The 230,686-nt window shown below is 55.3% G+C and carries 221 protein-coding genes, 3 tRNA genes and 1 pseudogene (2 of these 225 only partly in view); 100 read left to right on the forward strand and 125 right to left on the reverse strand.

Annotated features, from left to right (window positions below; genetic code table 11):
• The 5 genes from TH3_RS16335 to modC form a co-directional block, all read left to right on the forward strand.
• On the forward strand, positions 1-144 hold the final stretch of the coding sequence (locus TH3_RS16335) for an exonuclease domain-containing protein (protein ID WP_007089798.1). Its footprint begins 546 nt before the window's first position; the window shows 144 of its 690 coding nt (coding positions 547-690); the start codon falls outside the window, past its left edge; it ends in the stop codon at positions 142-144.
• A gap of 75 nt (positions 145-219) precedes the next feature.
• A complete protein-coding gene (locus tag TH3_RS16340; RefSeq protein WP_007089799.1) occupies positions 220-735 on the forward strand; it encodes a hypothetical protein in 516 nt (171 codons plus the stop codon).
• 183 nt (positions 736-918) lie between these two features.
• Entirely contained in the window at positions 919-1,707 is a 789-nt protein-coding gene (modA, locus tag TH3_RS16345) for a molybdate ABC transporter substrate-binding protein (RefSeq protein WP_007089800.1), read from the forward strand.
• A gap of 6 nt (positions 1,708-1,713) precedes the next feature.
• Positions 1,714-2,406, forward strand: a complete 693-nt coding sequence (gene modB, locus TH3_RS16350) for a molybdate ABC transporter permease subunit (RefSeq protein WP_007089801.1) — start codon at positions 1,714-1,716, stop codon at positions 2,404-2,406.
• Positions 2,403-3,518: a molybdenum ABC transporter ATP-binding protein gene (modC, locus tag TH3_RS16355; RefSeq protein ID WP_007089802.1), complete on the forward strand. Its 1,116-nt coding sequence runs from the start codon at positions 2,403-2,405 to the stop codon at positions 3,516-3,518. Before modB ends, modC begins: the two co-directional genes overlap by 4 nt.
• Here modC and TH3_RS16360 read toward each other — a convergent pair.
• Both TH3_RS16360 and TH3_RS16365 read right to left on the reverse strand, forming a co-directional pair.
• Positions 3,515-3,895: a winged helix-turn-helix domain-containing protein gene (locus tag TH3_RS16360; protein ID WP_007089803.1), complete on the reverse strand. Its 381-nt coding sequence runs from the start codon at positions 3,893-3,895 to the stop codon at positions 3,515-3,517. The two genes, modC and TH3_RS16360, sit on opposite strands and share 4 nt — an antisense overlap.
• A 65-nt stretch (positions 3,896-3,960) precedes the next feature.
• The gene (locus TH3_RS16365) at positions 3,961-4,908 is read right to left on the reverse strand and encodes a 2-hydroxyacid dehydrogenase (protein WP_007089804.1); all 948 of its coding nucleotides are present in this window, start codon (positions 4,906-4,908) and stop codon (positions 3,961-3,963) included.
• A 246-nt stretch (positions 4,909-5,154) separates the two neighbouring features.
• On the opposite strand from TH3_RS16365, the gene TH3_RS16370 reads away from it, so the two are divergent.
• The 4 genes from TH3_RS16370 to TH3_RS16385 are packed head-to-tail and all read left to right on the forward strand — an operon-like array spanning position 5,155 to position 10,314.
• Positions 5,155-6,408, forward strand: coding sequence for a sarcosine oxidase subunit beta family protein (locus TH3_RS16370; RefSeq protein ID WP_007089805.1), 1,254 nt, complete (start codon positions 5,155-5,157; stop codon positions 6,406-6,408).
• A gap of 11 nt (positions 6,409-6,419) precedes the next feature.
• The gene (locus TH3_RS16375) at positions 6,420-6,740 is read left to right on the forward strand and encodes a sarcosine oxidase subunit delta (protein ID WP_007089806.1); all 321 of its coding nucleotides are present in this window, start codon (positions 6,420-6,422) and stop codon (positions 6,738-6,740) included.
• Positions 6,737-9,730: a sarcosine oxidase subunit alpha gene (locus TH3_RS16380; protein ID WP_007089807.1), complete on the forward strand. Its 2,994-nt coding sequence runs from the start codon at positions 6,737-6,739 to the stop codon at positions 9,728-9,730. Before TH3_RS16375 ends, TH3_RS16380 begins: the two co-directional genes overlap by 4 nt.
• 32 nt (positions 9,731-9,762) lie before the next feature.
• Entirely contained in the window at positions 9,763-10,314 is a 552-nt protein-coding gene (locus TH3_RS16385) for a sarcosine oxidase subunit gamma (RefSeq protein ID WP_007089808.1), read from the forward strand.
• A gap of 1,172 nt (positions 10,315-11,486) precedes the next feature.
• Here TH3_RS16385 and TH3_RS16390 read toward each other — a convergent pair.
• From TH3_RS16390 to TH3_RS16405, 4 genes are all read right to left on the reverse strand, one after another.
• Positions 11,487-12,182: a Crp/Fnr family transcriptional regulator gene (locus tag TH3_RS16390; protein WP_007089809.1), complete on the reverse strand. Its 696-nt coding sequence runs from the start codon at positions 12,180-12,182 to the stop codon at positions 11,487-11,489.
• The gene (locus tag TH3_RS16395; RefSeq protein ID WP_082242509.1) at positions 12,160-12,936 is read right to left on the reverse strand and encodes a Crp/Fnr family transcriptional regulator; all 777 of its coding nucleotides are present in this window, start codon (positions 12,934-12,936) and stop codon (positions 12,160-12,162) included. The genes TH3_RS16390 and TH3_RS16395 overlap by 23 nt, the downstream gene beginning before the upstream one ends.
• A gap of 70 nt (positions 12,937-13,006) precedes the next feature.
• On the reverse strand, positions 13,007-13,675 hold the full coding sequence (locus TH3_RS16400) for a Crp/Fnr family transcriptional regulator (RefSeq protein WP_007089811.1): 669 nt from the start codon (positions 13,673-13,675) through the stop codon (positions 13,007-13,009).
• Positions 13,662-14,453, reverse strand: a complete 792-nt coding sequence (locus TH3_RS16405) for a sirohydrochlorin chelatase family protein (RefSeq protein WP_007089812.1) — start codon at positions 14,451-14,453, stop codon at positions 13,662-13,664. The genes TH3_RS16400 and TH3_RS16405 overlap by 14 nt, the downstream gene beginning before the upstream one ends.
• Before the next feature lie 199 nt (positions 14,454-14,652).
• Here TH3_RS16405 and TH3_RS16410 point away from each other — a divergent pair, with 199 nt between their 5' ends.
• The 10 genes from TH3_RS16410 to TH3_RS16455 all read left to right on the forward strand — a co-directional run bounded on the left by TH3_RS16410 (position 14,653) and on the right by TH3_RS16455 (position 23,658).
• Positions 14,653-16,380: a nitrite reductase gene (locus TH3_RS16410; protein ID WP_007089813.1), complete on the forward strand. Its 1,728-nt coding sequence runs from the start codon at positions 14,653-14,655 to the stop codon at positions 16,378-16,380.
• A 74-nt stretch (positions 16,381-16,454) separates the two neighbouring features.
• Positions 16,455-17,285 (forward strand): uroporphyrinogen-III C-methyltransferase, encoded by an 831-nt coding sequence (gene cobA, locus TH3_RS16415; protein ID WP_007089814.1) that lies wholly within the window; start codon positions 16,455-16,457, stop codon positions 17,283-17,285.
• Entirely contained in the window at positions 17,269-17,607 is a 339-nt protein-coding gene (locus TH3_RS16420; protein WP_007089815.1) for a c-type cytochrome, read from the forward strand. Before cobA ends, TH3_RS16420 begins: the two co-directional genes overlap by 17 nt.
• Complete coding sequence (locus tag TH3_RS16425; protein WP_007089816.1) at positions 17,604-18,827, forward strand: cytochrome D1 domain-containing protein; 1,224 nt, start codon at positions 17,604-17,606, stop codon at positions 18,825-18,827. The genes TH3_RS16420 and TH3_RS16425 overlap by 4 nt, the downstream gene beginning before the upstream one ends.
• A gap of 9 nt (positions 18,828-18,836) precedes the next feature.
• On the forward strand, positions 18,837-19,298 hold the full coding sequence (locus TH3_RS16430) for an Lrp/AsnC family transcriptional regulator (RefSeq protein ID WP_007089817.1): 462 nt from the start codon (positions 18,837-18,839) through the stop codon (positions 19,296-19,298).
• Positions 19,289-19,840: a siroheme decarboxylase subunit beta gene (gene ahbB, locus TH3_RS16435; protein WP_007089818.1), complete on the forward strand. Its 552-nt coding sequence runs from the start codon at positions 19,289-19,291 to the stop codon at positions 19,838-19,840. The genes TH3_RS16430 and ahbB (TH3_RS16435) overlap by 10 nt, the downstream gene beginning before the upstream one ends.
• Positions 19,837-20,289 (forward strand): Lrp/AsnC family transcriptional regulator, encoded by a 453-nt coding sequence (locus TH3_RS16440; RefSeq protein ID WP_007089819.1) that lies wholly within the window; start codon positions 19,837-19,839, stop codon positions 20,287-20,289. The genes ahbB (TH3_RS16435) and TH3_RS16440 overlap by 4 nt, the downstream gene beginning before the upstream one ends.
• Positions 20,286-20,819 (forward strand): siroheme decarboxylase subunit beta, encoded by a 534-nt coding sequence (ahbB, locus tag TH3_RS16445; protein WP_007089820.1) that lies wholly within the window; start codon positions 20,286-20,288, stop codon positions 20,817-20,819. Before TH3_RS16440 ends, ahbB (TH3_RS16445) begins: the two co-directional genes overlap by 4 nt.
• A complete protein-coding gene (gene nirJ / locus TH3_RS16450; RefSeq protein WP_007089821.1) occupies positions 20,807-22,051 on the forward strand; it encodes a heme d1 biosynthesis radical SAM protein NirJ in 1,245 nt (414 codons plus the stop codon). The genes ahbB (TH3_RS16445) and nirJ overlap by 13 nt, the downstream gene beginning before the upstream one ends.
• Positions 22,048-23,658, forward strand: a complete 1,611-nt coding sequence (locus TH3_RS16455; protein ID WP_007089822.1) for a cytochrome D1 domain-containing protein — start codon at positions 22,048-22,050, stop codon at positions 23,656-23,658. Before nirJ ends, TH3_RS16455 begins: the two co-directional genes overlap by 4 nt.
• A 58-nt stretch (positions 23,659-23,716) precedes the next feature.
• On the opposite strand, the gene TH3_RS16460 is transcribed toward TH3_RS16455, so the two are convergent.
• The 7 genes from TH3_RS16460 to TH3_RS16490 all read right to left on the reverse strand — a co-directional run bounded on the left by TH3_RS16460 (position 23,717) and on the right by TH3_RS16490 (position 30,384).
• Complete coding sequence (locus tag TH3_RS16460; RefSeq protein ID WP_007089823.1) at positions 23,717-24,082, reverse strand: hypothetical protein; 366 nt, start codon at positions 24,080-24,082, stop codon at positions 23,717-23,719.
• Between the two features lie 7 nt (positions 24,083-24,089).
• Positions 24,090-24,710 carry a cytochrome c oxidase subunit 3 family protein gene (locus TH3_RS16465; RefSeq protein WP_007089824.1) on the reverse strand — a complete coding sequence of 207 codons (621 nt, stop codon included), beginning with the start codon at positions 24,708-24,710 and terminating at the stop codon, positions 24,090-24,092.
• A gap of 35 nt (positions 24,711-24,745) precedes the next feature.
• On the reverse strand, positions 24,746-26,716 hold the full coding sequence (locus TH3_RS16470) for a nitric oxide reductase activation protein NorD (RefSeq protein ID WP_076519688.1): 1,971 nt from the start codon (positions 26,714-26,716) through the stop codon (positions 24,746-24,748).
• 13 nt (positions 26,717-26,729) lie between these two features.
• The gene (locus TH3_RS16475; protein ID WP_007089826.1) at positions 26,730-27,539 is read right to left on the reverse strand and encodes a CbbQ/NirQ/NorQ/GpvN family protein; all 810 of its coding nucleotides are present in this window, start codon (positions 27,537-27,539) and stop codon (positions 26,730-26,732) included.
• A 128-nt stretch (positions 27,540-27,667) separates the two neighbouring features.
• Positions 27,668-29,011 (reverse strand): cbb3-type cytochrome c oxidase subunit I, encoded by a 1,344-nt coding sequence (locus TH3_RS16480; protein WP_007089827.1) that lies wholly within the window; start codon positions 29,009-29,011, stop codon positions 27,668-27,670.
• A 27-nt stretch (positions 29,012-29,038) separates the two neighbouring features.
• A complete protein-coding gene (locus TH3_RS16485; RefSeq protein ID WP_007089828.1) occupies positions 29,039-29,491 on the reverse strand; it encodes a c-type cytochrome in 453 nt (150 codons plus the stop codon).
• Between the two features lie 185 nt (positions 29,492-29,676).
• Positions 29,677-30,384, reverse strand: coding sequence for a DUF542 domain-containing protein (locus TH3_RS16490; protein WP_007089829.1), 708 nt, complete (start codon positions 30,382-30,384; stop codon positions 29,677-29,679).
• A 255-nt stretch (positions 30,385-30,639) separates the two neighbouring features.
• On the opposite strand from TH3_RS16490, the gene ubiT reads away from it, so the two are divergent.
• From ubiT to ubiV, 3 genes are read left to right on the forward strand one after another with little or no spacing between them, the layout of a single operon-like run.
• Positions 30,640-31,344 (forward strand): ubiquinone anaerobic biosynthesis accessory factor UbiT, encoded by a 705-nt coding sequence (gene ubiT / locus TH3_RS22495; protein ID WP_007089830.1) that lies wholly within the window; start codon positions 30,640-30,642, stop codon positions 31,342-31,344.
• A gap of 24 nt (positions 31,345-31,368) precedes the next feature.
• Positions 31,369-32,346, forward strand: a complete 978-nt coding sequence (gene ubiU / locus TH3_RS16500) for a ubiquinone anaerobic biosynthesis protein UbiU (RefSeq protein ID WP_007089831.1) — start codon at positions 31,369-31,371, stop codon at positions 32,344-32,346.
• The gene (gene ubiV / locus TH3_RS16505; protein WP_007089832.1) at positions 32,343-33,260 is read left to right on the forward strand and encodes a ubiquinone anaerobic biosynthesis protein UbiV; all 918 of its coding nucleotides are present in this window, start codon (positions 32,343-32,345) and stop codon (positions 33,258-33,260) included. The genes ubiU and ubiV overlap by 4 nt, the downstream gene beginning before the upstream one ends.
• Positions 33,261-33,461: 201 nt before the next feature.
• Here the strand turns inward: ubiV and TH3_RS16510 are convergent, their stop codons facing one another.
• The 18 genes and pseudogenes from TH3_RS16510 to TH3_RS16585 all read right to left on the reverse strand — a co-directional run bounded on the left by TH3_RS16510 (position 33,462) and on the right by TH3_RS16585 (position 55,909).
• The gene (locus TH3_RS16510) at positions 33,462-34,451 is read right to left on the reverse strand and encodes an FAD:protein FMN transferase (protein ID WP_007089833.1); all 990 of its coding nucleotides are present in this window, start codon (positions 34,449-34,451) and stop codon (positions 33,462-33,464) included.
• Positions 34,448-34,963 (reverse strand): nitrous oxide reductase accessory protein NosL, encoded by a 516-nt coding sequence (locus tag TH3_RS16515; RefSeq protein WP_007089834.1) that lies wholly within the window; start codon positions 34,961-34,963, stop codon positions 34,448-34,450. The genes TH3_RS16510 and TH3_RS16515 overlap by 4 nt, the downstream gene beginning before the upstream one ends.
• Positions 34,960-35,784 carry an ABC transporter permease subunit gene (locus TH3_RS16520; RefSeq protein ID WP_007089835.1) on the reverse strand — a complete coding sequence of 275 codons (825 nt, stop codon included), beginning with the start codon at positions 35,782-35,784 and terminating at the stop codon, positions 34,960-34,962. The genes TH3_RS16515 and TH3_RS16520 overlap by 4 nt, the downstream gene beginning before the upstream one ends.
• Positions 35,781-36,710: an ABC transporter ATP-binding protein gene (locus TH3_RS16525; RefSeq protein ID WP_007089836.1), complete on the reverse strand. Its 930-nt coding sequence runs from the start codon at positions 36,708-36,710 to the stop codon at positions 35,781-35,783. The genes TH3_RS16520 and TH3_RS16525 overlap by 4 nt, the downstream gene beginning before the upstream one ends.
• Positions 36,700-37,998, reverse strand: coding sequence for a nitrous oxide reductase family maturation protein NosD (locus TH3_RS16530; protein WP_007089837.1), 1,299 nt, complete (start codon positions 37,996-37,998; stop codon positions 36,700-36,702). The genes TH3_RS16525 and TH3_RS16530 overlap by 11 nt, the downstream gene beginning before the upstream one ends.
• 11 nt (positions 37,999-38,009) lie before the next feature.
• Complete coding sequence (nosZ, locus tag TH3_RS16535; protein ID WP_007089838.1) at positions 38,010-39,926, reverse strand: TAT-dependent nitrous-oxide reductase; 1,917 nt, start codon at positions 39,924-39,926, stop codon at positions 38,010-38,012.
• A gap of 18 nt (positions 39,927-39,944) precedes the next feature.
• Complete coding sequence (locus TH3_RS16540; RefSeq protein WP_007089839.1) at positions 39,945-42,284, reverse strand: NosR/NirI family protein; 2,340 nt, start codon at positions 42,282-42,284, stop codon at positions 39,945-39,947.
• Positions 42,285-42,630: 346 nt separating this feature from the next.
• The gene (locus tag TH3_RS16545) at positions 42,631-43,338 is read right to left on the reverse strand and encodes a response regulator (RefSeq protein ID WP_233421791.1); all 708 of its coding nucleotides are present in this window, start codon (positions 43,336-43,338) and stop codon (positions 42,631-42,633) included.
• Positions 43,316-43,525, reverse strand: coding sequence for an ATP-binding protein (locus tag TH3_RS23355; RefSeq protein ID WP_338057476.1), 210 nt, complete (start codon positions 43,523-43,525; stop codon positions 43,316-43,318). The genes TH3_RS16545 and TH3_RS23355 overlap by 23 nt, the downstream gene beginning before the upstream one ends.
• Positions 43,526-43,608: 83 nt before the next feature.
• A pseudogene (locus tag TH3_RS16550) lies at positions 43,609-46,044 on the reverse strand (DUF4118 domain-containing protein); the annotation flags it as partial.
• A 208-nt stretch (positions 46,045-46,252) separates the two neighbouring features.
• Positions 46,253-46,819 carry a potassium-transporting ATPase subunit KdpC gene (kdpC, locus tag TH3_RS16555; RefSeq protein ID WP_007089842.1) on the reverse strand — a complete coding sequence of 189 codons (567 nt, stop codon included), beginning with the start codon at positions 46,817-46,819 and terminating at the stop codon, positions 46,253-46,255.
• Positions 46,820-46,832: 13 nt separating this feature from the next.
• Positions 46,833-48,866 (reverse strand): potassium-transporting ATPase subunit KdpB, encoded by a 2,034-nt coding sequence (kdpB, locus tag TH3_RS16560; protein ID WP_007089843.1) that lies wholly within the window; start codon positions 48,864-48,866, stop codon positions 46,833-46,835.
• A gap of 17 nt (positions 48,867-48,883) precedes the next feature.
• Positions 48,884-50,593: a potassium-transporting ATPase subunit KdpA gene (gene kdpA / locus TH3_RS16565; protein ID WP_007089844.1), complete on the reverse strand. Its 1,710-nt coding sequence runs from the start codon at positions 50,591-50,593 to the stop codon at positions 48,884-48,886.
• Positions 50,594-50,606: 13 nt separating this feature from the next.
• A complete protein-coding gene (gene kdpF, locus TH3_RS23590) occupies positions 50,607-50,693 on the reverse strand; it encodes a K(+)-transporting ATPase subunit F (RefSeq protein ID WP_076519685.1) in 87 nt (28 codons plus the stop codon).
• Positions 50,694-51,065: 372 nt separating this feature from the next.
• Positions 51,066-51,142 (reverse strand) — tRNA-Ile (locus TH3_RS16570).
• Positions 51,143-51,238: 96 nt separating this feature from the next.
• Complete coding sequence (rpoD, locus tag TH3_RS16575; protein ID WP_007089845.1) at positions 51,239-53,299, reverse strand: RNA polymerase sigma factor RpoD; 2,061 nt, start codon at positions 53,297-53,299, stop codon at positions 51,239-51,241.
• 117 nt (positions 53,300-53,416) lie between these two features.
• Positions 53,417-55,309: a DNA primase gene (dnaG, locus tag TH3_RS16580; protein ID WP_007089846.1), complete on the reverse strand. Its 1,893-nt coding sequence runs from the start codon at positions 55,307-55,309 to the stop codon at positions 53,417-53,419.
• A gap of 144 nt (positions 55,310-55,453) precedes the next feature.
• Positions 55,454-55,909 (reverse strand): GatB/YqeY domain-containing protein, encoded by a 456-nt coding sequence (locus TH3_RS16585; protein ID WP_007089847.1) that lies wholly within the window; start codon positions 55,907-55,909, stop codon positions 55,454-55,456.
• 365 nt (positions 55,910-56,274) lie between these two features.
• On the opposite strand from TH3_RS16585, the gene carA reads away from it, so the two are divergent.
• From carA to TH3_RS16605, 4 genes are all read left to right on the forward strand, one after another.
• Positions 56,275-57,441: a glutamine-hydrolyzing carbamoyl-phosphate synthase small subunit gene (gene carA, locus TH3_RS16590; protein WP_007089848.1), complete on the forward strand. Its 1,167-nt coding sequence runs from the start codon at positions 56,275-56,277 to the stop codon at positions 57,439-57,441.
• Between the two features lie 90 nt (positions 57,442-57,531).
• Entirely contained in the window at positions 57,532-60,774 is a 3,243-nt protein-coding gene (gene carB / locus TH3_RS16595) for a carbamoyl-phosphate synthase large subunit (protein ID WP_007089849.1), read from the forward strand.
• Between the two features lie 104 nt (positions 60,775-60,878).
• Positions 60,879-61,352, forward strand: a complete 474-nt coding sequence (greA, locus tag TH3_RS16600) for a transcription elongation factor GreA (protein WP_007089850.1) — start codon at positions 60,879-60,881, stop codon at positions 61,350-61,352.
• An 84-nt stretch (positions 61,353-61,436) separates the two neighbouring features.
• Complete coding sequence (locus TH3_RS16605) at positions 61,437-61,913, forward strand: GNAT family N-acetyltransferase (RefSeq protein WP_007089851.1); 477 nt, start codon at positions 61,437-61,439, stop codon at positions 61,911-61,913.
• A 263-nt stretch (positions 61,914-62,176) separates the two neighbouring features.
• Here the strand turns inward: TH3_RS16605 and TH3_RS16610 are convergent, their stop codons facing one another.
• Positions 62,177-62,662 (reverse strand): Lrp/AsnC family transcriptional regulator, encoded by a 486-nt coding sequence (locus TH3_RS16610; RefSeq protein ID WP_007089852.1) that lies wholly within the window; start codon positions 62,660-62,662, stop codon positions 62,177-62,179.
• A 309-nt stretch (positions 62,663-62,971) separates the two neighbouring features.
• Here TH3_RS16610 and trxB point away from each other — a divergent pair, with 309 nt between their 5' ends.
• From trxB to TH3_RS16645, 5 genes are all read left to right on the forward strand, one after another.
• Positions 62,972-63,922 carry a thioredoxin-disulfide reductase gene (trxB, locus tag TH3_RS16620; RefSeq protein ID WP_007089854.1) on the forward strand — a complete coding sequence of 317 codons (951 nt, stop codon included), beginning with the start codon at positions 62,972-62,974 and terminating at the stop codon, positions 63,920-63,922.
• Positions 63,923-64,264: 342 nt separating this feature from the next.
• Positions 64,265-65,182 (forward strand): LysR family transcriptional regulator, encoded by a 918-nt coding sequence (locus tag TH3_RS16625; protein WP_007089855.1) that lies wholly within the window; start codon positions 64,265-64,267, stop codon positions 65,180-65,182.
• A gap of 997 nt (positions 65,183-66,179) precedes the next feature.
• On the forward strand, positions 66,180-67,493 hold the full coding sequence (locus TH3_RS16635; protein WP_007089857.1) for an adenylate/guanylate cyclase domain-containing protein: 1,314 nt from the start codon (positions 66,180-66,182) through the stop codon (positions 67,491-67,493).
• 896 nt (positions 67,494-68,389) lie between these two features.
• A complete protein-coding gene (locus tag TH3_RS16640; RefSeq protein WP_007089858.1) occupies positions 68,390-70,477 on the forward strand; it encodes an elongation factor G in 2,088 nt (695 codons plus the stop codon).
• Positions 70,478-70,598: 121 nt separating this feature from the next.
• Complete coding sequence (locus TH3_RS16645; protein ID WP_007089859.1) at positions 70,599-71,069, forward strand: Dps family protein; 471 nt, start codon at positions 70,599-70,601, stop codon at positions 71,067-71,069.
• A gap of 133 nt (positions 71,070-71,202) precedes the next feature.
• On the opposite strand, the gene TH3_RS16650 is transcribed toward TH3_RS16645, so the two are convergent.
• The 8 genes from TH3_RS16650 to TH3_RS16685 all read right to left on the reverse strand — a co-directional run bounded on the left by TH3_RS16650 (position 71,203) and on the right by TH3_RS16685 (position 79,609).
• A complete protein-coding gene (locus tag TH3_RS16650) occupies positions 71,203-72,570 on the reverse strand; it encodes an IS1182 family transposase (protein WP_040059618.1) in 1,368 nt (455 codons plus the stop codon).
• Between the two features lie 105 nt (positions 72,571-72,675).
• Positions 72,676-73,956, reverse strand: coding sequence for an amidase (locus TH3_RS16655; RefSeq protein WP_007090057.1), 1,281 nt, complete (start codon positions 73,954-73,956; stop codon positions 72,676-72,678).
• 52 nt (positions 73,957-74,008) lie between these two features.
• Positions 74,009-74,692, reverse strand: coding sequence for a DUF2848 domain-containing protein (locus tag TH3_RS16660; RefSeq protein WP_040060104.1), 684 nt, complete (start codon positions 74,690-74,692; stop codon positions 74,009-74,011).
• A gap of 134 nt (positions 74,693-74,826) precedes the next feature.
• Positions 74,827-76,107, reverse strand: a complete 1,281-nt coding sequence (locus TH3_RS16665; protein WP_007090059.1) for a TRAP transporter large permease — start codon at positions 76,105-76,107, stop codon at positions 74,827-74,829.
• Entirely contained in the window at positions 76,104-76,652 is a 549-nt protein-coding gene (locus TH3_RS16670; protein ID WP_114109680.1) for a TRAP transporter small permease subunit, read from the reverse strand. The genes TH3_RS16665 and TH3_RS16670 overlap by 4 nt, the downstream gene beginning before the upstream one ends.
• Positions 76,653-76,682: 30 nt before the next feature.
• Positions 76,683-77,735 (reverse strand): TRAP transporter substrate-binding protein, encoded by a 1,053-nt coding sequence (locus TH3_RS16675; RefSeq protein WP_007090061.1) that lies wholly within the window; start codon positions 77,733-77,735, stop codon positions 76,683-76,685.
• A gap of 39 nt (positions 77,736-77,774) precedes the next feature.
• The gene (locus tag TH3_RS16680) at positions 77,775-78,626 is read right to left on the reverse strand and encodes a putative hydro-lyase (protein ID WP_007090062.1); all 852 of its coding nucleotides are present in this window, start codon (positions 78,624-78,626) and stop codon (positions 77,775-77,777) included.
• An 89-nt stretch (positions 78,627-78,715) separates the two neighbouring features.
• Positions 78,716-79,609 (reverse strand): LysR family transcriptional regulator, encoded by an 894-nt coding sequence (locus TH3_RS16685; RefSeq protein WP_007090063.1) that lies wholly within the window; start codon positions 79,607-79,609, stop codon positions 78,716-78,718.
• Between the two features lie 276 nt (positions 79,610-79,885).
• Here TH3_RS16685 and msrP point away from each other — a divergent pair, with 276 nt between their 5' ends.
• Positions 79,886-80,854 (forward strand): protein-methionine-sulfoxide reductase catalytic subunit MsrP, encoded by a 969-nt coding sequence (msrP, locus tag TH3_RS16690; RefSeq protein ID WP_007090064.1) that lies wholly within the window; start codon positions 79,886-79,888, stop codon positions 80,852-80,854.
• A gap of 28 nt (positions 80,855-80,882) precedes the next feature.
• Here the strand turns inward: msrP and TH3_RS16695 are convergent, their stop codons facing one another.
• Together TH3_RS16695 and uvrB are read right to left on the reverse strand one after the other, a co-directional pair.
• Positions 80,883-81,578: a substrate-binding periplasmic protein gene (locus TH3_RS16695; protein WP_167710586.1), complete on the reverse strand. Its 696-nt coding sequence runs from the start codon at positions 81,576-81,578 to the stop codon at positions 80,883-80,885.
• 212 nt (positions 81,579-81,790) lie between these two features.
• Positions 81,791-83,941 carry an excinuclease ABC subunit UvrB gene (uvrB, locus tag TH3_RS16700; protein ID WP_040061159.1) on the reverse strand — a complete coding sequence of 717 codons (2,151 nt, stop codon included), beginning with the start codon at positions 83,939-83,941 and terminating at the stop codon, positions 81,791-81,793.
• A 306-nt stretch (positions 83,942-84,247) separates the two neighbouring features.
• On the opposite strand from uvrB, the gene TH3_RS16705 reads away from it, so the two are divergent.
• Positions 84,248-85,450 (forward strand): aspartate transaminase, encoded by a 1,203-nt coding sequence (locus tag TH3_RS16705; RefSeq protein WP_007090067.1) that lies wholly within the window; start codon positions 84,248-84,250, stop codon positions 85,448-85,450.
• Positions 85,451-85,566: 116 nt separating this feature from the next.
• Positions 85,567-86,373, forward strand: a complete 807-nt coding sequence (locus TH3_RS16710; RefSeq protein WP_007090068.1) for an alpha/beta fold hydrolase — start codon at positions 85,567-85,569, stop codon at positions 86,371-86,373.
• Between the two features lie 109 nt (positions 86,374-86,482).
• On the opposite strand, the gene ahpD is transcribed toward TH3_RS16710, so the two are convergent.
• Both ahpD and TH3_RS16720 read right to left on the reverse strand, forming a co-directional pair.
• Positions 86,483-87,019, reverse strand: a complete 537-nt coding sequence (gene ahpD, locus TH3_RS16715) for an alkylhydroperoxidase, AhpD family (protein WP_007090069.1) — start codon at positions 87,017-87,019, stop codon at positions 86,483-86,485.
• Between the two features lie 158 nt (positions 87,020-87,177).
• Entirely contained in the window at positions 87,178-87,705 is a 528-nt protein-coding gene (locus tag TH3_RS16720) for a peroxiredoxin (protein WP_007090070.1), read from the reverse strand.
• Positions 87,706-87,871: 166 nt separating this feature from the next.
• On the opposite strand from TH3_RS16720, the gene TH3_RS16725 reads away from it, so the two are divergent.
• From TH3_RS16725 to TH3_RS16770, 10 genes are all read left to right on the forward strand, one after another.
• Positions 87,872-88,795, forward strand: coding sequence for a LysR substrate-binding domain-containing protein (locus TH3_RS16725; protein WP_007090071.1), 924 nt, complete (start codon positions 87,872-87,874; stop codon positions 88,793-88,795).
• 54 nt (positions 88,796-88,849) lie between these two features.
• Positions 88,850-89,812, forward strand: a complete 963-nt coding sequence (locus tag TH3_RS16730; protein ID WP_007090072.1) for a rhomboid family intramembrane serine protease — start codon at positions 88,850-88,852, stop codon at positions 89,810-89,812.
• 33 nt (positions 89,813-89,845) lie between these two features.
• Entirely contained in the window at positions 89,846-90,886 is a 1,041-nt protein-coding gene (locus TH3_RS16735; RefSeq protein WP_007090073.1) for a zinc-dependent alcohol dehydrogenase family protein, read from the forward strand.
• 222 nt (positions 90,887-91,108) lie between these two features.
• Complete coding sequence (gene napE / locus TH3_RS16740; protein ID WP_007090074.1) at positions 91,109-91,282, forward strand: periplasmic nitrate reductase, NapE protein; 174 nt, start codon at positions 91,109-91,111, stop codon at positions 91,280-91,282.
• Positions 91,283-91,299: 17 nt separating this feature from the next.
• A complete protein-coding gene (gene napF, locus TH3_RS16745; protein WP_007090075.1) occupies positions 91,300-91,827 on the forward strand; it encodes a ferredoxin-type protein NapF in 528 nt (175 codons plus the stop codon).
• Positions 91,820-92,071 (forward strand): chaperone NapD, encoded by a 252-nt coding sequence (locus tag TH3_RS16750; RefSeq protein WP_007090076.1) that lies wholly within the window; start codon positions 91,820-91,822, stop codon positions 92,069-92,071. Before napF ends, TH3_RS16750 begins: the two co-directional genes overlap by 8 nt.
• A 42-nt stretch (positions 92,072-92,113) precedes the next feature.
• On the forward strand, positions 92,114-94,618 hold the full coding sequence (gene napA / locus TH3_RS16755; RefSeq protein ID WP_007090077.1) for a periplasmic nitrate reductase subunit alpha: 2,505 nt from the start codon (positions 92,114-92,116) through the stop codon (positions 94,616-94,618).
• 11 nt (positions 94,619-94,629) lie between these two features.
• Complete coding sequence (locus tag TH3_RS16760) at positions 94,630-95,094, forward strand: nitrate reductase cytochrome c-type subunit (RefSeq protein WP_007090078.1); 465 nt, start codon at positions 94,630-94,632, stop codon at positions 95,092-95,094.
• An 11-nt stretch (positions 95,095-95,105) separates the two neighbouring features.
• On the forward strand, positions 95,106-95,696 hold the full coding sequence (locus TH3_RS16765) for a cytochrome c3 family protein (RefSeq protein WP_007090079.1): 591 nt from the start codon (positions 95,106-95,108) through the stop codon (positions 95,694-95,696).
• 125 nt (positions 95,697-95,821) lie between these two features.
• Complete coding sequence (locus TH3_RS16770) at positions 95,822-96,340, forward strand: DUF2478 domain-containing protein (RefSeq protein WP_007090080.1); 519 nt, start codon at positions 95,822-95,824, stop codon at positions 96,338-96,340.
• A gap of 22 nt (positions 96,341-96,362) precedes the next feature.
• On the opposite strand, the gene TH3_RS16775 is transcribed toward TH3_RS16770, so the two are convergent.
• The 10 genes from TH3_RS16775 to rfaD all read right to left on the reverse strand — a co-directional run bounded on the left by TH3_RS16775 (position 96,363) and on the right by rfaD (position 106,223).
• Entirely contained in the window at positions 96,363-97,109 is a 747-nt protein-coding gene (locus TH3_RS16775) for a GMP synthase (protein WP_007090081.1), read from the reverse strand.
• A gap of 158 nt (positions 97,110-97,267) precedes the next feature.
• Positions 97,268-98,371: a redox-regulated ATPase YchF gene (gene ychF / locus TH3_RS16780; protein WP_007090082.1), complete on the reverse strand. Its 1,104-nt coding sequence runs from the start codon at positions 98,369-98,371 to the stop codon at positions 97,268-97,270.
• A gap of 64 nt (positions 98,372-98,435) precedes the next feature.
• Entirely contained in the window at positions 98,436-99,206 is a 771-nt protein-coding gene (pth, locus tag TH3_RS16785) for an aminoacyl-tRNA hydrolase (protein WP_007090083.1), read from the reverse strand.
• Between the two features lie 14 nt (positions 99,207-99,220).
• Positions 99,221-99,841, reverse strand: a complete 621-nt coding sequence (locus TH3_RS16790) for a 50S ribosomal protein L25/general stress protein Ctc (protein ID WP_007090084.1) — start codon at positions 99,839-99,841, stop codon at positions 99,221-99,223.
• Between the two features lie 122 nt (positions 99,842-99,963).
• On the reverse strand, positions 99,964-100,896 hold the full coding sequence (locus TH3_RS16795) for a ribose-phosphate pyrophosphokinase (protein WP_007090085.1): 933 nt from the start codon (positions 100,894-100,896) through the stop codon (positions 99,964-99,966).
• A gap of 317 nt (positions 100,897-101,213) precedes the next feature.
• The gene (locus TH3_RS16800; protein WP_007090086.1) at positions 101,214-102,227 is read right to left on the reverse strand and encodes a hypothetical protein; all 1,014 of its coding nucleotides are present in this window, start codon (positions 102,225-102,227) and stop codon (positions 101,214-101,216) included.
• 112 nt (positions 102,228-102,339) lie between these two features.
• Positions 102,340-103,161 carry a peptidoglycan editing factor PgeF gene (pgeF, locus tag TH3_RS16805; protein ID WP_139328178.1) on the reverse strand — a complete coding sequence of 274 codons (822 nt, stop codon included), beginning with the start codon at positions 103,159-103,161 and terminating at the stop codon, positions 102,340-102,342.
• Positions 103,162-103,172: 11 nt separating this feature from the next.
• Entirely contained in the window at positions 103,173-104,300 is a 1,128-nt protein-coding gene (locus tag TH3_RS16810; RefSeq protein WP_007090088.1) for a class I SAM-dependent methyltransferase, read from the reverse strand.
• The gene (gene lgt, locus TH3_RS16815; RefSeq protein ID WP_202965991.1) at positions 104,297-105,148 is read right to left on the reverse strand and encodes a prolipoprotein diacylglyceryl transferase; all 852 of its coding nucleotides are present in this window, start codon (positions 105,146-105,148) and stop codon (positions 104,297-104,299) included. Before lgt ends, TH3_RS16810 begins: the two co-directional genes overlap by 4 nt.
• A gap of 91 nt (positions 105,149-105,239) precedes the next feature.
• Positions 105,240-106,223 (reverse strand): ADP-glyceromanno-heptose 6-epimerase, encoded by a 984-nt coding sequence (gene rfaD, locus TH3_RS16820; protein ID WP_007090090.1) that lies wholly within the window; start codon positions 106,221-106,223, stop codon positions 105,240-105,242.
• Positions 106,224-106,479: 256 nt separating this feature from the next.
• On the opposite strand from rfaD, the gene TH3_RS16825 reads away from it, so the two are divergent.
• The 6 genes from TH3_RS16825 to TH3_RS16850 all read left to right on the forward strand — a co-directional run bounded on the left by TH3_RS16825 (position 106,480) and on the right by TH3_RS16850 (position 110,542).
• Positions 106,480-106,785 carry an accessory factor UbiK family protein gene (locus tag TH3_RS16825; RefSeq protein ID WP_007090091.1) on the forward strand — a complete coding sequence of 102 codons (306 nt, stop codon included), beginning with the start codon at positions 106,480-106,482 and terminating at the stop codon, positions 106,783-106,785.
• A 190-nt stretch (positions 106,786-106,975) separates the two neighbouring features.
• On the forward strand, positions 106,976-107,482 hold the full coding sequence (locus TH3_RS16830) for a type III secretion system chaperone family protein (RefSeq protein ID WP_007090092.1): 507 nt from the start codon (positions 106,976-106,978) through the stop codon (positions 107,480-107,482).
• 352 nt (positions 107,483-107,834) lie between these two features.
• Complete coding sequence (gene proC, locus TH3_RS16835) at positions 107,835-108,650, forward strand: pyrroline-5-carboxylate reductase (RefSeq protein ID WP_007090093.1); 816 nt, start codon at positions 107,835-107,837, stop codon at positions 108,648-108,650.
• A 25-nt stretch (positions 108,651-108,675) separates the two neighbouring features.
• On the forward strand, positions 108,676-109,380 hold the full coding sequence (locus TH3_RS16840; RefSeq protein WP_007090094.1) for a TetR/AcrR family transcriptional regulator: 705 nt from the start codon (positions 108,676-108,678) through the stop codon (positions 109,378-109,380).
• Between the two features lie 199 nt (positions 109,381-109,579).
• Positions 109,580-110,032, forward strand: a complete 453-nt coding sequence (locus TH3_RS16845) for a phasin family protein (protein ID WP_007090095.1) — start codon at positions 109,580-109,582, stop codon at positions 110,030-110,032.
• A 165-nt stretch (positions 110,033-110,197) separates the two neighbouring features.
• The gene (locus tag TH3_RS16850; RefSeq protein ID WP_007090096.1) at positions 110,198-110,542 is read left to right on the forward strand and encodes a tRNA-binding protein; all 345 of its coding nucleotides are present in this window, start codon (positions 110,198-110,200) and stop codon (positions 110,540-110,542) included.
• An 87-nt stretch (positions 110,543-110,629) separates the two neighbouring features.
• Here TH3_RS16850 and TH3_RS16855 read toward each other — a convergent pair whose 3' ends face one another.
• Entirely contained in the window at positions 110,630-112,120 is a 1,491-nt protein-coding gene (locus TH3_RS16855; protein WP_007090097.1) for a methyl-accepting chemotaxis protein, read from the reverse strand.
• A gap of 235 nt (positions 112,121-112,355) precedes the next feature.
• Entirely contained in the window at positions 112,356-113,132 is a 777-nt protein-coding gene (locus tag TH3_RS16860; RefSeq protein ID WP_007090098.1) for a ferredoxin--NADP reductase, read from the reverse strand.
• A 310-nt stretch (positions 113,133-113,442) separates the two neighbouring features.
• On the opposite strand from TH3_RS16860, the gene TH3_RS16865 reads away from it, so the two are divergent.
• Positions 113,443-114,126: a GntR family transcriptional regulator gene (locus tag TH3_RS16865; RefSeq protein WP_007090099.1), complete on the forward strand. Its 684-nt coding sequence runs from the start codon at positions 113,443-113,445 to the stop codon at positions 114,124-114,126.
• Between the two features lie 206 nt (positions 114,127-114,332).
• Positions 114,333-115,028 (forward strand): nitroreductase family protein, encoded by a 696-nt coding sequence (locus tag TH3_RS16870; RefSeq protein ID WP_007090100.1) that lies wholly within the window; start codon positions 114,333-114,335, stop codon positions 115,026-115,028.
• 76 nt (positions 115,029-115,104) lie between these two features.
• Here the strand turns inward: TH3_RS16870 and TH3_RS16875 are convergent, their stop codons facing one another.
• From TH3_RS16875 to TH3_RS16885, 3 genes are all read right to left on the reverse strand, one after another.
• Positions 115,105-116,403: an ATP-binding protein gene (locus TH3_RS16875; RefSeq protein WP_040061167.1), complete on the reverse strand. Its 1,299-nt coding sequence runs from the start codon at positions 116,401-116,403 to the stop codon at positions 115,105-115,107.
• An 88-nt stretch (positions 116,404-116,491) separates the two neighbouring features.
• Positions 116,492-117,220, reverse strand: coding sequence for a response regulator (locus TH3_RS16880; RefSeq protein WP_007090102.1), 729 nt, complete (start codon positions 117,218-117,220; stop codon positions 116,492-116,494).
• 154 nt (positions 117,221-117,374) lie between these two features.
• The gene (locus TH3_RS16885) at positions 117,375-117,890 is read right to left on the reverse strand and encodes a MarR family winged helix-turn-helix transcriptional regulator (RefSeq protein WP_007090103.1); all 516 of its coding nucleotides are present in this window, start codon (positions 117,888-117,890) and stop codon (positions 117,375-117,377) included.
• Between the two features lie 113 nt (positions 117,891-118,003).
• On the opposite strand from TH3_RS16885, the gene TH3_RS16890 reads away from it, so the two are divergent.
• Entirely contained in the window at positions 118,004-118,900 is an 897-nt protein-coding gene (locus tag TH3_RS16890; RefSeq protein WP_007090104.1) for a branched-chain amino acid aminotransferase, read from the forward strand.
• Positions 118,901-118,996: 96 nt separating this feature from the next.
• Positions 118,997-119,680, forward strand: coding sequence for a glutathione S-transferase family protein (locus TH3_RS16895; RefSeq protein WP_007090105.1), 684 nt, complete (start codon positions 118,997-118,999; stop codon positions 119,678-119,680).
• Positions 119,681-119,721: 41 nt separating this feature from the next.
• On the opposite strand, the gene betC is transcribed toward TH3_RS16895, so the two are convergent.
• Positions 119,722-121,236: a choline-sulfatase gene (gene betC, locus TH3_RS16900; protein ID WP_007090106.1), complete on the reverse strand. Its 1,515-nt coding sequence runs from the start codon at positions 121,234-121,236 to the stop codon at positions 119,722-119,724.
• Between the two features lie 223 nt (positions 121,237-121,459).
• Between betC and TH3_RS16905 the strand changes: the two genes are divergently transcribed.
• Together TH3_RS16905 and TH3_RS16910 are read left to right on the forward strand one after the other, a co-directional pair.
• On the forward strand, positions 121,460-122,347 hold the full coding sequence (locus tag TH3_RS16905; protein ID WP_007090107.1) for a choline sulfate utilization transcriptional regulator: 888 nt from the start codon (positions 121,460-121,462) through the stop codon (positions 122,345-122,347).
• Between the two features lie 116 nt (positions 122,348-122,463).
• Positions 122,464-123,381 carry a hypothetical protein gene (locus TH3_RS16910; RefSeq protein ID WP_007090108.1) on the forward strand — a complete coding sequence of 306 codons (918 nt, stop codon included), beginning with the start codon at positions 122,464-122,466 and terminating at the stop codon, positions 123,379-123,381.
• 18 nt (positions 123,382-123,399) lie between these two features.
• On the opposite strand, the gene hemF is transcribed toward TH3_RS16910, so the two are convergent.
• Positions 123,400-124,290 (reverse strand): oxygen-dependent coproporphyrinogen oxidase, encoded by an 891-nt coding sequence (gene hemF, locus TH3_RS16915; protein WP_007090109.1) that lies wholly within the window; start codon positions 124,288-124,290, stop codon positions 123,400-123,402.
• A complete protein-coding gene (locus tag TH3_RS16920; protein ID WP_007090110.1) occupies positions 124,290-124,760 on the reverse strand; it encodes a tRNA (cytidine(34)-2'-O)-methyltransferase in 471 nt (156 codons plus the stop codon). Before TH3_RS16920 ends, hemF begins: the two co-directional genes overlap by 1 nt.
• A gap of 394 nt (positions 124,761-125,154) precedes the next feature.
• Between TH3_RS16920 and petA the strand changes: the two genes are divergently transcribed.
• The 3 genes from petA to TH3_RS16935 are packed head-to-tail and all read left to right on the forward strand — an operon-like array spanning position 125,155 to position 127,755.
• Positions 125,155-125,706 carry a ubiquinol-cytochrome c reductase iron-sulfur subunit gene (petA, locus tag TH3_RS16925; protein WP_007090111.1) on the forward strand — a complete coding sequence of 184 codons (552 nt, stop codon included), beginning with the start codon at positions 125,155-125,157 and terminating at the stop codon, positions 125,704-125,706.
• A gap of 11 nt (positions 125,707-125,717) precedes the next feature.
• Positions 125,718-126,986, forward strand: a complete 1,269-nt coding sequence (locus TH3_RS16930) for a cytochrome b (RefSeq protein ID WP_007090112.1) — start codon at positions 125,718-125,720, stop codon at positions 126,984-126,986.
• Positions 126,979-127,755, forward strand: coding sequence for a cytochrome c1 (locus tag TH3_RS16935; protein ID WP_007090113.1), 777 nt, complete (start codon positions 126,979-126,981; stop codon positions 127,753-127,755). Before TH3_RS16930 ends, TH3_RS16935 begins: the two co-directional genes overlap by 8 nt.
• A gap of 100 nt (positions 127,756-127,855) precedes the next feature.
• Here TH3_RS16935 and TH3_RS16940 read toward each other — a convergent pair whose 3' ends face one another.
• Positions 127,856-128,689, reverse strand: coding sequence for a methyltransferase domain-containing protein (locus tag TH3_RS16940; RefSeq protein WP_007090114.1), 834 nt, complete (start codon positions 128,687-128,689; stop codon positions 127,856-127,858).
• Positions 128,690-128,815: 126 nt separating this feature from the next.
• Between TH3_RS16940 and gloB the strand changes: the two genes are divergently transcribed.
• Positions 128,816-129,586, forward strand: a complete 771-nt coding sequence (gloB, locus tag TH3_RS16945; RefSeq protein ID WP_007090115.1) for a hydroxyacylglutathione hydrolase — start codon at positions 128,816-128,818, stop codon at positions 129,584-129,586.
• Between the two features lie 81 nt (positions 129,587-129,667).
• On the opposite strand, the gene TH3_RS16950 is transcribed toward gloB, so the two are convergent.
• Together TH3_RS16950 and TH3_RS16955 are read right to left on the reverse strand one after the other, a co-directional pair.
• The gene (locus TH3_RS16950; protein WP_040060119.1) at positions 129,668-131,092 is read right to left on the reverse strand and encodes a mannose-1-phosphate guanylyltransferase/mannose-6-phosphate isomerase; all 1,425 of its coding nucleotides are present in this window, start codon (positions 131,090-131,092) and stop codon (positions 129,668-129,670) included.
• Positions 131,093-131,241: 149 nt separating this feature from the next.
• A complete protein-coding gene (locus TH3_RS16955; RefSeq protein WP_007090117.1) occupies positions 131,242-132,489 on the reverse strand; it encodes an ROK family transcriptional regulator in 1,248 nt (415 codons plus the stop codon).
• A gap of 223 nt (positions 132,490-132,712) precedes the next feature.
• Here TH3_RS16955 and TH3_RS16960 point away from each other — a divergent pair, with 223 nt between their 5' ends.
• The 4 genes from TH3_RS16960 to TH3_RS16975 all read left to right on the forward strand — a co-directional run bounded on the left by TH3_RS16960 (position 132,713) and on the right by TH3_RS16975 (position 136,432).
• Entirely contained in the window at positions 132,713-133,741 is a 1,029-nt protein-coding gene (locus TH3_RS16960) for a sugar ABC transporter substrate-binding protein (RefSeq protein ID WP_007090118.1), read from the forward strand.
• A gap of 189 nt (positions 133,742-133,930) precedes the next feature.
• Positions 133,931-135,013, forward strand: a complete 1,083-nt coding sequence (locus TH3_RS16965) for an ABC transporter permease (RefSeq protein ID WP_007090119.1) — start codon at positions 133,931-133,933, stop codon at positions 135,011-135,013.
• On the forward strand, positions 135,010-135,798 hold the full coding sequence (locus tag TH3_RS16970; protein WP_007090120.1) for an ATP-binding cassette domain-containing protein: 789 nt from the start codon (positions 135,010-135,012) through the stop codon (positions 135,796-135,798). The genes TH3_RS16965 and TH3_RS16970 overlap by 4 nt, the downstream gene beginning before the upstream one ends.
• 4 nt (positions 135,799-135,802) lie before the next feature.
• Positions 135,803-136,432 carry a nucleoside triphosphate hydrolase gene (locus tag TH3_RS16975; RefSeq protein ID WP_007090121.1) on the forward strand — a complete coding sequence of 210 codons (630 nt, stop codon included), beginning with the start codon at positions 135,803-135,805 and terminating at the stop codon, positions 136,430-136,432.
• Between the two features lie 14 nt (positions 136,433-136,446).
• On the opposite strand, the gene TH3_RS16980 is transcribed toward TH3_RS16975, so the two are convergent.
• Both TH3_RS16980 and TH3_RS16985 read right to left on the reverse strand, forming a co-directional pair.
• Positions 136,447-137,295 (reverse strand): class I SAM-dependent methyltransferase, encoded by an 849-nt coding sequence (locus TH3_RS16980; protein WP_233421889.1) that lies wholly within the window; start codon positions 137,293-137,295, stop codon positions 136,447-136,449.
• A gap of 37 nt (positions 137,296-137,332) precedes the next feature.
• Complete coding sequence (locus tag TH3_RS16985) at positions 137,333-138,202, reverse strand: LysR family transcriptional regulator (RefSeq protein WP_007090123.1); 870 nt, start codon at positions 138,200-138,202, stop codon at positions 137,333-137,335.
• A gap of 123 nt (positions 138,203-138,325) precedes the next feature.
• On the opposite strand from TH3_RS16985, the gene TH3_RS16990 reads away from it, so the two are divergent.
• Positions 138,326-138,919, forward strand: a complete 594-nt coding sequence (locus TH3_RS16990; RefSeq protein WP_007090124.1) for a cysteine hydrolase family protein — start codon at positions 138,326-138,328, stop codon at positions 138,917-138,919.
• Between the two features lie 69 nt (positions 138,920-138,988).
• Here the strand turns inward: TH3_RS16990 and phbB are convergent, their stop codons facing one another.
• The 6 genes from phbB to TH3_RS17020 all read right to left on the reverse strand — a co-directional run bounded on the left by phbB (position 138,989) and on the right by TH3_RS17020 (position 144,472).
• Positions 138,989-139,711 carry an acetoacetyl-CoA reductase gene (phbB, locus tag TH3_RS16995; RefSeq protein WP_007090125.1) on the reverse strand — a complete coding sequence of 241 codons (723 nt, stop codon included), beginning with the start codon at positions 139,709-139,711 and terminating at the stop codon, positions 138,989-138,991.
• A 250-nt stretch (positions 139,712-139,961) separates the two neighbouring features.
• Positions 139,962-141,134 (reverse strand): acetyl-CoA C-acetyltransferase, encoded by a 1,173-nt coding sequence (locus tag TH3_RS17000; protein ID WP_007090126.1) that lies wholly within the window; start codon positions 141,132-141,134, stop codon positions 139,962-139,964.
• 308 nt (positions 141,135-141,442) lie between these two features.
• Positions 141,443-141,910 carry a DUF411 domain-containing protein gene (locus TH3_RS17005; RefSeq protein ID WP_007090127.1) on the reverse strand — a complete coding sequence of 156 codons (468 nt, stop codon included), beginning with the start codon at positions 141,908-141,910 and terminating at the stop codon, positions 141,443-141,445.
• A 21-nt stretch (positions 141,911-141,931) separates the two neighbouring features.
• A complete protein-coding gene (locus TH3_RS17010) occupies positions 141,932-143,473 on the reverse strand; it encodes a multicopper oxidase family protein (RefSeq protein ID WP_007090128.1) in 1,542 nt (513 codons plus the stop codon).
• A 121-nt stretch (positions 143,474-143,594) separates the two neighbouring features.
• The gene (locus TH3_RS17015) at positions 143,595-143,939 is read right to left on the reverse strand and encodes a hypothetical protein (RefSeq protein ID WP_139328179.1); all 345 of its coding nucleotides are present in this window, start codon (positions 143,937-143,939) and stop codon (positions 143,595-143,597) included.
• 71 nt (positions 143,940-144,010) lie between these two features.
• Positions 144,011-144,472 carry an Lrp/AsnC family transcriptional regulator gene (locus tag TH3_RS17020; protein WP_007090130.1) on the reverse strand — a complete coding sequence of 154 codons (462 nt, stop codon included), beginning with the start codon at positions 144,470-144,472 and terminating at the stop codon, positions 144,011-144,013.
• 111 nt (positions 144,473-144,583) lie between these two features.
• Here TH3_RS17020 and TH3_RS17025 point away from each other — a divergent pair, with 111 nt between their 5' ends.
• Positions 144,584-145,609, forward strand: coding sequence for a nucleoside recognition domain-containing protein (locus tag TH3_RS17025; RefSeq protein ID WP_233421794.1), 1,026 nt, complete (start codon positions 144,584-144,586; stop codon positions 145,607-145,609).
• On the opposite strand, the gene TH3_RS17030 is transcribed toward TH3_RS17025, so the two are convergent.
• Together TH3_RS17030 and TH3_RS23360 are read right to left on the reverse strand one after the other, a co-directional pair.
• A complete protein-coding gene (locus TH3_RS17030; RefSeq protein ID WP_233421795.1) occupies positions 145,610-146,704 on the reverse strand; it encodes an alpha/beta fold hydrolase in 1,095 nt (364 codons plus the stop codon).
• Positions 146,667-147,476 (reverse strand): hypothetical protein, encoded by an 810-nt coding sequence (locus TH3_RS23360; protein WP_007090133.1) that lies wholly within the window; start codon positions 147,474-147,476, stop codon positions 146,667-146,669. The genes TH3_RS17030 and TH3_RS23360 overlap by 38 nt, the downstream gene beginning before the upstream one ends.
• A 323-nt stretch (positions 147,477-147,799) precedes the next feature.
• On the opposite strand from TH3_RS23360, the gene phaR reads away from it, so the two are divergent.
• The 3 genes from phaR (at position 147,800) to TH3_RS17050 (ending at position 150,354) form a co-directional block, all read left to right on the forward strand.
• A complete protein-coding gene (phaR, locus tag TH3_RS17035; protein ID WP_007090134.1) occupies positions 147,800-148,414 on the forward strand; it encodes a polyhydroxyalkanoate synthesis repressor PhaR in 615 nt (204 codons plus the stop codon).
• 770 nt (positions 148,415-149,184) lie between these two features.
• A complete protein-coding gene (locus tag TH3_RS17045) occupies positions 149,185-149,580 on the forward strand; it encodes a helix-turn-helix domain-containing protein (protein ID WP_007090137.1) in 396 nt (131 codons plus the stop codon).
• 135 nt (positions 149,581-149,715) lie between these two features.
• Entirely contained in the window at positions 149,716-150,354 is a 639-nt protein-coding gene (locus TH3_RS17050; protein ID WP_007090138.1) for a hypothetical protein, read from the forward strand.
• A 46-nt stretch (positions 150,355-150,400) separates the two neighbouring features.
• Here the strand turns inward: TH3_RS17050 and proB are convergent, their stop codons facing one another.
• The 4 genes from proB to rplU all read right to left on the reverse strand — a co-directional run bounded on the left by proB (position 150,401) and on the right by rplU (position 153,332).
• On the reverse strand, positions 150,401-151,516 hold the full coding sequence (gene proB, locus TH3_RS17055; RefSeq protein WP_007090139.1) for a glutamate 5-kinase: 1,116 nt from the start codon (positions 151,514-151,516) through the stop codon (positions 150,401-150,403).
• A complete protein-coding gene (gene obgE, locus TH3_RS17060) occupies positions 151,513-152,550 on the reverse strand; it encodes a GTPase ObgE (protein ID WP_007090140.1) in 1,038 nt (345 codons plus the stop codon). Before obgE ends, proB begins: the two co-directional genes overlap by 4 nt.
• A 179-nt stretch (positions 152,551-152,729) precedes the next feature.
• A complete protein-coding gene (rpmA, locus tag TH3_RS17065) occupies positions 152,730-152,990 on the reverse strand; it encodes a 50S ribosomal protein L27 (protein WP_007090141.1) in 261 nt (86 codons plus the stop codon).
• A 30-nt stretch (positions 152,991-153,020) separates the two neighbouring features.
• A complete protein-coding gene (gene rplU / locus TH3_RS17070) occupies positions 153,021-153,332 on the reverse strand; it encodes a 50S ribosomal protein L21 (protein ID WP_007090142.1) in 312 nt (103 codons plus the stop codon).
• A gap of 292 nt (positions 153,333-153,624) precedes the next feature.
• Here rplU and TH3_RS17075 point away from each other — a divergent pair.
• Positions 153,625-153,714 (forward strand) — tRNA-Ser (locus TH3_RS17075).
• Positions 153,715-153,808: 94 nt separating this feature from the next.
• Here TH3_RS17075 and mntR read toward each other — a convergent pair.
• Entirely contained in the window at positions 153,809-154,240 is a 432-nt protein-coding gene (gene mntR / locus TH3_RS17080) for a manganese-binding transcriptional regulator MntR (RefSeq protein ID WP_007090143.1), read from the reverse strand.
• Between the two features lie 143 nt (positions 154,241-154,383).
• Here mntR and TH3_RS17085 point away from each other — a divergent pair, with 143 nt between their 5' ends.
• The 5 genes from TH3_RS17085 (at position 154,384) to TH3_RS17105 (ending at position 159,483) form a co-directional block, all read left to right on the forward strand.
• Positions 154,384-155,358: a metal ABC transporter solute-binding protein, Zn/Mn family gene (locus TH3_RS17085; RefSeq protein ID WP_007090144.1), complete on the forward strand. Its 975-nt coding sequence runs from the start codon at positions 154,384-154,386 to the stop codon at positions 155,356-155,358.
• Positions 155,359-155,381: 23 nt separating this feature from the next.
• Positions 155,382-156,182 (forward strand): metal ABC transporter ATP-binding protein, encoded by an 801-nt coding sequence (locus tag TH3_RS17090; protein ID WP_007090145.1) that lies wholly within the window; start codon positions 155,382-155,384, stop codon positions 156,180-156,182.
• Between the two features lie 39 nt (positions 156,183-156,221).
• The gene (locus TH3_RS17095) at positions 156,222-157,442 is read left to right on the forward strand and encodes a metal ABC transporter permease (RefSeq protein ID WP_007090146.1); all 1,221 of its coding nucleotides are present in this window, start codon (positions 156,222-156,224) and stop codon (positions 157,440-157,442) included.
• Positions 157,439-158,389 carry a metal ABC transporter permease gene (locus tag TH3_RS17100; RefSeq protein ID WP_007090147.1) on the forward strand — a complete coding sequence of 317 codons (951 nt, stop codon included), beginning with the start codon at positions 157,439-157,441 and terminating at the stop codon, positions 158,387-158,389. The genes TH3_RS17095 and TH3_RS17100 overlap by 4 nt, the downstream gene beginning before the upstream one ends.
• A gap of 173 nt (positions 158,390-158,562) precedes the next feature.
• Positions 158,563-159,483 carry a hypothetical protein gene (locus tag TH3_RS17105; RefSeq protein WP_007090148.1) on the forward strand — a complete coding sequence of 307 codons (921 nt, stop codon included), beginning with the start codon at positions 158,563-158,565 and terminating at the stop codon, positions 159,481-159,483.
• A gap of 14 nt (positions 159,484-159,497) precedes the next feature.
• Here the strand turns inward: TH3_RS17105 and TH3_RS17110 are convergent, their stop codons facing one another.
• Positions 159,498-160,571 carry a siderophore-interacting protein gene (locus TH3_RS17110; RefSeq protein ID WP_007090149.1) on the reverse strand — a complete coding sequence of 358 codons (1,074 nt, stop codon included), beginning with the start codon at positions 160,569-160,571 and terminating at the stop codon, positions 159,498-159,500.
• A gap of 198 nt (positions 160,572-160,769) precedes the next feature.
• On the opposite strand from TH3_RS17110, the gene TH3_RS17115 reads away from it, so the two are divergent.
• The 4 genes from TH3_RS17115 to TH3_RS17130 all read left to right on the forward strand — a co-directional run bounded on the left by TH3_RS17115 (position 160,770) and on the right by TH3_RS17130 (position 165,179).
• On the forward strand, positions 160,770-161,621 hold the full coding sequence (locus TH3_RS17115; protein WP_007090150.1) for a GNAT family N-acetyltransferase: 852 nt from the start codon (positions 160,770-160,772) through the stop codon (positions 161,619-161,621).
• A gap of 365 nt (positions 161,622-161,986) precedes the next feature.
• Positions 161,987-162,760 (forward strand): motility protein A, encoded by a 774-nt coding sequence (locus TH3_RS17120; RefSeq protein WP_007090151.1) that lies wholly within the window; start codon positions 161,987-161,989, stop codon positions 162,758-162,760.
• A gap of 50 nt (positions 162,761-162,810) precedes the next feature.
• On the forward strand, positions 162,811-163,707 hold the full coding sequence (locus tag TH3_RS17125; protein ID WP_076519548.1) for an OmpA family protein: 897 nt from the start codon (positions 162,811-162,813) through the stop codon (positions 163,705-163,707).
• Between the two features lie 17 nt (positions 163,708-163,724).
• On the forward strand, positions 163,725-165,179 hold the full coding sequence (locus TH3_RS17130; protein WP_007090153.1) for a pentapeptide repeat-containing protein: 1,455 nt from the start codon (positions 163,725-163,727) through the stop codon (positions 165,177-165,179).
• Between the two features lie 16 nt (positions 165,180-165,195).
• On the opposite strand, the gene mutL is transcribed toward TH3_RS17130, so the two are convergent.
• The 8 genes from mutL to TH3_RS17170 all read right to left on the reverse strand — a co-directional run bounded on the left by mutL (position 165,196) and on the right by TH3_RS17170 (position 175,849).
• A complete protein-coding gene (gene mutL, locus TH3_RS17135; protein ID WP_007090154.1) occupies positions 165,196-167,139 on the reverse strand; it encodes a DNA mismatch repair endonuclease MutL in 1,944 nt (647 codons plus the stop codon).
• A gap of 118 nt (positions 167,140-167,257) precedes the next feature.
• Positions 167,258-168,616 (reverse strand): M16 family metallopeptidase, encoded by a 1,359-nt coding sequence (locus TH3_RS17140; protein WP_007090155.1) that lies wholly within the window; start codon positions 168,614-168,616, stop codon positions 167,258-167,260.
• 2 nt (positions 168,617-168,618) lie between these two features.
• A complete protein-coding gene (locus TH3_RS17145) occupies positions 168,619-170,040 on the reverse strand; it encodes a M16 family metallopeptidase (RefSeq protein WP_007090156.1) in 1,422 nt (473 codons plus the stop codon).
• Between the two features lie 187 nt (positions 170,041-170,227).
• On the reverse strand, positions 170,228-170,806 hold the full coding sequence (locus TH3_RS17150) for a DUF3035 domain-containing protein (RefSeq protein ID WP_007090157.1): 579 nt from the start codon (positions 170,804-170,806) through the stop codon (positions 170,228-170,230).
• Between the two features lie 50 nt (positions 170,807-170,856).
• Positions 170,857-171,330, reverse strand: coding sequence for a signal peptidase II (gene lspA / locus TH3_RS17155; RefSeq protein WP_007090158.1), 474 nt, complete (start codon positions 171,328-171,330; stop codon positions 170,857-170,859).
• Between the two features lie 69 nt (positions 171,331-171,399).
• Positions 171,400-174,240: an isoleucine--tRNA ligase gene (gene ileS / locus TH3_RS17160; protein ID WP_007090159.1), complete on the reverse strand. Its 2,841-nt coding sequence runs from the start codon at positions 174,238-174,240 to the stop codon at positions 171,400-171,402.
• Between the two features lie 103 nt (positions 174,241-174,343).
• On the reverse strand, positions 174,344-175,300 hold the full coding sequence (locus TH3_RS17165) for a bifunctional riboflavin kinase/FAD synthetase (RefSeq protein ID WP_040061183.1): 957 nt from the start codon (positions 175,298-175,300) through the stop codon (positions 174,344-174,346).
• A 120-nt stretch (positions 175,301-175,420) separates the two neighbouring features.
• The gene (locus TH3_RS17170; RefSeq protein WP_007090161.1) at positions 175,421-175,849 is read right to left on the reverse strand and encodes a MaoC family dehydratase; all 429 of its coding nucleotides are present in this window, start codon (positions 175,847-175,849) and stop codon (positions 175,421-175,423) included.
• A 242-nt stretch (positions 175,850-176,091) separates the two neighbouring features.
• On the opposite strand from TH3_RS17170, the gene TH3_RS17175 reads away from it, so the two are divergent.
• Positions 176,092-176,883: a class I SAM-dependent methyltransferase gene (locus tag TH3_RS17175; protein ID WP_007090162.1), complete on the forward strand. Its 792-nt coding sequence runs from the start codon at positions 176,092-176,094 to the stop codon at positions 176,881-176,883.
• 12 nt (positions 176,884-176,895) lie between these two features.
• Here TH3_RS17175 and TH3_RS17180 read toward each other — a convergent pair whose 3' ends face one another.
• Positions 176,896-177,702 (reverse strand): sterol desaturase family protein, encoded by an 807-nt coding sequence (locus TH3_RS17180; protein ID WP_007090163.1) that lies wholly within the window; start codon positions 177,700-177,702, stop codon positions 176,896-176,898.
• 195 nt (positions 177,703-177,897) lie between these two features.
• On the opposite strand from TH3_RS17180, the gene TH3_RS17185 reads away from it, so the two are divergent.
• The 5 genes from TH3_RS17185 (at position 177,898) to TH3_RS17200 (ending at position 180,832) form a co-directional block, all read left to right on the forward strand.
• Entirely contained in the window at positions 177,898-178,926 is a 1,029-nt protein-coding gene (locus TH3_RS17185; RefSeq protein WP_037987483.1) for a M23 family metallopeptidase, read from the forward strand.
• Between the two features lie 28 nt (positions 178,927-178,954).
• Positions 178,955-179,137, forward strand: a complete 183-nt coding sequence (locus TH3_RS17190; RefSeq protein ID WP_110252548.1) for a hypothetical protein — start codon at positions 178,955-178,957, stop codon at positions 179,135-179,137.
• 105 nt (positions 179,138-179,242) lie between these two features.
• Entirely contained in the window at positions 179,243-179,365 is a 123-nt protein-coding gene (locus tag TH3_RS23465; protein ID WP_255414996.1) for a hypothetical protein, read from the forward strand.
• 196 nt (positions 179,366-179,561) lie between these two features.
• A complete protein-coding gene (locus TH3_RS17195) occupies positions 179,562-179,888 on the forward strand; it encodes a hypothetical protein (protein ID WP_007090166.1) in 327 nt (108 codons plus the stop codon).
• Between the two features lie 80 nt (positions 179,889-179,968).
• Positions 179,969-180,832: an NUDIX hydrolase gene (locus TH3_RS17200; RefSeq protein ID WP_007090167.1), complete on the forward strand. Its 864-nt coding sequence runs from the start codon at positions 179,969-179,971 to the stop codon at positions 180,830-180,832.
• A gap of 38 nt (positions 180,833-180,870) precedes the next feature.
• Here TH3_RS17200 and TH3_RS17205 read toward each other — a convergent pair whose 3' ends face one another.
• From TH3_RS17205 to TH3_RS17215, 3 genes are all read right to left on the reverse strand, one after another.
• Complete coding sequence (locus TH3_RS17205; protein WP_007090168.1) at positions 180,871-181,350, reverse strand: hypothetical protein; 480 nt, start codon at positions 181,348-181,350, stop codon at positions 180,871-180,873.
• A 106-nt stretch (positions 181,351-181,456) separates the two neighbouring features.
• The gene (locus TH3_RS17210; protein ID WP_007090169.1) at positions 181,457-181,918 is read right to left on the reverse strand and encodes a hypothetical protein; all 462 of its coding nucleotides are present in this window, start codon (positions 181,916-181,918) and stop codon (positions 181,457-181,459) included.
• Between the two features lie 135 nt (positions 181,919-182,053).
• The gene (locus tag TH3_RS17215; RefSeq protein ID WP_007090170.1) at positions 182,054-182,716 is read right to left on the reverse strand and encodes an NnrU family protein; all 663 of its coding nucleotides are present in this window, start codon (positions 182,714-182,716) and stop codon (positions 182,054-182,056) included.
• Between the two features lie 224 nt (positions 182,717-182,940).
• Between TH3_RS17215 and TH3_RS17220 the strand changes: the two genes are divergently transcribed.
• Positions 182,941-183,381: a GcrA family cell cycle regulator gene (locus tag TH3_RS17220; protein WP_007090171.1), complete on the forward strand. Its 441-nt coding sequence runs from the start codon at positions 182,941-182,943 to the stop codon at positions 183,379-183,381.
• Positions 183,382-183,477: 96 nt separating this feature from the next.
• Here the strand turns inward: TH3_RS17220 and TH3_RS17225 are convergent, their stop codons facing one another.
• Together TH3_RS17225 and TH3_RS17230 are read right to left on the reverse strand one after the other, a co-directional pair.
• The gene (locus tag TH3_RS17225) at positions 183,478-185,460 is read right to left on the reverse strand and encodes a bifunctional 2',3'-cyclic-nucleotide 2'-phosphodiesterase/3'-nucleotidase (protein WP_007090172.1); all 1,983 of its coding nucleotides are present in this window, start codon (positions 185,458-185,460) and stop codon (positions 183,478-183,480) included.
• A 169-nt stretch (positions 185,461-185,629) separates the two neighbouring features.
• Positions 185,630-186,916: an MFS transporter gene (locus TH3_RS17230; RefSeq protein ID WP_007090173.1), complete on the reverse strand. Its 1,287-nt coding sequence runs from the start codon at positions 186,914-186,916 to the stop codon at positions 185,630-185,632.
• 138 nt (positions 186,917-187,054) lie between these two features.
• On the opposite strand from TH3_RS17230, the gene TH3_RS17235 reads away from it, so the two are divergent.
• The 3 genes from TH3_RS17235 (at position 187,055) to TH3_RS17245 (ending at position 189,369) form a co-directional block, all read left to right on the forward strand.
• The gene (locus TH3_RS17235; RefSeq protein WP_007090174.1) at positions 187,055-187,846 is read left to right on the forward strand and encodes an AraC family transcriptional regulator; all 792 of its coding nucleotides are present in this window, start codon (positions 187,055-187,057) and stop codon (positions 187,844-187,846) included.
• Positions 187,847-187,860: 14 nt separating this feature from the next.
• Entirely contained in the window at positions 187,861-188,220 is a 360-nt protein-coding gene (locus TH3_RS17240) for a GFA family protein (protein ID WP_007090175.1), read from the forward strand.
• A 219-nt stretch (positions 188,221-188,439) separates the two neighbouring features.
• Entirely contained in the window at positions 188,440-189,369 is a 930-nt protein-coding gene (locus TH3_RS17245; RefSeq protein WP_083195719.1) for a DMT family transporter, read from the forward strand.
• Between the two features lie 37 nt (positions 189,370-189,406).
• On the opposite strand, the gene TH3_RS17250 is transcribed toward TH3_RS17245, so the two are convergent.
• The 3 genes from TH3_RS17250 to TH3_RS17260 form a co-directional block, all read right to left on the reverse strand.
• On the reverse strand, positions 189,407-190,297 hold the full coding sequence (locus TH3_RS17250; protein WP_007090177.1) for a ketopantoate reductase family protein: 891 nt from the start codon (positions 190,295-190,297) through the stop codon (positions 189,407-189,409).
• An 81-nt stretch (positions 190,298-190,378) separates the two neighbouring features.
• Entirely contained in the window at positions 190,379-191,602 is a 1,224-nt protein-coding gene (locus tag TH3_RS17255) for a CaiB/BaiF CoA transferase family protein (RefSeq protein ID WP_007090178.1), read from the reverse strand.
• 75 nt (positions 191,603-191,677) lie between these two features.
• Positions 191,678-192,868, reverse strand: a complete 1,191-nt coding sequence (locus TH3_RS17260) for an acyl-CoA dehydrogenase (protein WP_007090179.1) — start codon at positions 192,866-192,868, stop codon at positions 191,678-191,680.
• 224 nt (positions 192,869-193,092) lie between these two features.
• Between TH3_RS17260 and gcvA the strand changes: the two genes are divergently transcribed.
• Positions 193,093-193,998 (forward strand): transcriptional regulator GcvA, encoded by a 906-nt coding sequence (gcvA, locus tag TH3_RS17265; protein WP_007090180.1) that lies wholly within the window; start codon positions 193,093-193,095, stop codon positions 193,996-193,998.
• Between the two features lie 9 nt (positions 193,999-194,007).
• Here the strand turns inward: gcvA and TH3_RS17270 are convergent, their stop codons facing one another.
• The 3 genes from TH3_RS17270 to TH3_RS17280 all read right to left on the reverse strand — a co-directional run bounded on the left by TH3_RS17270 (position 194,008) and on the right by TH3_RS17280 (position 198,070).
• Complete coding sequence (locus TH3_RS17270; protein ID WP_007090181.1) at positions 194,008-195,453, reverse strand: hypothetical protein; 1,446 nt, start codon at positions 195,451-195,453, stop codon at positions 194,008-194,010.
• Positions 195,450-196,616 (reverse strand): hypothetical protein, encoded by a 1,167-nt coding sequence (locus tag TH3_RS17275; protein WP_007090182.1) that lies wholly within the window; start codon positions 196,614-196,616, stop codon positions 195,450-195,452. The genes TH3_RS17270 and TH3_RS17275 overlap by 4 nt, the downstream gene beginning before the upstream one ends.
• Positions 196,617-196,912: 296 nt before the next feature.
• Positions 196,913-198,070 (reverse strand): homogentisate 1,2-dioxygenase, encoded by a 1,158-nt coding sequence (locus TH3_RS17280; RefSeq protein WP_007090183.1) that lies wholly within the window; start codon positions 198,068-198,070, stop codon positions 196,913-196,915.
• Between the two features lie 236 nt (positions 198,071-198,306).
• On the opposite strand from TH3_RS17280, the gene TH3_RS17285 reads away from it, so the two are divergent.
• Positions 198,307-198,699, forward strand: a complete 393-nt coding sequence (locus tag TH3_RS17285) for a GFA family protein (RefSeq protein WP_007090184.1) — start codon at positions 198,307-198,309, stop codon at positions 198,697-198,699.
• Positions 198,700-198,710: 11 nt separating this feature from the next.
• On the opposite strand, the gene TH3_RS17290 is transcribed toward TH3_RS17285, so the two are convergent.
• From TH3_RS17290 to TH3_RS17305, 4 genes are all read right to left on the reverse strand, one after another.
• Positions 198,711-198,787 (reverse strand) — tRNA-Arg (locus tag TH3_RS17290).
• Between the two features lie 142 nt (positions 198,788-198,929).
• Entirely contained in the window at positions 198,930-199,454 is a 525-nt protein-coding gene (locus TH3_RS17295; RefSeq protein ID WP_007090185.1) for an acyloxyacyl hydrolase, read from the reverse strand.
• Between the two features lie 83 nt (positions 199,455-199,537).
• Complete coding sequence (pip, locus tag TH3_RS17300; RefSeq protein ID WP_007090186.1) at positions 199,538-200,500, reverse strand: prolyl aminopeptidase; 963 nt, start codon at positions 200,498-200,500, stop codon at positions 199,538-199,540.
• Between the two features lie 73 nt (positions 200,501-200,573).
• Positions 200,574-201,398, reverse strand: a complete 825-nt coding sequence (locus TH3_RS17305) for a hypothetical protein (RefSeq protein WP_007090187.1) — start codon at positions 201,396-201,398, stop codon at positions 200,574-200,576.
• Between the two features lie 155 nt (positions 201,399-201,553).
• Between TH3_RS17305 and TH3_RS17310 the strand changes: the two genes are divergently transcribed.
• Positions 201,554-203,035 carry a M48 family metalloprotease gene (locus TH3_RS17310; protein WP_007090188.1) on the forward strand — a complete coding sequence of 494 codons (1,482 nt, stop codon included), beginning with the start codon at positions 201,554-201,556 and terminating at the stop codon, positions 203,033-203,035.
• Positions 203,036-203,113: 78 nt separating this feature from the next.
• On the opposite strand, the gene TH3_RS17315 is transcribed toward TH3_RS17310, so the two are convergent.
• The 3 genes from TH3_RS17315 to fdxA form a co-directional block, all read right to left on the reverse strand.
• Positions 203,114-203,920: a hypothetical protein gene (locus TH3_RS17315; protein WP_007090189.1), complete on the reverse strand. Its 807-nt coding sequence runs from the start codon at positions 203,918-203,920 to the stop codon at positions 203,114-203,116.
• 92 nt (positions 203,921-204,012) lie between these two features.
• Positions 204,013-204,513: a CarD family transcriptional regulator gene (locus TH3_RS17320; protein ID WP_007090190.1), complete on the reverse strand. Its 501-nt coding sequence runs from the start codon at positions 204,511-204,513 to the stop codon at positions 204,013-204,015.
• A 297-nt stretch (positions 204,514-204,810) separates the two neighbouring features.
• Positions 204,811-205,146 carry a ferredoxin FdxA gene (gene fdxA, locus TH3_RS17325; RefSeq protein ID WP_007090191.1) on the reverse strand — a complete coding sequence of 112 codons (336 nt, stop codon included), beginning with the start codon at positions 205,144-205,146 and terminating at the stop codon, positions 204,811-204,813.
• Positions 205,147-205,519: 373 nt separating this feature from the next.
• Between fdxA and TH3_RS17330 the strand changes: the two genes are divergently transcribed.
• From TH3_RS17330 to TH3_RS17350, 5 genes are all read left to right on the forward strand, one after another.
• A complete protein-coding gene (locus tag TH3_RS17330; protein ID WP_007090192.1) occupies positions 205,520-207,949 on the forward strand; it encodes a putative bifunctional diguanylate cyclase/phosphodiesterase in 2,430 nt (809 codons plus the stop codon).
• A 65-nt stretch (positions 207,950-208,014) separates the two neighbouring features.
• Complete coding sequence (locus tag TH3_RS17335; RefSeq protein WP_007090193.1) at positions 208,015-208,389, forward strand: response regulator transcription factor; 375 nt, start codon at positions 208,015-208,017, stop codon at positions 208,387-208,389.
• Positions 208,386-209,012: a hypothetical protein gene (locus TH3_RS17340; protein ID WP_007090194.1), complete on the forward strand. Its 627-nt coding sequence runs from the start codon at positions 208,386-208,388 to the stop codon at positions 209,010-209,012. Before TH3_RS17335 ends, TH3_RS17340 begins: the two co-directional genes overlap by 4 nt.
• A gap of 14 nt (positions 209,013-209,026) precedes the next feature.
• On the forward strand, positions 209,027-210,628 hold the full coding sequence (locus tag TH3_RS17345; RefSeq protein ID WP_007090195.1) for a sensor histidine kinase: 1,602 nt from the start codon (positions 209,027-209,029) through the stop codon (positions 210,626-210,628).
• Positions 210,629-210,665: 37 nt separating this feature from the next.
• Positions 210,666-211,049 (forward strand): MerR family transcriptional regulator, encoded by a 384-nt coding sequence (locus tag TH3_RS17350; RefSeq protein ID WP_007090196.1) that lies wholly within the window; start codon positions 210,666-210,668, stop codon positions 211,047-211,049.
• 55 nt (positions 211,050-211,104) lie between these two features.
• Here the strand turns inward: TH3_RS17350 and TH3_RS17355 are convergent, their stop codons facing one another.
• Positions 211,105-211,527, reverse strand: coding sequence for a YbaN family protein (locus tag TH3_RS17355; RefSeq protein WP_007090197.1), 423 nt, complete (start codon positions 211,525-211,527; stop codon positions 211,105-211,107).
• 164 nt (positions 211,528-211,691) lie between these two features.
• On the opposite strand from TH3_RS17355, the gene arfB reads away from it, so the two are divergent.
• A complete protein-coding gene (gene arfB / locus TH3_RS17360; protein ID WP_007090198.1) occupies positions 211,692-212,108 on the forward strand; it encodes an alternative ribosome rescue aminoacyl-tRNA hydrolase ArfB in 417 nt (138 codons plus the stop codon).
• A 14-nt stretch (positions 212,109-212,122) separates the two neighbouring features.
• Here the strand turns inward: arfB and TH3_RS17365 are convergent, their stop codons facing one another.
• A complete protein-coding gene (locus tag TH3_RS17365) occupies positions 212,123-212,716 on the reverse strand; it encodes a TetR/AcrR family transcriptional regulator (RefSeq protein WP_007090199.1) in 594 nt (197 codons plus the stop codon).
• A 282-nt stretch (positions 212,717-212,998) separates the two neighbouring features.
• Between TH3_RS17365 and TH3_RS17370 the strand changes: the two genes are divergently transcribed.
• Positions 212,999-213,781 (forward strand): acyl-[acyl-carrier-protein] thioesterase, encoded by a 783-nt coding sequence (locus TH3_RS17370; protein ID WP_007090200.1) that lies wholly within the window; start codon positions 212,999-213,001, stop codon positions 213,779-213,781.
• A gap of 2 nt (positions 213,782-213,783) precedes the next feature.
• On the opposite strand, the gene TH3_RS17375 is transcribed toward TH3_RS17370, so the two are convergent.
• From TH3_RS17375 to TH3_RS17410, 8 genes are all read right to left on the reverse strand, one after another.
• Complete coding sequence (locus TH3_RS17375; RefSeq protein WP_007090201.1) at positions 213,784-214,398, reverse strand: ribonuclease HII; 615 nt, start codon at positions 214,396-214,398, stop codon at positions 213,784-213,786.
• Positions 214,399-214,455: 57 nt separating this feature from the next.
• Complete coding sequence (locus TH3_RS17380; protein WP_040061192.1) at positions 214,456-214,971, reverse strand: GNAT family N-acetyltransferase; 516 nt, start codon at positions 214,969-214,971, stop codon at positions 214,456-214,458.
• A gap of 85 nt (positions 214,972-215,056) precedes the next feature.
• Positions 215,057-215,461 carry a Na+/H+ antiporter subunit G gene (locus TH3_RS17385; RefSeq protein WP_007090203.1) on the reverse strand — a complete coding sequence of 135 codons (405 nt, stop codon included), beginning with the start codon at positions 215,459-215,461 and terminating at the stop codon, positions 215,057-215,059.
• An 11-nt stretch (positions 215,462-215,472) separates the two neighbouring features.
• Positions 215,473-215,742 carry a K+/H+ antiporter subunit F gene (locus tag TH3_RS17390; RefSeq protein ID WP_007090204.1) on the reverse strand — a complete coding sequence of 90 codons (270 nt, stop codon included), beginning with the start codon at positions 215,740-215,742 and terminating at the stop codon, positions 215,473-215,475.
• Positions 215,739-216,233 carry a Na+/H+ antiporter subunit E gene (locus tag TH3_RS17395; RefSeq protein ID WP_223304866.1) on the reverse strand — a complete coding sequence of 165 codons (495 nt, stop codon included), beginning with the start codon at positions 216,231-216,233 and terminating at the stop codon, positions 215,739-215,741. Before TH3_RS17395 ends, TH3_RS17390 begins: the two co-directional genes overlap by 4 nt.
• A gap of 20 nt (positions 216,234-216,253) precedes the next feature.
• Complete coding sequence (locus tag TH3_RS17400) at positions 216,254-217,786, reverse strand: monovalent cation/H+ antiporter subunit D (RefSeq protein ID WP_007090206.1); 1,533 nt, start codon at positions 217,784-217,786, stop codon at positions 216,254-216,256.
• Positions 217,786-218,142: a Na+/H+ antiporter subunit C gene (locus tag TH3_RS17405; protein ID WP_007090207.1), complete on the reverse strand. Its 357-nt coding sequence runs from the start codon at positions 218,140-218,142 to the stop codon at positions 217,786-217,788. The genes TH3_RS17400 and TH3_RS17405 overlap by 1 nt, the downstream gene beginning before the upstream one ends.
• 4 nt (positions 218,143-218,146) lie before the next feature.
• Positions 218,147-221,017, reverse strand: coding sequence for a monovalent cation/H+ antiporter subunit A (locus TH3_RS17410; RefSeq protein ID WP_007090208.1), 2,871 nt, complete (start codon positions 221,015-221,017; stop codon positions 218,147-218,149).
• Positions 221,018-221,326: 309 nt separating this feature from the next.
• Between TH3_RS17410 and TH3_RS17415 the strand changes: the two genes are divergently transcribed.
• Positions 221,327-222,349, forward strand: coding sequence for a GNAT family N-acetyltransferase (locus TH3_RS17415; protein ID WP_007090209.1), 1,023 nt, complete (start codon positions 221,327-221,329; stop codon positions 222,347-222,349).
• Between the two features lie 55 nt (positions 222,350-222,404).
• Here the strand turns inward: TH3_RS17415 and TH3_RS17420 are convergent, their stop codons facing one another.
• The 7 genes from TH3_RS17420 to TH3_RS17450 all read right to left on the reverse strand — a co-directional run.
• Positions 222,405-223,613, reverse strand: a complete 1,209-nt coding sequence (locus TH3_RS17420) for an MFS transporter (protein ID WP_007090210.1) — start codon at positions 223,611-223,613, stop codon at positions 222,405-222,407.
• A 207-nt stretch (positions 223,614-223,820) separates the two neighbouring features.
• Positions 223,821-225,056, reverse strand: a complete 1,236-nt coding sequence (locus TH3_RS17425) for a phenylacetate--CoA ligase family protein (protein WP_007090211.1) — start codon at positions 225,054-225,056, stop codon at positions 223,821-223,823.
• Between the two features lie 45 nt (positions 225,057-225,101).
• On the reverse strand, positions 225,102-225,923 hold the full coding sequence (locus tag TH3_RS17430) for an ABC transporter ATP-binding protein (RefSeq protein ID WP_139328181.1): 822 nt from the start codon (positions 225,921-225,923) through the stop codon (positions 225,102-225,104).
• 113 nt (positions 225,924-226,036) lie between these two features.
• A complete protein-coding gene (locus TH3_RS17435) occupies positions 226,037-227,275 on the reverse strand; it encodes an ABC transporter substrate-binding protein (protein ID WP_007090213.1) in 1,239 nt (412 codons plus the stop codon).
• Positions 227,276-227,384: 109 nt separating this feature from the next.
• Positions 227,385-228,458 (reverse strand): branched-chain amino acid ABC transporter permease, encoded by a 1,074-nt coding sequence (locus tag TH3_RS17440; RefSeq protein ID WP_007090214.1) that lies wholly within the window; start codon positions 228,456-228,458, stop codon positions 227,385-227,387.
• A gap of 18 nt (positions 228,459-228,476) precedes the next feature.
• Positions 228,477-229,370 (reverse strand): branched-chain amino acid ABC transporter permease, encoded by an 894-nt coding sequence (locus TH3_RS17445; protein ID WP_007090215.1) that lies wholly within the window; start codon positions 229,368-229,370, stop codon positions 228,477-228,479.
• 68 nt (positions 229,371-229,438) lie between these two features.
• Positions 229,439-230,686 carry the 3' portion of a long-chain fatty acid--CoA ligase gene (locus TH3_RS17450; RefSeq protein WP_007090216.1) on the reverse strand. It continues 702 nt past the right edge of the window, so only the last 1,248 of its 1,950 coding nucleotides appear in the window; its start codon lies off the right edge, out of view; it ends in the stop codon at positions 229,439-229,441.

Raw genomic sequence — 230,686 nt, forward strand, 5'->3', positions numbered from 1 at the left:
ACGCTGCGCCATACCCATAATCTGCCACCCTATCGTATTCACAATGCCCTGTCGGATGCGATTGCCGCGTCGGGCCTGTTTCTGGCACAGATTGCCAAGCGTGATCCGAAAGGCGAACTTGAGCTTCGCCGCGTGCTGCGTTAATCGGTAATCAGGGGAAACGGGAACCCCCGTCAGACCGATCCCGTCATAACAATAAATCAGGGGACTTCTTGCCGGATGTATGTGTTTATTATCACGACCGTTGTGGTCGGTTTTGCCTGTGCCGGTGTGGTCATGTTGCTGTTCCGCCTTTGGGGACGCAAGGCATCGAAATATGTCATCCCCTTTGTCGCGGCGATTGGCATGTTTGCCTATATGATCTGGGATGAATACAGCTGGTTTGACCGCTATGCCGGTCGCCTGCCCGGCCAGATCGATATCGTGCAGACCTTTGCCGATGAAAATCCCTTTGCCCCCTGGACACTGATTTCAGCCCCGATCAACCGCTTTACCGCCATTGACCGGGAAAAGGTCGTCGCTAATCCGGACAATCCCGGTCATAAACGGGTCACGACCCTGCTTCTGAAAAAAGGTGCAGAAACGCTGGCCCTTACCCATCTGGTGGATTGCAATGGCGGAACACGCGGCTACATCACCGCTCAAACCGCCCTTGATGGCAACGGATTCCCGATTGGCATCGAAGAATGGTTTACGATGGACGAAAACGATCCGCTGCGTTCGGTCTGTGACTGATCTGATCCAATTCAATCGAAAATTCCCGAACAGGATCGGCCATGCCGGTCCTTTCTTTTTTGGCCCGCACGCCCCGGCAGGCTCCATCTTGATGGCACAGATGGTTGACGTCCCGCTATATTTCACTGAATATAGCGGGAAATGATCATCTGCTCCGTTCATCCTCCAGCCCGGAATTTTGCCATGCGCGATCTGATCCGAACCGCTCTTGCGTCCCTGTTGTTTCTGGCTGCCGCAACCACCGCCCGCGCCGAAGAAATCACGGTCTTTGCCGCCGCCAGCCTGACCGATGCCATGACGCAGGTGGCCCAAAGCTATGCCACGGCAACCGGCGACACATTGCAGTTGTCCTATGCCAGTTCATCGACACTGGCCCGTCAGATCGCCGCAGGTGCCCCGGCTGATCTCTATATTTCAGCCAATCAGAAATGGATGACCTGGCTTGCCGATCAGGACCTGATTGCCGCCAACAGCCGCCATGACCTTCTGGCCAATGCGCTTGTTCTGATTGCCCCCGCCGACAGTAACCTTGAACCGATCACCATCACGTCCCAGACCGATCTGACCAGCCTGATCGGTGACGAGGACCGCATTGCCGTTGGCGACCCGGACCATGTCCCTGCCGGGATTTACGCCAGACAGGCACTTGAAAACCTTGGTCAGTGGAACACCGTCGAACCAAGGCTGGCACGGGCCGATAATGTGCGCGCCGCCCTCGCACTGGTGGAACGGGGCGAGGCACCGCTTGGCATTGTCTATGCCACCGATGCCGCCATCGCCACCGATGTCAAAACCATTGCCACCTTCCCCGAAAACAGTCATCTGGCCATCACCTATCCGGTTGCGATCACCACCGGACAGACCAAACCCGCAACCGCAAAATTGCTGGCGTGGCTTTTGGGGGATGACGCGGGCAGCATTTTTGCGGAATATGGTTTCAAACGCCCGGCAACCAGCCCGAAGACACAATAACAAACCATGATCACACTCACCGAAGCCGAGATCGAAGCCCTGCTGCTAAGCCTGCGCATTTCCGGCGTGGCGGTGATATGTGCCCTGCCCTTTGCCATTCTGGCTGCCGCCCTTCTGGCGCAGGCCCGCTTTCCCGGCAGGATTTTGGTCGATGCGCTGGTGCATCTGCCATTGATCCTGCCGCCGGTTGTGATGGGCTATCTTTTGCTGATCAGTTTTGGCACCCGCGCACCGCTTGGCGCATGGTTGCTGGAAACATTTGATATCCGTCTGATTTTCAGCTGGACCGGTGCGGCACTGGCCGCCGGGATCGTCAGCTTCCCGTTTCAGGTCCGCGCCATCAGGCTGGCACTGGAAAATATCGATCCCGGCCTTTATCACACCGCCGAAACACTGGGGGCCGGGCCGGTTGACCGGTTCTTCAGCCTGACATTACCGCTGGCCCTACCCGGTATTATTGCCGGGGCAATTACCGCCTTTGCCGCCAGCCTTGGTGAATTTGGGGCCATCATCACATTCGTGTCCAACGTTCCGGGTGAAACACGCACCCTGCCGCTTGCGATCTATACCGCGATCCAGACACCGGGCGGCGAACTGGCCGCCGCACGCCTTGCCGCCATTTCCATCGGACTTGCCTTGATCGGGCTCGTGCTTTCGGAATTTGCCATGCGCCATATTCGCAAAAGGGCCCGCGCATGAGCATTTCCGTCGATATCCGCCACAAGATCGGCAAGCTGGACCTCCATGCGCAGTTCGACATTGCCGAACCCGGCATTACCGCCCTTTTTGGCCCGTCGGGCAGCGGCAAAACCACGATCATCAATGCGATTGCCGGGTTGCTGCGCCCGGATCAGGGGCGCATCACCATCCATGACCGCCCTGTATTTGACAGCATGCAACGGGTCAATCTGGCACCGCGCAAACGCCGGGTCGGTTATGTCTTTCAGGACGCCAGACTGTTCCCGCATCTGAGTGTCGCGGCCAACTTGTTTTACGCCCATAAACGCAGCGACCGGCCAATGACCCGGTCCGCCTGCGATGATGTCATCGCGATGCTCGGTATCGGCAATCTGCTATCGCGCCGCCCCAACCTTCTTTCCGGCGGCGAGAAACAGCGCGTCTCGCTGGGCCGGGCATTGCTAGGCAATCCGGAAATCCTGCTGCTTGACGAACCGCTCTCGGCCCTTGATCAGGCCCGCAAGAACGAGATCATCCCCTATCTGGAAAATCTGCGTGACGCACGGCAATTGCCGATCCTTTATGTCAGCCACGCGATTGATGAAGTCGCCCGTCTGGCCGATCATATGGTGGTGATGGAAGGTGGTAAAACGCTTGCCAGCGGATCGGTATTTGACATGCTGGGCCGAACCGACCTTGCCCCGCTTGCCGGGCAGTTCGATACGGGAACTGTTCTGCCCGCCACGGTCAAAAGCCGCGATCCGCAGGGTGTCATAAGCTTCCTTGACTGTGCCGGGCAACGATTTGTCGTGCCCTTCCTTGGCAAGAAATCCGGAAGCCCGGTGCGCCTGCATATCCGGGCGCGTGATGTGATGATCGCCCGAACCGCCCCGACCGGGATCAGTGCCAATAACGTCCTGCCGGTAACGATCCGCGATATTGCCGATAATGGCGGCGATACGCTGGATGTCACACTGGGGCTGGGTCATGACGATACCGGTGAAAACCGCACAATCCATGCCCGCATCACCCAATGGTCGGCAACACGCCTGAAACTTGCCATCGGGCAAGGGGTCTTTGCGGTGATCAAGTCGGTCACGGTCGACGGGCATCTGCGCGCCGACGATCTTTAAGACCCTTCTTCGGTCGGCGGGGACGGATCGCCCGCCAGTTCATCGGCAAGCTTGCGCAACGGGTCGGCCAATGCTTCGTTCGCACGGGTTTGCGCATCGTCGTAAATCGCAATGATCCGCATCCCCGTCCCGGTCAGGCTGGCCCCGCCACGGCCTGCACCCCCCATCCGGGTTTCAACAACCGGGGCGGCAAAGCTTTTGTTCAATTCTTCAAGCAGCATCCACGCCCGGCGATAGGACATGCCCATCGAACGCGCCGCCGCCGAAATCGACTGTTCACGATCAATCGCGCGCAGCAGATCGATCTTGCCATAACCAAGGCGAACCCCATCGGGCAATTCGATTTTAAGCCGGATTTTAAGGTCGGTTTTGCTCATGATGACAATCTAGCGCCTTGGTCACATGCGCGCTACTGCCAACCGCGAAACGGGCATCCGTACAATCAGTTAACCGGACTCACCAGCGTCCCGTCGGCAAACCATTGCGCCAGATTATCGACCACCATCTGCGCCATCGCATCGCGGGTTTCAACCGTGCCGCTGGCGTTGTGGGGATACAGCACGACATTGTCAAACCCGGCAAAGGCACGGTCCATATGCGGTTCATTATGGAACACATCCAGCCCCGCCCCGGCAATCACGCCATCCCGAAGTGCCGCAATCAGTGCCGGTTCATCAATCACCGAACCACGGGCGATATTGATGACAAAACCACGCGGGCCAAGTGCCTTCAAAACGTCGGCATTGATGATCCCCTGTGTCGCCGCCCCGCCGGGGCAGGAAACCATCAGAACATCCGCCCAGTTCGCAAGCCCGATCAGATCGGCCTCATAATGATAATCGACCGGTTTTTTGGATCGTCCGAAATAACCGATTTCCATGCCAATCGGTTCCGCCCGCGCGGCAATCGCCTGCCCGATCCGGCCAAGCCCGACAATGCCAAGCTTCTTGCCGCGCGCGGTTGTGGTTAACGGCATCGCCCCCTTTTCCGACCATTGACCGCTGCGCGCCCAATGATCACCCACAACCAGCCGCCGAAGCGTCGCCAGCAGCAGCATGATCGCGGTATCGGCCACATCGTCATTCAAAACGTCGGGCGTGTTGGAAACGCGAATGCCACGCGCCGTACAGGCCGCGATATCAATCGCGTCATAACCGACCCCGAAACTTGTAATCACCTTAAGGTTCGGCAGCTTCCCGATCAGCTCCGTCGGCACCCCGACCCCGGCGGTCGAAACAAGGGCTGTGATCCTGTCTGCCACGTTGGCCAGAAACGCATCCTTGTCCGTCGCCTGATCCCAGCGATGCAGTTCGTATTTCGCAGCAAGTTCTTCCATATGACGCGGCCGGATGGCCGAAATAACGAGGATATGTTTATCAGATCGGGACATCGGGGCTTCTCCGTTGGTGGCGGGAGGTCACAGACTAGCGACATGCAACTTGTAAAACAAGAAAACAGGAAAATTAACAGGACATCGTACATGCCGCCCTGAACTTGCCACCTGTCGCAGCGCCATTGCACACTACCTGCCCGGATGGCGAATATGTACAACAGATATGACGCAAATATCCAATCGCGACGTCGCAAATTCACATCTAATCGTGCAAAATCATGACACTTGGTGGAGCCGCTTCTCATGACGCATTTTTCTGCTTTGTCGCTGTTAAAGAATGCTTTTACAGGACAAAAGAACTGGCAGGCGCAATGGCCCGACAGCCAACCGAAGGCAGAATATGACGTCGTCATTGTCGGTGCTGGTGGGCATGGGCTTGGCGCGGCTTATTATCTGGCCAAGGAACACGGCATCACCAATGTCGCCGTGATCGACAAGGGCTGGCTGGGTGGCGGCAATACCGGGCGCAACACCACGATCATCCGGTCAAACTATCTTTATGATGAAAGTGCCCGTCTTTATGACCATGCCGTTGATCTTTGGGAAGGTCTTAGCCAGGATCTGAATTACAATGTCATGTTTTCGCGCCGCGGCGTTCTGATGCTCGCACACAATGTTCATGACGTTCAATCGTTTCAGCGCCACATCCATTCCAACCGCCTGAACGGTGTCGATAACCGCTGGCTCTCTGCCCACGAAGCCAAGGAATTCTGCCCGCCGCTTAATATTTCGCCCAACGCACGCTATCCGGTTGTCGGTGCCGCCCTTCAGATGCGCGCCGGAACCGCCCGCCACGATGCGGTTGCGTGGGGCTATGCGCGCGGGGCATCACAACGCGGTGTGGATATCATCCAGAACTGCCCGGTCACCGCGATCCGCCGCGGGCCGGATGGCGCGGTCGAAGGCGTTGAAACCGCCAAGGGCTTTATTCGTGCCAAAAAGGTCGCGGTTTCGGCTGCCGGTCACACCAGCGTCGTGATGGAAACCGCCGGTGTGCGCATGCCCCTTGAAAGCTATCCGCTTCAGGCACTGGTATCCGAACCGGTCAAGCCGATCTTCCCCTGTGTCGTCATGTCCAACACCGTCCATGCCTATATCAGCCAGTCGGACAAGGGCGAACTCGTGATCGGATCGGGCACCGATCAATATACCAGTTATTCCCAGCGTGGCGGCCTGCCGCTGATCGAACATACGGTTGCCGCGATCTGCGAGATTTTCCCGATCTTCAACCGCATGCGGATGTTGCGCAAATGGGGCGGCATTGTGGATGTGACCCCGGATCGCTCACCGATCCTTGGCATGACACCGGTACCCGGCCTTTACGTCAATTGCGGCTGGGGCACGGGCGGGTTCAAGGCCACACCGGGTGCTGCCCATACGCTTGCATGGACGGTTGCCAAAGGCACCCCGCATGACATCAACGCCCCCTTCACGCTGGACCGTTTCCGGACCGGCCGTCTGATTGACGAAGCGGCCGCAGCCGCCGTCGCACACTGAGGAGAACCAACATGCTTCTCATCCATTGCCCCTATTGCGATGAAACGCTGCCGGAACTGGAATTCACCTATGGCGGCGAAGCCCATATCGCGCGCCCGGCAAATCCAGCGGACAAAACCGATGATGAATGGCGCGATTTCCTGTTCATCCGCACCAATGTCAAGGGACCCCATTTTGAACGCTGGCGTCATGCCCATGGTTGCGGCCGGTTCTTTAACGCCGTGCGCGACACCGTCTCGGACCGGTTCCTGACAACATACAAGGCGGGCGATGCGCGCCCTGACCTTGCTGTTTTGCTTGAAGATGCCGCAAAGAAGGAGCCTTCGAAATGACCGCTTTCCGCGTTCCGGGGCGTGGCCGGGTCCTTCACAATCGGCCGGTTTCCTTCACCTTTGACGGCGACACCTATCAGGGCCTTGAAGGCGACACTGTCGCATCCGCCCTGATCGCCAATGGCGTTCACCTGATGGGGCGTTCGTTCAAATATCATCGTCCGCGTGGCCCGATTGCGGCAGGCTCGGAAGAACCAAACGCCCTGATCGGAACGCGCCGCGGCAAGGGGCAGTTTGAACCCAACACACGTGCAACCGTGCAGGAAATCTGGAACGGCCTTGAAACCAGCAGCCAGAACAAATATCCCAGCCTGAAATTTGATATCGGCGCGATCAATGACCGCCTTTACATGCTGTTTTCCGCCGGGTTCTATTACAAGACCTTCATGTGGCCCCGCTCATTCTGGGACAAGGTTTACGAACCCTTTATCCGGGCGGCTGCCGGTCTTGGCGTGTCACCGACCGAACCAGATCCTGACAATTACGCATCGCGTTATCTGCATACCGATATTCTGGTTGTCGGTGCCGGTCCTGCCGGTCTTGCCGCGGCGCGCGCGGCGGCCGAATCCGGGCTTCGCGTCACGCTGGTCGATGAAAACGCCGAACCGGGCGGAACGCTTTTAAGCGAACCACAGGCAAAAATTGACGGCAAACCGGCATGGGATTGGCTGGAGGCCGAACGCGATGCCCTGACCGGGCTTGGTGTCCGGATCATGACCCGCACCACAGCCATTGGCTATTACCATCAGAACATGATCGGCCTGTGTCAGAAACTGACCGATCATCTGGAAAAACCGGCCGATGGGGCCCCGCGGGAACGCATGTGGCGGGTCCGCGCCAAACAGGTTATTCTGGCGCAGGGTGCGCTTGAAAAGCCGCTGGTATTTGATGGCAATGATCGTCCGGGCGTGATGCTGGCCGGATCGGCGCAAACCTATCTGAACCGCTATGGCGTGCGCGTGGGTAACAGGGCCGTCGCGGTCACCAGCCATGACAGCGCATGGTATGCGGCCTTTGATCTGGCATCGGCCGGAACGAAGATCAAGGCCATTGTCGACACCCGCCCCGCCCCGAATGCCAACCTTGTCAAGGAAGCCGCCGCACGCGGGATCACGGTCTTTGCCGGTTATACCGCAACCGGCACGTCGGGCCGCCTGCGCATCAAATCGGTGCGGATCAACAAGGTTGAAAACGGCACCGTTCTGGCCGCCCAGACATTGGCCTGCGACAGCCTTCTGGTCTGCGGGGGCTGGACCCCGTCGCTCCATCTGTTTTCCCATACCAAGGGGACGCTTAAATGGGATGATCAAAGCCAGACCTTCCTGCCCGACCGCATTACCGAGGATTGCCAGATCGCCGGTGCCGGGCGTGGCCTTTGGGGGATCGAAGCCGCCCTTAATGACGGGTTCGCGATGGGCGCTGCTGCGGCCAGGGCGCTTGGCAAAAACGCGACGGTCAAAACGCTTTCGGTTGCCGATGACCGCCCCGGTTCGGGTGCCAGCCACACCGAACTTCCGACCGACCTTGACGCTGGCAAGGCCCGCGCCTTTGTCGATTATCAGAACGATGTGACGGCCAAGGATCTGCGCCTTGCCGTGCGCGAAGGCATGCGCTCGATCGAACATGTCAAACGCTACACCACCAATGGCATGGCAACCGATCAGGGCAAGATGTCAAACATCAACGGCCTGAACATTGCCGCCGATGCCCTTGGCAAGAAACAGCCCGAAGTCGGCCTGACCACCTTCCGCCCGCCCTATACCCCGACGACGTTCGGGGCGTTTGTCGGCTATCACAAGGGCGATCATTTCGAAGTCACCCGCAAAACCCCCATCGATAGCTGGGCCGAAGAAAATGGTGCGGTGTTCGAACCGGTCAGCCTGTGGCGTCGTGCATGGTATTTCCCCAAGGATGGCGAGGATATGGACGCTGCCGTGCGTCGCGAATGCCGCGCAACACGCAAATCGCTTGGCATGTTTGACGCATCCACCCTTGGCAAGATCGAGGTGGTCGGCCCCGATGCGGTTGAATTCATGAACCGCATGTATACCAACCCCTGGACCAAACTTGCACCCGGTCGCACCCGTTATGGCCTTTTGCTTGGCGATGATGGCTATATCCGCGATGACGGCGTGATTGGCCGTCTGAGTGATGACCGTTTCCACATCACCACCACCACCGGTGGGGCCGCGCGCGTGCTGAACATGATGGAAGATTACCTTCAGACGGAATGGCCGGACCTCAAAGTCTGGCTGACCTCGACCACCGAACAATGGGCGACCATTGCGCTCAATGGTCCGAATGCCCGCAATCTTCTGGCCCCGTTTGTCGAGGGGCTTGATATTTCCGACGAAGCCTTCCCGCATATGTCGATTGCCGAATGCTCGGTTGCCGGTTTCCCGGCCCGCCTGTTCCGGGTCAGCTTCACGGGCGAGCTTGGCTTTGAGGTCAATGTCCCGGCCCGTCATGGCCGCGCCCTTTGGGAAACGCTTTTTGCGGCGGGTCAGAAATACGATATCTGCCCCTATGGTACCGAAACCATGCATGTCCTGCGTGCCGAAAAGGGCTTCATCATTGTCGGTCAGGATACCGACGGGACGGTGACGCCTTATGACGCGGGTGCCGGATGGGCCGTTGGCAAAAACAAGCCCGACTTTGTCGGGATGCGGGCCCTTAGCCGCCCGGACCTGACGGCAGAAGGCCGCAAGCAGCTTGTCGGGCTTCTGACCGATGATGGCACGTCCAAACTTGAAGAAGGCGCGCAGATTGTCCTTGATCCGAACCAGCCGATCCCGATGAAGATGGTCGGCCACGTGACATCGTCCTACCATAGCGACGCGGCAGGTCGCCCGATTGCCCTTGCCCTGATCGAAGGCGGCCACGGCAAGACCGGCGAAACGGTTTATATCCCGATGCCCGACCGGACGATCAGGGCCACCATCACCGGCACGGTCTTTTACGACCCCGAAAATGCGCGTCTCAAACTTTAAATTCCAAGGTCAGACAAGCGGAGATGACTGCAATGAATGCACATATCGACCTGTCCAAAGCCGGGATACTCGCCGAAAGCGCCGCCGTGCGTGTAGCACTTCTGCCCCCCGTCGCCCGCTTTTCACTTCGGGCCGCAACGCCCGAACAGAAGGCACTGTCAAAGGCGCTTGGCGTAACCCTTCCGGCCAAAATCGGTCAGTGCGGGCGCAAAGGGGATGTTGAAATCCTCTGCCTTGGCCCGGACGAATGGACGATCATCGCCCCCGAAGATCAGGCCGCGACGATCACCGATGCCTGTGCGGCGATTTATGCCCAAACCCCGCACAGCCTGACGGAAATTTCCGACCGCGAAGTTACCGTGCGGATCACAGGCCCAAAGGCCAGCGACCTTATCACCATCGGATGCCCGCGCGACCTTGATCAATTACCGACCGGCGAAGCACGCCGCACGGTTTTTGACGGTGTGTCAGCCGTCCTCTGGCGGGATGGCGATCAGGATTACCGCCTCGATCTTTGGCGCTCCTTCGCCCCGCATGTCATCGCCCTTCTGGAAACGGGATGCGCTGAACTTGCGGGCGAATAACCCGATGCCCGGGCCCTTTGCAAAGCTGCCGCAAACCCGGGACCAACACTGCGATATGACGCCTCGACCCATGGCTTTCCCCGCAAGAGCCACGCGACGAACCCCAACCCGCCCCACAGCCGACGACGGCCCCAACGACAAACCACCTCCGCCAAAACCGGACGTCCCTCAATCCGGGAAGTCCCGACAAACGCGGGACTTCGGCATCCCCGCCAACGCGGCAGAGCAGACAGGCCGCCTTCGACCTCACGGCCTACTCCGATCACTCCCGGCCATGGCGACATTTCCGGAAACCGATGAACCCCGGACACATTTCGGGCATTCGCCATCCTCGCCAACGGACGGTCTCCGGACTCACGTCCCGCTCCCATCACTCCCGGCCATATCGACATTTCCGGCAACTGATGAAGTCCGGACACACTTCGGGCTCATGGGCCCCGCCGGTCCACCCTTGACGGGCCACAGCTCAACGCTGCCCCCTGCTGCCATCCTTGCCGCTACCGGCAAATTTAAAGCTCCCTCCTCAACAAGACGCACCTCTCCCGTCATGACAAATGATCGGGTTAGCCCCCCCTAGCCCTCGTACTAGTCCTCGTCCTAGCCCTCGGGCAGAATGCCGCCATAATGGCTCCGCCATCCGCCGCCCCATATCCTGCGGGGACCCCCGCAGCCCTGCCTGTGTCTATGTCCGCGTCTTTGCCGATGCATCCCGATATCCTCTTTCCTTCAGCCCCAAACGCAAAAACCCGCAAGGCACAAGGCCTTGCGGGTTTCCGTCCGGGTGCATTTCTCCCGTTGACTTTACTCTTATGCCACAGAAAAAAGAACAAATCAAGAACTTTTAAGGAAACCGAATGGGAAGGAGGATTCGATACGACGCAGCCTGCGCGCTCGGAAATGTAGAAACAATTCTCACGGGTACGTCCACCAGAAATGGCTATTCGCTATTGCGTGGCAATTGATGAGCCCTACCCGACGCGCCCCCATCGGATGCCCGGTTCGGCTTCGGATAAATCCTCAATTACAGCACCACCAACAGATCCGCATACCGGGAATATAAAAGCAGCCTGCTGCTTCGGCAGCATATGTGCCACAGCCTTTTTGTTCACGAAGAGGAAAACCCTTTTGCAGACATTTCCACGTCGCGACAGCTAAGACCAGCCGTCATAATTCTAGCGCGAAAGCTCGTACAGAACCGCCCGGTCAAGGATGCGCAGTTTCGGTCCGGCGGCAATTGCGCCTGTTGCCTCTAGCTTTCGAAGCGAGCGCGAGAATGTTTCTGGCGTAATGCCGATCCGGCTTGCGATCTGACGTTTTTCAGGAAAGTTCGTCTCGTCCTCGCCACCCAGATTCTCGCCACTTCTTTCTTCGAAATCGATCAGGAAAGACGCAATTCTCTGGATCGGTTTGGTGTGGCGAATTTTGAAAATTTCTTCGAGGAAGAATCGTTCCCACCGCAGAAGTCCGGCAAGGACTTCGGCCATGACATCGGGCGCACTGCGTAAAACGGAAAGATAGGTATCGCGCGGAATGGCGATGATCTCGCAATCTTCCATGACCTCGCATTCCACCGGATATGCCCGACCGGCCAACGAAACCGCTTCGGCGAATGCCCCCGGTTGGGTCAGGAAATGCATGACGGTTTCTTCGCCCTGCGGGGAAACCTTTACGAGGCGCAAGTGCCCGGAAAGCAGAACATAGAAGTTACGGGCAACATCACCGGCACGAAACAGATGTTCGCCGCGCGAATGGCATTCCACACGACATTTTGCCATCAGACTATCAAGCCGCGCCCCGCCAAGAGCAGACAGAAACGGGACCTGTCGGACGATATCGTAATCGATTTCAGACAGCGGTCTTGAACGCATCTTCGCCCCCTTCCTTGGCATCATTCCCAGACAACCCGCACCAATCGGCCAGCATTTCCGCATCTGCAATCCGGATAATGTGACCATTGGCATGTTGCGAAACACCAATTTCAGAAAGTTTCTTAAGCGCGCGAGAGATCGTCTCGCTGGTCATTCCCAACTTGCGGGCCAAGGCAGACTTTTCAATGGTCAGGGGTGTTTCATGCACACCGTCAATCGGCACCGCATCTGCCAGGAAATAGATCCCCAGACGTTGTGCCGCAGACCGGCATTTAAGTTCTTCGGCCTGTCGCAACATCTGACACAACCGTTCTGTCATGGCCGACATCATGGTCAGTGCACGGTCGAAATGGGCCGCAAGAAAATCGGCAAAGCCCGCACCATCAATACGAACCGCTGTTGTTGCCTCCAAGGTACGAACCGAAACCGCATAACAGCCATCGGGCACCAATGCGCATTCCCCGACAAGCTGACCATTCCCCAGAAGATCAATGACCCCGTCTTTACCGTCCTGATCCTTGAAAGACAATTCGACATGCCCGTTCACAATCAGATAAAGCGCTGACGCCGGTTCATCTGCCGAAATCATCATTGTATCAGTGTCAAACCTGACCCATTGGCATAGGGATGCCAGTTCAAGGATATCTTCCTGCGGCCAGGTTCGGAAATAGTTCGCAAAGCGAAGAACACCGGAAATGCGTTCGACATCATTCATCACGGCATCGTCCATTGTAGAAAAAAGGGAAGATTGCATTTACTGGAATAACTCTAACATCAGCCCAGATGATCAAGTTTGTTCCAGATCAATTTTGATCGGAAAACGCTTATCGGCGCGAGAACTGCCTTAGCCCTTCGACATCAAGGATGCTCATCCTTGTATCCCGGGCAATAAATCCGTCGTCTTCAAGTTTGCGTAACGCACGTGAGAATGTTTCCGGGGTGACACCGATCCGGTTTGCAATGACATGCTTGGGTACGATTTCCGCATCATCAGACTGCGAGAGCAAAAATCCGGCAAGGCGCTGCGATGGGCTTCGCTGACGCAAATCATTGAGCTCCCTGTAGAAAAACCGTTCCCTCTCGATCAATGACTGCATCATCCGACCAATCATCGCCTTGTCATTCCTGAGGCGATTGACCAGTTGCAGCCTGCTGATTGCGATGATCTGGCTGCCCGGATCGCATTCGGCAGATACCGGATACTTTTGCCCGGAAAGGACCACAGCCTCGGCAAAAGACTCGCCTGCTGAAACAAGATGAAAAAGGGCGACACGCCCGTCACCGAGAATTCGAAACAGACGCACCTGCCCCTTGATGACAATAAAGAACTGTTCGGCGGGCTCCCCCTCGCTAAACAGCAATTCACGGCCGTTATAAATCACAACGGTCGCACCATTTGTCATCGATACGATTTCATCGCGCGAGAAGGCAGAAAGAACTGCCACCTTCGACATCAGACTGAAATCCGCATCATTCAGGTTACGGCGTGACATGATCGGCTCCAAACTCTGTCCGAGCTGACTGCGATGGTTGACAACTGCTTTTGCGATGATGTCGGCCGCAATTCAAATGATCGGCCAACAGCGAAGACAACTCCCACCACGTGCCAACCGGTGCGAGCATGCCGACTTTCTCATCAGACCGGGAATTAACAGAAGCCGGAATATCAATGCGGCAATGCGCCCCATCCCCCGTCATAAGGGGAACAAAAAGAGCATTTCTGCACCTTGTCATGTTTCGCCAGTTGGCGAGAGACGGTTGGCCATCAATCTGGACATTGTAGATTTCGTCGTGATCAAGATGGTGCGAAAGTATCGCTCGCAACTGCTGCATTTCGGGCGACGGGCAGATGTCCTGCTTCTGCCCGTGAGCCACCAGAAAAATTGCCTTTTTATCCTTTTGATTTCCACCGGCCTTTAATCGCTGGGCAATTCGTGCCGCCAACATGCGGTCATATCCAGACAAATGTCCTGCGAATGGCAAAAGTGCCTCCGCTTCCAACCGGGCATCGGCAACAAGTGCGGACAGTTCCGCCACCAAACCGGCGCCCGGCGTAAAGAACAGGGGAAAGACAAGCACGTCAGACGCCGAATTCCGCGTCATGACCTTCAACACATTTCCCGCTGATGGCGTTGATCGCAAAAATGAAAGGCGGATGTCGAAATGCGGTAACTGACGTTGCAGATGCGCGGAAAACATCCCGCCGGGCACTGCACCAGTTCGTCGCGTTCCATGCGCGACAATCATCAAAACCGGATCGCAGACGGACATAACCATTCCCCTGTTTCACTCTCTCTGAACGCATTTTGCGGGCTTTTCCCCCAAGCGTATTGACTCCCGTCAAGAGTGGAACGGCTCAAAACCACAATGTTCATATGGTTATTTGATCATCATCAAGGCTGGCTCGCGTCGAAAGATCAAATCTCCGCAACCGGGAGCGAAGGCTTTCATTTTCCTAATGGAGGGACGCATGAAACTCACAACTCGGCTGAGACGGTCGGCAGCGCCGCTTGCACTTGGTTTCGGCCTTATCTTTGCCTCGGTGGCAATCGCCCAGGAAAAACATCCTGACAGCGAAAGCACCTATGAACCCAGTCTCGAGTCACTTCCGACCGATGGGTCGCAACCCGGTACACACGAAGGTGTGCCAACGATGACGGCCGATGAATTCAATCAGGGCCGCAAGATTTTCTTTGAACGTTGCGCAGGTTGCCACGGCGTGTTGCGCAATGGTGCAACGGGCCCGGCCCTGACAACGGACCGCACCCGCGATCTTGGTTATGACTATCTGCATGACTTCATTACCTATGGATCGCCAGCTGGTATGCCAAACTGGGGAACCTCCGGAGATTTGACAGAAGAGCAAATCGACATCATGGCGCGATATGTCATGCAGGACCCGCCTCAACCGCCAGAATGGGGTATGGCCGCGATGAAAGAAAGCTGGAAAGTCATTGTTCCAGTCGACCAGCGCCCGACCCAAAAAATGAATGATCTCGATATCGAGAATCTGTTCTCGGTCACACTTCGTGATGCGGGTCAGATCGCACTGATCGACGGCCACGACTACAAGATCAAATATGTCATCGACACTGGATATGCCGTTCATATTTCACGTGTATCCGCGTCCGGGCGTTACCTCATGGTTATCGGTCGCGATGCAAAAATCGATATGATCGACCTATGGATGAAGGATCCCAAGATCGTTGCAACGATCAAAGTTGGTTTGGAAGCTCGTTCAGTCGAAACTTCTAAAATGAAAGGTTGGGAGGATCGTTACGCGATTGCGGGCTCATACTGGCCACCACAATTCACAATTATGGATGGCGAAACGCTTGAGCCACTTAAAATCGTCTCTACTCGCGGCATGACATATGATGAACAGGAATATCACCCAGAGCCTCGCGTTGCCGCGATTGTATCCTCACATTACAACCCGGAATTTGTCGTTAACGTTAAGGAAACCGGCAAGGTACTTCTGGTAAATTACGAAGATCTCGACGCCTTGCAAGTCACTTCAATCAGTGCCGAACGGTTTCTCCATGACGGTGGTTTTGATTCATCCGGTCGATATTTCATGGTTGCCGCCAATGCTCGTGACACAGTCGCCGTTATAGATACCAAAGAACGTAAACTGACCAAACTTGTCGAGGTCGGCACAACCCCGCATCCGGGTCGCGGGGCGAACTTCATCCACCCGGAACTCGGCCCGGTCTGGGCAACCAGTCATCTTGGCGATGACACCATTGCATTGATCGGTACCGATCCGGAAAAACATCCGGAAAATGCGTGGAAAATGGCGGCATCCATTGACGGGCTCGGTGGCGGTTCACTGTTCATCAAAACCCACCCGAATTCGACAAACCTGTGGGTTGATGCACCGCTGAACTCGGATGCCGAAATTTATCATTCGGTTGGTGTCCTTGACATCAACAACCTTGATGCCGGTGTTGAAACACTGCCGATTGCCGAATGGGCCGATCTGGGCGACGAAGGTGCCCAGCGCGTCGTTCAGGGTGAATATAACAAACAGGGTACTGAAATCTGGTTCTCTGTCTGGAACGGCAAAGCTGAAAAGTCAGCCATTGTGATTGTTGATGACAAAACCCGGAAGCTCAAGAAGGTCATCAAAGACGATCGCCTTGTGACCCCGACGGGCAAATTCAACATCTACAACACCCAACACGACATCTACTGATCTGCAGAACCGGAGGCCATACACGGCCTCCGGACTTCCCGCATTTGAAACCTTGCCAAAACAGGGGAAAAGCCATGCAAAAATCCGGGCGTATTTATCTTGTCGGAGCCGGGCCAGGCGATCCTGAATTGCTGACCATCAAGGCAGCACGCCTTCTCGACCGCGCGGATGCCGTTATCTATGACCGGCTTGTCTCCGATGAAATACTTGAACTGGCCAACCCGTTTGCAGAACGCGTTTATGTCGGAAAATCCACAGGATCCCACAGCCTGAAGCAGTCCGAAATCAATACACTTCTGGTTCATATGGCCAGAAAACATTGCCACATCGTTCGTCTGAAAGGCGGGGATCCGTATATTTTCGGACGCGGGGGTGAAGAGGCAGAATGGCTCAGCCTGCATGATGTTCCGTTTGAAGTTGTTCCCGGAATTACAGCCGCCGCAGGATGCATGGCACAACTTAATCTACCGCTGACCCATCGCGGTCTGGCAACCAGTGTACGTTTTGTCACCGGTCACATGCAGGCAGACGCAGAACCCCATCACGACTGGCGTTCTTTGGCCGATCCGGACACTACGCTTGCGATTTACATGGGGGTCAAAACCATGCCGGTAATCGCGGGTAAACTGCTTGAACATGGGCTGCCCACCGATACGCCGGTGATGATTATCGAAAATGGTTCAACACCGGATCAAAGACATTTCCGCAGCACATTGGGCAATGTCTGTGACGACCTGAACCGGCTGGATTTTGATCCGCCCTGCATGATCGTCATTGGCCGCGTCATTTCACTGGCGGATCGACTATCACTGCCCGAGGCCGAACTTCTATCCGAAAGCCGGTTTGACCAAAACGCAGCACCCGACTTCCCCGATGGGGGTCTACGTTATGCCCATACTGCGTAATTCCCTCGTGATCCTGATCACCACGCTCGCTTTGGCGGGGACCTATTCAGTAAGTGCGGAAAACGCGACTTCTTCCCGAAGCCCCCATGCGCTGGAGCAAATGGTGCGTCAGGATTGCGGTTCCTGTCATGGCCTAACGTTTAAGGGAGGTCTGGGATCGCCCCTTTTACCGGAAAGCCTTGCGGCTTACAGCGTCGAGGATTTGACAACCATCATCCTCGACGGATTGCCCGGGACAGCCATGCCACCCTGGCGCGCAATCGTGACACCCGATGAGGCCACGTGGATGGCCCGCTATCTGAAAACAGGAGAACCCGAATGATGCGCATTGCATTTTCGGCCCGCATTCCTTCCACCGCGTTACAGGCAACCCGCAACCTTTTGGTTGTTGGGGGCATTTTGCTTTTGGCCGGCTGCGCAAATATCTCATCCGTTCGCGGGACGGCTGACCTGGCAACCGTGGTTGCCCGGGCCACTGGCGAAGTTGCCATCCTTGACACCAGCACCCGGCAATTTATCGGGATCGTTGAAGGCCTTGGCGATCTGTCACATGCATCGATCGTCTATTCCCGGGACGGACGATTCGCATTCGTCTTTGGCCGCGACGGGGGATTGACCAAGGTAGACATTCTCAGACATGAGGTTGTCGTTAGAACCTTGCAAGCGGGCAACAGTATTGGCGGAGCCATCAGCCAGGACGGCAGACTGGTGGCGGTTGCCAATTACGAACCCGGCGGTGTCCGCGTTTTCGATAGTGAAACCCTCGAACTGTTGGCCGATATTCCTGCAACCATTGACGGCAGTTCGGATCGTTCAAAAGTCATCGGGCTGGTTGATGCGCCAGGGAACCGGTTTGTTTTCAGCCTTTGGGATTCCGGCGAAATCTGGATAGCCGACTTCTCAACCGGCAACGAACCAAAGATCAGCCGCTACAAAGATATCGGAACACAGCCCTACGATGCGCTGATCACATCCGATGGTCGTTATTACATTGCCGGTCTGTTTGGCGAAGACGGCATGGCATTGCTTGATCTTTGGCATCCGGAAAATGGCGTGCGCCGCATCCTTGATCATTATGGCATGGGTGAAGAACGCTTACCCGTTTACAAAATGCCCCATCTTGAAGGCTGGGCGATTGCGGGGAAACGCGCATTTGTACCCGCCATCGGTCGCCACGAAGTTCTCGTGATTGACACCGAAAACTGGCAGCAGATCGGACGTATTCCCGTCCATGGACAGCCCGTTTTCGTCATGGCCCATCCCGATAACAGGCATGTCTGGGTCAATTTCTCGGTCCCGGATTACGACACGGTCCAGATAATCGACACGGAAAATCTGGCAATCGTCGGAGAACTGAAACCCGGCACCGGTGTCCTGCATATGGAATTCAGTCCACGTGGCGATCAGATCTGGTTGTCGGTGCGCGATGACAACAAGGTCGTTGGATACAATCCCTACACGCTCCAGCCGATTGCCGAACTTCCGCTCCCCAGTCCCAGCGGCATTTTCATGTCTGACCGTGCCGGTCGGATCGGGTTGTAGGAGGCCATCATGAGCACCGAACTCACCCGCCTTCAGACCCGGCTGATCGAACATTTTCAGCGCGGATTTCCGACGACGCCACGCCCGTTTGAAACCATCGCCAGTAAACTGGGCACCAACGAAGACACGGTGATTTCCGCCATTTCCGATTTGAAGGACAAAGGTTATCTCGACCGGATTGGCGCGACCTATGTGACCGGGCGCGCAGGGGCATCAAGCCTTGCGGCGATGGAAGTTCCAAATGATCAGCTTGAAAAAATTGCCGCCCAAGTCAGCCACTTTACCGAAATCAATCACAATTACGAACGCGAAGATAAACTCAATCTATGGTTCGTCGTGACCACCGCCGATCAGGCCAGTCTGGACACGACAATCAAGGCAATCGAAACCAAAACCGGCTTACCGGTATATCGGATGCCGATGATCGAACATTACCGTCTCGATTTGGGATTTGCGTTGAAATGGAACTGAGCAATCTTCAACACCGGCTGATCGAAAGACTGCGCGACGGCTTGCCAATCGGCAAACGTCCCTATGCAAATATTGCCAATGACCTCGGCACGAGCGAGGAAACGGTGATCGAAACGCTTGAACAGCTTATCGCCCACAAGGTTATCAACCGCTTTGGCATGATCATCCGTCATCGCGCACTTGGTTATCAGGCCAATGCGATGTGCGTTTTCGATATCGGTGATGATGCGGCACCCGACATTGGCAAGGCGATGGCAGCCCTTCCCTATGTCACATTGTGTTACCGCCGGGAACGGGTTGCCGGGGTTTGGCCATACAATCTTTATTGCATGATCCATGGTCGAGACCGGCTGACAGTTCGGGCACAAATCCGGCACCTGATTGCGCGTCTGGAACTGCATGATGCGCCCCACAAGGTTCTTTTCAGCAAGCAATGCTTCACCCAGCGGGCGGGCAAATATGGCGCCCCGAGGGCATCCGTATCCTTGCCGGCGCCAACAGAAACTCGCCCAATTCCCGATGAAGTCAGGGAAATATCATGAACAAGCTTGAACGCGACCTGATCAACAATATGCAGGGTGGTTTTCCGATCTGCGCGCACCCGTTCCAGGTGCTGGCCGAACGTCTTGGTTATGACGAACAAACCGTCATTGACGGTGTCAAAAGGCTGATCGCGGACGGATATGTCAGCCGGTTTGGACCGCTTTACAACACGGAAAGACTTGGTGGTGCTGTAACCCTTGCCGCGATTGCAGTCCCACCTGATCGCTTTGACGAGGTCGCGGAACAGGTCAACGCATACGAGGAAGTCGCCCACAATTACGCCCGTGAAGATGTTCTTAACATGTGGTTTGTGATCCTTGCCGAGGATGAAGAAGCGCTTCAGGACGTCATAAAGCGGATCGAAAACACAACCGGGCTTGGGGTTCTGAGCTTCCCAAAGGAACAGGAATACTTCCTTGAATTGCATCTGGAGGTACCCGAAAAATGATTTCCTTTCTGAACCAACCAGAACTGCCGGAACTTGACGAAATCGATCATGCCCTGATCCGTGCGACGCAAACCGGATTGCCTTTAAGTCCCACACCATACGGGGATATCGCGTTGGGCCTTGGACTTGGCCCGGATGAAGTTGAACAGCGCTTGCAACGCTTGCTTGATGTTGGCGTCATTCGACGTATCGGCATCATCCCCAACCATTATCGGCTGGGTTATCGCGCCAATGGCATGAGCGTTTGGGACATCGACGATAAAACCGTTGATGCCATGGGCGAGATGATCGGAAAGCTGGATTTCGTATCGCACTGCTATCGCAGGCCGCGCCACCTGCCCGATTGGCCATTCAACCTGTTTGCCATGGTCCACGGAACAACACGCGAAACGGTCGAGGCCAAGGTCGAAGATATCCGCAACCGTTTGGGAGGGAATGTCCGCGACCATCGCATCCTTTACAGCAACCGAATTCTTAAAAAAACCGGCCTGCGTTGGCGCAAAAGCGGAGAAAAGAAATGTTGCGGTTAAGCCAGTATATCCGTGCTGCAATCGATATTGCCGAGAATGGCACAGCACCCGTTACGAACCCCCGCAAACATGCCCCGCTTTCCAACCGCGGACCTGTCGTTATCTGGAACCTGATCCGGCGGTGCAACCTGACATGCAGGCACTGCTATGCCTCTGCCGTTGATAAGGATTTTCCCGGTGAGCTAACGACAAAACAGGTTTTCCATACCATGGAAAACCTGCGTGATTTCAATGTTCCGGTATTGATCCTGTCGGGGGGCGAACCGCTTATGCGACCCGATATTTTTGATATTTCGGCCTATGCCAAAGAACTTGGTTTCTATGTCGCACTGTCGAGCAACGGGACCCTGATTGATGATAGAAACATCGATCAGATTGCCGCCGCCAACTATGACTATGTCGGGATCAGTCTGGATGGACTTGGCGCAACACATGATTATTTTCGCCGTCTTGAAGGCGGTTTTGATCTTGCCCTTCGCGGGGCAAAACTATGCCGTGATGCCGGATTGCCGGTTGGCATTCGTTTCACCATGACCCGCGAAAATTATCAGGACCTTGCCGGTCTTCTGGACCTTGTTGAACAGGAAAAGATCGACAAGTTCTATTTCTCGCATCTGAACTATGCCGGTCGCGGTAATCACAACCGCAAGGATCACGCATTTTATAATATGACCCGCGAAGCGTTGTTGATGATGTTTTCCCGCTGCGAAGCAGATGTCAAAGCAGGCATCGCGCGCGACTACGTGACGGGCAACAACGATGCCGACGGGGTTTTCCTGAAATTCTGGATTGACGAACATTACCCCGCAGCATCCAGCCAGATCGGTAAAATGCTGCAACGCTGGGGCGGGAATGCATCGGGTGTCAATGTTGCCAATATCGATAATCTGGGCAATGTCCATCCCGATACCATGTGGTGGCAGCACACATTGGGCAATGTCCTGAAACGTCCGTTTTCGGAAATCTGGCAGGATATCAGTGATCCCTTGATGGCCGGGTTAAAACAGCGTCCCCGTCTCGTTCACGGACGCTGCGGCGAATGCCGGTATCGCGATATTTGCGGCGGCAATACGCGAACGCGCGCCTATCAGTTGACCGGCGATCCTTGGGCCGAAGATCCGGGCTGTTATCTTGATGATGCCGAACTTGGCATTGTTGGCGAACATAACCGTCTTGAAACCGTTCCGTTTTCCGCAACCAAACGCCACGGTCAGGTGGAGGTCACATCATGATCCCCATCGTTAAGCCTGTTCTAGCCAGGATTTGCCTTGGAACGGTATTGGTATCCGGTTTGATCAGCACAACGAACGCGTTTGGCCAAACCGCACTCTCTTCCGCGCAGATTGCCGATGCCAATGCGTTATATGCAACGCATTGTGCTGCCTGTCACAATGGTGACCGGTTGGGCGGCATGGGCCCGGCACTTTTGCCCGAAAGCCTTGAAAAATTGCGGGGCAATGGCATTTCGGATGTCATCCGCGATGGCCGCGTAGCGACACAAATGCCGGCTTTTGGCGAAACTCTTGCAAAGACGGAAATCACGCTTCTGGCAGACTGGCTGCGGCAACCGATGGACAGGTCGCCTGAATGGGGTATGTCTGAAATCTTACAAAGTCACAACGTCTTTGCCGATCCTGTCGAACTACCCGACAAACCGAAATTCAAAAGTGATCCTCTAAACCTGTTCACAATTGTCGAGGCGGGCGATCATCACGTCACGATCCTTGATGGTGACACGTTCGAACCCCTTGATCGTTTTCCGACCCGCTTTGCCTTGCATGGCGGGGCAAAATATTCACCGGACGGTCGGTTTGTCTATCTGGCGTCGCGTGATGGATGGGTCCAGATGTATGACCTTTATTCCCTGCAAACCGTTGCTGAAATCCGGGTCGGCCTGAATACGCGAAATGTGGCGGTATCCGATGACGGCCGATATGTGATGGCGGGCAACATGCTGCCGCACAATCTGGTTCTGCTGGATGCACGGGATCTGACACCAATACGCGAGTTCGCCGTTATCGGTGATGATGGCAAATCATCGCGTGTTTCGGCGGTCTATACCGCCCCTCCGCGCCATAGCTTTATCGTCGCCCTGAAAGACCTGCCCGAAGTTTGGGAAATTTCCTATGCCGATGATCCACGTCCGGTCTATCCCGGTTTCGTTCATAACTACGAAGCCAATATGGTCGAAGCACTGGACGTTCAGAACGGCCCTTTTCCGGTAAGGCGTATTCATCTTGATGATGGTCTGGATGATTTCTTTTTCGATCAGGATTATCGCCACCTGATCGGGGCGGCGCGCAATGGCCGCGATGGGCAGGTAATCAATCTGAATGTCGGCCGAAAGGTGGCCGACATTGCCTTGGAAGGTATGCCCCATCTTGGTTCGGGCATCACCTTTAACTATCAGGGCCATTCGGTGCTGGCGACACCGCACCTGAAAGATTCCAAAATCAGTGTGATCGACATGGAAAGCTGGCAGACCATCAAAACCATCGAAACAAAAGGCCCCGGTTTTTTCACGCGCAGCCATGACAACACGCCTTATGCCTGGGTCGATGTATTCTTTGGCCCGGACAAGGATGTTGTCCATATCATCGATAAACGCACCCTCGAAATCGTCAAAACGCTCCGCCCCGAACCCGGCAAGGTCGCGGCCCATGTCGAATTTGACCGCAGCGGCAAACACGCGCTGCTGTCGATCTGGGACGATGACGGTGCAATCATCGTTTACGATGCCCAAACATTCGAGGAAATCAAACGCATCCCGATGAAAAAGCCGGTTGGGAAATATAATGTTTTCAACAAAATCACCTATTCCGCCGGCACCAGTCACTAACACCAGATCAGCCGTCACGCGATGATTTAGCCATCTTGTGACGGCGTGAAGATACGCCCTAGTGGCTTGAGAAAATCACCGCCCCCTGTGCGGCCAGAACACCGGCAAAAATCACAATAAGAAAGGCAACAAACAATCCATGCCATCCGGCCGCGGATGGCCCAAGCCCAAGATAGTATCGCAAGATCAACCATGCCTTAAAGCTACCCACAGCCATAATAATTGTGGCTGGCACCAGACCAAGCATCGTGGCTGTGCGTTCTTCTCCCACAAGCGCAAGGACCAGTGACAGGATGGTCGTGCTGGTTGCGATCAGCCAGACCAGAATTGCTGTTCGCATCGATAAAGCCTGCGTGTCGCAAGATTTGCCAACATTCCTTACGACATCATCGGATTTCGCACTGATGGTACAATGATGGTCCATGATTACCTCATCGCAACAGATAGATCACAGGAAAGACCAGCACCCAAACCATATCGATCATATGCCAGAAGGCGGCACCGGTTTCGATGTTGGTTAAATTGGGCCAAATGGAAACAATCCCCAAAAGACCAAGCCCCATCACCACATGCAGCGCATGAAAACCGGTGATGAGATAGTAAAGCGTGAAGAACGTACTGCTTTCCAAACCGATCCCGGCATCGATTTTACTGCTATATTCCAGCAGTTTTATGATCAGGAAAACGATGCCCAGAATTGCAGTTGCCGCCATCCAGCCCCGACACCGCAAAACAGCATTTTGGCGTATGGCATGAACGGCGAACACCGCGAACAGACCGCTTGTCAGTAAAACAACCGTATTAAGCCCGCCCATAACACGATCAAGACGCAGTTGATCCGCCGCAAACCCAGACGGGTCGCCAATTCTTGCCGCGGAAAATGTCAGCAGAAAAGCCCCGAAAACAACCAACTCCGACAGGATCAGGACCCACATCAACGGATGCCCGGGCAAGGCTTCAAGCCCGCCCCAGGCATCAGCCCCGGCAGAAGAAGTTACCGATACACTGTGCTGATCACTTTCATTCGCGGTCGAGCTATCATGTTGTGCCATATTTTCCTGACGAGCTTGCATATTATCACCCGTTTTCAAGATACAAGCTGGCGATAGATACGTGGTAAGGCCGCCGGAAGGTTTTCCAGCTTGCTGACAATTGCGTGCCCGCCTGCCCCAAAGATATAGGGGAAGTAATCCTGTGCCCTTTGATCGACCGTTACACCGAAAAGGCCAAGCCCTGCCTTTCGGCATTCACGTACCGCACGGCGGCTATCCTCTATGCCGTAGCGACCTTCGTAATGGTCGATATCATTTGGCTTGCCATCCGTGATTACCAGCATCAACCGGTGTTGGTGCGGTCGATCCCCCAACAGCTTTCCAACATGGCGGATGGCAGCCCCCAACCGCGTGTAATACCCTGGACGGAGCTTCTGTATCCGGTCCTGCGTAGAACGTGACCATTCCTCGTCGAAGATCTTGATCGCATTAATACGCACCCAATCCCGACGACGTGATGTAAAGCTGAAGATACCAAACTCGTCCCCACATGCATCCAGCCCACCAGCCAGCACCGAAAGCGCCTGCTTTTCAACATCGAGAACCCGTTGATCCTGTATCCAGGCATCGGTCGACAATGATACATCGACCAGTACCGCAACCGACAAATCGCGTGCCCGTCGAACCGTGTTCAGATAAAGCCTGTCGCTGAGTTCTCCACTGCCTTTCTGGTCACAGCGGGCGCGCACCAATGCTTCGAGATCAAGCTCGCTTCCATCACTTTGCGCGCGCAGAATTTCATGGCGCGGCCGAAACGCTTCGAATTGGCGGCGAACCTGGCGGATTTGTCGCCGTTCGGTTTCACCCGGATGCCAGACATCACACTCACTGACTTTTTCATCACCGGATTGCATGACGACTTTGCAGAAATCCGGGCGATACGATTGATGACGGTAATCCCATTCCGGATAGGTCCATTCACCAATCACGCGTCCTTCATCAGCTTCGCGTGGCGGCAGATCCAGATCGAAACGCAATTTGGTTGCCGCTTTGCGTTTGCAGTCGGAAATTTCCATTTCGTCAAGCTCGTCAGCCGCTTTCTTTGCATCCTGCTCGTCCTCGTCATCCATCGGCCGATTGACATTGACCATCTCGGCTATCGAAAGGATTTTTTCAAACCGGTTTAATGCGAGGGGATCATTGCGACCAGCCTGATCATTCTTGCGTCGACGAGCGCGTTTTTTACGTTCCTGACTGCCGTCTGACGAATTTCCATCCTCGTCCGTGTCGGTATTGGCAACACGACCAGCCGTTCCGGAACACATGGCTTCCCCCCAAAGTGGAACGGGAAGGAATGGCGAATAACGATGCGATTGCAAACCCGCAACACTGACCATCGCAGCAATATCAACACCTGTGCCGACGGCGTTAACAACGGGCCACAAATCATTTTCATCCTGTTGCCCTACACCCATAAGAATCCGCAGAACGCATTCTTCAACCTGTTGTTCGACACGGGGCAAAGGACGCACCGGCCGCAACACAAGAAACGCGTCATACAGGCGTTGACGCAAACCGATGATGCCGGGGAAATGGCGACATACATCTTGATCGGTTTGCCGTGCCCGGGAAAGTCGCATGATATCGACCAATAAGGGGCTTTGCGCAACGTCCAGCGAAATGGCTTGTGGTACCGAAACCGCGAACCATGCCATCAGCCAGATATAAAAATCACGGTTAAGATCACGGGACGGAAACAGTGAAATGGACGCGGGCAGCTTTACCGATGCCTCGTTCATTTCGGCCATCGTGATCTGTTCATCCACCAGACCAATCCGTTGCCGCCAGCGTAGCCGATGCCCCGAAACCCGTTTATCAATCTGGGCAAATTCCAACGCCGGGTCGCCACCAAGGGTGCGAAAAATCACCGGCAAATGACCGCGCAATTCAGCAAACGTGATCGCGTGTTCAACATGATCGCGATAGCTTTCCTGATTGCGTGATGCAATCCGGTGCCAGATCATGCCGACCTGTTCTTCGAATTCCAGAAAATCGAAACTCATCATCGCCTCCCGGCTGTCAGCCCCGGATAATCCCGATGGCCTCGCGAAGGCCCGCCTTGATATCCGCATCATCCGACAGTGGTTCGATGATGGCCGCATTGATGGCGTCATCAAATGCTACATTGGCCATCAGAAGCGTCGCGCCATAGACCAGCAACCGGGTTGAAACAGCTTCTTCAAGATCAATACCGGTAAGCTTGCGAATATTGCCCGCAATGCGCACCAGAAGGGCTGCCCGTTCAACATCGATCCCGGTTTCACGCATGATGACCGCTTTTTCGGTTTCCGCGTCCGGGAAATCGAACTCGACGGCCAGAAAACGCTGTCGGGTCGATGGTTTAAGCTGCTTCAGAAGGTTCTGGTAACCGGGGTTATAGGACACCACCAGCATGAAATTGGCAGGAGCTTCAAGCATCTCGCCCGTCCGGTCTAGCGGCAACAGACGCCGATCATCCGTCAACGGATGAAGGACCACCGTCACGTCCTTGCGCGCCTCCACCACCTCATCAAGATAGCAGATACCACCGTGCCGGACCGCACGTGTCAACGGACCATCCACCCAAACCGTTTCCCCGCCCTTGATCAGATAGCGCCCCGTCAGATCCGCAGCGGTCAAATCGTCATGGCAGGAAACGGTATAAAGCGGAACGCCCAGCTTTGCAGCCATATGGGATACAAAACGTGTTTTCCCGCAACCGGTCGGTCCCTTTAACAACAAGGGCAGATGCTGCTGCCAGGCTGTTTCAAACAGCTGCTGTTCGTTGCCGGTAGACTGATAATAAGGAACGTCTTGCTGGGCGAGTACGTCTTTAAGAGCGGTCTGCATTTGAATGCTCCTTGGAAAATGGGGAGGCCGAAAATGACAACGACCGGTCGCGGGAACCAACCGGTCGTTGTCCGCCATGTGTCGTCATGGAAGAGAGCATGAAATCGAACACACAGACTTGATTGCCGTCATTCGGCAGGCTGACGTGCCCCGGCTGTTACGCTTGCATCACGCGGTGCCACCACCAGTGACCAGATAATCATGGTGACACCGATCAGCACGACAACACCCGATCCCAAGCGCATCCAGTAGAACAGGGCAACCTGGTCCTGGACTTCCATGTAATTCATTCCCAGAACACGTTGCAGATGGGTCTGTACGACACCCGCAAATGTCAGGGTAAAGGTCATGAAGGCCATCGCACTGGTCGTGATCCAGAAGCCCCACATATTGAGCTGCTGGTTATAAGGTTCACGCCCGCGAAGATAAGGCAGCGCATAGGTAAAGATTGCCAGATTAAGCATCACATAGGCCCCGTAGAAAGCCAGATGTCCATGTGCTGCGGTAATCTGAGTCCCGTGGGTGTAGTAATTGATCGACGACAGGGTATGCATGAATCCCCATACGCCAGCGCCAAAGAACGCCATGACCGAACAGCCCAGCGACCAAAGCAAAGCCGCCTTGTTCGGATGATCCCGGCCGCCTTTCCAAACCATGTAGAAGCAGAAAACAACCATGGCAAAGAACGGGACGACCTCAAGCGTGGAAAACACATTGCCGATCCACTGCCAATATCCCGGGGTTCCGATCCAGTAATAGTGATGGCCGGTACCCAGAATGCCGGTAAACAGCGAAAGTGAAACCATGACATAAAGCCATTTTTCAACGACTTCGCGATCAACACCCGTCATTTTGATCATCAGAAACGCCAGGATCGACGCCATGATCAGTTCCCATACGCCTTCAACCCAAAGATGCACGACATACCACCAGTACATCTTGTCCACCGCAAGGTTGGACGGATTATAGAACGCAAACAGGAACAGCAACGCGACGAACCAAAGGGCAACCATCAGTACGTTTGATACTGCGGTTTTCCGCCCCTTAAGCAGTGTCAGCGTGGTGTTGTAAAGGAACATCAGCGCCACCACGACGATACCGACCTTGATCGGCAATGGCTGTTCAAGGAATTCACGCCCTTCGTGATAGCCAAGGATGTATCCGACAACTGCAGCAGCGGTTGCCACCATGAACAGCCAGAACTGGATAATCGCCAGTTTCGGGCTGTGCAGTTCGGTTTCGCATTCTTCGGGCAGCAAATAGTAAGCAGCTCCGAAATACCCCATCAACAACCAGACGATCAGGGCATTGGTGTGGATCATGCGAATGACGTTGAACGGCAATAGTTCGGACAAGACGTTTGGAAAAACATAGACAGTGCCCGCCACCACGCCGAACAGAATCTGGGCTGCGAACAATGTCAGCGCGCCGTATATGTAATACAGCGCAACCTTTTGCGATTGATATTTCATTGTAGCCTCGTTTCCATCAGCACCGGATTATCCCGCCTCGTTCGGCGGCCAGTTCTGGGTGTCGATTTCACTGGTCCATTTCAGGAAGTCGACAAGCTCATCGAGCTCCTGATCTGTAAGGTTGAATTGCGGCATCTGGCGGCGGCCTTCGATGCCTGTGGGCTGTGCGGCCATCCATGCCTTAAGCATATCGCGCGCACCTTCCGGATCATCTTCACCGCCATACCGCACCCAGACATTGCCAAGTTCAGGTGCGAAATAGGCACCCTCGCCCAAAAGCGTATGACAGTTGATGCATGAATTGCGTTCCCAGACATGCTTGCCCGCGACAACCGATGGCGTCAGCTGATCCTGATTGCTGGACTCGTTGACGATATAGTTGTGACTGTGCAAGGTCAGTCCGATAAAGATGACCAGAAAGAAGATCGTTCCGCCGTAGAAGATGTTTCGGGCGGCAGATTTTGTCAGTCGTTCCGACATGTGAACGGATCCTCACTCCGATTGGCAGTTCAATGCCGCTCTGTCCCCAAAACGGCGTCATGCAATCATTTCCCGACTGGACGTTTCCCACCTTGACTACCGTCAAACGAAAAAAGCCCCGCACAATGGCGGGGCAGGTGAGGTCGGAAATGCACGGCAGGAAGGATAAGGCAAACCGCGTCAGGCTATTCAAAACGCGGAAACAGTATTTCATTCTCAAGATGGATATGCGCCACCAGGTCTTCGACCAGCTTGGCCGTGCCGGAATAAAGCGCCCGCCATGAACCACAGACACCGTCGGGCAACGTGAAATTGTTGGTCAGCTTTTGCAGTTTATGGATGGCTTCGGCATGCTCGTCATGTTCTTCGCGCATGCAATGGATCGGCATGATCAGGGGGATTGTGCTGGCACTGTTGCGTTGCATTTCGCGCATCGCCGGAAACAGAACCATTTCCTCTTTCGCCATATGGGAATCAAGCTTCTCCGTCATTTCAAACAGCGCGTCGGCCAATCCCGCCGGGGCGTCCGGATGATCTCCGTGAACGGCCTCGACCTTCCGGGCAAGCAGGATGAGTTCGGCCAGTTCATCACGATGGGTCTGATGATACCGATCCAGAATAAAATCGATGAAGCCATCGATATCATTTGGATCCGGCAAGGTCAGTGGCCCCTTGGGCAAATCGCACAATTCACGGGCAATCAGACCGGCATCCAATCCTTTCGCACCGGCGACCTCGTCCAGCGACTTGTTGCTTGAACAGCAAAATCCGATTTTATGGCGTCGCAAAACCAGGGTTGCCCCCGGAAAGCTTGCGACCAGATCGCCGATCTTGCGATGGACCAGATTTGCTGAATTGGCAGGCTCCTGATCATGTGTGAAATCGGATTGCATGCTGGCGGACCTCCATCCCCGGATATTGATCCACCCAAGTTTAGGCACCTTCCCAAAAGTCACGTTGACGATGGTCAAGTAGCCCTACGTGGAATTTTGCGATCCCCCCTGCCCGATACTGTCTTGCAAAAGCAGAACCTTTCCGCCTTATCAAGAACCGTAAAAATTCAAATCTTTCAGTGATTTGACGGACATCAACACCTTAAGACCCAAACATGACAATACTTCCGGAACCAATTCGGTCCGGAGTCCGCCGTGTCAATCAAACGCCCGTCATTTACACCCTTTCTGCTGATGAACCCCATCGTTCGAAATGGTCCGGCATTCGCGCTGGAACGTCTGTGCCAGCACGCCATGGCAACCATGTATCGTCGACACAAACCCGTTTTCGAACGGGTCACCGAACGCGAAACATTTGCCCTGCTCGTATGCCCGACCGATCTTGATCTCGACCTTTTCCTTGCCCTTGATCCCAAGGCCCCCGTCCTGCGCCCGGCCCATGAGGGGGATGACAATATCATCGCGGCACGGATCATCGGCCCGCTTCCGGTCCTTCTGGAACTGCTCGAAGGAAAATCCGACGGGGACGCGCTGTTTTTCTCGCGCGCATTACGAATAGAGGGCCGGACCGACCTTGTCGTTGCCCTTCGCAATGCTCTGGACGGCGAAGAAATAGACTTGCGTTCGGCCGTCATTGAAAGCTTCGGCGCGTTGGGTCCTGTGGCAAGTCTGGCACTTCGCGCCGCCGAAGCGGCATATCGCCAGATGCAATCGGACATGGACCGCGTTGCCGACACCCTGATGTCCCCGATTGAAAAACGTCTGGGCGGACTTGACCGGCGTCTTGGCGAACATGCGGAAAACATTTCAGGGCTTCAGAAATCAGTAAAACGTCGCACGCCGCGCACCGCTCAGACCGCGCTGGCAGGTGATGATTTCGCCCTGCCCGATCCTTCATAACCGACAAACACATACAGGGATTTCATGGAACTAGTTTGCCCGGCAGGAACCCCCGCCAGTCTGCGTGCCGCCGTCGAGGCCGGTGCGGATGTTGTATATTGCGGTTTCCGCGATGCGACCAATGCCCGCAACTTTCCGGGGTTGAATTTTTCCCGACCCGAACTGGCCGAGGCCGTTACATTCGCACATAGACATGGCGTGCATGTCTATCTGGCCTGCAACACCTATCCGCAGGCCGGTTCCGAAGATATCTGGCATAAGGCCGTCGATGATGCGGTTGCAATCGGTGTTGATGCCGTCATTCTGGCCGATATCGGTTTGCTGCGCTATGCCCGCGATAAACATCCCGATGCACGCCTGCATCTGTCGGTACAGGCATCCGCCTCGAACGAGGAAGCCATTCGTTTTTACCACCGCGAGTTTGGCGTGCGCCGTGTGGTTCTGCCGCGTGTCCTGTCGCTCGAAGAAATCCGGATGTTAAACCGGCGCATTTCAGTGGAAACCGAAGTTTTCGCCTTTGGCGGCATGTGTGTCATGGCCGAAGGCCGTTGTTCGCTATCTTCCTATGCCACAGGGGAAAGCCCCAACATGAATGGCGTTTGTTCACCAGCAGCCCACGTCCATTACGAGGAACGCGGCGACAGCACCGTTTCCCGCCTTGGCAATTTTGCAATCAATGTTTACGGCAACGATGAAAAGGTCGGATATCCGACCCTTTGCAAAGGCCGGTTTCGCGCCATGGACAAGGCCGGTTACCTGTTCGAAGAACCCACCAGCCTTGACGTTACCGCAATCCTGCCCGAACTCGCCGATGCCGGTGTAACCGCCCTTAAGATAGAAGGACGCCAACGCGGCAAGGCTTATATCACGCAGGTTGTCGGCGCATTCCGCGCGTCCCTTGATCGCATTGCCAATGGGCAAACCGGTACGCGCAGTAATCTGGCTGCCCTTAGCGAAGGTCAGGCAGATACAACAGGTGCCTATCGGAGAAGCTGGCAATGACAAAATCAAGACTGGTCATGGGGCCTATTTTGTTTCACTGGGACGAAAACCGTAAAAAGGATTTCTATGCCCGCATTGCCGATGAAATCGATGTTGATACAGTCCATGTTGGTGAAGTCGTCTGTGCCAAACGCATGCCGTTCTTTGACAAACATCTGCCCGACATCATCGAACGGCTTCAGAATGCCGGAAAGGAAGTCGTCTTCTCGACACTGGCCCTCGTGATGAATGAACGCGAGATCGCCCAGCTGCGTGAAATTGCCGAAATGCCGAACCTTCTGATCGAAGCCAACGACATATCTTCCATCGGCCTGCTTTCCGGCCGCCCGCATGTCGTCGGGCCGTACATCAATACATATAACGAAAGCACCTTGGACTACCTGATTTCCAGAGGTGCACACCGCGCATCGCTTCCCTGGGAATTGCCGATGTCATCGATTGAAGCCCTTTGCAACGCGCGTAAAACGGCCGAGATCGAAGTCCAGATATTCGGTCGTGTCCCGCTTGCCATATCAGCCCGGTGCTACTCTGCACGCGCACATGGCTTGCACAAGGATGGCTGCCGATATGTCTGTGGCGAGGCCCTTGATGGCATGGATGTCGAAACGCTGGATCACACACCGTTTCTTGCCGTCAATGGTCTGCAAACCCTGTCCAGTCACTATCTGGAATTATCAACCGCTATTGATGATCTGAAAGATGCCGGTGTTAACGCCTTCCGGATTTCACCGCACACTCTTGATATGGTGCGTGTTGCCAATCTCTACCGTCGTCTGATTGACGGTGAAACCTCGTCTGACGAGGTCAGGCAATCGTTGCTGGAAATGCAAAACGATCTGGCTTTCGCCGATGGCTTCCTGCACAGCCTTCCGGGTGCAGATCTCCGGGAAACGCTTGGTTCCCGGGCAGAATAGCCTTCCCCACCGCGCAAATATCCATATCCCGAATACAGATATGAAAAGGGCCACAGCCTGATGAACTGTGGCCCTTCGATACATTGTGCAGGGGAGTGGACAGCTCAATGTATTGACGATGGTTGGAGTATAATTGATTTGCTTTGATACTCCTTGACGGTCGTCAATTAGGACTGCCTTTGCGGGTTTCCTGCTTTTGGATCACACATCAATTTCTATTTCCTGCACCTCGCCCAAAGGCACAAGAAGGATTTTTCGAACAGGCAGATGACGCGCTGCATGCCGTATTTCGGTTTCACGCATCATCGAAAACGCGGTTGAAAACGCATCGGCATCCGTTGCGGTATCTGCAAAGACACTCACCCTCTCCCACAAGGCGGGCGAATGTCCGCTGCGCGGGTCGATCAGATGGGTATAATTCCCGTTCAAACTGAACCTGAATCCCGAACCTGACGACGTTGCCAATGCACCATAATACATCCTGACTCCACTGGACGACTGCGCATCGTTCCCGCCAAATCTTACCGGCCATCCCGTACCGTCTATTCTGGGACCAATCGCGTATTTTTCGCCAAGGTCAACCAGCACATTCTTCATGCCGTTTCGCCGGAAAACCCCCGCGACACGGTCGGTGATATAACCCTGTGCCATACCATTCAGCGTGACCTGCATGCCCTGTTGCGCAAAGGAAACCCGGTTCGGTTCAATCCGGATTGCCTCATATCCGATCAAGGATTTCAGCCTCCCGATTTCTGCATGAACTGCACCTTCATCAGTGATAGCGATCTGCTGCGACAGTTCTGTTAGCCGCGCCCAAACGGTCTGGATCGTCGGATCGAATGCGCCATCGGTATGTCTGGAAATCATGGCCGCGCGCGACATCAGTTCAACAAATTCCTGTTCGGGGTTTTCGACAAATCCATCGCGATTCAAACGCGAAATTGTCGCCTCCGGTCGATACAGACTGAACATGTTTTCCAGTCGTTCGATTTCGGAAAGTGCCGACGAAATCATTTCATCGGCCTGATCTTGCGAAAGGCCGTCCAGATAGATTGCAGCCGCTGCACCAAGGGCGGTTCCCTGCCAACGGTGCAGCTTATCTGGCGCGGCAAAGGCCTTGGGGGATACCAAGGCGATTGATGCCGCACTGGCAAACAGGGTGATAAAGCGACGACGGTTCAAGTCTGTCATGACGCACCTCCGTCCGAAGGTCCAAGATCAAAAACGTAGTCATCAGGGATGTCTTTATAGTCGACAATCTGCCCCCCATGCGCGGTTACGAATGACTGGGCGGCGGCAAGGGTCCCGAATGGCACGGCTTCGCCAATTCCCATACCGCTTGTCATGTCACTGCCGATCACGAAATGTGCGCTATCAATGGCCACCCAGTTTGGCGGCGGGGATTGCCAGTCGGCATAACCGGTCATGTCATTGACGTAAATGACCGCCACGTCACGGGCTTCACCGGGCATAAGCGTAAACGCAATCGCGTCACGTACCGACGGGAACCATAAAATTTCGCCATTCGATTTACGGTGCAGCTGGGCCTTTGGCCCCGGATGATCGGCAACAATCATGCCGCAGAAAAAGCCAGAAACATCGCGTGTCAGATCCTGCGGATCGGGCCGCGCGACAATCTCCTGCTCGCGGCATCCCGCAAGCAGGATCGCTCCGAGAACGGCAAACGGTAAAATGGCTTTCATAACTGCTTCCTCCGGAACAGCACCACCGCCAGTATCAGCGGAACAACAACCCACATGCCGAGCGAGAGCACGGGTGCGAAACCGTTACCGATACCTTCAAGGTCCGATATCACTAGCCCGGCCGCAACCCGGACATCCTCAAAACCCGAAAGATTGATCATGCGAAATGCATCAGCCGGATTGACAGTCAGAAGCACATCGAAAACCGGTGCGCTTATGCCTTCGCCGCCATCGGCAACCAACGCCCCCAAAAGCGCCATGTCATAAACGATCACCAGACAAAGCCACAAACCAAACGCCAGGGCCGCCGCGGCACTCCGTTGACGGGGCATGGCACTGATGGCCAATCCAAGTGCGACAAAAGCCGCCCCCAGCGCAACCGAACTCCCCATTAGAACACCAAAGGCCATCCAGTTGGCGCTTTCAATCCCCCCGTAAACAAGGACAAGTGCCGCTGATCCGAAACCAAGAACAGTTGCCAATCCAAGGCCCAGCGTCTGGCCCAGAAACTTTCCGATAATGATGTCGGATCGCGACAGCGGATAGGTCAGCAACAAAAGCATCGTCCCGCGTTCAACCTCGCCAACCAACGCGTCATAGGACAGCAACAACGCCATCAATGGCAGCAAAAAGACCGAAAGGCTGGCCAGACTGACGATCGTAACAGCCAGTTGATCGACGCCAACGGTGCCCGCCGGCGCACTTCCCAGAAAAGTAAGGCTAAGCGAAAACAGGACCAGCGCCGCGGTCGCGCCCAAAAACCAGCGATTGCGAATTCCGTCCCGAAATTCCTTGATTGCAATGATGACAAGTTCTCTCATGACACCACACTTTCTTTCTGGAAATGCATGTAGAGATCGCCAAGCGACGGCAACCTGATGTCAACGTCGTCAAGCTCCGGCACGGTGGCCGACAGATGCCGCAATACGTCAATCTTGCGTGCGGACGGCAAGGTCAGATCAAGACCATGGTCGTTGATCCGCTCGCAGCCGATCCCGTCGGGAATTTTTTCAGCACAGGCGGCCCCCATTCCCGGTCTGGTGATCAGACGGATATGCACCGGCAGATTGGCCCGCCTGCGCAGATCATCGATGGTTCCCGATGCAATCAGTTGGCCCTTTCGCATGATCGCAATTTTACGGGTATGGGCTTCAAGTTCCGTCAGCGCATGCGACGACAGAATGACCGTCACACCACTGTCTTCAAGTTCGCGCACGATGTCATAAAAGGCGTTGCGCAATTCCGGATCAAGGCCGGTCGTGGGCTCGTCGAGCATCAATATCCGCGGATTGCCCAGCAATGCCTGTGCAAGACCAAGACGCTGACGCATCCCTTTGGAATAATGCCCAACCCGCTTATGCGCGGCGTCGGCAAGCCCGACACGTTCAAGGATCCGTGCGCAGTCTGACACGGGATGGCGTTTCAACCGGGCAAAGAAAGCCAGCGTCTCCGCACCGCTCATGCTGTTATAAAACGCGATATTTTCCGGAAGATATCCAAGAAATGCATGCGCGTTCTTTCCGCGATGGCGGGATGTGCTCTCCTCACCAAGAATGCGGATATTTCCCTTGTCAGGACGCATAAGACCAAGGATCAGCTTGATAAGTGTCGTTTTACCCGCGCCATTATGGCCAAGTAACGCAACACTCTCGCCTGCGCCAATTTCCAATGACAGATCGTTGACAGCGTTTTGCTGATCGAACGTCTTGGTCACTTTTTCAAGCAGAATTGCAGGATCATTCGGCATGATAGCCGTCTCCTTCAAATCGGGCGATAACCGGCGGTGCCATTAGCGGATGACTGTCAATCACGCCCCCCGGATGCAGTGCCGGAAACCGGGACTGCGCCCATTTCAAAATCTGTATTGCAGGTGCATTCAGCAAAAGCTTGGCGGATGGATGGGCCCAGACGACCTGATCAAGCATGTCATTTGGCCGATAGGCCCGATCCCCAAGACCATCACCATCCAGATCGAATGCGGCATTATCGCTCCAGTAATTTCCGCGACCGTTTTCAGACCATTCAAGCCAGCGTGTGCCGACATACTTGACCTGTGTCCGGTTTCCGGAAAACGCATTGCCAACAATGACATTGCGTTCAGATCCGGCGGTAAACTGCACACCGATCCCGCAGCCCTCGAACCGGTTTCCCCGAAAATCGTTCTTGTTGGAGTTATAAATAAAAACGCACTTTTCGCCGCCACGATCCACGACATTTCCGCTAAATTCGGACTTATTGGCATAGTTCAGCAGAATGCCGTGGTCACGATCCCCGCGTGACAGGTTGTTCGTTACCTTCAAACCATCCGAAAACATCAACGCATAGCCGACCGTATTGTCAAAGGAACGGTTGTCCCGGATTTCGCTGTCATGCGTATACATGTAATGAACCGCAAAACGGACATTGCGAAATTCGTTACCAATGAACCGGTTCTGTTTGCTGGTCGTCACAAAAATACCGTCTCGGCCCTGAGATATTGCGTTGCCGATCACAACCGATCCCGGTGTATTCCAAAGCTGCACCCCATTACCACGTTCGTTTACGCGCAGGTCCTGCCGGCCGACGATGATATTGTTTCGCACGGTCGCGTTTTCCGGACCGGAAAGATAAATGCCGATCAGATTGTCACTGATCACACTGTCTTCAATGACGGCACCGTCGCCATTGGGGGTTACAAAAATCCCGCTATCCTGTGTTGATAAATCCAGTCCCGATCCCGTCACGGTAATACCGCGAAGCATTACATCCGGCCCGTCGATGGTAATCACATTGCCGGTTCCATTCCCGACAATCCGAACGTCATTGCCGCCTTCAAGCCTGATCGGACGATGCAGACTGATCGGCCCGGAATAATCTCCCGGGCCGAGCAGAATTCGGTCACCGTCCTGTGCCGTGTCGACAATCTCCTGCAATCCCTTATCTGACGGGCCTGCCTCGATTTCCGACGCATGCAGCGACGAGAATGTTGCCCCCAAAACCGCCAGCGCAGATAAGGCGGTTCTAATGGCAGTCTTTGGACGGATGACCGGAAACATCGTGCTTATCCTTACGCCGGTTTAACCAGCATACGACCGCGCATTTCCATATGCAGCGCATGGCAGAACCACTGGCAGTAATACCAGTGCACACCGGGTCGATCGGCCTTGAAGGTCACCGATGCCGTTGCCTGCGGTGCGACTTCCATTGCCACACCATAGTTCCCGATTGTGAACCCGTGCGTCAGGTCGTCGACATCATCGATATTGGTGATGAATACGGTAACCTCGTCGCCCTGATTGACCTCGAACTTGTCCATGCTGAACATCGGTGCGTTGGAATACATATAGACGCGCACCTTGTTGCCATCCCGAATGACGATTGAATCGCCTTCAAGATCGACACCGTCCTTTTTCGCCCAGTCGCGGGCTTCAGCAAACATCGGATCGTTGCGATCCCAAAGATTGACCGGATTGACCACCGAACTATGGACGATGATGCAATCATGCGGTTCGGCAAATGTCGGACCGTCATGAACAACCTTTGGTGCATCACCGGTAATGTCAATCAGCTGATCGTTTTCCGGCTTCAGCGGACCGACATTAAGGAACCGGTCTTTCGAGAACTTGTTAAGGGAAATAAGCCATTTGCCGTCCGCATCCTTGGTTTCACCCATGGAAGTATGGTTATGGCCCGGTTGATAATGGACATCGACCTTGGCAAGGATCGGATTGACGTCTTCACCGTTGAACTTGCGAACCGCAGCATCGATGTTCCATTTGCACATCTGACTATCAAGGAACAGGGTGGTATAGGCGTTCCCCTGACCATCAAATGCGGTATGTAACGGACCCAATCCAACCTCGGGCTCGGCCACCACAACACCGCGCGGTTCGATCCTGTTTTCGAAGCAATCTTCGAACTTGCGTACATCCAGCACGGTAACCGTCGGGGACAGTTTGCCATTAATGACAATGTGCTTGCCATCCGGTGCCGTGTTGCAACCATGCGGGCTGTTCGATACCGGCACATAACGGGTCAGCGGCGATCCTTTGCGGCCGTCAACGACCTTAACACCGTTGATTTCCTTGTAATTGCCATTCTTGATCGCCTGTTCGATGCGCTCGATCGAAAAAATGACCGCCCAGTCCTGCTCGCTTGCCGTCATTTCGGCAAGCGACACACCGTTTTCCGAATTGTAGCAGGTCGAAACCGCATATTTTCCCTGATAATCGGCATCACAGTTATCAAGATTACCATCGACCATCACCTGCCAGGCAACTTCCATCGTGTCGCCGTCGATTGCCGTGAAAATTGCATGATACTGCGACGGATCGTCTAGAATGCTACCGTCATTGGGAACCGGAACCCGGTGTTCACCATTGGCAAAGACATAGCCGGTGCGCGGGAATTTCTGCGGGCGCAGACCATGAATGTCCGACGCGTTCGGAATTTCTATGATCTTGTCGCATTTCATGACGTCACAACGAATGCGGGCCACACGCGTGTTCGCCTTGTCATTCACAAACAGGTATCGCCCATCATAGGTTCCATCCGTGAAGGACATATGCGGGTGGTGCAAATCCCCGTTCAGCCAGATTTCACCCTTGTCGGCCAGATACTTTTTGGTTTCCGGTAACAGACCTTCGGTCAGGATTTTGCGGCTTTCATTCGTTTGGCCCCAACCTGTTGCGCTGCATCGGTTGAAGACCGGAATGCGCATCAGCTCGCGCATGGAGGGAACCCCCATAATGCGGACTTCGCCAGCCTGCCCACTGCTCCAGAAGCCGTAATATTCGTCAAGATCACCTGGCAAAACCTCAACCGATCCAGCAGCCGCTTTTGCAGCCGTTGGTGCGAGGATTGAACCCGCGGCAATGCCCGCAGCACCGGTTGCACCCGCAATCCCTGCCAGTCCTGCCATCTTTGCTGTTCCGCCGAGCAAGCCGCGTCGGCTGATTTTATAGTTCTCTGTTTCATTCGACATAATGGAACTCCTGATATGTCACAGCTGGTTAGACGCACCGTTGTTTCCGTCCGAAGACTTCGGATTGGAACAACTTGCGCCGCATCCACCGGAGCCACAGCTCGCGGACGATGGTTTCGAATGAGAAGTCGTTCCGGTTTTCGTTTGAGGTCTGGAAGTTTTTGAACCGGATTGCAGTGCCATGCGACGTTCAAACCGGGCCAGTTTCTGGATCATGACCGGGCAATTCTGGTCGTCATAATACAGTTCCTGGCAATGCAGGCAGTACAGGCATTCATTCGGGTCAATGTGCCCGTCAGGATGAATGGCCTGAACCATGCATTCGTTTGCGCACCGGTGGCAGGGGGAACCACAATCACGATACCGTTTCAGCCAGTCATTGACCCGGATCCGACCAGGTATCGCCAAAGCCGCCCCCAGCGGGCAAAGGTAACGACAGTAAAACCGCTCGATGAAAAGGCCCGCGACCAACAGCAGAACCGCAAACAGGACGAACGGCCAATCGCGCATGAAGGAAAGAATGATCGCCGTCTTGAACGGCTCGATCTCGGCCAGATGCTCGGCCTGATCGAACGCATGGAACGAGATGCCAAACAGAACCAGAAAGGCGATATATTTGATCGGCCAAAGGCGCTGATGCAGGCCAAAGGGAACCGCGATTTGCGGAATGCGAAGCTGTTTGGCCAGCTTGTTCAAAAGTTCCTGAAGTGCGCCAAACGGGCAAAGCCACCCGCAATATGCACCGCGTCCCCAGAATATCAGTGACGCCGCAACCGCAAACCACAGCATGAAGATCAGCGGATCCATCAGGAAATAGGACCAGTCAAAACCCGACCCGAAGGAATTGGCAACCGTCAGGACATTGACGACCGAAAGCTGTGCATTGGCATAATATCCAATCCAGACCACGGTAAAGATCAGGAACCCGGTCCGTATCCGCTGCGTCAGTTTGCGACGGCGGACAAACCAGTCCTGGAAGAAGAACAAGCCGGTCAGAAGCAGGGTTGCGCAAGACAGGATAACAATATCGACAATCCGGTTCGTCCATATCCGCTTCCAAAGCGCGTCCCGGTTTTGGGTATCGGTACCGGATTTCTGTACGCCAACCTCGTTGGCTTTTTCCGAAACATTATCCGGTGCCGCCGTCGCAACATCGATCTTGCGCAGATATTTCACCGGCGGTGCATAGTCGACGCCAAATGTCGTAAAGGCCTTTTCCAAAGCGCCTAGCTGGCGCTGGACCAGAAGCTGCAAATGCCACGGCACAGTTGGATCAAACGGCACTTCCTCGGGGATAACAAAAAGGGCAACTTCCCTGAAACGCGGCGCACCCTCGGCCGCAATTTCCCCGAGGCGCTTGTGATGTTTGTCACGGAAACGGACACTGTTATCGCCCTGTATAACCTGAATACGGTCAAACACCCCGCCGCGGACATAGCCTGAACCCTTGAAGGAATATTCACCGTTCGCCGCAACAAGCAACGCCTGCTGGCCGGGCTTCAGAACCTTCTGAAGATTGGCATATTCCGCATCGCCCAGCAGATTATGTCCGATCATCGGAATGGAAACGAGAGCGGTATATAGATCAATGAACGGGCCGTCGGTAGCGATCCTGGCTTGATCGTTGCCACTACCTTTACCTTGCCCTCTGTCGTCAGTTCCCTCGAAGGCCTGCGCAACATCGTCATGCGATAGCGACAGACGCCTAACCGACCCGTCGCCAAGCAATTCATCCCAGCTTGCCTGCCCGTCTTGCGACATATCGACGGCGAATTTGTCGCCCTTGCCGCCCGGCTGCGCCAACCCGCCCAGACCAAGTGTTCGGGCCACCTTGATTGCCGAGCGCCGAATTGAATCGTCAATCACCATGATGGTGACGGTGGCACCACTCACGATATCGTCAGGCAACGCATCCAGCTCTTCGCTGCGGGCATATTCGGCTATGTTAAAACCGGTATAGCCCGCGATGTAGTCCGTGATTTTGCTTTCAGGAATGCCAACCAGCACGATCGGTTCTTTGTGGGCAACCAGTCGTGCACCGGTAATAACACCCTGCATCGAGATGCCGACCAGAATGTCGATTGGTTTGCCGGAATAACCAACCGAATTGGCCCAGTCGCTATTGAGGAAAATGTAACCAAGCTGGTTACTGCCGCTATAGACGGGAACAAGATGATCTGTTGTTTGCTCCTCGCCGATATGATCGGCTCCGGGCATGATGCTTCCGGCATCAAGCGACACGACATAATCGTCAAGCGTCCCGGCAAAACTGCTCGTGAACGCAAGCCCCCAACTGATCACTGCCAGCAGAAGCAGGCGCAAGCCCGATAACGAAAATGATCCAGATACAACAACCACGGCACGTCCCCACCAAACTGATGTTCCGTAATCTGAACACCAGTGAGAGGGACCTTATCGGATCCGGAAACGCCATCACTTGACTCACGTCATGTCAAAATTGCGAAATCGCAATTGCCTGATAGCTTGTCGTTTTATCTACGCAAAAACGTCATTTTTGATCACGCTCTCTAAAATTGATGACTTCGAAACTTCAATACCATCCGACATCCGGGACGAGAGCGGTCAAAATGGGCGGCACTTTCAAGTGCCGTTAAGCTCATATCATGAAGCTATATAATCCCGAATTGTGAGCCCGAGACAGAAGGAAACTCTCGCTCACTTTAACCTCTGGAAAGCTTCGCTATCAACAAAACCGATATCCAACTCCCGGCTCGTTTTCGATATAGGTCGGGTTCAGCGGATCATCGCCAAGTTTCTGGCGCAGATGGCCGATATAGATACGTAAATAATGCGTTTCACTTTCCTGCGCAGGTCCCCAGATTTCGCGCAAAATCTGTTGATGGGTCACAATCCGGCCTGCGTTACGCGCCAGCAGGGTCAGGAGTGCGAATTCCTTTTTGGTGAGTTTCAATTCGTTCTCACCCTTGAAAACCCTGTGCGCGGCCAGGTCGATCTTCAGATCGCCCGAAACAATCTCGCTACTGGTCAGGTCTTCGGATTTGCGGCTGCGTAAGATAACCCGCACCCGTGCGATCAATTCGGCAATTCCGAACGGCTTGGTCACGTAATCGTTTGCGCCATGGTCCAAGGCAGTCACTTTTTCTTCCTCATTGGCACGCACGGACAGTACGATAATCGGGACCTCGCTCCATTCCCGGATTTTCGCCAAAACCTCCTGCCCGTCCAGATCGGGCAGTCCAAGATCAAGAATTACAAGATGCGGGGTTTCAAGGGCACATTTCTCGATGCCGGATTTGCCGTTTTCGGCCTCGATCACCTCATACCCTTGCGCGCCAAGGCTGATCCGCAGGAATTTGCGAATTTGCGGTTCGTCATCAATGATCAGCACTTTGGCCTGATCGCGCATGTCAGTTTCCTTCCGCACTGCCATCCTGCAAATCCTCGTCATCTTCTGCAACCGTCGGCATCGCGGTCATCGGCAGGGTTATGACAATCGTTGTGCCCACCCCCTGCGGCCCGTCGTGTGCAACGATACCTCCGCCATGCGCCTCGATAAAACCACGGCAGATCGACAATCCAAGCCCCGTGCCCGCCACCTGGCTATCGCCTGCGCGCACACGGTAGAAAACATCAAAACAGCCTGCCGTGCTTCGGTCGGGATACCACGCCCGTTATCCGATATCTCGACCACCATCCGCGTTTTATCTGCCTTGGCCTTTACGGTAATCCGACCATCATCAGCGGTGTGCTTTACAGCATTATCAAGAACATTGAACAGAACCTGTTCGATCAGAACCGGATCAAGCTGGATCGGTGACAGATCGGGCGATACCTGCACATCAAAGGATCGCGACCCGGCATATTTACGGACATGCTTGACCGCACGACCGATGATCTCGGCCAGATCGGACCATTCCTTTTTCGGCTGCAAGGCACCATAGCCAAGGCGCGTCATATCCAGAAGGTTCTGAACAAACCGGTTCAGACGTTCGCTTTCCTCCAGGATGGTCTGGGTAAGCTGCCCGCGGTCCTCTTCTCCCATGCTGTCGCCATAGCTGGATAATGTCGTCGCCGACCCGATGATCGATACCAGTGGGGTGCGCAAATCATGCGATACCGAAGACAAAAGTGCCGCGCGGAGCTGCTCGGTCTCGCTCAGCAATCGTGCTTCTTCGATATCGGTCGCAAGACGGGTACGCTCAACAGCAACCGCAACCTGATCGACAAGCGCCTCAAGCAGGCGACGCTGGGAAGGCCCCAATGTGCGCGCATCTTCCCTGAAGCGGACACCAAGAACACCAAGCGGTCCCTGCGGGGTATTCACCGGCATGAATAGCCATTCTGCGGTCGGCAGGGTTTCCGATCGCCATCCGGCCGGTTTGGAATGCTCCCACGCCCATTCGGCGGCCCCCCAATCCTTTAGCCCCAACTGGTCTTCTGGCGGGTAGGCTGCGGTAATTTCCAACGATCCATCCGTGCTCGGCTGCAGGACCATCGACTGACAATCAAGCGTCGCGGCCACATGATGCACCGCCGCCCACAAAACATCGTCAAGCGATGCCGCCGCCGCAATCTTGCGACTGAAATCATATAGATTGGCGGTGCGCTTGCCACTGGTTTTCATGGCATCGACCTGAAGGCGCAGACGCCCTGCCAGATTGCCAACAATGACCGAAACAATCAGGAAAAATACGATGGTAATCAGCTGTTCATGATGGAACACCGACAGGGTGTAATAGGGAACAGTGAAGAAGAAATTGTAAGAAATGAAAGACAGTAGACTGACGGCAATCGACGGCCACATGCCGCAACGGATTGCAGTTAACAGTACCGCCAGAAGATAAATCAGGGACAGATTGCCAAGCGGCACATAGCGGTCGGCAAAAAGTGCGGCAGCGGTTGCCACAGTAACGCTGCCAAAGACCCATGAAAGGCTGCGTGATCGCCAGCTTCCGGGCTCGAACGGATTGTCCGAGATCAGCGAACGTTTTTTCTCATCCGCGTCCGCGGCAATGACTGTAACATCAAAACCCTCGGCATTCTCAAGCAGCTTGCGCGCCACATTTTCACGCAACAATCCGGTCCAGCGTCTTCGCCTTGGCCGTCCGATCAGAAGACGCGTGACATTGCGTTTGGACGCCAATGCGGAAATCTCGCGTGCCAAATGGGATTCCGCCTGAAGCGTGACAATTTCCGCCCCCAACTGTTCCGCCAGACGCAGTGCTTCGGCAATGTCATCTTTTTCGGCATTCGCCATCCGGTCGTCGCGTGGTGTTTCGACATGCAAGGCGATCCAGGGCACACGCTGGCGTTCGGCCATCCGCTTGGCGGTGCGCACCAGCTTCTTGGCCACCGGACTTTCATTCAGGCACACCATCAGGCGGTCCTGCGTCGGCCATGGGCCGCTGACCGCATGGGTACGCATATATTCCAGCATCTGCGCATCAATGCGTTCGGCGGCAATACGCATCGCCAGTTCGCGAAGTGCGGTCAGATTTCCCTTGCTGAAGAAATGCCGAAGCGCGCGCCCCACCTGATCGATGACATAAACCTTGCCATCGCGCAGTCTTTGCAAAAGATCATCAGGCGGCAAATCGATCAGCTCGATTTCATTGGCTTTTTCAAGGAAACTGTCGGGCAGGGTTTCGCGTACGCGAACACGTGAGATCCGGGCGACAATATCGTTCAGGCTTTCAAGATGCTGGATGTTCAGCGTCGTATAGACATCAATCCCGGCATCAAGCAGTTCATCAATATCCTGATAGCGTTTTTCATGGCGGCTGCCCGGCACATTGGTGTGTGCCAGTTCATCAACAAGGGCGATTTCCGGCTTGCGCCAGATGATCGCGTCAATGTCCATTTCCCCAAAAACACGGCCCCGATGCAAAAGCCTCTTGCGCGGCAATGCTTCAAGACCGCGCAAGAGGTTTTCGGTTTCCACGCGCCCGTGGGTTTCGACAATGCCGACAATAACGTCCCTCCCCTCCTTCCGCCGTTCCTGCGCGGCCTGAAGCATGGCATAGGTCTTTCCGACGCCCGGATAGGCGCCCAGAAAGATCTTGAGCTTGCCCCGATCATCCTTGCGGGTCTGTTCCAGCAGGGCTTCGGGGGATGGACGGTCCTCTTCGTCGGTCATCTTGCGTCGATCAAAGCCTTTCGTATTTATCCTGTCATATCAGAACCATCGGCGGATCACCCGGATAAATCGCCGATAGACTGACAGCACCTTGCTCCGGAGCCAGACAGCGCGCATTTCCTCTGCCTCGCGCTGAACCTGTCTTTGCCTGGCACCGGACTGCCGAAAGACAGCCCGATACCCTGTATTTTTGGAATAATCCATCGGATCAGGACGACATTTCGTCCAGAGCCAGATTCAACATCAGAACATTGACCCGCGGCTCTCCGATCAACCCAAAGGTTCTATCTTCAATATGGGCTGCAACCAGTTCTTCCAGGTCATTGAGCGGGATGTTTCGGGCTTTCGCCACCCTTTCCATCTGGAAGCGGGCACTTTCGGGCGAGATATCGGGGTCAAGTCCGCTGCCCGACGCCGTCAGCAAATCTATTGGCACCGGGCGATTGCCGTTTTCCGCCGAAAGGTCAAGGGCACGGGCCTTGATCCCGTTGACCAGTTCCCGGTTCGTCGCCCCAAGGTTGGAACCACCGGAATTATCGCCCTCATAGCCATCGCCGGCATAGGAAGGACGCGGATGGAAATAGCGGTCACTTTCAAACTTCTGGCCGATCAGACGCGAACCAACCACGACACCGTTCTTTTCAATCAGGCTGCCATTGGCTTCTTCCGCGAACAGCCCCTGCCCGATCCCGGTCATTGCCAGCGGATAGGCAACCCCGGTTATCACCGTCATCACAGCAGCCATGCCAATGGCCGGACGTAACAAGTTCAACATGACAAATTCTCCGTTAAACCAGACCAACGGCATTGATCAGAAGGTCAATGACCTTGATGCCGACAAAGGGAACAATCAGGCCACCAAGGCCATAGATCAGAAGATTTCGACGCAGCAGAGCCGCCGCACTGCCCGGCGTAAACCGTACCCCGCGCAGAGCCAGCGGGATCAGGGCGATAATGATCAGGGCATTAAAGATCACCGCCGAAAGGATCGCACTTTGCGGGCTGGCAAGCCCCATGATGTTCAGTGCACCAAGCTGCGGATAGGCCGCAATGAAAAGCGCGGGCAGGATCGCGAAATATTTGGCAACGTCGTTGGCAATCGAAAATGTTGTCAACGCGCCCCTGCTGATCAGCAACTGTTTGCCGACCTGGACGATCTCGATCAGCTTGGTCGGATCGCTATCAAGGTCGACAAGGTTGCCTGCCTCGCGTGCAGCCTGGGTGCCATCATTCATCGCAACCCCGACATCGGCCTGTGCCAAGGCCGGCGCATCGTTTGATCCGTCACCGCACATCGCCACCAGACGCCCGCCTTCCTGTTCCTGACGGATCAGTTCCAGTTTCTTCTCCGGCGTTGCCTCGGCCAGAAAATCATCCACCCCGGCCTCGGCGGCGATTGCCGCAGCGGTTAACGGGTTGTCCCCCGTAATCATGACGGTCCGGATGCCCATGGCACGCAGTTCGGCAAACCGTTCACGAATGCCCGGCTTGATGATGTCTTTCAGATGAATGACACCCATGATCTTGTGGTTTTTCGCGACCACAAGCGGCGTACCACCTGATTTGGCGATGCCATCAACGATCCGGCCAAGTTCGGCAACCTGCGGACCCGCTTCGGCATATGCCCGCATCGCATCCCCGGCACCTTTACGATATTCATCCTCACCGATATCCGCACCGGACATACGGGTTTCGGCACTAAAGGCAATCGCCTTGGACAGTTTCGATTTATCACCCCGGAAATCAAACAGCTTACCTGCCAGTTCGACAATCGATTTGCCCTCTGGCGTGTCATCGGCAAGCGATGCAATTGCCGCAGCTTCCGCGACTTCGCGATCTGTGACACCTTTGAGTGGCACAAACTCGTCTGCCATACGGTTGCCAAAGGTAATGGTTCCGGTTTTATCAAGCAGCAGCGTATCGACATCGCCCGATGCCTCAACCGCACGCCCGGACTTGGCAATGACATTGGCCTTGACCAGACGGTCCATACCGGCAATCCCGATGGCAGACAGCAAACCGCCAATTGTCGTCGGGATCAGGGTCACCAGCAACGCAATCAGAAACGCCATCGGGATCGACGTCCCCGAGAACAGCGCGAACGGCTCAAGCGTGACGACGACGATCAGGAAGATGATCGACATGCCGACCAGCAGGATATTAAGCGCGATCTCGTTTGGTGTTTTCTGACGCTGCGCGCCCTCGACCATCGCAATCATGCGGTCAAGAAAGCTTTCGCCCGGTTTGGCGGTGACACGGACTTTAAGCCAGTCCGACACAATCCGCGTCCCGCCGGTTACCGCCGACCGATCCCCGCCACTTTCGCGGATTACCGGGGCCGATTCACCGGTAATGGCAGATTCATCGACCGAAGCAATCCCTTCGACGATCTCGCCATCGACCGGGATGACATCGCCCGCCTCGACCAGTACAAAGTCACCGGGCGAAAGACGGCTGCTTGCGACCATTTCAACGGCGGTCTTTTCCCCGTTGCGGAGCTTTTTTGCCTGGGTTTCCTTATTGGTTGACCGCAGGCTATCGGCCCGTGCCTTGCCGCGCCCTTCGGCAACCGCTTCGGCAAAGTTGGCAAACAGGACGGTAAACCAAAGCCAGACGGTAATCTGGATCATGGTGGACAGATCTGCCCCGCCCGTCATGCCGGTATGGATGCTGATGACGGTTGCCATCACTGCACCGGCCTCAACCATGAACATCACCGGATTGCAGATCATGATCCGCGGATCAAGCTTGCGAAACGCCTCAATACTGGCAGTCCGGACAAGCGCCCCGTCCAGCAGACGGGAATTTTCTGTTTTCTTCATTTTCTGTACTCCTCCGGTCAGTAGGCAATTCCGGCCAGCATTGCGAAATGCTCCGCAATTGGACCGAGTGCCAGTGCCGGGAAGAAAGTGAGGCCGCCGACAATCAGAATGACGGCAATCAGAAGGGTAACGAAAAGCGGACCATGGGTCGGAAATGTCCCGCCCGATACCGGAACGACATTCTTCGTCCCGAGCGACCCGGCAATCGCCAGGATCGGAATGATGAAGCCATAACGCCCCAGCAGCATCGCAATGCCCTGCAAGGTGGTATGGAACGGCATTCCGGCCCCGAACCCGGCAAAGGCCGAACCGTTATTGCCCGTCGCCGAGCTATAGGCATAAAGGATTTCCGAAAGCCCGTGCGGTCCGGCATCCTGTACTGCCGTCATAGCGACCGGAACGGTGGCCGACAGGGCCCCGAATACCAGAATGCCGATCGGCATGGTCAGAATGGCCAGAACAGCCAGCTTGATCTCGCGGGCTTCGATCTTCTTGCCCAGATATTCCGGCGTCCGCCCGACCATAAGTCCGGCAATGAAAACCGTCAGAACAACAAACAACAGCATGCCGTAGAAACCGGCACCAACACCGCCATAGACGATTTCACCAAGCTGCATGTTGAGCATCGTGACCATGCCGCCAAGCGGTGTCAGACTGTCATGCATGGCATTGACCGATCCGTTCGACGCGGCCGTCGTTGCCGTTGCCCAGAGGGTGGAATTCAAGATACCGAAACGGGTTTCCTTGCCTTCCATATTGCCCGGATCGGCAATGATCGTGCTGGAATTTGTCAGCAACGCATTGCCTGCCTTTTCCGCGCTATAGGTCGCGGCAAATCCACCGACAAACAGCAGGGCCATCACGGCGAAAATCGCAATGCCCTGGCGCTTGTCATTAACCATCTTGCCAAACAGGAAACAAAACGCCGCCGGGATCAGAAGGATATAAACCATCTGAAGCAGATTGCTCAGAGGTGTCGGGTTTTCGTACGGATGCGATGAATTGACGTTAAAGAAGCCGCCACCATTGGTGCCAAGCTGCTTGATCGCGATCTGCGATGCAGCCGGCCCCTGCGCCAGAACCTGCTTTGTTCCTTCAAGCGTGGTTGCATCGACATAGGAATTCAGGTTCTGCGGAACGCCCTGCGACATGAGGAAAATCCCAGCAACAATCGAAAGCGGCAGCAGAACGTAAAGAACCCCGCGCGTCATATCGACATGGAAATTGCCAAGATCGCGGACCTTGCGACCGGCAAACCCGCGGATCACAGCAACACCAACCGCCATGCCCGTCGACGCACTGACAAAGTTCTGCATGGTCAGGCCGACCATCTGGCTGAAATAGGACAGTGAAGTTTCACCGCCATAGGCCTGCCAGTTGGTATTGGTAACAAAACTGACCGCCGTGTTGAACGCCAGATCGGACGACATCGGCGCCAGCCCGGCCGGATTCCACGGTAAAAGATGCTGCAAACGCAGAATGGCAAACAGCAAAACCCATCCGGCCGCGTTAAAGGCCAGAAGGGCCACGGCATAGCGTGACCAATGTTGCGACGCCTGCGCATCAATGCCGCAGATGCGATAAATGACTTTCTCAACCGGCTTGAAAACGGGGGACAGCAAAACCGCCTGTCCGCTGTAAACCCGGTACATATACCCGCCCAGCAACGGGGCGCACGCCAGCAGGATCGCGCAATAAAGCGCGAACTGGCCGAGATCGGTTGTCATCGGGAACTCCGTCCTAGAATTTTTCGGCCCGGATCAGGGCGTAAAACAGATAGACAATCAGTGCTGCCGATATGGCACCACCAAGGATGTAACTGATCATGGAACCTCCTAGATCCGTGCGCAGCCGCGTACCGCAAGCCCGCACATGGCAAAGGCACCCAATGCCAGAACCGCATAGATCAGATCGAACATGGGATACTCCTGTAGTGTTCGGATCAACCGCTACAGGCTAGGAGGGAGGGCCGTAAAAATACGATGGCAGAAATGTGTCCTGAACCGATGTCAGGCATAAAAAATGCGTAAAACCCCGATAAAAGCGCGCGGTGATGCCTTCTGAACGGCTTTGATTGGCGTTCGCGCCAGAGACTATCACCCCGAATTATGACAACTTGGGAATTAGGGGGATTTCATCGGAAAATCTGGGAGGTTTGGGACCAAGGAGCAATACTCATATAATATGAGTATTGCTCCTTGGTAGGCCCGGAGGGACTTGAACCCCCAACCAGACCGTTATGAGCGGTCGGCTCTAACCAATTGAGCTACGGGCCCCCAAGGGGAATGGAAAAGACCGCGCCAATTGTTTGGCGCGGTCCCGAAAACTAGCGATTTTCGGGCCAAGGTCAAGCCCGAACGTCGCAAGATTTTTTAATAATCGAGGAACGAACGCAATTTGCGCGAGCGCGACGGATGCTTGAGCTTGCGCAGCGCCTTTGCCTCGATCTGACGGATACGTTCGCGGGTCACGGAGAACTGCTGACCAACCTCTTCGAGGGTATGGTCGGTGTTCATGCCAATCCCGAAACGCATACGCAGAACACGTTCTTCACGCGGTGTAAGCGATGCCAGAACGCGCGTGGTGGTTTCACGCAGGTTGGCCTGGATCGCAGCATCAAGCGGCTGAACGGCGTTCTTGTCCTCGATGAAATCGCCAAGATGGCTGTCTTCCTCGTCCCCGATCGGGGTTTCGAGCGAGATCGGCTCTTTTGCGATTTTCAGAACCTTGCGAACCTTTTCAAGCGGCATCTGCAGTTTTTCTGCCAGCTCTTCCGGGGTCGGCTCGCGACCGATTTCATGCAACATCTGGCGCGAGGTACGGACCAGCTTGTTGATGGTTTCGATCATGTGAACCGGAATACGGATCGTACGGGCCTGATCGGCGATGGAACGCGTGATCGCCTGACGGATCCACCAGGTCGCATAGGTCGAGAATTTGTAACCACGGCGGTATTCAAACTTGTCCACCGCCTTCATCAGGCCAATATTACCTTCCTGAATAAGGTCGAGGAACTGAAGACCGCGGTTGGTGTATTTCTTGGCAATCGAAATCACGAGACGCAGGTTGGCCTCGATCATTTCCTTTTTCGCACGTGCCGCTTCGCGTTCGCCCTTGTTGACGACACCGTAAACACGGCGGAATTCACCAATCGGCAAACCGACTTCGGCGGAAACACCGCCCACCTGTTCACGCAGCTGCGCGATTTCATCCGGGTAGCGTTCGATGAAAGCCTTCCAGCCCTTGCCCGGCAATTCGCTGACGCGTTCCATCCAGTTCGGGTCGAGTTCATGGCCCTGATACTGTTTGACGAAATCGGGACGCTTGATCTTGCAACGGTCGGCAAAACGCAGAAGCTTGCCTTCAAGGCCAAGCAAACGGTTGTTCAGGCCGGTCAGGTGATCAAGCAGCTCCTCAATCCGGAAGTTGTTCAGGTGAACATCTTCCATCAGGTCAACCATCTCGCCCTTCAGCTTGGCATAACGTTTTTCGGTCGCCGCCGGAACGCTTTCGCCCTTGTTCATCGCGACAAGGCGCTGTTCCTGTGCCTTGTGCAATTTCTCATAGGTTTTGGCGATCAGTTCGAACTTCTCAAGAACCTGCTCGGTCAGTTCCTCTTCCATTTTGGAAAGTGAAACGTTGACCTGTTCGTTCTCGTCATCATCCTCATCGTCGCCATCACCTTCAGAACCCTCGTCCGACTCTTCTTCGTCGTCGTCCTCTTCTTCCTCGTCGCTGGCGGGAGCACCGGTCGGTTCTGGCGTTTCGGTTTCGGCTTCTTCGTCTTCGTCGGCATCGGTTTCGACGGCGGCTGCCTCGAAATCATCGCCTTCGGTTTCTTCGGCTTCGTCACCTTCTGCGGCTGCGATTTCCGCATCCGGACCACCACCATAAGTGGTTTCCAGATCGATCACATCGCGAAGCAGAAGATTGCCAGCCTGAAGCTGGTCATGCCAGTTGACGATCGCGCGAATGGTCAGCGGGGATTCACAAATCCCGCCAATCATCATGTCACGGCCAGCCTCGATACGTTTGGCAATGGCAATTTCGCCCTCGCGCGACAGCAGCTCGACGCTGCCCATTTCACGCAGATACATACGGACCGGATCATCGGTACGGCCAACATCATCTTCAGAGATATTGCCGCTCGGATCCGAGTCTTTCTCGTCATCGTCGTCCGAGTCGTCCCCATCTTCACCATCGATAACGTTGATGCCCATCTCGTTGAGATTACTCATCACGTCTTCGATCTGTTCGGAGGAAAAATGCTCCGACGGCAAGGCAGCGTTCAATTCATCGACCGAGATGTGGCCTTTCTCTTTGCCCTTGGCAATGAGCTTCTTGATGGCCGCTTTATATGTATCGAGAAGAGGTCCGTCTGCGGTTTCAGAAGAGTTCTTTTTCTCTTCAGCGTTCGAAGTCTTAGACGACATCTATTCCCCGTTTCCCGCTGGGTACAGTTCGTACCGTTGTTATCCCAAGCACTGTTTTGCTCAGCGCAAATCACAAATAGCCCGAACGCCGATCCCGCACACAAACGCATGCATTGATCAGTCGTCGAGCTTAAACACTTTTTCCCGGCGCCGGGCCAGATCGTCGCGTCTATGCGAAAATCTTTCCCATTCTTCCTCGCTGATATCTGCTGCCAACTGTCGGACGGCGTATTTTGCCTCTTCGTCCTCCAGGGAGCTTACAGCCATAGAAAAAACCTGTTCCCAACCCGCGCGAGCCCGTTCGAGCGGCGTTTCGGGCCTAGCGAAAGCGGCGTGCGCCAAAATATCCGCACCTACCACCCGCAAAACTGTCTCTGACAGCCCGTCGCGCTCCAAATGGGCCTTGATTGCATCGGAATCAAGTCCGGGATCACCGTCAAGGAGCTTTAAGACGGCACGACGAAGATTGTCAAGTTCGGAGTCAGCACAAGAGTAGATTCCGAGCCGTTCGCCAACATCATCATGCAAATGCGGATGATTGATCAGCGTCACCAGCAAAATACAATCCTGCAGGCTCCGTCGCTTATGCATGGGCGGACGCAACATCCCCGGAACAGCTTTGCCAGCTGGTTCCCAGAAATAGTCTTTTTTTCCGCCCTTGCCACCCCTGGCAAATTTTTTGTTCTGGTATGTCCCACTACTGCGCGCGGCGCGCCCTGCTCCGCCTGTGGCACGATCCCCCTTGAACAACTGCCAGATACGGTCACGAAACATCGACTGGTATTGCGATCTGACGGCATCATCACCGATTGCCGAAATGCGTTTCTGAATATCGGCCTCAAGGGCGGCACGGCGTTCCGGTGTATCGGTTGCCCGCCCGGCAACCTCCATACGCCAGACCAGTTCGGCCAGCGGCACCGCCATATCGAGGATCTTGCGGAAATTGGCAAAACCGTTTGCACCGGCCATCAGACTATCGGGATCCTCGCCTTCGGGCAGAATTGAAAACAGCAATGATTTGCCCGGACGCAGGATCGGAAGCGCACGTTCCGCGGCACGCACCGCCGCACGCTTACCCGCGGCATCACCATCAAGGCACAGGATCGGTTCGTTGGTCATTTTCCAAAGCTCGCCGATCTGCTCCTCTGTGACCGCAGTTCCAAGAGGCGCCACTGCCCCGCGGAAACCGGCCCGATGAAGGGCAATCACATCCATGTAACCCTCGGTCACGATGATCGGTGCATCCTGCTGGCTGGCTTCACGCGCCTGCGGCAGGCCATAAAGGAGCTGCCCCTTGTGAAACAAGGGTGTATCAGGGCTATTCAAATATTTCGGCTTAGTGTCACCCATGACACGCCCGCCAAAAGCGACGACCCTGCCACGCCGATCAAGGATCGGAAACATCACACGCCCACGGAATCGGTCATAGGTCTGGCGTCCCTGATCTTCGGGCTCGATCAGAAGCCCCGCCTCGATCATCAGGGACTCGTCAAACTCTTCGCGCTTGAGGGCAGCCTTGAGCGCCCCACGGTTATCAGGCGCAAAGCCCAGTCGAAAATCCGCAATCGTTTTATCGTCAAGGCCACGACGGCGAAAATATTCAAGCCCATCGCGGCCTTCGGGCATATGCAGCACGCGCTCGTAAAATACACAGGCCGCTTCCATCACTTCGTAAAGTGTTTTGGCCTTTTTCTCACGCTCCTGGGCTTCACGTGATGGTTTGGGAACATCCATGCCCACCTGATTTGCCAGAACCTCGACCGCCTCGACAAAAGTCAGGCCGCGGGTATTCATCACAAAGCTGATCACGTCGCCATGCGCGCCACAGCCAAAGCAGTGATAAAAACCCTTTTGTTCGTTGACCGTGAAAGACGGGGATTTTTCGGAATGGAACGGACACAGGCCGGAATATTCCCGGCCGCGTTTGATCAGCTTCACCGACGTACCGACAATATCCGCCAGTCCGACGCGTGCCCGCAGATCGTCAAGAAACGACTGGGGAAAGCTCATGATTGTCCCGATCCCGTGATCATGTTGATACCAAATCCCATCCTACCCTTTTATTGTTCCATTGTCTGGAATCCGGGCTTAGGGACGACGAAAGCCGGACGATTTTACACGCCCGGCTTCCATTAAAAATAGCTATTCTCGAAATCAGCCGAGAAGTTTTTTCGCAACACCGCCGGCTTTGCCGAAATCCATGCAGCTGGCGTATTTTTCGCGAAGTGCTGCCATCGTCCGGCCCATATCCTTCAGGCAGGTCGCGCCAAGGTCGGTAACCACACCTTTGACAGCCGCCTCGATTTCATCATCGGACATCTGTTTGGGCAGGAACCGCTCAATCACACCGATCTCTGCGGCTTCCTGTGCCGCCAGTTCGGGGCGATTGCCCTTGGTGTACATTTCGATGCTTTCGCGACGCTGTTTGACCATCGCCTGCAGCAGGGTCAGGATTTCCTCGTCGGAAATGCCATCGGTGTTCCCCTCGCCGCGTGCCGCAATATCGCGTTCCTTGAGTGCTGCCAGGATCAGGCGCACGGTGGTCACGGATACGGCATCCTTCGCAAGGACGGCCTTTTTCAAAGCGTCTGTAAGCTGCGATCGCAGCATGGCTTATCTCTGATTCTGTGGAAGAAAGGAGCGAACATACCCCAAAAGCGCCATCTAGGCAAAGAAAACCTTTCCATTTAACTTGTTGATTTAAAAGGAAAAATAAAAGTTTGGATGCATCCTTGACAGGGCAGCACGACTCCCGTAGACATCCGCCAATTTGCCTGCCGGGATGAGGTTTTTACCCGCTTTCAGCATATTGTACCGACGTCTTTTGGCGTTGCGGTAGATGCGACTGGGGATACCTTGCCATGTCCGCATGCCCGATATGCAGGCGAATTGGGCCGTTTTTCTCGGCCTGCTCGTAATTATTATATATAAAGACTCCGTGTCTCACCGTGGAAAGATCGAAAGGACATTCGCCAATGTCAGCGCCCACGCACACCCCGCCTCCTGGTGCTTCTGCCGTTCTGGTACTTGCCGATGGTTCTGTTTTCTGGGGACGAGGCGCCGGTGCCCGAGGAGAGGTTGTTGGTGAAGTCTGCTTCAACACCTCGATCACGGGCTACCAGGAAATCATGACCGACCCGTCCTATGCCGGGCAGATGATCACTTTTACTTTCCCCCATATCGGCAATGTCGGCACCAATGACGAGGATATCGAAAACACCACCCCCGTCGCCCTTGGCTGCATCCTGCGCCAGGACATTACCGAGCCATCCAACTACCGTTCACAAGGTCATTTCAATGACTGGCTGGCAAAACATGGCCGGATCGGCATCGCCGGTATCGACACCCGCCGCCTGACCAAACGCATCCGGAACGAAGGCGCACCGAACGGTGTAATCTGCCACAATCCGGACGGCAGGTTCGACATTGATGCGCTGATCGCCAAGGCCAAAGACTGGCCGGGACTTGAAGGCATGGACCTTGCCAAGGACAATAGCTGCACCGAAGGCTATGACTGGGATCAGACGCTGTGGACCCGCGAAGGCGGTTACGGCGAACTGGGCAATGCCAAACACCATGTCGTTGCCATCGATTACGGTGTAAAACGCAACATTCTGCGCAACCTTGCCGCCCTTGAGTGCAAGGTATCGGTTGTTCCGGCAACGACGTCCGCCGAAGAAATCCTTGCGATGAACCCCGATGGGATTTTCCTGTCGAACGGCCCTGGTGATCCGGCAGCAACCGGCGAATATGCGGTTCCGACCATCAAAAAACTGATCGACAGCGGCAAACCGGTTTTCGGCATCTGCCTTGGTCATCAGATGATGGCGCTCGCCCTTGGTGCGAAAACCAAAAAGATGGATGTTGGCCATCGCGGTGCGAACCATCCGGTGAAGGACACCACAACCGGTGTCGTCGAAATCACCAGCCAGAACCACGGCTTTGTCGTCGACAAGAACAGCCTGCCCGACAATGTTGAAGCAACGCACTTCTCACTGTTTGACGGATCCCTTGCCGGGCTTCGCCTGAAAGACAAACCGGTGTTTGCGGTTCAGTACCATCCCGAAGCATCCCCGGGACCGCACGATAGCCATTACCTGTTCAAACGTTTCGTTGGCCTGATCGAAGACGCGAAAGCCTGATAGCGCGACAACATCAGCGACAAGCGATTTACGGACTTAATTTCGGGCGGTGCAGCAATCGCGCCCGCCACGCCAAAAGCGGAAAAAGACATGCCGAAACGTACAGATATCAAATCCATCCTTATCATCGGTGCCGGCCCGATTGTGATCGGTCAGGCTTGCGAATTCGACTATTCCGGTGCACAGGCCTGCAAGGCCCTGAAGGAAGAAGGCTATCGCGTCATTCTGGTCAACTCGAACCCGGCGACGATCATGACCGATCCGAACCTGGCCGATGCGACCTATATCGAACCGATTACACCTGAAATGGTTGCCAAGATCATCGAAAAGGAACGCCCGGATGCCCTGCTGCCGACCATGGGCGGTCAGACAGCACTGAATACCGCGCTGGCACTTTATGACGATGGCACGCTTGATAAATATGGCGTCGAGATGATCGGTGCGAAAAAGCACGTAATCGAAAAGGCCGAAGACCGTCAGCTTTTCCGCGAAGCCATGGACAAGATCGGCCTTGAAAGCGCGCGTTCCGCAATGGTCCGTACCTTTGAAGAAGCCGTTGTCGCCCTTGAAACCACTGGTCTTCCGGCCATCATCCGGCCGAGCTTCACCCTTGGTGGTGAAGGCGGCGGCATTGCCTATAACCGCGAAGAATTCGAACAGATCGTTCGTAATGGTCTGGCGATTTCGCCGACCCATACGGTTCTGGTCGAAGAATCCATTCTTGGCTGGAAAGAATATGAGATGGAAGTCGTCCGTGATCACGCGGATAACTGCATCATCATCTGCTCTATCGAAAACGTCGACCCGATGGGCATTCATACCGGGGATTCGATCACCGTTGCCCCGGCCCTGACCCTGACGGACAAGGAATACCAGATCATGCGCGACGCCTCGCTGGCGGTCCTGCGCGAGATCGGTGTGGATACTGGCGGTTCGAACGTTCAGTTCGCGGTCAACCCCGATGATGGCCGCCTGATCGTCATTGAAATGAACCCGCGCGTGTCGCGTTCGTCTGCACTGGCGTCCAAGGCGACCGGCTTCCCGATTGCCAAAATCGCGGCCAAACTGGCTGTTGGTTACACGCTTGACGAACTTGATAACGATATTACCGGCGTGACCCCGGCCTCGTTCGAGCCGACCATCGATTATGTCGTCACCAAAATTCCGCGCTTCACCTTCGAAAAATTCCCGGGTGCCCAAGCGCTTCTGGGGACGGCGATGAAGTCGGTTGGCGAAGCCATGTCGATTGGCGGCTCATTTGCCGAAAGCCTTCAGAAGGGCCTGCGGTCGATGGAAACCGGCCTGACCGGTCTGAACGAAGTGAAAATCGAAGGCGCGCCGGACAAGGCCGCGATCCGCGCAAAACTGACGCAACCGATGCCGTTCCGCATTCTTTATGCGGCACAGGCATTCCGTCACGGTCTGACTCTTTCGGAAATCCAGTCGGCCACCAAGTTTGACCCATGGTATCTGCGTCAGGTCGAAATGCTGGTCGCCGAAGAAGAACAGGTTCGTGCCAAAGGCCTGCCTAAGGACAAGCAGGAATTGCTGCGTCTCAAGAAACTCGGTTTCTCGGACGCGCGTCTCGCGGAACTGGTGGGTATGGAAGAAGACGACGTTCGCGCGATCCGTCACGCGATGGAACTTCGCCCGGTTTATAAGCGCATCGATACCTGTGCCGCCGAATTCCCGTCACGCACGTCTTATATGTATTCGATTTACGAAGGCGACGGTTTCTTTGAACCGGAAAACGAAGCCGAAGTAACTGATCGCAGGAAAGTCATCATTCTTGGCGGTGGCCCGAACCGTATCGGTCAGGGCATCGAGTTCGATTATTGCTGTGTGCATGCGGCCTATGCGCTTCGTGAAGTCGGTATCGAGGCCATCATGGTCAACTGCAACCCGGAAACGGTTTCCACCGACTATGACACTTCGGACCGCCTGTATTTCGAACCACTGACGGCCGAAGACGTGATCGAACTTTGCCAGCTTGAGCAAAGCAAGGGTGAACTTCTGGGCGTGATCGTTCAGTATGGCGGCCAGACCCCGCTTAAACTGTCAGCCGCCCTTGAAAAGGCCGGCATTCCGATCCTCGGCACCAGCCCCGACAGCATCGACCTTGCCGAAGACCGCGACCGGTTCCAGGAACTGATCCACAAGCTGGGCCTGAAGCAGCCGGCCAACGGTATTGCTCGTTCGGTCGACGAAGCCGTCAAGATCGCCGAAGGCATCGGTTACCCCATCGTTATCCGCCCAAGCTACGTGCTAGGCGGCCGTGCGATGGAAATCGTTCACACCACCGAAGACCTGCTGCGCTACATGACCGAAGCCGTTCAGGTTTCGGGCAAAAGCCCGGTTCTGATCGACAGCTTCCTTCAGGATGCGATTGAAATTGATGCCGACGCGGTTTCGGACGGCGAAAATGTCTTTGTCGCCGGCATCATGCAGCATATTGAGGAAGCCGGTATCCATTCCGGGGATAGTGCCTGCTCACTGCCGCCCTATTCGCTCGGTCAGGACATGATTGACCGCCTGAAAGAACAGACTGTTCAGCTGGCCAAGGCACTTGATGTTGTTGGCCTGATGAACGTGCAGTTCGCGATCAAGGGTGATGTGATCTATCTGATCGAAGTCAACCCGCGTGCCTCGCGTACCGTTCCGTTTGTTGCCAAGGCCACCGGCAACCCGATTGCAAAAATCGGCGCGCGCATCATGGCAGGCGAAAAGCTTTCGGACTTCAAGATCAACGAAGGTCCGTTCAAGCATATTGCGGTCAAGGAAGCGGTGCTTCCGTTCAACCGCTTCCCGGGTGTCGATACCCTGCTTGGCCCGGAAATGCGCTCAACCGGCGAAGTCATGGGCCTTGATACCGATTTCGGTCGCGCCTTTGCGAAGGCCCAGATGGCGGCGGGTCACGATTTGCCGCAATCTGGCAAGATCTTCATGTCAGTCAAAAACTATGACAAACCGGCCGCTGTTCAACTCGCACGCGACGCGATCGAGCTTGGCTTTGTGATTGTTGCGACGCATGGCACTGCCGAAGCTCTTGAAAAAGAAGGGCTGGACGTCACCCCGGTCAATAAGGTACAGGAAGGACGTCCCCATATCGTGGACATGATGAAGAACGGCGATATCAACCTGGTATTCAATACCACCGAGAGCAAACAGGCTGTGGTCGACAGTTTCTCGATCCGGCGGACGGCACTCAGCAACGATATTCCGTACTACACCACGATTGCCGGTGCCCGCGCCACCCTGCGTGCCATCGACAACCTGAAACGCGGAGCACTTGCAGTGCGACCCGTTCAGGAATATCTTGGGGACGAGTACTGAGGTTCCTTTTCGAACCCGTTCAACGAGTTTAGACCGCCCGGCGGTATCTGCCGGGCGGTCGATTTTGTAGTATCGATCGCTAATAAGAATAGGCTGTGAGCGCGATGGAAAAAGTACCTATGACCCCGCAAGGGCATCAGCGCCTCGAAGAAGAGCTGAAGCACCGCAAATCCGTCGAACGCCTTGAAATCATCAAGGCGATCTCGGAAGCGCGCGAGCATGGCGATCTCTCGGAAAACGCCGAATACCATGCCGCGCGTGAACGACAGAGCTTCTGCGAAGGTCGAATTGCCGAACTGGAAGATGTTCTTAGCCGCTCCGAAGTCATCGATATCAAGTCGCTGGCTGGGTCGGTCGTCAAATTTGGCGCGACCGTGCATCTTGTCGACGAGGACACCGACGAGGAAACCACCTATCAGGTTGTCGGTCCGATCGAGGCTGATATCAATTCCGGCCGTATTTCGACCACCTCTCCGATTGGCCGTGCGCTGATCGGCAAGGCCGTTGGTGAATCCGTAGAAGTTACCGTGCCTGGTGGCACGAAGAGCTACGAGATACTGAAGGTCGAATTCGCCTGATCCGATTGTAATATTTTGCGAAAGTACGGCCCGATAAACATCGGGCCGTTTTTTTGATCCAAATACCCTGCACAAGCATCTGCCATGACACCTGACATCATCATTTCCCATGCCCGCCCGGAAGACAGCGTCCATGTCGCCGACATGTCCAATGCCCTGCATGTTGAACTTGATTACGACAATCCGCCCCATACGACCGAAAGCATCCATGAAATGATGTTCGGGCCAAGAGCGCTGATCAAAAGCCTGATCGCATGGGATGGGCGTCGCGCTGTCGGACAGGCGATCTTTCAGCCGTTCTATAACCCGGATTATTCAAAAATCGGGTTATGGATGACCGAACTTTATGTTGTGCCAGACATGCGTTCGGAAAAAGTTGGCAACAAACTGATGAAGGCTCTTGGCAAATACGCCTTGGATCACGGCTATATTTCGATGTGGTGGTCCGTCCTGCATCGCAACGAAGCCGCCTGCCGGTTTTACGAACGGCTAGGCGCGCGTAACTCCGGGGCCCTGCAATATGAAATTGATGGGGATGAGTTAAAGAACCTTGGCCAATAAAACCACTGATCATCAAGCACGTGACAAAGAATTGAATTCATAATATTTTTCGGCATCATTCTGAAATGATCGTTCTGGAAAGATCGAGAACACCAACAGCGTGCGACGCCCGGCCGGGGGGATAACGGGCGTCTCAAAGCGGAGCCAGTCAAATGATTGGCTCCGCTTTGATTAACGACAAACCTGTTTCTGGCACGCAGACAAAACAAAACCGGCAACCTCGAAGGTGCCGGTTTTTATCTATCGGACTGATGCAATTCAGCTCAGTCCTCGGCCTCGATATCAATCGGAACACCGGGCTGGTTTTTGGCGGTGCGAATCGAGAGTGCCGATTTCACGTGATTGACGTTTTCCGCAACCGTCAGTTCGGTTGTCAGAAACTTCTGATATTCGTCCCAGCTGTGTGAAACGATTTTCAAAAGGAAATCCATTTCACCGGCAACCATATGACATTCGCGCACTTCCGGCCATGCAGCGGCACGGCCTTCAAAGGCGCGCAGATCATGTTCGGCCTGACTCGCAAGACCGACCAGCGCAAACACGGTTACATTATATCCAAGCGCCTGCGCATCAACATCGGCATGATAGCCCTGAATGAAACCGGCTTCTTCAAGCGCACGGACACGACGCAGACAGGGTGGCGCAGAAATACCTGCACGGCGTGCAAGTTCCACATTGGTCATGCGGCCATCTTCCTGGAGATCGCGCAGAATTCTGCGGTCGATCTTGTCGAGTTTGACCCGTTGCATTTATCCCTCGATTCTGTGCGCTGAACTTACCCCGGACGAAACAATATTACAGGGGGCCAGTACGCTGGCAATAATATATTCGGCAGCAGAATGCAATCTGCCCTTTTGTAACGCGTACAAATGCACTGCACAATTTTGTATCAAAACGTTGCAAACCGCTATTTTCCGCCAATCGAAATGTCAGACTGAAAAGCATCATCGGACACCGTTCCGAAAACCTTGCAAAACATCGTGCGAGGCGGTTGCGCAATGCCAGATCACCCCATATGTTCGAAACCTGTTTTTCACCGACCACAATATGCAAAGCACATGGCCCAGGAACATAACACCAAAGTCCTCATCATCGGATCCGGCCCGGCCGGTTACACAGCAGCGATTTATGCTGCACGCGCCAACCTGGAACCCATGATGGTTATGGGCCTGCAACCAGGTGGTCAGTTGACGATCACGACAGATGTTGAAAACTATCCCGGCTTTGCCGATGTCATCCAGGGCCCGTGGCTGATGGATCAGATGAAGGCGCAGGCCGAGCATGTCGGAACCAAAATGGTCCACGACCTGATCACCGAAGTCGACTTTTCGAAACGCCCCTTCGTCTGCAAAGGCGATTCGGGTGATGTCTATGTTGCCCAAAGCGTGATCATTTCAACCGGCGCACAGGCCCGCTGGCTTGGCCTTCCGGGCGAAGAAAAATTCAACGGTCGCGGTGTTTCCGCATGTGCCACCTGTGACGGGTTCTTCTATCGCAACAAACCGGTTGTGGTTGTTGGGGGCGGCAATACCGCGGTTGAAGAAGCTCTTTATCTTGCCGGGATCTGCTCGAAGGTGACGCTCGTGCACCGTCGCGACGAATTGCGCGCGGAAAAAATGCTGCAGGATCGCCTGCTGAAGCATGAAAAGATCGACGTCGTCTGGGACAGCGTCATTGACGATATTCTTGGCGGTGACGGCCCGATGGATGGCGTTGAAGCCGTTCGCGTGCGCAATGTAAAAACCGGCGATCTGACAGACATTACTGCGGATGGTTTCTTTGTTGCGATCGGCCATGATCCGGCAACCGCCGTGTTCAAAGGACAGATCGACATGGATGACGAAAATTACATCCTTGTCAAACCGGGCAGTACCACAACCAACGTCAAGGGCGTCTTTGCCGCAGGCGACGTGACCGACAAGATTTACCGTCAGGCGGTTACCGCAGCAGGCATGGGGTGCATGGCCGCCCTCGAAGCCGAAAAGTTTATTGCCGAGCACACCGAATAAACACGGCAACACGAGAACCAGATATGATAAAGGGGTGCTCATGGTGCCCCTTTTTTCTGTGCGTTACCCGGAAATACAACCTTGCTCGCAATGCACGAACACGCTGTTTCCGGGCAATCCCCTGAGTTCATTTACGAATTCGGCGTGAACGAAATCACCACTTTCGCAATTGGTTGCTTGCAGATCGCGTCAAAGGCCTCATATTGATCTAATGATATCAGTTTGGAAGCAATTCCGCATGCGGCTTAACAGTGTGGAAACCAAATGCTTCTAAGAAGAAGATAAAGAAGTATCAGGGGACTGTTGCGGCAATAGCGCGACAGTGACATTAGGAGCAGGTCTATGGACTGGGACAAGCTGCGTGTTTTTCACGCTGTTGCGGAAGCGGGAAGCTTCACACACGCGGGGGAAAATCTCAATCTGAGCCAGTCGGCTGTCAGCCGGCAGATCAGCGCACTTGAAGAAAGCGTCAAGGTGCCGCTATTCCACCGTCACGCCCGCGGCCTGATCCTGACCGAGCAGGGTGAACTTCTGTATCGCACGGCCCATGATGTGTTTGCCAAGCTTTCCATGGCCGAAGCCCGCATTCGCGAATCCAAGGAACGCCCCAGCGGTCCGCTGAAGGTCACCACCACGGTCGCCTTTGGCTCAACCTGGCTGACACCGCGGATCAACGAATTCCTTGAACGCTATCCGGAAATCGAATTGTCGCTGGTACTCAACGACGAGGAACTTGATCTTGCCATGCGCGAGGCCGATGTTGCGATCCGCATGCAGCCCCCACGTCAGGCCGATCTGGTGCAGCGTCAACTGATGACGCTGCGTTATCATGTCTTCGCATCCCCCGAATATATCAAGCAGTTCGGCATTCCGAAGAAACCCGAAGACCTGAAAGATCATCGCCTGATCATTTATGGTGCGGATGCGCGCCCGCCGGTTTCCAACGTCAACTGGATGATGGCCGTCGCCCAGCAGTTCAAACCGGATATGCGGCCGATCCTGAAGCTGAACAATATCTATGGTATCTTCCGTGCAACGGAGTCCGGGCTTGGTATTTCAGCTCTGCCCGATTACCTGCTACCCGCCGACAGCAATCTGGTCCGCATTCTGCCGGAACTCGAAGGGCCAAGTTTCGATGCCTATTTCGTTTATCCCGAAGAACTGCGCCATTCCAAACGCATTGCGGTGTTCCGTGATTTCCTGATCGAGGAAATCAACAAGGTCAAAGCAAAAGTCAATGCTGCCGCTGCGGCTGACTAACGCAAACGGCACCAAGAGAATCCAAAGCCCCGCACCAAATCTGGTTGCGGGGCTTTTTTCTTGCGTCTCAACGGAACAATACAACCTTTGATTTACAGCACCCCGCACGATGACATACCGACGACGGCCAAACCTGAGCGCGCATTAGTAAATCACTGACGTGATGCGCAGGTTTATCAGGATGCAAAATCGGGCCTTTCAGGAAAACGCTGTCATAATAGCTTCAATTTAATGACATTTTTTCGCCATGCACTGAGCGCATGGTTGGATTGTCGTTATTCTATTTTTAAGCGTAAGATCATATGCGTATATTCACATCAGAAGTTGTTAGCGACCGCAAACGCGAAGAGCGCTTTCATCTTTTCCTGATCTCCGCATGATCCGTCCGCCGAAACGTTATTCGGCTTGGAATCTTCCCTGGATTCCTCGTCTCCCAGACGTTAAAGCCTCCCTGTTGATCTTGCCGGTAGCTTCCCCTAGCTACCGGCATTTTTTTCGCATTCGCACAATTAAGCGGCAGTAAACTGATCAAAAGATTGGGAACAAGCGCATTAGAATCCATAAATATTTTATATATTTCAGTCACTTATAGGAAAAATTTTTGCAGCCCAAGATTTATGCAATTTACGCATGGCTGAATGAGCAATTTGACAGTGGTGTTTCCCGTCAAAAACGCTATCTTCCTCTTCGAACCGCAGCGGTGAACAACCGCATCGCGGTACAGAGTTTTCTCCCTGACCGAATTTCGGTCTTTGCCGGGCGCCCTGCCCGGCATACCCAGGGCCCTGAGAAGGGTCCTACGTCTCCCAGACGTGAAGCCTCCCTGATAAACTTGCCGGGCATTCATTTGCCCGGCTTTTTTTTGCCCTGACGATATCCTCACCATCACCACGCGCAACTGTGACCCGTTGCAACCGTCTTCACCTTGGCAGTCACACTGAAACCACGCAGTATGAAGCTTGCGCGCACGTGCGTCTGGTAATCGGGGATTAAAATCATGCAGAAAAATATCGGCCAGTTCCTGTTTGGCAAACCGGCAGAGGATCGCCTGCCGGAACGTGTGCGTCATGCGATTGCCCTTCAGCAGCAAGAGAGCGAAAAACTGATCGGCTGGGTGCAGCTGTTGCTGGTGACGATCTTTGCGACCCTTTACACCGTCTCACCCAAAACATTCATGAACACCGGAATTCATCCTGTCCCATGGGCTTTGGGACTATATTTCCTGTTCACCTTTATCCGACTGGCGCTGTCTTATCGCGGCAGCCTGTCAAACTGGTTCCTGACCCTGTCGGTTATTGTCGATATTGGTTTGCTGATGGTCCTGATCTGGAGCTTCCATATCCAGTATATGCAACCGGCAAGCTTCTATCTCAAATCGCCGACCATGATCTATGTGTTCATCTTCATCTCGCTGCGCACCCTGCGGTTTGACCCGCGTTATATTTTGCTGGCGGGCGCAACGGCGGCAATTGGCTGGCTGATACTGGTCTTCTATGTGATCTGGAGCGAACGCGGCCAAAGTATGATCACACGGGACTATGTGACTTATCTGACATCCAATTCGATCCTGATCGGGGCCGAGATCGACAAGATCATTGCCATTGTTCTGGTGTCAACCGTGTTGGCGATTGCAGTTTTGCGCGCACAACGTTCGTTCACCCGTGCCGTCACAGATGAAATCGCGGCAAGCGAGCTGTCACGCTTTATCTCGCCCGAGGTCGCCGCGCGCATTACCCACGCAAACCAGCAAATCAAACCTGGCGATGGTGAAGCCGCAAGGGCCACCATCATGTTTACCGATATCGAGGGGTTTTCCGGCGTTTCCGAAAAGCTGAGCCCGCAAGAACTTGCTGCAATGCTCAACGAATATTTCGCCGCGACCAGCAATGTGATCAATAAACATGGTGGCGTGATCACCCAGTTTCAGGGCGACGCAATGCTGATTACCTTCAACGCGGTAAAAGCCGATCCCGACCACGCGTTAAACGCAGTTCGGACAGCAATCGATATCACACGGGTCTGTGCTGAAACCACATTTTGCCATGGCGGCAGGCTCAAAACCCGTTGCGGGATCAATACCGGCGATATCGTGATCGGTGCGGTTGGCTCGGAAAACCGCCTGACCTTCACCGTCCATGGTGACAATGTCAATATTGCCGCCCGACTGGAACAGCTAAACAAACAATATGGCAGCTACATCCTTGCGACCGAGGATACCGTCAGGGCCTGCGAGGAAGGTTTTGCCTGGCAGGCGCGCGGTGAAGTCACCGTGCGTGGGCGCGAAACGCCAACACCGATCTTCAGTCTCTAGGGGCAGGCCCCACAAAGAAAAAGCGCGCGGCGGGCGATTTGCCCGCCCCACGCTTTTGGGGGACAGATGGTCTTGGGGAGACCGGTCAGATACGGTGCCTTGACCTTGGGGTGCAGATCACTGCGGGGGACAGTGATTTTAAAGGTCCCGGTGAGTAGCGAGGGAGGGGCGCTTCACCGGCGTTTCCGCATCTGACAATTGTGAATATGCCCTTGAATTGGGGCGTAAAAACCGGCCGGTAATGACCATTCAGGGGCAAATTGGGGCAAAATAAAGTTTGGAGCTGAAACCGCGAAAAACCTGTTTCCGTTCGGGAAAAAAGAAGGGGCGGGATTTACCCGCCCCATTTTCGGGGTCTTCATGGTCTTGGGGAGACCGATCAGCGAGGTCTGCAATTGTTCTTTCTTCGGGGGAAGATGAAAGAACGGGCCAGAAGACGTTTGAGGGGGGACAGAAGGTTCTGGCCGTTGCCTCGACTGACAATGCCTAATCTGCCTTGTGAATAGGGCAGGAAAGCAGGTCGCATAGGGCCATTTGAGGGCGAATTATGGTCAAAAAGGGGCATATGAACCCGCAAACCCTTGATAGCGATATTGCCAATAATGATCTATCCTGAAGATTGTCCGGCTCCGCATTGGCAGAAACACGCCAATCCGGAATGACTCATGCAATTGCATTCCCTTCCGGCACCCGTACCCTGTTGCCTTCTGTGCCAACGCAGACCGGACACCCGCACCACACAGACCCGGAAAAACCGGGCGCGCGCAACGTCCTGACCGGCTGCATCATTTGCAGAAAGCACATGGAATTGGCAAACCGCTTATTTAGGCGGGATAATACAGATCTCCATGCGCGGGCCGGCCCCATGCGTCCCATGATGCATCAAGGAGATGTCCATGCCCTCGTCCAAAGACCCAAAAGACAAAGCAGACACCACAAATCCCCTCGCTAGCCCCCGTCACGTTCCGCGATGTGCCGCGTTAATCGGCCCCTATTCCAGTGGCAAGACCAGCCTGTTTGAAAGCCTTCTTGCCGCGACAGGTCGAGTACATCGCAAGGGGTCCGTTCGTGATGGCACGACAATCGGCGATGCAACAGCCGAGGCAAGCGAACGGCAAATGAGCACCGAAATGACGGTTGCCCAAACCCGGTATCTTGACGAGGAATGGCATTTTATCGATTGCCCCGGCTCGGTTGATTTTGCACAGGATTCCCGTGAAGCCGCGATGATATGCGATGTTGCCATCGTGGTTGTCGAACCCGACCCGACACGCGCCATGATCGCCGCACCGATCCTGAAATTTCTGGATCGCAACCGTATTCCGCATCTGATTTTCATCAATAAAACCGATCATAGCGGCATTCGCCTGCGCGATAGCCTTGATGCGCTGCAATCAATCTCGGAGCGTCCGCTTGTGCTCCGTGAAATTCCGATCCGCGACGGCAAGGGGCCGGACGATACGATAACCGGTTTCGTCGATGTCGTTTCCGAACGGGCCTATCAATATCTGGAAGGACAACCTTCAAAACTGATCACTCTGCCCGCCAACGCCAAAGAACGCGAAGCCGAGGTCCGGGATGGATTGCTCGAAGCACTTGCCGATTTTGACGACAATCTTCTTGAACAAATCCTTGAAGATCAGACACCGGCAAGAGAAACGATCTATGACAATCTTGAACGAGATCTGGCCAAGGATTTGATTGTTCCGGTCTTTTTCGGGTCTGCCGAACATGATCACGGGATCATCCGGTTGTTAAAGGCGTTGCGCCACGAAGCCCCGAATGCGGATGTCTGCGCCCACCGCCTGGGCATTGAACCGGAAGGCAACAATGTCGCCGTCCAGATTTTTAAAACTGTTCATCTGCCCCATGCGGGGCGGTTTTGTTATGGGCGCGTCCTTTCGGGACAGCTAAAGAATGGCGACACACTTGATCGCGACAAGGTCGCAGGCATGTGTCAGGTCTTTGGCGATAAGCACGAAAAGCTCGATATCGGCACATTTGGCAGCATCATCGGCCTGCCGCGCATCGATCATCTTCGAACCGGCTCGCTCTGCACCACCGATGGTGAAATGGATAATCTGTGGCCCGATCCATTGCCCCCGCTTTATGAAACAGGGCTGGAAGTCACCAAACCCGGTGATGACGTCAAACTGACCGAAGCATTGCGCCATCTGTGCGAACAGGACAGGTCGCTGTCCTTCATCCATAGCGACAATACCGGACAACTTGTTTTACGGGGGCATGGTGATATCCATCTTCAGGTCGCACTGGCGCAGCTTCGCAGCCGCTATCACCTTGAAATCGAAACCCGGCCTGTTGAAACCGCCTATCAGGAAACCGTGCGCAAACCGGCCCAGGCGCGCGGGCGATATAAAAAGCAGACCGGCGGTCACGGGCAGTTTGGCGATGCCCAGATCGAAGTGAAACCCCTTGGACGCGGCGAAGGTTTTTCATTCACTGAACGGATCGTCGGCGGGGCCATTCCCCGGCAATATATCCCAGCTGTCGAAAAAGGGGTGCGTGACGCCACGCGTTCCGGGCCGCTCGGTTTCCCAGTTGTCGACATCGCGGTTGAATTGGTTGACGGGTCCTATCACGCGGTCGACAGTTCCGATCAGGCGTTTCAGATGGCCGGGCGGATCGCTATCGCCGAAGCGCTTAAAGAAGGGCAGTCTGTCCTGCTTGAACCCATAGAAAGATATGCGATTTCAATTCCGTCCGAATTCACGTCAAAAGCCCAGCGACTGGTCAGCACCCGGCGTGGTCAGATCCTTGGGTTCAGCGCCAAGGATGACTGGCAGGGATGGGACGAAATCGACGTGCAGATGCCAGCATCCGAAACCGGCAACATGGTGATGGAATTACGGTCACTCACACAGGGCACTGGCTTTTTCACGCGAAGTTTCTCGCACATGCAGGAGATTGCGGGAAAGCAGGCCGATCTGATCGTCAGTGCCCGACAAAAACCACATAAAAAGTAATAGAATTGATCTATCGCTAATCATTAAACTATTGATTGGCGTAAAGTTTTCCAATCGTTGATACTCTTTGCAGACAAAGAGCTAACCTTCGGGCATGTGCCCCTTTTACCGGAGTGAAAACATGCAGATTGATATCGGAATCAATGAAACCAACCGCACTGCGATCGCCGACGGCCTTGGCCGCGTTCTGGCAGATTCTTATGCGCTGTATCTCAAAACCCATAACTTCCATTGGAACGTGACCGGGCCGATGTTCCAGACCCTGCACACCATGTTCGAAGAACAATATACCGAACTGGCCATGGCGATTGACGAAGTTGCCGAACGTATTCGTTCGCTGGGGGCGTTTGCCCCGGGCAGTTTTTCGGCTTATGCCAAACTCTCGTCGATCCCGGAAGAAACCGGTGTGCCCGCCGCCAAGGACATGATCACACAACTGGTCGAAGGCCATGAAACCGTGATCAAGACCGCGCGTTCGCTTTATCCGATCTGTGACTCGTCAGACGATGATGCCACCGCCGACCTCCTGACCGCACGCATTCAGGTCCACGAAAAAACCGCATGGATGTTGCGCTCCCTGCTGGAAAGCTAAAACGCCGACGTCATGTTCAAAACAAAGGCCCGGAAATCCATCCGGGCCTCAGACCGCTGACAAACCCCGTCATATTTTGGCGGGGTTTTTCTTTTAGAGGTGTTTGAAAGCTGGCTTGAGTGTGCCGAGGGGATTATCCCTCAGCGATTGGCCCCTTGGGGCCCAAAGCCAGGGCTATTTTCTTGATGTTTTGGGCGGCGGCGGCCAGCAGACATTGGCATTTGACATTGATCAGTCCCCGGAACCTTGCATATCGATGACCGTGAAGCTGTTTGGCATCTGCAAAAGAGCGTTCGACCGTCTCTTTTCGGCGCTTGTAAACCCGCTTACCCCACTCTGTCAGACGATAGGCGTCAGCCCGGTCTCTGGCGTCTTGCCAGACATGGCGCGTGACAGTTTTTCGGTGGTGGGCATTGGCGGTACAGGAAGCCAGCACAGGACAGGTGCGGCATTTTTCCGGGTCGCTGTGATAATGGCGGTATCCATTTCGGTCGGTTGTCGCATAAGACAGAAGCTGACCTTCGGGGCAGCGATAAGCATCACGTTCAGGGTCATAAACGTATTTGCGTTTGGGGATGTAGCCTTCCCGAAGGTTCGGGCGGCGATAGCCCGTCACGCCAAGGATGTCACGATCTTCAAGGCCTTTGGCAATCGCGGCGGTCGCATAGCCCGCATCCAGTCCGACGGCGATAACATCAAGGTCAAAACGCTGCCTTTGTCGGTCAAGACGGTCGAGATAGGGAATGCTGTCATGCAGATTGGCCGGGGTGGCGTAACTGTCGGTAATGATCCCAAGCTTGCCATCGACCGTGCGGTGATCGAGATAGAAAAAGCCCTTGGGCTTGCCGTCGCGCACCATATATCCGCTGTCGGGATCGGTTCGGCTGATCTTGGTTTCTTTCTCAACCGGCTGGCGTTCCTTGGCTTTGAGCGGCTTTTTCGCATGAGCCGCCCGGTCTTCCTCAATCGCCAGATCCAGATCATCCCAATAGGCCGCGCGCGATTTGGCAACCACTTCGCGGTCCCATTTGTTCTTGTTGGCATCGGCCTTCAAATGCGTGCTGTCGGTATAGAGAACCTTACCATCCACCAGCCCGTGCCTGATCGCCTGCTCGACGATCTCGTCAAAAATATCCTGCGCAACACTGGCATCATGATATCGACGCCGCCGGTTCTGCGACAGGGTCGAGGCATCAAAGACCTTGTCGGTCAGCTTGAGTTGCAAAAACCAGCGATAGGCGACATTGACCTCAATCTCGCGCACAAGCTGGCGCTCCGAGCGCACGCCAAACAGATAGCCAATGAACAGCGCCTTAAACATCATCACCGGATCAAGGGCGGGACGGCCATTGTTCGCGCAGTACAAATCGGCCACGCGCGCATGGATAAAACTGAAATCGATCACGGCATCGATCTTACGAAGCAAATGATCGCTGGGGACCAAACTGTCGAGTGTCACCATCTCAAGTTCGGTTTGATGTGGGCTGGGTTTCTTAAGCATTCCCCATTGAATCAAAAATCCCCGCCAATGGCGAGGACTTTGTCAGCAGTCTGAGCCCGGAAATCCATCCGGGCCTTTTTCATATCCGGTGAAGCCAACCGAACACTATCCACGCAGCAAAGGATCAATCCGGCGCGCCGCATGCAGGACGGCAAAGTCGTGCCCGTGCGGTGCCGCAATCATCAATGCCCCCGGCGCAACGCCGTCACCAGCCGGAACCGGGATTGAAATGGCGCAGGCATCCGAAAGGTTCAGATAGGAAGTATTGCGCAACATCATCGCATTCAAACGGTCAAAGTCGGCTTCGACTTCGGCAATCTTGGGTGCCATCATTGGCAATGTCGGTGAAATCATCACATCGACATCCGCCATGGCCGAACTGAACATCGCAATCACGTCGGTTCGCTTGGCATAGGCATCAATTAGGTCTGCCGCACTTAGCGTATCGGCAAAACGCATCCGGTTCAAAACACGCGGATCGCCACAAGTTTCAAGCGCCTTGAAATCCTGTGAATAGATTTTATGCGCCTCGGCCGCGACAAGAATTTTGTTGATCACGGCATTTTCGGCCAAAAAGCCCAGATCAATCTCGATCAACTGATGTCCGGCATTTGCCAGCTTTTTGCAAACCGCATCAAAATCCGCCCGCACCCGGTCATCAAGATCATTCACAAAGGCATGGGCCGGCACACCGATTTTGATCGGGGCGGGTTTGCCATCCTGTGCGGGGACGGTTTTGCCCGACATGACTTCAAATGCGGCTATGGCGGTTTGCAAATCACCGGCAAGCGGCCCTGCCGTGTCAAAGCTTTTGGCAAGCGGATGAATGCCTTCGCCCGACATCCACAAACGGCTGGGCTTATAGCCATAAAGCCCGTTGATCGCCGACGGAATGCGGACCGAGCCGCCGGTATCGGTACCCAACGCGATATCGACCAGACCAAGCGCAACCGTCAAACTACCGCCCGATGTCGACCCGCCCGGAATGCCTTCAGGGTCAAACACATTGCCCGGCGTTCCGTAATGCGGGTTAAGTCCAACACCGGAATAGGCAAATTCGCTGAGCGTGGTGCGACCAAACGGCACGGCACCGGCAGCCTTGATACGCGCGATGATTTCACAATCCCGCGTTGCTGCCGGACGCCCCTGCAACAATTTTGATGCTGCCGTGGTGGTCACACCGGCCTCGTCGTAAAGGTCCTTTACCGAAACCAGCATACCGGCCAACGGCAAGTCTGTTGCCGATTGCGCAACGCGTTCCTCGGCCGCCGCGGCGTCACGCAAAATGCGGTCGCGGTCAAACTCGGTGAAAATCCTGGCTGCCAAATCGCCCAGTTGATCGACCCTGTCGATTGCCGCCTTTGCCTTGTCGATGATCGCACCCATCGGGCTGCCTCCGTTACGTTCTGATTTTTATGGAAATTTTCTGAAACCGAGCCTAGGCGATTTCAGGCAATTCAACAATGTCATAGCTGTGCGTAATGCTCAGCCCCCGTACCGGGTCATTCATCGCCATTTTAAACGAACGTGCCGGACGCACCCCGCCCTTCGCACCAAAAGTTCCACACAGCATCACAGCCGCCTTACCACTGGCCCCTGCCGACTTTAGCCCCGAACCTTCGATAAGATCGGAAAGCGGACGGATCGATGCAATCGTGCCTTCCTGATATGGAACCCATTCATCACTGTCGCCTTCACGGATCCAGGATTTCAGTTCGATCTGTTCCAGATGATCGGCAACATCGTCAAATTTCCAGATCGTGTTGGCGACCGGCTTGGCGCAAATCTGCTTTGACAGTGCAACCGAATGGGCTTCAAGTTCGCGGTCGGTATGATCGGATGCCAGTCCAAGATACAAAACACCATCCTTTGCAATCACCAGCGGCTCTACCTCGCCCGATGTGCCTTTGCCAACCACCTCGATCACCGGTGCTTGGGTCAGCATGCCAAACGATGTGCGGTAATAAAGCGGCACGGTCGAAGGCGGTTTGACCCCGATGACGGCCAGTTCGTCAATGTGATGCTGGATCGCCTTGGCATCGCGGCCGGTCCAGCCAGCAACCGTGCAATGGCCGATTTCAAAGCTGACGGCACCGCCATCAAGGATAAAATTCATCTGCATTTGCGTTATCCCAATTCTGATTTTTACAAATTTTGCGCGCATCTGGCGGTTGCGGACCGGTTTCCCGGTCCGCCCCGAAGGCACAAAAGATCAAGACATGATGCGTGTTGTCGCGCGTGTTTATCCCGACCGGATCAAAGGATGTCGGGCAGGAACAGGGCGACGGACGGCACCGCGACAAGCAGGGCGATCATGGCAAGCATCACCAGAACGAACGGAATGACGCCCAGCATCACATCGGACAATCGACCAGATTTGCGTGCGCCCTGCACAACGTAAAGATTAAGTCCGACAGGCGGTGTGATCAGGGCCATCTCGATCAGAACGATCAGGAGGATTCCGAACCAGACCTTATCGAATCCCATGCCGGTCATGATCGGCACAATGATCGGAATGGTCGCCACCATCAGCGACAGGGTTTCAATGAAGAAACCCAGCACGATGTAAAGCAGGATCACGACCATCAAAGTCCCCATCGGCGAAAAATTCAGACCGGTCAGAAGATCCTTGAGCTCGCGCCCCATGCCTGCGGCGGTCAGGGTAAAGTTCAGGAAATAAGCCCCGATAATCACCAGCATGATCATCGCGGTGATCCGAACCGTGCCATACAGGCAGCGTTCGATCATTTCGCGCGAAACACCGCGATTGAAAGCCGCAATCAGCATCGCAATCGCAACCCCGACGGCGGCTGATTCAGTTGGCGTTGCCCAACCGGCATAGATCGACCCGATCACCACAAGGAACAGAACCACAATCGGCAGGAGATGCTGCAGGCTACCGATCCGCTCCGACCAGGTGAATGAACGGCTTGTGCCGCCAAGGGTCGGCTTGATCTTGCACAGGATCGCCGTGACCATCATGAAGGCCACCGCCATCAGAAGCCCCGGGATCAACCCGGCCAGAAAAAGACGCGGGATCGATGTTTCGGTCAGGAAGCCATAGACGATCAGGTTGATCGAAGGCGGGATCATGATGCCAAGCGTCCCACCCGCGGCAATCGCACCGGAAAACAGTTTCGGATCATAACCGAGCTTTTCGGCCTGCGGCATGGCAACGGTTGCCACCGTCGCCGCCGTCGCCACCGATGACCCCGACGTTGCCGAAAACATCGTCGCGGTACCGATATTTGCGTGGATCAATCCGCCCGGAAGCCATGAAAACCATTTATCAAGGGCTTCATAGGTGCGTTCGGCAATGCCCCCGCGCACCAGAATTTCCCCAAGCAGCACAAAGAACGGAATGGCGATCAGGGTTGATGAATTCGACGATGACCAGACCACCTGCCCAAGCCCGCGCAAAAGCGGGAAAGGCGAAAACAGCTGATCGACCCCGAACCCCAGAAGGAACAGAACAATCCCGACCGGAATGGACAGGGCCAAAAGCCCCAGAAGCGATGCGGTAACTGTAAAGATCATGCTTCCAACTCCAGTTCGGAGCGCGCACCAACAAGCGCATCAGCCTGCTCAAGGTTACGCTTGACCAGAAGCGACAATGTCAGGATCACCAGAACACTTGAACACACGGCAAACCATATCCAGCCGGAAAGCCAGATCGACTGCGGTATCCATAGCGGTGTTTCAAGCGGGGTATTGGCGCGTGACCCGCGCTCAATCGTCTTTTGCAGAACCGGCCAGCTTTGAACGGCAATAACAATCGACGTTCCGGCAAGGGCAATGATCGCAAGAAGATCAAGCATCGCCTTGCCACGCTGGCGCAGGCGCAAACGGATAAGGTCAATGCGGACATGCGCCAGTTCCGTCAGGGCATAGGACATGCCCCAACTGGCAACCCCGGCCATCACATATCCCGATATTTCATCCGCACCCCCAAAGGAAATGCCGACTTCACGCAAAAGAATATCTGCGATGATCAGGATCACGCAGCCTGTCAGAACAAGTCCAACAAGCAACGCGATCATGCGGTTAATGCGGCGGATGGCCGCAATCAATGAGGTAGTCACGGTTGCGGCCTCCTCCGGCTGGTTTTCTGCTTAGCTCAGAGGTACGGCAACACCGACGGTTTTGCCAACTGTATCGTTCCAGCGTTTAACCCAGTCCGCACCGGCGCGTTCGGCCCATTCCGGCAAAACAACAGTCGTCAGGATTTCCTTGGCCTTGGCAAGATCGGCATCAGATGCCTCAACCAGGGTCATGCTTGCCGGATCACCCGCCGGGCAGGTTCCATTACCGGTCAGACACGCGATGTCGGCTTCAAGCGCACCTGCGGCCGCGGCCCATGCCGGGGCTTCGAACTTGGAATTGACTTCATCAGTGATCAGTTTCTGCATTTCCGGCGACAGGCTGTTCCACTTGTCGAAATTCATCGCTGTTACGACCGGGTCCCAGCCGCCAAGCGGAATGGTCATCAGATGGTCGGAAACTTCCCACCAACCGGCACTGTATCCCGAACCGGCACCGGTAACGGCACAGTCAATTACACCACGTTCAAGCGCACCCGGCACTTCGGAAAACGCAACATTGACGCCGTTGGCACCCAGTGCTTCAAGGAACTTGGTGGTCATGCGGCCCGAACCACGAACCTTTTTACCTTTAAGGTCTTCAAGTGACGTCACGTCACCTTTACAGAAAACGACCTGCGGCGGATACGGGGCAATTGCCAGAACCTTGGAATTGAAGCGTTCCTTGAAGATATCCTCGACCATCGGGCGGGCAGCCTCAACCATTGCCTGCGCTTCTTCGGCGGTATTGGCAACCAGCGGCACGTCAAGGCCTTCAAGTTCCGGGGCATCGCCAACCGCATAATCGGCAACCGTCATGCCAACATCGAAAACACCGTCATTCAGGATACGGAAAACGTCACCGCCGCCGATGCCCATCTGATCATGGGTGGTCATCTGAACATTGATTTCGCCGTTCGATGCTGCTGGGAGTTCTTCGGTCCAGAATGGTGTTTCAAACTGCTTGTTCAGTGGCAGGCTGCTCCAGCTGCCGACAACGGCAAGGTCCTCGGCAAAGGCCGGGGTTGCGATCATGCCTGCACCAAGGGCCGAAACGGCAAGTAACGATGATACTGTCTTTTTCATGAGATGGTCCTCTCTGATAGCTGGGTTTTGTTTGTGATTTCAGGCGGTCTTTGTCTGTAATGAAAATTCCGCGGCTTCTGCTAGGACATCCGTCACCAGCATCAGACCGGGTTCATGCGTAATGGCAAGGTCCGGCAAAACATTGCGGATCGCCATTTGCGGCGTAACGCCACAGGCCCAGAAAACCGGGATATCCCCCTCGTTCACGACAGGTTCGTCGCCGAAGTCCGGCTTCATGAGATCGGAAATGCCAATGCTGGCCGGATCGCCAATATGAACCGGCGCACCATGCGCCAGACGATAACGATCAGAATACAGAATGGCACGAATGGCATCGGAGGGTTTGAAGGACCGCATCGAAACCACCAGCGGGCCATGAAAACGCCCGGCCGGGGTGGTCGCAATATTGGTCACATACATCGGCACGTTCCGGTTGGCATCCATATGACGCAGTGGCACACCACTGCGCGTAATTGCTGCCTCGAACGAAAATGAACAGCCCAGAACAAAGGTTACCAGATCATCGCGCCAGACCGCGGTTAGATCGGAAACACTTTCAAAATCGATTGTTCCACGAAACACGCGATAACCCGGCAGATCGGTACGAATATCAAGATCGGTGCCAAGTTCCGGAATATACGGTGAACCCGGTTCGGACATGCCGATCAACGGACATGATTTCGGGTTTTTGACACAGAATTTAAGAAACTCGTCGGCATGGCTTGCCGGTAGGATCGCAAGATTGCCCTGCAGATACCCGGATGCATAGCCAGTCGTGGTGCCCCGATGTTTTCCGGAACGAATTGCGTGGCGCAAGGCCAGTGGCGATATCGTCGATGCAGATTCCGAAACGGTTGTCGGGGAACAAGATGCGCTTTTTGTCGCGTTCATTTATTCGGTCCTGTTCTCAGCCTCGCAATAAGCTTGAGAAACTCAACCGATCTTGTCAAGAAATCATTTTCGTCAATTTATGATCTAATTTATAGATCAGTTTGATCGAACAATCTGGCCGCCTCGATCACCGCCTCGCCAATTTCACGGTTGCGTTCCGGGAAGTAACTGATCACGAAATGAAGGTCGGTCAGTCGGGCTTCATCCTGTACCGGAATTGCCTTAATATGTTCATCCCAAACGGAATTTGTGACCATCAGGGACGGCAAAACACCAATACCAAATCCCCCGCCGACAAGGTGTTTTACGGTCGAAAGTGACGCCGATCCATGTAATGCAGGCGGTGAAATATCGGGTGCGGAAAAGATGCTTTCGACCTCACGAAACGGTGGCGTTCCCTTCGGGAAGGTAACAATTGCATGTTCGGCAAGCTCGGCCAGCGATAGCGGATGATCGGGTAATTCCATCGATCCGGTGCAATACCAGCCCAGTTGAACCGGCTTAAGGGCGGCGGCAACCGCGCCCTGCGGCACCGATTCCCGCAACATGATCGCAACATCAAGTGCATCGTCGGCCATGGTCATCGCCAACTGGCCGGATGTATCAACCGACAGTTCGAAACGGACTTTCGGGTAATCGTCTTTGAGCTTGTTCAACATATCGGTCAGAATCGTATGGACGATGGTTTCCGCCACGCCAATGCGGACCGTGCCGCTCAGTTCCCCAGGATGGGTCAATTCCTGCCAGATACGATCGCGTGCACGCGATAAACGCTGCGCTTCTTCAAGAAAACGAAGACCTGCCGCCGTCAGACGCACCTGCCGGTTGGACCGGTCAAACAGCATGATGCCCAGCCTTTTCTCAAGTGCGGAAACCCGCGATGAAATCGCCGACTGGGACAGATCATATTTTTGGGCCGCCGCGCGAAAGCCCCCTGCCTTGACGATATCCTGCAGAATCTCAATATCTTTGAATTCAAACACGTTTTCGTTCCCTGAATAGCAACTGCATCGTCGATCCTGTCAGTCGGATCGTTTGATTTAAGATCACAATACCCTGCAACCGATCATCTGGCACGATCAATCCATCGCGGTTTTGGGATCGTATGCAAAACATGACCATAGAAAAGATACGTTTTTCGGGCATTCTGGCTTAATTGCACAACATCAGAAATGCTCATCACTCCCCCCTCACCGAGGCGTTACTTGCCCAAAGCGCCTTTTCCTTCGACATTGAACACAGCCAGTTTGGAGGGTTAGATGCTGATACGCCGCAAAAAGGGTTGGGAAATCGCCGAACGCGATGTGACCCCGGAATCCGTTTACAAAAACCGTCGCCAGTTTCTGAAGGGCATTGCTGCAGGATCGATCGGCGCAGCAGCAACCAGCCTGCCCTTCGGTCGCGCACTGGCCCAGGGATCCGATCCCACCGCCGATCTTTATCCGGCGATGCGCAATCCGGCTTACGTTGTTGATCGCGCCATTACCGACAAATCAAAGGCGCTGACCTATAACAACTTCTATGAATTCGGATCGCACAAATTCATTTCCGATGCTGCACAGGCGATGAAAATCCGCCCATGGACGGTCAAGATTGACGGAATGGTTGAAAAACCGATTGAAATCGATTTTGAGGATCTGGTGCGCAAAATGCCGCTGGAAGAACGCGTTTATCGCTTCCGCTGCGTAGAAGCCTGGGCGATGACCGTGCCCTGGACCGGTTTCCCGATGAAGGCACTGGTCGATTATGCCAAACCGCTTTCAGGTGCAAAATACATCGAAATGCAAACTGCGGAACAAAAGGACACCATGCCGGGCCTGCGGCAGTTCTGGTATCCATGGCCCTATATCGAAGGCCTGACAATCAGCGAGGCAACCAACGAACTTGCAATGATCGCGACCGGCATTTACGGCGAACCGCTTCCCAAACAGAACGGCGCACCGTTGCGTCTGGTCACTCCGTGGAAATACGGCTTCAAGAACGTCAAATCGATTGTCCGATTTACCTTTACCGACAAACGCCCCGTCAGTTTCTGGGAACAGCTTAACGATGGCGAATATGGCTTCTGGGCCAACGTGAACCCAAAAGTTCCCCACCCGCGCTGGAGCCAGGCACAGGAACGCCTGCTGACCACCGGCGAAGAAGTCCCGACACAGCTTTACAATGGCTACGAGGAATATGTCGCGGATCTTTACAAGGGCATGGAAGACGAAAAACTGTTCATGTAACGGCCAAACGTCACGGGATCGGTGGCCCTCATGACCCCGATCCCGCGTAGCGGCGATAAATATCATTAAACGTGCCATCGTCGCGCATGTTGATCAGTTCTTTCTCAAGACCGCGATATTCCCGGCTGAGAAAGAACTGCGACTTACGCGACAGACCGATAAGGGAAGGTTCGCCCTGCAACACCAGACTTGCCTTGCGCACCGCCAGATTCTTGTCGCTCAGCAAATCCGCTGCCAGCAATTCCGGCACAATGACCGCGTCGACATGCTGTTGATTGAGCATCCGAAACAGTGTGAGATAGTCTGCTGCTTCCACCCATTCGATACTTTCTTCTGACGACAGCGCATCGATATAGGACGCACCGCGAAGCACGCCGACATGCTGGCCTGCCAGCTCTTCAATCTGCCTGATATCCGGGGTTAATGCCGATTGATAAATCGCTTTTGGTTCGTCGGGCAGTGCGGCATCGAAGAAATACATGAATTTCTCCCTCTCTGCCGAACGGTTCGGTCCCAGCATTATATCCGCCCCACCTTCTTCCATCAGATAAAGGGCCCGACGGAACGGAACCACATCAAACCGCAAAGTATGCCCGGCACGTGATGCTGCTTCTTTCAAAACCTCGACATATATGCCGGAAAATTTCGGCTCTTGCCCTTCCCCGGCAACAATGCGGTAAGGCGGCGCATCGTTTATTGCAACCAGAAATTCTGTGGCAAGCACAGCCTTCCCGCCCCCGCACAAGACAATCAGGGCACATAATGCAATCAGGCGGTGCGCAAAGCCCGGCAAAAGCGTCTCCGTCCGGCAGACCGGCTAGCTGATCGATTTCAACGAAAGGCTGCTTCCTTAGTCTAAAAATTCAAGGCCATTCAATTAGACTCAACTTATATGATTACATTGAAATGTCAGACAACTATCCAGACGAACAGGCCTCAAGGTCCGCTGCGCCGACGCCCCTTGTATTTCGACTTGTTGGCCGATTTTGACCCCGGCCCGACGGTTCCGACACTGCGTGCCATCGGCCCGGCATCGGCAAGGCCAAGTTCCTGATCTTCAAGGCGCTTGATCTCGTCACGCAGGCGGGCTGCTTCCTCGAATTCAAGGTTTCCAGCGGCTTCACGCATGCGTTTTTCAAGGTCTTCGATATGCGCACGGAGATTGTGCCCGATCAGGACATCACCCGAAACGCCGGTATCGACCGTGACGTAATCATGCTCGGCAACGCTTTCCAGAACATCGCGGATTTTGCTGCGCACCGATTCTGGCGTGATGCCATTGGCTTCGTTATAGGCAATCTGTTTTTCGCGGCGGCGGTTGGTTTCGCCAATCGCATATTCCAGACTGTCGGTCATCTTGTCGGCATAGAGCAATACCCGGCCATCAATGTTACGCGCCGCACGCCCGATGGTCTGCACCAGCGATGTTTTAGACCGAAGGAAACCTTCCTTGTCCGCATCCAGAATGGCAACAAGCGCACATTCCGGAATATCCAGACCTTCGCGTAAAAGGTTGATGCCGACCAGAACATCAAACACGCCAAGCCGCAGATCGCGAATGATTTCGATCCGTTCCAGTGTGTCGATATCCGAATGCAGGTAACGGACCCGCACCCCATGCTCATGCAGATATTCGGTCAGATCCTCGGCCATGCGTTTGGTCAGCGTCGTGACCAGAACACGCTGCCCCTTGGCGGCACAGGCCTTTGCCTCAGCCAGCAGATCATCGACCTGTGTTTCCACCGGACGAATGATGCAAACAGGATCAATCAAGCCGGTCGGGCGAATGACCTGTTCGGTGAATACACCGCCCGTGCGTTCCATTTCCCAATTGCCCGGCGTTGCTGACACAAACACGCTTTGCGGGCGCATGGCTTCCCATTCCTCGAATTTAAGCGGACGGTTATCCACGCAACTCGGCAGGCGGAAGCCATGTTCGGCCAGGGTGAATTTGCGATTATAGTCACCTCTGAACATGCCGCCGATCTGCGGCACGGCAACGTGACTTTCATCGACAAACAGCAACGCATTTTCCGGCAGATATTCAAACAATGTCGGCGGTGGTTCACCCGGATTGCGTCCCGAAAGCCAGCGGGAATAGTTTTCAATCCCTTTGCAATGCCCGACCGTTTCCATCATTTCCAGATCGAACATCGTGCGCTGTTCGATACGCTCGGCCGCCAGAAGTTTTCCTTCCTGCTGGAACTGCGCCAGCCGGTCTTTCAATTCCTGTTTGATGCCGGTCATCGCCTGCACCAGTGTCGGACGCGGTGTGACATGGTGCGAATTGGCATAGACGGTCACCGAGTCCATGGTGGCAAATTTGTTCCCGGTCAGCGGGTCAAACTCCGCCAGTTCCTCGACCTCGTCACCAAACATGGAAACACGCCATGCCCGGTCTTCGGCGTGGGCCGGGAAGATTTCCAGAACGTCACCACGCACCCGGAATGTTCCGCGCGAAAATGCGGCGTCGTTGCGGGTATATTGTAACTCGACCAGCCGCTTCATGATCAGGTTACGGTCAACCTCATCGCCAACCGCAATTCGTTGTGTCATCTCAAGGTAGGTCTCGACCGCACCGATACCATAAATGCAGGAAACAGACGCCACGATGATACAGTCATTGCGCTCCAGAATCGCGCGCGTTGCCGCATGGCGCATCCGGTCAATCTGTTCGTTGATCGAACTGTCTTTTTCGATATAGGTGTCCGAGCGTGGGATATAGGCTTCGGGCTGGTAATAGTCGTAATAGGATACGAAATACTCGACCGCGTTTTCCGGGAAAAACGCCTTCATTTCCGAATAAAGCTGTGCCGCCAGCGTTTTGTTCGGGGCCAGAACAAGTGCCGGGCGCTGCGTCTTTGCGATGATGTTGGCCATGGTAAAGGTCTTGCCCGACCCGGTCACACCCAGCAGCACCTGATCGCGCTCTTCGCGAGTGATCCCCTCCATCAGCTCGGCAATCGCCTTTGGCTGATCACCAGCGGGCTGGTAATCCGTCACCAGTTTGAATTCCCGCGATCCCGCAACCGGCGGGCGGCGTTTCAGCAAGAATTCCGGCAAGCCGTCATGTATCGGCGCGTTCATCGGATCGATCCCTTTTTCGACAAGCCTATAGTTATAGGCCACCGCGACAACATCGCAACCCCCAGCCCTGACAACTGCTGTCAGTAGTTGTCAGGAGACGTCAGGACAAAAAATGCCGGAACAGGCACCGGACTATCGCGTTAAATCGTCATGACTTTCGGATCGGATGCTGCGACGGGCCGTTTTCATCCCAAAGAACCCGCAAAAGGCGCGAAACTGCCTTGAATTGCTTTAAACACGGGCGTAGGGTCCGAACCGAAAGAAAGCGATTCTTTCTATTTCATTTCATTCCAGGGAAACAGACCAATGGCGTTTATTGCCGACCGTTTGAGCCGTATCAAACCCTCTCCTACCATTGCTGTCACCACCAAGGCTGCCGAACTCAAGGCTGCCGGCGTTGATGTGATCGGCCTTGGCGCAGGCGAGCCGGATTTCGATACCCCCGACAACATCAAAGACGCCGCCAAAGCAGCCCTTGATGCTGGCAAGACCAAATACACTCCGGTCGCTGGCACTCCGGAATTGCGCAAGGCGATTGTCGCGAAGTTCAAACGTGAAAATGACCTGGAATACACGATCGACGAAATCACCGTCGGTTGCGGCGGTAAACAGACGCTTTTCAATGCGCTGTTTGCAACGCTGAACCCGGGTGATGAAGTCATTATTCCGGCACCGTACTGGGTGTCCTATCCAGACATGACCCTGATGGCCGAAGGCGTTCCGGTTGTCGTCGAATGTCAGGAAGAAAACGACTTCAAGATCACGGCAAGCGAACTTGAAGCCGCGATCACGCCAAAAACCAAATGGGTTGTTCTGAACTCGCCATCGAACCCGACCGGTGCCGCTTATTCGCGCGCCGAACTGCGCGCAATTACCGATGTTCTGCTCAAACATGAAAATGTCTGGGTCATGTCCGACGACATGTATGAACATCTCGTCTATGACGGTTTCGAATTCACCACCATCGCACAGGTGGAACCGAAACTGAAATCGCGTACGCTCACCTGTAACGGCGTGTCGAAATCCTATGCCATGACCGGCTGGCGTCTTGGTTATGCCGCAGGCCCGGTTGAACTGATCAAGGCGATCAACAAGGTTCAATCGCAGTCCAGCACGCATACCTCCTCGATCAGCCAGGCCGCATCGGTCGAAGCCCTTAACGGCCCGCAGGACTTCCTGAAAGAACGCGCCGAAGTGTTCAAGGAACGTCGCGATCTGGTTGTTAAGGCCATGAATGAATGCGAAGGTCTGACCTGCAAAAAGCCGGAAGGCGCGTTTTACGTCTATCCGTCCTGTGCCGGCACGATTGGCAAGAAAACCCCGGATGGCAAAGTCATCGAAACCGATACCGATTTCGTGACATACCTTCTCGAAGCCGAGGGCGTTGCCGCGGTTCAAGGCTCGGCATTCGGTCTTGCGCCGTATTTCCGCATTTCCTATGCCACCTCGACCGAGGCACTGACCGAAGCCTGCTCACGCATCAAACGTGCCTGCGCCGCGCTGAAATAAGCCGGTTTTCCGATCACGGAAAATTCGACGGGGTCCGGTACTTGCCGGGCCCCGTTTTTTTGTCCATTATCCAATTCAATATTTACGCACTAAATTACCGATAAATCGGACGCACCATGCAAAACGAGAATTTCTACGTCACTGTGGACGGCATCAGCCTGTCCTGTCAGCAGATCATCCCGACCAATGTCAGGCCGGATGCCCCAACGATCCTGTTTCTGCACGAGGCACTCGGGACCATCCGCATGTGGCGCGATTTCCCGGCAAAGCTCGCCACCGCAACCGGCCATCCGGTGATTGTTTACGAACGGCGCGGTCACGGAAAATCCGATCCGCACGGTCCGGACGATATCCCGCGGCCCATCGATTTCCACAACACGGAAACCGATATCTATCTCCATGGCCTGATCAGGGAACTTGGCCTTGATCGCCCGATCCTGTTTGGCCACAGCGACGGGGCCACCATCGCGCTTAAATATGCCGCCCGGTTCCCGAACAATGTTCGTGCCGTCGTCAGCGAAGCCGCACATGTTTTTGTCGAGGACGTCACGATTGCCGGGATCAATGAAGCGGCATCGATCTATTCCAGTACGGATTGGAAATCAAAACTCGAACGCCATCATTTCTTCCAGACCGATGACGTATTCCGTGCCTGGGTCGATACGTGGCGCCAACCGGCATTTCGCGACTGGCAGATGATTGACGAACTGCCCAACATCATCTGCCCTATACTGGTCATTCAGGGAAATGACGACCAGTTCGGCAGCGACGATCAGGTCCACATTATTTGCGATAAGGTCAGCGGTACTGCGAACAAAATGATCCTTGCCGACTGCGGCCACATCCCGCATTTCGATCAGCCGGATCAGATCATCGAAGCCAGTCAAAAGCTGCTTCGTCAGATCGAACCGGTTGCGGCCTGATCAAACGAAAAAGAGGCAGAAGGATCATAACAAATCCTTCTGCCTCTCAATGTATAAGCCCCGCCTGTGCAATGCAGCGGGGCTTTTCGAATAGTTTGGTGCACCTGGCTTATTCCGCCAACGCATCCTCGGCATCGAGAACAACCGCAACCGCATGTATCACCGATGCAATGCGCACCGCATTCTGAACGGTTTCTTTTTTGATTCCGGCGTTTTTCAGAACTTTCTCGTGGCTGTCGATGCACATCCCGCAACCATTGATCGCCGAAACCGCAAGCGAAAACAGTTCGAAATCGGCTTTGTCGATGCCTGGCTTGCCGATGATGTTCATGCGCAGGCGCGCGGGCATGGTGGCGTATTCCGGTTCGGACACAAGGTGTGTGAACCGATAATAGATATTGTTCATCCCCATGATCGCCGCCGCACCCTTGGCAGCCTGAAACGCTTCGTCGCTCAGCTTGGTTTTGGCTTCGGCGGCAACAGCTTTCAGAAGCTTTGCGTTGCGCGATGCATAGGCACACGCAAGGGCTGTGCCATAGACCTGCTGATCGGTCATACCCGGATTGTTGGCAAGACTGCTAAGGTTCAGCTTCAGATCCTTGGCATAGTCCGGCATGACGTCTTTGATTTCGGAAATGGAAGACATTGAAGCATCCCCTTTTAACTGAAGAATGAAATTCAAAACTGAAAAAGGCCCACAGCCATCGCGCACACCGCAAGTTTTGCGGGCACATGGATTAATTTCACCGATGGACTGAAAGCGGATCCGGGCAAAAGCCCGGATCCAAATCGGTCTGGAAAACCTTAAAGGGTTGCTTCACCCTGGTTCCAGTTGCACGGGCAGAGTTCGTCTGTCTGCAGCGCGTCAAGAATACGCAGGGCTTCCTGCGGGTTACGACCAACCGAAAGGTCGTTAACCTGAACGTGACGGATGATGTTGTCCGGATCGATGATGAAGGTCGCGCGCAAAGCAACACCTTCGCCTTTGGCCAGAACACCAAGAGCGTTCGACAGTTCTTTTTTCTCGTCAGCCAGCCATACGAACGGGCTGTCGCCCAGATCTTCATGGTGGGTACGCCATGCAGCGTGGACGAAATCGGTATCGGTCGAGCAACCAAGCAGAACCGCATCGCGGTCTTCGAAGTCACCGTTCAGTTCGCCGTAACCAACGATTTCGGTCGGGCAAACAAAGGTGAAGTCTTTCGGCCAGAAGAACAGAATCTTCCATTTGCCTTCATAGGACTTGTCGGTAACCGGTGCGAAACTGTCCGGACCTTTGCCCGAAACGCCGGTAAGATTGAATTCTGGAAGCGTATCGCCAACTGTAAGCATATTGGTTACTCCTAACCTTGGTTTGAATTTATCCCAAAGACGGCCCCCGACAGGCCGTACAAATTTTGTTCGCAAGTGCAATAATGCACTCCTTGCTGGCGATTTGTAGTTAAATGAACTAACTAAGACCAATAGAATTAATTTCGATGTTCGATAGGAAAAATTTATGGCTGCCCAACCAAGCATAAAGCAGCTCAAATATCTGGTCGCATTGTCGGAAACCGGCCATTTTGGCCGGGCTGCCGAAGCGTGTTTTATCACGCAACCAAGCCTGTCGGCTGCCATCAGCGAGCTTGAAAACCTGCTTGGCGCCCAGTTGGTGGAACGCAACAAGCGTCAGGTCCTGATCACGCCGCTTGGACGTGAAGTTGTCTCGCGGGCGCGAAATATTCTTCAGGAAGTTGATGAACTGACCATGATGGCGCAGTCAGCGACCGAACCCCTTTCAGGTCCGATCAATTTTGGCGTGATCCCGACAATCGGCCCCTATCTTTTGCCTGATGTCATCAACCGCCTCAGGGCAGGTTTCCCGAAATTGCAGCCCTTCCTGCGCGAAGACCAGACAGCCAAGCTTATAGAACTTCTGGCCGCCGGAAAACTTGATATCGCATTGATTGCCCTGCCGATCGAGGAAAACTGGCTCGAAGAAATGGACCTGTTCGAAGACAGATTCGTTTTTGCCTGCAGCCCGGACAATCCGCTGACGCGCAAAAAGAAAATCGACATCACCGACATCAAGGATGAAAAGCTGCTGCTGCTTGAGGACGGCCACTGCCTGCGCGATCAGGCATTGGAAGTCTGCCAGAAAGCCGGCTGGAGCAAATCTGCCGATTTCCAGGCCAACAGCCTGTCAACGCTGGTTCAGATGGTATCGGCCGGGATCGGCTCCACCCTGCTTCCGGAAATGTCGCTGGAGGTGGAGGCGCGCCGCCCCGACTCTCTCGCCATCCTTCCTTTCCAGAATCCGGTTCCGGTTCGACGTATAGGACTGGTCTGGCGGCGCAGTTCCGCCCGTAAAAAGGAGTTCCGCCAGTTGGGGACCTATTTGCGCAATACACTTGAAACCTGTGAACGATCACATGTCGCCTGATTGTGCAGTACCACCCAGCCCATTTGGATAAGCCACGGGACCGGACGATAGCCGATGCTGCCAATCAAGGATAACAACCCGACGACAATCACCCCATGGGTGACCTATGGCCTGATCGCCGTTAATGTCGTCGTGTTCCTGTTAACCATGTCCCTTGCACCGCAAAGCCAGTTTCAGGTCAATTTGCAATATGGTGCCATTCCAGCGGTTCTGTTCGGGAATGCCCAATTACCCCCGCAGCTTGCCGTTTTTCCGCCGGGCTTTGAATTCCTGTCGATCTTTAGCGCCATGTTCATGCATGGCGGCTGGATGCATATCGGCGGCAACATGCTGTATCTTTGGGTATTCGGCAACAATGTCGAAGACGCCATGGGGCATTTCAGATTTCTGGTGTTTTACCTTGTTTGCGGTATTGCCGCCGCACTCGGCCATGGCTTGCTTGATACCACATCGCAAATTCCGATGATCGGCGCATCCGGGGCGCTGGCCGGGGTATTGGGGGCCTATTTCCTTCTGTTTCCCAAGGCACGGGTTCTGGTGTGGTTCTTCTGGGTCTTTATCTTTTACGTTCCGGCGGTTGCCGTCCTTGGTCTCTGGATCGGCATGCAGTTCGTCAATCTGTCGAGTGGTGCCGAACAGGGGGTGGCCATTCTGGCCCATATTGCCGGTTTCTTTGCCGGTCTGGCGCTGATCCCGTTCTTTAAATATCGCTATATCCCGCTTTGGCAGGGCGGCCCCAAACAGGTCCCGGTTTTCGGTGTTTACCGGCCAGGTCGCAAAAGCAATGCAACCAATGCCTCACCACCGCCGTGGGCCGCGGCATACGAGGCCGAACGTGCGGCACGCCGTGAACGGATGAAACGTGCGGGCCGTGGACCATGGGGACGCCCGGGTGAAACCAATATGGATAAATCCCCGTGGGGCCGGTATCAGCCGCCAAAGCCACAACCAAAACCAGGTGTGGGCGTACCAAAAGTTACGCGCTTGCATCGCGGGGATGAACCCGACAATACTTGATCAAAGTCTTTCCAACCGAACCGGGGAACGATCATGCGCGCTGCCTTTTTCACCGAATATCAGGGTCCAATTGAAGTCAGGAAATTGGACGATCCGACACCGGAAAATGACGGCGTTGTCATCAAGGTTGGGGCGACCGGGCTGTGCCGAAGCGACTGGCACGGCTGGATGGGCCATGATTCCGATGTGAAACTGCCCCACGTTCCCGGCCATGAATTTGCCGGCACCATCGAAGCGGTTGGCAAGGATATCAAACGCTGGAAAGTCGGCGACCGGGTCACGGTCCCGTTCGTTTCGGGCTGCGGCCATTGCCCGGAATGCCACAGCGGCAATCATCAGGTGTGTGATCATCAGTTCCAGCCGGGCTTTACCCATTGGGGAAGCTTTGCCGAATATGTCGCGATTGACTATGCCGATACCAATCTGGTGCGCCTGCCCGATGAAATGGATTTCGCCACCGCCGCCAGCCTTGGCTGTCGTTTCGCCACCAGTTTCCGTGGCGTGATTGACCAGGGCAAAGTCAGTGCCGGTCAAATCGTGGCCGTTCACGGCTGTGGCGGTGTAGGGCTTTCAGCCATCATGATCGCAGCAGCAGCTGGTGCGCGCGTAATCGCGGTTGATATCGACGATGCCAAGCTTGACCTTGCCCGTGAACTGGGCGCGATCGATATCCTTAACGCCAAAACCTGTGATGACATTCCGTCCGCGATCAAGGACCTGTCTGGCGGCGGGGCGCATGTATCCGTCGATGCCCTTGGCAGTGCCATCACCAGTTTCAATTCGGTGTCATGTTTGCGCAAACGTGGCAAGCACATCCAGATCGGCCTTATGACCGGCGACCATGCCCATGCTCGCGTTCCGATGGACCGCGTGGTTGCCCACGAACTTGAAATCCTTGGCAGCCACGGCATGCAGGCATCTCGCTATGACGCGATGATCGACATGATCATGACCGGCAAACTCGCGCCACAAAAACTGATCAGGGATCGAGTCACCCTGGCCGAGGGCGCAACGGCCTTGATGAATATGGATAATTTCGTCAGCACCGGTGTTACTGTGATCGACCGCTTCTAACACCAACAATTAATATGCCAAGCATCCCGCACCCTCACCGCCTTCTTTAGAATACTTATAATCTAAGAATCACAAACTTTAAATCATTCATGGTTGAATGCTCTGTGCATAGCCCCTACGTTGCTTGTGGGTACTCAAAATAATTCACAAGAGAACACCGGCTTTCGCAGGGGATACAAAGTGCGAAAGAAACGGTTTCCAGCCTGAAAAGAGAGGGAACCGATGACAGATATTCAAACGATGGATTCCGGCACACGGCGCAAAACTGAATTGCGCTGCTTCGTCTTGCTGGCTGTTGTCCTGGCCCCGGTACTGGCGGTTGCGCTGGTGGGCGGGCTTGGATTTTCAATCTGGATTTATCAGATGTTTGCCGGGCCTCCTGGACCACCGATGTAATATCGGGGAACGTCGCCATGTCATCTGCACCGAAACTTACCAGCAGGCGTGCTTTCTTTTCCGGTCTGCGCGGATTGCCCGCAGACACGGGGGAAAAGCGCACGCCAAATATCATCCGGCCTCCTTGGTCATGGGGGTTCGAAGATCACTGCACCGCGTGTGGTGACTGCATTCCCGCATGCCCGGAAAACATCATCAAGGCCGGTCCGGACGGACACCCGGAAATCGACTTCGCAAAAGGCGAATGCACCTTCTGTGACGCCTGTGCGGATGCCTGTAACGAACCGGTTTTTGATCGTTCGGCTCCTGCCTCTTGGCATCTTGACGTTTCTGTCAGCAGCAAATGCTTTGCCGAAAACGGTGTCTATTGCCGTTCCTGCGGTGATGTCTGCCCGGAAAGCGCGATCCGCATCATTCCGCAATTGGGCGGTCGCGCCCGCGTATTGATCGACGACGATCTTTGTACCGGCTGTGGTGCCTGTTTTAGCGCATGCCCGGTTGATGCCATTTCAATCAAACCCGCCACGGAGATAGCCCATGGATGACAAAGTCGGCGTGATCTCCAGCATGATCATTCAGTCTCGCCCTGAAAATATGACAGCAATCAAGGCAGCCCTTCTGAACATGCCCGACACTGAAATCAGTGCCGATGACCCGTCCGGAAAGATCGTTGTCGTGATGGAAGCCGCAAGCGACCGACAGCTCGCAGACGGCATGAAAGAGATCGGCGACATCCCTGGTGTTCTGGGGGTTAACCTGGTCTTCCATCACAATGAAAACGCCCAATAACAACCAATAATCCGTCTGACCTTTGGCTCGAGGAAATTAACAATGTTCAAGGCAAAGATATCCCGTCGCGATGCCCTGAAAGCAAAAGCCGCCGCCGTTGCCGCCGCGGCTGCTGGCATCAGTTTGCCAGCTGCGGCACAAAATCTGGTGACTGATTCGGAACACACCCAACTCAAATGGTCAAAGGCCCCCTGCCGGTTCTGCGGCACGGGCTGTTCGGTCATGGTCGCGACCAAGGACAACCATGTGGTTGCCACCCATGGCGATGTCCTGTCCCCGGTTAACCGTGGCCTGAACTGCGTCAAAGGCTACTTCCTGTCAAAGATCATGTATGGCCAGGACCGCCTGACACAGCCGTTACTGCGTAAAAAGAACGGTGTCTATGACAAGAATGGCGATTTTACGCCCGTCTCGTGGGACGAGGCCTTTGACGTGATGGCCGAAAAATGGAAAGCCGCACTCAAGGCAAAAGGTCCGACTTCTGTTGGCATGTTCGGGTCCGGCCAATGGACGGTTTGGGAAGGATATGCCGCCTCCAAACTGATGAAGGCCGGTTTCCGATCCAACAACCTAGACCCCAATGCACGTCATTGCATGGCGTCCGCCGTTGTCGGTTTCATGCGCACATTTGGCATGGACGAACCGATGGGGTGCTATGACGACATGGAAGCCGCCGACGCCTTTGTGCTTTGGGGATCGAACATGGCGGAAATGCACCCGATCCTTTGGACGCGTGTCACTGATCGTCGCCTGTCGGCCCCGCATGTCAAGGTCGCGGTTCTTTCAACATATGAACATCGCTGTTTTGACCTTGCCGATATCCCGATGGTGTTCAAGCCGCAGACCGATCTGGCGATCCTGAACTATATCGCCAATCACATCATCCAGACCGACCGGGTCAATACCGATTTTGTCAACAAACACACGATCTTCCGCCGCGGCAACATCGATATCGGTTATGGCCTGCGCCCCGAAGATCCGCGCGAACAATCGGCCCAAAATGCATCGGATGCCGGTGGCTCGACCGACATGACATTTGACGAGTTCGCCGAGTTCGTCTCGGAATACACCCTTGATAAGGTCCATGAAATGACCGGCGTTCCCAAGGAGCGCCTCGAAGCTCTGGCCGAACTTTATGCCGATCCGAAAATCAAGGTCACATCCTTCTGGACCATGGGCTTTAACCAGCATACCCGCGGGGTTTGGGCCAACAACCTTTGCTACAACATCCATCTTCTGACCGGCAAAATCGCCGAACCGGGCAATTCACCCTTCTCGCTGACCGGGCAACCGTCTGCCTGTGGTACCGCACGCGAAGTCGGCACGTTTTCCCATCGCCTGCCCGCCGATCTGGTGGTGACCAATCCCGAACACCGCAAACACGCCGAAGAAATCTGGAAACTGCCCGAAGGCACAATTCCGGACAAGGTCGGCTACCATGCCGTGCTTCAGAACCGGATGCTCAAGGACGGTAAGCTCAACGCGTACTGGGTCCAGTGCAATAACAACATGCAGGCTGGCGCCAACATGAACGAGGAAGGCTGGCCCGGTTACCGCAACCCGGAAAACTTCATTGCCGTTTCCGACGTCTATCCGACCGTCACCTGCGAGGCCGCCGATCTGATCCTGCCGACTGCGATGTGGGTCGAAAAAGAAGGCTGTTATGGCAATGCCGAACGCCGCACGCATATGTGGCATCAGCTGGTCGACGCGCCGGGCGAAGCCAAATCCGATCTGTGGCAATTAATGGAATTCTCCAAACGCTTCAAGATCGAGGAAGTCTGGCCCGAAGACCTTCTGGCCAAGGCACCGGAACTGCGTGGCAAAACCATGTTTGACGTGCTGTTCCAGAATGGACAGGTCAATAAATTCCCGCTCGAAGATACCGCACCGGACTATAACAACGTCGAAGCCAAGCATTTCGGTTTCTACGTCCAGAAGGGCCTGTTCGAGGAATACGCGACCTTTGGCCGCGGGCATGGTCACGACCTTGCCCCGTTCGACAGATACCACGAAGTACGCGGCCTGCGCTGGCCCGTTGTGGACGGCAAGGAAACCCTGTGGCGTTACCGTGAAGGATACGATCCCTATGTCACGCCGGGGGCCGGGGTCGAATTTTACGGCCACAAGGATGGCAAGGCACGCATCTTTGCCCTGCCGTATGAGCCGCCTGCCGAAAGCCCGGATGAAGAATATCCCTATTGGCTGTGTACCGGGCGTGTGCTGGAACACTGGCATTCCGGTTCGATGACCGAACGGGTGCCCGAACTTTACCGGGCGTTCCCGGACGCACTTTGCTTCATCCATCCCGACGATGCCGCCGAAATGGGCATGCGACGCGGCGACGAGGTCCGGGTGATTTCAAGACGGGGTGAAATGCGTACCCGCGTTGAAACACGCGGCCGTAACAAACCGCCGCGTGGCCTGATCTTTGTGCCGTGGTTCGATGCAAGCCAGCTGATCAACAAGGTCACGCTGGACGCCACCGACCCGATGTCCAAACAGACGGACTTCAAAAAATGCGCCGTCCGTCTGGAAAAGGTGTGAGGGAGGAAACCATGAAAATGACCCCGAAATGGCTCATGGCGCTGGCGATTATTGCAATTGCTGGTGCGGCATATGCCGCCGAACCGATCACCACCCTGCGCAGCACCGCTCCCGATCAGGAGAGCGCGGCACCACGGATCAGCAACTTCGAGGATACGGACCAGAAACGCCCGCGCAATTATCCCGAACAGCCGCCAACCATCCCGCACGATATCGAAGGATATCAGATCGATAAAAACGCCAATAAATGCCTGTCATGTCATGCGCGTTCGCGCACCGGCGAAAGCGGCGCACCGATGGTTTCGATCACCCATTTCATGGATCGGGACGGTCAGTTTTTGGCCGCGGTCAGCCCACGGCGCTATTTCTGCACGCAGTGCCATGTGTCCCAACGTCAGGTCGAGCCGCTGGTCGGCAACAGCTTTGTCGATATTGATGCATTGCTGCCCAACAACAGCACGCGGATCGCGGAATAGGGAGATTGCCAATGTTCGATCTTCTGAAACGCTATTGGAAGGTCCTGAATTCACCAAGTGTGCATTTCAGCCTCGCCTTTTTGACGCTGGGCGGCTTCGTTGCCGGTGTTATCTTCTGGGGCGGGTTCAACACTGCACTTGAAGCAACAAATACCGAAAAGTTCTGCATTTCATGTCATGAAATGCGGGACAACGTTTTTGCCGAACTTAAATCAACCATCCACTATTCCAACCGGTCCGGTGTGCGCGCCACCTGTCCGGATTGTCATGTTCCGCATGAATGGACTGACAAGATTGCACGTAAAATGCAGGCATCCAAGGAAGTCTGGGGCAAGATTTTCGGCACCATCAGCACACGCGACAAGTTTGTTGAAAAGCGTCTTGAACTGGCCCAGCACGAATGGGCCCGCCTGAAAGCCAACAATTCGCTGGAATGCCGTAACTGCCATTCTGCTGAATCGATGGACATCACCCGCCAAAGCCCCCGTGCCGTCGAAGCGCACGAGAAATTTTTGTTCACCGGCGAAAAGACATGTATCGACTGTCACAAAGGTATCGCGCATCATCTGCCTGACATGTCGGGTGTTCCCGAGTGGCAGTAACCGATTATCCGGCGTGATCGCATCTGTGTGGCGATCACGCCGAAATCCGCGCGAAGGACGGGCTATGACTTTGACGATATTTGGCGACACCGGCGTTTTGCCACATGGCAACCGGGGCTAGATAAATGCTGGCTGGTATCCCCTTTCTTCCCAAAGACGCTATCGACGATCTGCTGGATCGTCTGGCAAATCACGTCGTTGCCAAAGGGCTGCGCGTAGCGGGTTATGTGCAGAAACGCCGTGCTGACCGTGATTGCGGGACTCTGGTTTATGTCCGCAATCTTGGCACCGGTCATGAAATGCCGATTACCAAAAATCGCGGTTCAATGGCGCGTGGCTGCAAGCTGGATGGCGATGCATTGGCAACCCTGTCAGAACAGCTTGAAGGCGATCTGGATCATACCCCCGATATCCTGATTATTGGCCGGTTCGGGCGTAGCGAAGCCGACGGGCGCGGATTGCGCGACGTGATATCAAAGGCAATGGATTTGGGAATTCCGGTACTGGTCGGTGTTCGCGATGAATATGACGCCGCCTGGCAGGACTTCCACGGTGGCTATGCCCAAACCTTGCCCTTTGACGAGGCCTCAATCATCACCTGGTGGCAGGAACAAATCAGGGAATGCGCAACGCAGGAAGCCTGATGACCTTTCATCAGGCTGCATCCTAAACGCTGCATGCACCACGGCTTGAATCGACAATAACACGCTCGTCGATCAGCACACGCGTCGCAAACCCCTCAAACCACGCCCCAAATGCCGCGTCATATTTCGCGCGCCCGGCACGTTGCTGATCAGGGTTCTGACCATTCGGTCGTTCCGTCTTCTCCGCCGATTTCGCAAGCCAGCGTTCATGCGTTTCGTCATCGACTTCAGGATGGAACTGAATGCCCCAGATGCGGTTATCTATGTGATAGGCCTGATTGGGGAAAATCGAACCGCGGGCCATTAGTTCGGCCCCGTCAGGAAGTTCGAACCCTTCACTGTGCCAGTGATAAACCATCATTTCAGCGGGGAAAAGGTCACGTCCGGCTTCCGTCGCTTCGACCGGATAATAACCGATTTCTGTCATACCATCAGCACGCGAGGTGACTTTGGCCCCCAAGTGGCGGGCCATCAATTGCGCACCAAGGCAAATGCCCAGATACATCGCGTTACTGTTCACGACGTGGGGTAGCCATTCCATGATTTTTGCGACATTGGCCTCATGGTCGTCATTGGCACTCATCGGACCACCAAACACAATCGCCAGATGGTAGCCTGACATATCACTTGGCAAGGCGTCACCTTCACCCGGACGGCGAATATCAAACTCATACCCGTACCGCCGCAAAACGGCCCCCACCCGACCGGGCTGACCGGTGGCAGAGTTGAACACCATCAAAACGCGTTTCACGGGACTTAATTCGTTCATGCCGACCTCGTTGCTGCGATAGCGAAAGGGTGGCGGTTTAGAACCGTTTTGACAAGCCCCGAGACCATAAAAGGCAAAACGACATGACAAAAGGCCACCGCATTTCTGCGATGGCCTTCGGGGCTTTTCCCAATCGTCATATAATGCCGAAAATCGGCTTATACGTTGAATTTAAAGTGGAAGATGTCACCGTCCTTGACGATGTAGGTCTTGCCTTCCTGACGCAGTTTGCCGTTATCGCGTGCACCGGCTTCACCGCCAAAGGTGATGAAATCGTCATAGGCGATGGTTTCGGCCTTGATGAAACCGCGTTCAAAATCGGTATGGATCACACCGGCGGCATTCGGTGCGGTTGCGCCGGAATATACCGTCCATGCGCGCGCTTCTTTCGGGCCAACCGTGAAGAAGGTCAAAAGGTTAAGCAGCTTGTAGCCTTCGCGGATAACACGTGCCAGACCGGTTTCTTCAAGGCCAAGACCTTCAAGGAATTCTTTCTTGTCTTCGGCACTCTCGAGCAGGGCAACCTCGGACTCAATAGCGGCTGAAATCACAACCGAACGCGCACCCTGTGAGGCAGCCATTTCGGCAACCTTGGCCGAAAGCGCATTGCCATCAGCCGCACTGTCTTCATCCACGTTGCACGCATAAAGGACCGGCTTGCTGGTCAGAAGCTGCAACATGCGAAACGCCTTGGCTTCGTCATCGTTGTTGATTTCAACAACACGTGCCGGTTTGCCTTCGCGCAGGGCTTCAAGCGTACGTTCAATCAGCTCCAGCGTCAGTTTGGCATCTTTATCGCCACCCTTGGCACGCTTCTGAAGGCCGGTAACGCGCTTTTCAAGGCTGTCCATATCGGCCAGCATCAATTCGGTTTCGATGGTTTCCGCATCACGCACAGGATCAACCGATCCTTCGACATGGGTGATGTCCCCATCTTCGAAACAACGCAAAACATGCACGATGGCATCGGTTTCGCGGATATTGGCCAGGAACTGGTTACCAAGCCCTTCGCCCTTGGATGCACCGCGCACAAGACCGGCGATATCAACGAATTCAAGCTGGGTCGGAATGATGGTCGCCGACTTGCCGATGGCGGCAATCTTGTCAAGGCGTTCATCAGGAACGCTGACCCGACCGGTGTTCGGTTCGATGGTACAGAACGGGAAGTTCGCGGCTTCGGCCGCGGCCGTCTGTGTCAGGGCGTTAAACAGGGTCGATTTACCAACGTTGGGCAGACCGACAATACCGCATTTGAATCCCATCTTTTCCGGGCTCCGTCACTTCGAATGTGTCTGAAACAGGATGGGGCAGGCCCCGATCCCGATGCTATTTCTTTTTGTTAAAGGCGCGGGCCAGTGCCTGCGCCATGGCGGTTGCGGCGTTGCTGACCGGGGTGTCGGGCTTGCCTTCAACCTCCGGCGCATCAGACGCACCTTTATCTTCTATCTTGCCGTCGCCTTTCACAGCGTTGGCCGATTTCTCACCCGCCGCAGCCGGTTTTGGCTTTTTCTCGGCCTTGGGTTTTGGCGGCGAGACAATGTGCGAAACCTTGTTCACGAAACCGCCATCGTCTCCCTTGACGAGACGCGGGAATTCAAGTGCGACGCCATCCAGCAGCGCCATAAGCCAACCGTTCTGTTCGGCCTTGGAAAAATCGCCCAGAACATGCCCGTGAACACGTTCCTTTTCCCCAGGATGGCCAATACCAAGCCGCACACGACGATATTCCTTGCCGCAATGGGCGTCGATGGACCGCAATCCGTTATGCCCGCCATGGCCGCCGCCGCGTTTGACGCGCAGCTTGCCCGGTGGAAGATCCAGCTCGTCATGCAGGACAATAACGTCTTCGATCGGAATTTTGTAAAAACGCAGGACTTCGCCAACGCTTTGGCCCGAAAGGTTCATGAAAGTTTCCGGCTTTAATACCAGAATCTTTTGGCCGTTCACTTCGCCTTCGGCAATTTGCCCCTGAAATTTCTTGCGCCAGGGTCCAAAAGAATGACGGCGGACGAGTTCGTCCGCCGCCATAAAGCCGATATTGTGGCGATTGGCGGCATATCCCGAACCCGGGTTCCCCAATCCAATCACCAATAACATCGTAGACCTCGATCTTATTCTTCGGTCGCTTCTTCGTCGTCAGCGCTTTCGGCATTTTCTTCCGATTTAAGCGCAGACGGAGCAGCAACAGTCGCAACCGTGAAGTCACGGTCGGTAATGGTGAGTTCGACACCTTTCGGCAATTTGATCGCCGAAATGTGAATCGAGTCGCCAACTTCGACACCAGTCAGATCGAAGACGAGTTCTTCCGGAATGGCATTCGGTGCACATTCAACTTCGACATCGTGACGAACGATGTTCAGAACGCCGCCTTTTTTCAGACCCGGGGATTTCTCTTCATTAACGAAGCGAACCGGGACTTCAACGGTCATGGTCTGACCTTTTGCAAAACGCAGGAAGTCGACATGGATCGGAGCATCCGTCACTTTGTCGAACTGTACGTCGCGTGGCAGGACTTCGTAGGTTTCTTTGCCAATCTTGACATCAAGAATGTGCGAGAAGAAACCCTGCTTGTGCAGAAGCTTGTTGAGCGGACGCGGGTCAATCTGGAACAGAACAGGTTCCTGTTTTGCTCCGTAAATGACACCAGGGACCATACCGGCACGACGCACGGCACGGGCGGCCCCCTTTCCGGCCCGTTCACGGATTTCCGCAGTGATAACAGTGTTTGCCATCGGAAAATCTCCTTGAACTAAAAACATATTGCGACCGTGGGCTGGTGCAAATCACCGGTGAAAACCCACGAAAGCAAACGCGCTGGCCTCCAGGGGTGCCAGCGCAGCAGCGCCTTATACCCTCAATCGAAAAGAACGGAAACAGATTTTTCTTCCGAAATTCGACGAATGGCTTCGGCCATCAAAGGTGCAATCGGAAGCTGACGAATTTTCGAACAGCCACGCACCGCTTCGGATGCCTTGATCGAGTCCGTGGTCACGACTTCGGTCATCGGAGAATTGGCAATGCGCTCAACAGCCGGGCCCGACAGAACACCATGCGAAACATAGGCCGCAACCGATGCTGCACCGCGCTCTTTAAGGGCGGTCGCCGCATTGCAAAGGGTGCCAGCCGAATCAACGATGTCGTCAACCAGAATGCAGGCCGCATCCTTGACGTCACCGATAACATGCATGACTTCGGACACACCGGCCTGCGGGCGGCGTTTGTCGATGATGGCCAGTTCGGCATCCAGACGTTTTGCAACGGAACGCGCGCGTGCCACACCACCGACGTCCGGGCTGACGATGACCAGTTTCTGGCCTTCGAACTTGTTGCGGATGTCACTGGTCAGAACCGGGGACGCAAACAGGTTATCAAGCGGAATATCGAAGAAGCCCTGAATCTGACCGGCATGAAGGTCCATGGTCAGAACGCGGTCTGCACCGGCAACCGTGATCAGGTTGGCGACCAGCTTGGCCGAAATCGGGGTACGGGGACCCGATTTACGATCCTGACGCGCATATCCGAAATACGGAAGCACAGCGGTAATGCGGCGGGCCGAACCACGGCGAAGCGCATCAAGAACCACCAGAAGTTCCATAAGATGGTCGTTTGCAGGGAAAGAAGTGCTCTGAATGACAAAAACGTCCTCACCGCGGACGTTTTCCTGTATTTCACACCAGATTTCCTGATCGGAGAATCGCTTGAGATCTGCACGGGTAAGCGGCAGGCTCAAGTGATCAGCAATTGCCTCAGACAGCGGGCGGTTGCTGTTACAAGCGAGGATCTTCATGGCGGGGCCTCGGTTAATGGGTGCCGGGAAAGTGAATAAATCTAATGTCCTGTGCGGTACAGGCCGGATGCAAACTTGCCGGTAACAGATCCCGTCACGTCTTTCCTGTCGTCCACTTGACCGTATAATTCGGCGCTTTCGCCTTCCGGTCCAACGACATATCCACGACACTCAAAGACCAATAATGAGCAAGTCCACATATCAGTGAACCGCGGCGGTGTTATAACCAGCCGTTAACAGTCTGTAAATGGTCGCGGTGCCGAATATCGACAAGGCAGTCATGCAGATTGGCACAATACCGGCCATCAATGCACCGGTTAGCGCGACGATACCGTCTTTTTATCGGCCTTAAGCATCATGCCCTTTTTGCGCGCCACCTGATTAAGCGCCCCTTCAAGGGCATCGACAGCGGCCTGGGCGGCAATCGATGCCACCGACCCCCAACGTTCATCAAGCCGTCCGTGCGGCACGACATTGTTTTGCGCCATCTGGCCCAATTCGGTGCCATCCGGGTCCATGATCACCCAGTCGATCTGAACCTGATCAAGCGGCGTCGTGGTTTTGCGTTCCACCGGTTTAACGGAAATTGTCGCCGATAAAATGATCGATCTATCATCTATTTCATCGTCAACCTCGATCCCCTTAGCACGCAGCAACGCCCCCGCGGAACGTACCAGAGCTTCATTCCCATCGCCCGGTGCCCCTGCAAAATCAACAAGTGCGATCTTGACCACCGGTGCCTCGGCAAGTTGGGAACGATCCCCCGAAATCAGAAACGCAATCCGCTTGGCCGGCTCGTCCACCAGCTGATCATATGCCTGCTGTGCCGGATCGACCTTTTCGCCCTTAAGGTCGCGAACCTTGTCGGCAAGCTCCTTGGGCACGGCAAGGTTGGTTTCTTCGGGGCCGTTCGGGGTTTGGGCAAACCAGTAACCTGATTGCAATTCCCCCGCCCCGCGGGCGGTATCAATCGCCAGGCCATCCGGGTTCATCAAAACCCAGGTCACATCAATATAGGCCGCATCACCGCTCGCCAGACGGGACTCGACATTGGGCCGCAATATAAAGTCACCGCCGATCTGGCTGTCGCTATAAGCCGGGATATCAAGATTGCGAAGCGCGCGTGCCATCGCGCGCGACAAATGCACCGATGCCCCTTTGGGCAGATCTTCACCGATCTCGACCCGGACCGTGTTGGTATCGCGCAGTTCCAGCAATGTCGGATCACCTTCGCGACCGGCCCCTTCAAACGGGCGCGGTAAATCACCGCATGCCGCAAGCGGCAAAACACAGGACGCAAAAAGAACCAGAAACCGTAATCGAGAAATCATCTATTCAAATTCACCGCGTCACATCAAAACGCAGCCAACCATGGCTGCAATGATCATAAAGAAGAACAGCATGATCAAATGGGGCATAGCATGTTTCCTCGCAATCCCGGGATCAGGAACCGGTCAGCATGATCGCTGACAACTGCCGTCCGTAATCAGGTTCGCCGCGAAGGGTCGTCCGGCGATAGCTGTAAAACAATTCTTCTTCGGCCAGGGTGTCGCGCGCCACCAGCTCGACTGCGGCAATACCGGTCGCCATGGTCCGGCGGCGGACATATTCCGGCAGATCGAACATGAAGTGACCATCGCGGACAGATCGATCAAAAAGGTCCTCGTCCCCGGATGGGCCCGACAGGATCGTATCACGGAACCCGGCATCGACTTCGTAGGACGGACGCGCAATGCACGGCCCGACAGAGGCCGATATATTGTCACGCGACGCGCCAAGCTTTTCCATGGCACTTACGGTTGCCTCTGATATCCCGGCAAATGATCCGCGCCATCCTGAATGACACGCACCAATCACGCCCGCCTTTGCATCATGGAACAATACCGGCGTGCAATCCGCCGTCAGAATGCCCAGCATCACATCGGGGCGGTCAGTTACCATCGCATCAGCCTTCGGAGCTTCTTCGCGCTCCAGCGGGCGTTTCAGCACCGCAACATCAATGCCATGTACCTGATAAACCGTGGTCAGACGGTCGGCCTTCGTGCCAAACGCCTTTGCCGCACGTGCGCGATTTTCCGTAACACGGTCCCGGCTGTCATCCGACCCAAACCCGACATTCAGTCCGCTATGGATGCCATCACTCACCCCGCCCTTGCGGGTCAGAAAGCCATGACGCAGACCATCTTGATGTTGCAGGCTTTCGGCCTCGAACCACATCAGGCCATTGGCATTGCGTTCAATTCCGCGGGTTATCTGGCTGGTCATCGAAAGCTCCGTCATCCTTCGGCACCGCTGACACAGGGTGGCGGCGCCGTTTCGCGACCATATCCGATCAGCACTTTAAAAAGGGTTCCCATCTGATCGGCATCGATCAGGCGTGCCAAGGCCGCATCAATCGATTTTGCCTGTACATCATCGGCACCTTCTTTCAAAAGTTCGGCACGCTGTTCGATCCCCAGCATCCGAAGGAACGTGCCCTGCGTCAGGACCGCACCGATCCGCGCATCTGCCTCAAGCATCGCCCGCCCGATGGCGGCAAAATCAACATGCGCGGTCAGGTCTGCATCACCGGGCTGCTCCAGAACCGGATGATATTTATGGTCCTTAAGCGCCTGCAAGGTATCACCAAACGCGCTGTGGGGATGGCCGTAATCGATAAACAACGCCGCCCCACCAACCTCGTTCAATCGGCGGGCGACCTGATCTGCAATCGCAATCGCCGCCGGGCAGCTTTCAAAAATATCGCCGGGCTTTGCCGTGCCACGCAATGTGGCTGGCACCAGCGCATCCATCACCGGCGTTTGCGCCCCACGGACAAAACCAAGTTCCCCGGTATTGGCATCCACCCCAACCAGCCGTTCGGACCAGCCATGGCTTGCGCGTTCAAACTGGCGGATCGGCAGGGCATCGAAAAACTCGTTGCCGATCACGATCATCGGCGCATTGCCACTGACCGGAATATCGTCAAATGCCTCGTGCCACGTTGCCGGAATGCCATAGGGCATGATCGCGGTTTGCTGATGGGTTCTAAGGACCGGACTGGTTTCAACAAACCGCACGGTTAATGCATCGGAAAGCCCCGGCACATTGCGCACCGCACGCAGGGCATCGGCCATCAGCGTCCCGCGCCCTGGTCCCAGCTCCACCAGATTGATCTTGCGCGGGCTTCCCATCTGCTGCCATGTCACCGCCGCCCAAAGCCCGATCAGTTCGCCAAACATCTGGCTGATTTCAGGCGCGGTGATGAAATCACCCTTGCGCCCGAACGGGTCCTGTTTGCGGTAATAGCCATGCTCGGGATGGGCGAGCGCGTCACTCATGAAATCGGCAATCGTGATCGGCCCGCCAAGGGCGATGCGCCGTTTCAGATGATCAAGCAGCGGGTTTTCGGAAGTCTCGGTCACGCCTTCTGTCCGTCTTTTCGCTGGTCTTCTTTTGGAAGCTTGCGCGTTTCAATCGGATCGGATTTCATCGCAAAGACAATGCAGCCAATACCGGCCAGAACCATCGGGATCGACAGCAACTGCCCCATGGTCGCCCCGAATGTCAGGAAGCCAAGCTGCGCATCGGGTTCGCGGAAAAATTCGACGATGATGCGCGAAATACCATAACCGGCAACGAATGTTCCGCCAAGAATACCCGGCCGATGGCGGACATAGGCACTGCGCGAAAGGGCAAACAGCACGATAAACAGGATCAGACCTTCAAGCGCTGCTTCGTAAAGCTGGCTTGGGTGGCGCGGTTCCGGCCCGCCATGTGGAAACACCATGCCAAGCGGGGAATCGGTCACACGGCCAAACAGCTCGCCATTGATGAAATTGGCGATCCGCCCGAAAAACAGCCCGATCGGCGTTGCCACCGCCGCCGCATCCAGTACCGCCAGAATCGAAATGCCGCGTTTGCGCGCAAACAGGATGATCGCCACGATCACGCCCATGAACCCGCCATGGAACGCCATGCCACCCTGCCATACTTTCAGGATATTGGCCGGGTTCGCCATGTAATATTCCAGATTGTAAAACAGGATATATCCCGTACGCCCGCCAAGAATGACGCCAAGCGTCGCCCAGAACAGCAAATCGTCAATGTCGCGTTTGCTCATGATGTTGGGCGTCTTGGCACAGTAATAAACCACATACCGCCAGCCAAGCAGCAACCCGGCAATATAGGCAAGCGCATACCAGCGGATTGCAATCGGACCGATAGAGATCGCGATCGGATCAATCGCCGGAAAGGCAAGGCTTAGCATCAGGGGAAACTCCGTGACGTATGTTTGTTAATTTACCGACTGGTCGCAAACGATCAGGGCAGGAACATGGCAAGACGCCCTGCCCGGCATCGGATCAACGGAACAGGTCCTCGGTCGCAAGGTAATCCTGAATATATTGCCGCACCCCTTCTTCAAGCGGGGTCATGTTCGCACCGTATCCGCACGCACGCAGCTTGGACATATTCGCCTCGGTGAAATACTGGTATTTGTCGCGAATGCTTTCAGGTGTTGGCACATACTGAATATCGGGTTCCTTGCCTATCGCACTGAATACCGAAAGCGCCAGATCCTTGAAACTGCGCGCCTTGCCGGTGCCGACGTTAAACAGATCGCTAACCTGCGGGTTGTCGTAAAGCCACATGATGATATCGACAACATCCCCGACCCAGACAAAATCGCGAAGCTGCCCGCCATCCTCGTAGTCGGGATGATGCGATTTGAACAGGGTTGCGGTTTCACCCGCCGAAAGCTTGTCAAACATCTGCGACACGACCGACCGCATGCCGCCCTTGTGATATTCGTTCGGGCCATAGACGTTAAAGAATTTAAGCCCGGCCCACTGTTTCGGACGGAAACCGTTCTGATCAAGGATGGTTCTGAACCGGCGGTCGGTTGCATGTTTTGACCAGCCATAAGCATTCAGCGGTGCCAGTTTTGCCAGATCATTCTGATCAAAACTGTCGTTAAAGCCCTGCTTGCCATCGCCATAGGTCGCCGCCGACGATGCATAGATCAACCGCGATGAATGGCGCGCGCACCATTCCCAAAGCCAGGTGGTCAGTTTGAAATTGTTCTGCACGATCTTGTCGGCATCGCGTTCGGTGGTGGCCGAAATCGCGCCCATGTGAAAAATCGCCTTGATATCGTTATGCGCGTCCAGAAACGCCGGCAGATCATCGGGATGAACGATATCGCGCAGGTTACGTTTTGCGATGTTTTTCCATTTGATCCCGTCGCGCAGACGGTCAACGACCACAATGTCGGTTTCACCGCGTTCTTCAAGGGCGGCCACGATATTGGACCCGATAAATCCGGCACCACCGGTTACGATCAGCATTGCATTCTCCTCGCGGCACATTGGTCTTGTGCGCCAGCCCTTGCTGCGACCCTGTCGGGCCTTTGGGGCAATCAATTATGAAAACTGACAACTTTATAGGCCCCGCCCCGATCCGGGGCAAGGAAAGCCGTTTGTTTTTCCTTTACAGGTGCCTGATTGACGATCAACTTGCCTTGCGCTGTGCAAAGCCCATATTATGCGCATGTTTTGCGGATATGCCGTAACACACAGATACCGCCAAAAGCCGGAGACAAAGATGCAGATCAATAACCGTATTCTTGACGACCTGACCCGTGTCACCAATTCCGCCCTCGGAACCATGACCGGTGTCAAAGGCGAGATCGATGCACTTGTCCGCCAGCAGTTTGAAAAAATCCTGGCGGGGATGGACATGGTCACGCGTGAAGAATTCGATGTCATTCACGATGTCGCCATCCGCGCGGCTGAACGCATCGACGGCCTCGAAGCCAGGATTGCAGAACTCGAAGATCGTCTGGCAAAAGCTGAAAAACCGGCCACCAAACGCACCAGCAGCAAACCGGCAGCAAAAAAAGACGCATAACCGGGAAATCATCCCCACATACAGGCAAGGAACGCCGTTCATCGCAGGGCCGCGGAAAGGTCGGCCAGGGACAGCGGATTGCCGATCATTTGAAATTCATTTCCGTCACGCGTCGCGGGGCGGTTGAAACGCGGCGGGCACCGGCATATAGTGCGCGCCCTTTCGCATATGCAGAGACTGGCAAATTTATATGAACGACCACCTGGAAGATATCGGCGACCTCGGTGACGAAAATCCGTTGCTGCTTGTTGAAGATATCGCCCGCACCAATGACTGGCACGTGGAACGTCGCAGCGACGATGAAGTCGTTGTCGAAATCCCGGCGCACTGGTGCACGTATCTGGTCTATTTCACCTGGCGCGAAGATGCCGAAGCGCTTCACATTGCCTGCTGCTATGACCTGTTCGTTCCCGAGCCGCTGCGCCCGCGCATCTATGAATTGCTGGCAAAATGCAATGAACAGCTTTGGCTCGGCCATTTCGGATTGTGGCTGGATGAAAACATGCCGCTGTTCCGCCATACGCTTCTGTTTGGCGGCGATGTCCCGCCGATGGTCGAACAGTTCGAAGAACTGATTGATATCGCCATCTCCGAATGCGAACGCTTTTTCCCGGCTTTCAACTTTGTGCTGGGTCAGGGCAAAACCCCGGACGAGGCATTGACCCATTCGATGCTGGAACCTGTCGGCCAGGCATAGGCGGCGCGTTACCGCCAGACGCATTTTCAATGGGGTCGGACAGTGTGCCGACCCTTTCTGTTTGCCGGAGCTGAAAATTTTTTGCCACCACCCGCGAATGGTCATCGCGATATAAATCCCGGTCGACAGGCTTGAACAATAGCCCGGACGATACAAAATCCCGCGCGGATTGGTGTTGTCAGAAAAACACCCCGCAGCGTGATATCTGAGGGCAAACTGTTGTGAATTTCCTCACGCCCCTTGCCCCTGTCACCGACTTGACCCACCTTCAGAACATCGCTACGGCATTGCATTGCGATTGCTGATCCACACATATTCGGCAGTCAGGGATGGAAAAATCGGAGCAGATTTCATGAATACGCGTCTATTGCTGGTCGGCTGTGGCAAAATGGGCAGTGCCATGCTGGAAGGCTGGCTGGCCAAAGGGCTTAAATCGGATAATGTCTATATTATCGAACAGGCCGAAGCCGCCGAGAAACTCTCAACCCGCTATGGCGTGCACGGCATTACCGATATCACCGAAGTCCCGCAGGATTTCATCCCGCAAGTCGTGCTGTTTGCCGTCAAGCCACAGGTCCTGCCCGATGTGATCGAAGATTACAAACCGCTGGTCCGGGCTGAAACGGTTTTCCTGTCGGTTGCCGCAGGAAAAACCATCGGCTTTTTTGCAGGACACCTTGGCGAAACCGCACGCATTGTGCGCGCCATGCCCAATACCCCGGCTGCCGTATCGCGTGGTATGACCGTGATGTGCCCGACCGATAATGTCAGTCAGGCGCAGCGCGATATGTGCGAAACGCTTTTGGCCACTGTCGGCATGGTATCGTGGTTAAGCGATGAAAGCCTGATGGATGCTGTCACCGCCCTTTCGGGCAGTGGACCGGCCTATATCTTCCATTTGGTCGAAGCCATGGCACAGGCGGGCGAATCCGCGGGACTACCAGCCGATCAGGCAATGATGCTCGCCCGCCAGACGGTTGTCGGCGCCGGTTTCCTGCTTGACGCCAGCGAAGAAACCGCGGCGACCCTGCGCGAAAATGTTACCAGCCCCGGTGGCACGACGGCGGCAGCACTTTCGGTACTGATGGATACCCAGAACGGCCTGCCCGACCTGATGACCCGCGCGGTTGAAGCCGCCCGGAAACGTTCCGTCGAACTGGCGGGCTAAGCACAAACCGATCAAGGAGACGATCATGTCGGCAAAGAAAGATCCGCAAACCACACTGATCGATGCAGCCATGGAACTGGCCACATCAGGGCGCTGGCATGACGTCACCATGATCGATATTGCGCAGGCTGCCAATGTCGACATTGGCGTGGCTTTTGATCACTTCAGAAGCAAGGCCGATATCCTGCGCCAATTCGTGCGCCGGATTGACCGGATTGTTCTTGCCGATCTTGATCCCGCCGATTTCGATGAACCGGGGCATGATCGCCTGATCGCCGTGATGATGGCGCGGTTCGATGCACTGATGCCCTATCGCCCCGCCCTTCGGTCGATCATCGCCAGTGGCGGCGACCTTGGCCCGGCTGATACAATGCGCGCGATCAAAACCCATTTCGGTTCGATGCGCTGGATGCTTGATGCCAGCGGCTTCACCACCGGCGGCCTGCATGGCAGCCTGCGTGTGGCCGGGATGGGCACGATTTATGCCCGGTGCTTCAGACAATGGCTTGAGGATGAAACCGCCGACTTCGGTCCGACAATGGCCGCCCTTGATCGCGCACTATCGCGCGGCAGCGAATGGGATAAACGGATCGGTACCGGTATTTCCCGCCTAAGCCGGACTTGCGGAAAAATTCAGAAAAAATGTGACCGGTTTGCCCAAAAATGTCGCCGAACCGATCACACAGAACAGACGTCGCCGACGACTGAAAATAACAGCACGGCATCCTAAGTATCTGATCTGAAACAGGGCAGCCGCAGCATAACCCAAGGTTATTTCATTAAACAAAAACCAAACCATGAAGTTTTTGTGCACTGCAAAATAAACCTTGACGAAAACGGTTCATTCCTTCATATTGCAGTTGAATTTGTGCGGCGCACAATAGCGCCTCATTCCACATCTGTTGCAAATTGCTGATGGAGCGCACACCATGACTGCCGCTAAAAAGGCTACCAACCCGTTCTTCGATCTCGACTTCACCAAATACACTGCAGATTTCAAAATGCCGGGTGTCGACGTGAACGAGATGATGGCGTTTCAGCGTAAAAACGTTGAAGCCCTGACCAAAGCCAACAAGGTTGCCTTCGATGGTTTCCAGGCTGTTGCTCAGCGTCAGAGCGAAATTTTCAAAACGCTGCTGGATAAAGTTCAGACCCAGGGCAAAGATTTCGCTGCTACTCCTGCTGACAACCCGATGGCCGCTGCTGCAAAGCAGACCGAAGCTGCGAAAGCCGCTTACGAAGAAGCCCTCGCCAATGCCAAGGAACTGTCCGGTCTGGTAAGCAAGTCTCAGGAAGAAGCTCTTGCTCTTCTGCAGAGCCGCTTTACCGAATCCCTGGACGAATTCAAGTCCGCGATCGAAAAGACCGCCACTGCGAAATAATCTAGCTGATAACTTCCCGTTATCAACTTCCGGCAGAGCCTTCTGGCTCTGCCGTTTTTATTTGTGCTTTTGCCCAAACTCCTGATCTGGTCAAACGCATCGATAAACCCTTAACGGCAAACCGTGCCCCCGCTAATCTGGCTCAAATTCAACGGAGAAAGATTTATGAGCGAGATCAGTTTTGAAGATTTCCTGAAGGTGGATATCCGCATTGGCACGGTTATCGATGCACAGGAATTCCCCGAAGCCCGCCGCCCGGCTTTAAAGCTCTGGGTGGATTTCGGCCCTGAAATCGGCACCCGCAAAACATCAGCCCAGATCACCAAATATTACACGCCCGAAAGCCTGATCGGCCGCCAGGTCGCCGGTGTGGTCAATTTCCCCAAAAAACAGGTTGGTCCTTTCATGTCCGAATTCCTCTGCCTCGGCTTCCCCGATGGCGAGGACGACAAAGGCATCGTCCTGATCGCACCGGAACGCAACATCCCCAATGGCGGACGCCTGTTCTAGGATGCTTTCCCCACCGCCAATCCGGCACAAAAAAGGGCGTGGCCTTAATCCGGCCACGCCCTCTTCCCCACCTATATTTCTGTTTTCTTAACGCGCCAGAACCATTGCTGCTTCCCGCGTCCGTCCAACCGTCCCGGCTACACTGATTGCCGACGACTTGATCTGATCGATTGTGGATGCGAAACTTTCGACTGAGCTCGCCATGCTTTGCATGTTGCCAGAAACCTCTTGGGTCACAGCACTCTGTTCTTCGACTGCCGAAGAAATTGTCGTGACATTGTTCAGAACGGTTTCAACATCGCTGCGGATGGAGCCAAGCACCCCGACAACTTCACTCGCAATGGTTTGAATTCCCCCGATCTCGCCGGAAATCTGCTCGGTTGCCCGCGCGGCCTGATTGGCAAGATTTTTGACCTCGGTCGCAACAACCGCAAAACCTTTTCCAGCTTCACCGGCGCGTGCAGATTCGATTGTTGCATTCAGCGCAAGCAGGTTGATCTGGCTGGCAATATTCTGGATCACCTCGACGATATTGCCCATTGCCGCAACAACCTCGTTCATTTTGTCGGTTGATTGACCAGCCAGAACCGTTTTTTCAAATACCTGATCGGTGGACATTCTGGCTTCAGACATGCTGCGTGAAATTTCTGCGATTGACGCGGCCAGCTGCTCGGAACCGGCGGCGACGGCCTGTACATTTGCCGACGTTTCGCTGGAAACCGTCGCAGCAAAGATTGACTTTTCATCCAACTGGTGAAGGCTGAGATCAATATCGGAAAAGTTGTTATCGATCATAGACTTCAGATCGATCAGCAAATTGACCTGCTCGGTCACATCGGTTGCAAACTTGACGACCTTGTAGGGCACCCCATTTGGATCAAAGATCGGGTTATAGGATGCCTCAATCCACACCACGCGACCACCCTTGGCAATACGTTTGAACTGTTGCGATGTGAAATTGCCCGCACGCAGGCTTTTCCAGAAATCCGCATAGTCTGCGCTATTTGCATATTCCGGCTCGACAAACATCTTGTGATGTTTGCCCTGAATTTCAGACAACTCATACCCCATTACAGACAGGAAATTGTCGTTCGCGTCCCGGATTGTACCTTCCAGATCAAACTCAATCACCGCCTGACTGCGACCAATTGCGTTTACCTTGCCATCAAGTTCTGCAAGTTTCTCCTGACGTGCGGTAATATCGGACGCAAACTTGACGATTTTTGCAACTTTGCCGCGGGCATCAAAGACCGGGTTGTAGGTAGCCTCGATCCAGACCTGTTTTCCGCTTTTGGTGATACGCGGAAATGCCTCGCTTTTGAATTCACCCGCCGCCAGATCCTTCCAGAACAAATCATATTCCGGTGTCATGCGCATTTCAGCAGGCACGAAAATACGATGATGTTTACCAACGATTTCGGAAAGATCGTAACCAACGACGTTCAGAAAATTCTCATTGGCACGAGTGATCGTACCATCGGTCTTGAATTCGATCACGGCCAGTGATTTCTCCAGCGCAACCAGAGTTTCGGAAGCCAGACCGTTCTTTTTCGACGAAAGGAAGCTCAACACAGACATCATACACCTCTTGAAAATCAGAGTGCCAGAGCGTCAAAGCTGTTTCCGCGATCTGGCTGGGAACTGCCAAGAAGATAATACAGGTGTATAGGCCGCCATATCCCCATATGGGGAGTGTTAAACGATAAATAGTATTCCCAGAAAACTAAAATTTATCAGCACCTTAACGGATACAAACAAAAAAGCGCACCCGAAAGTGCGCCTTTGATTAAGCAATTTCTTTCGCTGAAACGTATTACTTCTCGACGAATGCCTTCTCGATCACGAAATGACCCGGCTCGTTCATATTGCCTTCCTTGCCGCCCCAATCGATCAGCATCTGGCGGGTTTCAGCAATCATTTCCGGGTTGCCGCACAGCATGAAGCGATCATCTTCAAGGGTCGGCTTCGGCAGGCCAAGATCATCGTAAAGTTTGCCAGACGTCATCAGGTCGGTGATGCGGCCCTGATGTTTGAATTCCTCGCGGGTGACGGTCGGATAGTACAGAAGCTTTTTGGTCACTTCCTCGCCAAAGAATTCATTGTTGGGCAGTTCGCTATGGATGAATTCCTGATAGGCCAGTTCGCGAACCTCGCGGCAACCATGAACAAGAATGACCTTGTCGTAGCGCTCGTAGGTTTCATAGTCGCGAATAACGCTCATGAACGGGGCCAGACCGGTGCCGGTCGACAGCAGCCAGAGGTTTTTGCCTGGCAGCAGGTTGTCATGGATCAGGGTGCCGGTCGGCTTGCGCCCGACCAGTATCTTGTCACCTACCTTGATATGCTGCAAACGTGATGTCAGCGGACCGTTTGGCACTTTGATCGAAAAGAATTCAAGCTCTTCGTCATAATTGGCACTCACCATCGAATAAGCGCGCAAAAGCGGCTTGCCTTCGACTTCGAGTCCAATCATGGCAAACTGACCGTTGATGAACCGGAACCCCGGATCACGGGTGGTTTTGAATGTGAAGAGGGTGTCAGTCCAGTGATGGACGTAAGTGACTGTTTCTTCGTTTAAATTGCTGGCCATAACGCTGCATCAATCCGTTTCGTCTAAAGCTTTCTACTGGACCGTGGCGGGAACGACGGACACACTTTCCCAGCACCATATCCATGCCAAGTTGAGGCGATTTAACATCAATCAAACGTATATCGCAAGAAAACATTCATCATTTGTGTATTTTTATGCAGGACGGCATAGAAGCATACAAATTAAGTGTAGAATATTGTCTGACAATAGTGCACGATAATCGCATCAGGTCTATATCGCAAACGCGAACTGCCACATAGATAGGCTACGATGCACCGCACGGCAATGATCCATCGCAATCCGGTGAGAAATGACAGAAACCGCCGCATTACCCAACGATAGTCTGACAGTTCAGCAGGTTTCAGATGCCATCACCAATGCAGTGCGCGACGGGCGCTTGGTACCGGGTCAACGCCTGACGGAAATCGATTTTGCCAAACGCCTTGGCGTCAGCCGTCCATCCGTTCGCGAAGCCTTTCGTCAATTGACCGCAGACGGGCTACTGCACAGCCAACCCTATCGCGGGGTCAGCGTGCGCCACATGACACGACGCGAAGTCGATGATCTGTTTATCGTGCGGGGTGCGCTTGAAGGCCTTGCCGTGCGGCTGGCAACCCCAACACTTCAAAACGACGCGTCGAAATTGCTTGCCATCCAGGCCGAGCTGGACACTGCCGAAACCCGTAACGACCTTGCCGCCATGTCGCGCCACAACCTTGCCTTCCATATGCTGTTTGCCGATGTCACCGGCAACGCGCTTTTATGTGAACAGTTGCGACGGATTTCCAACAGTGTTTATTGGCTGCAATTCCGCGTTCTGGTCGCTGATGACAAGGTCCTGCAAACCAATACCCGGCATCGTAACATTGTTGACGCAGTTCGCAGCGGGGATGCCGCCAAAGCCGAGGCCATCATGATTGATCATGTCGATCATTCGCGCCAATTGGTGCAATCGCTGCCTGACAATCATTTCGCCGAAAGCCCGGCAGACTGACGGCTATTCCCCCTGCCAACCCGGTCCCTTGCCGGATGTGCGACCGCATAGAACCCCACCTCACGGCACATCTCCGAACCAGATTGCCAGTCTATCGTGGGTCCTTCATCAGCTCCTTTAGCGGCGCTGGACATGAAACTTGCATCCCCGAATTCCCTCGATTACGATTGTCTGACAATTTAAACAAACAAATATTAGAGAGCACCATGACAACCCGCCCCACCCCGACCACCGAATTTTTGCCGATCCCGTTGCCCGATTATCAGGAACGACCGCTTGACGAGATGCGCCTTGGTGCGCAGGCATTTTATGATGAAATCCGTACACGCCACACGGTACGTGAATTTTCGGATCGGCCGGTGCCACGCGACATCATCGAAACATGCATTCGCGCGGCGGGTACGGCCCCCAATGGTGCCAACCATCAGCCATGGCATTTTTCGGTTATCGGCGATCCGGCGATGAAAAAGAAAATCCGCACCGCTGCCGAGGAAGAAGAACGCGCCTTTTATGCCGGCCGCGCTGGCGAAGAATGGATCGAAGCCCTGCGACCGCTTGGCACGGATGACAGCAAACCGTTTCTGGAAATCGCACCATGGCTGATTTGCATTTTCGGCGAACGTAAAAGTGCCTCGGCCGACGGGAAGTTGCGCAAAAACTATTACGTGCCGGAATCCGTTTCCATCGCGACCGGCTTTCTGATCGCGGCCCTGCATCGTGCGGGGCTTGCGACACTGACACATACGCCAAACCCGATGAGCTTCCTGACCGAAATCTGCCAACGCCCGGACCACAACAAGCCCTATATCCTTCTGGTCACCGGATATCCGGCAGCGGATGCGACGATCCCGAAACACGCGACCGAGAAAAAAGACCTTTCAGAAATCGCGACTTTCTTCTGAAACACATCAAACCCAAAACAAGAAGCCCCGCGGCACGGCGGGGCTTGGGGCTTTCTGTTTTACATTCCAAAGACGCTTAATGCCCGATCGGCAGGACAAGACGGACGCGAAGCCCGCCGCCCGGCGCATCTTCAAGGTAGACATCACCGCCATGGCCACGCGCTGAATCACGCGCAATTGTCATGCCAAGACCGACACCACCCGTCGCCTGATTACGCGATTCCTCAAGACGATAGAAAGGCTTGAAAACGTCTTCGCGCTTGTCAGCCGGAATACCCGGACCATCATCGTCAAAGACAATTTCATAATCCTGCCCGCGACGTCCCGCGCGAACCGACAGGTTATTGGCATAGCGCCCGGCATTGGACATGATATTGGCAAGACAACGCCGCACGGATTGCGGACGCAGTTCCATTTCCAGACTATCGGCGATATGCAGATCAATCTGCTGGCCATCGCGCAGCGCTTCCCCAACCTGATCGGTAATCAGCTTGCCAATATCGGTTGGCACGGCCTTTTCGCCTTCTTCGCCGCGCGCAAACGCAAGATAGGCATCGACCATACGTTCCATGTCGACAACATCCTGCTTAAGCGCGTCAACACCGGGCAACGACCCCTGCATCGCCAGTTCCAGTTTCATGCGCGTCAGCGGCGTGCGAAGATCATGCGACACCCCGGCCAGCAAAGCGGTCCGTTGCGACAAGTGCCGTGCAATACGATCACGCATCGAAATGAAGGAAGATGCCGCCAATCGCACCTCGGCCGCACCTTCGGGTTTGAAGGTGTCAACTTCCACACCGCGACCAAACTGATCGGCGGCCTTGGCAAGACGACGGATCGGACGGACCTGATTGCGCATGAACATCACGGCAACGCCATACAGGATCAGGGCGGAACCCGCGATCCACATAAAGAAGATATAAGTGGTCGACGAATAAAGACGCTTTCGCGGGGCAATGATAGAAAGGACTCCGTCCTTTAACTGTACCCGAATTTCAAGCTGGCGATTATCGATATCAAGATCAAAGAAGAATGGGCGCTCCAGACGCTCATCCAACGCGGTGAACAGTTCCTGCGACACCAGCCCGAAAGGCGGTTGGGTAATCTGCTGCTCAAGGATTTCATCGGGTTCAAACAGGATATCAAGCTGCAAACGCGTGCGTGCGGAATGCTGCAGCCACTCAAAATGCTCCGCATCTGAATATTCGCCAAGATAATCAATGACGAAAACAACATCACCGGCAAGACCACGGCTTAGCTGGCGCGCGACTGTATCCCAATGCCGTTCGAAAAAAATCAGCACGGTGACGATCTGCAACAGCAGCATCGGCGTCATCAGGATCAGAAGCGACCGGCCCAAAAGACCTTTCGGCATAAGTGACTTGATCCATCCTGCGTTTTCGCTGCCCAAAACCCTTAATCCCTATCCGTCACTGGCCAGTCGGCGGTTCGGCCAATCTGTGTTAATCAACATACAGGACATAGCCCCGTCCGCGTACCGTCTGCAAGTATCTTGGTTGTTTCGGGTCTTCCTCGAACTTGCGCCGAAGGCGCGTCACCTGCACATCAATGCTGCGCGATGCGCCGGGATCAACAGCATTTCCGCCCATCATCCGGTGAAGGTCTTCACGTTTTGTTGTTTCACCGCGTCTGCGGACAAGAGCGGCCAGAAGCGCCTGCTCGGCACTTGTCAGATAGATATGCTCCGATCCGCGCTGCAACGTCATCCGACTGAGGTCAAAGGTGAAGTTGCCAAACTGCGCCATGGTGGATTTGTCATCGCGCGCGTTCTCATCTAACGGCGCTGGTACTTGGGCATAGCGACGTAAAATGGCTTCGATCCGAAGGACAAGCTCACGGGGCTCGAACGGTTTGGCAAGGTAATCATCCGCCCCCGCCTCAAGCCCGGAAATGCGGTCTTCGGTTTCCGAAAGTGCTGTCAGCAGAAGGATCGGCACCTTCGTCCCCTCGCCGCGTAAGCTACGCGCAAGATCAACCCCTTTCTCCCCGGGCATCAGAACATCCAGCACCAGAAGATCAAACTGCATGCCGGCAAGGCTGGACCGCGCTTCGGCAGCATTTCGCGCGGCCGAAACCACAAATCCGTTTTCGCCCAGATAACGGGTCAGCAAATCACGCAGACGGTCATCGTCATCGACCACAAGAATGTGCGGCTGATCGTGACGGCTCATACACGGCTCTCCTGAAACCTGAACATCTGAAACGCTTTATCCTATGCGAGTTAGGCAAAAAAAAGTTTCAAAATTGTATCTGTCCAAAAGACACCGGATCAGGTCAGCATCCTGATCCGGTGATTGTCGCGATAAAAATTTTAACGAAACATCGCTAACTCGCCCGGCGGCGCATACCTGGCGGGCTGTCATCGGTGAAACGGGCCCGGTCGGGTTCTTCGAGCATACCCAGCATCACCTTGCGAAAACCCTCAACCGCCTCGGCCCCGGCTTCGCGATAGGCGGCCGCGATCAGGCTGCGCTGATTTTCGGTCAGTTCACGTTCCAGCGCTTCGCCCTTTTCCGTCAGGGTCAAAAGCCGCTGGCGACGATCCTGCACACCGGTTTTCTGATCGATGAAGCCTTCGCGCACCAGTTGGCCCAGAACACGCGATAGGGACTGCTTGGTGATTTTGAGAATCGACAGAAGCTCGCTTACCGTAATGCCGGGGTTGCGGCTGACGAAATAAATGACCCGGTGATGGGCGCGACCGAAATTATATTGCTCAAGTATCTGATCTGCCACTGCCGTGAAATCGCGATAGGCATAGAACAGCAGTTCAATGCCTTGCCTAAGCTCTTCTTCCCGCAAAAAAAGCGGGTTTACCTTGCGTGTTGAGATATCAGCCATGCTTTTCCGTTATGTCAGTTATATTGACATATTAATCGATGAATGTTACTCCGGCCAGACAATTAAGGACATAAAGTTACGTCCAAGTGCCCTTTTGAATTGGAATCTGGCAAATGATCACTCCGACCTTCGACAACCGTGATGGTTTTATCTGGTATAATGGCGAACTTAAACCCTGGCGTGAAAGCACCCTCCATGTGCTGAGCCATGCGGTCCATTATGGCAGTGCCGTCTTCGAAGGGGAACGGGCTTATAACGGCAAAGTGTTCAAACTTGCCGAACATGGTCAGCGTCTGATCAAATCGGGTGAAATTCTCGATATGAAAGTGCCTTATAGCGCGGCAGAACTTGATGATGCGGTGATCGAAACACTTGCGGCCAACAATATCACCGATGGCTATATCCGCCGCATTGCATGGCGCGGCAGTGAAATGATGGGTGTTTCGGCCCAGACCACGCGCATCAATGTCGCGATTGCGACTTGGGAATGGCCCAGCTATTTCAAGCCGGAAGAACGCCTGAAAGGCATTCGTCTCGCCCTTTCGAAATGGGCACGTCCAGCCCCGAATACCGCGCCGACCTCGGCCAAGGCAGCCGGTCTTTACATGATCTGCACCCTGTCGAAACACGAAGCGGAACGCAACGGTTTTGCCGATGCGCTGATGCTTGACTACCGTGGTCAGATTGCCGAGGCGACCGGGGCGAACGTGTTCTTTGTCAAGGACGGCAAAATCCATACCCCGACCCCGGATTGCTTCCTGGATGGTATTACGCGCCGCACCGTGATCGGGCTTGCCAAAGCGCGCGGTTTCGAGGTGATTGAACGGGCGATCATGCCCGAAGAAATGGCCGAATTCGAGGAATGCTTCCTCACCGGGACGGCAGCCGAAGTGACCCCGGTGGCCTCCATCGCCGATTACACCTTCACCCCGGCCCATGTCTGCAAGACGCTGATGGAAGACTATATGGCGCTGGTGCGCGGTGAAAAAGAAGCTGTTGCCGCCGAGTAGTAAAATTCAATAATCAGCCCGATTATTCACTTTTAATGAAAAATAGCCTGGCATCCGTTTGCCGGGCTATTTTTTGATCCAGGGACAAAACGCATCATGACGACGCCATTTTCACAAAAGTCTGATGATATACAAAACGGCAACCATACCCTGCTGTATCAGACCCATTCCCCATTTGCGCGCAAGGCACTGGTCTTTGCCCTTGAATGCGGATTGGGCGACCGGATCGAGGTCATCCATCAGGAAACCAGCCCGACCAATCGCAATGACCGGGTTTTTAGAGCCAATCCGCTGGGCAAGGTCCCGGTTCTGATCCTGCCAGATGGCATGGCCCTGTTTGATTCGGACGTGATCTGCGAGTATCTTGATAGCCTGCATACCAGTCGGAAGCTGATCCCGGTGGCGGGCACGGAACGCTGGCAGGTGCTGCGTTTGCAGGCATTGGCGCAGGGTATCTGTGATGCCGGTGTGGCTTATCGCTGGGAAACCAATCGTCGCCCGGAAAACCTGCGGTACCCGCCGCTGGCCGAGGGACAGAAAACCAAGCTGATCGAAGCATTTGACTATCTGGAAAGCGAACTTGATCCCAAAGCGCCGCTCAATGGAGGTCAAATCGCGCTCGCGACCGGGCTTGACTGGATCGCGTTTCGCGAACTGGCCGATTTCAGAACCGGTCGCCCGATGCTGAGCCAATGGTATGAGGATTTCTGCGCCCGTCCATCGATGGCGCAAACCGGCTATAGCGGTCAAACCCATGACCAGGGTCAGCCGTCTCCTTAAGCCGGATCATCCCCAAGGCAGTTCTGATATATCGCAGATATCTATTCCCCACGCGGGAAGCGTTGGCTCTCTTCCAGCTGATTGAGGTCCATGTGATTGCGCATATAGCGTTCGGATGCCTTTTGCAGGGGCTGGTAATCCCACGGGAAATAGGCGCCGTTGCGAAGCGATTGATAAACGATCCAGCGCCGGGCCTGACTTTCACGAACCGCACTGTCAAATGCCGCCATGTCCCAGCGCGCATCGCGCTGCTTGCGGAACGCATCAATCTGCCGGGCATATGCCGGATCGGGGGCCAGATTGCGCAATTCGTCCGGATCGGTTTCAAGATCGAAAAGCTGTTCGGGATCGAGTTCGCAATAAACGTATTTCCAGCGCCCGTCGCGAATGCAGACCAGCGGGGCGTTTGATCCCTCGGCGGCGTATTCCATCAGAACGGGTTCGCTACGCCGGGTGCCGGAAAAGCCGGGCACGAGGCTGATGCCATCGGTCCAGGGCATGACATCGTCAAGCGAGATACAGGCCAGTTCGGCAAGGGTCGGCGTGACATCAAGGGTCGATACCGGATCGGTGTAGCTGCCCGGTGTGATGTTCGGCCCCGCCATCATCAAGGGCACACGTGCCGAACCTTCGAAGAAGCTCATTTTAAACCAAAGACCGCGATCACCCAGCATATCACCATGATCGGACAGGAACAGAATGATGGTGTTATCCACCTGCCGGGTGCGTTCGAGCACATCGATGATGTCGCCGATCTTGTCATCGATATAGGAAATATTGGCGAAATAGGCGCGGCGCGACCGGCGGATATTGTCATCGGTAATGTCAAAGGCCGTATGGTCGCACGCCGCCATCAGGCGTTTTGAATGGGCATCCTGTTCATCAAACGGGATTGCCGAAACGGAGGGTTCCAGCGCCGGGCAGTCTTCGTAAAGGTCCCAGAATTTCCTGCGCGCGACGTAAGGATCATGGGGATGGGTGAAGCTGACGGTCAGGCACCATGGGCGGTCATCCTTGCCCCGGGCCAGGTCATACAGCTTGTGGGTGGCGTGATAGGCGACCTCGTCATCATATTCCATCTGGTTGGAAATCTCGCCCACGCCGGCCCCGGTGACGGAACCCAGATTATGATACCACCAGTCGATGCGCTCGCCCGGCTTGCGATAATCGGGCGTCCAACCGAAATCGGCGGGATAAATATCGGTGGTCAGACGTTCTTCGAAGCCATGCAACTGATCGGGGCCGACAAAATGCATCTTGCCCGACAGGCAGGTGTGATATCCCGCGCGGCGCAAATGATGGGCGTAGGTCGGAATGTCGGAACAGAATTCGGCTGCGTTGTCATAGACCCGGGTGCGACTGGGCAATTGTCCGGCCATGAAGGATGCCCGCCCCGGCGCACATAGCGGGGATGCGGTATAGCAATTGCGAAACCGCGCAGACCGGGCCGCAAGGGCGGAAAGATGCGGGGTATGGAGGAATTCAGCCGGACCATCGGGGAAAAGCGTTCCGTTTAGCTGGTCGGCCATCACGATAAGGATATTCGGGCGTTTCATTTAATGTACTGCTTTTTAACGGGTATCACGCGGAAAAAGACGGACAGCACCAGCCAGAACGATCCGACACCGCAAGGAACTGCGAGATGGCAGGGAAGTGGTGCGTCATTCTGGCGAAGCTCCGCTTATTCTTTTTGGTGCTGATCTGATATGCTCCATTAAATTCACAAATCGATCCATGGCGAAAGCCGGTGTTTTTTAATTGCTATTATAAAGATTATTTATGGCCCAGCGACATCTTGACCTTGGATGGCTTAGGACTTTTGACGCAGTTGGCCGACTGGGCAGCCTGACACGGGCCGCACAGGAACTTGGCCTGACACAGCCCGCCGTGACCTATCAGATCCGGCGGGTGGAGGAGCAGCTTGGCCTGTCGCTTTTTCACCGATCACAGGGCGGCAGCCGGTTAACCGAAGCGGGCGAGGTTCTGTTTCGGGCGGTGCGGGCAAGTGTGGAACGCATCGATGACGCGGCACAGGAAACGTTGCGCAAGGCGCGCGATCCGGCGATCCGGATTTTTACCGATTATGGTTTTGCTGCCTTCTGGCTGATGCCGCGCGTGGCGGATTTCCGTCGCCTGCATCCCAAGGCCGAAGTCCATATCGTGGCGTCGCAAAGTCTTGAGGACGAACTGGAACGCGATACCGATGCGGCGATGGTGTTCGGCGCCAGAGGCGATTTTCCGCCAAGCGCAAAGCTTCTGATTCCCGAACGCGTCGTGCCGGTCTGTGCACCCGGTTTCCTTGAACGATATGGCCCGTTCGACGATCCGGCACAATTTGCCAATGTGCCGTTGCTGCATCTTGAAACCACGGAAAAGGCCCGCTGGCTGACATGGGCGACGTGGCTGGCGGCACACGGGGTTGCCCGCGAACCCGAACAGGGCGATCTGGGCCTGAACACATATGGGTTTGTCATTCAGGCAGCCCTTGCCGAACAGGGACTGGCACTGGGCTGGATCGGGCTTGTCGATCATCATCTGGCGCAGGGCAGCCTGATACAGGTAGGCCCCGAAATCACCCGCCATGATCGGGGATACTGGCTGGTGCCAAGCCCGTCGGCCCACGGCACAACCGCCGCTCTTCTGGATTGGCTGATCAACGAAACCTAAGGCGCTGACATGCCGATTGAAAAGCGCCCCTTAAAACTAATACTTTTGGATAGTTTTTTACTTTTCCCTGCGGTAAAACAGAAAACACATAAGAATAAATGTGAATGAGGAACGTCATGCGGATCATGCAATCTGTGATGACAATCGCCGCGTCGTTCATGCTTCTCGCCACCAGCGCCAGTACGGCGCCCTTGAAGCAGGACCAGATTATCCGGCTTCCGGTAAGGCAGGCGGATATTGAGGGCGTTGAAGCATGCATTCGCAGCCCATCAGATGATTGCCGAAAATGCCGGGAAAGCAATCAATCGAACCTTTCGCTGATGAACTATACTCTGCTGCACGAAGCCCTGCATGCCGGCGGCATCAAGGCCGAGGTCGAACCCGTCATATCCCCCAATTCCGAGCGCAGCCGGAAAATGATTGCATCGGGGATGGCCGATATCAAAACAGACTGGGCCTTCAACATTTCCGGAAATGACGATTTCCTTAAAACTGATCCGCTTTTAAGAGCAGGCGAGATCGAGAAAGGCCTTTATGCACCGCGCGGATTTATGGAGGGCAAAGCCGATAACGCCCTGCCAGATATTCACACACTCCGGGCGGTGGGCATCCGCAACTGGCGACTGGACTGGCAGGTTCTTGAAAGTCTGCCACTGGCAAGCCTGACCAATGCGGCGACAGTCAAACAAATGTTTTCGATCATCAATGCCGGTCGTGCCGATTTCACGTTGCTTGAATTTTCATCCCGGCCGGATATGGGCCGGGAAGTCGACGGCATATGGCTGTACCCCATTCCCGGCATAAAGGTATCCCTGCCCGAAACGCAGCATTTCATGGTTTCGCGAAAACTGAAAGATGCCGATAAGGTGATCGAAGCCCTGAACCGCGGCATCAAGACATTGCGCGACAATGGTTTTATAAGGCTTTGCCTGATGAATAATGGCGTCATCCATCCCGAAGTCGAGGACTGGCACACATTGAACGCAACGGCAGAAACGGTCGACAAGGATCATCCGACCGTTTCATCGCAGTGACAGCCCCCGCCCTCTGGCTTATGGCCAGTTGGCTTCGGGCGGCAAGGACATCAGGATCGCCTCGGTATTGCCGCCGGTCATCAGACCAAAGCGCGTGCCGCGATCATGGAGCAGGTTGAATTCGACGTAGCGTCCGCGCTTGATCAATTGGGCGCGGCGTTCATCGTCGGTCCAGGATTTGTTGTAATGGCGTTTGACCAGTTCGGGATAGATGTCGCGAAAGGCGCGGCCGACATCCTGTGTGAAGGCAAAATCCGCATCCCAGTCGGCATCGAGATAATCATAGAAAATCCCGCCCACCCCACGCGGTTCGTTCCGGTGCGGCAGGAAGAAATATTCATCGCACCATTTTTTGAACCGGTCGTAATAATCATCGCCATGCGCGTCACAGGCCGCCTTCAGCGCGCCGTGAAAATCCGCCGTGTCGGCATCCTGCGGGAATACCGGGGTCAGGTCAGCCCCACCGCCGAACCATGCCTTGGTGGTCACGATATGGCGGGTATTCATATGAACCGCCGGGACATGCGGTGAACAGGGATGGGCCACCAGTGAAATGCCCGCCGCCCAGAAATTCGGATTTTCGGCAGCACCGGGGATTTCAGCGCGGAATTTTTCGGAAAATTCGCCATAAACGGTCGAGATATTGACCCCGACCTTTTCAAACACGCGGCCCTTCATGACCGACATTTCGCCGCCGCCCTGATCTTCGCCATTCTGATCTTTGCCACGTTCCCAGCTTTTGCGTTCAAACCGCCCGGCCGGTTGATCGGCGAGCGGTCCGATATAGCTGTCTTCGAGCGCCTCGAAACTGGCACAGATTTCGTCGCGCAACTGGCGGAACCAGTTCCGCGCCGTTTCCTTGTGCTCTTCGATCTTTTGGGCGATCAGATCGTTATCAGTACTGGTCATCAGGCCTTCTCCGGGAAGCTGTTGGTTTGGCGCAGGGCTTCGCCCAATGTCATTGCCGTAGCCATCGCGACGTTAAGCGACCGCATTCCGGGTTTAAGCGGAATAACGACGCGGGCATCGACATAATCATGCACCTGATCGGGCACCCCACTGCTTTCGGAGCCCAGCATCAGAATATCATCGGGTCGATAGTCAAAATCGCAATAAGGCACCGCCCCCTTGGTCGTCAGCAATACCAGACGCCCGGGAACGGTTCCATCATTACGCGCCTGCACAAAGCCGCGCCAATCGGCATGGCGTGTATAATCCGCCGCCCCCAGATAATCCATCCCCGCACGCTTTAGCGCCGCCGAGGTCAGAAGAAAACCGCAGGGTTCGATAATGTCGACGGGAACCCCGAGACATGCCGCCATGCGCAGGATGGTACCGGTGTTTTGTGGAATGTCGGGTTCGAACAGACAGATTCTCATAAGGCTTTATAGACTCGCAACATTTTCGATCTGAAATCCGGGCGCAAAACCTTACAAAATTACGCCGATATATCGCCATTAGACTTATTTGGAATAAGACGAGACAAGGATATAACCACTTGGTTGTGAATACGCCAGTCTGTTAGAAAACGCTACGTTCGCTTCGATTGTGCACCGCAAAACCAAATAGGCAAATCGAATGCGAACAATTTGCAACTCCAAGTTCCCCTTAACAAACCCCCTTTTTGTTAGTATACGAACCCGGTTTCAGGCCTGAAGGCTTTGGGGCAAAAGCATTGTTTGATTTCCATCAATGGAAATTAAAGGTCTTTGCCCTAAGTGTGCAGTTGGGCATTCCGCATGCCTGTTTTGGGGGCAGAAAGAGGAATACATTATGTCGCAAACGGTGCAATCATCCGGGGACCACACTCCGGACGAGAACCGCAGGGATTTTCTGACCCTAGCGACCACGGCAGTCGGTGTTGTTGGCACCGGCATGGCGCTGTGGCCGTTCGTGGACAGCATGAACCCGTCCAAGGACGTTCTTGCGCTGGCCTCGGTCGAAGTTAACCTGTCAAATATTCCGGTCGGTCAGGCCGTCAAGGTCATGTGGCGCGGTAAACCCGTATTCATCCGCCACCGTACCGAACGTGAAATCAATGAAGCCGAAGAGGTTTCCTTGAACGAGCTGGTCGATCCGCAATCCGATGAAGCCCGTGTCCAGAAAAAGGAATGGCTGATCGTGGTCGGTGTCTGCACCCATCTGGGCTGCATTCCGATGGGCACGGCAACCGGTGAGACACGCGGTGATTATGACGGATGGTATTGTCCGTGCCACGGGTCGCACTACGACACGTCCGGTCGTATCCGCAAAGGTCCGGCACCGCTGAACCTTGTCGTGCCGACCTACACCTTCCTCACCGACACGTCGGTTCAGATCGGCTAAGGAGCAGGTAGATGAGTGCACCCGTTTGGAATAACAAGGTAGTGAAATGGGTCGATGACCGTCTTCCGGTCTTCTCCATGTTGCATCACTCCGCTTATGAATATCCGACCCCGAAGAACCTGTCCTATATGTGGAACTTCGGTTCTTTGGCCGGTTTTGTTCTGGTGACGATGATTCTCTCCGGGATTTTCCTGGTGATGAATTACACCCCGCATGCCGATATGGCGTTCTGGTCGGTCGAGCGCATCATGCGTGATGTGAACTATGGCTGGCTGATCCGCTATATCCACATGAACGGCGCATCGATGTTCTTCATCTGCGTCTATATCCATATTTTCCGTGGCCTGTATTACGGGTCTTACAAAGCACCGCGTGAAATGCTGTGGTGGATCGGTATCCTGATCCTTCTGGCGATGATGGCAACCGCGTTCATGGGCTATGTCCTGCCGTGGGGCCAGATGTCATTCTGGGGGGCGACGGTTATTACCAACCTGTTCTCGGCCTTCCCGATCATTGGCGATCCGCTGGTGACATGGCTTTGGGGCGGTTTCTCGGTTGATAACCCGACGCTCAACCGGTTCTTCTCGCTGCATTACCTGATGCCGTTCGTGATCCTTGGCCTTGTGGTCCTGCATGTCTGGGCCCTGCACACCGTACGGTCGAACAACCCGACCGGCGTTGAAATCAAGACACCGCAGGATGCAATCGCGTTCCACCCGTACTATACGATCAAGGATCTATTCGGTATGGGCGTGTTCCTGATCTTCTTCCTGTTCTTCGTGTTCTTTGCGCCCGACTTCTTTGGCGAGCCGGATAACTATATCCCGGCGAACCCGCTGGTGACCCCACCGCATATCGTGCCGGAATGGTACTTCCTGCCGTTCTATGCGATCCTGCGATCCATCGACTTCACCATCTTCGGTATTCCGGCAAAGCTGCTTGGCGTGCTGGCGATGTTTGCATCCATCATCGTTCTGTTCGTCATTCCGTGGCTTGATACCTCGAAGGTGCGCAGCTCGAAGTTCCGCCCGGTTTACAAGTGGTTCTTCCTGATCCTGTTCATTGACTGCTTTATCCTTGGATATTGCGGCAAGAAGGCCCCGGATGACTACTTCTTGGGGATCGAAGGACTTAAAGTGATCACCGTTGGCCAGCTGGCAACGCTTTACTACTTCGCGCATTTCCTTCTGGTCATGCCGATTGTCGGTAAACTGGAACGGCCCAAACCGCTTCCGGCCAGCATCAGCGAATCCGTACTCAAGGGAGGCGCAAATGCGTAAGTTTGCATTGACCGCCATTGCTGCGGCATTCGCACTGAGCGCCTTTGCCGGCACTTCGGCAAAGGCCGCAGGCAACGCTCCGGTTCCGGAAGCACAGGAATGGAGCTGGCAGGGGCTTTTTGGCACCTATGACCGGGCGCAGATGCAGCGCGGTTTCCAGGTTTACAAAAACGTGTGTGCCGGTTGCCACAGTCTTCGTTTCATTGCGTTCCGTAACCTGGAAGGCATCGGGTTTAACGAAGACCAGATCAAGGCCATCGCGGCGGAATACGATATTGAAGACGGCCCGAACGATGATGGTGACATGTTCACCCGTCCCGGTATTGCGTCGGACTATTTCCCGTCACCTTTCCCGAACGACAAAGCTGCCGCTGCGTCGAACGGGGGTGCGATTCCGCCCGATCTGTCATTGATGACGAAGGCACGCCTGCATGGTCCGGATTATGTTTATGCCCTGCTGACCGGTTACGAGGAAGAAGCACCTGAAGGCTTCGACCTTGCGGAAGGCAAGTATTACAACCACTACTTCCCGGGTCATCAGATTTCGATGGCACCGCCGCTTTATGATGAAGCGGTCGAGTACACCGATGGCACCCCGATGACCATGGAACAGCACGCGCATGACGTGGTTGCGTTCCTGAACTGGACGGCACAGCCGGAACTTGAAGCCCGCAAATCAATGGGCATGAAAGTTCTGTTGTTCCTGATCGTTCTGACCGCGATGCTCTATGCGGTGAAACGCAAAATCTGGCGCGATATCGAACATTAAGCGTTCGCGATATCGTCAAAAATCAAAGGCCGTCGGGAAACCGGCGGCCTTATTTGTTGGCGCATCGCAAAGCGTCGTCGCACGGAACTGTCGCCTGTGATCAGGATTTGGGGTTGGCGGGCAGAGGTTCGGCACAGGTCAATGCGGTTTCGCACGCAATGTCAGCGTGATTTCCGCTGGAATGGTTGCCAGTCGAATGATTGCCGTCCGCCGGGCGAAGGGGCGGAACAGTCACAGGGATATGTACCAGCCTGCGTTTACGCGCCGGTGTGCCGGTGCTGGCGTAAAGCTGTTTTCCCGCTTCGACAATCGAAACCCCGGCAAAGGCCTTGAACAGACGCGATCCGATATTTTCGAATGCCTGCGACCAGCGTAGCAGAAACCGGCTTTGGGTCGGGGGCAGGAAAAGAGCGCGGCTGTGCTGCACGGGCAGGAACATGTTTTCGCGCATCAGGTTCTGAAGCTGTGACACGCTATAGGGATGGCCAAAGCCAAAGGGCGTATTTTCCGACCAGGACCAGAGCGAGCTTCGGTTGGGTGTGACCACCACGATCCGGCCGTTGGGGGTCAATACCCGCCAGCATTCGCGCATCAGGCGGCGCATGGAATCGGAATGTTCGACCAGATGCACCAGCAGGATGCGGTCGACCGAGCTATCGGGCAGCGGCAGCATGGTTTCTTCGGTAAGGGCGACATGATTGGGATCGCCCGCGGGCCAAGGAACACAACCCTGCTGGCCGGGCATGAAAGCCAGCACGCGTTCTGCCTCGCCCATGAAGGGGCGCAGATAGGGCGTGGCATAACCAAAACCCAGCACGCGCATGCCGCGGACATCCGACCACATCACGCGCAAGCGGCGACGGATCAGGCGGCGAGCGGCCTGTCCGAGGCTTCCGGCATAAAAACGGTGAAGATCAACAACATCCTGACGCATGAAAATAGCCTAGAGCCTTTTCTGATTGGATTGAAGCGCAAAAACCTTGCACGATGCGTGATTGTTTTAAGAAGCCGCAAGCTGATAGGCTTGGCGCATATTCCATTCACACACGCGAGGTCGGCCATGTCCGCAGGCGATGTCTTTGTCATTCCGTGCCTTTCCGATAATTACACCTATCTTGTGCGCTGCCACGAAACAGGTACGACCGCGATTGTCGATCCGGGCGAGGCGGGCCCGGTGATAAGCGCGCTTGAAGATCGCGGCTGGTCGCTTGATATCGTGATCAATACCCATCATCACAATGACCATATCGGCGGCAATGCGGAACTGATCACCAGATATGGCGCGAAACTGATTGGCCCCAAGGCCGAAACCATGCGCATTCCCGGCATGGATCAGACGGTCGCCGAGGGGGATGAGGTGATGATTGGTGCGCTTTCCGGGCAGGTCTTTGACGTGCCGGGCCATACCAGCGGCCATATTGCATTTTATTTTCCGGCGGTATCGGCCCTGTTTTCCGGCGACAGTCTGTTTGCATTGGGTTGCGGGCGGTTGTTTGAAGGAACGCCAGCCCAGATGTGGCAGTCCCTGCAAAAATTTCGCAACCTTCCGGGCGAGACGCTGGTGTATTGCGGGCATGAATATACCCAGTCCAATGCCCGGTTTGCCGCAACGATTGAAACCGGCAATGTGGCGCTTAAGGCGCGCTGCGCGGAAATTGATGATCTGCGCGCACGCGGTATCCCGACCATTCCATCACGCATGGACAAGGAACTGGCAACCAACCCGTTCCTGCGCGCCGATCATGCATCGGTTGCCAGCGACCTTGGCATGGAAGGTGCAACCGCCACCGAGATTTTTGCCGAAATCCGCGGGCGGAAGGATCGGTTCTAATCATGGCATGAAGCAAGAAATTGCTGGCAGAAGGCAATTTCTTGCTTCTGTAATCGTGCGATAAAAGGCGTTGCTCAGGACTTATTCGGGGATACGTCCATAAACGTCGTCAAGACGTTCAATGTCATCTTCACCGAGATAGCTACCAGATTGGACTTCGATCAGTTCCAGCGGGATTTTCCCCGGGTTTTCCATGCGGTGCACGGCCCCAACCGGGATATAGGTTGACTGGTTTTCGCCCAGCAGGAATTTTTTGTCATCACAGGTGACCAAGGCACTGCCTTTGACAACGATCCAGTGTTCGGCACGATGGTGGTGCCGTTGTAAGGAGAGCTGGGCCCCTGGCTTTACGGTAATGCGTTTGACCTGATATCGATCACTGTGATCGATGCTGTCATAATCGCCCCAAGGACGTGCAACCCGTCGATGTTCAATGGCTTGTCCGTGATTGCGCGCGGCCAGATCTCCAACGACATTTTTGATGGCCTCGACTTCGGCTGCAGAACTGACCAAAAGCGCATCGGGCGTATCAATCACCACTAGGTCCTTCGTCCCCAATGTGACGACCAAGCGACGGTCTGTCCCATGAACGACCGTGTTTTCCGATTTGATCATATGAACGTTTTCTTGGACGCCCAGAACACAGTTTCCGTTCGGCAGCTTTGTTCCCAAGTCTGACATCGCATTCCAACTGCCGACATCGCTCCAAACGCCTTGGAATGGGGCAACAAGGACATTTTCAGCACGTTCCATTACCGCATAATCGATGCTTTTTGCCACCGCGTCTTTGAATTTTTCACCGGGGCGGAGGAAATGACCATCTCTTTGTGCGGATGCTATCGCTTCACTGCAGGCGTCAAAGGTTTGTGGCTCAAAGCGGGCAATCGCATCGGCCAAGACATCTGCGCGGACAAGGAATATCCCCGCATTCCAAAGATGCTTTCCTGAAGACAGAAACGCCATCGCGGTTTCGAGATCAGGTTTTTCCAGAAATTTTGCCGATTTCCATATGCCCGGCCCAACTTCGTCACCGGTTTCGATATATCCGTAAGCCGTGCTTGGTGACGTAGGGCGCACACCAAAAGTGACGATATTGCCGCTCTTTGCATAATATGCCGCTTCGAGCACCATTTTACGGAAAAGATCATTGTCCGAAATAAAGTGATCCGCTGGGCAGAAAAGCAAAATGCTTTCGGGATTTTCTTGCCTTGCATGACAGGCGGCAAGCGCCATCGCAGGTGCGGTGTCCCTTGCGATCGGTTCCAGAATTTGCGTCAGATTTACTTTGGATTTTTCAGCAGCTTCTTCGACAAAGAAACGGTGCTCTTCACCCGATAACGCCAAAATATTGCCAAATGACGACAACCGTTCGAACGTAAGTTCAAGCAGGGATTTACCATGATACACAGGAATGAATTGCTTGGGGAAACCCTTGCGTGACAAAGGCCATAAGCGCGTTCCGGAACCTCCGCAAAGCACAACAGGTGTAATTTCTTTTATTGTCATTTCAAGAACCGATCCCAGAGGCTATCAAACCAAAGTCAACAGCCCCTGTTATAGTTGGAAACAGCTTTCAGTTCCAAGGAGTTTAAAGCCCTGGTCACTGAAAGGATCACCATTGTTGACTCTAAACGGGAAGCTTGCGCCAAAAGAAGTCAGGCCATCTGTTTAAACAGGACGTTCTGATCAAGAAGGTAGCGCGAAAACAGTGGCAGGCTGGCGGCACCGATGGCACGTGCGGCACTGCCGACCGCACCCTGTTCGATATGCGGGGGGGCGATGCCTTGCAGGTCGAGTTTGAGGGTGGCCTTGCGCGTGGCATCGACGATTCTGGCACAGACATCTTTGGGGAAGCCGCCATCGACAATGACGGCTTCGAAATCAATCACCGAGCAGACCGAGGTAATGGCGATTGCCAGGCCGCGCGCGGTATGGTCAATCCAGAGGTCAAGGGTTGCGCCAAGCTGACGCCAGTAATCGGGATCCTTCCAAAGCAGGGCGGGATCACGGCCTTCGCGGGTCAGCATTTCTTCGAGCACGAAGATGGATGCCTGATCGATCAACTGGCTGGGATGGCCGGATCGCGAGGGCACAGGCATCGAGCCAAAGGCCCCGGCATTGCCGGTTTTACCAGCATAAAGCGCCTGATTGAGCACCACCCCGCCACCAATGAACGATCCGATAAAGAAATAGGCGAAGTCGGAATAATTCGGCCCTGCCCCAAATACCAGTTCCGCCCCGCAGGCCGCCGTGGCGTCATTCTGCTGAAACACGGGGAACGGCACGATTTCGCCGATGATGTCGATCAGATCGACTTCACGCCAGGCGCTCATATCTTCGGGCGGGGCGCCGACTTCTTCGACCCAGTTCCACAATTCAAACGGGGCGGCAATGCCGATCCCGGCGATGCGTTGGCGATGCGTGGTTGACAGGTCGCGCGACAATTGTTCGACCGAGGCACGGACGAATTTGCGGATGCCGTCCGGGGTCGGGTATTTATAGGCTTCGTTCAGGCTGGCGCGGACAGTCCCGACAAAATCCATCAGGATCAGTTCGGCGCTGCGTCGCCCAATTTTAAGGCCGAATGAAAAAACGCCATCGGGATCAAGTGCCATCGGGATTGATGGTTTGCCAACCTTGCCGCGCACCGGATCGCCGCGTTTGAGCAAGCCATCCTTTTCCAGCGCACGCATGATCACGGAAACGGTTTGCGCCGAAAGTCCGGAAAGACGGGCAATGTCGGCCTTCGACAATCCGACATTGCGACGCACCAGTGACAATACCAGCCGTTCATTATAGGCGCGCACGCGTAACTGGTTCGCACCCCCGCCCGGATGAAGCGGACGCGCTCCCTGTCCCTCATCCCCGGCAATGTCCGGGTTGATATACAGTGAAGGTGTCATTTTTATCCTCCCACTCGGGTTCTTTATTGCCCGAATGGGTTTGAGAGTGACAGGATTAATTAATAAATCAATCGGATTTATTAATTGACAGCCCCGAGCATTTGGTGTGTCGTAGGCAACAGACAGGCACAAAAGACGTGCGTAACGATACGTTCCACCTGTCGCAAAATGAACAAATCCGGCCCAAAGGGCTGAATATCAGGTTATTCCTGGGAGGAAACAGATGAAGAAGACTCTTGTTGGCGCCACCCTTGGGGCGCTTACGCTTGGCCTTGCCGCTGCACCGCATGCTGCCAAAGCCGATGAAATCGGTGCCTGCCTTATCACCAAAACCGACATCAACCCATTCTTCGTGAAAATGAAGGAAGGCGCGCAGGCCGCGTCGGTTGCCAATGGTGTCAACCTTTCGACTTTTGCCGGTAAAATCGATGGGGACCATGAAACCCAGGTGCAGGCGATTGAATCCTGCATCGCATCGGGTGCGAAGGGTATCCTTCTGACCGCATCGGACACCAAGGCGATTGTGCCGGTTGTCAAAAAGGCGCGTGATGCCGGATTGCTCGTCATTGCACTTGATACCCCGCTTGAGCCAATCGACTCCGCCGATGCGACCTTTGCCACCGATAACTTCAAGGCGGGCGAATTGATCGGCCAATGGGCCGCTGCCAAGCTCGGCGACAAGGCCTCGGAAGCAAAAATCGCGTTTCTTGACCTGACGCCAAGTGCCCCATCGGTTGACGTTCTGCGTGATCAGGGCTTCATGAAAGGGTTCGGGATCGACATCAAGGACCCGAACAAAATCGGTGACGAAGATGATCCCCGCATCGTTGGCCATGACATCACCAACGGCAACGAGGAAGGCGGCCGCAAGGCGATGGAAAACCTGTTGCAGCAGGATTCCGAAATCAACGTCGTCTATACCATCAACGAACCGGCAGCCGCCGGTGCCTATGAGGCGCTGAAATCGTTTGGCATGGAAGACGGCGTTCTGATCGTGTCGGTCGATGGCGGTTGCCCGGGCGTTCTGAACGTTCAGGATGGCGTGATTGGCGCAACATCGCAGCAATATCCGCTTGATATGGCCTATAAAGGTATTGAAGCAATCAAGGCCTGGGCCGAAAGCGGTGAAAAACCAGCCAATACCGAAGGTCTTAACTTCTATGATACCGGGGTCAACCTTGTGACGGGTGATCCAGCCGAAGGTGTTCCGTCGATTGATATCGATGAAGGCATGAAACGCTGCTGGGGCTAAGCCCCTTAGCGTGACGATCTGATATTCGAGGAGGGCGGTCATAAACGCCGCCCTCTTGTCCCACAAAAAGGTTACACTTGGTCTGCCCCTACCCGATCCAAGCCGGTCATCAGAACCGGCGGGGCATTTGATGAACTGTTGTGCATGATTTTTCGCAACCCATGTTCACGACCAAGCCGGGAGGAAGCGATGAGCGAACCTGCTCGCACATCTCGCACGAAACAGGAATACGAACAGACGCTTGACGCCAGCGACAAGGCGGTTGCGCAGTTCGACCATAAAAGCCGGAACTTTCTGGATGCCACGCAACATTTCCTGCATGGCAATCCGACGATGGTGCCGGTGATCGTCCTTGTCATTTCGATTATCATCTTTGGTGCACTGGCGGGACCGAAGTTCTTTTCGCCGTTCAACCTGTCGCTGATTGTGCAGCAGGTTTCGATCATCGGCATTCTGGCCGCCGCACAAAGCCTTGTGATCCTGACCGCCGGGATTGATCTTTCGGTCGGTGCGATCATGGTTTTGATGTCGGTCATTATGGGGCAACTTGCGATCACGCTTGGCGTCCCCGCACCGCTTGCCATCCTGATCGGGTTTGTCGGCGGCATTCTGGCCGGGATGCTGAACGGGTTTCTCGTCACCCGCATCAAGTTACCGCCCTTTATCGTGACATTGGGCACGTGGAATATTTTCTTTGCGCTGAACCTTTGGCTTTCGGGCGCGCAGTCGATCCGCAGCCAGACACTGGATGAAATCGCACCGCTTTTGAAATTCTTTGGCGAAAGCATCGCGATTGGTGGGGCGCGGATCACCTATGGCTCGGTCCTGATGCTCGTCATATTTGCCGTCCTTTGGTACATCCTGAACCATACCAGTTGGGGCCGGCATGTTTATGCCATCGGCGATGACAAGGAAGCCGCCGAACTTTCAGGCATTCGCACCAACCGAACGCTTATCATGGTTTATGGCCTTGCCGGGCTTGTATGCGCGATTGGCGCATGGGCATCGATCGGGCGTGTTGGCTCGGTTTCGCCGCAAAGTTTTCAGGAAGCAAACCTGCAATCGATTACCGCAGTTGTGATTGGCGGCATTTCGCTGTTTGGCGGGCGCGGGTCGATCATCGGGCCGCTGATCGGGGCGCTGATCGTTGGGGTGTTCAATTCCGGGCTTCGGCTTGTCGGGGTTGATGTTCTTTGGCAGGTGTTTGCAATCGGCTGGCTGACGATTATCGCCGTTGCAATCGACCAGTGGATCAGAAAGGTATCGTCATGAGCACGGATAAAAAACCTGTCCTGACCGCACGCGGTATCGTTAAACGCTATGGCCGGGTGACCGCACTTGATCAGGCGGATTTTGACCTTTATCCCGGTGAAGTCCTTGCGGTGATCGGTGATAACGGCGCGGGCAAATCATCATTGATCAAGGCGCTTTCGGGTGCGATCACGGTGGACGAAGGCAGCATCGAGCTTGATGGCAAACCGGTGCGTTTTTCATCACCGATGGAAGCGCGCGAAGCCGGGATCGAGACAGTTTATCAGAACCTTGCGCTTTCGCCGGCCCTGTCGATTGCGGATAACATGTTCATGGGGCGCGAGCTACGCCAACCGGGTTTTATGGGCAAATATTTCGGGGCCCTTGACCATAAAGGAATGCAACGCATCGCGCGGGAAAAGCTTTCCGAGCTTGGCCTGATGACGATCCAGAACATCAATCAGGCGGTCGAAACGCTTTCGGGCGGGCAGCGGCAGGGGGTTGCGGTTGCCCGTGCGGCGGCCTTCGGATCACGCGTCGTGATCATGGATGAACCGACCGCGGCATTGGGCGTCAAGGAAAGCCGCCGGGTGCTGGAACTTATTGCCGATGTCAAATCGCGCGGCATGCCGATTGTGCTGATTTCGCACAATATGCCCCATGTGTTCGAAGTGGCAGATCGCATTCATGTGCATCGTTTGGGCAAGCGGCTTTGCACGATCAATCCTGATGATTACAGCATGTCGGACGCGGTTGCCTTTATGACCGGGGCAAAGGAGCCGCCAGAAATATCTGCGGCGGCCTGAATTCATGGTGCCGGATATCGACACCCTGACGGCGATGATCAGGGCCAGACAGATTGGTGATCGACGCCTCCTTGTCGCGATCGCCGGAGCACCAGCCTCGGGCAAGTCAACCTTGTCCGACCGGCTTCATCACCATCTGGGGGGTGATGAAGCCGGGGCTGTTGTCGTGCCGATGGATGGCTATCATTTCGATGATGCCATCCTTTCTGCGCGGGGATTGCTGCCGCGTAAAGGTGCGCCGGAAACGTTTGATACCGGCGGCTTCAAACGCACGCTTGAAGCGATCCGTACCGATGATGACGATGTTTATGTCCCGGTATTCGACCGCCATCTGGAACTGTCACGCGGATCGGCCCGATGCGTTTCACGAAGCCATCGCATTGTGCTGGTCGAAGGCAATTATCTGTTGCTCAACCAGTCGCCGTGGGATCAGTTGGCAAGCCTGTTCGACCTGACCCTGTTCATCGACACACCGCTTGCGGTTTTGGAAAAGCGTCTTGCTCAGCGGTGGCTTGACCACGGACATGACCAGCCTTCAGCGCGGCAGAAAGCATTGGATAATGATATCCCCAATGCCAGAACTGTTGCCGAGTACAGCAAGTTCGGCACAGCCATTATTATAAATAACGCCTGATAGGATGGTTTGAATTACCGTTCTTTTCGCAACACCAGCGTATAGCACATCGGGATCTGGACTTTCCTGTCTTCATAGATATCAAATTCAGTTTCCCGATTTGAATGCGGATATTCGTTAAAACGTTCCAGTTTTAATCCGGCCGCGACAGCCGCAGACACGATTTCGCCCATCGTATGGCTAAACCACCATGAAACCGGCCCCTGCCCACCATCAGATCCGTCATACGTTATGGTATCTTCGTTTGCGTGTGGCCCACGGTCAAAATATGATTGAGACGGTGAAAACGGATCGGCAGAAGTCGGATCAAACATTTCAAGAAACGGGTGGGTTTCATAGATAACGAGCACCCCATCCCGAGCCAGCAGCCCTGAGACGGCATCGAAGAAACGTTTCAAATCCGGCATCCAGTTCAGAACACCAATGGTAATCAAACCAAGGTCAAAATCGCCCGGCGTGTCTTGCGGCAATTCGTAAATATCAGCACAGAGAAAATCACATTTCCGTCCCGATAGATGCGCCAGCTTCCGGGCTTGCGCGAGAAATGCATCGGATTGATCAATCCCAAGCACAGTTTTTGCTCCCATGGCCGACAAGGACAGCACTTCGCGACCGTTATTGCAGCACACCTGCACGACGCGTTTTCCCACGACACCGACATCCTCCAACGTTTCCCGCAAGGTTTCGTCAAACGTCGAGAAATCGGCTTTCGCAACCTCGGCCAAAAGTCGTTGCCAGGTTTCACCGGCTTCATGCAATGGTGCAGAGGCATCCCATGCGGCACGGTTGGCCGATGTGTATTTTTTGTTCTCGTCCATGGCCCGCCCCACCAATATCATAAGTTGTAGCACTTCAACAATCACAACCAATACAGCGGACTGTCAAACGAACAATGCAGGATCACACGGATTTAATTGCCGGATTGCCAATCAGCACATCAGACACCCATTCGGCAACAACCCGCACACGCGGCACATGGCGCATGTCCTGATGGATCAGGAGCCAGATTTCGCGTCCCTCCGGCTCGATATCGGGTTTGCGCGTCAGCCCCGCGAGGCGATCTCCCAAACATCTTGGCAACAGGGCAAAGGCATTGGCCGAACATGCCATCGTCGCCATGATGGATCCGCGATTGGAACGGCTGATGGTGTGGCGATTGGGGAAATGGCGGTTGAGCCATATCTGTTCGGGCTTGTCGGCAAATGCGTCGTCAAGATCGACCCACGGTGCATCGGTCGGGTCATCCATCCCGGCGGGACCATAAATACCGTATTCCATCACACCGATTTTCCGGATGTGAAATGCCCCGGTTTGTGGCCTGGCAAGGCGTAGCGCAATATCGGTTTCACGTTGCGGCAGGCTTAGATTGCGGTTGCCGCCAATCAGTTCGACGCAAAGGGATGGATGGTTTGATGTCAGTTCCCCCAGACGCGGGGCAATGCAGTTTTCAAAAATCACATCCACCCCGGCAACGCGAACAACACCCGATATTTCCGGACGGGCTACCTTTTCCGACAGAGTGCCATTTGCTTCGAGCAAGGTACTGACTTCGGCCTCCATCGCCCTTGCGGTTTTCAGAAGGCTTTGTGCGCGCAATGTCGGGCGCATCTGGCCATCCCGACGCAGCAGGACAGGAAAGCCGGTGGCTTCTTCAAGGCGGGCAATACGGCGCGCAATCGTCGTCTGGTTGACGCCAAGTTCACGCGCGGCCGCACTCATGGTATTTGCGCGGCAAACGACGGCGAATGTCCGCAAGGCTTCCCAATCCATGGATCATCAACCGGTTATAATTTCTGCATATACGCAGATCATATCTGCAAATTGACGGATTTAAACTGCAAACATGCAGATACATGATCAGGCCATTCAAATGACTTTGAAAGGACAGCCACCATGAGTGCACAATCCATCTTTGAAATTCTTGGCGTTGAACTTCCGACCGGATCGGCGCGGGATGCTGCATTGATCGTGATCGATGCCCAGGAAGAATATCGCAGTGGCAGGTTGAAGCTATCAGGGCTTGAACCTGCACTGGACAATGTGGCCCGCCTGATCGCCCATTGGCGCGCGCAGAACGGCACCTTGATCCATATCCAGCATCACGGACAGGGTCTGTTTGATCCCGAAGGTCCGTATGCCAAGATCATGGACGAAGTCGCCCCGCGCGACGGCGAGCCGGTTCTGACAAAGAATGTACCCAATGCCTTTGGCGGGACTAATCTGCGCGACCTGATTGATCAGGCCGGATTGAAACATGTGGTGCTGGCCGGTTTCATGACACATGTCTGCGTGTCGACCACCGCACGTTCCGCCAACGAACAGGGATTGCAGGTCACCATCGCGGGGGATGCGGCCACCACACGCGACCTGCCCGCAACATCCGACCACGCTACTATCCCGGCCAAGGAATTGCACCGCGCCGAACTGGCCATTCTGGCCGATGCGTTTGCCAAGGTTGTGACGACCGGGGATGTTCTAAAAGCTTGATTGTAAATGCAAAACACCCCGCAGGATTGCTGCGGGGTGTTTTGATGAGTGTGAGCGCAATCAGTACGATCAGAACATATGCTGTCCGCCATTGAGCGACAGACAGGAACCGGTGATGAAGCCGGAATTCGGGCCACACAGGAACAGAACGGCCTGTGCGATTTCCTCGGCCTCGCCAAGACGACCAACCGGGATTTTGGCGATGATGCCTTCCAGAACCTTTTCCGGAACGGCGGCGACCATGTCAGTATTGATATAGCCTGGCGCGATGGTATTGACCGTCACACCCTTGCGCGCGACTTCCTGTGCCAGTGCCTTGGTAAAACCATGCACCCCAGCCTTGGCGGCGGAATAGTTGGTCTGGCCGAGCTGACCGGCCTGACCATTGATCGACGAGATATTGACGACCCGCCCGAACCCGCGTTCGCGCATGCCTTCAAGCACCGGCTTGGTCATATAGAACAGCGCGCTTAAATTCGTTTCGATCACCGATTGCCAATGGTCAACCGACATCTTGTGCATGAAGCCATCACGGGTAATCCCCGCGTTATTGACCAGAATATCAACCGGCCCGACTTCGGATTCCACCTGTCGAATGCCATCCGCACAGGCATCGGCATCGGCAACACTCCATTTGAAGGTCGCAATGCCGGTTTCTTCGGTGAAAGCGCGGGCAGCGTCATCATTGCCTGCATAGTTTGCAACAACCGTATGGCCCGCTTCCTTGAGCGCCAGGCTGATCGCCTTGCCAATTCCGCGTGTGCCACCGGTTACCAGTGCCGTTTTTGTCATGGTCGCCTCCCTAAACTTCAGTCATCCAATTCATGTATCGGTATCCCGTAGTTTGCCCTTCTACGATATGCGAAATTTTAATCCGCAAAACCAATTATAAACGTAACTTTATTTCCCATCCATGATTCATGTCACGTAAAATGCGTAAACTCTGGTCGAATTTCATCTGCGCCCGAGGGGATAAACAAACAGGGCAGCCCCCAAAGGAGGCCGCCCTGCACGTTTCATCCAATCAGATGGTTCGAAGCAATCAGCGTTCGACGCACAGTGCGACCCCCATGCCGCCGCCAATGCACAATGTCGCAAGGCCCTTTTTGGCATCGCGTTTCTGCATTTCGTACAGCAGGGTGGTAAAGACACGTGCGCCCGATGCGCCAATCGGATGGCCAAGGGCAATGGCCCCGCCATTGACGTTAACCTTGTCGGTATCCCAGCCCATGTCACGGTTCACCGCAATTGCCTGTGCGGCAAAGGCTTCGTTGGCTTCGATCAGGTCAAGATCACCAACCGACCAACCGGCTTTTTCAAGTGCCTTGCGCGATGCCGGGATCGGGCCGGAGCCCATAACAGCCGGATCAACCCCGGCGGTCGCCCAGCTTTTGATCGTAGCAAGCGGGGTCAGGCCGCGTTTAGCGGCCTCGTCAGCCGACATGACAATCAGGGCAGCGGCCCCGTCATTGATGCCCGATGCGTTACCGGCGGTTACCGTGCCTTCCTTATCAAAGGCCGGGCGTAGTTTCGCCATGCCTTCGAGGCTGGCACCATGACGCGGATATTCATCGGCATCAAAGACCACATCGCCCTTGCGCGAGGAAAGGGTAACAGGGGCGATTTCATCATTGAAGCGGCCGGATTTCTGGGCGGCTTCGGCCTTGTTTTGTGACGCGGTCGCGAAGGCATCCTGTTCTTCGCGGGTGATCTGCCATTTAGTGGCAATGTTTTCCGCGGTGTTGCCCATGTGATAGCCATTGAAAGCGCACCACAGGCCATCCTTGATCATGCTGTCGATGAATTTGACATCACCCATCTTGTGACCGGCACGCAGATTGGCAACGTGCGGCGACATGGACATGTTTTCCTGACCACCGGCAACGACGATTTTGGCGTCACCCGCCATGATCTGCTGGGCGGCAAGGGCAACGGTGCGAAGGCCCGATCCACAGACCTGATTGATGACAAAGGCGGTGGCACTATCGGGGATACCCGCCGCGATGGCCGCCTGGCGTGCCGGATTCTGTCCGGCTCCGCCGGTCAGAACCTGACCGAAAATAACCTCGTTTACGGCATCCGCCTCGACACCGGAACGTTCCAGAGCCGCCTTGATGGCAACAGCGCCAAGCTCGTGTGCTGGGGTATTGGCCAGCGAACCGCTAAAAGCGCCGATCGGTGTGCGCGCGGCACCCACAATTACGACGTCTGTCATGAAACCCTCCGATTATATCTTGAATACGTTTTTCCCCGGACCTTTACGATCCTGCTGATCGGACCTGCAATCCACCTACGATCTTATCGCGACGCAACAAAAAGCCAAGCATTGATACGCACCACTTTCGGACAGTCATCTTCAGCCATTCCGACCAAGGCCAAATATCGGCATATCCGATGCTGTTGCAGACCCTGTATTTAAGAGTGTGTGCTTATTGCCCGAAGTTCGCAAGGGCGCGGCGGCAATTGTGATAAACTGAAGGGCCGGGTACGCCATAACGCCCCGGTCCTATATCGATTAGCCTGTTATCTCAGCTCATAGATTTCGGTTTTGCCGTCGACAAGACTGTAAATTTCGAACGGGGCTTCCTTGATCCCGCCCATACCAGGCGAGCCCATTGGCATTCCCGGTAAGGTGATTGCAGAAATCGCCGGACGTTCTTCAAGCATCCTTAAAATGGTTTCGACCGGCACATGGCCGCTTATGGCATAGCCATCAATCATGGTCAGGTGACATCCCTGCAGGTCTTCGGGAATACCGGCCATAATGGCCAGCGAAGCAACATTTTCGTCTTCGGTGATTGTAACATCAAATCCGTGCTGCCGAAGGTAATCCCCATGCATTGTGCAGCAACCGCAATTCGGGTTTTTGATGATCCTGGCTTCGATACCCGCCGCATTGGCCGTAAATGACGGCAAGATAACAGCCGCCGTGACGGCAAAGGCAACCGCACTCAAGGTACGGGCGATTTGGCTTTTCATGGTTTTAAGCATCGTGATTATCCTCAAAGGTGATCAAAGAACACGGATGATGCCGGACATGCCGCCGACCTTGTGTTCGAGAATGTGACAATGGATCAGCCAGTCACCGGGATTATCGGCGAAAAAGGCAATATCGACCCGCTCGCCCGGCTTGATCAGTACGGTATCAAGCCACGGCTGGTGGTTGACGGGTGCATCGTTGCGGGCAAGCAAGCGGAAAGCATGGCCATGCAAATGGATCGGATGAAGCCATGCCGTCGCATTCATCAACGTCAGACGGCAGCTTTGCCCGCGCTCAAGTGTCACAAGTGGCCCATCCCCATCGCGGTCGGGATCACGCCCGTTAACTGCCCAGACATTGCCCGAACCAAACATGGAGCGCATCATGTTTCCCATACCCCCCGTCCCAGCCATCCCCGGCGAACCCGAGGCATCCATTCCCATGCGGCTCAGCATTTCCGGCGTGATATGGCCCGATTGCGTCATCTGTTGCAGGACCATATCGCCCATCATGCCGCCGCTATAGACCAGATCATGCCGGGTTGCCTGATCCAGATCAGGTTCGGGCACAGGATTGGGTTTTAACGCCATATCCCAGTCAGCTACCCCGTCACGCACGGCTTCGCCGGAAACAGCAAGGCTGGCGATCCTGTTTTCCATCCCGTCATAGAAGCGATCCATTACGGTAAACAACGTTTTGCCTTTCACCGGGATATCGATCACCAGATCAAGTCGCATCCCCGGCCCCAGCAAAAGCAGCGGCGCGTCATCCCGATGCGGTGTGACCGGATGCCCGTCCATGGCAATCACCGTCGGGACAAGGTCATCAAAGTCGAGGGCAAAGATACGCCCATTCGCCGCATTTAAAAGGCGCAGACGGATACGCTCGCCCGGCCGCACGGCCACCTCCCCGGGTGCCAGACCATTGACCGTCACCACATTGCCGATCCGCCCGGCATGACTGACATCATGCATGGCATTAAACCCGTCATCGATCATGGCAGTATCGCCAAGTCGCCAGTCATCAAGCATCCAGACCAGTTCGCGATCCACGCGCAACGGATCGGCTTCCTCGACAATCAGGGGGCCGTAAAGGCCACGCCCCAGTTGTTCGGTCGTGTTTGCATGCGGGTGGTACCAGTAGGTTCCCGCATCGGGCAGATCAAAGACATAATCAAAACTGCCCCCCGGCTTGACCGCATCCTGCGTCACACCGGGCACACCATCCATGGCATTGGGAATACGAAGCCCGTGCCAGTGAATGGTCGTTTCCTGCGGCAGGGTATTTTCCAGCCGGGCGCGCAGACGCTGCCCCTGCCGGATGCGAATTTCCGGGCCGGGAACCATGCCGTTATAGGCCCAGACATCGGTCTGAATGGCCGGGTTCGAAACAAGACTGGCGCGCGCAGCACCGGGACGCAAAAGCATATCGACGATATCGGGTGCAGGCGTTTCGCCCGCACGGGCAATAGCAGACCAAAGAGGCAGGCCACCCGTTGCAACAGCCCCGATGACAGTCGCCCCGCCCAGCAGGAAACCCCGCCGGGTGGAACAAAAGGAAGATTTGAAAGTCATCCGACAATCTTTCCTGAATTGGTTTATTGACTGCCGACCTGCCCGGATATCGGGCATGGCACGACAACACAACTCAACACATCACAACATCCTTGGCGGTCCATCAGGCCCCCAAGGGAAATCAGGTAAAATATCGGGGAGGCAACGGGTCTGGCACATGCGACAGGCCGGTTGCCCGATCAATGGCCGGTAAAACCATCCGGAAGCCAGCAGGCATCGCCATATTTTCAAACCCGGCAAGGTCGGGCATGACAACGATGGTACACAGGAAATGACAGGACGCAATCGCCGCCGTCATATCCGTACAATCATCACAGCGAATGGCATCGCGCATTTGGGCATCATGCAGGGGCGCACTATTGTTTACGGCAACAGAGATGCTGCGATAGGTGCCGGAACCGTCCCCCACCATATCGCCCGCACGCAAGACCGCGCTGCTGGCAAATACCAGCAGGGAGAGGGTCATTATAATGCGCAAAATGTTTTTCATGGTGATCAAGCTGTAGCTGTCTGATTGCCGCACGTCCATGACTTTGATCAAAGCGCGATGGTTACTTCGTCCTTAAGGACCTCGGTTACGATATAGGTGCGGTACCAGACGATGTTGTCGTCCGCGTCAAACAGGGTTTCGCATAGGGCGGTATATTCCGCCATGTCGCGCATATGCAGGACCAGAACACCGGTGACCTCGCCAGTGACAAGGTAGCATTGCCGAACGGCTTCAAGGGTGTGGACTTTTTTGATGAAGTCCTGCCGGTAGCGGTTGCCGTGGCGATGAAATTCCAGATTGATCACCGCAGTTAATGGCCGCCCGACCAGCGCGGGATCAATCACCGCCACGGTTTTGCGAATGACGCCAGCCTCGCGCATCTTGGCAACACGGCGCAAGCAGGCCGATGGTGACAGGCCAACATGATCGGCAAGCGTTGCATTCGCGATATCCGCGTTGTTCTGCAATATCCCAAGTATTTTGGTATCGATACGGTCAAGATCGGCCAATATCTGCAACTCCGAAGCGCAGTATGATAAAAGTACGCTTTATTATTGCACGGAAACACGTGATTTCGCCGCACAATAATATATCGACTGTGCGAGGATGCGCATCGTTAAATGACTGCCCCACATATGCCCCTCGTACCACCCAAGAAGCCCGGAACCTCGCGCCCCATGCATCGCTATTTCCTGAATTTGCTAAACCGCAGCCAGCGTTTGTTCATCACCCTGATCAAGGTCATGTTACCCGTCATGATCATTGTGCGGATTGCCGATGAATTCGGCGCGGTTGCCTTTGCATCCGACCTGCTGTCCCCCATCATGAGCCTGATCGGGTTGCCGCCCGAAGCCGGTCTGATCTGGGCAACATGTGCGCTGGTCAGCATGTATGGCGCGGTCGGGGCGTTTATCGGGTTATCCGCCCATCTGGATATGACAGCCGCCCAGCTAAGCGCGCTTTGCGCGATGATGCTGTTTGCACATGGGCTTCCGGTCGAACAGGCGATTGTCAAACGGGCCGGGGCCAGCCTGATCGCGACCACGGCCCTTCGGCTTGGCGCGGCGGTGTTTTACGCCGCACTGGTCACATGGATCAGCGATGCCACCGGCTGGCTTTCCGAACCGGTTGATTTTTCTTGGATGGCGGGCGGCGAGACGGCTGTGGTCGCCACCGGTATGGATGGCTGGATCGAATGGACCATCCAGACGATAAAATCGCTTGTCGTGACCTTTGGCGTGATTGTCGGCTTGCTGGTGTTGCTCGATATCCTTGATAAAACCGGCATTACCGAGCGCATCACGCGTGGCATGATGCCGATCCTGCGGGTTTCGGGATTATCGCGCGACGTCGCCCCGGTAACGACCATCGGTGTGTTGCTGGGCCTGACTTATGGCGGGGCGCTGATCATTAACGAGGCGCGCAAAAAGAACTTCCCGCCGCGCACGCTTTTCCTGTCGCTCAGTTGGCTGTCGCTGTCGCATTCCCTGATTGAGGATACGGCGATCATGCTGGCCCTTGGCGCGGATATCTGGGTCGTTCTGGTCGGGCGTGTGATCCTGACATTGCTGATCATTGCCGCCCTTGCGCGCCTGACGCTACGTTGGCAAACCAAACCGGTGGCGGCACCCGAAACCGGCTCCTGATTATTTCGTTTCCGCCAGCCAGTCGAGCACCGGTCCCCATGTTGATTTTTCGGCGCGCGATCCGACCATCATGCCGATATGACCTGCCGATGGGTGCAGTTCGGTTCGCACATCTTCCGGCAAGCTTGCGAAAAGGGCCTGTGCACTTTCAGGAGGGACGATCCGGTCATTTTCCGGGATGACGGCAAGTGTCGGGCAGCTGATATCAGCCGGGTTGATATCAATGCCGTCGATCTGCCATTCGCCCTTGGCCGGTTTGTTTTCGACATACCAGCCAATCAGGCAATCAATCGCCACCCGGCGGGTCAGCGGCACACCGTCATTGAGCCAGTCTTCAAGCGCGACAAAATCATCGGCCTTGGCCGAATTGGCCGGGATGGAGGCAAAGCGGCGGAATTTTTCACCGATCATAAAGGGATCGAGGCTGGCAAACAGGCTTTGCAGTACATCGACCGGCAGGCTGTCATGGATCGACAGCATATGGGGCAAGGACGGTGCGAAGGCCGCGGCAATGCGCCCCTGCGTCGGGCCAGCCGCCATGAAATCCCACGGCGTTGCCAGCAGGACCAGACGCGATACCTGTGCGGGGTCAAGCAAGGTCGCGGCCAGTGCGAGCACGCCGCCCATGCAATAGCCGATCATCGGCACCGGCCCGCCATTCATATCAGCGATGTCCTGAAGGGCGGTGACCAGACGGCCCGCGATGTAATCATCAAGGCCGTAATGGGTTTCTTCTTCTCCGGGATAGCCCCAATCGACCAGAAGCGGGCGGTATCCGGCCTTGGCCAGAAAACGTGCGAAGCTTCGTTTTTTATTCAGATCAAGGATATAGCCGCGGTTCACCAGCGACGGCACCAGCACAACAATGCCAAGCGGGCTTTTTGGTTTGGCTTCTTCGACTGCGCCGTAATCGCGGATGCGGGTTGTACCATCTTCCCAGATCACGGGCGCATCATCGGCCCCGCGTTTATAGCCATGTTTTTGATAGGCGCGCACACCATCATGAAACGCTGACTGACTGGCAAAGGCAACACGGTCCAGTGCCTGCGCGATATCATCAGGATGATGTTTTTCCATCTCGTTCAGGAGCTTCATCGCCTGATCCTGCAGTTCCGGCCTCCAGGGCAGATATTGTTTCCTGAAGATCGGCAAGGCGGCGCGCGAGCTCAACCAGCTCGTCATCTCGACTGCCAGATGCATCGCCAGCGGCCTTGGCCCGGCGCGACGATTGCTTGCCCTTTTCGGCGGGTTTGTCTGCTGTCGGTTTTGCGCGCTCATTTTTTCCCTGACCCGATTTATTGCTTTTGCATGTCTTGCCTTTGGTCGCTTCAGCCTTTCCTGCCTCTTTGGCGGTAGTGCCCGGATCGGCCTTTTTATCGACATTGGCCTTGCTGGTCGTGCCGGTCATTCCGGGTATCGCCATTTTTGACATCTGATGGATCATGGCCGCCATGGGATTGGCCGCCGGGTCCATCGGTGTGCCCTTCATCATTTCCGGAAGCGTTTCGGGCGTCATACCGGGTATCATTCCGGACATCATTCCGGGGAACCCACCCGGCACAGCCCCCGGAAGAGCACCGGGAAAAGCCCCGGGTTTCTGGCCGGTCGCCAATTGCCCGATCAGCTTGCCCCATGCCTCAAATCCTTCGCCGATCCGCGATGTATCGGCCCCGAGCGATGCATAAAGCCGCCCGATGGCGCTCGCCGCGTCGGCACCATCGGCTGTCGCGGCAACCTGTTCGCGCCAAAGATCCATGAATTGGCGGGCCAGATGATCGAGTTGATCATCAAGTTCATCATCGAGGTTATCATTTGGCAGATCGTCGGGATCGGGATCCTGATCCTTTTTCGCCCCTGTTTCGGACAATGTTGCTTCCCCCGGTTCTGGTTCGGATCACGCAGATGACATGCGCCTTGTCGCTGGCAAACACTATAGGCGGTTCGGGCGTGTCCGAAAACGAAATCCATTGCTGCGCGGCAACAACAGGGACCAGAGGTTGTTTTTCGCAGCGCACATCGCGTTGAACACTGGACACATTGGAATTTACACGGCACTCTTGTGCACGCTTGAGCAGACGCAAAATTCAAAATGCTGCGCAACATTCAGATTTGTGCAAACGCAAACAAGGTATTTCATACCGCACTGCCCAAGCCAGACGTCCGGGAAACAGGGAAGCAGGGAATAACGTCATGACCACGAAAAAATCAGATGATCAGGATCGCGTCGTTATCAAGAAATACGCGAACCGCCGCCTTTATAACACTGCGACCAGTTCGTATGTGACGCTTGACCACCTCTCGCAGATGGTCAAGGACAATACCGATTTCGTCGTTTATGACGCCAAGACCGGAGAGGATATCACCCGTCCGGTCCTGACACAGATCATTGTCGAGGAAGAAAACAAGGGGCAGAATCTTTTGCCGATCAGCTTCCTGCGTCAATTGATCGGATTCTATGGCGACAGTCTTCAGGGTCTGGTGCCAAGCTATCTGGAACAGGCGATGCGTTCGTTTGCGCATAATCAGGAACAGATGCGCGAATATATGCAGGGCACGATGCAGGGGATTTTCCCGTTCGGCCAGTTCGAGGAAATGAACAAGCAGAACATGGCGCTGTTTGAACAGACCATGAAGATGTTTTCCCCCTTCCTGCAGGAAGAGGCCGACAAGGCCAATGCAAGTGCCGAGGCAGCCAAAAATGGCAAACCGGCAAAAAATGACGCATCCCTTGATGACCTGAAAAGCCAGCTTGAAGCCATGCAGGCGCAGCTCAACAGTCTGGTCAACAACAAGGCCAGCAAGTAAACGGCCCAAAACCCGTTCATTTCAAAGCATCACGCAGAAAGCTCCGGATTTTCCGGGGCTTTTTTTGTTTTTGCCCGCATGTGTTGCGGCATCATTCCTGCATAAACTTTTCATTAACGTTTTTCACCGCCCGGCACCTGTCGCAAGGCGGCAATTTTTGCCGGGTTCAAGCCCCTTTGAACGGAGTCCCTTGCATAAGGCCAGTTAAATACCCCGGTTGAACGCACAAAACCGCAAAATGACATGACAGCGATAACGCCGATCCCCTTGCCCCCGGCCCGCAGGCCCGACGCTGCAAGTAGTGGAACAGACGGCCCTGCCGGGATCGGGATGGATGTCACTGCACTGGTTTCGCCTGTACGGGAAATCGCGCAGAACGGTGGCGCATGGCTTGAACCCCATGATCCTGGGGGCAGTGCAGCATTTTGGGCGCAGCTTTTGGGACAGCTCCTACCTCAGGAAAACCTTTTGCAACCTGCGGTCATTCAGGAATTGCATGCCAGCTATGCACGTCATTCCACACCTTACGGCTCAGAAAGCCATGTCTTTTTTTCGCCTAACGCACTAGACAACGACAGGCGAATTGACCTATATAGCTAGCTTCTGGCGGATCGCTGAGACTTCTATCTGACCAAAGTTCAGATATTTCTTGCAAGCAGACAACCTTCAAACCGGGTCACCCTGCTTGTGATAAATAGGCGAAATTAACAAGCCTGACAGCGTCCCGAGTGGGAATCAATAACTGGCGGTTGATAACGGAAAAATATGCAATGACTGAGATTGTATCAAACGAAGAACCGAAACGTGCTAATCGCGCAACCGATACGGACCGTTATGTCGGTCAGCGTATTCGCGAACGTCGCATCATGCTGGGTCTGTCCCAGCAGCAGATGGCCGATCTGATCGGCGTCACCTACCAGCAGGCTCACAAATACGAGCGCGGCATCAACCGCATTTCTGCCGGTCGTCTTTACGAAATCTCCCAGGTCCTGGGCGTTCCCGTCAGCTACTTCTATGAAGGTCTCGACGGCAACCAGGAAACCGAGCTTAATGCGCGTCAGCGCATGTGCCTTGAACTGGCGCGCAACTTTGCCAGCATCAAGCACGAAAAACACCAGGAAGCGCTGAGCCAGATGGCACGCGCACTGGCCGATCAGGCTGCCTAAGCCTGATCACTGCGATCTTCAGCATTGCTGCAAAAATCAGGCTGCCTTCCTTCGATGGCAGCCTTTTTTTGTGGCTGATCACAGGCACGATTTTTGTGATAGCGTCACGGCAAGACCAAGACAGGGGCAAACCGCATGACAGGCGATATCACACAATCCGGCCTGATCGATTTGATCGACCAGCAACGCAGCAAACTTGGCTATCTGTCGATATCGGCCCTTATGGCACTGACAAGGGCCGGGAATGCCATCCTTGATCCGTTTTCAACCCTGATCAGCATCCATGCCGAGATCGGGCGCGACAATATTTTCTATCCTGCCGTCCGGCTTGATGCCACCTCCCCGGAGATGCTTGAAATTGGCAGCCGAAATACGTTCTACGGCAACACGGTGATTGATGCCCAGACAGGACTGATCACGATCGGCAATGGCAATCTGTTTGGCGAGGGATGCGTCCATGTTGCCACCAACCAGCCCGGTGCAACGATCATTATCGGATCAGATGGCCGTTATCGCGGGTCAATCCATATTTCCGGCTTATCCGTTCTGGGTGATGGCAGCCAGATCCTTGGCAATATCATTGTCCGCGATGTGCAGCTTGGCGCGGGCGGATCATTTCGCCACCCGATTGCCGATGAACGCGGCGCGGTTTTAAAGGGGATTGGCGAGGGACGGGGGATTATCCTTGAAACAGGTCAGGTGATTGCCGGAAACGGCACCCTCGCCCCCGAAAACGTCCGCATGCAGTCCTTTTATCATCCGGATGCAAAATAGGGGCAGCCGATGGCTACCCCTTTGTCGCAAAACCCATGTCCGGCATCTATTGGTCGGCAATCACCAGATCATCGGAATGGATGACCGCGTTGCCGCGGCTATATCCCAATGCGGTTTCGATTTCCTGAGAAGAATGCCCCTTGATCATGCGGGTTTCCTCGGCCGAATAGGACGAGATGCCGCGTCCGATTTCGGCACCATCCGCATCAAGGATGCGTACCGCATCGCCGTGCTTGAAGCTGCCATCAACACCGGAAATCCCCGCCGCCAGCAGGTTTTTGCCTGCCCGCAATGCCTTTGCCGCACCACCATCAACGATGATCGCCCCACGGGCCGAAAGCGACGTTGCGATCCAGTGGCGACGTGCCGCAAGCGGGCTTTCGCTGGGCAGAAAGAGGGTATGGGGGCCGCCATCAAGCTGCGCCTTTAGCGGATGATAGATCGTGCCGCGCGCGATCATCATGCGGCACCCGGCTTTCATCGCGATTTCGGCGGCCTGCAACTTTGTCACCATCCCGCCGGAGCTGTAAATCGTCGGCGCAGCACCGGCCATACCCATGATTTCAGGTGTCAGTTCGCGAACGGTCGGGATCAGGGTCGCATCCGGGTTCTTGCGCGGATCGGCGGTATAGAGGCCATCAATATCGGACAGCAATACCAGCGTATCGGCCGAAATCATGTGCGCAACCTTGGCCCCAAGACGATCATTATCGCCAAAGCGGATTTCTTCGGTGGCAACCGTATCGTTTTCATTGATCAGCGGTACCGCACCGCGTGCCAGCAACGCATTCAATGTCCCACGCGCATTAAGGTAACGGCGGCGGCTTTCCATATCCTCCAGCGTCACCAGAACCTGCGCCATGATCAGGCCATTGCGGCCCAGTGCTTCCTGCCAGACCTGCGACAGGCTGATCTGGCCGGTCGCGGCAGCGGCCTGTTTGTCGGCAAGGCTGATGGTGCGGTGATCAAGCCCGAGCAAACGCCGCCCCATGGCGATCGCACCACTTGATACGACAATGACCTCGACCCCGCGTTCACGCAGAAGGGCGACGTCATCGGCAAGTGCTTCGAGCCAGGCGCGGCGAAGCTTGCCTGTATTTTCATCGACCAGAAGGGCCGATCCAACCTTGATGATCAGGCGTTTTGCATCTGCAAGGCTCACGGTTGGAAGCCCTCGTCTTCGCGGCCTTCCATCGCGCGGCGTTCGCGTTCACCGATGATGTGGCGACGCAATTCGCGATGGACTTCCTTGACCCCCTGCTGGGTGGCACCGGACACGATAAAGACTTTCTTTCCGATCCCCTTCTCAAGGATTTCGCGCTGTTCCTCGACCATTTCCGGCAGAAGCTGATCGGCCTTGGAAAGGGCGACGACTTCGGGTTTGTCGATCAGGATATCGGCGTAACCTTCAAGCTCCTCGCGCACCGTGCGATAGGTTCCGACCGGGTCTTCGTCAGCACAATCGATCAGATGCAGCAGGACTTCGCAACGTTCTATATGACCGAGGAACCGGGTCCCGATGCCCTTGCCCTCGGATGCACCTTCGATCAGACCGGGGATATCGGCCAGAACAAACTCGTGATCATCGATCTCGACCACACCCAGCTGCGGATGCAGGGTGGTAAAGGGATAATCGGCGATTTTCGGACGTGCGCTTGACGATGCGGCAAGGAAGGTGGATTTCCCCGCATTGGGCAAGCCGACCAGACCAGCATCGGCAATCAGTTTAAGGCGCAGCCAGACCGACATTTCCTCGTTCGGCCAGCCTTCTTCCGCACGGCGCGGGGCCTGGTTGGTGGAGGATTTGAAATGGGTGTTCCCCCGGCCTCCATCACCGCCCCGGCACAGCACAAAGGTCTGCCCGGGTTCAAGCATATCGACAATCAGGGTTTCGCGGTCTTCTTCAAGGATCTGCGTTCCGACCGGCACCTTGATGGTGATCGAGTTGCCCGAGCGGCCGGTACGGTTGCGGCCCATGCCATGCATGCCGATTTCGGCCTTGAAATGCTGCTGATAACGGAAATCGATCAGGGTGTTGAGGTTTTCGACCGCTTCGACAATCACGTCACCGCCGCGTCCGCCATCGCCGCCATCCGGGCCACCATATTCGATGAATTTTTCGCGCCGGAAGCTGACCGCACCGGCACCGCCGCGGCCACTGCGTACGTGGATTTTTGCTTCGTCGAGAAACTTCATAACCGGTCCTTTGGGCGATGCCCGTCAATCATTCCGCCCGGCCGGATCGCGATTTCGAAACAGATCGCCTCGCATCGACGGCACGGGAAATTTTCATATAACACATAAAACAAGGGAGGAATGATTGCTCATTCCTCCCTCGAAATCTTTGCTACGGATGAGCGCAGCCGACGGGAGGCTTACGCCTCGGCCGGAACGACACATACATAGGTACGACCCTTGAAGCCCGACTTGAACTGGACGTTGCCGCCAGCCGTCGCAAACAGGGTGTGGTCTTTGGCCAGGCCAACATTGTCGCCGGCATGGAACTTGGTGCCACGCTGACGAACGAGAATGTTACCTGCAACAACCGTCTGGCCGCCGAATTTCTTGACGCCGAGGCGCCGACCTTCGGAGTCGCGACCGTTACGGGAGCTACCACCAGCTTTCTTATGAGCCATGAAACTCTCCTAAAACTGCATCCCGGCCGATCAGGCCGTGATGTCCGTGATGCGCAGAACAGTCAGGTTCTGGCGATGACCATTTTTGCGACGGTAGTTGTGCCGGCGCTTTTTCTTGAAAACGATCACCTTGTCGCCCTTGGTCTGCTCGAGAACTTCTGCATTCACAAAAGCCCCTTTGACCAACGGAGCACCAACCTTCGGCGCACCGTCGCCAGCAACCATGAGAACTTCTTCAAGTTTCACGGTGTCACCAGCCTGGGCAGCGATCTTTTCGACTTTGATAACGTCGTTGGCAGCAACTTTATACTGTTTGCCGCCAGTTTTGATGATTGCATACATCGATATAGTTCCTGAAAAATCATTCTGGAAACGCACACGCGCGCTTCGGTGTCGCTGCTAACTGAAACCGAACCGCTGCGAGAGACGGCTGAAATACCTTTTTCCCCCGTCAGAGTCAACCGCAAAGCATGCCTTTTCCGGGCTTTGGCCATGGCCGGGGCGCATGGCAGAGGTTTGCTTCCCAACCCAACCCGGCCCAACCGGCAAAAGAGTTCGTGGAAAATACGTTTTCCCTCTTGCATTCTGGCTTAAGGATCGTTAAACAGCGCCTCGAACGCCAGACCACACATGCGGAGAGGTGCCGGAGTGGTCGAACGGGGCGGTCTCGAAAACCGTTGTACTAGCAATAGTACCGTGGGTTCGAATCCCACCCTCTCCGCCATTTTTCGCGCTTCGAACTTCAAAAAAAAAGCAAATATTCAGGCAAGCTCAGTACCTTTTGCCTCTCATCACGTAAGTGCGAGAAATCACAACTTTTACGCCTTACGCTCAAAGCTCGCAAAAACCGCCAAAGTTTCCTCACTCACGTGATGCTCGATCCCCTCGGCATCAAATTCGGCAATCGCGGGATCGACGCCCAATGCGATCAGGAAATTATAGACGATCTCGTGGCGTTTGCGACATTTCTCGGCAAGCTCCTTACCCTGATCGGTCAAGAAAATCGAACGGTATGGGCGTGAGGTGACAAAACCGTCACGCTCCAGGCGTTTGATCGTGTTATTGACCGTGGCCGCCGTCACGCCAAAGCGTTCGGCAAGGGCGACGGATCGCGCCTCGCCTTCTTCCTCGATCAGGTCGGCGATCATTTCTACGTAATCCTCGGTCACTTCGCGCGCATGGGCGTCGCGCAATTGCGCGAAAACTTCGGCCTTGTTGTGTCGCGGATGACGCGCAGTCGGATCGCCCATTCACAGCTCCTTTGAAATCCCCAAGCTCTTCATATCAACATAGTGCGCAAAAATCAATTTAGCCTTGACTAACTTTAAAAGTCCGCACATAAATAGAGGATATTGGCAGACTGATTTTAACTTGCATCACAGGACCGTCTCACATGTCGCTTCGCCGCATCGCCCGGAATTTCGGTTTTGCCCTTGCTGCCGTCTGCGGCTTTGTTGCCGTTTCGGTGACAGCTGCCTCTGCCAAGCCGATTGATGTTGTCGCCACGACATCCATGATCGCCGACGCGGCGCGTCAGGTTGCAGGCGACCGCGCAAAGGTCACCGCCCTGATGGGCCCCGGGGTTGATCCGCATTCCTATCGCCAGACACGCAGCGACATTGCCGCCATGGCGCGCGCCGATCTGGTTTTGTGGCATGGCCTGTATCTTGAGGCACAGCTTGAGGAATTCTTCCTTGATCTGGAAAAGCGCCGCAATGTCATTGCCGTCGGCGAAGCAATCGACAAGTCAAAGCTTCTGAGCCACGCACAATATAAAGGCCGCTATGACCCGCATGTCTGGATGGATCCGCAATTGTGGGAAACCGTGGTGCTGGCCGTGCGTGACGCGCTGATCAAGACCGATCCCGAGGGCGAGGCCACCTATCGCGCCAATGCCGACAAGCATATTGCCGATATCGAAAAGCTGATTACCTACATGCAATCGGTCACCAAAACCGTGCCGGAAAAAAGCCGTGTGCTGTTGACCGCACATGATGCCTTCAGCTATTTCGGGCGCGGCTATGATTTCGAGGTTCTGGGCATTCAGGGCATTTCAACAGAATCCGAAGCCGGCCTTCGTCGGGTCGAGGAACTGGTCGACACCATTGTTGATCGCAAGATTGCCGCGGTCTTTGTTGAAAGTTCCGTGCCGGAGCGTAATGTGCGCGCCCTGATCGAGGGGGCCGCCGCACGCGGCCAGAAAGTTGAAATCGGCGGCACGCTGTTTTCCGATGCCATGGGAGAGCCCGGAACTTATGACGGCACCTATATCGGCATGATCGACCATAACGCGACCCTGATCACCCGTGCGCTTGGCGGCGATGCCCCGGCCACCGGAATGCAGGGCAAACTGGCCGCCGGCTCCTGAGCCGCGCCACCGAAGGAACTGTCATGAGCAACGCAGAACTGATTGCAGAAGCCGGAAAGATCGTTGATGTCGCGGGCAAGGATGCGCCGCTGACGGTGCGTGGCCTTACGGTATCCTATGGCAACAAACCGGCGGTCTTTTCCGTCGATGCCTCTATCCCGGCGGGCTCCATGACCGCAATCATCGGGCCGAACGGGGCGGGCAAATCGACCTTCCTGAAAGGGACGCTGGGCGTCATTCCCCGCCTATCTGGCGAAATACGCATTTTCGGCAAACCGTTTCACGAGGCACGCGACCGGGTGGCCTATGTCCCGCAACGCGCCAGTGTTGACTGGGATTTCCCCGCACGCGTTATCGATGTCGTCCTGATGGGGCTTTATGGCTCGGTCGGGCTGTTTCGTTTCTGGCGGGCGCGCCACCGCCAACAGGCCATGGGATGCCTTGATCGGGTTGGCATGAGCGACTTCGCCACCCGTCAGATCGGGCAGCTTTCCGGCGGTCAGCAGCAACGCGTATTCCTTGCACGCGCATTGGCGCAAAATGCCGAATTTTACCTGCTGGACGAACCCTTTGCCGGGGTCGATGCCGCAACCGAACGGGCCATTGTCGCCGTCCTTAAGGACCTTAAGTCCGAAGGCCGGACAGTTGTTTGCGTGCATCATGACCTATCCACGGTTGCCGAGTATTTTGACCGCGTGCTTCTGATCAATGTGCGCCGCATAGCCGAAGGCCCGGTCGATACCACCTTTACCGCCGCCAATTTGCAGGAAACCTATGGCGGGCGACTGGCGACCACGCATATCGATGAATTGCGTCTTGCCTGATCACACGCCCGTCTCGGCAAAGCCATCGGAACCACTCAGATGAGTTTTCTTGATTACTTCATAAGCGCCCTGTTCCTTCAGGCCGGATATAACAGCGCCCTTGTCGCGGTTGGGGCCGGGTTGCTGGGCCTTGCCGGGGGTGGTGCCGGTGCGTTTATTTTCCTGCGCAAACGCGCCCTTGTTTCTGATGCGATCAGTCACGCCACCCTGCCCGGTGTCGGTATTGCGTTCATGTTGATGGTGGCCCTTGGCGGGGATGGCCGCTGGTTACCCGGCCTGATCATCGGATCGGCCATTTCATCGGGCATCGGGCTTTTGATGGTCGAATGGATTACCCGCCAGACCCGCCTGACCGAGGATGCGGCTATCGGGGCGGTTCTGTCGGTTTTCTTTGGGCTTGGCATCGTTTTGCTGACGATTATTCAAACCATGTCTTCGGGGCGTCAGGCCGGGCTTGAAAACTTCCTGCTGGGATCGACCGCTGGCATGCTGATCAGCGAGGCAACCACAATCGCCATTGCCGGCGCCCTTGCCACCGCCTTTGTCTTCATGCTGCGCCGTCCGATGACGCTGGTGGCATTTGATCCGGAATATGCCGCAACAACCGGCATCAATGTCCGCCATATTGATCTGGCAATGATGGGGCTGGCGCTGATTGTTACCGTGATCGGGCTTAAGATTGTTGGTCTGATCCTGATTGTCGCCCTTCTGATCATTCCGCCGGTTACCGCCCGGTTCTGGACCAATCAGGTCGGACCGATGATCGGTATTGCCGCCGCCATTGGCGGACTTGCCGGTTATATCGGGGCAGTGTTTTCGGCCGCCGCCGCGTCGCTCCCGACCGGGCCGATCATTGTTCTGGTGGCGTTTGGGTTCTTTGTCTTTTCCGCATTGTTTTCACCGCTTCGTGGCGGTCTGGCATCGGCCCTGCGTCATTGGCGTTTCCAGCGCCGCGTGCATCGCCGTCAGGGGCTTTTGGCACTGGCGCGACGCGAACCGATCTATGACGGATTTACCCTTCGCATCCTGCATCAGTCCGGCATGATACGGCCTGACGGGGTGGCAACCCTGCGCGGTAAAGCCGCATCACAAAAGGCCGCCCATGACGAAGCAAGATGGGCGATGGCGCGGCGCATCCTGCCCGATGATTCAGCGATTGAACGCTATGACGGTCTGACCCCGATCGAGGATATGATGACACAGGATCAGATCGACGAAATCGACCGCGTGATTGCCGAACAGACCGGAGCCCCCGCATGATCGACAATCTGATCACCGCCCTGGGGGCTGAATTTGTGCAACTCAGCCTGACACCAATCGTGATCGGTATTCTGGGTGCGGTTGCCTGCGCCCTGCCCGGGAATTTCCTTTTGCTGCGCCGCCAGGCCCTGATCGGAGATGCGATCAGTCATGTCGTACTACCCGGTATTGTCGTGGCATTTCTGGTAACCGGCACCATCACGGCCGTACCGATGATGATCGGTGCGGGCTGTGCCGCCATTGTTGCCGTCATCGTGATCGAGCTTGTCAAACGGCTTGGCCGGGTTGAGCCGGGGGCCGCGATGGGGCTTGTTTTTACAACCCTTTTTGCCGCCGGCGTGCTGCTGCTTGAAATCACAGACACCAGTTCGGTGCACATCGATGTGCAACATGCGTTGCTGGGCAATCTTGAAAGCCTGATCTGGTTTGATGCCGAAGGCTGGCAATCGTTGCTTGACCCGGCGGCTCTGGCAACACTTCCGCCTCAGTTACCGCGACTGGCGGTCGTTCTTTTGGGGATCGTGCTGTTCATCACGCTATTCTGGAAAGAATTGAAAATATCGACCTTTGATGCCGCCTTTGCCGAGGCGATTGGCATTCGAACCCGTGCGCTTGGATTTGCGCTGGTTGTCGCCACCGCAATTGCCGCAGTTGCCGCCTTTGATGCGGTCGGATCGATCATTGTGATTGCGATGTTTGTCTGCCCGCCTGCCGCAGCCCGCCTGATGACCAACCAGCTTGGCCGGCAGATCGGATGGAGCGTTGTGTTTGCCGTAATTTCGGCAGTTCTGGGTTATGTCTTTGCCGGATACGGGCTGGGCTGGTTCGGGTCGCCCTATGCGGTCAGCGCGGCGGGCATGATTGCCACGATTTCCGGTATTATCCTGTTGCTGGCCTGTCTGTTCGGACCGCAACGCAAACGCACCGGCCAGCGCGCCGAAGCGTAAAGGAGGCTTGCATGACAATGACAAAACGGACCGGATCAACACTTGATCTCAAACGGGCATCGCGCCGATTGGCAAAAATCCGCCGCGCGATTGCCGCCGCCCGCAAGCTGGGTGCCTGAAACCGGCACCAGTTTGATCTCGCCCTGAGCCTTCCAGAACGGCATACTGGGAGCATGGTGAAATCTGCATTCTATCGCTATCTGTCGGCTGCCTGTTTTAGCTGTCTGCTGTCGGGCATGGCGGGTGGCATAGCATTACCTGCAAAAGCACAGGAATTCAGAACCCTTGCAGACATCGAACGTGACCTGAACCGTTATGGAAAGGTTGCCCTGCACAGTTTCGCCGACCGTGTTTCCTTTCTATCGATCATTGATCGGACGCTTGGCCTTGATAACATAAAAGGTGCGGATCTGCTGTTTGCCAAACTGCCGCAGTCACCCTTTACCGTATCGGGACGCCGCGGCAACAATCAGGCAGTACCGTGCCAGATTTTCATTCCGGCAAAAATCGCACCGGGTAGCGGGACTGAAATTTTTGCCGACCTGATGCGCGGCTGGTTTGGCAATCAGCTTCACTATTCCAGCAGTGCCGATCTGACCTATGGCTGGTTGATGCGCCACGAAGTGCGCCATTGCGATCCGTCACATTTTGGCGATGGCGGCAACAAGGAACGTGATAACGAAATCGAAGCAGATCTTTTCGCGCTAAACGTTATCACCGATCCGGTTGTTCGTAAAAAGCTGGCGCAGGATGCGCTGGCATTTCGCATGATCACCGCGACCCTGCTTGCCAGCAGCAGCCATATGACCGGCCTGTCACTGAAACGTGCCTTGCATGACACACAATCAGGAAACGATCCGACGGCTGCCGACGAAATCGCAGCCCTTCTTGCGGCGCGACAACAAGTCTTCGATCACGCCAAAGCCATCACCACAGGTGCCCGTCCGACCAATCACGATATCATTCGCGCCGTGATCGAACTGGCAGGCACGCAACAAGGCAATCTGCTGGTTGCGGAAATTCTGGTAGACCTTGATCAGGCCATCGCCCATTTCGCCCCCGAACTGCACGACCGGAACAAATCAGTCCAATAGCACCTGAACAAAAATCAGGCCGTCTTGCGCCAGAAAGTCATCGCCAGACACTGATCACGGTCAAGGCCGACTTCCTTGCGCCATATCTGATGAATGGATTTATAGCTGGCCTGCTCGACCCCGGCCCAGCAATAGACACGCGCCCGATCCTTGGGCACTTCGATACGACTGACCGCCTCGCGGATCGGACTGGTATCGGTTGCGGGATGGGTATCACGACACACCCATTCAATCGCGATCCGGCTTTTGGTGGCCAGATCGATGATGTCAGCCGAACTTTGTATCTCGATCAATGCATGGCCGCTGGCATGTTCGGGCAGTTCTTCAAGATAACGGCCAATCGCCGGAAGGGCGGTTTCGTCACCTGCAAACAGGAACCAGTCGGCATCGGGCAGTTCCCCACCCAGCGGCCCGGTCATGCCGATCCGGTCCCCCGGTTGCGCATGAAGCGCAAAGGCAGACCCGGGGCCGTTATCGCCATGCATGACAAAGTCCACCTCGACCCAGCCTGCCTTGGCATCGATCCGGCGGATGGTGTAAACCCTTGGCGCAACCGCATTTTCACCTTCGGGCCAAACCACCATGCCATTGGGGGCCAAGGTCGGCCATTGTGGCTCGACAACATCACGTGGCGGGATCAGAAGGCGCATGTGAATGCCATCGCCGTCGTAAAATTGCAGATCATCCCCCGCCAGCCGCAATCGGCGCATATGCGATGACAGGTCCGTCACACCAATTACACGAAGTTCCCGGAAGTTCGGCAGCTTGCCGTTGCTTTCCCCCGCCCCCTTCCAGCGGCAGTCAAGATCGGCTTCGGGTACGATGCTTTGCAGGATGGCAATAAGTGCTGCCTTCATCTGCGCAACACCGGCCTCGCTTTTTGAGCCGACTTCGATATCAAGGTGCTTTTCACCGGGCCGCAAAATCAGGTGCCCGACCGAAAGTGAAATCTTCGCACCGTTGTCATCGTTCGTCACATCACAATCGTGTTCGGCATAATAGGCCGCAACCGCATTTGCGGCATCGGCACTTGCGCTCAGAACGATGCGGGTTTTGGCAATCAGCGGGCTGTCAGACTTTACAGGCATTAGATGACTTTCGGTGGCGGTTGGCGGCAAAGATTGACCGTGCATCATTGATAATAAAACTGATAGGCATTCTCAATAAAATTATTGTCATTGCAATCGCCGGGTCATGTTACATCATGGCCTGAACCGCACCGGCCCGATGCATGCCAGACACATGAGCGGCCGGAAGTCCATGATCCATAAAGACGAAACAATGCCATGACCGATAAAATCCGCCGCCTGAAGTCCTTTGAATTCGCCACTGCCGTTGATTGGGCCGCACAGGAAGGCTGGAATCCGGGTTTTTCGGACGCGGATGCGTTTTTCAATACCGACCCGCTGGGCTTCTGGGGGACGTTTGACAAACAGGGGCTGGCCGCCGTGATTTCAGCCGTGCATTACAATTCGGATTACGGATTTGTCGGCTTTTACATCTGCCGCCCTGATCGTCGCGGCGAAGGCCTTGGTTTGCGGCTTTGGGAAACCGTGCTGGGCGAGGCGGTTGCCAAAACAATCGGTCTTGATGGCGTTGTCGATCAGCAGGAAAACTATCGTAAATCCGGCTTTGAGTTGGCCCATCGCAACCTGCGCTTTGGCGGCGTGGTTACGGCACAAAACCCGCAAAACGACGACCTGTTCGAACTTCTGATCAATGATATCGCCATCATTGATGCCTTCGAACAGACCTGCAACCTGTTCCCCGAAAGCCGGATCGAGTTTCTGCGCGGCTGGATTTCTGCGGAAAAGCACATCGCACTGGCCCTTCGCGGCCCGATGGGATTGCGCGGCTATGGCGTGATCCGGCCGTGTCGCACAGGGCATAAGGTCGGGCCGCTTTTTGCCGACAATATCGACGATGCCCGCAGCCTTTTCCATGCCCTGCTTGCCACCCGCAAGGAACAGGATCAGCCGGTCTATCTGGATATTCCCGATGGAAATGAGGCTGCACGTGTGCTCGTTGAAGAACACGGCATGCAGGCGGAATTTGAAACCGCGCGCATGTATCGCGGCAAAGCCCCAGAACTGAATCTTGAAATGACGTTTGGCATTACATCGTTTGAATTAGGCTGACTATCCTTACCGGTGGGTTGAGCCCCCGACAAAAGTCGACTAACAAACGTATAGTATGTCCTAGACATTCGCGATAAGCATATAAGCGGATCGGGAAGGCACAGACATGGATTGTTCGCGCCGAGCGAACGAATTATGCCGGATTTTATCCGCTTGCTATGGAAAATCCGTCTGCAACCTCCCAATTTGATGGATTGAAACGGAAAATATAACCGCCAACACCATGACACGTATCAGGGGTACCGCGTTTTGATGTTTGCCAGAACAGAATGGCTGCCTGACAGCCTGGAAGAAAGATTGCCTTTTTCGATCCCGAACCAGCTTTTGCCGCATGAATTCATAACGCCGGAAAACGTATAAGCATCATGGATATTGCAACACTTATCGGGATCGTCGCCGGTATGGGGGTTATCTTTGGCGCCATCCTTATGGGCGGCAGCCTGAATGCCTTTGTCGATCTGCCATCGATCATGGTTGTTTTTGGCGGCACGGCGGCGGCAACGCTGATTAAATTCCCGATGCGTGATGTGATCAAGTCGCTGAAGATCGGGATCAGGATCGCCTTCAAGAATCCAAAGGAAGATCCGCTGTCGATCTATGAAAAGGCCATCGAACTTTCAACACTGGTGCGCAAGAACGGCCTTCTGGGGCTTGAGAATGTCGAGATTGAAAACGACATCATGGCACGCGGCATTCGCATGTGTGTCGACGGCCACAGTGGCGAAGTCATTCGAAGCTCGATCTCGAGCGAGGTCGAAAAATCGATCCAGAATGACGAGCTAGGCGAACTGATGTTCCGCGGGATTGGTGATACCGCCCCGGCCTTTGGCATGATCGGCACACTGGTCGGTCTGGTGCAGATGCTGGCCAACCTGTCGGACCCCGATGCCATCGGCCCGGCCATGGCGATTGCGATGCTGACCACTTTTTATGGTGCGGTTCTAGCCAACCTGATTGCGCTTCCGGTTGCCGACAAATTGGCCCTTAAGGTCGAACAGCTTAAAAGCACCAAGCAGCTGATTATCGAATCTGTGGTCCAGATTCAATCAAGCCAAAGCCCATTGGTGATGAAGGAAATTCTTGGTCCCTATTTGCCGGGCGGTATTCCCAAAGATACCGACAGCGAAGGCGGCGAATAAACCGCGCAACATTCATTGACGACAGATACATAAGGCAACAGGCGTAGAAGATGGCAAAGAAACCGGCAGCAGGAGCTCCCGCATGGATGGCGACATTCGCCGATCTCATGTCATTGCTGCTTGTGCTGTTTGTTCTGTTGCTCACCTTTGCCGAAATGGATGTCATCAAATACAAACAGATTGCCGGATCGGTCAAAACCGCGTTTGGCTTTAGCAAGCAGGACGAACTGGCCGGTGTTGTCGAACTTGATGGTTCGATCCTTGGCAAGGCGCTGAAACAGCCGACCCCTGACACCCCCCGCATTGTTTCCAATATCCCGCCCGTCGAAACGCCGGAGGTCGAGATAAAGGAAGGCGACAGCAAATCTGAAAAGGCCGAGGCCCTCGAAGAAACACTGGAAACCGTGCTTCATAAAATGGGCATGACAAACCAGATCGGCGTTGATCGAAAAGACGGCGACGTGGTTGTCCGTTTTCCAAACGAGATTGCCTTTCCATCCGGCTCGTCGGGGATGACAGCGGAATTTGCGGCCATCCTGAACCGGCTTGTACCGGTCATCAACCAGACCGAAGGTCAGGTCGTGGTTTCCGGCCACACCGATAACATTCCGGTATCGTCAAATTCGCCCTATATCTCGAACTGGGATTTATCGGCGGCGCGGGCCACATCGGTCATCCATTACATGATTGATCAGAATGGCACCGACCCGGCCCGCATGGTTGTGCAGGGCCACGGTGACAGCCGCCCGATTGCCGACAACAGCACCCCCGAAGGCCGGGCACAAAACCGACGCGTCGAAATCATGATCGAAATGGTCGATGACGCCGGAAACAATAGCGGCGCGACGACATCCGGACCGACCGGTGGCACAAACACGGAAACAGGCAGTGGTGGCATTCCATCACCCGAACAACGTCGAAGCTTTTCAGTACCGGGCAACCAGTAATCATCGGATGCAACCGGGTGACAAAACCCGATAAAGCAGGCAAGCTTGGTGGAATGACAACGCGGTCGCCAAAAAAACTATCCGTCCTGTATGCCGATTACAGTGATCGGAACATCAAGGCAGTGCAGACAGCACTTGAACCGCTGCATCTGGCGGCCTTTCATGCCAGTGACGACCGCGACGCCATCATCGAACTGACCCGTACGCACCGCCCGGATCTGATTCTGATCGGTCTTTATCTGGACGGTATTCGCGGTATTTCGACCATTCGCGACCTGCGTCAAAGCGCGTCGGATGCCGATCCATTCTGCAATCAGGTCCCGGTCTTGCTAGGCGCGCCAAAACTGGATCGTCGCGCCATGCGCGATGCGGTCGAAGCCGGGATTGAAGGCGTCTTTCGCCAGCCGGTCGACGCCGACCGTTTGCGCAAGATCGTTCAAACCGTGATTAAAAAGCCGCGCCGCTTCGTATTCGAAGGCAATTATTTCGGCCCGGCACGCGAAGGCGATAATGTCGCCGAACCATCGCGCAAAATACGCCAGCCCCGCAATGCCAGCGCCCTGATCGACCGCGAGACTGAAAAACCGGCCCGACGTCATGACGACATCAAATCGCCTGAACCTGCCGAGGAACCGGCATCGGACCAGAATGGCGAAAAGCCCGCAGCCAAACCGCGACCGTCGCGGTCCGTCACCCTGAAACCTGCGATGCACTCCAAAACATCATCACGCAACGCTGCCACGGTCACACAGACGTTGGACACCAAACGCCCCACCAGTGCCAAGATCGGCATTGAAACCTCTGATGCCAAACCGGGGAAAACGCAGCGCGATTATAACCTTGATGCGGCAGAATCCGTGCGCGCGGTGCTTTCCACCGTGCCGCAACCGGTTGAAACCGCCAAACTGACCGATGACAGGGCAGAAGACACAGACCCGGTCGAGACCAGCATTGATGAAAAGCTGGTTGAAATCGATCTGACCGAAGCCCTTAAGGGGCATCGGCTTTGGGTTGATACCGGCGGCAAGGAGGGGGCGATGATGTCGATCCGGCACGCCGATCTGCGCGATGCCGATCTTGAAGGCATCGACCTGACCCGATGTGCCTTGCCGCATGTGTCATTTCGCAATGCCAATTGCAAAAAGGCGGTGCTGCGTCGTTGCGATATGACGGCGGGCGATTTCATCGGCTGCAATCTGGATCATGCCGTGCTTGCCGCCACCCGTCTTTCCGGTGCCAGCTTTACCGATGCCATCTTGCGCAACACGGTGTTTCTCGGCTCTGATCTGGCAGGTGCGTCATTTCGCGCCATGACACTGCACAATTGCGATCTGAGCGGTGCCAATCTTGCCCAAACCGATTTCCGCGATGCCGATCTGTCCACGGCGAAGGGATTGTTCGCCGAACAGATCCAAGGCGCACGGATCAACGCCAATACCCGCCTGCCGCGTGACATGAAGCTCAAGGATTAAGGATCAGGCTTAAAGCCTAGCGCCGACCAAACATCTTTTCGATGTCGTGCAGTTTCAGTTCAACATAGGTCGGGCGGCCATGGTTGCACTGCCCTGAATGCGGGGTGGCTTCCATCTGGCGCAATAGTGCATTCATTTCATCAGCATTGAGCTTCCGCCCGGACCGCACCGACCCATGGCACGCCATGGTCGCACAGACATACATCAGCCGGTCCTTAAGGGCCATGCCCTGCCCCAGTTCGACGATCTCGTCGGCCAGATCGCGCACCAGCCCCGCAACATCAACCTTGCCCAGCATCGCGGGCACTTCGCGCACCACCAGCGCACCGGGGCCAAACGGCTCGATCACCAACCCCAATTCGGCAAATTCTTCGGCACGCTCAGCCACCCGTTCGGCAGATGCCTCGTCCAGTTCGACGACTTCGGGCAACAGCAATCCCTGCCGTTTAACGCCATTTTCCGCCAGATCGGCCTTCATGCGTTCATAGACAATACGTTCGTGGGCGGCATGCTGATCAACAATCACCAAGCCATCGCGGGTCTGGGCGATGATATAATTGGCATGCACCTGCCCGCGCGCAGCACCCAGCGGATGATCAACAAATTTGGCGACATCAGTGTCATCAATCCGTCCCGACGGGGCGGCACCGGCATACCCGCCACCATATCCCCCGGCCAGCGCACTGGCCGCAGCCGCGGCAAAACCACCATTATCACCGCCGGTCTCTCCACCGGCAAAATCACGCCCGCGATCAAACAGGCCACCAAACGAGGTTGCCGGTGCCTGTGCCGCGTAATCGCGCTGTATGGCTGCCGAACCTGGATGGCTGGGTTGATAGAACCCGAAATTATACCCGCCCGAGGCGGGGCGCCCGCCGCCATAGGGCAAAGAGGGTCCGTCACCTTCGCGCCGGGCTGCGCCCAGCGCCATATCGGCCACCGTGGTCGATGCCCGGTGCCCGGCCCCGGCCAAGGCGTGTTTGAGCGCGCCGACGATCAACCCACGAACCATGCCCGGATCACGGAACCGGACCTCGGTTTTGCCAGGATGGACGTTGACGTCAACATCACGGGGCGAAAGTTCAAAAAACAGCGCCAGCAACGGATGACGGTCGCGCGCCAGAAAATCCTGATAGGCCCCGCGCACAGCACCCTGCAACAGCCGGTCCTTGACCGGGCGGCCATTGACAAACATGAACTGCATCTGCGCATTGCCACGGTTCAATGTCGGCACCCCGGCATAGCCGGTCAGGCGAATGCCTTCGCGCTCCGCCTCGATCTGAAGCGCGTTATCCTGAAATTCACGGCCCATGACGGCCCCCAGCCGTTTCAGGCGGGCATCGAACAAATCACCTTCGCAGGCCGGGTAATTCAAAATCTGCTTGTTGCCGTCCCCCGACAGGGTAAAGCCAACATCGGGCCGGGCCATCGCCAGCCGATCCATGATTTCGCGCGCATACATCTGTTCCGTCCGCGCGGTTTTAAGAAACTTCAGGCGCGCGGGTGTCGCATAGAAAAGGTCGCGTACCTCAACCCGCGTACCAAACGGGTGGGCCGCCGGTTCCGGTACGCTTTTCGCCCCGCCTTCGACCGTCAACGTCCAGGCATTTTCCGCCCCGCGCACCCGGCTGGTCAGGCGCATCCGCGATACCGATCCGATGGATGGCAAGGCTTCGCCGCGAAACCCCATAAAACCGATATTGAACAGATCATCATCGGGCAGCTTGGACGTCGCGTGACGCTCAACCGCAAGGCCAAGTTCATCGGGCGTCATGCCCTTGCCATCGTCAGTCACCGACAACAGGGTCCGCCCGCCATCGCGCAAGGTTACGTCTACCCGCGTTGCCCCGGCATCCAGGGCATTTTCCACCAGTTCCTTCAACGCCGCGGCCGGGCGTTCAACCACCTCACCGGCGGCAATCTGGTTGATCAGGTTCTGGGGCAGGACGCGCAAGGTCATGAAGGGAAATGCTCGTTATACGGGGTGATATTATTGTGATTGAAACGAACCTATCAAAGCACAAAGCGCGGCGAAATGCCTTTCACCGCGCTTTGTACATTTTAAAGTCAGGATCGGCTTAAAACGCCAGATCGCCTTCGGGTTTACCCACCACCGTCACGGTAACATTGGCCGGATCAAGCAGTTCGCTGGCAACCCTATTGACGTCATCAAGGGTGACGGCCTCGACAAGGCTGTTGCGTTTATCAAGGAAGTCCATACCCAGATCCTGCATCTGCATACCGACCAGCATGCCCGACAGATTGCCAAGGCTGGTAAAGCGCAGCGGAAAGGCCCCGGTCAGATAGGATTTGGCGTTATCGAGTTCTTCCTGCGACACGCCTTTGTCCTTCATCTTCTGCCATTCATCGCCAATAATCGACAGGCTTTGGCCGATGGCATCGTTGCGCGTCGCAACCCCACCGGTGATCAGTTCCGCCTTGTCCATATCGGCCAGATAGCTGTAAACGCCGTAAGCAAGACCGCGCTTTTCACGCACTTCTTCGGTCAGGCGCGATGAAAAACCGCCCCCGCCAAGAATATAGTTCATGACATAGGCGGCATAGAAATCCGGGTCCTTGCGCGCAATGCCCTTCTGGCCCCAGACTGCCTGGCTTTGCGGAATGTCCTGCTGGATGACCTCGACCCCGCCAAATTTCGGCGTGACTTCAGGAATGGCCGGAAGGTCGCTTTTGTCCGGCAATCCTCCAAAGGCTTCGTCAAGCAATGGGCCGAGTTCCTCGGCCGTGATATCGCCCGCGACCCCGATCACCAGATTGTCACGCGCCATGGCATGACGGACAAATTCACGGAAATCATTGGCGTTCAGGCTGCTGACCGATGCCATCGTGCCCGATACCGGATTGGCATAGGGATGATCGCCAAAGATCGATTTGAAAAACGCCTTGCCGGCAATATCGCCCGGATCATTTTCCGCCCGGCGCAGGCCCGAAATCACCTGTGCACGGATGCGTTCAACCGCCTCGTCGTCAAAGCGCGGCTCGGTAAGCGCCAGACGCAGAAGGTCAATCGCCGTGTCACGTTCGCGCGTCAATGTCACCATCGATCCGGAAAAATCATCGCGACCGGCATCAAAGGAAATGCTGATCGACCGATCTTCCATTTCGGTGCGGAAGGTCTGGCTGTCCATTTCGCCAGCCCCCTCGTCGATCAGGCCCGACACCATATTGGCAAGGCCCCTCTTGCCTTCCGGGTCGGTCGCGGAACCGGCCCCCTTGAAGGCAAAATCAACCGTCAGAAGCGGGTTCAGGTGATCTTCGATCAGCCATGCGGTAATGCCGCCATCCGATGTGACTTCCTGTACTTCGACAGCCCTTGCGTGGCTGGCAAATGACGTCATCAACAGGGTGGCCGATGCCAGCCCCAGCAGGGTTTTGCGCATTTTCATCACCGGGATTGTCTTTGCAATATAGCTCATGATCAATGCACCTCCTGCTCGCCGGTGACCGGCGCGGTTGGCATGCCGTTCACCGGGCCGCCTTCGGGCGGCTGCAACCAGCCGGTTACTGAACGTTTATCGTCAAATACCGATTTGGCAGCTTCGTTGACCTGCTCGACCGTTACCGACTTGATCCGATCCGGCCAGCTTTCAACCTGATCGACGGTCAAACCAACCGCCAGCGCTTCGCCCAGGGTACGCGCAGCCGCCGAAAGGGAGTCACGGGCAAAAACCGCACTATCAAGAAGCTTCTGCTTGGCACGCGCCAGTTCTTCCTCGGTCACGCCATTTTCCGCAACCTTGGCAATTTCGGCATCAACCGCCTTTTCGAGATCGGCCAATTCGACACCGTCGCGCGGGACGGCATACAGGCCAAAGCTTGCCAGATCAACCGCAACCGGGTCATAGAAAGTCCCGGCACTGGTCGCAATCGACTGATCGACAACAAGCGAGCGGAAGAAACGGCTGGTCGTGCCCGATCCAAGGATTTCGCTCAGGACCTCAAGCGGGGCGGCCTGATCGGCATTTTCGCTGTTGTAGGACGGTGCAAGGCAATAGCGCGACATGGATGCCTGCCCGACGCGCGGATCGGTCAGCGTTACCTTGCGCGGGGCATGCTGGGTCGGTTCCTTGACACGGTGGCGGGTGGCAACGTCGCCCGCCGGAATGACACCATAATATTTTTCGGCCAGCGGTTTAAGCTGATCCATGGCGATGTCCCCGGCCACGACCAGAATGGCGTTATTGGGCGCATACCATTTGCGATAAAACGCCAGCGCGTCATCGGTCGACAGGGTTTCCATCTCATTGAGCCAGCCGATGATCGACCGGCCATAGGGATGGGCCATATAAAGGGCAGCCCGCATCTGTTCACCCAGAAGCGCACCGGGGTTGTTATCAATCCGTGATCTGCGTTCTTCGATGATCACGTCGCGTTCGGGTAAAACCACATCATCGGAAAGCTGAAGATTCTGCATCCGGTCGGCTTCCATCTGCATGACCATTTCAAGCCGGTCGCGCGCGATATTCTGGAAATAGCCGGTATAGTCCCATGCGGTGAATGCATTGTCATTGCCGCCATTGCGCGCAACGATCTTGGAAAAATCACCCGGGGCAATGTCCTTCGTACCTTTGAACATCAGATGTTCAAGGAAATGGGCAATCCCTGATACACCCTCAGTCTCGTCGGCGGATCCGACCTTGTACCAGACCATATGGGTTACGACCGGGGCGCGGTGATTTTCCACCAGCACAACCTGCATGCCGTTATCAAGGGTCATGGTTTGCGGGCTGAAAACCGCCGCCCCGGCCAAATGGGGGCTTAGGATCATAAGAACAGCGGCAAGCAGGCCAATTGGCCCGCGCGCAAATATCGAAATCGGGGATCGGGTCGGAAATGTCATTACGTCATCCCAATGCTATAAGCAGGATCGCCAGGAAGCAGGCAGGGTGCCTGATCTATACGGCAACGGACAAGTTTTGATTAAGAACTGAATATGACAGAACAAGGGCGCGGAAAGACCGCGCCCTGCCATAATTCGAATTTTGTTCTATTTCCGGGACAACTCACCGGAAAGTGACCGCAACACCCTAGAAGATATCTTCCAGCCAGCCTTTCTGACGGCGTTCGATGACCGGTGTTTCACCTTCGGAAACCGACTCACCCAATGCCTGCTGATCGCGGATGCGCTTGGCTTCGGCTTCGGCGTCGACCTGGGTACCAAATTGCGGCTTTTCCTGCCAGAAGATCAGCTTGTCGACGACGCTGTCGCTTTCTTCGATAAAGATCGATGTTTCACGATCAACCGTGGTGCGGATTGCCGGATCGGCATATTGCGCACCCGACTGCGACAGCAGGGCAACCTGCCCCTGACTGCGATTGCCATCGGTGATATCACGCTTGACCGCGTCCGGGTCTTCACCGGTCAGGATACGACGCGCCTGATCGGTGGTCGTGCCGGTCTGCGGGCGCGGTGCGCCCGGTTCCGGAACACGCAGCGTGAAATCAGGCGGCAGGCTCAGCGGTGCACGGGAAACAACCTGAAACTCGTCCGGAGCCGTTTTGTTCAGACCAAACGTTTCACGCGTTGATTCACAACCGGACACGGCAAATGCCAAACCGCCCAGCAGCGCAACTTTGAAAATCGATGTCGATAGTTTCCGGGCCATTGATGCCTCTTTACCACTCAGTCTCCGGCACGCAAATGCCGGATCAAAAATTACCTGGATGATTTTTTACCGCCAAACAGGGAATCGATCAACAAAAGGACTGCACCAATCGTAATTGCGCTGTCCGCAATGTTGAAAACCGGCCAATGATAGCCTGCAACATGCATATCGATAAAGTCGGTTACCGCCCCGTGACGCAACCGGTCAACAAGGTTGCCAACCGCCCCGCCAACCACAAGCGCCAGCGCAATGCCCAACAACCGGTCGCGCGTCCGCCACATCCAGATCAGGAAGCCGACGGTAATTGCCGCCGTCGCCAAAATCATGACCCACGGCGCCTGCCCCTGGAACAGGCCGAATGAAACGCCACTGTTCCATGCCAGCAGGAAATTCATGAACGGCGTGACTTCGATCACGCGATGCGGGTTTGACAATCCGTCAATCGCCAGCTGCTTGGTCCACTGATCGACGGCAAAGACAACCGCAATAATGACCAGCCCAAAGACAAAGGCACGATGTTTCATCAACACTCTTTCTGTCTTGCCTGAACACGGTCTTCCGAATGGACAGACCAGAACCGGAAACGGGCCGCCTTATTGGGCGGCCTCGATCCCCATTTCATCAACGGCATCAGCACAGCGCAGGCACACGGTTTTGTGCACCGGGTGGCTGCCGACTTCGGGCAATGTCTGCCAGCAACGCTCGCATTTCTCGCCCTCGGCCAATGCCGGAACCACACCAACGCCTGCGACTTCCTCGAGGGTATAGGCCCCTTCGGGCGCACCGCCGGTGATCAGTTCGACATCAGATGTGATGGCGATTTCGGCAAGATTAAGGCCGTTAAGCGCTTCGACATATTCCGTCGTCGCATAGACCTTTGGCGCGGCATCAAGGCTGGCGCCAATGCGTTTTTCCGCACGTTCAAGTTCCAGCGCACCAGTCACGACACGGCGCAGTTTGCGGATTTTTTCCCACTTGGCAGCCAGTGCCTCGTTCTTCCAGCCATCCGAAACCGTGTTGAAGGTTTCCGAATGAACCGAACTGTCGGCACCATAGCGCGCGCGCCATGCCTCGTCGGCGGTAAAGCACAGAACCGGTGCCAGCCAGCGCACCAGACTGTCAAACACGCGGTCCATAACGGTACGCGCCGCACGGCGTTTGGCACTGCTTGGCGCGTCGCAATAAAGCGCGTCCTTGCGGATATCGAGGTAAAACGCCGACATATCAAGCGCACAGAAGTTATGCAGTTCGATAAACAGCGTATGGAAATCGAAATCCGCCGTCGTCTTGCGCACCAGATCGTCCAGCTTGCTCAGACGATGCAGGACCCAGCGTTCCAGTTCCGGCAATTCGTTATCCGCGACCTTTTCCGCCTCGGTAAAGCCGTCAAGATTGCCCAGCAGGAAACGCAGCGTATTACGCAGGCGGCGATAGATGTCCGAATGACGTTCGATGATCTCGTGGCTGATGCGCAGGTCATCGTGATAGTCGGAACTGACCACCCAAAGACGCAGGATATCCGCACCAAGCTTGTTGATGATGTCCTGGGGCGCGATGACGTTGCCAAGCGACTTGGACATCTTGCGGCCTTCGCCGTCCAGAACGAAACCGTGCGTCAGAACCGCGTCATACGGCGCACGACCGCGGGTACCGCACGATTCGAGCAAAGAGCTATGGAACCAGCCGCGATGCTGATCCGATCCTTCAAGATAAAGATCAGCCGGCCATTTCAGGTCCTGACGTTCTTCCAGCACGAAGGCATGGGTCGAACCGGAATCAAACCAGACGTCAAGAACGTCGGTGACCTGTTCGAAATCCTTGGCATCATATTTGTCGCCCAGGAAATATTGCGCATCGCGGGTGAACCATGCATCGGCACCTTCTTCGCAGAAGGCGTCGTAAACACGGTTCAGCACGTCCTGATCGCGCAGCGGTTCACGGGTGTTTTTATTGATGAACACCGTGATCGGCACACCCCAGGCACGCTGGCGCGAAACGCACCAGTCCGGGCGGTTGGCAATCATCGAATGCAGACGGTTACGCCCGCCTTCCGGCACAAAGCGGGTTTCATCAATTGCTTTAAGTGCCTTCTCGCGCAGGTCATTATCCTTCATGGAAATGAACCATTGCGGTGTGGTGCGATAGATAATCGGGGCCTTGGATCGCCAGGAGCACGGATAGGAGTGCTTCAGACGCCCGCGCGACAGCAACGCGCCAACCTCGACCAGCTTGGCAATGACCGCTTCGTTGGCATCGGCTTCCTTGCCGTTTTCATCATAGATGCGTTTGCCGGCAAACAGCGGCACGGTCGGGTAATAAGCCCCTTCACCATCCACCATTTCCGGGATTTCAAGACCGTATTTCAGACCGGTTTGGTAATCGTCCGGGCCGTGCGTCGGCGCAGTATGGACAAAGCCGGTACCGGTATCGGTCGTGACATAATCCGCCGCCAGAAGCGGCACGTCAAATTCATAACCCTGCCCACGGAACGGATGGGCAGCAATGGTGCCTTCAAGGTCGGCCCCCTTGAAGCTACCAACGACCTTGTGCCCGGTGATGCGACCGTTTTTGCAAACGTCTTCGACCAGATCGGCACAGATCGCCATTTTCTCGCCGACCTTGGCCCAGGCGTCTTCGGCGGTTTCGGTCACTTCAATCACGACATAGTCGATCTCCGCCCCGTACGAAATCGCGCGGTTGCCCGGAATGGTCCAGGGGGTCGTCGTCCAGATCAGGATCGTCGCATCGGAAAGGGCTTCGACCTTGGATGAAACAACCGGGAACCGGACATGGATCGTTTTGCTGGTGTGGTCGTGATATTCGACCTCGGCCTCGGCCAGGGCGGTTTTTTCAACCACCGACCACATGACCGGCTTCGAGCCCATATAGAGCGAGCCGTTCATAAGGAACTTGCCAAGCTCGCGGGCAATCGATGCCTCGGCCTTGTAATCCATGGTGACATAGGGATTGTCCCAGTCGCCCATCACGCCAAGCCGCTTGAATTCCTCGCGCTGGATATCAAGCCATTTCTGGGCGAACTCGCGGCATTCCTTGCGGAATTCGGCAATCGGCACGTCGTCCTTGTTCTTGCCTTTGGCACGGTATTGTTCTTCGATCTTCCATTCGATCGGAAGCCCGTGGCAATCCCAGCCCGGAACATAAACCGCGTTCTTGCCCAGCATCTGCTGCGAACGGGTGATCACGTCTTTCAGGATTTTGTTGAGTGCATGACCAATATGCAGATGGCCATTGGCATAGGGCGGGCCATCATGCAGGACAAACATTTCACGATCCGCCGAAATACCGCGAATTTTGCCATAGAGGTCCTCTTTCGCCCACTGTTCCAGCAGGGTCGGCTCCATCTTTGGCAAACCCGCCCGCATCGGAAAATCGGTCTTGGGCAGGATAACGGTCTTTTTGTATTCGACACTCATCGTGACGGTCCTGTCGTCTTTAAACAAATTACAAGGGCGAACCCCCGGTGATACTGGCTGCCCCCGTAAAGGCGCGCGGATCATAACGGGTTCGTCGACAAATTCAAATCTTGCCGAGAATCTCTTTGGCGGCAATCACATCCGCGGCGATCTGGGCTTTCAGTGCATCAAGCCCGTCGAACTTCTGTTCGCCCCGGATAAAGCCGTGCAAACGCACGCGAACGCGACGGCCATAGATGTCCTGATCGAAATCGAACAGGTGGGCTTCAAGCCCGGCATCCGCATCCCCGCCAAAGCTGGGGCGAACACCAATATTTGCGACTCCGTCGATCCAGCGTTCAACGGTTTCGTCATTTGCGTCCGATATCAGGCCAAGCTGAACGGCATAAACACCAAATTTCGGACGCAGATGATTGCCAAGTGCAACATTGGCGGTCGGGAAACCAATCGTCCGGCCGCGCTGATCGCCCTTGATCACCACACCGGCTACTTCCCACGGGCGCCCCAGCAAATGGGTCGCATCCTGCGGGCGGCCATCGCGCAGCGCCTGTCGGATCGCGGTCGAGGAATAGATGATCCCGTTATCATGCGTCACCGCCTCAATCGCCATCACGCCAAAACCCGATTTTTCGCCAATTTCGCGCAGCAGATCGACATTGCCTGCCCGGCCCTTGCCAAAGCAGAAATCCCAGCCAACGACAACATGGCGCACACCAAGCCCGTTCACCAGAATGCGCTCGATGAATTCTTCGGCGCTCATGGCAGCAAAATCGCGGTCAAAGCGGGCTTCGAAAAACAGCTCAATATCCAGATCAGACGCCGCCGTAATCCTGTCATCAGCCGATGTCAGGCGGAATTCCGGTTCGCCCGCCCGGAACAGCATCCGGGGATGGGGCTCAAACGTAAGGATCCCCAGCGGCGCATCCAGATCGCGGGCGATTTCGCGCGCATGATCAAGCAATGTCTGATGGCCTAGGTGAAGGCCGTCAAAATTACCAATCGCAACGACCGCACCGCGTGCGTCATCTGTCAGATTGTCAAAAGATCGAAAAACGCGCATCCGCGCCGGTCTCTCTTTTTTGCTCGTCATCATGCCGGCAGATCGCATATCCGCACGGTCCAGCGGGCAGCTATAAAGCGCGCAAGCCCGAAGCGTAAAGACTTTTCCGACAAAAGATGCTTATTGGCGTGACGGCACCATCACCATCGCCTCGCCCGCAATCACGCATTTATCACCGACATAACAATTGGTTTCCAGAACCACACGGCGCTTGGGCGCGATGATTTCGCGCACCGTGACCTTTGCGGTAACGGTATCGCCAATGCGGACCGGTGCCTTGAACTGCAAATTCTGCGACAGGTAAATCGTGCCCGGCCCCGGAAGACGCGTGCCCAGAACGGTTGAAATGAAACCGGCCGACAGCATGCCGTGCGCAATGCGGCCTTCAAACATCGTGGTTTCGGCAAATTCCTGATTAAGATGAACCGGATTTGTATCGCCGGACAATCCGGCAAACATCACGATATCGGTTTCCGTCACGGTTTTGGCGTAACTTCCGACCATGCCGATCTCGATATCTTCAAGATAAAGCCCTTCCAGTCCGTTCATCTCTCTCATTTCCTGACTTTCCTTGCCTGTTTCTGATCGCCGCGCCTGACTTGTGATTTATTTTTGCGCCGCAGCATTCGCAATATTATTTCGTGTTTTCTTTTTTCGGCAATGGATAATTGGTTGAACAGGGTAATTTAACCGGCTTGCCATATCGGCTATGCCTGCCCAAATGGGAACTTCCGTCACGCCCCGTCACGGTGCAAACTGCCTCTCAGAACAACAAATTGCGGAAAACGTCCATGAATGCGACCACTGCTGACATCTATGAAATCGCCATGGGCCGATGGAGCCGCCGCCTGTCGCGCAGCTTCCTTGATTTCGTTGCCGCCCCATCCTGCGGTGCGCTGATTGATGTCGGTTGCGGTACCGGGAGCCTCACACTTGCCGCCGCCACGCGCTATCCCAAGGCCCGGATTGTCGGGGTGGACCTGATCCCCGACTACCTGTCCGAAGCCCTTCTCAGTGCTGCCGAAAATGTCAGCTTTGAAACCGGCGACGCCAGCAACCTGCCCTTTGCCGATGACAGTTTCGACACCGCCTTTTCGCAATTGCTGTTAAACGATCTGGATGGTCCGGCGGGTGCTGTTTCGGAAATGGTCCGGGTCACGAAACCGGGCGGGCGGATTGCGGCAAGTGTCTGGGACCGTGCCGGGGGATTATCCTTTATCCGGCTGTTTCTGGATGCTGCCGCGGTTGTCGCCTATCCATCAGGCGATGAATTGCGCAGCAGGATTTTTGATATCCCCTATCAAAGCGAAGACGCGCTTTTTGATCTTTGGTCCGATGCGGGTTTGGGCGATGTTGATACCGCGACCCTGTCGATCCGCATGGATTTTCTCGATTTCGAAGATTACTGGCAGTCGCTTCTGGGGGCACACAGCCTGATCCGCGATTTCTTTAACGATCTTGATCCGGAACTGGCCCACCAACTGCGCACCGCCACCGAAAGGTCCTATCTGGGGGGCAAGGATGATGGCCGCCGGTCGCTGGTGGCATCCGCCATGGTCGTACGCGGGATCGTCGGGGAATAAGCGGCGATCCCATCAAGAACGGCGAAATGGCATCCACAACACCGCCCAAAGGCTTTGGCTGCGTTTGTCGCGAAAATCTTCAAGTCCGATCTGCATGTCATGATCATTGGTTTGCGTGTGATCGACATAGCTGGCAAACAGCCGGTCCCACACCGACAGGATATTTCCGTAATTGCTGTTGGTTTCACGCATCAGGCTGGAATGATGGACCCGGTGCATATCGGGCGTCACAATCAATCGGCGCAATACCCGGTCAAACCCGCCCGGCAAATGAACATTACCATGATTAAACAGCGCAAAACCGCTTAGCATGCTTTCATAAATCACCACCGCCCACGGATCGGCCCCCAGCACGATCACAAAGGTCGATTTGTAAATTGCTGACGCGACGATTTCGAACGGATGAAACCGAACGGCGGTCGAGACATCAAATTCGATATCGCAATGATGCACCCGATGAAACCGCCAGAAAACCGGTATGATATGGGTCAGGCGATGCTGCCAGTAAACCGCACAATCCAGAACGACAATCGCGATCAAACCGCCAAGCCACTCCGGAAGCCCGATCAATGCTTTGGCCTGATTGATCACGCCCCAGCCATGCTGACCTGCCAGAATGGCGGCCGCAATCATCGCCGCACCAACGGTAAACCGGCTAAGCGCGGCCCCCATCAGCAACAAACCGAAATTGGTCAGCCACCGCCCCGGATGGCGAAGCCCGCCCGCCGGACGATAGGGGGCAAATGCCTCCCACATTGTCATAACGACAAGGATGGCGGCAAAGATGCCCAATCTTAAAAACCCTGCCTGTTGATCCATCTTGTTCCTGCCAAACACCACGCACTGCAACGACGACTGTGTCTTTATGGTCATAGTCGATGATATTGAAACAATACAGTACCTTGCCCATCGCAAGTCCATCACCATTATGTTAGATGAAGGATGTGTGACGAAGCAGTCCTGCCAAAAACCGTTTCTGAACCGGTTGTCGCGGGGCACCGGCAGGAGGATTTGATGGGTCAGGCGACAGGACGTATTGCGGCAATGCTATTCGGGGTTCTGATCCTCGTGCCGTTCGCGACCATCGCCCGCGCTGATGGCCCGCCTTTTGACCTGCCGGTCGATTGCCTTTATGGCCAGTGCGATGTGGTTCATTATGTCGATCACGATCCCGGCCCTGAAATCCGTGATTTTGCCTGTGGCACCACCACCTATGAAGGCCATCGCGGAACCGATTTTTCCATTCCTGACGAAGCCACCATGATTGGCGGGGTCGAGGTCAATGCAGTTGCCGCCGGAACCGTGATCGCCACCCGCGACGGGGTTGAGGATATCGACGCCGGCCGTCTGGTCGGGGATGCGCTTAAGGGGATCGAATGCGGCAATGGCATTCTGATCAACCATGATGACGGCTGGCAAAGCCAGTATTGCCATCTGCGCCGCGGATCGCTGGCGGTGAAAAAAGGTGATACGGTCGAACGCGGTCAGACAATCGGACTGATCGGCATGTCCGGTCAGGCCACCTTCCCGCATCTTCATTTCAACCTGCGCAAGGATAACCAGCTGGTCGATCCGTTCAGCGGTACTCCGATGGGTGCCGTCACCCCGCAGGATTGCAATGCCAGTAACGCCGTTCTTTGGACCGAGGCCGCCAAGGAACAGATGTCCTATCGCGCCATAACGCTTTATGCGTCGGGATTTTCGTCGGCCAAACCCAATGCCACCGACATTAAACGCGGCTATGGCAAAAGCAGCGAACTCCCCGCCTCAAGCCCCGGCCTGTTTTTCTGGGCTTATCTGATTGGTGCCAGCAACGGCGATATCATCCGATTAAGCATGGATGGCCCGAACGGCATTGGCGGACACCGCGATTTCACCATAAATGTCGAAAACGATAACGGCCCGCGCGCCAAGTGGTTTTACGTCAATATCAACCGCCCCGGTGATCGCTGGCCCGCAGGGGCCTATCGCGGTGAAGTCACCTTTACCCGCCCCGGCCAACCACCCAGGGAAATCGGCATCACCGAGCTTGCCATTCGCTGACAACGCCGCCGATAACGCTGCGGATAACATGGACATTGCCGACGGGTATCGCAGCACAGCATGCCAATATCGCGGGAATCGGCAGCAACTGAGCCACGTGCCAATTCCGATTCTCGCGTTTTTCATGCGCCGCACCATCAACCTTTGGTTATTTGTGACCAAAACAGGTGCAGAAAAGCTGGCCTTTTCCATCAGGTTGAAAGTTTTTTGACGTTTTTATCAGGACAGCACTTGTATCGGGACCATATGCCTGCATATATTTCAGTCGTGCACCGTGTGGTGCATTAAAAGATACCTGTCATAAGACGGAGTAAAAATGATGAATAAGCGCAAAGCCGTTGCTATCGCCATTGCTCGTGAACAGCAGATCGCCCGTTCGATGGAAATCCTGTTTGCTGGCACCATTCTGGCCCTGATTGCATCGCTCCTGATCCTCTGATCTTTATCCAAGCGCTTTGTCATTTTACCGGTCGTTAGCCAATCGGGGATAACGACCCGAAAGCTCAAGAACATCTTCATGAACAACCGCCGCCTTTTCATCGTTGCCATTACGCGAATTACCAGCCCGGTGGTCTGAGGACCCCGGGACGTGTCTTTTCGCCTACTGGATGCAATGAAAATGTGTGTGCATTGTCATGACCGATCATGCCTTTCTCGCGCCGCTTGAAAGCGCGCAGCCGACCAAATCCGTTTATTGTTTCGCCGTTCACGCCGCCGCAGAACCCGATGTTATGCCGCGTGTGCTTGAACTGTTTTCCAAACGCAATCTTGTCCCCGCAAGCTGGCATTCCACCGTCGCCGACAGCCATGCCGGTTTCAGCGAATTGCAGATCGATATCCAGATTCAGCAACTCGAAACCAAAGTTGCCGAACATATCGCGCGTTGCCTGCGTCAGATCGTGCATGTGAATACGGTTCTGACCTCAGAAAAGGGTTATTCCAACTCTGCCCTTGGCGCTTAGGCCTTGCACGCTTAGTCTGTCTGGGTCGCGGCACTGCAACATGATCGTGTTGCAGTGCGCCCCAACCGACGGAGCCCGTCTTGACCTATCTTGATCATATCAAAGCCTGCAACAACGCCAATCCATCGCGCTATGTGCCATTCCGCATTGATGGAATGTCTCTGGGTGCCTTGCGTCCGGACTTTGCCACCGCCCTGTCCGCACTTGGCCCGGACTTTGTCCGCGATGAAAATGGCGAATTTTGCTTTGCGCCACATATCGGAACCCTTGATGACCGCAACCGTTCGCTCGATACCGCCACCAAGGCGCTTTGCGATCAGGGCGTCATCCGTCGTCTGCATGGCGAACGGTTCGATATTCGCCCGACACTGGGTCACGATCCCCTGTGTCAGTTGGATCGGTCCGCCATGCCCTATTTCGGGTTCCGGTCCTGGGGGGTGCATATGAACGGCTATGTGCAAAAAGATGATGGCATCCATATGTGGATTGCCCACCGCGCCAAGGACAAACCGACCTATCCCGGCATGCTCGACAATATGGTTGCAGGCGGCCAGCCGACCGGACTTGGTTTTCTTGAAAACATGATCAAGGAATGTGCCGAAGAAGCCGCCATCCCCGAAAACCTCTCCAGAAATTTGAAACCGGTCGGTACCGTTTCCTATCTTTACGAAACCACCGAAGGGCTAAAGCCCGATGTCATGGTCAATTATGATCTGGAATTGCCCGCCGATTTCGTGCCGCGATGTGCGGACGGCGAAGTCGAACGGTTTGAATTGATGCCTTTGGCCGAGGTTGCCGAAATCGTACGCAGCAGTTTTGATTTCAAATTCAATTGCGCGCTGGTGATCATCGATTTCCTGATTCGCCACGGCTTCCTGACCGCCGACAATGAACCGGATTACAGCCAGCTGACCACCGGGCTGCATCGCAATATTTTCCGATAGGGATTTGTTGATTTGTCCCGCGCAAAAGCGCCCCAAACTTACTGTTTGGTCGGCGGACCGCCCATAAGCGCCCCAACCGCCATCAGGGTCAATTTGGCGCGCAATTCCGGATCAAGCTTGTCCAGATCTTCCTGCTTGTTGCGGATGGCAACCAATGCTTCGGAAATCAGTTTGGCGCGCGCATCGTCGGCTGCACTTGGCATCCGGCTTTTCTTTTTGCCGATCTTGGCATCGGCGGCTTCAAGAGCCTTAAGGATCGCGGCCTGCGGATTATCCGACTGTTCTGTCAGGGTCTCGGCCAAGGCCTGTGCGCGGGCCTCCTCAAAGGACATGCCACTTTCCTGATAGGCCATCGCGCGGTCTTCGATCCGGCGTGCCTGTTTGGCCTGGGCAGCACTGCGTGCTGCCAGCTCGGGATCAGTGAGTTGAAGGGACTGTGCATCGCTATAGGCCTTAAGGGCCTCCCGTCCGCGTTTTCCTACGAAAACGCGCAGCAGCGTCTCCTTTAGCATTCCCATCAATCGTTCCCGTTATGGTTTGGTTGCCCGCATCACAAGGCAACCATCATGCACCCAAAGGGTTTCAAAATCATTGCCTGCGGCCGGCAAGAAATATCGCAACGCCTTATATATGTTGCGCAACCCGGTCTTCTTCAATCTCAAGAATGTAACCAACCAGCGCCTCGCAATCATCCGTTCCCAGATGTTCAAGATCAAAGACGAAATCAACATTGTCACGCGCCGGGTCATCGGTTTTCCCGACAATGCCGAATTTGATATATTCCGCATCAAGGGCGGCCAGCGACGATATCACATCGGCCACCCCCACCCGGTCTTCGGCCGTCAGCGACAAACGGATCAGAACCAGAATATCGGCATCGCAATCAACCGCCTGACGGGCAATCGATTGTGCGTCGGAATTTTTCGGGGCGATATCAACGTCAAACCCGCCATCGGCAAACAGGGTCGCGACATGCTTGTGATGGGGTTCTTCCGCCGACGATGCCGTCGCCAGAAGCAGTCTGGGGTGGCGGCCTTCCATCTCGGCGAAACGGGCAAGATTGGTCGCAAGTTCAGGAGACGTCATAACACCTCACAGAAATAACCTGTCCAGGATGGACATTCTGCGAACCAGTATCCCAATGAAGCCTTGGAACTTCAAGCATTGCGGCAAGGTTTTCTGCATCAGACCTCACAACCGCAAAATGCGGTCAATGGTGGTTCAGCCGCCGATTACCGCCGATGGATCAACCCCGATGACATAGGGATGCGCCCAAAGGAGCACGACATACAGCAAAATTCCCAGCCCGATATCGCGCCAGCCAAGCGCGCCTTTGGCAAGCCCCGCGACGTCAAACCGTCGAGTCCCGTCAAGGATTGCCTTGTATTCGGCCACGTCCATGTGGCGGGCGCGGATTTTTTCCATCCGCCAGAACCCGGCAATGGCAAAAACCGTCGCCCCGCCGAAGAACATGAAAGCCACCAGATCACCATTGGGCACGATATGCCCAAGTCCCCACAACATCATGCCCAAAAGCAGCGGATGACGGGTCAAACGGTTGATCCCCGGGCGCGCCGGATCAAAGCCCTTTTTTCGTCCTATCGACAAAGGACAGGGTTGAATAATCGCCGCAGCCCACAAAATACAGGCAGGCAGCATGAAGGTCAGCGTCACATGGTTTTGCCAGATTTCGTAGGGCCACAGCGCGATGAAGTCCGCATGACGCACTTCATAAATGACCCACCCCAGCAGGAACAGCGACGTGACCGAAAACGTTATAATATATGCCGTGTGACCGATCCTTGCCGTGATCGCACCGCGCAGAAGACCGGGCACGATATGCCCCGCCATAAACACCGCGACTGAAACGAAAAACCATGTCAAATGACGATCTCCCCTTTACATTGACGCGCTGTCATGCAAATTGCGCATCTTTCCGCGTGCAGCAAACCGGTCGTCAAACTGGTCCCGATTGGTCCAAAATGGCTAAGACCCTTGCGCCGCGTGATATTAGCGGATACGTCTGTATCCCTGTTTGACTTCGGACAATAAGCACCTGCCTATGGATTTTCCACCGGGCAGACAAAGAAACACGGAATATACTCGAAATGAGCTGGACGCCGGAAAAGATTGAACTGCTGACCTCGCTCTGGAATCAGGGCTGGACCACAGCACGCATCGGTGAAGAACTGGGCGTTGGCAAAAACGCCGTCGTTGGCAAGGCACACCGCCTTGGCCTGCCCAAGCGCCCCTCCCCGATCCAGCGCCGCGCCGAAGAGAGCGAGCCGAAAAAGGCACCGACCCCGAAAGTGCAGAGCAAAGGCATCAGCATCTTTGATCTCGGTGCCGGTATGTGCCGCTGGCCGTTCGGTGATCCGGGCGATGAAGACTTCCATTTCTGCGGCAAGAAATCTGTGCCGAGCAAACCTTACTGCGACGAACATTGCGCAGCCGCCTATCTGAACGGCAAAAACCCGCGCGAAGACGGCCCGCGGAATGTTCCGGGTCGCCCGAATGCGCCGCATATGTCGCACGGTCCCAAAAAGTAACAGTCTGGCTGTCGCTGACCTTAACGGTCTTCGCGCACGCCCAATTAAAAAGCCGCCCTCTTCCGATGGGCGGCTTTTTCTGTTTCGGGTCCAGTCCTATTTCGACTGAAGGACATATTGGGCAAAACCGTTTTCATCCTCGCCGACAAAGCTGATATTGTCGGGTGCGTTCATTGCCGAGGATGCCTTGGGACTGGTGACAAACGTCACCTTGGATGCCTCCCCGATGGGGGCCAGGCTCCAGTTGCCGTCGGCCTTCGGATCGATTTCCTTTTCCTCAAGGATATAGTTCGCCAGAACCGTACGGTTTTCATCGGGTGCTTCGATGATGATGCTTGAACCATCAAGTCCCGGGAAATTGCCCCCGCCGCCAGCACGGTAATTATTGGTCGCAACCACGAATTTCTGATCGTCGGCAACCGGCTTGCCATCATAGGTCAGATTGATGACGCGGTGTGCATCCTTGTTTACCACCTCGCCCGATGCGTTGTATCGGGCCGGTTGGGTTACATCGATCTGGTAATTGACCCCGTCGATAACATCAAAGTTATAGGTCGGGAATGTCTCGTTGATCAGCGGCTGCTCTTCCCGGCTGTTCGGGTCAATCTGATTGAACTGTACGGCCGACATTTCCAACCATTCACGGACCTGCGCACCATCAAGCAGCACCGCCCGCAATGTATTGGGATAGATATAAAGATCGGCAACGTTCTTTAGTGCGATCTTGCCTTCGGGGATGTCGGTGAAATATTCCGGGCCGCCACGGCCACCGGCCTTGAACGGTGCCCCCGCCGACAGGATCGGCATCCCGTCATATTCCGATCCCTTCAGGATACGTTCCAGATACCATTTCTGGGCATTGGTCACGATCTGGATCGACGGATCATCCGCCACCAGTGCAAAGAAACTGTTGATCGGGGCGACCGTCGTACCGACACCTTCGCGCATATAGGCAATGGTTGCCTCGTGCTCTTCTTTAACCGCCTCTATTACCTCCGGGTCGGCATCGACCAGCGGGGTGATATCACGGCCTTCGCGGTGATAAATCGGACGTGCTTCCGAAAAGCTGTCGGTCACCTTCCATTCCCCGGCATCATTGACCGAAAGTGTCAGGTCAATCACGCCAAGGTGGCTGCCCCAAAAGCCCGGCATAACGGCGGCCACACCATTGATCGTGCCTTTGGCAAGGTCGACACCGTCTATATTTGCATAGGCATCGGACGGGAACACCGTATGGGCATGGCCAAACAAGATGGCATCAATGCCGTCAACCTGGCTCAGATAATAGGTGGCGTTTTCTTCCATACCTTCACGTGCCAGTGTCGACAGGCCCGAATGCGGCACCGCAATCACGATGTCCGCGCCCTTTTCGCGCATTTCCGGCACGTATTTTCTGGCCATTTCGACAATGTCCTTGGTCACGACATTGCCTTCCAGATTGGCCTTGTCCCACTGCATGATCTGCGGCGGGACAAACCCGATCACGCCGACCTTGGCCTTGTGCTTTTTGCCGTCGCCATCGGTAAATTCACGATCAAGGATCACATAGGGCTGGAAATACGGTTTGTCATTTTCGGCATCATTATCGCCGTCATCGGCAAAAACATTGGCACTGACATAGGGGAATTTGGCCCCAGAAAGACTTTTGCCCAGGAAATCGAGACCATAGTTGAATTCATGATTGCCGATATTGGCCGCGTCATAACCCAAAAGGTTCATCGCCTTGTAAACCGGATGCACCTCGCCCTCTTTCAGGCCGTGGCGCTTTGCCATGTAATCGCCAAGCGGGTTGCCCTGGATCAGGTCACCATTATCGATCAGGACGACGTTTTCGGCCTCACCGCGCGCGTTTTTCAACAGGGTCGCGACCTTGGCCAGACCAACCGTATCCGACGAACTGTCGCGATAATAATCGTAATTGACCAGATGCGTGTGGATATCGGTGGTTTCCAGAATGCGCAACGATACGGCGCTGTCGGCCAATGCCGTGCCGCTAGCAAGTGCGACCGTCAGCGACAAGACTGATCCCGCAACTGCACGACCAAAAACTGCACGACCGGCCAGACGAAAATATGACATGTGAAAGGGTCCCTGTTGAAGCGATGCTCGTGCCTGACATTATGATTGTTCGTTTGGTCAGGATTTGAAGATTTTGCGAAAATAGCAAGGCAAACACAAATGAAAACGCCCGCAAGATGATCGCGGGCGTTTGACATATTGAAATTCTGCACCAGTTAAGGCGGCTTTTCTATTCTGCCGGGCGCAGCACCGGTTGATCGGACTTGTATCCCATAACCACCTCGTTCCCCGGCTCCGGGTCATCGGGCACATTCAGCGCCAGGACCAGTGACACCAGCGCCATCGCCGCCCCGGCCAGAAACACCGCTGACGGCGAAATCAGCCACAACAACCCGAACGCCACCGGAATGAACACTGCGGCAATATGGTTGATGGTAAAGCTGACACCCGCCGTCGATGAAATGTCGGCCGGGTCGGCGATCTTCTGGAAATAGGTTTTGATCGCAATCGCCATCGCAAAGAACAGATGATCGATGACATAAAGCGCCCCGGCCAGCTTGTCGCTTTCGACAAAGGCATAAGACACAAATACAATGAACAGACCTATATATTCAAATGTCAGGGCCTTGCGTTCGCCCCACTTGCCGATCAGCTTCCCGATCTTGGGGGCCATCACCATATTGATCGCATGGTTCAGAAGGAACAGAAGCGTAATGGTGGCGGCATCATAACCAAACTTCTCGACCATCAGGAACCCGGCAAACACGGTGAAAATCTGGCGGCGTGCCCCGCTCATGAAGGTCAGGGCGTAATAAAGCCAGTACCGTTTACGCAGGATCAGTTTCTTGGTCTGCGGGTGGGCATCGGCAAATTTCGGGAACGCCATCCAGGCAAACAGCGCGGCAATAATCGTCAAGGCCCCGCCAAACAGATAGACATAGCGATATTCGACATCGAGAAGTTCCAGCATCGCCCAGACAATGCCAAACATCACCAGCGACGATAACGATTTCGCCGAAAGCTGTCGGCCCATCACCATCGCGGTGCGGTCCTTTTTCACCCATTGCAACGACAATGCCTGCTGCATGGTTTCAAAATAATGGAACCCGATCGACATCAGGACCGTGGTGCAATAAAGCCCGACAACGGTGGGGAAATAGCCAGAAATCGCCACCCCAATCCCCAACACCAGCAGCGAAATCAGGGCAAAGGTCTGTTCGCGCAGGATGATGAGGACGAAAATCGCGGTGAAGGCCATAAAGCCCGGAATTTCGCGCAACGACTGCAAAATCCCGATCTCGCGACCGGTAAAATCCGCCATCTCGACCGAAAAGTTGTTTAACAACGCCATCCAGGTCGAAAACGACAACGGCATCGCAGCCGCCATGAAAATCAGCAACACTTCCGGGTTGCGCCATCCCTTGTGCGCAACCGCCCCACCCGACAGATCGGGATTGCCCGGCACCTCGATGGGGGCGGCATGGGTGCTTGTTTCCGGTGGTAAATCCTTGGACATGATGTTTCCCCGCACGGAACCGGTGGCAATCGGGGCACGTGCTTTTATCTGTTTGGTTGGAAGGACTTCAAACTAGCGTTGCCGCACACGTCTGTCTTGCGATAATCTGCCATCATATAGCGCAAACAGGACATTCTTATGGATGGATCACGGGATATCCCGAAATATCCGCAACATTCCCGTCCCCGGCCCGATCATCTGCCGCGTCCGGTTTATGTCCGCATGAGCGACCTTCCCGCCGGATACAGCATCGGCGCGCACAGTCACGACTGGCATCAGCTGATTTTTGCCATCGAAGGCACCATGACCGTCACCACCAAAGCTGGCATCTGGGTCGTCCCGCCCCAGCGCGCGGTCTGGGTGCCGCCGGGCGTTGAACATGCCGTCAGTCACGCCACCTTCACCCGTGCGCGCCATATCTATATCGATAAAAATGCCCCGGTCGATTTGCCGGATCGCTGCACGGTGCTGGATGTAAGCCCGCTTCTGCGTGAACTGATCCGGGCCGCAACCGAAATCCCGATTGAATATGACGAAGCCGGGGCTGAGGGGCGGCTGATCCGCGTGCTGCTTGATCAGCTTAAACCACCCAGAGACGATAACCTGCATCTGCCCGCCCCCAAGGACCCGCGCCTGGCGCGCATCTGCGAACAGTTGCAGGCCAATCCGTCTGATAACCGAACCCTTGATAACTGGTCGCGCGATTGCGGTGCATCGTCACGCACGCTGGCCCGCCTGTTTCAACGCGAAACCGGCATGCCGTTTCGCGACTGGCGGCAAAAGCTGCGCCTGCTTTACGCGCTTGAAAAACTGGCCCATCATCGACCGGTCACCGAGGTTGCCCTTGATCTCGGTTATGAAAACACCTCGGCCTTTATCGCGATGTTTCGCAAGGCCACCGGCAAAACGCCGGGTGGGTATTTCCGGTAACGCAGGAGGATAAAATGAGCGAGAAATCATACAAAGGCGGCTGCCAGTGCGGTGCGGTGCGTTATCGTGTCGACAAGCTTGATCTGGATAAATCGATCACCTGCAATTGTTCACGCTGCCAGAAACTCGGATCGGTTCTGGCCTTTACCCCGCGCGATAATTTCGTGCTGAAATCCGGCGGGCAGAACCTGACCGAATATCTTTTCAACGATAAAAAGATCAATCACCAGTTCTGCAAAACCTGCGGCATCCAAAGCTTTGCCTATGGCCAACTGCCCGACGGCAGCAAAATGGCCGCCATCAACGTCAACTGCCTTGACGATGTCGACCCGCGCAGCCTGACCCCGCATCATGTCGATGGCAAAAGTCACTAATTATCCCCTCACAATCATCATTCCTGCGAAGGCATGAATCCAGACGGGTCCGCAGGAACAGCTGGCAAATTGGTGTATCGACGGCGCGCGATCCTCAAAACCGACCACTGAGTTTCGCTCGACCCTGATATGAAAAAATCTCAGTATTTCATACGACTTATTCAGGGTACTGCTTGATAAGCGGGACATCCTTCCCGCCAAATGCAGGGTAATCCCGAAATGGGCAGTGTATGGTCCGGGATCGGCTTGCGGCTTGCCGCCACCGGTCTGTTTGCAGTGATGAGTTTGTTTGTCCGTCTGGCCTCGTTCGAGGCACCGGTCGGCCAAATCATGTTCTGGCGAAGCTCTGTCGCCCTGATCCCTATCGTCCTGTATCTGATGTGGCGACGCCAGTTTCCGCGCGGCCTTCGCACCGCCCGGCCGTTCGGGCATCTTAAACGCAGCACCTTCGGCCTTGTGTCGATGTTCTTTTCGTTCCTATCGCTGGCCTATCTGCCGCTTGCCCTTGCGACGGCTCTTGGCTTCCTCGCCCCGCTTCTCGTCCTGCCGGTCGCGATGATAATGTTGCGTGAAAAGCCCGGCATGGCGGTCTTTACCGCGACCTTTGCCGGTTTTGGCGGGGTGTTCCTGATGCTGTGGCCAACATTCTCGACACCGGGGATCGATACCGGCGTTCTGATCGGCATCGGGGCGGGTCTTGCCATGGCGGTCACCACCGCCTTTGCCAAGGTGCAGATCAAGGCCCTGACCAGCACGGAATCATCGGGCACCATCGCATTTTATTTTGCCGTGATCTGCTCGCTTGGCGGTTTGCTGACCCTGCCGTTCGGCTGGGCCGATCCGTCGCCTGAAATCCTGATGTGGCTGATCGGGGCGGGTCTTACCGGCGGTCTTGCCCATATCTTCATGACCGAGGCACTCGCACGTGCGCCCGCATCCACATTGGCGGCATTCGAATATACCGCAATGATCTGGGCATTGTTGCTGGATGTCACGGTATTTGGCCTGCTGCCCGAACCGGTTTCCCTGTTTGGTGCCTTCCTGATCGTGCTGGCCGCCGCCATCGTGATGTTTGGGGACAAGCTCGGTGTGCCCGTTCCCAAACCCGATATCACAGCCGCCCAAGCACAGGGAAAGCCGGGGGAATAGCCCCCAAAATAGCCCCCGGCCCATTACAAAGCCCGGATCAATCCCGGCTTTCGCGCAATTTGGTCATCGCATGCAGGGCAAGATTGGTGGGGGTTGGAATGCCAAGTTCCGCCCCCTTGCGCACGATATAGCCGTTCAGGAAATCGATCTCGCTGGTTTTGCCCCGCGCCAGATCCTGTGCGGTGGATGAATATTGCCCCGGCATGGTTTCGGCGATCTTTTCAATCGCCCCCCAGACATCGCCGGGTACGGTCACTCCGCATCCCTTGGCGACCGCAAGGCATTCATCAACCGCATTGCGCATGACATCCCAAATGCCTTCGCCCTGAACCAGACGGCCATAGGGCATCTGCGAGATCGCTGATAACGCGTTATAGGCACAGTTCAAAATCATCTTGGCCCAAAGCGCACCTTCGGCATTATCCGAAATCTCGACCGGGATATGCGCCGGGCGCAGCGTTTCGGCAACGGTTGCACTTTGCGCAGACTGCCCGATTACCAGTTCGCCGCGCCCATGATGTTTGACATGCCCCGGCCCTTCCATGCTGGTCGCGACATACACCACTGTCGGGATCACCGGCAATCCAATGACGGCCGATAAACGTTCGGCGTTATCAACCCCGTTCTGAAGACTCATGACAATGGTATCAGGGGCCAGAAACGGCTTGATCTGCGCCCCGGCATCATTGGTATCGGTGGATTTGACACAAAACAGAACCAGACCGGCACCAGAAATTGCTGCCGCGTCGGCGCAGGCATTCATTTCAATATACTGCTGCGTTCCACCAAATTCCAGAAGCAGTCCATCTCGATTGACAGCATCGACATGGGCTGGCCGTCCGATCAGGGTCACATCATGCCCGGCCCGCGCCAGCATCGCCCCGTAATAACAGCCAACAGCCCCTGCCCCCATCACCGCGATTTTCATGTCCGGTATCCTGTCCTGAATGAATGTTCCTGCCGTTACCTTTTCATACCGGCGGGCATTCTGCCAAGCAGGAAGACGGCGTCAGATAATTCCGGCTTCGCGCAATCTGGCAATCTGCGCGTCGCTCAGATCAGCCACCTGACGCAGGATGTCATCGCTATGCTGGCCCAGCATCGGCGGGGCAGTTTCACCGGCAATTGGCGTTTTGGAAAATTTGATCGGATTGGCAACTGTGGGCACCTTGCCCGCGGTTGGATGATCAAGATATCGCACCGTATCGCGATGTTTGACCTGCGGGTTATCAAACACCCGATCCAGCGTATTGATCGGGCCGCATGGCACATTGGCGGTTTCCAGAATGGCGATCCAGTCATCGGTGGTTTTCATCACCATCGCCTGACGGATTTGCGGCACCAGCGTTTCGCGGTTGGCGACCCGGGACCGGTTGGAGGCATATCGTGCGTCATCGGGCAAATGCCCGATCCCGGCAACGTGGCAAAAGCTTCTGAACTGGCTGTCATTGCCGACCGCAAGGATGATGTAACCATCCGCCGTCGGGAACGCTTCGTAGGGCACGATATTGGGATGCGCATTGCCAAGTCGCCCAGGCGCCTTGCCCGTCGTCAGGTAATTCATCGCCTGATTGGCAAGGATCGCGGTCTGAACATCCAGCAGTGCCAGATCGACATGCTGTCCCTCGCCCGTCGCATCACGGTGGCGAAGGGCGGCAAGGATGCCAATCGTCGCATAAAGCCCGGTAAAGATATCGGCAACCGCCACACCAACCTTCATCGGCTGGCCGCCCGGTTCCTGATCGGGTGCGCCGGTGATGCTCATAAGCCCGCCCATGGCCTGGATCATGAAATCATAACCCGGCCGGTCCTTATAGGGGCCATCCTGCCCAAAACCGGTGATCGAACAATAGACGATCTTTGGATTGATTTCCGACAGTGATGCGTAATCCAGCCGGTATTTGGCAAGGCCACCGACCTTGAAATTCTCGATCACCACGTCGCATTCAGCGGCAAGTTTATGCAGGATTTCCTGCCCCTCGGGCTTGGTCATATCAATCGTCAGCGACTTTTTGCCGCGATTGGCCGACAGGTAATAGGCCGCCTCGCTGGTATCGTTACCTGTAACGTCCTTGGCATAGGGCGGCCCCCAGCCACGCGTGTCGTCGCCCGCACCCGGACGTTCGATCTTGATCACCTCGGCCCCCATATCGGCCAGTGTCTGGCTGGCCCAAGGCCCCGCCAAGACACGCGAAAGATCAAGCACACGAAGTCCAGAAAGCGCGCTGGTCATCATTCCATCCCGGGATCGTCGTCAAAAAGGAAAAAGGGCGACGCCAAAGATCGGTGCCGCCCGTAATCGAAGTCCTCAGCCCTCGGCGCTGAACGCCTGAATGCCGGTCTGGGCACGGCCAAGGATCAGGGCATGCACATCATGCGTACCTTCATAGGTATTGACCGCTTCAAGGTTCATCACATGGCGGATGACATGGAATTCATCGGCAATGCCGTTGCCGCCATGCATGTCACGGGCAACACGCGCGATATCAAGCGCCTTGCCGCAGTTATTACGCTTCATCAGGGAAATGGCTTCCGGTGCGGCTTTTTCTGCATCCAGCAAACGGCCCAACTGAAGCGCGCCCTGAAGACCAAGGGTAATTTCGGTCTGCATGTTCGCCAGTTTCAGCTGGATCAGTTGATTGGCGGCCAGCGGACGACCGAACTGTTTGCGATCAAGAGTATATTGACGTGCCGCATGCCAGCAGAATTCAGCAGCCCCCATCGCCCCCCATGCAATGCCGTAACGTGCCTTGTTCAGGCAACCGAACGGCCCGCCAAGGCCCTTGGCATTGGGCAGCATGTTTTCCGCCGGGACAAAGACGTTATCCATCACGATTTCACCGGTGATCGACGCACGCAGCGAAAACTTGCCTTCGATCTTTGGCGCACTCAGGCCCTTCATGCCTTTTTCAAGGATGAAGCCACGAATGACATCTTCGTCATCCTTGCCCCAGACGACAAACACATCGGCGATCGGGCTGTTGGTGATCCACATTTTCGATCCCGACAGGGTGAAACCGCCATCGGCCTTGCGGGCACGCGTTTTCATGCCGCCCGGATCGGACCCGTGGTCCGGCTCGGTCAAACCAAAACAGCCGACCCATTCACCGGTCGCCAGTTTCGGAAGGTATTTCTTGCGCTGTTCTTCGCTGCCATAGGCATAGATCGGATGCATCACAAGCGAGCTTTGCACCGACATTGCCGAACGATAACCGCTATCGACGCGTTCGACTTCGCGCGCGACAAGACCATAGGCGACATGGTTGACACCCGGTCCGCCGTATTCTTCGGGGATGGTCGGGCCAAGCAGGCCAAGTTCGCCCATCTCGGTCATGATTTCGCGATGGAAAATCTCGTGCCGGTTGGCTTCGAGAACGCGGGTCTGAAGGTTTTCCTGACAATAGGCGCGCGCCGCGTCACGGATCATGCGTTCTTCTTCGCTCAGCTGATCTTCAATCAGCAGCGGGTCTTCCCAGTGAAAAGGTGCGCGGCCTGCCATCGTCCTGATCCCTTATGAAATTTTTGAAACCAAAGCAGGGATGACGCCATAGAAGGGCGAGACGGCATCATCCCTGAAAGCTTATCGCTTCTGGGCTAAAGCTAGGGATTGGCAGGCAAGCTTGCAAATGATAAATCGGATATAGTTTATGCGTAAGACTCATAAACTATCGACAACAAGTCCAGATAAAACGCAAATATCGCCATATTTCGAGCAATCAGATCATGAGCCGCCGCATCCCGAGCCTCAAAGCGCTGAGTTGTTTTGAGCAGACCGCCCGCTTTGGCAGCGCATCACGCGCCGCCGAGGAGCTTTACCTGACGCAAAGTGCCGTCAGCCGCCAGATACAGGGGCTTGAAGACTGGCTGGGCTGCAAACTGTTTGCCCGCCAGAAGCAGCGCCTCGTCCTGACAGTCGAAGGCGAAAGTTATTTACAGGCAATCCGCCCCGCACTTGATCAGCTGGAAACCGCCACCCTGACATTCCTGTCTGGCGGGGCCGAGGGCGGGGTTCTGACCATTGCTGCCCCGCCGACTTTCGGGTCACGCTGCCTGATCCCGTTGCTGCCCGATTTTCGCGGCCGCCATCCCGATATCGTAATCAATTTCATTTCACGGATCGGCATTCCCGATTTTGACCGCGAACAGATCGATATTGCGGTGCTGTTTGGCGATGGCAACTGGCCGGGGCTGGATGCGCATTTGCTGCATGGCGAGGAAATGGTCCCGATCTGCAGCCCGAAGCTGATCGAGAATCTCGATTACTCACCAAAACCAAATAATCTTCGTGATTATTCACTTTTACACATAGCCACCCGCCCCCGCGGATGGAGCGACTGGCTGGCCGCGAGTGACCTTACCGATATTGATGGGGAAAACGGTCCGAAGTTCGAACATTTCACCATGGCGATGCAAGCCGCCATAGCAGGCCTTGGGGTGGCGTTGCTGCCGACATTCGCGATTGAGGATGAATTGGCCAATGGCCGGATCGTTGCACCCTTTGGCCCGCCACGCGCAAGCCCGTTTCATTATTACGCGACAAGCCCGGTCGGCCGGTCACGCAATCCGAAAATCCGGGCTTTCATGACCTGGCTTGATCAGCGCAAAAAACAGGAAGAACTGACGGCATAAAAGGCAGCCTCAACTTGCCTTTCTGCCTTCAAGCGCGCGCAGCGCATTCATGCCGCGACGGCGCAGAAGATCGGCTTCTTCGGGGCCATCGATGATTTCAAGCAGCCGGACAATCGCCATCATGTTGCGCTGGGCATTATCCAGTTCGTCGGCATCAAGCCGCCCCATGCCATCCACCCCGGCACGCCCGATCTGGTTGAGCTTTTTCTTGAGTTCTACCACCGCCTTTGTCGCCGAACTTTGCGCGGCCAGAACATGCGAAATGCGCGCGGTTTCGGCAATCGCCTCGGCTGATTGTTCGGCGGCCAGAACCTTTTCCTCGTCAAACGGCTGGGCAAAGATCGGACGCACACCCTGCCGGCCGGACCCCGGGCCCTGCTTGGTTTCGATCTGTGGCAGGGCATCGATGATGCGATCAGGGCTGGCACCAAACATGGTATTGGCCATCGCCTTGGACACCCGACGACGCGTTTCCAGAAGCTTCTCGCCCCAGCGGCCATCCTTGCGGATGTTAAATTCACGCGTGATGCGGGTAAATTCCGACGCATACCAACGCGCAAGCGACAGGATGTGATGTTCGCCCTTGCCCGCACCGACCCCCTGTTCGATCTCGATCACGGTTTCCGCCAGAAGATCGATGATCAGATCACCGGTGGTCGCAAGATTGGTGCTGGAAATCGTTCGGTCATCGGCCTTGCTTGATAGCACGCGGATCAGTTTGAAAAGTTCGCTTGGCCGAAGCAGCCGGGCCAGAACAGCCAAAAGGTAAACCGGCTCGTATCCCGGTTTTTCTTCGGAAATCTCAACAAACCGGTCGCGCAGCCAACTGATATCGGCCGTGCCCAGACTTCTGATCGGGGCCGATGGGAACCGTTTGCGCATCGCAGTGATTTCTTCGCCAACATTCAGGATTTTGCCGATCTGCTCGAATGCGGGAAGATGGCTGCGCGAACCAAGCCGCGTTGCCAATGCGCGTTCGGTCTTGACCCCGTTCAGCGAATTTTCGATTTCCTGCGCAATGCACACCGACGCCAGCTTCCACATCCGGCGTTCTGCCTGCTCAAGCATATCCTGATCACGTTTGGCCGCCGCCTTTTCGATATCGGCAATCGCCTTGGTCATGTCAGGGCCGCCCGTGGCCTCGACCACCTTCCAGATCGGCATCAGGGATGAACGGCTGATACGGATACTTTTCTCGACCGGTGGTGCCGAAGTCAGCAGATCTTCGAAAGGATCGCAGAACTGGCGCATCGGCGTCGGATAGCGTTCAGGCTTCAGCGACGCCAGACGCGGGCGCAGGATTTGCAAAATCTGTTCATGCGGCAGCGGCAGCTTGGGATCGGCGCGGTCACTTTCGATTGCGCGGGTAAAACGGGCAATTTCCGAACTGCTCAGCGATTCAAACAGATCACCAAGCTGGGAAACACCCATATTTGCGGCATTTTCAACCTTCACGCCGACTGCCTCCGGAACCGCTCCAGCCGGTCGACCATGTCGGCGTCAATTTCACCACTGCCCAGTTTGCGCAACTCGGACGCCCACAGCATCTGGTTAACACGGACATCGACCCAGAATTCATATTCAATTTTCTCTAGTGCCTCGATCGGCAGGACCGGCGCAAAACTTGCGATTTCCTCGACAATCTCGCGCTGGCGTACCCGATCATGTTGCGGACGCGACCGCCACAGATCAATCAGCTCCTGCCACCCGTCAAGCACCCACCACAAGCGGTCAATATGCTTTTGCATATCTTCCTTGGCCTTGGCCCAGTCTTGCAGGACCTTGCCCAGTTCATTGTTCCACAAATCAATCTTGCGCAGCAACCGCAAGGCATGGTCCTTTGTGGCGCTGGCGGCATTGATCACGCGGGTCGCCATAAAGCGGAAATCGGATTGTTCGGAAATCGACCATTCCTCGACCTCACCGGCAAGTTTCTGCAAACCGAATGTCAAATGACGCAGCGGCCCTTCGCAACCCTCTATCGCAAGGCCTACCGGCGCGCTCAGGATGCTCCAGTCACCCAGGGTATCGATGATCGAATCATTTTCCAAACCGGTCGATGTCGCAAAACGGTTCAGCGCCTTGCGCGCCCTGATCTGACCATCCATGGTCAGCAGGTCTTCGCGCTTCATGTCCTGAACGTCATTGCCGCCAAGCTGGCGCAGCGCCTGATAGAGCAGCGTCAGTTGCCCCAGTTCACGTGCAGCCTTTTCGTCCTTGTTGCCGGTAATACCGGCACGGGCCAGCGCAACACCGCCAACACCGGTGACCGCCACCGCGCGCGCATGCTCGCGCACCATTTCCGGGGTGAATTTTTCAAGTGTGATCAACCGGTCAAACAGCATCCGGTCATGAACCGACAGATCAAAAACCTCGCGCAGGGTTTCAAGCGGCATTTCATAGGTGCCAAGCCCGCCCGAAAGCCCCGGAAGACTGACAAGCGTGCGACCGCTTTGGCCGATCAATACGCGCGAATAGCGCAAGCTTTTGGTCGTGAATGGTGTCCGTACGCCGCGCGACGCAAAAGATGCGGGCAAACAGGACAAGGCATCGGGCTGCCCTGCACCGATTTTGGGGGAACTACCTGCCCCTTTATTTGCAAGCTGCTGTCTGGTCATTCTCGGCTTTGATCAACCCATCCCGACTAATCTATTCTTCGGTCCATCTGCTTTTGGCCTTTCGCGCTCTCAGCTCACGCCATCAGTACCGCTGCCAAGCTTATACTAACGCGCAGGCCAGTCCACGACAAAGGAACCGGTTTTGCGAACTTGCAGGTTACCGGGACAAGCTGATGAAACCCTTAACGCTTCGGATAGGTCAAACAGGCCGGAAGATCAATGATCAATAACCGCAAAAGTGCAGAAATCCGCCCCAAAACAACTTTTGCCCCCTGCGCCCGGGGTCAGATCGAACATCAAAGTGTTTCCTTCGCCTTTTCCCAGGTATTGACATAAGCCTTCCATTCCGCGCCATCGGGGATGCTTTCATCGATATTGACCATGTCGGCACAGTCGATCATCACCGCCACCTCGTCGGTTTCAACCGGCACCTTGATCATGGTTTTCTGATAGGAACACGGATGCGGACCATGCGGGAAACCGCTGGGGTGGAAGGTTGCCATACCGGGCTTGATATTGCCCCGGCTGTAAAACTCGCCCCGGTGATAGAAGATGAACTCGTCGTAATCCTCGTTCGAATGATAAAACGGCACGCGAAGCGTCCCTGATTCACCTTCGCCAATTTTCGGCACAAAGGTACTGATGGCAAACCGGTTGGCGACAAAGGTGCTGTGTGCCGCGGGCGGCACCGGTTGGCCCGGTTGGCGGTCCTGTCGCAAGTCGCGCCAGTTCAACCTTACGACACTCAGGTCGCCCTGCCAGCCCACCGCATCCAGCGGATTATAGGGATAGGTCAGGGTCGAAATCGCATTGCGACGCTTGATGTGAATTTCCCAATAGGCTTCGTCCTGCTGGGCACGGAATTTGTCATCAAGTCGCGGCACTTCGAAACTGGTCGGGTTGATCGACGGATGACCTGCCGACTGGGTGTCGTTTGGCAGGCCAAAGGCATCGTTGGTGGCCTCGATAAACAGGAATTCGGACGGATCGGTTGCCTCGAAACGCCAGGCCGTGCCGCGTGGCAGCAGGATGTAATCCCCATCACGATACGGCATGTGGCCGTAATCGCAATAAAGCGCGCCGCTGCCATTGTGAACAAAAGCCAGCGTATCACCATCGGCATTGCGCGCCAGCGCATGCATTTTGCCATCAAGCCGCCAATAGCGGACTTCCATCACGGCATTATGTACAATACGGCGCGCCTGCAACGGGCAATCCGGCCCGGCGGCCAACTTGTTCAGATCGAACGCCCGCGGTCGAAGCGGCCCTTCGAAAGAGGCCCAGCCTGCCGGTGGGTGTTTATGATAAATGTGGGCTGATGGCCCAAGGAACCCGTTACGCCCTATTTCGCGTTCATGAACGGTAACGGATGGGGAATTTGTTGAACCTGCGGCATTCTTGGACGCTGCAACGCAATTGCCTTCGCTGTTCGGAAGACGAATCCAGTTCTTCACCTGACACCTCCCGGCCGGATCGGCCATATAAAAGGGCTTGTCGGATTTGCCCGTTATATAAGGATATGTGCAGACCCGGAGGTCATTTCAAGGCGTGCAGGAAATTGCAAAAATACAACTTTTAGCTGCACCCGCGACAAGGAAGCCGTCAGGACGAAAATCGGCCGAAATCGGCAATGGACGCCCGCATGACCAAGGCACTAAACTTCCCGCTCCCTGATTGACTGGAGAAACCTATGGATAAAATCACCGGTGGCTGCCTATGCGGCAAAGTCCGGCTTGTGGCAACGGGAAAACCGTACCGGGTTGGCCTGTGTCATTGCCTTGATTGCCGGAAACACCATGGCACGCTTTTTCACGCGTCGGCGGTTTATCCAAAGAACGCGGTAACGGTCGAAGGCGACGTGCGTGATTATCAGGGGCGCTATTTCTGCCCGACCTGCGGATCATCGGTTTTCGGCCATAGCGGGGACGAGATCGAGGTGAATATCGGGTCGCTCGACGCGCCCGATCAGTTAAAGCCCACCTACGAGCTTTGGACCATCCGCCGCGAGGGGTGGCTGCCGGAATTTCCGCTTGCGAAACACTATGAGCGGGACCGGGAAGGCACGGATCGTTCGGAGGAATAGGGGAACAGAAATGGTGCGCCCGACAGGATTCGAACCTGTGGCCCCCAGATTAGGAATCTGGTGCTCTATCCTGCTGAGCTACGGGCGCACTTTATCGGCAAGAGGCATTCAATTAGCAGCTTCGATAGCTGCGATCAATCCGCCAGCGCCGCAAATATGTCGTACCATGGCCAGAAAAGCAAAAAGCCCCGCAAAATGCAGGGCTTGAAGCGGCATTCCGGAACGTCGGATCACTCAAAGATCGCGTCGATCGGAATGGCATAGGTCAGAGACAGGATTTCCGTGCCCGGGTTTTCGTCGCCGATGCTGGCGTTCGAAATGTGGGCGATACCGAGGCTCAGACGTTCGCGGCTGTCAAAGCGGAAGCCGAGCTCAAGACCGGAACGGAATTCGATCCAGTGACCGAGGTCTTCGCCGTCACCCTGATGGTAGGCACCAACCGAGGTATAAATGCTGGAAACGAAGTGATCGCCCCACAGCACATCCATCGCCAGACCGCCATAACCGTGTGCTGCCTTGTCGCTGGTGACCATCACGCCGGTGATCGGACGCAGAACGCCAAACATCGCGTGCTGGAAACGGTAATCAAGACGGAATTCAGCGGCTTCTTCATCCTGCGTGATATCGACCATACCGGTCGAGAATTCCAGCAGGCCGCTGTCATTGTTATTGCCAAGAAACTGCTGTGCGTTTGCCGCACCTGCAAATCCTGCGACCAAAAGCAGGGCCAGGATTTTCCCCAAAACCAACCGCATTAACCTAAGTCCCCTCTAGGATAAATTTGGGCATATACTACCCAACCGTATGATATAAACAACAAAACAATGACACGACTGTTTTAATTTTTATCAAAGCCGGTGCCATTAAAGGAATTCGTGGCACGCACAAGTTCGCGCACGATCCCCGGTTCACTTGCCGCGTGACCGGCATCCTCAACGATATTCATTTCAGCACCCGGCCATTGCGCGTGCAGCTCAAACGCGGAAACCGGCGGACAGACAACGTCATAGCGGCCCTGAACAATGCGGGCCGGCAGATGACGGATTCGATCCATATTCCGAAGAAGCTGGTCAGGGGCAAAGAACCCCTTATTGACGAAATAATGATGTTCAAGCCGCGCCAGCGCCAATGCGATCCCGTCACCTTCGAAATCCGCGACCAAGCCATCATCGGGCAGCAACGTGCAGCAGGTCGCCTCGAACCCGGACCATGCGCGCGCCGCTGCAACCGCAGCAGCTTCGCCGTCCCTGCCAGCAAAGACATCGCCATAGCGATCCAGCAGGGCAGCACTTCCGGGGTTGCGATCAAACCCGACAGCGGCGAGGAATTTTTTCTCGGCCTCGGCAAAGAATTTGCCCATGCCATCCATGAACCAGTCGATTTCCTGATCCCGGCACAGGAATATCCCGCGCAGAACAAAACCAAGCACCTGTTCCGGGTGGGCCTGCCCATAGGCAAGCGCCAGCGTTGACCCCCACGAACCGCCAAACACCAGCCATTTATCAATGCCGCGATCCTGACGGAGCGCTTCGATATCGCCAATCAGATGGTCGGTGGTATTGTTTTCAAGGCTGCCGAACGGGCGGGATTTACCGGCACCGCGCTGGTCATGCAGGATCACCCGGTATTTTTCGGGATCAAAGAAGCGGCGCGACTTGGGCGATATCCCACCGCCGGGCCCGCCATGCAGGAAAATCACCGGAATGCCGTCGGGATTGCCGACTTCCTCCCAATAGATCGCATGCCCGTCGGGCCGTTCCAGCCAGCCGGAATAAGCAGGTTCGATCTCGGGATAAAGCATTGGGGAGCCTCTTGGAATCTAGCGGTTCATTCTTCTACACGTCCAGAGTGTAATTGGACAAGTCCAAAGCCGTTTACGGTTGACCGACAGACTGTTCCACACATAGGGACGCCGGATTGGTCAGTTCCAGGTACGGTCCGCCGCGATCTTCGATCATGCCGCGCACACGGATTTTATGGCCAATCCAGTCTTCCATATGCTGTCCGGCCGTTTTGATCGCATCGCGCAGATCGCGATCGACCATCACGGTGAAATCGTTGCGCCAGTCGGAACCAAAATTAAGGTAGCTGCGCCATTCCCGGTCTTCGATGCGTTGAAGGATGCCATCAATTACGGCAAATCTTCCAACGGCCCGCGCCGCATCGGGAAGATCACCATCAATTTCCGAGGACCCGGCATAATGATAAGCCGGGCTCTGGCCCGGTGCCCAAAGCCCGATTTGCTGCGACATGGCCGATTGCTCGGCCGCAAGCAAAGCATCAATCGGACGGCCTGTTTCGGGCAAAAGCATCACAAGCCCTGCTTCAAGCAGCTTTTCCTGCCAGAGTTGACCAAAACCATCCCGCATATCGGCCAGATGCCGCCCGGCGAAATCGGGCGTTTGATCATAGGCAAGAAGGTCGGTGATGGCAGAAGCCCCGTTTTGCATGACACTTAAAGCCGCATCCTCGAATTCCGGAACAAAGGCGACATCGGCCAGCCGCCAAAGGATATCTGGCCGGGAGGTCGCAATCAGCGCATCGACGGTTTCGGGCTTTGCCAACCGGATCGGCATCGACCTGACATCACTTCCACGAGCATTGACGGAACCAAAGGACGGCCCGCACAGCCATTGATCCGCCTTTGCCGGGATGCCAAAGGCCAGAATTCCGGCAATCAGACATAAAAACAGCGACATATGGCAGATCGCCGCAAAATTTCCCGATTTTTGCGAATAGGTTTGATTGTTGCGAGATATTGATTGGCAAGCCAACACGCGCTACCACATCGTAAGGGATAAAATTGCGGTTCCGGCAAAGGATACGCATCGCGGGCACAAGAGGAAAGACTTCAATGAGCTGGCTTTTTCATCGCAAGACAAGACGATTGACAACCGCCCTTGGCGCGCTGGGTCTGGTGGCAACCCTTGCGGGCTGTTCGACCAACCGCGCGACCGGCGAGGACAGCTTTACCGCCTTTATGTCCCCCGATCAGGAAAAACAGGTCGGCGCGGAAGAACATCCGAAAATCGTGCGCGAATTTGGCGGCGATTATGACGAGAAGAATATAGAGGCCTATGTGACCGAAATCGGCAACAAGCTGGTGGCGGTTTCCGAAGCCCCCGACGAGAAATTTACCTTCACCGTCCTTGATTCACCCGTGATCAACGCCTTTGCCTTACCGGGCGGCTATGTTTACATCACGCGCGGACTGGCTTCGCTTGCCTCGAACGAGGCGGAGCTTGCCGGGGTTCTCGCCCATGAAATCGGCCATGTCGTTGCACGCCATTCCGCCCAGCGTTACAGCCGTGGTGTCCTGACCCAGATTCTGGCCGGTGGCCTTTCGGCGGCCCTTGGCAATGGTGCTGGCGATATCGTCGGTGTCGGCGCGAACGCCTATCTGAAGTCATTTTCGCGCGAACATGAATTCGAAGCCGACATGCTGGGCGTGCGTTACATCACGCGCGCCGGATACGACCCCGAAGGCATGGCGTCATTCCTGAAAAAACTGCGCGCCCATTCGCGCCTTCAGGCAAAACTGGCAGGCCGGTCGCCCGATGAAATCGATCAGTTTGACTTCATGGCCACCCACCCGCGCACCGTTGACCGCATCGAACAGGCCCACAAGGCCGCCAATGTTACACCGGTCGCAAATCCCGAAGTCGGCAGTGTCCGCTATATGCGCGCCATTGACGGGATTATTTACGGTGACGGCCCTGATAACGGTTATGTCCGTGGAACGTCGTTTATCCATGTGCCGCTTGATTTCCGGTTCGAGGTGCCCGACGGATTTTCGATGATCAACCAGCCCGATGCGGTGATTGCACAGGATGAGGGCGGCGCACAGATCGTGTTTGAAGGCGCACCAAAGGCCAAGGGTGTCGCGCTTGATCAATATCTGGCGCGCGGTTTTTCCAGCAAGATCGCCATCACCAATATCGAAAAGATCGATATCAACGGTCAGGAAGCCGCCACCGGATATGCCGATGTCAACCTGAATTCCGGTGGCAAGGCGCGCCTTCGGGTGGTTGCCATCCGGCACGGCGATAACGCCTATCAGTTCCTGTTCATCATGCCGCTTGATCAGGTTGATGCCTATAACGTTGCACTTCGCCGCACGACATACAGCTTCCGCCCACTGACCCGCGAAGAGCAGCAGAAATACCATCCGCTGCGCATCAAGGTGCGCGCCGTGAACCCGGAATATGATCTTTCGACCTTTGTCGGCCAGATGGCGGTATCACGTGAACCGGCCGAAACCTTTGCCGTACTGAACGGGCTTGAACCCGGGCAGCCACCGGCAACCAATTCGATGGTCAAGGTTGTCATCGACTAACCAGAACAAAGGGGCAGCAAATCCGGTTTGCTGCCCCTTTTGGTATCTAAAGCGTTTTGTGTTTAATGCCCTGAAAAATCAGCTTTCGATGTGATCGACAATCCTGCCGTCGCGCCCGATGGCAACCGCAATCAATGGGCCACCGCGCCCTGCCCCGCCGTCAATCGACAGGGTAAATTCGCGTTCCTGAAGGCCAAGATTGGCCAAGGCCGATCCGCGCACGATCCGGCGGCAATCGTAATAACGATCCGTGATGCTTTCAAACATCGACCCACCCCACCAGAAGGTATCGGTCTGTCCGGTCAGCGGACGCGACGCATCAAGCCCGGCATGCACAAAGATCAACGAACCATCCGTGGCATAGGCCGCGTGCTTCAGGTCCGACAAAAGCGAACTGTGACCAGGCCTGCGACGAAATGCTTCGCCAAACTGGCCGGTCCATTGCGAAATCGCATGCGCACCCTGCCGCATCAGCGATTGGGTATGCGACGGATCAAAGCCATAGGCGCGCAGCGTCCCGGCAATACCGCGCGACAGCATCCAGTCGAATACCTCGCCCGGGTTCGGGGCAAAGTGAATCTGTTGCAGTTTGCTCAGCATTTCTTCGGTGGAACCGCGCAAAAAGGCGATATCGGCAATATCAACGCCTTCTTTCGCCAGGAAGTAACGCCGGAACAGCAGTAATTCATTGATAGCACCCGATACGGCCTCGGCCGTGCCATCGCCCCAGTAATTGCCAAGATAGATCAGGCGATCACCGGCTGTGATTTTGCCCCGAAGCTTGCCATGAACGGCTTGCAGCGCGGCAAGATCGCCATTGATCGCCCCGACGGTCCATATTTTATCCGCCGGTTTTATCGGTGCCAGAACTGCGCTCATCGCCATAACGTGCCCAAAATAAACAAAACCGGCCCAAGATTACCTTGTAGGCCGGTTTTTAAAAAGAGGTCTCTGTATAACAAAGCTGTACAGGCGTATCAGGCAGCTTTCTGCAACAGTTTTTCAAGCTTGCCCGAAGCCTTGTCCTTGTCGATCTTTTCGATCGCGGCCAGTTCATCCACGAGGCGTTCAAACGCTGCTTCGTAAATCTGGCGTTCGGAGAACGACTGTTCAGGCTGGGTGGCGGTGCGGTGCAGGTCACGAACCACTTCGGCGATCGAAACCGGGTCACCGGAATTGATCTTTGCCTCATATTCCTGCGCACGGCGCGACCACATGGTGCGTTTGACGCGCGCACGGCCTTTAAGGGTGATAAGCGCCGAGTCCATCTGTTTTTTAGAGGACAGCTTGCGCAGCCCGGAGTTACCCACCTTGTTGACCGGCACGCGCAAGGTCATGCGGCTCGAATCAAAAGTGATGATGTAAAGGCGTAATTCCTGACCCGCGATTTCCTGGGTCTCCAGGCCATCAACACGGCCAACACCGTGTGCGGGGTAAACAACGTAATCGCCAACAGCAAAGGGCAACTTATCCGACATCAAGCTTCCTTCCGGCCCAAACAGGCCTGGTCATTCAACTGTAACACTATAGACCCAGCGACACGAAGAGCTGCACACGACGATGCTTTTGGCGAAGTCGCGGTTTTTGACAGGATATAATAGCGGAGATCCGACTGCGCGGAGCGAGCCTGCCGAGCCCTTGAACGCGAGTTGCCCACAATAACACAAAGAGCCGGCCTATCACAGATTTTTTCCGTGCGACCGGCTCAATGCAGCCATGCGCCAATAAAATCAGGGCGCAAAAACATTGGTTTTACAGGCGTTTAACGCGTTTTATCAATCACCGGTTCCCGGTGCTTCGCTGAGCAATTCAGTCTTGCCCGACTTGCCATTCCATTCGTCGGCATCGGCCGGTGCATCACCCTTGCGCGTAATATTCGGCCAGACTTCCGCGAATTTGCGGTTGATCTCAAGCCAGTTATCCAGATTCGGTTCCGTATCGGGAATAATGGCCTCGGCCGGACATTCAGGTTCGCAGACACCGCAATCAATGCATTCGTCCGGGTGAATAACCAGGAAGTTTTCACCTTCATAGAAGCAATCGACGGGGCAAACCTCGACGCAGTCCTGATACTTACACTTGATGCAGTTTTCTGTCACCACATAGGTCATGGTGTAACTCCGTTCAGGTTGCGAGGCCGTGATGCGGCTGCGCCCGCGCTCGGCCTTGTTCTCTCTCGGGGCATTGGGTTATCACGCAGTGCGGTTGTGTGCAACTCCAATAAAATCCCATTTTTTTTAGTAGTATTGCCGTTTCGGTGCATTGCGATATCGCAGTTAAACAGACCGCATCGGACGTTCAAACCGGCTTTGGCGGGAAAATACATAAATCCCGGCAATTTTCCAGTATTAGAACCCGCGCAACAATTGCTTTTGCGGTGCCAAGCACATAGTCTGGACTGTGAAACATGGTCATAGAGCCATGCAGGGGTGTGGATTGGCGGAGGGTAGCCTGAAAACACAACGGCTCAGATGGCGTGACCGCTTGTCTGTCAAACAGGCACGTGCCGCTGTCGTTATCACCCTTCTGATTGGCCTGTTTTTCAGTGTCGTACAGATTGTCTGGGATCTTTATGAAGAACGCAGCCTGATTGACCGAACCGTTAATCAGGTTTTGTCGACGTTGCGCGAATCCGCAACACAGGCGGCCTATGGCCTTGACGAAACGCTTGCCGCACGCGTGGTGTCGGGCCTGTTTGAATATGAACCGGTTTACAGCGCGACGCTGCGCGACAATTTCGGAAATGTTCTGGCGCAAAAATCGCGTGCCCCCTCATCATCGGGGCGGTCCGCATTTAGCGAAGTGATGTTTGGCAACAACCAGCAATATAACGTGCCGTTGCTGACCGGTGAAAGCCGTGATCTTGTCGGCCATCTGGTCGTTCGGATCGATACCGACTTGATTGCCGATGGTTTCATCAATCGCGCCACCCGCATCCTGACGTCGGGCATTTTGCGCAACTTCCTGCTGGGGCTTGCGCTGGTGGCATTCTTTTACCTGACACTCACCAAACCGCTTTTGCGCATTTCACAGGCCGTCACCGGCATTGATCCAGACAGTCCCGATGCAACCGGGCTGACCGTTCCCCGTCATCATCAACGCGATGAACTGGGCCTTTTGTCTCGGTCCGTTGCCACACTGGTCGAAGGGATTGCATCAACACTTGGCAAATTGCGCCAGGCCGAACAGCAGATGCGTGATAACGAGTCCCGCCTGCGCGCGATTGTTCAGAACGTGGCCGATGGCATTCTGACCATCACGCCGAACGGCACCATTGTTGAGTTTAACAATGCATCCTATCCCCTGCTGGGCCTGAAAGAAGGTGAAACACCAAAGGGACGGTCGCTTCTGGAATTTATCGCCCCGCGCGCCATTCCGAATTTCGAGGAAAGCCTTGCCGAGCTTTCGGGTCTGGACCTGCGTCATCATATCGCAGAGCAGCGCCTGACGCTGCCGCTGGTACGGATGGACAAGACCGAGATCGAGGTAAGCGCCGCATTTCGCCCGATCCCCGATGCGCAAACACCGCTGATTACGGTTGTTCTTCACGATATCACCGCGCGCAAACGCTATGAGGAACAACTGGTCTATATGGCCAATCACGATGCGCTGACCAACCTGCCCAATCGCAGCATGCTGGAATACAGCCTTAAATCAGCACTTGAGAATCACAAACGTGATGCCGCGAGCCCGCATGACCGGGCAACCGCGATCCTGTTTATCGATCTGGACCGGTTCAAGCTGATCAATGACAGCCTTGGTCACAATGTCGGTGATTTGCTGCTTAAGGCCGTGGCGGACCGTTTGCGCCGGGTGATCAGCCGACAGGAAATCATCGGCCGACTGGGCGGGGACGAGTTCCTGATTATCATCCCGCGCCTGCGCGAAACACAGGATGCCGCCACACTTTCGCAGGCGGTTCTGGATGCGCTGGCCCCGGCCTTTGATATTCAGGGGCGGCACTTGTTCATCACACCGTCAATCGGCATCGCCCTTTGCCCGGCGGATGGCGATGATTTCCCGACCCTGATGCGCAATGCCGATACGGCGATGTATAGTGCAAAGGCCCGTGGCGGCGGGACCTATCACTTCTTTACCAAGACGATGAATGAAAGTGCGGTTGCGCGGCTTGCCATTGAAAATGACCTGCGCGAAGCCCTGAAAGAGGGACAGTTCGAACTTTATTACCAGCCAAAGATCGAACTGCTATCAGGCAAGCTTGCCGGGCTTGAGGCCTTGATCCGCTGGAACCAGCCGGGGCGTGGCTTTATATCACCAATGCAGTTCATCCCGGTGGCCGAGGAAACCGGACTGATTGGCAAGATCGGCGAATGGGTATTGCGCCGGGTCTGTGATCAGATCCGCGAATGGGATCTGCTGGGTCTGCCGCCGGTCAGCATTGCGGTCAATCTGTCCCCCAGACAATTGATCGAAGGCCGGATCACAGAAACGATTTCCCGCATCCTTGATGAAACCGCAACACCGGCATCACGCATCGTTCTTGAAATCACTGAAACCGTGATGATGCATGAAATCAAACGATCGGCATCAATCCTTGATGAATTGCGCAAGCTTGGCCTGCAGATCGCAATTGACGATTTCGGGACGGGTTATTCGTCGCTGGCCTATCTGAAACGATTGCCGATCAATTCGATCAAGATCGACCGGTCGTTTGTCCGCGATGTGACGACCGATCCCGACGATGCGGCGATCACCAACACGATTATCATCATGGGGCACAATCTTGGCCTGAAGGTGGTTGCAGAAGGGGTTGAAACACAGGAACAGCTTGAATTCCTTCGCGAACATGGCTGCGACGAAATCCAGGGCTTCCTGATTTCCGAACCACGACCGGCCAATATCACAGCCAGACAGATCGAACAGCTTTCGCGCACGGTTGCGTCTATTCTATAATCGGCCCTATCCTTGCGGATGATGCCTGATACAACAAGAACACAAACCGAAAATCAGAGAAAAACATGTCCCAGAATCGATCCGTCCTGCTTGTCGATGACAGCAAATTTGCCAGACTGCTGGTAAAGGCCTTTATCACCAGCAACTATGCCGACTGGCGGGTGGACGAGGCCGAAGAAGCCGAAAAAGCCCAGGCAATGGCCGCCGAGCATGCCTATGATTACCTTCTGATCGATTTCAACATGCCGGGCATGAACGGGCTCGAATTGGGGGAAAAGCTGCGCGCGGCTTATCCCGATGCTGCAATTGCGCTTCTGACAGCCAATATACAGAAGGAAATCCAGAACAAGGCCCACGGGCTTGGCATGGACTTTCTGGCAAAACCGCCAACCGAAGAAAAGATTTGCGATTATCTGAAGGGCAAGGAAGCCGGGCGATGATCGACCTTAGCGAGCTTGAACACGACACAATCAGCGAATTGATCAATATCGGGGTCGGCCGTGCTGCCGCGTCCCTGTCGGAAATGGTTGATCAGCCGGTGGAACTGACAGTTCCGACGATCACCTTTGTCGAAAGGTTTTCCGATTCAAACCTGACATCTTCGCCCGAAGAAGTGGTTTCCGCCGTCAGCCAGTCATTCGATGGCCCGTTCAAGGGCGAGGCGATGCTGGTTTTCCCGGAAAAGCGCAGCCTTGAACTGGTGCGGCGGTTGCTTAAGGTTGATGTGCCGCTCGATACCCTGACCGATCTTGAACAGGAAGCCCTGATGGAGGTCGGCAACATCATCCTCAATGCCTGCCTTGGCAGCATTGCCAACGTGCTGGGCGAGCCGATCAATTGTTCGATGCCGACATTTCGCAAACGCGAAACCCGTGCATTGTTAAATGAAGACACCGCATTTGATGCCGCGTCTGGCAAGATGCCGGTTCTGATGATCCTGCATGTGCAATTCATGCTGCGCCAGAACGATATTGATGGCTATGTGCTGTTTGTCATGGATCTTGACTCCATCCAAACCCTGAAGGAACTGGTACGACGCTTCCTTGAAAACGCACTTGGTTGACGGGCAGCGCCAAGATGACAAACCCTACCCCCCCGATTGTCGATATCAAGAATGCCGCCGAGGCCGCCGACCTATACAGCAATCTGCTTGATACTGCCGATGTCGGATTGGTGGTGATCGGGTCGGATCATGCCATCTGTCACTGGAACCAGTGGATGCAAAGCCGGTCGGGTATTCCGGCCGATCAGGCCATTGGCAAACGGCTGAGTGCGGTTTTCACCGAAACACGTTTGGGGCGGCTCTGCCAAGCAATCAAGGATTGCCTGGAATTCGGCATGCCTGCGGTGATTTCGCCGTCACTTAATCAAGGTGCGCTGCCGCTTCGCCCATTGCCGCAATTTGCCGCAACATTTGACCGCATGGAACAATCCATTCGCGTTCATCCGATTACGACATCGCGCGGCGAAAAGCTGTGTTCACTGACCGTGCGTGATGTGACCCTTGCCGTGCAGCGTGACCGGCTTTTGCGCCAACAGGCTGCCGAACTGGCCGACCTGGTCACCCAGACCCGACGTAGCGAGGACCGCACGCGCGCGATTTTGCAAAACACAATTGATGCCATTCTGGTCGCATCTGATGACGGCAACATAGAACCGCTGAATGCCCGCGCACAGGAACTTTGCGGCCCGGAAGGCGACCCGGAACTCAGCAACATTATCCGGTTTCTGCTGCCTGATAGCGAACATACCCCGCCACAACGCCCGACCGCCGACAGGTTACTGACCGATCTGGGGACCGGCGTGATCGAGGTTCTGGCATGCACCCCAAATGGCCGCAACGTGCCGCTTGAAGTTGCGATCAGTCATTTTTCGGCAGACGGGCGATATCATTACATCATCACGCTTCGCGATATTTCCCAGCGCAAACGCCATGAAATGGAAATCCAGCGCACCATGGCGGAACTGGAACGTTCCAACAGCGAACTTGAACAATTCGCCTATGCGGCGTCCCACGATTTGCAGGAACCGCTTCGCATGGTGTCAAGCTATACACAGCTGATTGCGCGGCGATACAAGGATCAGCTTGACGAAACCGCAGATGAATTCATCCATTATGCGGTTGATGGCACCCAGCGCATGCAGCGCATGATCGACGACCTTCTGACCCTGTCGCGGGTCGGACGGCATGGCAAACCGTTCAATGCGGTCCCCCTTGATAGTCTGTTTGATGCGATTGCCGCCAATTTCCGGCGCGCAGGCCTTGGTCCGGCGGGCAATATCGTGCGTGACGGGTTCCTGCCAACCGTAACCGGGGATGCCAGCCAGCTTTTGCTGCTGTTTCAGAATCTTGTTTCGAATGGCCTTAAATACAGCGACCCTGACAAGGGTGAAGTCCGGATTTATGCCACCGAAACCGATGAAAGCTGGAAGGTTTTCGTTGCCGATAACGGCATCGGGATCGAACCGCAATATCACGCGACAATCTTTGAAATCTTCAAACGCCTGCACGGTTATGGTGAATATGCCGGGACAGGGATCGGTCTTGCGATCTGCAAAAAGATCGTCGACCGGCATGGCGGAACGATTTCGGTAGAAAGTGAACCGGGCAAAGGCAGCACGTTCTGCGTTGAATTGCCGAAAGAATTGCCGATTGTGATCCCGCCAGAAAGCATGTAGCTTTCGTTTACGTAAGCGTAAACCTGAACGGGATGTCATGAGCGACAATTATTCCATCACCGACCTTGCCCGCGAGTTCGACGTCACGACCCGTACCATCCGTTTTTACGAGGATCAGGAACTGATCGCCCCGGCCCGTCAGGGGCAGACCCGCATTTACAGCCATCGCGACCGGGTGCGCCTGCGCCTGATCATGCGGGGCAAGCGGCTTGGCTTTTCGCTTAAGGAAATCCGCGATCTGCTTGATCTCTATGACACCGACCGCAGCGAAATCATGCAGTTGACCATCCTTGTCGACAAGATCAATGAACGCCGCGACACGCTGCGCAAACAGCGTCAGGATATCGATGCGACACTTGATGAGCTCGATAAGCTTGAAGAAACCTGTCAGGAAGAATTGACCCGCAAATCGGGGAACTGATCTGCACTGTTGTGTGCCTTGACGTGGTCAGGGGGCAGGGGGCAGGGGTCAGGGGTCAGGAGCCTGCACCCGGCTCCCCGCCCTGCGTCTGTACCTGTGCCATCGGCATCGATGCGGGCAGACGCGACGGGCGCGACAGGATAAAACAGCTGACCGGGATCGCGACAAGCAACTGGATCATCACCACCCAGCGGTTTTCGACAAAGATCAGGGATGCGGCAATCACCACGACAAAGGCCGACATCGCCATGATCTTGGCCCGGCGATGGATCACGCCATGTTCGTTCCAGTGCCGGATCGACGGACCAAAATGCGGATGATTGTAAATCCACGCATGCAGGCGCGGTGACCCTTTGCTAAACAGCCAGGCGGCCAGCAGCATGAAGGGGGTGGTCGGCAGAATTGGCAGAAATGCGCCAATAATTCCAAGCCCTACCGAAAGCCAGCCCAAGGCCAGATAAAGATACGATACCTGCACGTCTTATTTCCTGTTTACAGCCCTGCCCGCCCCTGACAGGGTAAGTGCCTTCAATGTAGGTGGAATGCCATTGTTTTTCAATCAACAGCACCCACCGGTTTTCGGGCTTCTGCCGTGCGGGTTCGCCGCATAACTTGCCGCCCCTATTACTTAGACGATCCGCCATGCTCGAAATCTCAAATGATCTTTATCTTGATGAACGCCATCTGCAATTCCAGTTCGTGCGCGCATCCGGACCGGGCGGCCAGAACGTCAACAAAGTATCGACCGCGGTACAGATGCGCGTGCGTATTGATGACCTGACGGAATTGCCGCAACGCGTGCGTGATCGCCTGCGTGAATTGGCTGGCAGCAGGCTGACCAATGACGGGGAAATCATCTTTGACGCGCAGCGTTATCGCACCCAGGAACGGAACAAGCAGGATGCCATCGAACGGCTTCTGGCCCTGTTGCGCAAGGCCGCCGAACGCAAGAAATTCCGCGTCAAAACCCGCCCGTCTCTATCGGCCAAACGCAAACGGGTCGACACGAAAAAGAAACGCGGCGACGTAAAGAAAATGCGCCAGAGGCCGATGGATTAGGCCGCAGATACCGGTCAGGACAGCGGGCATTTATGCAGCCAGTCATCCATCAAGGCAGCCATTTCCGAATTTTCCACACCCGCCTGTGACAGCGATTGCCAGGTCGAGAACTGCACCGCATGTCGCGCAACCGCTTGGCACATCTTGCCCTTGCGCCGTTCGGCAGGCAGGCTTGCCAGTGCATCGGCAGACAACATGTCGAGATAGCCATCAAAGCCCTTCATCTGTTCATGAAGGGCTGCGACATTTTCCCGATCACGATAGCAATGATCCCACATATAAGCCGTTTCACCATAATAGTGATAAAGCATGCTCAGTATCGCGAGGCCCCAGTCAACTGGTGCCACCGACTCGCGCCACGATGCGGGATCGGGTGGCGGGTTAAGGCTCCGCCAATGTGACGAGCACGCATCAAGCAGTTCATTTTCTTCGGGAAAATGCCGATAGACCGTCAAACGCTGCACCCCGGCGCGGTCTGCAATCGCGCTGATGGTGGTGCGTGCCGGGCCGACTTCGCCATGCAATTTCATCGCAGCTTCGAGAATCTTGAGGCGCGTTTCGTCTTCTTTTTCTGCGCGTAATGTCTTGTTGTATTTTCGTTTTTCCATTTAATAAAACATCACTGTTCTTTTAAATTTAAACCAAAGGAACTGCGTTCTTCATTTTAAATGAACACATATGATCATTCACTTTTTGGCAGTTCCCCAAAGAGCCACAAAATACAAATGATGCAGCCCAACCCTGAATTTAACCATCATCACCAGCTTTGCCGAAATGAGCAAGATGAACCTTCGGGACATCCCGGTTCGTATTGCGGATTTCCAATCCGGATTTGCAAGCAGCCAACCGGGTTTCTATAACTGTCATGGAATGACACAGGATTTGCCAACATGACAATCCAATGGGACGAAATTGCCAAGCCCGCCCTGCCCGCCAATTGCGGATGGCGCGGGACCTACCGGGTGCGTTATTCGGAAATTGGCGATAACGGCCTTGCGATGTTGCCGGCCCTGGCCGATTACATGCAAGACGCCGCTGGTTGGGGCGCACGCATCCTGAAACTCGCCTATGACGACACGGTTGATAAAGGCATGGCATGGGTGCTGGCGCGGATGGTCATTCATGTCCGACGCTATCCCGGCAATGGCGAGGATATCATTGTCGAAACATGGCCATCGGGTGTTGCACGGCGCGTGGCGACCCGTGATTTCCGTTTGATCGACAGCAGCGGTGATGTGATTGCGGTCGCGCAAAGCTTCTGGGTGATGTTTGACCTGCTGGAACGGCGCGCGGCAAGCTGGCCCGACTGGATCGAAGAACGGCTGCCAAAACCGCCCGGCCCGAAACTGATCGAACCACCATTCCGGCCGCCCTTCACCACCGACCCGTTACCCGAAATCGACAGCATAAAGGCCCGCCCATCCGATCTTGACCTGTATGGGCATGTCAATAATGTGCGCCTGATGCAGTGGGTGCTTGGCGCAACCGGTGCGGATTCAAAACCGGACTTCCATCCCGAAAGCATCGATATCCAGTTCCGCACCGAATGCCGGGTTCAGGAACGGGTCACGGTGCGCCAGAAGGACGGATTTGCCGCGATTACACGTGATGGCGACGGGGTTGATCTGGTCCGTGCGCACGTCGTGCCCAAAAACCGTACCGCATTAGCCTAGGATCAGGACAGAATTCCGAGCAATTCGGCAATCGGTCTGAAACTGCGACGGTGATGCAGGGTCGGGCCAACAATGCCAAGCCCGTCCATATGCTTTTTCACCCCATAACCGGCATTGCCATCCCAGCCGAAATGCGGATAGCGCACGGCAAGGCGGGTCATGGCGCGGTCGCGCACGACCTTGGCAACGATGGATGCCGCCGCGATGGATAATGATCTGCCATCGCCCTTGATGACCGTTTCCACCGCACACGGCAGCCCCGGGTCACGATTGCCATCCACCAGCGCCTGATCGGGGCATTGCGGCAAACGCGCCACCGCGCGGCGCATGGCAACATAGGTCGCCTGAAGGATATTGATCCGGTCGATTTCACGGACCGATGCCGCGCCTATACCAACCTCGGCACATCCCATGATCAGGTCAAACAAAAGATCGCGTTTCTTGACCGACAGCTTTTTGGAATCGTTGAGTTCCCCCAGAAGGATGTCAGGCAGCCGTTCATCACGCGGCAGGATCACGGCCGCGGCAACCACCGGCCCGGCAAGCGGCCCGCGGCCGACCTCGTCGATCCCGGCGATGCGTCCGCGATATTGATCCTCGATGCTGAAATCCGGCATGTAAAACCTGTCCCTCCTGCCTTTCCTCATAACAAGGATGTAGGGCGGTCGACAATGTCATCTGTGATGGCGTTTGGCAAAATCATCCGCCGTGATGGCATATCGCACGCCATCATTATCGGTCTTGTGATGACGCATGCCGATCTTTCGTGCGACCGCAAGTGACCCGATATTGCGTGCATCGATACAGGCAATGAAACTGTCCAGTTTCATTTTTTCAAACCCGTGCGATAACACGGCGTTGGCGGCCTCGGATGCATATCCCCGCCCCCAGAAAGCCGGTTTCAGACGCCAGCCGATTTCGATTTCCGGTCCAACGGCGTCCTCGGGGATCAGCAGAACCCAGCCAATGAAACTGTCCGGTTCCGTTTTTCGAAACAGCGACCAATATCCCAGCCCCGGCCCGTAATCCATGGTGATGCGATCATGGATAAAGGCGCAATGTTCGGTTTCATCGGCCCAAGGTCCCTGAACGAAATCGGTTACGCCGGGTTCGCGATCCATCGCAAAACAATCGTCAAGATCATCCAATGTCCGCGGGCGCAGCCATAGACGTTCGGTTTCCAGTATCATTCGGTTTTCCTGCCATTCGAGCACCGCAACAGCATAATAAAACGGCACCGCTTGAACGGTGCCGTTTTAAGGTTTGCAAACCCGGCTATTTTTCGTCGGGTTTATATTCTTCGCTGGGGTCATAGCCATCCGGGCCAACCGGATCAAAGGTCGCCCAACCTTCGTCCCGACCACTTTCCGGAAGGTCCTTATGCGGGTCAACATGACGCAGCAAATAGGCCTTGGCGATCAGGTTTGCGGTGATCGGTGCCGTCAGGAACAGGAACAGCGTGATCAGCAATTCATGAATGGTGAAATGCCCGCGTTCGATCCAGAAGAACAGCATCGAAGCAATCAGAATGGCGCCAACACCCACGGTGGTTGCCTTGGTCGGCGCATGGAGCCGCGGAAGCAATTCGCGCAGTTTGATCATCCCGAACGACCCGACCAGCAGGAAAATCCCGCCAATCACGATCAGAACAGAAATGACGATTTCAGCAATAAACGGCATCCTGTCTCTCCCTATTCGATGATGTCGCCACGCAAGACGAACTTGCAATAGGCAACGGTGGAGACAAAGCCGAACATGGCAAACAGAAGCGCGCCTTCGAAATACATCGAGGTCGCGCGGCTGATTCCGTACAGCACCAGAAGGGCAATGGCGTTGATCGCCATGGTATCAACCGCCAGAACACGATCAGCAATGGTCGGCCCCTTGGCCAAACGCCACAGATTCATCAACAGGGCCACCGCCACACAGATAAAGCCGAAATTCAGTGCATATTCGATCATTCGAAAATCTCCTTCAGACGGCCTTCGTAGCGGGTCTTGATATCATCAACCACGCCCTGCGGGTCCGGCGCATGCAGGCAATGCACCAGAAGGCTTTTGGCATCCGCACTCAGATCAATGGTCACCGTGCCCGGCGTCATGGTGATCGTCCCGGCAAGGGTCGTGATCGCCTCGGGCGAGGTCAGATCAAGCGGCACAACCACGCTTTTGGATTCAAGGCTTTCGGTCTTGCGAAACAGGATCAGTCCGGCAACCACAACATTGGCGACCAGAATGTCCCACAACACGATCAACCCGTATTCGCAGATGGCATAGGCATTGCCGACCTTTGGGCGCGCGGGCCAGAAGTTTGACGTGATCAGCGGGATGGCAATCGCCAGGATCGCACCAAAGACCACGGCACCAGCCGATATTTCATTGACCAGCAACACCCAGACAACCAGCAGGGCCAGCGAGAGCAGCGGGTGGGGAAGACAACGTTTCAACATCATCACTATCCTTTCATCACCGCTTACTGGCCAGGCTGTGTGGCGGGTATTTCACCCAGCACGGCCCGGATGTAATCCGTGGTGTCAAACAATTGCGCCGCCGTTCCCTGCAGGTAATCCGTGATCGGGGCGGCAAAGACCGTCAGCACAACCAGCGCACCAAGCATGCCGCAGGCTGCAATGATCGGAAGAACCGGCCAATTGGCGCCTTCGACCTCAATCACGCCTTCGGCAGACGCGCTTTTCCAGAACAGCACACTGCCAGCCCGACCGAAACCGACAATCCCCATCAACGACGTCACAAGGATCACCGCCCAGATCCAGACGCCGAACGCGCTATCGCGCGCAGCATCAAGGATAAGAAGCTTGCCGATAAAGCCACTAAGCGGCGGCATCCCGGCCATGGCGATGGCGGCAATAAAGAACAGAACCGCCAGCAATCCGGACTGATGGAAAACCGGCGCGGTGTTCAGGCGATCGCCATACTGGCCACGGCGCGATGCCACAAGATCACCGATCAGGAACAGGGCCGCACCGGCAAAGGTCGAATGCAGCAGATAATAAAGACCGGCCGAAATGCTTTCGGGCGTAAACAGCGCGATGGAAATCAAAAGCGTTCCCATCGATCCGATCACGGAAAAGGCAATCAGACCATTAAGCCGCTTGGCCGCCAGAACCCCGATCATGCCAATCGCCAGTGTCACAATCGCGGCTGGCAGGATATAGGGCTGTGCGAGCCACGCCATATCACCGGCATTTTCACCAAAGCCCAGCGAATAGACGCGCAGGATCGAATAGGCCCCGACCTTCGTCATGATGGCAAACAGCGCCGCCACCGGGGCCGGTGCGTTTGCATAGGTGCCCGGTAGCCAGAAATGAACCGGCACAAGGGCCGCCTTCACACAGAACACCAAAAGCAGGATCAACGCCCCGGCACGCAGCAGCGCGGCATCACCAGCCGCCACCAGCGGCACCTGAACGGCAAGATCAGCCATGTTCAGCGTACCGGTAACGGCGTAGATCATGCCGACCCCGACCAGGAACAGCGACGACCCCGTCAGGTTGATGACGATATATTGCATGCCCGCCTTAAGGCGTTCCGCCCCGGCCCCATGCAGCATCAGACCATAGGATGCGATCAGCAGGACTTCGAAGAAGACAAACAGGTTGAACACATCCCCCGTCAGGAAGGCACCATTGACCCCCATCAGCTGGAACTGGAACAGGGCATGGAAATGCTGGCCGCGCTTGTCCCATTCACTGGATGCAAACAGGATGACGCCAAGACCAAGGATCGATGTCAGAAAGATCATCATCGCCGACAGACGATCCAATACGATCACGATCCCGAACGGTGCCGGCCAATCGCCAAGCGCGTACATTTCCGGGTTGTTGTTATTGGCAAAAATCACCAGCGACAGGGTGACCGCCACAAGGGCGACGGTCGCGGTGATCGAGAATATGCGCTGCAAGACAATGTCGTGACGCACCGCCAGAACAATCAGGGCGGCCATCACGGCAGGCAGCAAAATGGGGACGACAATCCAGTGACCCATCAGTTTTTATCTCCTGCTTCGGATGGTGCGCCTTCCGGGCGACCGTCAACATGGTCATTACCGATTTCAAGATAGGCCCGGATTGACAGCACAACGATCAGTGCGGTCATCCCGAACGAAATCACGATCGCTGTCAGGACAAGCGCCTGGGGCAGCGGATCAGTATATTCGGTAACACCATCACGCAGGATGGGCGGCATATCGATGGTCAGGCGTCCCATGGCGAACAGGAACACGTTCACCGCATAGGACAACATCGCCAAACCGATCACCACCGGGAAAGTACGACCGCGCAGCAACATATATGTGCCGCACATGGTCAGAAGCCCGATACTGCTTGCTACAAGAAACTCCATGATATCAGGCCTCTTTCTCAGCTGTCGCGACCTTCGCGGTCGCGGCGGACGGATCATGGTCCATCGGTTCCGGATTGATGTCGACATGTTCGGCCATGCGTTCCACCTGCGACAGTTTGGCAAGCGCAAGGGTCACCGCCCCGACAACCGTCAGGAACACGCCAAGATCAAAGCCCATGGCAGATGCCAGCTCAAATTCGCCGACAATCGGCAGATGAACATGGACAAAACCACTGGTCAGGAACGGCAGCCCCGCCACCCAGGCCGAAAGCCCCGTAATGGCCGCGGCAATCACACCAAGCCCGATCATGCCATGATAATTGGCCTTCATGCGATTCTGGGTCCAGCCAAAGCCCGACGCCATATATTGCATGACCAAGGCAACCGAAACGACCAGACCGGCAATAAAGCCACCACCTGGCTCGTTATGACCGCGCAGGAAGATGTAAACCCCCACCAGAAGCGACAGCGGCAGCATCACGCGTGTTGCAATGACCATCATCATCGGATGACGGTCTGCCGACCGGCGATTATCGACCACCCAGCTTGCAAGGCGTTTGGCGGCCTCGCCCTGGGTGACGGTTTCAATCAGGGCAAAGATCGACAATGCGGCAATACCAAGAACAATGATCTCGCCAAAGGTATCAAAACCACGGAAGTCAACGAGGATCACGTTGACCACGTTGGTGCCGCCACCTTCGGTTTTCGAATTGGCCAGATGAAACGCCGAAATCGAATTGGGCAGTTCACGGGTCATGATCGCCCAGACAGCCCCACCCATGCCAAGACCGGCCGCGATTGAAATCACCCAGTCGCGGAATTTGCGCCCCGGCTGGCTTTCTTTCGGGGTTTCCTTTGGCAGGATGTTCAACGCCAGCAACATCAGGATGACCGTTACCACCTCGACCGAGATTTGGGTCAGGGCAAGGTCAGGTGCCGACAGATAGATGAAGCCAAGCGAGACAATCAAACCGATGACCCCCACCAGAAGTAGGGTCAGAAGCCGGTTATGATGCATCGCGACCGCCGCGATACAGGTCCCGACCAGAAGCACCCAGCCAATGGCGGCAGGTGGCGAAACGGCCAGAAGTTCGCGCGTACCAGCGGTGTGATCGGGTTCGGCATAGAAACCCGAAAGCCCGATGGCTATGGCGGCAAAGATCATGATCGCCAGATAACGTTGCAGCGATCCGTTCTGAAGATTGTCGGAAATCACGCGACTAAGCGCCACGACCTTGACGATCAGACAATCAAACATTGCCTTTGCATCCGGCCGCGACAGGTTGGAGGTTACCGACATCAGGCCGCCATGACGCAGAAGAATAAGCGCACCGGCAATCAGGGCAATCACGCTCATGCCAAGTGCCGGGGTCAGGCCGTGCCAAAGTGCCAGATGATATTCCGGAAGGTTCCCCCCCGTGACCGCATTGGCCGTGGCCGCAACCAGCGGTCCGGCAATGGCCGCCGGGAACAGACCGATCAGAACCACCAGAACCGTCAGAAACGCGGGCGGTGCCCACATGCCAAACGGCGGGTCATGGGGATGATGGGGCAGTTCGTCACGGGTTTTGCCAAACCAGACATGGAAGATAAAGCGCAACGAATAGGCGACCGAGAACACCGCACCAATCGTTGCCAGCAACGGCACAAGCCAGTTCTGATCGAACCAGACGGTGTGCCATGCTTCTTCCAGCATCATTTCCTTGGACAGGAACCCGTTCAGCGGAATGATTCCGGCCATCGATGCCGCCGAAATGATCCCGATGGTCCCGGCAATCGGCATCAGGTTCAGCAACCCGCCCAGACGGCGGATATCGCGCGTTCCGGTCTCATGGTCAATGATCCCGGCGGTCATGAACAGGGCCGCCTTGAAGGTTGCATGGTTGATGATATGAAACACGCCCGCAACGGCGGCCATAGGCGTTCCGAAACCAAACAGCATGGTCACAAGACCAAGGTGGCTGACCGTGGAGTACGCCAGAAGCCCCTTAAGGTCATGTTTGAAGATCGCAATCCATGCGCCCAGCACCATGGTCACGAGGCCCGCACTCGCCACGATATAGAACCATTCCTCCGTTCCCGAAAGAACCGGCCACATGCGCGCCATCAGGAAGATACCCGCCTTGACCATGGTTGCCGAATGCAGATAGGCCGAAACCGGGGTCGGTGCGGCCATGGCATGCGGCAGCCAGAAATGGAACGGGAACTGTGCCGATTTGGTAAAGCAGCCCAGCAGGATCAGAACAAGGGCTGGCACATAAAGCGGAGACGCCTGGATCAGGTCGGCATTTTGCAGGATCACCGTCAGATCATAGGACCCGACGATATTTCCAAGGATCAGCATCCCGGCAATCATCGCAAGTCCGCCTGCCCCGGTCACGGTCAGCGCCATACGCGCGCCCTGACGACCTTCGGGCAGATGCTTCCAGTAACCGATCAGAAGGAAGGATGACAGCGACGTCAGTTCCCAGAAAATCAGCAGAAGCAGGATGTTGTCGGACAGAACAATACCGACCATCGCGCCCTGGAACAGCAGCAGGAACACATAAAACCGCCCCATCGGATCGTCTTTCGACAGATAGAACCGGGCGTAAATGATGATCAGCAAACCAATCCCGAGGATCAGGGTCGCAAACAGCAAACCCAGACCATCAAGGAAGAAGGTCACGTTCAATCCAAGATCGGTCAGCCAGTCATAGCGGACCTGAAACACTTCGCCGCCAATGACGGCGGGTGCCTTGGCGATAAGCAGGATCAAGGCAAGCAGCGTGACCGAGCCGGTTGCTGTGGCGCACGCATTGCGCCCGGCCCTGATCATGACGGCGGGTAACACCGCCCCAAGGAAGGGAAGCAAAACAATGAGGGTGAGACTCATGAAAGACCCTTATTTTTGGAAAACGCCGCAGCGCCCCCAATTTGCGCAACAGCAAGAAAATTCTGGCAGAAAGTAATATTTGTACTGAAAATGGTCAAGAAAACCCAACCGGCGCAGTTTTTTACCTTCCGGTTGTCAAGTGAAGCGGATCACCAGAAGGCATACCACCGCTCACCCCAGGCGCAACACCACTCCACTGACAAACACTTTATAGTTGTGCCCCGCTTACGAAATAGATTACTAATTTAGAAGACGATAAGCTCCGCTATTAAAATTTAGATACCTACATTAATTCTCTATGACCAGATAATGATTGAATATATCCCAAGCATATCAGGCATACTTAGTGAACTAATAACAGGTTTACTAGGTGGAACTGTGGTCGCAGCAGCGACATACGGCACAAAACTCTTCAAAAGAAAACAGATTGAGGCCAAATTCCCCGTTTCAGGTGAATACATCTCGTTCTTCGAGGATATACTGGACGGAGAGCAAATTGTTGTACCAAGTGTTGCGACGATCAAACAAAAAGGATCAGATATCAAAATTACGAATGAAGTATCTGAAGGCAGAAGCTGGACACTGGAAGGAACAATTCTTCAAGGGGGACACATCTCCGGAGTATATTCCGCAGACGCTATATATGACGAAGGTGTTGGATCTTTTTATTTAAGAATAAATCCAAACACTCTGGATGGAATGTGGAATGGCTACGACCACGCAAACAAGATAACTAACTCAGGAAGATATTGGTTTCGACGCGTTTTAAACTGCCAGATTATCCCTTATGATCAGGAATACCTAAACGACATTCTCCATACTTCTGCTAATGCCTTTGGGAATGGATATTTCGACAGAACCGCAATCGCGAACGACACTGAAAATTATGCCGTTGTGGCACTCATTGATGGTGAATTCGCTGGCTACTGCTTTGGAAAGATAGAAGTAGCTAATTCAGTTGAACGAATAACTAAACTTGACACACGGGTACTGCCCGACGACGTAAGAATAGCAAACGAAGATGGGAACCTCGGGATCATTAAGACAATCGCTATTCGCCGAAAATTTAGAGGACACGGCATAGGAACAAAGTTAATACAAGCTTCGGAGAACGAACTAAAATCGCGCGGAGCAAAATGTATTATAGTGCCTAGCTGGACAGTAGAAAGCAAGACGCCAATCAAGAGTCTGTTGATCCAAAATGACTACTCAGAGTGGCTTGAAAACCGTTCCTACTGGAAAGATGAATGTGAAGCAAAAAAATTCGAATGTGTGGCTTACGATGGAAAATGCAAATGCTCGGTCACATTTTACAGGAAAGGTAGAATTTGATCACAGCCTCTAATAAGTACACAGACATAAACTCAAAACGTGCGTCGTGAGTGAATCATTTTTTGCCGCCCGCTAACCAAGTTGCTTCAGGCATTGCGCGCAGCCGCCACATGGCAACAAACCCCAGTAACGGCCCCACCGCCAGCATGGCAAACGCCCCCCACCAGCCAGACGCGTCGGCAATCACCGGCACCAGATGGATTGATCCCAGTGCAATGATAAAGCCGATGGCATTTTGCAGGGTCAACGCTGTTCCGACCTGATGGGGATCGGCCAGTTCGATCACGCAGGATGAAAATTGCGCAGAATCGGCAATCACCGAAATGCCCCAGACGATACAGACAACAATCAGGATCGGGATCGACGCATCGCCTAGCGCACCGGCAACAAGTGCGCAGATGCCACTGATGGCCATCGCCGCCATGGTCACCGTCGTCCGGCCGATCCGGTCGGCCAGCAAACCGCCCGCAAGGCTTCCGAACGCGCCGATCCCCACAATGGCAAAGGTCAAAAGTGCTGCCCAGATACCCGGATTATCAAATTCACGCCCGGAAAGGGCCCCATACAGGAACAACCCGATCCAGCCCCACATGGCATACAGTTCCCACATATGCCCGAAATAGCCATAGCACGCATGACGCAATGGTTTGTTCGCCCAGATGTGCCCGACCATACGCGGATCAAAGCGCGGGGATTTTCCCGGTGTCCCGCCCAGTTTGACAAACAGGATCGCCACACCCGCGATATAGGCCGAAATACTTGCCGCCACGATCACCATGCGCCAATCGAGCGGCACCGCCACCGCAAACAGATGCGGCAGGGCCGACCCCATGGTCAATGCCCCAACCAGCAAGCCGACCAGAAACCCGGTATCACCGCGAGACCAGGTCGCGACCATTTTCATGCCAATGGGGTAAATCCCTGCCATGCAGATACCGGTAATCAGGCGAAGCCCGATCACAACAACCCCGTCGACGGGCACGGCAAGGATCAGGATATTGGCCGTCGCGGCAATGAATGCCGATGCCGCCCAGAAATGCCGCGCTTCGACCCGGTCTGCCAGACCGAAAAAGGCGCTGATCAAAGTCCCCAGAACAAAGCCCAGCAAGACCGAACTGGTAAACAGGGATGATTGAATGGCACCAAGGTCAAACTCGGCGCGCAATTGCGGCAATACCGCCGTTGCCGAAAACCACAGCGAAAGCGCCATCAACTGGCAAATCGTAATCATGCCAACGGCAAATGGTTTGCCTGCCTGCGCCATGCTTTCCCCTGTAATCATTCAAATTTATGCGCCATCATACATTCCCGAAGGGCGATGAACAGTGGCCCCATGCACAAAACAAAAAAATGCCGCCCGAACCAAGCCGGACGGCATCAAGTTTCCCGAGCGGGAATGAAAAATATCGATGCCCTATTGACGGGCCCGGTCCCGTGACGGGACAGCGTCAAAAAGGGTTCTGGCGGTTGCTCAGGAATAGTCGCGCTGGTCGTCGATCACCTTGCCATCATTGGGCAGGCTGCCCGGTGTTGCAATTTCGACCTTGCCGCGCAGCTTGCAGATCGAATGCAGGCTATCCATCACCGCATCGGCACTGAACCCGGCGGCATCGGTTTCACAGGCCAGCGTCATGACATCGACATCATTTTCACGGGTCACGATCAGGCGCGCCTTGCCGATATCAGCATGTCGTTTGACGACCTCGGCAATCTGATGGGGATGGACAAACATGCCTTTGACCTTGGTCGTCTGATCGGCACGCCCCATCCAGCCTTTGATACGCATATTGGTGCGCCCGCACGGGCTTGGTCCGCGTGCAATCGCCGAAAGATCACCGGTGGCAAACCGGATCAGCGGATAATCCATATTAAGGGTGGTAACGACAACCTCGCCCACCTCGCCCTCGGCCACCGGGTCACCGGTGCCGGGACGCACGATTTCAAGGATGATGTCCTCGGCAACGATCATCCCGCTTTTGGCATCGCTTTCATAGGCAATCAGCCCCAGATCGGCACTGGCGTAACATTGCAGCATGGCAACACCGCGTTCCGAAAACCAGTCGCGCAATGACGGTGGCAATGCTTCGCCCGAAACAAGCGCACGGGTGATCGATGATACATCCCCGCCCAGTTCATCGGCCTTTTCCATCAGGATTTTCAGGAACGACGGCGTCCCGGAATAACCGGTCGGCTTCAGGTCGCTGATCGCCTTGATCTGGGCTTCGGTCTGGCCAACACCGGCCGGGATCACCGCACAGCCACACGCACGTGCGCCGCTGTCAAAAATGAAGCCCCCCGGCGTCAGATGATAGGACAGGCAGTTATGGATGATATCGCCCGGCCGGAACCCGGCAGCAAAAAACGCGCGCCCCATCCGCCACCAGTCATCCCCCTTGCCTTCGGGATCATAAATCGGCCCCGGACTTTGGAAAATACGGCCAAGGGCCGGAACCGGTGTTGCATTCAACCCGGCAAAGGGCGGATTTTTCGCCTGCATGGTGATCAGATCGGATTTGCGCGTCACCGGAAGTTTTGCCAGTGCCTCGCGACTGTTGACCGACTGCGGATCAACCCCTTCAAGGATACGGCCAAAGCCCGCTGCCTTGCTTTTTGCGTGATGAACAACCCGCGGCAATGCCGCCATCAAACCGGTTTCACGGTCTTTGGGGCTTCGGGTTTCACTGGCATCGAAGAAGGTATTGAGCATGATGGCCGGGTCCGTTTTCTGGTCATTGAAAGGCGCAGGCGCGTGTTAAAGCCAGCGTTTGCGGCGCTTGTATGATTTGATGTTCTTGAAGCTTTTGCGTTCTTCCGAACCACCGCCAAGATAGAATTCCTTGACGTCTTCGTTGTTCAGAAGCTCGTCACGGGTACCATCCAGAACCACCTTGCCGCTTTCCATGATGTAACCGTAATCGGCAACCTTCAGCGCAAAATTGGCATTCTGTTCCACGATCAGCATGGTAATGCCCTGTTCGCGGTTGATCTTTTCGATGATCCCGAACACTTCCTTCACCAGCAAGGGTGACAGACCCATCGACGGTTCATCAAGCAAAATCATTTTCGGGCGTGCCATCAAGGCCCGGCCAATCGCCAGCATCTGCTGCTCCCCGCCCGACAGGTAACCTGCAAGCCCGGTACGTTCGCGCAGGCGCGGGAAATATTCAAACACCATGTCGATATCGTCCTTAACGCCCTTGTCCTTGCGGGTATAGGCGCCAAGCCGAAGGTTTTCGACACAGGTCATGTCTTCGATGATGCGGCGGCCTTCCATGACCTGAAACAGGCCGGAACGCACGATATCCTCAGGGTTGCCGTTGGCGATCTGCTGCCCCATGAAATTGATTTCGCCGCGGGTGACCTTGCCATCCTCGGTCTTGAGCAAACCGGAAATAGCCTTGAGCGTCGTGGATTTACCGGCCCCGTTCGGGCCCAGAAGGGTCACGATCTTGCCTTGCGGGACTTCAAGCGACACCCCGCGCAGGACAAGGATCACCTCGTCATACACAACTTCGATATTATTGACCGACAGCAACGGTTCTGCGGTTTCGGTTTTGCGGGCGGGCTCTGCCATGGTGTCCCCTTCGATCACGTTCTGTTTGCATCCCCCGGTGCCGGGGGCGGGCATGCATTGCTGCCACCCCGCCCCCGCACACCATCGGGAGACATCCGTCTTCTGGCTACGGCCTAGTAGCCAAGCCAGTCGTCACGACGCGGCAGGGTTACCGTGGTCAGTTTTTCGACCGTCGGCTCGCCACCTTTCGCACTGCCGCTATAGATATTGACAGTGTTGATGCCGCGATGATCTTCGGCCGTCCAGGTTGCCGGCATGCACACACCTTCAAGACCTTTTGGCACCCAATCCGTGCGGGCATACATTCCGGCCTTGATATTCTCGCCGGTGATGCCGCCATTGGCCTTGGCCCATTCCATGGCTTCTTTCATGTAATAGACCGAGCAAATGCCGCGAATGTAATGGTGGGTCCGGAACTGCTCGCCCGAGCTATCGGACATTTTCGAGATTTCACGCACCAGATCCATGCCCGGTACGCCCTCGTCGGTCCAGAAGCTGGTCATGGCCGGGAAGACATAGTTTTCGACATCGCCGACAGTCTTCAGCGTTTCAACGTCACCCGCCCAGATATTGGCAAGCCATTTCGGGGTTGCGCCAACCGTGTCACAGGATTTCACCAGCGAAACCACCGACGGGCCAAGATTTGCAAGATAGCCATAATTGGTTCCGGCTTCCTTGATCGTCAGGCACTGCGCCTTGAAATCACCCGGCTTCATCGAAACGACGACCGGCTCGGTCACTTCAAAGCCAAGTTCGGTTGCATATTCCGCACAGGCTTCTTTGGGCGCATTCGGATAGGGATGGTTATCCCCGATATGCGAGAAGACCGGTTTGCCCGAACCGCCCGACGCTTTCCAATCCTCGGCAGCCCACTGAACCATCGCACGGCAGGCATCGGAATAGGATGCACCATAGAAGAAGTTATAGGGGGCCGGTTTCGCGGTTTTCGGGTTTTTCGCGGTCGGATCGGTCAGGTGACCGGAATAGGATGCGGAATAGACAGGCACCTTGTCCTGGGCCGCGAAGCTGATCAGGGCTTCGGTATCGCCCGTGCCCCAACCCTGCATCGCAATCATTTCATTACGCGAACGCCATTTCTTGTAGTTCGCAATCGCCTGCGGCACCTTGTAGGCGTAATCGACCGATTCAGAATCCAGAATCGTGCCGTCAATCCCGCCATGGGTGTTCACATAGGACAGCGCATCACGAACACCATCGGCATAGAACTTGCCGATGAAGCCGGTCGCACCGGTAATATCCATCAGATGGCCGACAAATACTTCGTCTGCCTTGGCTGCCGTTACCGACAGGCCGGTCGCAACCATCGCGGTTGCAGCAATCAGTCTTTTCATCACGACGTCTCCCTTGGACGTTTTTCTAAACAAAGTAGCCTCCCGGCCTTCGCCGATTTTTGTCCCGATCCTTTGTGTTTTTTGGCGGTTCGGGTTTCGGCGATATTGATCAGTACGAGAAGGGATAAAGCTTCCAGTACGCCCTGATCTGCTGCCAGCGGTGCGCGAGCCCGTCCGGTTCGAAGATCAGGAAAAGGATGATGGCCAGACCGATCGCCATCTCCTTGATATAAGCCAGCCCGTCGGTCACAGCCGTCGAATTGGCCCAGTCGAAAACACTTAAAAGCCCAACACCGTTTTCCATGACTTCCGGCAGCAGAACCATAAAGATGGTCCCCATCAGCGTGCCCTTGACCGAGCCAAGGCCGCCAATGATGATCATGCCCAAAAACTGGATCGACAGCAGGATGGTAAAGCCCTCGGCGGAAACGAAGCCAAGGTAATGGCCATACATCGCCCCGCCGATCCCGGCATAGAAGGATGAAATCGCAAAGCTCATCAGACGGTATTTCGTCAGATTGATGCCCATGATCTCGGCCGAAAGATAATGATCGCGCACCGCCACAAAGGCGCGCCCGTCACGGCTCCGCATCAGGTTGGTGCCCAACAGATACATGATCACCAAAAAGAACAGGCAGACATAGAAGAAGCTGAAATCATCCAGCACTTCATAGCCAAACACATTGACCGGGTTCGCCGCCGCCCCGTATGAGCCACCGGTAAACCAGTCGGCACGGGCAAAGAAATCTTCCAGAATGAACTGGGCCGCCAGCGTCGCAATCGCCAGATAAAGCCCCTTGATCCGGGCCGCTGGCAAACCAAACAAAAGCCCGACGGCCGCCGTCATCAACCCGGCCAGCGGGATCGACAGCAAAACCGGAATACCGGTCGTATTGTTGATCCAGGCCGATGCAAACGCACCAAAGCCAAAGAACGCCGCATGGCCCAGTGAAATCTGCCCGGTGAAGCCGACCAGAATATTCAGGCCAAGGGCAGCAATGGCAAAGTACGAAATCTGAATGAACAGATTGACGTAATAACCATCCAGAACAAACGGGATCAGCGCGGTTGCAATCACACCCAAAATCGCGGCATTGCGCACAACGGTGGTATCAAAAATCCGCGTATCCTGTCGGTAGGTGGTGCGAAAATCACCGCAGGGACGCATCGAAAATCCAGCCATAACCTATTACTCCGCCCCTTAGATGCGTTCTATGTCTTTGGTGCCAAACAGACCGTATGGCTTGATGCAAAGAATGATGATCAGCACATAAAACGGTGCGATCGAAAACAGGTTGCCCCAGTGCAGATACTGACCGTCGACAAACTCGGCGGTGTTTTCCAGAAGACCGATAATCACCCCGCCGACGACGGCACCGACGATGGAATCAAGCCCGCCCAGAATGACCGCCGGGAACACCTTGATCCCGATCACCGAAAGGGCCGATGAAACCCCGTTGACCATCCCGATCACGATACCGGCAACCCCCGATACCAGGGCCGAAATCGCCCAGGACATGGCAAACACGGTTTTGACGGAAATACCAAGGCTTTGGGCGACCTGTTGATCAAAGGCCGTAGCCCGCATCGCAAGGCCCAGCTTGGAATATTTGAAGAACCAGTAAAACGCCGCCATGATCACCAGCGAGATCACGAAACTCATGATATAGGCGGTTTCGATCTGCATCCCCATCAGGTTGACCGACCTTGTTTCAAACACCTGCGGATAGGTCGCCGTGGTCGCACCGAATATCCATTTCGTCGCCGCCTGGAAGAAAATCGAAAGCCCGATCGTCACCATGATCACCGAAATGATCGGCTCGCCGATCATCGGGCGCAACACCACCATTTGCAAAACGATGCCAAACGCCATCATGAACAGCAGGGTAAACAGGAAACCAAGCCAGAAGGGCATCTGCATTTCGACAAGGAATGCGTAACAGACCCACGCCCCGATCAACAGGAACTCGCCCTGTGCGAAGTTCACGATCTGGGTCGATTTATAGATCAGCACGAAACACATGGCGACGACGCCATACAATGTTCCGACAATCAGCCCGTTAAGCAGAAGCTGGAACAGAAGTTCGAAATTCATGTTGCCATCCCTGTAATGGCGGCCCCGCACCCTTGATGGCGTTTGGGGCGCACTGTTTTATGGCTGCCTTATTCGGCGGCTTTGGGGGCCGTCTCGGCGGCCTTGTCCCCGTCCAGATCGACAACCTTCACACTCGTCTGGATGCGGGTTTTCGACCCGTCCTGGAAGGTGATCATGGTGTCGATATCAACCTTGTCGTTCCCGGCATAAACCGCATCGATGATGTCGGCGTATTTTTCGGCGACCACACTGCGGCGAACCTTGCGCGTCCGGGTCAGTTCGCCGTCATCGGCATCCAGTTCCTTGTAAAGCAGCAGGAACCGCTTGATGCGCTGGGCTTCCGGCAGGGTTTCATTCACCTGACGGATTTCATCAATGATCATGTCATAGACCTGCGGCTGGGCCGAAAGATTGGTATAGTTGGTAAAGGCAATTCCGCGCTGCTCGGCCCATTTGGCCATGATCGAATAACGGATGCAGATCATGGTCGACAGGAACGGCAACCCTTTGCCAAGGATCACGGCCTCGGCAATGAAGGGCGAAAATTTCAGTTTGTTTTCAATAAACTGCGGCGAATACCGCACGCCTTTTGATGTTTCCGCCAGATCCTTCAGGCGATCAATCACCACCAGATGCTTGTTGCCTTCCTTGAAATATCCGGCATCACCCGTATGCATCCAGCCATCCCGGACGTCCTCGTCATAGGAAGACTGGTTTTTATAATAGCTGGTAAACATCCCCGATGTGCGCGCGACAATTTCGCCAACTCCGTTTTCATCGGTATTGATGATTTTGATTTCCGAATTATCGAACGCGCGCCCGACCGTATCGAAATCAATGTCATCGGGCTGATGGATCGTATAGGCGCCGCAAAGTTCGGTCTGTCCATAAAGCTGGCGCAACGGAACACCCATGGCATGGAAGAACTTAAAGGTTTCCGGCCCCATCGCCGCCCCGCCGGTCGCAGCAGACCGCAAATTGGAAAAGCCCAACCGGTCCTTTAACGCATTCATCAACAGAACATCGGCGACCTTGGAATGCCCCCCACCATCAAGGGCGGTACGGGCCAAAGCCATGCCGAAATCATACATTTTCTGCTTGAACAGGGTGGCATCCATCATGCGGGCCCGGACATCGGCGGCAATCGACTCCCAGACGCGCGGTGCCAGCAGAACAAAATTCGGTCCGATCTCGCGAAGATCGGCCATCATCGTTTCCTGTTCTTCAACGAAATTGACGATCTGGCGGCTGATCAACGACTGACCGACGACATAAACCTGTTCCATGATCCACGGCAGCGGCAGGACCGAAACATA

It is taken from the genome of Thalassospira xiamenensis M-5 = DSM 17429, from assembly GCF_000300235.2.
Taxonomy (GTDB): Bacteria; Pseudomonadota; Alphaproteobacteria; order Rhodospirillales; family Thalassospiraceae; genus Thalassospira; species Thalassospira xiamenensis.

Bases quoted from the DNA above. Each gene is read 5' to 3' on its own strand.
- TH3_RS16340 (WP_007089799.1), top strand. From the start codon at position 220: ATGTATGTGTTTATTATCACGACCGTTGTGGTCGGTTTTGCCTGTGCC.
- modA (WP_007089800.1), top strand. From the start codon at position 919: ATGCGCGATCTGATCCGAACCGCTCTTGCGTCCCTGTTGTTTCTGGCT.
- modB (WP_007089801.1), top strand. From the start codon at position 1,714: ATGATCACACTCACCGAAGCCGAGATCGAAGCCCTGCTGCTAAGCCTG.
- modC (WP_007089802.1), top strand. From the start codon at position 2,403: ATGAGCATTTCCGTCGATATCCGCCACAAGATCGGCAAGCTGGACCTC.
- TH3_RS16360 (WP_007089803.1), bottom strand. From the start codon at position 3,895: ATGAGCAAAACCGACCTTAAAATCCGGCTTAAAATCGAATTGCCCGAT.
- TH3_RS16365 (WP_007089804.1), bottom strand. From the start codon at position 4,908: ATGTCCCGATCTGATAAACATATCCTCGTTATTTCGGCCATCCGGCCG.
- TH3_RS16370 (WP_007089805.1), top strand. From the start codon at position 5,155: ATGACGCATTTTTCTGCTTTGTCGCTGTTAAAGAATGCTTTTACAGGA.
- TH3_RS16375 (WP_007089806.1), top strand. From the start codon at position 6,420: ATGCTTCTCATCCATTGCCCCTATTGCGATGAAACGCTGCCGGAACTG.
- TH3_RS16380 (WP_007089807.1), top strand. From the start codon at position 6,737: ATGACCGCTTTCCGCGTTCCGGGGCGTGGCCGGGTCCTTCACAATCGG.
- TH3_RS16385 (WP_007089808.1), top strand. From the start codon at position 9,763: ATGAATGCACATATCGACCTGTCCAAAGCCGGGATACTCGCCGAAAGC.
- TH3_RS16390 (WP_007089809.1), bottom strand. From the start codon at position 12,182: ATGCGTTCAAGACCGCTGTCTGAAATCGATTACGATATCGTCCGACAG.
- TH3_RS16395 (WP_082242509.1), bottom strand. From the start codon at position 12,936: ATGCAATCTTCCCTTTTTTCTACAATGGACGATGCCGTGATGAATGAT.
- TH3_RS16400 (WP_007089811.1), bottom strand. From the start codon at position 13,675: ATGTCACGCCGTAACCTGAATGATGCGGATTTCAGTCTGATGTCGAAG.
- TH3_RS16405 (WP_007089812.1), bottom strand. From the start codon at position 14,453: ATGTCCGTCTGCGATCCGGTTTTGATGATTGTCGCGCATGGAACGCGA.
- TH3_RS16410 (WP_007089813.1), top strand. From the start codon at position 14,653: ATGAAACTCACAACTCGGCTGAGACGGTCGGCAGCGCCGCTTGCACTT.
- cobA (WP_007089814.1), top strand. From the start codon at position 16,455: ATGCAAAAATCCGGGCGTATTTATCTTGTCGGAGCCGGGCCAGGCGAT.
- TH3_RS16420 (WP_007089815.1), top strand. From the start codon at position 17,269: ATGCCCATACTGCGTAATTCCCTCGTGATCCTGATCACCACGCTCGCT.
- TH3_RS16425 (WP_007089816.1), top strand. From the start codon at position 17,604: ATGATGCGCATTGCATTTTCGGCCCGCATTCCTTCCACCGCGTTACAG.
- TH3_RS16430 (WP_007089817.1), top strand. From the start codon at position 18,837: ATGAGCACCGAACTCACCCGCCTTCAGACCCGGCTGATCGAACATTTT.
- ahbB (WP_007089818.1), top strand. From the start codon at position 19,289: ATGGAACTGAGCAATCTTCAACACCGGCTGATCGAAAGACTGCGCGAC.
- TH3_RS16440 (WP_007089819.1), top strand. From the start codon at position 19,837: ATGAACAAGCTTGAACGCGACCTGATCAACAATATGCAGGGTGGTTTT.
- ahbB (WP_007089820.1), top strand. From the start codon at position 20,286: ATGATTTCCTTTCTGAACCAACCAGAACTGCCGGAACTTGACGAAATC.
- nirJ (WP_007089821.1), top strand. From the start codon at position 20,807: ATGTTGCGGTTAAGCCAGTATATCCGTGCTGCAATCGATATTGCCGAG.
- TH3_RS16455 (WP_007089822.1), top strand. From the start codon at position 22,048: ATGATCCCCATCGTTAAGCCTGTTCTAGCCAGGATTTGCCTTGGAACG.
- TH3_RS16460 (WP_007089823.1), bottom strand. From the start codon at position 24,082: ATGGACCATCATTGTACCATCAGTGCGAAATCCGATGATGTCGTAAGG.
- TH3_RS16465 (WP_007089824.1), bottom strand. From the start codon at position 24,710: ATGGCACAACATGATAGCTCGACCGCGAATGAAAGTGATCAGCACAGT.
- TH3_RS16470 (WP_076519688.1), bottom strand. From the start codon at position 26,716: ATGATGAGTTTCGATTTTCTGGAATTCGAAGAACAGGTCGGCATGATC.
- TH3_RS16475 (WP_007089826.1), bottom strand. From the start codon at position 27,539: ATGCAGACCGCTCTTAAAGACGTACTCGCCCAGCAAGACGTTCCTTAT.
- TH3_RS16480 (WP_007089827.1), bottom strand. From the start codon at position 29,011: ATGAAATATCAATCGCAAAAGGTTGCGCTGTATTACATATACGGCGCG.
- TH3_RS16485 (WP_007089828.1), bottom strand. From the start codon at position 29,491: ATGTCGGAACGACTGACAAAATCTGCCGCCCGAAACATCTTCTACGGC.
- TH3_RS16490 (WP_007089829.1), bottom strand. From the start codon at position 30,384: ATGCAATCCGATTTCACACATGATCAGGAGCCTGCCAATTCAGCAAAT.
- ubiU (WP_007089831.1), top strand. From the start codon at position 31,369: ATGGAACTAGTTTGCCCGGCAGGAACCCCCGCCAGTCTGCGTGCCGCC.
- ubiV (WP_007089832.1), top strand. From the start codon at position 32,343: ATGACAAAATCAAGACTGGTCATGGGGCCTATTTTGTTTCACTGGGAC.
- TH3_RS16510 (WP_007089833.1), bottom strand. From the start codon at position 34,451: ATGACAGACTTGAACCGTCGTCGCTTTATCACCCTGTTTGCCAGTGCG.
- TH3_RS16515 (WP_007089834.1), bottom strand. From the start codon at position 34,963: ATGAAAGCCATTTTACCGTTTGCCGTTCTCGGAGCGATCCTGCTTGCG.
- TH3_RS16520 (WP_007089835.1), bottom strand. From the start codon at position 35,784: ATGAGAGAACTTGTCATCATTGCAATCAAGGAATTTCGGGACGGAATT.
- TH3_RS16525 (WP_007089836.1), bottom strand. From the start codon at position 36,710: ATGCCGAATGATCCTGCAATTCTGCTTGAAAAAGTGACCAAGACGTTC.
- TH3_RS16530 (WP_007089837.1), bottom strand. From the start codon at position 37,998: ATGTTTCCGGTCATCCGTCCAAAGACTGCCATTAGAACCGCCTTATCT.
- nosZ (WP_007089838.1), bottom strand. From the start codon at position 39,926: ATGTCGAATGAAACAGAGAACTATAAAATCAGCCGACGCGGCTTGCTC.
- TH3_RS16545 (WP_233421791.1), bottom strand. From the start codon at position 43,338: ATGGCAGTGCGGAAGGAAACTGACATGCGCGATCAGGCCAAAGTGCTG.
- kdpC (WP_007089842.1), bottom strand. From the start codon at position 46,819: ATGTTGAACTTGTTACGTCCGGCCATTGGCATGGCTGCTGTGATGACG.
- kdpB (WP_007089843.1), bottom strand. From the start codon at position 48,866: ATGAAGAAAACAGAAAATTCCCGTCTGCTGGACGGGGCGCTTGTCCGG.
- kdpA (WP_007089844.1), bottom strand. From the start codon at position 50,593: ATGACAACCGATCTCGGCCAGTTCGCGCTTTATTGCGCGATCCTGCTG.
- kdpF (WP_076519685.1), bottom strand. From the start codon at position 50,693: ATGATCAGTTACATCCTTGGTGGTGCCATATCGGCAGCACTGATTGTC.
- rpoD (WP_007089845.1), bottom strand. From the start codon at position 53,299: ATGTCGTCTAAGACTTCGAACGCTGAAGAGAAAAAGAACTCTTCTGAA.
- dnaG (WP_007089846.1), bottom strand. From the start codon at position 55,309: ATGAGCTTTCCCCAGTCGTTTCTTGACGATCTGCGGGCACGCGTCGGA.
- TH3_RS16585 (WP_007089847.1), bottom strand. From the start codon at position 55,909: ATGCTGCGATCGCAGCTTACAGACGCTTTGAAAAAGGCCGTCCTTGCG.
- carA (WP_007089848.1), top strand. From the start codon at position 56,275: ATGTCAGCGCCCACGCACACCCCGCCTCCTGGTGCTTCTGCCGTTCTG.
- carB (WP_007089849.1), top strand. From the start codon at position 57,532: ATGCCGAAACGTACAGATATCAAATCCATCCTTATCATCGGTGCCGGC.
- greA (WP_007089850.1), top strand. From the start codon at position 60,879: ATGGAAAAAGTACCTATGACCCCGCAAGGGCATCAGCGCCTCGAAGAA.
- TH3_RS16605 (WP_007089851.1), top strand. From the start codon at position 61,437: ATGACACCTGACATCATCATTTCCCATGCCCGCCCGGAAGACAGCGTC.
- TH3_RS16610 (WP_007089852.1), bottom strand. From the start codon at position 62,662: ATGCAACGGGTCAAACTCGACAAGATCGACCGCAGAATTCTGCGCGAT.
- trxB (WP_007089854.1), top strand. From the start codon at position 62,972: ATGGCCCAGGAACATAACACCAAAGTCCTCATCATCGGATCCGGCCCG.
- TH3_RS16625 (WP_007089855.1), top strand. From the start codon at position 64,265: ATGGACTGGGACAAGCTGCGTGTTTTTCACGCTGTTGCGGAAGCGGGA.
- TH3_RS16635 (WP_007089857.1), top strand. From the start codon at position 66,180: ATGCAGAAAAATATCGGCCAGTTCCTGTTTGGCAAACCGGCAGAGGAT.
- TH3_RS16640 (WP_007089858.1), top strand. From the start codon at position 68,390: ATGCCCTCGTCCAAAGACCCAAAAGACAAAGCAGACACCACAAATCCC.
- TH3_RS16645 (WP_007089859.1), top strand. From the start codon at position 70,599: ATGCAGATTGATATCGGAATCAATGAAACCAACCGCACTGCGATCGCC.
- TH3_RS16650 (WP_040059618.1), bottom strand. From the start codon at position 72,570: ATGCTTAAGAAACCCAGCCCACATCAAACCGAACTTGAGATGGTGACA.
- TH3_RS16655 (WP_007090057.1), bottom strand. From the start codon at position 73,956: ATGGGTGCGATCATCGACAAGGCAAAGGCGGCAATCGACAGGGTCGAT.
- TH3_RS16660 (WP_040060104.1), bottom strand. From the start codon at position 74,692: ATGCAGATGAATTTTATCCTTGATGGCGGTGCCGTCAGCTTTGAAATC.
- TH3_RS16665 (WP_007090059.1), bottom strand. From the start codon at position 76,107: ATGATCTTTACAGTTACCGCATCGCTTCTGGGGCTTTTGGCCCTGTCC.
- TH3_RS16675 (WP_007090061.1), bottom strand. From the start codon at position 77,735: ATGAAAAAGACAGTATCATCGTTACTTGCCGTTTCGGCCCTTGGTGCA.
- TH3_RS16680 (WP_007090062.1), bottom strand. From the start codon at position 78,626: ATGAACGCGACAAAAAGCGCATCTTGTTCCCCGACAACCGTTTCGGAA.
- msrP (WP_007090064.1), top strand. From the start codon at position 79,886: ATGCTGATACGCCGCAAAAAGGGTTGGGAAATCGCCGAACGCGATGTG.
- uvrB (WP_040061159.1), bottom strand. From the start codon at position 83,941: ATGAACGCGCCGATACATGACGGCTTGCCGGAATTCTTGCTGAAACGC.
- TH3_RS16705 (WP_007090067.1), top strand. From the start codon at position 84,248: ATGGCGTTTATTGCCGACCGTTTGAGCCGTATCAAACCCTCTCCTACC.
- TH3_RS16710 (WP_007090068.1), top strand. From the start codon at position 85,567: ATGCAAAACGAGAATTTCTACGTCACTGTGGACGGCATCAGCCTGTCC.
- ahpD (WP_007090069.1), bottom strand. From the start codon at position 87,019: ATGTCTTCCATTTCCGAAATCAAAGACGTCATGCCGGACTATGCCAAG.
- TH3_RS16720 (WP_007090070.1), bottom strand. From the start codon at position 87,705: ATGCTTACAGTTGGCGATACGCTTCCAGAATTCAATCTTACCGGCGTT.
- TH3_RS16725 (WP_007090071.1), top strand. From the start codon at position 87,872: ATGGCTGCCCAACCAAGCATAAAGCAGCTCAAATATCTGGTCGCATTG.
- TH3_RS16730 (WP_007090072.1), top strand. From the start codon at position 88,850: ATGCTGCCAATCAAGGATAACAACCCGACGACAATCACCCCATGGGTG.
- TH3_RS16735 (WP_007090073.1), top strand. From the start codon at position 89,846: ATGCGCGCTGCCTTTTTCACCGAATATCAGGGTCCAATTGAAGTCAGG.
- napE (WP_007090074.1), top strand. From the start codon at position 91,109: ATGACAGATATTCAAACGATGGATTCCGGCACACGGCGCAAAACTGAA.
- napF (WP_007090075.1), top strand. From the start codon at position 91,300: ATGTCATCTGCACCGAAACTTACCAGCAGGCGTGCTTTCTTTTCCGGT.
- TH3_RS16750 (WP_007090076.1), top strand. From the start codon at position 91,820: ATGGATGACAAAGTCGGCGTGATCTCCAGCATGATCATTCAGTCTCGC.
- napA (WP_007090077.1), top strand. From the start codon at position 92,114: ATGTTCAAGGCAAAGATATCCCGTCGCGATGCCCTGAAAGCAAAAGCC.
- TH3_RS16760 (WP_007090078.1), top strand. From the start codon at position 94,630: ATGAAAATGACCCCGAAATGGCTCATGGCGCTGGCGATTATTGCAATT.
- TH3_RS16765 (WP_007090079.1), top strand. From the start codon at position 95,106: ATGTTCGATCTTCTGAAACGCTATTGGAAGGTCCTGAATTCACCAAGT.
- TH3_RS16770 (WP_007090080.1), top strand. From the start codon at position 95,822: ATGCTGGCTGGTATCCCCTTTCTTCCCAAAGACGCTATCGACGATCTG.
- TH3_RS16775 (WP_007090081.1), bottom strand. From the start codon at position 97,109: ATGAACGAATTAAGTCCCGTGAAACGCGTTTTGATGGTGTTCAACTCT.
- ychF (WP_007090082.1), bottom strand. From the start codon at position 98,371: ATGGGATTCAAATGCGGTATTGTCGGTCTGCCCAACGTTGGTAAATCG.
- pth (WP_007090083.1), bottom strand. From the start codon at position 99,206: ATGTTATTGGTGATTGGATTGGGGAACCCGGGTTCGGGATATGCCGCC.
- TH3_RS16790 (WP_007090084.1), bottom strand. From the start codon at position 99,841: ATGGCAAACACTGTTATCACTGCGGAAATCCGTGAACGGGCCGGAAAG.
- TH3_RS16795 (WP_007090085.1), bottom strand. From the start codon at position 100,896: ATGAAGATCCTCGCTTGTAACAGCAACCGCCCGCTGTCTGAGGCAATT.
- TH3_RS16800 (WP_007090086.1), bottom strand. From the start codon at position 102,227: ATGATTTCTCGATTACGGTTTCTGGTTCTTTTTGCGTCCTGTGTTTTG.
- pgeF (WP_139328178.1), bottom strand. From the start codon at position 103,161: ATGACCAGCCAGATAACCCGCGGAATTGAACGCAATGCCAATGGCCTG.
- rfaD (WP_007090090.1), bottom strand. From the start codon at position 106,223: ATGCTGATCGTAACCGGTGGTGCCGGATTTATCGGGTCCAATATCGTG.
- TH3_RS16825 (WP_007090091.1), top strand. From the start codon at position 106,480: ATGCAGATCAATAACCGTATTCTTGACGACCTGACCCGTGTCACCAAT.
- TH3_RS16830 (WP_007090092.1), top strand. From the start codon at position 106,976: ATGAACGACCACCTGGAAGATATCGGCGACCTCGGTGACGAAAATCCG.
- proC (WP_007090093.1), top strand. From the start codon at position 107,835: ATGAATACGCGTCTATTGCTGGTCGGCTGTGGCAAAATGGGCAGTGCC.
- TH3_RS16840 (WP_007090094.1), top strand. From the start codon at position 108,676: ATGTCGGCAAAGAAAGATCCGCAAACCACACTGATCGATGCAGCCATG.
- TH3_RS16845 (WP_007090095.1), top strand. From the start codon at position 109,580: ATGACTGCCGCTAAAAAGGCTACCAACCCGTTCTTCGATCTCGACTTC.
- TH3_RS16850 (WP_007090096.1), top strand. From the start codon at position 110,198: ATGAGCGAGATCAGTTTTGAAGATTTCCTGAAGGTGGATATCCGCATT.
- TH3_RS16855 (WP_007090097.1), bottom strand. From the start codon at position 112,120: ATGTCTGTGTTGAGCTTCCTTTCGTCGAAAAAGAACGGTCTGGCTTCC.
- TH3_RS16860 (WP_007090098.1), bottom strand. From the start codon at position 113,132: ATGGCCAGCAATTTAAACGAAGAAACAGTCACTTACGTCCATCACTGG.
- TH3_RS16865 (WP_007090099.1), top strand. From the start codon at position 113,443: ATGACAGAAACCGCCGCATTACCCAACGATAGTCTGACAGTTCAGCAG.
- TH3_RS16870 (WP_007090100.1), top strand. From the start codon at position 114,333: ATGACAACCCGCCCCACCCCGACCACCGAATTTTTGCCGATCCCGTTG.
- TH3_RS16875 (WP_040061167.1), bottom strand. From the start codon at position 116,403: ATGCCGAAAGGTCTTTTGGGCCGGTCGCTTCTGATCCTGATGACGCCG.
- TH3_RS16880 (WP_007090102.1), bottom strand. From the start codon at position 117,220: ATGAGCCGTCACGATCAGCCGCACATTCTTGTGGTCGATGACGATGAC.
- TH3_RS16885 (WP_007090103.1), bottom strand. From the start codon at position 117,890: ATGGCTGATATCTCAACACGCAAGGTAAACCCGCTTTTTTTGCGGGAA.
- TH3_RS16890 (WP_007090104.1), top strand. From the start codon at position 118,004: ATGATCACTCCGACCTTCGACAACCGTGATGGTTTTATCTGGTATAAT.
- TH3_RS16895 (WP_007090105.1), top strand. From the start codon at position 118,997: ATGACGACGCCATTTTCACAAAAGTCTGATGATATACAAAACGGCAAC.
- betC (WP_007090106.1), bottom strand. From the start codon at position 121,236: ATGAAACGCCCGAATATCCTTATCGTGATGGCCGACCAGCTAAACGGA.
- TH3_RS16905 (WP_007090107.1), top strand. From the start codon at position 121,460: ATGGCCCAGCGACATCTTGACCTTGGATGGCTTAGGACTTTTGACGCA.
- TH3_RS16910 (WP_007090108.1), top strand. From the start codon at position 122,464: ATGCGGATCATGCAATCTGTGATGACAATCGCCGCGTCGTTCATGCTT.
- hemF (WP_007090109.1), bottom strand. From the start codon at position 124,290: ATGACCAGTACTGATAACGATCTGATCGCCCAAAAGATCGAAGAGCAC.
- TH3_RS16920 (WP_007090110.1), bottom strand. From the start codon at position 124,760: ATGAGAATCTGTCTGTTCGAACCCGACATTCCACAAAACACCGGTACC.
- petA (WP_007090111.1), top strand. From the start codon at position 125,155: ATGTCGCAAACGGTGCAATCATCCGGGGACCACACTCCGGACGAGAAC.
- TH3_RS16930 (WP_007090112.1), top strand. From the start codon at position 125,718: ATGAGTGCACCCGTTTGGAATAACAAGGTAGTGAAATGGGTCGATGAC.
- TH3_RS16935 (WP_007090113.1), top strand. From the start codon at position 126,979: ATGCGTAAGTTTGCATTGACCGCCATTGCTGCGGCATTCGCACTGAGC.
- TH3_RS16940 (WP_007090114.1), bottom strand. From the start codon at position 128,689: ATGCGTCAGGATGTTGTTGATCTTCACCGTTTTTATGCCGGAAGCCTC.
- gloB (WP_007090115.1), top strand. From the start codon at position 128,816: ATGTCCGCAGGCGATGTCTTTGTCATTCCGTGCCTTTCCGATAATTAC.
- TH3_RS16950 (WP_040060119.1), bottom strand. From the start codon at position 131,092: ATGACAATAAAAGAAATTACACCTGTTGTGCTTTGCGGAGGTTCCGGA.
- TH3_RS16955 (WP_007090117.1), bottom strand. From the start codon at position 132,489: ATGACACCTTCACTGTATATCAACCCGGACATTGCCGGGGATGAGGGA.
- TH3_RS16960 (WP_007090118.1), top strand. From the start codon at position 132,713: ATGAAGAAGACTCTTGTTGGCGCCACCCTTGGGGCGCTTACGCTTGGC.
- TH3_RS16965 (WP_007090119.1), top strand. From the start codon at position 133,931: ATGAGCGAACCTGCTCGCACATCTCGCACGAAACAGGAATACGAACAG.
- TH3_RS16970 (WP_007090120.1), top strand. From the start codon at position 135,010: ATGAGCACGGATAAAAAACCTGTCCTGACCGCACGCGGTATCGTTAAA.
- TH3_RS16975 (WP_007090121.1), top strand. From the start codon at position 135,803: ATGGTGCCGGATATCGACACCCTGACGGCGATGATCAGGGCCAGACAG.
- TH3_RS16985 (WP_007090123.1), bottom strand. From the start codon at position 138,202: ATGGATTGGGAAGCCTTGCGGACATTCGCCGTCGTTTGCCGCGCAAAT.
- TH3_RS16990 (WP_007090124.1), top strand. From the start codon at position 138,326: ATGAGTGCACAATCCATCTTTGAAATTCTTGGCGTTGAACTTCCGACC.
- phbB (WP_007090125.1), bottom strand. From the start codon at position 139,711: ATGACAAAAACGGCACTGGTAACCGGTGGCACACGCGGAATTGGCAAG.
- TH3_RS17000 (WP_007090126.1), bottom strand. From the start codon at position 141,134: ATGACAGACGTCGTAATTGTGGGTGCCGCGCGCACACCGATCGGCGCT.
- TH3_RS17005 (WP_007090127.1), bottom strand. From the start codon at position 141,910: ATGCTTAAAACCATGAAAAGCCAAATCGCCCGTACCTTGAGTGCGGTT.
- TH3_RS17010 (WP_007090128.1), bottom strand. From the start codon at position 143,473: ATGACTTTCAAATCTTCCTTTTGTTCCACCCGGCGGGGTTTCCTGCTG.
- TH3_RS17015 (WP_139328179.1), bottom strand. From the start codon at position 143,939: ATGACCCTCTCCCTGCTGGTATTTGCCAGCAGCGCGGTCTTGCGTGCG.
- TH3_RS17025 (WP_233421794.1), top strand. From the start codon at position 144,584: ATGACTGCCCCACATATGCCCCTCGTACCACCCAAGAAGCCCGGAACC.
- TH3_RS17030 (WP_233421795.1), bottom strand. From the start codon at position 146,704: ATGAAGCTCCTGAACGAGATGGAAAAACATCATCCTGATGATATCGCG.
- phaR (WP_007090134.1), top strand. From the start codon at position 147,800: ATGACCACGAAAAAATCAGATGATCAGGATCGCGTCGTTATCAAGAAA.
- TH3_RS17045 (WP_007090137.1), top strand. From the start codon at position 149,185: ATGACTGAGATTGTATCAAACGAAGAACCGAAACGTGCTAATCGCGCA.
- TH3_RS17050 (WP_007090138.1), top strand. From the start codon at position 149,716: ATGACAGGCGATATCACACAATCCGGCCTGATCGATTTGATCGACCAG.
- obgE (WP_007090140.1), bottom strand. From the start codon at position 152,550: ATGAAGTTTCTCGACGAAGCAAAAATCCACGTACGCAGTGGCCGCGGC.
- rpmA (WP_007090141.1), bottom strand. From the start codon at position 152,990: ATGGCTCATAAGAAAGCTGGTGGTAGCTCCCGTAACGGTCGCGACTCC.
- rplU (WP_007090142.1), bottom strand. From the start codon at position 153,332: ATGTATGCAATCATCAAAACTGGCGGCAAACAGTATAAAGTTGCTGCC.
- mntR (WP_007090143.1), bottom strand. From the start codon at position 154,240: ATGGGCGATCCGACTGCGCGTCATCCGCGACACAACAAGGCCGAAGTT.
- TH3_RS17085 (WP_007090144.1), top strand. From the start codon at position 154,384: ATGTCGCTTCGCCGCATCGCCCGGAATTTCGGTTTTGCCCTTGCTGCC.
- TH3_RS17090 (WP_007090145.1), top strand. From the start codon at position 155,382: ATGAGCAACGCAGAACTGATTGCAGAAGCCGGAAAGATCGTTGATGTC.
- TH3_RS17095 (WP_007090146.1), top strand. From the start codon at position 156,222: ATGAGTTTTCTTGATTACTTCATAAGCGCCCTGTTCCTTCAGGCCGGA.
- TH3_RS17100 (WP_007090147.1), top strand. From the start codon at position 157,439: ATGATCGACAATCTGATCACCGCCCTGGGGGCTGAATTTGTGCAACTC.
- TH3_RS17105 (WP_007090148.1), top strand. From the start codon at position 158,563: ATGGTGAAATCTGCATTCTATCGCTATCTGTCGGCTGCCTGTTTTAGC.
- TH3_RS17110 (WP_007090149.1), bottom strand. From the start codon at position 160,571: ATGCCTGTAAAGTCTGACAGCCCGCTGATTGCCAAAACCCGCATCGTT.
- TH3_RS17115 (WP_007090150.1), top strand. From the start codon at position 160,770: ATGACCGATAAAATCCGCCGCCTGAAGTCCTTTGAATTCGCCACTGCC.
- TH3_RS17120 (WP_007090151.1), top strand. From the start codon at position 161,987: ATGGATATTGCAACACTTATCGGGATCGTCGCCGGTATGGGGGTTATC.
- TH3_RS17125 (WP_076519548.1), top strand. From the start codon at position 162,811: ATGGCAAAGAAACCGGCAGCAGGAGCTCCCGCATGGATGGCGACATTC.
- mutL (WP_007090154.1), bottom strand. From the start codon at position 167,139: ATGACCTTGCGCGTCCTGCCCCAGAACCTGATCAACCAGATTGCCGCC.
- TH3_RS17140 (WP_007090155.1), bottom strand. From the start codon at position 168,616: ATGAGCTATATTGCAAAGACAATCCCGGTGATGAAAATGCGCAAAACC.
- TH3_RS17145 (WP_007090156.1), bottom strand. From the start codon at position 170,040: ATGACATTTCCGACCCGATCCCCGATTTCGATATTTGCGCGCGGGCCA.
- TH3_RS17150 (WP_007090157.1), bottom strand. From the start codon at position 170,806: ATGGCCCGGAAACTATCGACATCGATTTTCAAAGTTGCGCTGCTGGGC.
- lspA (WP_007090158.1), bottom strand. From the start codon at position 171,330: ATGAAACATCGTGCCTTTGTCTTTGGGCTGGTCATTATTGCGGTTGTC.
- ileS (WP_007090159.1), bottom strand. From the start codon at position 174,240: ATGAGTGTCGAATACAAAAAGACCGTTATCCTGCCCAAGACCGATTTT.
- TH3_RS17165 (WP_040061183.1), bottom strand. From the start codon at position 175,300: ATGCGCGTTTTTCGATCTTTTGACAATCTGACAGATGACGCACGCGGT.
- TH3_RS17170 (WP_007090161.1), bottom strand. From the start codon at position 175,849: ATGAACGGACTGGAAGGGCTTTATCTTGAAGATATCGAGATCGGCATG.
- TH3_RS17175 (WP_007090162.1), top strand. From the start codon at position 176,092: ATGAATGCGACCACTGCTGACATCTATGAAATCGCCATGGGCCGATGG.
- TH3_RS17180 (WP_007090163.1), bottom strand. From the start codon at position 177,702: ATGGATCAACAGGCAGGGTTTTTAAGATTGGGCATCTTTGCCGCCATC.
- TH3_RS17185 (WP_037987483.1), top strand. From the start codon at position 177,898: ATGGGTCAGGCGACAGGACGTATTGCGGCAATGCTATTCGGGGTTCTG.
- TH3_RS17190 (WP_110252548.1), top strand. From the start codon at position 178,955: ATGGACATTGCCGACGGGTATCGCAGCACAGCATGCCAATATCGCGGG.
- TH3_RS23465 (WP_255414996.1), top strand. From the start codon at position 179,243: ATGATGAATAAGCGCAAAGCCGTTGCTATCGCCATTGCTCGTGAACAG.
- TH3_RS17195 (WP_007090166.1), top strand. From the start codon at position 179,562: ATGACCGATCATGCCTTTCTCGCGCCGCTTGAAAGCGCGCAGCCGACC.
- TH3_RS17205 (WP_007090168.1), bottom strand. From the start codon at position 181,350: ATGGGAATGCTAAAGGAGACGCTGCTGCGCGTTTTCGTAGGAAAACGC.
- TH3_RS17210 (WP_007090169.1), bottom strand. From the start codon at position 181,918: ATGACGTCTCCTGAACTTGCGACCAATCTTGCCCGTTTCGCCGAGATG.
- TH3_RS17220 (WP_007090171.1), top strand. From the start codon at position 182,941: ATGAGCTGGACGCCGGAAAAGATTGAACTGCTGACCTCGCTCTGGAAT.
- TH3_RS17225 (WP_007090172.1), bottom strand. From the start codon at position 185,460: ATGTCATATTTTCGTCTGGCCGGTCGTGCAGTTTTTGGTCGTGCAGTT.
- TH3_RS17230 (WP_007090173.1), bottom strand. From the start codon at position 186,916: ATGTCCAAGGATTTACCACCGGAAACAAGCACCCATGCCGCCCCCATC.
- TH3_RS17235 (WP_007090174.1), top strand. From the start codon at position 187,055: ATGGATGGATCACGGGATATCCCGAAATATCCGCAACATTCCCGTCCC.
- TH3_RS17240 (WP_007090175.1), top strand. From the start codon at position 187,861: ATGAGCGAGAAATCATACAAAGGCGGCTGCCAGTGCGGTGCGGTGCGT.
- TH3_RS17245 (WP_083195719.1), top strand. From the start codon at position 188,440: ATGGGCAGTGTATGGTCCGGGATCGGCTTGCGGCTTGCCGCCACCGGT.
- TH3_RS17250 (WP_007090177.1), bottom strand. From the start codon at position 190,297: ATGAAAATCGCGGTGATGGGGGCAGGGGCTGTTGGCTGTTATTACGGG.
- TH3_RS17255 (WP_007090178.1), bottom strand. From the start codon at position 191,602: ATGACCAGCGCGCTTTCTGGACTTCGTGTGCTTGATCTTTCGCGTGTC.
- TH3_RS17260 (WP_007090179.1), bottom strand. From the start codon at position 192,868: ATGGCAGGCCGCGCACCTTTTCACTGGGAAGACCCGCTGCTGATTGAA.
- gcvA (WP_007090180.1), top strand. From the start codon at position 193,093: ATGAGCCGCCGCATCCCGAGCCTCAAAGCGCTGAGTTGTTTTGAGCAG.
- TH3_RS17275 (WP_007090182.1), bottom strand. From the start codon at position 196,616: ATGACCAGACAGCAGCTTGCAAATAAAGGGGCAGGTAGTTCCCCCAAA.
- TH3_RS17285 (WP_007090184.1), top strand. From the start codon at position 198,307: ATGGATAAAATCACCGGTGGCTGCCTATGCGGCAAAGTCCGGCTTGTG.
- TH3_RS17295 (WP_007090185.1), bottom strand. From the start codon at position 199,454: ATGCGGTTGGTTTTGGGGAAAATCCTGGCCCTGCTTTTGGTCGCAGGA.
- pip (WP_007090186.1), bottom strand. From the start codon at position 200,500: ATGCTTTATCCCGAGATCGAACCTGCTTATTCCGGCTGGCTGGAACGG.
- TH3_RS17305 (WP_007090187.1), bottom strand. From the start codon at position 201,398: ATGTCGCTGTTTTTATGTCTGATTGCCGGAATTCTGGCCTTTGGCATC.
- TH3_RS17310 (WP_007090188.1), top strand. From the start codon at position 201,554: ATGAGCTGGCTTTTTCATCGCAAGACAAGACGATTGACAACCGCCCTT.
- TH3_RS17315 (WP_007090189.1), bottom strand. From the start codon at position 203,920: ATGGCGATGAGCGCAGTTCTGGCACCGATAAAACCGGCGGATAAAATA.
- TH3_RS17320 (WP_007090190.1), bottom strand. From the start codon at position 204,513: ATGTCGGATAAGTTGCCCTTTGCTGTTGGCGATTACGTTGTTTACCCC.
- fdxA (WP_007090191.1), bottom strand. From the start codon at position 205,146: ATGACCTATGTGGTGACAGAAAACTGCATCAAGTGTAAGTATCAGGAC.
- TH3_RS17335 (WP_007090193.1), top strand. From the start codon at position 208,015: ATGTCCCAGAATCGATCCGTCCTGCTTGTCGATGACAGCAAATTTGCC.
- TH3_RS17340 (WP_007090194.1), top strand. From the start codon at position 208,386: ATGATCGACCTTAGCGAGCTTGAACACGACACAATCAGCGAATTGATC.
- TH3_RS17345 (WP_007090195.1), top strand. From the start codon at position 209,027: ATGACAAACCCTACCCCCCCGATTGTCGATATCAAGAATGCCGCCGAG.
- TH3_RS17350 (WP_007090196.1), top strand. From the start codon at position 210,666: ATGAGCGACAATTATTCCATCACCGACCTTGCCCGCGAGTTCGACGTC.
- arfB (WP_007090198.1), top strand. From the start codon at position 211,692: ATGCTCGAAATCTCAAATGATCTTTATCTTGATGAACGCCATCTGCAA.
- TH3_RS17365 (WP_007090199.1), bottom strand. From the start codon at position 212,716: ATGGAAAAACGAAAATACAACAAGACATTACGCGCAGAAAAAGAAGAC.
- TH3_RS17370 (WP_007090200.1), top strand. From the start codon at position 212,999: ATGACAATCCAATGGGACGAAATTGCCAAGCCCGCCCTGCCCGCCAAT.
- TH3_RS17375 (WP_007090201.1), bottom strand. From the start codon at position 214,398: ATGCCGGATTTCAGCATCGAGGATCAATATCGCGGACGCATCGCCGGG.
- TH3_RS17380 (WP_040061192.1), bottom strand. From the start codon at position 214,971: ATGATACTGGAAACCGAACGTCTATGGCTGCGCCCGCGGACATTGGAT.
- TH3_RS17385 (WP_007090203.1), bottom strand. From the start codon at position 215,461: ATGCCGTTTATTGCTGAAATCGTCATTTCTGTTCTGATCGTGATTGGC.
- TH3_RS17390 (WP_007090204.1), bottom strand. From the start codon at position 215,742: ATGATCGAATATGCACTGAATTTCGGCTTTATCTGTGTGGCGGTGGCC.
- TH3_RS17395 (WP_223304866.1), bottom strand. From the start codon at position 216,233: ATGATGTTGAAACGTTGTCTTCCCCACCCGCTGCTCTCGCTGGCCCTG.
- TH3_RS17400 (WP_007090206.1), bottom strand. From the start codon at position 217,786: ATGGGTCACTGGATTGTCGTCCCCATTTTGCTGCCTGCCGTGATGGCC.
- TH3_RS17405 (WP_007090207.1), bottom strand. From the start codon at position 218,142: ATGGAGTTTCTTGTAGCAAGCAGTATCGGGCTTCTGACCATGTGCGGC.
- TH3_RS17410 (WP_007090208.1), bottom strand. From the start codon at position 221,017: ATGAGTCTCACCCTCATTGTTTTGCTTCCCTTCCTTGGGGCGGTGTTA.
- TH3_RS17415 (WP_007090209.1), top strand. From the start codon at position 221,327: ATGATTGAATATATCCCAAGCATATCAGGCATACTTAGTGAACTAATA.
- TH3_RS17420 (WP_007090210.1), bottom strand. From the start codon at position 223,613: ATGGCGCAGGCAGGCAAACCATTTGCCGTTGGCATGATTACGATTTGC.
- TH3_RS17425 (WP_007090211.1), bottom strand. From the start codon at position 225,056: ATGCTCAATACCTTCTTCGATGCCAGTGAAACCCGAAGCCCCAAAGAC.
- TH3_RS17430 (WP_139328181.1), bottom strand. From the start codon at position 225,923: ATGGCAGAGCCCGCCCGCAAAACCGAAACCGCAGAACCGTTGCTGTCG.
- TH3_RS17435 (WP_007090213.1), bottom strand. From the start codon at position 227,275: ATGAAAAGACTGATTGCTGCAACCGCGATGGTTGCGACCGGCCTGTCG.
- TH3_RS17440 (WP_007090214.1), bottom strand. From the start codon at position 228,458: ATGGCTGGATTTTCGATGCGTCCCTGCGGTGATTTTCGCACCACCTAC.
- TH3_RS17445 (WP_007090215.1), bottom strand. From the start codon at position 229,370: ATGAATTTCGAACTTCTGTTCCAGCTTCTGCTTAACGGGCTGATTGTC.